The organism is Paenibacillus sp. CECT 9249 (genome assembly GCF_918697855.1).
In the GTDB taxonomy this organism is placed as follows: domain Bacteria; phylum Bacillota; class Bacilli; order Paenibacillales; family Paenibacillaceae; genus MSJ-34.
This window is the reverse complement of record NZ_CAKKLI010000004.1, coordinates 57,672-255,774: the sequence shown is the minus strand read 5'-3', so window position 1 is coordinate 255,774 and position 198,103 is coordinate 57,672. Positions and strand designations below refer to the sequence as shown.

Annotated in this window: 219 protein-coding genes, 1 pseudogene, 2 riboswitches and 1 other annotated feature (1 of these 223 running past the window's edge); of the genes and pseudogenes, 28 read left to right on the top strand and 192 right to left on the bottom strand. The window is 51.5% G+C overall.

Annotated features, from left to right (window positions below; genetic code table 11):
* Positions 1-198: 198 nt before the first annotated feature.
* The 23 genes from LQ229_RS06310 to LQ229_RS06200 form a co-directional block, all read right to left on the bottom strand.
* Positions 199-906 (bottom strand): DnaD domain-containing protein, encoded by a 708-nt coding sequence (locus LQ229_RS06310; RefSeq protein ID WP_216539778.1) that lies wholly within the window; start codon positions 904-906, stop codon positions 199-201.
* Between the two features lie 87 nt (positions 907-993).
* Positions 994-2,289: an asparagine--tRNA ligase gene (gene asnS / locus LQ229_RS06305; protein ID WP_216539777.1), complete on the bottom strand. Its 1,296-nt coding sequence runs from the start codon at positions 2,287-2,289 to the stop codon at positions 994-996.
* Between the two features lie 15 nt (positions 2,290-2,304).
* Positions 2,305-3,519 (bottom strand): acetate kinase, encoded by a 1,215-nt coding sequence (locus LQ229_RS06300; RefSeq protein ID WP_216539776.1) that lies wholly within the window; start codon positions 3,517-3,519, stop codon positions 2,305-2,307.
* Positions 3,516-4,388 (bottom strand): 3-hydroxyacyl-CoA dehydrogenase NAD-binding domain-containing protein, encoded by an 873-nt coding sequence (locus LQ229_RS06295; RefSeq protein ID WP_216539799.1) that lies wholly within the window; start codon positions 4,386-4,388, stop codon positions 3,516-3,518. Before LQ229_RS06295 ends, LQ229_RS06300 begins: the two co-directional genes overlap by 4 nt.
* A 100-nt stretch (positions 4,389-4,488) precedes the next feature.
* On the bottom strand, positions 4,489-5,991 hold the full coding sequence (locus LQ229_RS06290) for an AAA family ATPase (protein WP_230191190.1): 1,503 nt from the start codon (positions 5,989-5,991) through the stop codon (positions 4,489-4,491).
* A complete protein-coding gene (locus LQ229_RS06285; protein ID WP_216539774.1) occupies positions 5,984-6,517 on the bottom strand; it encodes a hypothetical protein in 534 nt (177 codons plus the stop codon). The genes LQ229_RS06290 and LQ229_RS06285 overlap by 8 nt, the downstream gene beginning before the upstream one ends.
* 157 nt (positions 6,518-6,674) lie before the next feature.
* Positions 6,675-7,085 (bottom strand): cytochrome-c oxidase, encoded by a 411-nt coding sequence (locus LQ229_RS06280; protein ID WP_216539773.1) that lies wholly within the window; start codon positions 7,083-7,085, stop codon positions 6,675-6,677.
* Between the two features lie 106 nt (positions 7,086-7,191).
* Complete coding sequence (locus LQ229_RS06275; protein ID WP_216539772.1) at positions 7,192-7,689, bottom strand: DUF5590 domain-containing protein; 498 nt, start codon at positions 7,687-7,689, stop codon at positions 7,192-7,194.
* A gap of 17 nt (positions 7,690-7,706) precedes the next feature.
* Positions 7,707-9,008: an amidohydrolase gene (locus LQ229_RS06270; protein WP_216539771.1), complete on the bottom strand. Its 1,302-nt coding sequence runs from the start codon at positions 9,006-9,008 to the stop codon at positions 7,707-7,709.
* On the bottom strand, positions 8,986-9,648 hold the full coding sequence (locus tag LQ229_RS06265; protein WP_216539770.1) for a redox-sensing transcriptional repressor Rex: 663 nt from the start codon (positions 9,646-9,648) through the stop codon (positions 8,986-8,988). The genes LQ229_RS06270 and LQ229_RS06265 overlap by 23 nt, the downstream gene beginning before the upstream one ends.
* Positions 9,626-12,520, bottom strand: coding sequence for an ATP-dependent DNA helicase DinG (gene dinG, locus LQ229_RS06260; RefSeq protein ID WP_230191189.1), 2,895 nt, complete (start codon positions 12,518-12,520; stop codon positions 9,626-9,628). The genes LQ229_RS06265 and dinG overlap by 23 nt, the downstream gene beginning before the upstream one ends.
* A 70-nt stretch (positions 12,521-12,590) precedes the next feature.
* Positions 12,591-13,193, bottom strand: coding sequence for a tetratricopeptide repeat protein (locus LQ229_RS06255; RefSeq protein ID WP_356709797.1), 603 nt, complete (start codon positions 13,191-13,193; stop codon positions 12,591-12,593).
* A gap of 154 nt (positions 13,194-13,347) precedes the next feature.
* Positions 13,348-13,731: an aspartate 1-decarboxylase gene (gene panD, locus LQ229_RS06250; RefSeq protein WP_230191188.1), complete on the bottom strand. Its 384-nt coding sequence runs from the start codon at positions 13,729-13,731 to the stop codon at positions 13,348-13,350.
* Entirely contained in the window at positions 13,716-14,657 is a 942-nt protein-coding gene (panC, locus tag LQ229_RS06245) for a pantoate--beta-alanine ligase (protein ID WP_216539766.1), read from the bottom strand. Before panC ends, panD begins: the two co-directional genes overlap by 16 nt.
* Positions 14,654-15,562 (bottom strand): 3-methyl-2-oxobutanoate hydroxymethyltransferase, encoded by a 909-nt coding sequence (gene panB, locus LQ229_RS06240; RefSeq protein WP_230191187.1) that lies wholly within the window; start codon positions 15,560-15,562, stop codon positions 14,654-14,656. Before panB ends, panC begins: the two co-directional genes overlap by 4 nt.
* A gap of 304 nt (positions 15,563-15,866) precedes the next feature.
* Positions 15,867-16,838 (bottom strand): biotin--[acetyl-CoA-carboxylase] ligase, encoded by a 972-nt coding sequence (locus tag LQ229_RS06235; protein ID WP_216539798.1) that lies wholly within the window; start codon positions 16,836-16,838, stop codon positions 15,867-15,869.
* Positions 16,831-18,192 carry a CCA tRNA nucleotidyltransferase gene (locus LQ229_RS06230; RefSeq protein ID WP_216539764.1) on the bottom strand — a complete coding sequence of 454 codons (1,362 nt, stop codon included), beginning with the start codon at positions 18,190-18,192 and terminating at the stop codon, positions 16,831-16,833. The genes LQ229_RS06235 and LQ229_RS06230 overlap by 8 nt, the downstream gene beginning before the upstream one ends.
* On the bottom strand, positions 18,192-19,358 hold the full coding sequence (bshA, locus tag LQ229_RS06225; protein WP_216539763.1) for an N-acetyl-alpha-D-glucosaminyl L-malate synthase BshA: 1,167 nt from the start codon (positions 19,356-19,358) through the stop codon (positions 18,192-18,194). Before bshA ends, LQ229_RS06230 begins: the two co-directional genes overlap by 1 nt.
* Before the next feature lie 81 nt (positions 19,359-19,439).
* Positions 19,440-20,138: a bacillithiol biosynthesis deacetylase BshB1 gene (bshB1, locus tag LQ229_RS06220; protein ID WP_216539762.1), complete on the bottom strand. Its 699-nt coding sequence runs from the start codon at positions 20,136-20,138 to the stop codon at positions 19,440-19,442.
* Positions 20,135-20,557, bottom strand: coding sequence for a methylglyoxal synthase (mgsA, locus tag LQ229_RS06215; RefSeq protein ID WP_216539761.1), 423 nt, complete (start codon positions 20,555-20,557; stop codon positions 20,135-20,137). The genes bshB1 and mgsA overlap by 4 nt, the downstream gene beginning before the upstream one ends.
* Positions 20,558-20,576: 19 nt before the next feature.
* Complete coding sequence (gene dapB / locus LQ229_RS06210) at positions 20,577-21,380, bottom strand: 4-hydroxy-tetrahydrodipicolinate reductase (RefSeq protein ID WP_290370020.1); 804 nt, start codon at positions 21,378-21,380, stop codon at positions 20,577-20,579.
* Positions 21,364-21,909: a tetratricopeptide repeat protein gene (locus LQ229_RS06205; RefSeq protein WP_216539759.1), complete on the bottom strand. Its 546-nt coding sequence runs from the start codon at positions 21,907-21,909 to the stop codon at positions 21,364-21,366. Before LQ229_RS06205 ends, dapB begins: the two co-directional genes overlap by 17 nt.
* A 58-nt stretch (positions 21,910-21,967) precedes the next feature.
* Positions 21,968-22,303: a nucleotide pyrophosphohydrolase gene (locus tag LQ229_RS06200; RefSeq protein ID WP_230191185.1), complete on the bottom strand. Its 336-nt coding sequence runs from the start codon at positions 22,301-22,303 to the stop codon at positions 21,968-21,970.
* A 213-nt stretch (positions 22,304-22,516) separates the two neighbouring features.
* On the opposite strand from LQ229_RS06200, the gene LQ229_RS06195 reads away from it, so the two are divergent.
* On the top strand, positions 22,517-23,386 hold the full coding sequence (locus LQ229_RS06195) for a YitT family protein (RefSeq protein ID WP_216539757.1): 870 nt from the start codon (positions 22,517-22,519) through the stop codon (positions 23,384-23,386).
* A 705-nt stretch (positions 23,387-24,091) separates the two neighbouring features.
* Here the strand turns inward: LQ229_RS06195 and LQ229_RS06190 are convergent.
* From LQ229_RS06190 to mtrB, 34 genes are all read right to left on the bottom strand, one after another.
* Positions 24,092-24,967: a sporulation protein YpjB gene (locus LQ229_RS06190; protein ID WP_230191184.1), complete on the bottom strand. Its 876-nt coding sequence runs from the start codon at positions 24,965-24,967 to the stop codon at positions 24,092-24,094.
* 102 nt (positions 24,968-25,069) lie between these two features.
* Entirely contained in the window at positions 25,070-25,711 is a 642-nt protein-coding gene (locus tag LQ229_RS06185; protein WP_216539755.1) for a DUF1405 domain-containing protein, read from the bottom strand.
* A gap of 67 nt (positions 25,712-25,778) precedes the next feature.
* Positions 25,779-26,657, bottom strand: coding sequence for a menaquinol-cytochrome c reductase cytochrome b/c subunit (locus tag LQ229_RS06180; RefSeq protein WP_216539754.1), 879 nt, complete (start codon positions 26,655-26,657; stop codon positions 25,779-25,781).
* A 16-nt stretch (positions 26,658-26,673) separates the two neighbouring features.
* Positions 26,674-27,345 (bottom strand): menaquinol-cytochrome c reductase cytochrome b subunit, encoded by a 672-nt coding sequence (qcrB, locus tag LQ229_RS06175; protein WP_216539753.1) that lies wholly within the window; start codon positions 27,343-27,345, stop codon positions 26,674-26,676.
* Between the two features lie 15 nt (positions 27,346-27,360).
* Positions 27,361-27,906 (bottom strand): ubiquinol-cytochrome c reductase iron-sulfur subunit, encoded by a 546-nt coding sequence (locus tag LQ229_RS06170; RefSeq protein WP_290370018.1) that lies wholly within the window; start codon positions 27,904-27,906, stop codon positions 27,361-27,363.
* Between the two features lie 185 nt (positions 27,907-28,091).
* Positions 28,092-28,502 (bottom strand): DUF2487 family protein, encoded by a 411-nt coding sequence (locus LQ229_RS06165; protein ID WP_230191183.1) that lies wholly within the window; start codon positions 28,500-28,502, stop codon positions 28,092-28,094.
* Between the two features lie 93 nt (positions 28,503-28,595).
* Complete coding sequence (locus LQ229_RS06160) at positions 28,596-28,775, bottom strand: IDEAL domain-containing protein (RefSeq protein WP_216539751.1); 180 nt, start codon at positions 28,773-28,775, stop codon at positions 28,596-28,598.
* 23 nt (positions 28,776-28,798) lie between these two features.
* Complete coding sequence (locus tag LQ229_RS06155; protein WP_230191182.1) at positions 28,799-29,305, bottom strand: gamma carbonic anhydrase family protein; 507 nt, start codon at positions 29,303-29,305, stop codon at positions 28,799-28,801.
* A gap of 83 nt (positions 29,306-29,388) precedes the next feature.
* Positions 29,389-30,510: a hypothetical protein gene (locus tag LQ229_RS06150; protein WP_230191181.1), complete on the bottom strand. Its 1,122-nt coding sequence runs from the start codon at positions 30,508-30,510 to the stop codon at positions 29,389-29,391.
* Positions 30,511-30,596: 86 nt separating this feature from the next.
* Positions 30,597-31,181: a histidine phosphatase family protein gene (locus LQ229_RS06145; protein WP_216539748.1), complete on the bottom strand. Its 585-nt coding sequence runs from the start codon at positions 31,179-31,181 to the stop codon at positions 30,597-30,599.
* Positions 31,182-31,197: 16 nt separating this feature from the next.
* Positions 31,198-31,779: a zf-HC2 domain-containing protein gene (locus LQ229_RS06140; protein ID WP_216539747.1), complete on the bottom strand. Its 582-nt coding sequence runs from the start codon at positions 31,777-31,779 to the stop codon at positions 31,198-31,200.
* Positions 31,776-32,369 (bottom strand): sigma-70 family RNA polymerase sigma factor, encoded by a 594-nt coding sequence (locus tag LQ229_RS06135; protein ID WP_216539746.1) that lies wholly within the window; start codon positions 32,367-32,369, stop codon positions 31,776-31,778. Before LQ229_RS06135 ends, LQ229_RS06140 begins: the two co-directional genes overlap by 4 nt.
* A gap of 541 nt (positions 32,370-32,910) precedes the next feature.
* Positions 32,911-34,005, bottom strand: a complete 1,095-nt coding sequence (locus LQ229_RS06130; RefSeq protein WP_230191180.1) for a prephenate dehydrogenase — start codon at positions 34,003-34,005, stop codon at positions 32,911-32,913.
* 23 nt (positions 34,006-34,028) lie between these two features.
* The gene (hisC, locus tag LQ229_RS06125; RefSeq protein WP_216539744.1) at positions 34,029-35,126 is read right to left on the bottom strand and encodes a histidinol-phosphate transaminase; all 1,098 of its coding nucleotides are present in this window, start codon (positions 35,124-35,126) and stop codon (positions 34,029-34,031) included.
* A 21-nt stretch (positions 35,127-35,147) separates the two neighbouring features.
* Positions 35,148-35,960 (bottom strand): tryptophan synthase subunit alpha, encoded by an 813-nt coding sequence (gene trpA / locus LQ229_RS06120; RefSeq protein ID WP_216539743.1) that lies wholly within the window; start codon positions 35,958-35,960, stop codon positions 35,148-35,150.
* Positions 35,941-37,152, bottom strand: coding sequence for a tryptophan synthase subunit beta (gene trpB, locus LQ229_RS06115; protein ID WP_216539742.1), 1,212 nt, complete (start codon positions 37,150-37,152; stop codon positions 35,941-35,943). The genes trpA and trpB overlap by 20 nt, the downstream gene beginning before the upstream one ends.
* Entirely contained in the window at positions 37,149-37,868 is a 720-nt protein-coding gene (locus LQ229_RS06110) for a phosphoribosylanthranilate isomerase (RefSeq protein ID WP_216539741.1), read from the bottom strand. Before LQ229_RS06110 ends, trpB begins: the two co-directional genes overlap by 4 nt.
* Complete coding sequence (gene trpC / locus LQ229_RS06105) at positions 37,865-38,677, bottom strand: indole-3-glycerol phosphate synthase TrpC (RefSeq protein ID WP_216539740.1); 813 nt, start codon at positions 38,675-38,677, stop codon at positions 37,865-37,867. Before trpC ends, LQ229_RS06110 begins: the two co-directional genes overlap by 4 nt.
* Positions 38,667-39,692, bottom strand: a complete 1,026-nt coding sequence (trpD, locus tag LQ229_RS06100; RefSeq protein ID WP_216539739.1) for an anthranilate phosphoribosyltransferase — start codon at positions 39,690-39,692, stop codon at positions 38,667-38,669. The genes trpC and trpD overlap by 11 nt, the downstream gene beginning before the upstream one ends.
* A 16-nt stretch (positions 39,693-39,708) precedes the next feature.
* The gene (gene trpE, locus LQ229_RS06095) at positions 39,709-41,262 is read right to left on the bottom strand and encodes an anthranilate synthase component I (protein ID WP_230191179.1); all 1,554 of its coding nucleotides are present in this window, start codon (positions 41,260-41,262) and stop codon (positions 39,709-39,711) included.
* Positions 41,263-41,616: 354 nt separating this feature from the next.
* Positions 41,617-41,991, bottom strand: coding sequence for a chorismate mutase (gene aroH / locus LQ229_RS06090; protein WP_216539737.1), 375 nt, complete (start codon positions 41,989-41,991; stop codon positions 41,617-41,619).
* Between the two features lie 2 nt (positions 41,992-41,993).
* Positions 41,994-43,088 (bottom strand): 3-dehydroquinate synthase, encoded by a 1,095-nt coding sequence (gene aroB / locus LQ229_RS06085; RefSeq protein ID WP_216539736.1) that lies wholly within the window; start codon positions 43,086-43,088, stop codon positions 41,994-41,996.
* Between the two features lies 1 nt (position 43,089).
* Entirely contained in the window at positions 43,090-44,259 is a 1,170-nt protein-coding gene (gene aroC / locus LQ229_RS06080; protein ID WP_230191178.1) for a chorismate synthase, read from the bottom strand.
* A 165-nt stretch (positions 44,260-44,424) separates the two neighbouring features.
* The gene (locus tag LQ229_RS06075) at positions 44,425-44,589 is read right to left on the bottom strand and encodes a hypothetical protein (protein WP_216539734.1); all 165 of its coding nucleotides are present in this window, start codon (positions 44,587-44,589) and stop codon (positions 44,425-44,427) included.
* Positions 44,590-44,676: 87 nt separating this feature from the next.
* Positions 44,677-45,453 carry a protein-glutamate O-methyltransferase CheR gene (locus LQ229_RS06070; protein ID WP_216539796.1) on the bottom strand — a complete coding sequence of 259 codons (777 nt, stop codon included), beginning with the start codon at positions 45,451-45,453 and terminating at the stop codon, positions 44,677-44,679.
* A gap of 18 nt (positions 45,454-45,471) precedes the next feature.
* Positions 45,472-45,915: a nucleoside-diphosphate kinase gene (gene ndk / locus LQ229_RS06065; RefSeq protein ID WP_216539733.1), complete on the bottom strand. Its 444-nt coding sequence runs from the start codon at positions 45,913-45,915 to the stop codon at positions 45,472-45,474.
* 39 nt (positions 45,916-45,954) lie between these two features.
* The gene (locus LQ229_RS06060; protein ID WP_216539732.1) at positions 45,955-46,929 is read right to left on the bottom strand and encodes a polyprenyl synthetase family protein; all 975 of its coding nucleotides are present in this window, start codon (positions 46,927-46,929) and stop codon (positions 45,955-45,957) included.
* 8 nt (positions 46,930-46,937) lie between these two features.
* The gene (locus LQ229_RS06055; protein ID WP_216539731.1) at positions 46,938-47,792 is read right to left on the bottom strand and encodes a menaquinone biosynthesis protein; all 855 of its coding nucleotides are present in this window, start codon (positions 47,790-47,792) and stop codon (positions 46,938-46,940) included.
* Entirely contained in the window at positions 47,749-48,402 is a 654-nt protein-coding gene (locus tag LQ229_RS06050) for a flavin prenyltransferase UbiX (protein ID WP_216539730.1), read from the bottom strand. The genes LQ229_RS06055 and LQ229_RS06050 overlap by 44 nt, the downstream gene beginning before the upstream one ends.
* Positions 48,399-49,268, bottom strand: coding sequence for a UbiA-like polyprenyltransferase (locus tag LQ229_RS06045; protein WP_216539729.1), 870 nt, complete (start codon positions 49,266-49,268; stop codon positions 48,399-48,401). Before LQ229_RS06045 ends, LQ229_RS06050 begins: the two co-directional genes overlap by 4 nt.
* Positions 49,261-49,989 carry a demethylmenaquinone methyltransferase gene (locus LQ229_RS06040; protein WP_216539795.1) on the bottom strand — a complete coding sequence of 243 codons (729 nt, stop codon included), beginning with the start codon at positions 49,987-49,989 and terminating at the stop codon, positions 49,261-49,263. Before LQ229_RS06040 ends, LQ229_RS06045 begins: the two co-directional genes overlap by 8 nt.
* A gap of 9 nt (positions 49,990-49,998) precedes the next feature.
* A complete protein-coding gene (locus LQ229_RS06035; protein WP_230191177.1) occupies positions 49,999-50,865 on the bottom strand; it encodes a heptaprenyl diphosphate synthase component 1 in 867 nt (288 codons plus the stop codon).
* Between the two features lie 117 nt (positions 50,866-50,982).
* Positions 50,983-51,525 (bottom strand): hypothetical protein, encoded by a 543-nt coding sequence (locus tag LQ229_RS06030; RefSeq protein WP_230191176.1) that lies wholly within the window; start codon positions 51,523-51,525, stop codon positions 50,983-50,985.
* A 91-nt stretch (positions 51,526-51,616) separates the two neighbouring features.
* A complete protein-coding gene (gene mtrB / locus LQ229_RS06025) occupies positions 51,617-51,838 on the bottom strand; it encodes a trp RNA-binding attenuation protein MtrB (RefSeq protein WP_216539726.1) in 222 nt (73 codons plus the stop codon).
* A 92-nt stretch (positions 51,839-51,930) separates the two neighbouring features.
* Here mtrB and LQ229_RS06020 point away from each other — a divergent pair, with 92 nt between their 5' ends.
* Positions 51,931-52,083, top strand: coding sequence for a hypothetical protein (locus LQ229_RS06020; protein WP_216539725.1), 153 nt, complete (start codon positions 51,931-51,933; stop codon positions 52,081-52,083).
* A 74-nt stretch (positions 52,084-52,157) separates the two neighbouring features.
* On the opposite strand, the gene LQ229_RS06015 is transcribed toward LQ229_RS06020, so the two are convergent.
* The 22 genes from LQ229_RS06015 to LQ229_RS05910 form a co-directional block, all read right to left on the bottom strand.
* Positions 52,158-52,430 carry an HU family DNA-binding protein gene (locus LQ229_RS06015; RefSeq protein ID WP_216539724.1) on the bottom strand — a complete coding sequence of 91 codons (273 nt, stop codon included), beginning with the start codon at positions 52,428-52,430 and terminating at the stop codon, positions 52,158-52,160.
* Positions 52,431-53,020: 590 nt separating this feature from the next.
* Positions 53,021-54,499 carry a stage IV sporulation protein A gene (gene spoIVA / locus LQ229_RS06010; RefSeq protein WP_216539723.1) on the bottom strand — a complete coding sequence of 493 codons (1,479 nt, stop codon included), beginning with the start codon at positions 54,497-54,499 and terminating at the stop codon, positions 53,021-53,023.
* A 407-nt stretch (positions 54,500-54,906) separates the two neighbouring features.
* Entirely contained in the window at positions 54,907-55,332 is a 426-nt protein-coding gene (locus tag LQ229_RS06005; RefSeq protein WP_230191175.1) for a disulfide oxidoreductase, read from the bottom strand.
* Positions 55,329-56,090, bottom strand: a complete 762-nt coding sequence (locus LQ229_RS06000; RefSeq protein ID WP_230191174.1) for a DsbA family protein — start codon at positions 56,088-56,090, stop codon at positions 55,329-55,331. Before LQ229_RS06000 ends, LQ229_RS06005 begins: the two co-directional genes overlap by 4 nt.
* A gap of 73 nt (positions 56,091-56,163) precedes the next feature.
* Entirely contained in the window at positions 56,164-56,916 is a 753-nt protein-coding gene (locus LQ229_RS05995) for a DUF3939 domain-containing protein (protein WP_230191173.1), read from the bottom strand.
* Positions 56,917-57,258, bottom strand: a complete 342-nt coding sequence (locus LQ229_RS05990) for a 2Fe-2S iron-sulfur cluster-binding protein (protein WP_216539720.1) — start codon at positions 57,256-57,258, stop codon at positions 56,917-56,919.
* Positions 57,259-57,280: 22 nt separating this feature from the next.
* Positions 57,281-57,574: a 2Fe-2S iron-sulfur cluster-binding protein gene (locus LQ229_RS05985; RefSeq protein WP_216539793.1), complete on the bottom strand. Its 294-nt coding sequence runs from the start codon at positions 57,572-57,574 to the stop codon at positions 57,281-57,283.
* Between the two features lie 165 nt (positions 57,575-57,739).
* Positions 57,740-58,015: a stage VI sporulation protein F gene (locus LQ229_RS05980; protein WP_216539719.1), complete on the bottom strand. Its 276-nt coding sequence runs from the start codon at positions 58,013-58,015 to the stop codon at positions 57,740-57,742.
* A gap of 110 nt (positions 58,016-58,125) precedes the next feature.
* Positions 58,126-59,163 carry an NAD(P)H-dependent glycerol-3-phosphate dehydrogenase gene (locus tag LQ229_RS05975; RefSeq protein ID WP_216539718.1) on the bottom strand — a complete coding sequence of 346 codons (1,038 nt, stop codon included), beginning with the start codon at positions 59,161-59,163 and terminating at the stop codon, positions 58,126-58,128.
* A complete protein-coding gene (gene plsY, locus LQ229_RS05970; RefSeq protein WP_216539717.1) occupies positions 59,156-59,773 on the bottom strand; it encodes a glycerol-3-phosphate 1-O-acyltransferase PlsY in 618 nt (205 codons plus the stop codon). The genes LQ229_RS05975 and plsY overlap by 8 nt, the downstream gene beginning before the upstream one ends.
* A 14-nt stretch (positions 59,774-59,787) precedes the next feature.
* Positions 59,788-61,113 (bottom strand): ribosome biogenesis GTPase Der, encoded by a 1,326-nt coding sequence (gene der, locus LQ229_RS05965; RefSeq protein ID WP_216539716.1) that lies wholly within the window; start codon positions 61,111-61,113, stop codon positions 59,788-59,790.
* A 111-nt stretch (positions 61,114-61,224) separates the two neighbouring features.
* A complete protein-coding gene (locus LQ229_RS05960) occupies positions 61,225-61,869 on the bottom strand; it encodes a hypothetical protein (protein ID WP_230191172.1) in 645 nt (214 codons plus the stop codon).
* Between the two features lie 24 nt (positions 61,870-61,893).
* The gene (gene fni, locus LQ229_RS05955) at positions 61,894-62,943 is read right to left on the bottom strand and encodes a type 2 isopentenyl-diphosphate Delta-isomerase (RefSeq protein ID WP_216539714.1); all 1,050 of its coding nucleotides are present in this window, start codon (positions 62,941-62,943) and stop codon (positions 61,894-61,896) included.
* Between the two features lie 69 nt (positions 62,944-63,012).
* Positions 63,013-64,224, bottom strand: a complete 1,212-nt coding sequence (gene rpsA / locus LQ229_RS05950) for a 30S ribosomal protein S1 (protein ID WP_230191171.1) — start codon at positions 64,222-64,224, stop codon at positions 63,013-63,015.
* A gap of 152 nt (positions 64,225-64,376) precedes the next feature.
* Positions 64,377-64,946 carry a lysophospholipid acyltransferase family protein gene (locus LQ229_RS05945; protein WP_230191170.1) on the bottom strand — a complete coding sequence of 190 codons (570 nt, stop codon included), beginning with the start codon at positions 64,944-64,946 and terminating at the stop codon, positions 64,377-64,379.
* Positions 64,947-64,949: 3 nt separating this feature from the next.
* Positions 64,950-65,651 carry a (d)CMP kinase gene (cmk, locus tag LQ229_RS05940; protein ID WP_216539792.1) on the bottom strand — a complete coding sequence of 234 codons (702 nt, stop codon included), beginning with the start codon at positions 65,649-65,651 and terminating at the stop codon, positions 64,950-64,952.
* Between the two features lie 102 nt (positions 65,652-65,753).
* On the bottom strand, positions 65,754-66,008 hold the full coding sequence (locus tag LQ229_RS05935; protein ID WP_216539711.1) for a DUF5359 family protein: 255 nt from the start codon (positions 66,006-66,008) through the stop codon (positions 65,754-65,756).
* Between the two features lie 66 nt (positions 66,009-66,074).
* Positions 66,075-66,725 (bottom strand): PilZ domain-containing protein, encoded by a 651-nt coding sequence (locus LQ229_RS05930; protein ID WP_356709760.1) that lies wholly within the window; start codon positions 66,723-66,725, stop codon positions 66,075-66,077.
* A 185-nt stretch (positions 66,726-66,910) separates the two neighbouring features.
* Entirely contained in the window at positions 66,911-68,299 is a 1,389-nt protein-coding gene (gene ypeB, locus LQ229_RS05925) for a germination protein YpeB (RefSeq protein ID WP_216539876.1), read from the bottom strand.
* Between the two features lie 278 nt (positions 68,300-68,577).
* Positions 68,578-69,270, bottom strand: coding sequence for a glutamic-type intramembrane protease PrsW (gene prsW, locus LQ229_RS05920; protein WP_230191169.1), 693 nt, complete (start codon positions 69,268-69,270; stop codon positions 68,578-68,580).
* Positions 69,271-69,291: 21 nt separating this feature from the next.
* Positions 69,292-69,906, bottom strand: a complete 615-nt coding sequence (locus LQ229_RS05915; protein WP_216539873.1) for a genetic competence negative regulator — start codon at positions 69,904-69,906, stop codon at positions 69,292-69,294.
* A 277-nt stretch (positions 69,907-70,183) separates the two neighbouring features.
* On the bottom strand, positions 70,184-70,534 hold the full coding sequence (locus LQ229_RS05910; RefSeq protein ID WP_230191168.1) for a hypothetical protein: 351 nt from the start codon (positions 70,532-70,534) through the stop codon (positions 70,184-70,186).
* A gap of 99 nt (positions 70,535-70,633) precedes the next feature.
* On the opposite strand from LQ229_RS05910, the gene LQ229_RS05905 reads away from it, so the two are divergent.
* Positions 70,634-71,488, top strand: a complete 855-nt coding sequence (locus LQ229_RS05905) for a polysaccharide deacetylase family protein (protein WP_230191167.1) — start codon at positions 70,634-70,636, stop codon at positions 71,486-71,488.
* Here LQ229_RS05905 and LQ229_RS05900 read toward each other — a convergent pair.
* Genes LQ229_RS05900 through LQ229_RS05890 form a run of 3 tightly spaced genes read right to left on the bottom strand, consistent with a single transcriptional unit; the run spans position 71,485 to position 73,154 of the window.
* Complete coding sequence (locus LQ229_RS05900; RefSeq protein WP_230191166.1) at positions 71,485-72,324, bottom strand: metallophosphoesterase; 840 nt, start codon at positions 72,322-72,324, stop codon at positions 71,485-71,487. The genes LQ229_RS05905 and LQ229_RS05900 overlap by 4 nt on opposite strands.
* Positions 72,325-72,336: 12 nt before the next feature.
* A complete protein-coding gene (locus tag LQ229_RS05895; protein ID WP_216539870.1) occupies positions 72,337-72,564 on the bottom strand; it encodes a hypothetical protein in 228 nt (75 codons plus the stop codon).
* Positions 72,561-73,154, bottom strand: coding sequence for a type II CAAX endopeptidase family protein (locus tag LQ229_RS05890; RefSeq protein WP_216539869.1), 594 nt, complete (start codon positions 73,152-73,154; stop codon positions 72,561-72,563). Before LQ229_RS05890 ends, LQ229_RS05895 begins: the two co-directional genes overlap by 4 nt.
* 69 nt (positions 73,155-73,223) lie before the next feature.
* On the opposite strand from LQ229_RS05890, the gene LQ229_RS05885 reads away from it, so the two are divergent.
* The 3 genes from LQ229_RS05885 to serA all read left to right on the top strand — a co-directional run bounded on the left by LQ229_RS05885 (position 73,224) and on the right by serA (position 76,745).
* Positions 73,224-74,135, top strand: a complete 912-nt coding sequence (locus LQ229_RS05885) for a hypothetical protein (protein WP_216539868.1) — start codon at positions 73,224-73,226, stop codon at positions 74,133-74,135.
* Positions 74,136-74,320: 185 nt separating this feature from the next.
* Positions 74,321-74,812, top strand: coding sequence for an inorganic diphosphatase (locus tag LQ229_RS05880; RefSeq protein WP_216539867.1), 492 nt, complete (start codon positions 74,321-74,323; stop codon positions 74,810-74,812).
* A 50-nt stretch (positions 74,813-74,862) separates the two neighbouring features.
* Positions 74,863-75,097 (top strand) — a binding site (T-box leader).
* Between the two features lie 61 nt (positions 75,098-75,158).
* Positions 75,159-76,745, top strand: coding sequence for a phosphoglycerate dehydrogenase (gene serA / locus LQ229_RS05875; protein ID WP_216539866.1), 1,587 nt, complete (start codon positions 75,159-75,161; stop codon positions 76,743-76,745).
* A 334-nt stretch (positions 76,746-77,079) separates the two neighbouring features.
* Here the strand turns inward: serA and LQ229_RS05870 are convergent, their stop codons facing one another.
* From LQ229_RS05870 to ribD, 19 genes are all read right to left on the bottom strand, one after another.
* Positions 77,080-78,093: an SDR family oxidoreductase gene (locus LQ229_RS05870; protein WP_230191165.1), complete on the bottom strand. Its 1,014-nt coding sequence runs from the start codon at positions 78,091-78,093 to the stop codon at positions 77,080-77,082.
* 123 nt (positions 78,094-78,216) lie between these two features.
* Positions 78,217-79,650 (bottom strand): ATP-binding protein, encoded by a 1,434-nt coding sequence (locus tag LQ229_RS05865; RefSeq protein ID WP_216539864.1) that lies wholly within the window; start codon positions 79,648-79,650, stop codon positions 78,217-78,219.
* Between the two features lies 1 nt (position 79,651).
* Positions 79,652-80,368, bottom strand: coding sequence for a response regulator transcription factor (locus LQ229_RS05860; protein ID WP_216539863.1), 717 nt, complete (start codon positions 80,366-80,368; stop codon positions 79,652-79,654).
* 50 nt (positions 80,369-80,418) lie between these two features.
* Positions 80,419-81,681: a cytochrome c biogenesis protein CcsA gene (gene ccsA, locus LQ229_RS05855; RefSeq protein WP_290370017.1), complete on the bottom strand. Its 1,263-nt coding sequence runs from the start codon at positions 81,679-81,681 to the stop codon at positions 80,419-80,421.
* Positions 81,682-81,693: 12 nt separating this feature from the next.
* Entirely contained in the window at positions 81,694-83,340 is a 1,647-nt protein-coding gene (locus LQ229_RS05850) for a cytochrome c biogenesis protein ResB (protein ID WP_216539862.1), read from the bottom strand.
* Positions 83,341-83,366: 26 nt separating this feature from the next.
* Complete coding sequence (gene resA / locus LQ229_RS05845; RefSeq protein ID WP_230191164.1) at positions 83,367-83,879, bottom strand: thiol-disulfide oxidoreductase ResA; 513 nt, start codon at positions 83,877-83,879, stop codon at positions 83,367-83,369.
* 238 nt (positions 83,880-84,117) lie between these two features.
* Positions 84,118-84,855, bottom strand: a complete 738-nt coding sequence (locus tag LQ229_RS05840; protein WP_216539860.1) for a pseudouridine synthase — start codon at positions 84,853-84,855, stop codon at positions 84,118-84,120.
* A gap of 20 nt (positions 84,856-84,875) precedes the next feature.
* Positions 84,876-85,217 carry an N-acetylmuramoyl-L-alanine amidase gene (locus LQ229_RS05835; RefSeq protein ID WP_216539859.1) on the bottom strand — a complete coding sequence of 114 codons (342 nt, stop codon included), beginning with the start codon at positions 85,215-85,217 and terminating at the stop codon, positions 84,876-84,878.
* Positions 85,218-85,313: 96 nt separating this feature from the next.
* Positions 85,314-85,847, bottom strand: a complete 534-nt coding sequence (locus LQ229_RS05830) for a spore maturation protein (RefSeq protein ID WP_230191163.1) — start codon at positions 85,845-85,847, stop codon at positions 85,314-85,316.
* Positions 85,848-85,853: 6 nt separating this feature from the next.
* A complete protein-coding gene (locus LQ229_RS05825) occupies positions 85,854-86,492 on the bottom strand; it encodes a nucleoside recognition domain-containing protein (RefSeq protein ID WP_230191162.1) in 639 nt (212 codons plus the stop codon).
* A 15-nt stretch (positions 86,493-86,507) separates the two neighbouring features.
* Positions 86,508-87,701 (bottom strand): D-alanyl-D-alanine carboxypeptidase family protein, encoded by a 1,194-nt coding sequence (locus LQ229_RS05820; protein ID WP_230191161.1) that lies wholly within the window; start codon positions 87,699-87,701, stop codon positions 86,508-86,510.
* 105 nt (positions 87,702-87,806) lie between these two features.
* Positions 87,807-88,289, bottom strand: coding sequence for a GerW family sporulation protein (gene ytfJ, locus LQ229_RS05815; RefSeq protein WP_216539855.1), 483 nt, complete (start codon positions 88,287-88,289; stop codon positions 87,807-87,809).
* Positions 88,262-88,936, bottom strand: coding sequence for a DUF2953 domain-containing protein (locus tag LQ229_RS05810; protein WP_216539854.1), 675 nt, complete (start codon positions 88,934-88,936; stop codon positions 88,262-88,264). Before LQ229_RS05810 ends, ytfJ begins: the two co-directional genes overlap by 28 nt.
* Before the next feature lie 157 nt (positions 88,937-89,093).
* Entirely contained in the window at positions 89,094-89,693 is a 600-nt protein-coding gene (gene scpB / locus LQ229_RS05805; RefSeq protein ID WP_216539853.1) for an SMC-Scp complex subunit ScpB, read from the bottom strand.
* Positions 89,662-90,453, bottom strand: a complete 792-nt coding sequence (locus LQ229_RS05800; RefSeq protein ID WP_216539852.1) for a segregation/condensation protein A — start codon at positions 90,451-90,453, stop codon at positions 89,662-89,664. The genes scpB and LQ229_RS05800 overlap by 32 nt, the downstream gene beginning before the upstream one ends.
* 101 nt (positions 90,454-90,554) lie before the next feature.
* Positions 90,555-91,022, bottom strand: a complete 468-nt coding sequence (ribE, locus tag LQ229_RS05795) for a 6,7-dimethyl-8-ribityllumazine synthase (protein ID WP_216539851.1) — start codon at positions 91,020-91,022, stop codon at positions 90,555-90,557.
* Between the two features lie 40 nt (positions 91,023-91,062).
* Positions 91,063-92,298, bottom strand: coding sequence for a bifunctional 3,4-dihydroxy-2-butanone-4-phosphate synthase/GTP cyclohydrolase II (locus tag LQ229_RS05790; protein ID WP_230191160.1), 1,236 nt, complete (start codon positions 92,296-92,298; stop codon positions 91,063-91,065).
* Between the two features lie 36 nt (positions 92,299-92,334).
* Positions 92,335-92,994, bottom strand: coding sequence for a riboflavin synthase (gene ribE / locus LQ229_RS05785; RefSeq protein ID WP_216539849.1), 660 nt, complete (start codon positions 92,992-92,994; stop codon positions 92,335-92,337).
* 19 nt (positions 92,995-93,013) lie between these two features.
* Positions 93,014-94,126, bottom strand: a complete 1,113-nt coding sequence (gene ribD / locus LQ229_RS05780; RefSeq protein ID WP_216539881.1) for a bifunctional diaminohydroxyphosphoribosylaminopyrimidine deaminase/5-amino-6-(5-phosphoribosylamino)uracil reductase RibD — start codon at positions 94,124-94,126, stop codon at positions 93,014-93,016.
* A gap of 216 nt (positions 94,127-94,342) precedes the next feature.
* Positions 94,343-94,501, bottom strand: a riboswitch (FMN riboswitch).
* A gap of 223 nt (positions 94,502-94,724) precedes the next feature.
* Between ribD and LQ229_RS05775 the strand changes: the two genes are divergently transcribed.
* On the top strand, positions 94,725-94,994 hold the full coding sequence (locus tag LQ229_RS05775) for a hypothetical protein (protein ID WP_216539848.1): 270 nt from the start codon (positions 94,725-94,727) through the stop codon (positions 94,992-94,994).
* 13 nt (positions 94,995-95,007) lie between these two features.
* Here the strand turns inward: LQ229_RS05775 and LQ229_RS05770 are convergent, their stop codons facing one another.
* The 8 genes from LQ229_RS05770 to LQ229_RS05735 form a co-directional block, all read right to left on the bottom strand.
* Entirely contained in the window at positions 95,008-96,618 is a 1,611-nt protein-coding gene (locus LQ229_RS05770; RefSeq protein WP_230191159.1) for a peptidase G2 autoproteolytic cleavage domain-containing protein, read from the bottom strand.
* A gap of 940 nt (positions 96,619-97,558) precedes the next feature.
* Complete coding sequence (locus LQ229_RS05765; protein WP_216539846.1) at positions 97,559-97,990, bottom strand: peptidylprolyl isomerase; 432 nt, start codon at positions 97,988-97,990, stop codon at positions 97,559-97,561.
* Positions 97,991-98,096: 106 nt separating this feature from the next.
* Positions 98,097-99,035 (bottom strand): NAD-dependent epimerase/dehydratase family protein, encoded by a 939-nt coding sequence (locus LQ229_RS05760; protein WP_230191158.1) that lies wholly within the window; start codon positions 99,033-99,035, stop codon positions 98,097-98,099.
* 20 nt (positions 99,036-99,055) lie between these two features.
* The gene (locus LQ229_RS05755) at positions 99,056-99,649 is read right to left on the bottom strand and encodes a TetR/AcrR family transcriptional regulator (protein ID WP_230191157.1); all 594 of its coding nucleotides are present in this window, start codon (positions 99,647-99,649) and stop codon (positions 99,056-99,058) included.
* Between the two features lie 133 nt (positions 99,650-99,782).
* Positions 99,783-101,114 (bottom strand): diaminopimelate decarboxylase, encoded by a 1,332-nt coding sequence (lysA, locus tag LQ229_RS05750; RefSeq protein ID WP_216539844.1) that lies wholly within the window; start codon positions 101,112-101,114, stop codon positions 99,783-99,785.
* A 158-nt stretch (positions 101,115-101,272) separates the two neighbouring features.
* Entirely contained in the window at positions 101,273-102,835 is a 1,563-nt protein-coding gene (locus LQ229_RS05745; RefSeq protein ID WP_230191200.1) for a spore germination protein, read from the bottom strand.
* Positions 102,836-102,933: 98 nt separating this feature from the next.
* Positions 102,934-103,377: a stage V sporulation protein AB gene (locus LQ229_RS05740; protein ID WP_216539842.1), complete on the bottom strand. Its 444-nt coding sequence runs from the start codon at positions 103,375-103,377 to the stop codon at positions 102,934-102,936.
* Positions 103,352-103,987 carry a stage V sporulation protein AA gene (locus tag LQ229_RS05735; RefSeq protein WP_216539841.1) on the bottom strand — a complete coding sequence of 212 codons (636 nt, stop codon included), beginning with the start codon at positions 103,985-103,987 and terminating at the stop codon, positions 103,352-103,354. The genes LQ229_RS05740 and LQ229_RS05735 overlap by 26 nt, the downstream gene beginning before the upstream one ends.
* Before the next feature lie 227 nt (positions 103,988-104,214).
* Here LQ229_RS05735 and LQ229_RS05730 point away from each other — a divergent pair, with 227 nt between their 5' ends.
* Entirely contained in the window at positions 104,215-104,538 is a 324-nt protein-coding gene (locus tag LQ229_RS05730; RefSeq protein WP_216539840.1) for a metalloregulator ArsR/SmtB family transcription factor, read from the top strand.
* Positions 104,539-104,570: 32 nt separating this feature from the next.
* A complete protein-coding gene (locus tag LQ229_RS05725; protein WP_230191156.1) occupies positions 104,571-106,748 on the top strand; it encodes a heavy metal translocating P-type ATPase in 2,178 nt (725 codons plus the stop codon).
* 71 nt (positions 106,749-106,819) lie between these two features.
* Here LQ229_RS05725 and LQ229_RS05720 read toward each other — a convergent pair whose 3' ends face one another.
* The 4 genes from LQ229_RS05720 to LQ229_RS05705 all read right to left on the bottom strand — a co-directional run bounded on the left by LQ229_RS05720 (position 106,820) and on the right by LQ229_RS05705 (position 110,046).
* The gene (locus tag LQ229_RS05720) at positions 106,820-107,473 is read right to left on the bottom strand and encodes an HAD family hydrolase (RefSeq protein WP_230191155.1); all 654 of its coding nucleotides are present in this window, start codon (positions 107,471-107,473) and stop codon (positions 106,820-106,822) included.
* A gap of 41 nt (positions 107,474-107,514) precedes the next feature.
* Entirely contained in the window at positions 107,515-108,693 is a 1,179-nt protein-coding gene (locus LQ229_RS05715; protein ID WP_230191154.1) for a MalY/PatB family protein, read from the bottom strand.
* Between the two features lie 66 nt (positions 108,694-108,759).
* A complete protein-coding gene (locus LQ229_RS05710) occupies positions 108,760-109,341 on the bottom strand; it encodes a hypothetical protein (protein ID WP_230191153.1) in 582 nt (193 codons plus the stop codon).
* A 60-nt stretch (positions 109,342-109,401) separates the two neighbouring features.
* Entirely contained in the window at positions 109,402-110,046 is a 645-nt protein-coding gene (locus tag LQ229_RS05705) for a GNAT family N-acetyltransferase (RefSeq protein WP_356709735.1), read from the bottom strand.
* 574 nt (positions 110,047-110,620) lie between these two features.
* Between LQ229_RS05705 and ahpC the strand changes: the two genes are divergently transcribed.
* Both ahpC and ahpF read left to right on the top strand, forming a co-directional pair.
* On the top strand, positions 110,621-111,184 hold the full coding sequence (gene ahpC / locus LQ229_RS05700; protein WP_216539834.1) for an alkyl hydroperoxide reductase subunit C: 564 nt from the start codon (positions 110,621-110,623) through the stop codon (positions 111,182-111,184).
* 14 nt (positions 111,185-111,198) lie between these two features.
* On the top strand, positions 111,199-112,728 hold the full coding sequence (ahpF, locus tag LQ229_RS05695; RefSeq protein ID WP_216539833.1) for an alkyl hydroperoxide reductase subunit F: 1,530 nt from the start codon (positions 111,199-111,201) through the stop codon (positions 112,726-112,728).
* 363 nt (positions 112,729-113,091) lie between these two features.
* Here the strand turns inward: ahpF and LQ229_RS05690 are convergent, their stop codons facing one another.
* The 5 genes from LQ229_RS05690 to LQ229_RS05670 all read right to left on the bottom strand — a co-directional run bounded on the left by LQ229_RS05690 (position 113,092) and on the right by LQ229_RS05670 (position 116,670).
* Entirely contained in the window at positions 113,092-113,529 is a 438-nt protein-coding gene (locus tag LQ229_RS05690) for a hypothetical protein (RefSeq protein ID WP_230191151.1), read from the bottom strand.
* 472 nt (positions 113,530-114,001) lie between these two features.
* Positions 114,002-114,109 carry a YjcZ family sporulation protein gene (locus LQ229_RS05685; protein ID WP_230191150.1) on the bottom strand — a complete coding sequence of 36 codons (108 nt, stop codon included), beginning with the start codon at positions 114,107-114,109 and terminating at the stop codon, positions 114,002-114,004.
* Between the two features lie 307 nt (positions 114,110-114,416).
* Entirely contained in the window at positions 114,417-115,184 is a 768-nt protein-coding gene (map, locus tag LQ229_RS05680) for a type I methionyl aminopeptidase (protein WP_216539879.1), read from the bottom strand.
* 106 nt (positions 115,185-115,290) lie between these two features.
* Positions 115,291-115,818, bottom strand: coding sequence for a GNAT family N-acetyltransferase (locus LQ229_RS05675; RefSeq protein WP_216539831.1), 528 nt, complete (start codon positions 115,816-115,818; stop codon positions 115,291-115,293).
* A gap of 21 nt (positions 115,819-115,839) precedes the next feature.
* Positions 115,840-116,670, bottom strand: coding sequence for an AraC family transcriptional regulator (locus LQ229_RS05670; protein WP_230191149.1), 831 nt, complete (start codon positions 116,668-116,670; stop codon positions 115,840-115,842).
* 117 nt (positions 116,671-116,787) lie between these two features.
* Between LQ229_RS05670 and LQ229_RS05665 the strand changes: the two genes are divergently transcribed.
* Together LQ229_RS05665 and LQ229_RS05660 are read left to right on the top strand one after the other, a co-directional pair.
* On the top strand, positions 116,788-118,815 hold the full coding sequence (locus LQ229_RS05665) for a beta-galactosidase (protein WP_230191148.1): 2,028 nt from the start codon (positions 116,788-116,790) through the stop codon (positions 118,813-118,815).
* A 461-nt stretch (positions 118,816-119,276) separates the two neighbouring features.
* Positions 119,277-119,885, top strand: coding sequence for a hypothetical protein (locus LQ229_RS05660; RefSeq protein WP_216539829.1), 609 nt, complete (start codon positions 119,277-119,279; stop codon positions 119,883-119,885).
* Here the strand turns inward: LQ229_RS05660 and LQ229_RS05655 are convergent.
* The 18 genes and pseudogenes from LQ229_RS05655 to mgtE all read right to left on the bottom strand — a co-directional run bounded on the left by LQ229_RS05655 (position 119,845) and on the right by mgtE (position 134,333).
* Positions 119,845-120,657: a hypothetical protein gene (locus LQ229_RS05655; protein WP_216539828.1), complete on the bottom strand. Its 813-nt coding sequence runs from the start codon at positions 120,655-120,657 to the stop codon at positions 119,845-119,847. The two genes, LQ229_RS05660 and LQ229_RS05655, sit on opposite strands and share 41 nt — an antisense overlap.
* Before the next feature lie 72 nt (positions 120,658-120,729).
* Entirely contained in the window at positions 120,730-121,899 is a 1,170-nt protein-coding gene (locus tag LQ229_RS05650; protein ID WP_216539827.1) for a hypothetical protein, read from the bottom strand.
* Between the two features lie 11 nt (positions 121,900-121,910).
* A complete protein-coding gene (locus LQ229_RS05645) occupies positions 121,911-123,083 on the bottom strand; it encodes a hypothetical protein (protein WP_230191147.1) in 1,173 nt (390 codons plus the stop codon).
* Positions 123,080-123,964, bottom strand: coding sequence for an ABC transporter ATP-binding protein (locus LQ229_RS05640; protein WP_216539825.1), 885 nt, complete (start codon positions 123,962-123,964; stop codon positions 123,080-123,082). Before LQ229_RS05640 ends, LQ229_RS05645 begins: the two co-directional genes overlap by 4 nt.
* A gap of 4 nt (positions 123,965-123,968) precedes the next feature.
* Positions 123,969-124,724 carry a hypothetical protein gene (locus LQ229_RS05635; protein ID WP_230191146.1) on the bottom strand — a complete coding sequence of 252 codons (756 nt, stop codon included), beginning with the start codon at positions 124,722-124,724 and terminating at the stop codon, positions 123,969-123,971.
* Positions 124,717-125,283 (bottom strand): sigma-70 family RNA polymerase sigma factor, encoded by a 567-nt coding sequence (locus LQ229_RS05630; protein ID WP_230191145.1) that lies wholly within the window; start codon positions 125,281-125,283, stop codon positions 124,717-124,719. The genes LQ229_RS05635 and LQ229_RS05630 overlap by 8 nt, the downstream gene beginning before the upstream one ends.
* A gap of 144 nt (positions 125,284-125,427) precedes the next feature.
* Positions 125,428-125,602: pseudogene (locus tag LQ229_RS27265) on the bottom strand (ATP-binding protein); the annotation flags it as partial.
* 89 nt (positions 125,603-125,691) lie between these two features.
* Positions 125,692-126,204, bottom strand: a complete 513-nt coding sequence (locus LQ229_RS05625; RefSeq protein WP_216539877.1) for a GNAT family N-acetyltransferase — start codon at positions 126,202-126,204, stop codon at positions 125,692-125,694.
* A gap of 533 nt (positions 126,205-126,737) precedes the next feature.
* Complete coding sequence (locus LQ229_RS05620) at positions 126,738-127,139, bottom strand: RDD family protein (RefSeq protein ID WP_230191144.1); 402 nt, start codon at positions 127,137-127,139, stop codon at positions 126,738-126,740.
* A gap of 553 nt (positions 127,140-127,692) precedes the next feature.
* Entirely contained in the window at positions 127,693-128,628 is a 936-nt protein-coding gene (locus LQ229_RS05615) for an aminoglycoside phosphotransferase family protein (protein ID WP_230191143.1), read from the bottom strand.
* Between the two features lie 5 nt (positions 128,629-128,633).
* Complete coding sequence (locus LQ229_RS05610) at positions 128,634-128,828, bottom strand: DUF4177 domain-containing protein (protein WP_216539820.1); 195 nt, start codon at positions 128,826-128,828, stop codon at positions 128,634-128,636.
* A 396-nt stretch (positions 128,829-129,224) separates the two neighbouring features.
* Positions 129,225-129,389 (bottom strand): hypothetical protein, encoded by a 165-nt coding sequence (locus LQ229_RS05605; RefSeq protein ID WP_230191142.1) that lies wholly within the window; start codon positions 129,387-129,389, stop codon positions 129,225-129,227.
* Between the two features lie 606 nt (positions 129,390-129,995).
* Positions 129,996-130,403: a hypothetical protein gene (locus tag LQ229_RS05600; protein WP_230191141.1), complete on the bottom strand. Its 408-nt coding sequence runs from the start codon at positions 130,401-130,403 to the stop codon at positions 129,996-129,998.
* A 126-nt stretch (positions 130,404-130,529) separates the two neighbouring features.
* Positions 130,530-130,964 carry a VOC family protein gene (locus LQ229_RS05595; protein WP_216539817.1) on the bottom strand — a complete coding sequence of 145 codons (435 nt, stop codon included), beginning with the start codon at positions 130,962-130,964 and terminating at the stop codon, positions 130,530-130,532.
* Positions 130,965-131,069: 105 nt separating this feature from the next.
* Positions 131,070-131,291, bottom strand: coding sequence for a hypothetical protein (locus LQ229_RS05590; RefSeq protein ID WP_230191140.1), 222 nt, complete (start codon positions 131,289-131,291; stop codon positions 131,070-131,072).
* A gap of 275 nt (positions 131,292-131,566) precedes the next feature.
* Entirely contained in the window at positions 131,567-132,112 is a 546-nt protein-coding gene (locus LQ229_RS05585; protein WP_216539815.1) for a GrpB family protein, read from the bottom strand.
* Positions 132,113-132,178: 66 nt separating this feature from the next.
* A complete protein-coding gene (locus tag LQ229_RS05580; protein WP_216539814.1) occupies positions 132,179-132,589 on the bottom strand; it encodes a hypothetical protein in 411 nt (136 codons plus the stop codon).
* A 409-nt stretch (positions 132,590-132,998) separates the two neighbouring features.
* Positions 132,999-134,333: a magnesium transporter gene (mgtE, locus tag LQ229_RS05575; protein WP_216539813.1), complete on the bottom strand. Its 1,335-nt coding sequence runs from the start codon at positions 134,331-134,333 to the stop codon at positions 132,999-133,001.
* 84 nt (positions 134,334-134,417) lie between these two features.
* A riboswitch (M-box (ykoK) riboswitch) is annotated at positions 134,418-134,584 on the bottom strand.
* 482 nt (positions 134,585-135,066) lie between these two features.
* Here mgtE and LQ229_RS05570 point away from each other — a divergent pair.
* Positions 135,067-135,720 (top strand): DUF1232 domain-containing protein, encoded by a 654-nt coding sequence (locus LQ229_RS05570; RefSeq protein WP_216539812.1) that lies wholly within the window; start codon positions 135,067-135,069, stop codon positions 135,718-135,720.
* A 213-nt stretch (positions 135,721-135,933) separates the two neighbouring features.
* A complete protein-coding gene (gene ytaF, locus LQ229_RS05565; RefSeq protein WP_216539811.1) occupies positions 135,934-136,566 on the top strand; it encodes a sporulation membrane protein YtaF in 633 nt (210 codons plus the stop codon).
* A 70-nt stretch (positions 136,567-136,636) separates the two neighbouring features.
* Here ytaF and sigF read toward each other — a convergent pair whose 3' ends face one another.
* The 5 genes from sigF to LQ229_RS05540 all read right to left on the bottom strand — a co-directional run bounded on the left by sigF (position 136,637) and on the right by LQ229_RS05540 (position 141,238).
* Positions 136,637-137,392, bottom strand: a complete 756-nt coding sequence (gene sigF / locus LQ229_RS05560) for an RNA polymerase sporulation sigma factor SigF (RefSeq protein WP_216539810.1) — start codon at positions 137,390-137,392, stop codon at positions 136,637-136,639.
* An 11-nt stretch (positions 137,393-137,403) separates the two neighbouring features.
* On the bottom strand, positions 137,404-137,850 hold the full coding sequence (gene spoIIAB / locus LQ229_RS05555; RefSeq protein WP_216539809.1) for an anti-sigma F factor: 447 nt from the start codon (positions 137,848-137,850) through the stop codon (positions 137,404-137,406).
* Positions 137,847-138,200: an anti-sigma F factor antagonist gene (gene spoIIAA, locus LQ229_RS05550; RefSeq protein ID WP_216539808.1), complete on the bottom strand. Its 354-nt coding sequence runs from the start codon at positions 138,198-138,200 to the stop codon at positions 137,847-137,849. The genes spoIIAB and spoIIAA overlap by 4 nt, the downstream gene beginning before the upstream one ends.
* A 104-nt stretch (positions 138,201-138,304) precedes the next feature.
* Positions 138,305-139,513: a D-alanyl-D-alanine carboxypeptidase family protein gene (locus LQ229_RS05545; RefSeq protein ID WP_216539807.1), complete on the bottom strand. Its 1,209-nt coding sequence runs from the start codon at positions 139,511-139,513 to the stop codon at positions 138,305-138,307.
* A 399-nt stretch (positions 139,514-139,912) separates the two neighbouring features.
* A complete protein-coding gene (locus tag LQ229_RS05540; RefSeq protein ID WP_216539806.1) occupies positions 139,913-141,238 on the bottom strand; it encodes a pyrimidine-nucleoside phosphorylase in 1,326 nt (441 codons plus the stop codon).
* 98 nt (positions 141,239-141,336) lie between these two features.
* Between LQ229_RS05540 and LQ229_RS05535 the strand changes: the two genes are divergently transcribed.
* On the top strand, positions 141,337-141,510 hold the full coding sequence (locus LQ229_RS05535; protein WP_216539805.1) for a hypothetical protein: 174 nt from the start codon (positions 141,337-141,339) through the stop codon (positions 141,508-141,510).
* A gap of 138 nt (positions 141,511-141,648) precedes the next feature.
* On the opposite strand, the gene LQ229_RS05530 is transcribed toward LQ229_RS05535, so the two are convergent.
* The 5 genes from LQ229_RS05530 to ald form a co-directional block, all read right to left on the bottom strand.
* The gene (locus LQ229_RS05530) at positions 141,649-142,476 is read right to left on the bottom strand and encodes a purine-nucleoside phosphorylase (protein WP_230191139.1); all 828 of its coding nucleotides are present in this window, start codon (positions 142,474-142,476) and stop codon (positions 141,649-141,651) included.
* 37 nt (positions 142,477-142,513) lie between these two features.
* Positions 142,514-143,686: a phosphopentomutase gene (gene deoB / locus LQ229_RS05525; protein WP_230191138.1), complete on the bottom strand. Its 1,173-nt coding sequence runs from the start codon at positions 143,684-143,686 to the stop codon at positions 142,514-142,516.
* A 31-nt stretch (positions 143,687-143,717) separates the two neighbouring features.
* Positions 143,718-144,620: a site-specific tyrosine recombinase XerD gene (gene xerD / locus LQ229_RS05520; RefSeq protein WP_216539802.1), complete on the bottom strand. Its 903-nt coding sequence runs from the start codon at positions 144,618-144,620 to the stop codon at positions 143,718-143,720.
* A 125-nt stretch (positions 144,621-144,745) separates the two neighbouring features.
* Positions 144,746-144,982, bottom strand: coding sequence for a YqzK family protein (locus tag LQ229_RS05515; protein ID WP_216539801.1), 237 nt, complete (start codon positions 144,980-144,982; stop codon positions 144,746-144,748).
* 97 nt (positions 144,983-145,079) lie between these two features.
* Complete coding sequence (gene ald, locus LQ229_RS05510; protein WP_216538730.1) at positions 145,080-146,189, bottom strand: alanine dehydrogenase; 1,110 nt, start codon at positions 146,187-146,189, stop codon at positions 145,080-145,082.
* 263 nt (positions 146,190-146,452) lie between these two features.
* Here ald and LQ229_RS05505 point away from each other — a divergent pair, with 263 nt between their 5' ends.
* Entirely contained in the window at positions 146,453-147,658 is a 1,206-nt protein-coding gene (locus LQ229_RS05505) for a S8 family peptidase (RefSeq protein WP_230191137.1), read from the top strand.
* Between the two features lie 50 nt (positions 147,659-147,708).
* On the opposite strand, the gene LQ229_RS05500 is transcribed toward LQ229_RS05505, so the two are convergent.
* The 4 genes from LQ229_RS05500 to LQ229_RS05485 all read right to left on the bottom strand — a co-directional run bounded on the left by LQ229_RS05500 (position 147,709) and on the right by LQ229_RS05485 (position 150,813).
* Positions 147,709-148,164: a Fur family transcriptional regulator gene (locus LQ229_RS05500; RefSeq protein ID WP_216538732.1), complete on the bottom strand. Its 456-nt coding sequence runs from the start codon at positions 148,162-148,164 to the stop codon at positions 147,709-147,711.
* A gap of 88 nt (positions 148,165-148,252) precedes the next feature.
* Positions 148,253-148,897, bottom strand: a complete 645-nt coding sequence (spoIIM, locus tag LQ229_RS05495; RefSeq protein ID WP_230191136.1) for a stage II sporulation protein M — start codon at positions 148,895-148,897, stop codon at positions 148,253-148,255.
* 69 nt (positions 148,898-148,966) lie between these two features.
* Complete coding sequence (locus LQ229_RS05490; RefSeq protein WP_230191199.1) at positions 148,967-150,193, bottom strand: endonuclease Q family protein; 1,227 nt, start codon at positions 150,191-150,193, stop codon at positions 148,967-148,969.
* 14 nt (positions 150,194-150,207) lie between these two features.
* Positions 150,208-150,813 carry an NUDIX hydrolase gene (locus LQ229_RS05485; protein ID WP_230191198.1) on the bottom strand — a complete coding sequence of 202 codons (606 nt, stop codon included), beginning with the start codon at positions 150,811-150,813 and terminating at the stop codon, positions 150,208-150,210.
* 65 nt (positions 150,814-150,878) lie between these two features.
* Here LQ229_RS05485 and mciZ point away from each other — a divergent pair, with 65 nt between their 5' ends.
* The 3 genes from mciZ (at position 150,879) to LQ229_RS05470 (ending at position 153,028) form a co-directional block, all read left to right on the top strand.
* Positions 150,879-151,028, top strand: coding sequence for a Z-ring formation inhibitor MciZ (gene mciZ, locus LQ229_RS05480; protein ID WP_230191135.1), 150 nt, complete (start codon positions 150,879-150,881; stop codon positions 151,026-151,028).
* Between the two features lie 85 nt (positions 151,029-151,113).
* A complete protein-coding gene (locus LQ229_RS05475; RefSeq protein ID WP_230191134.1) occupies positions 151,114-151,707 on the top strand; it encodes a TetR/AcrR family transcriptional regulator in 594 nt (197 codons plus the stop codon).
* 76 nt (positions 151,708-151,783) lie between these two features.
* Positions 151,784-153,028: an MFS transporter gene (locus LQ229_RS05470; RefSeq protein ID WP_230191133.1), complete on the top strand. Its 1,245-nt coding sequence runs from the start codon at positions 151,784-151,786 to the stop codon at positions 153,026-153,028.
* Between the two features lie 47 nt (positions 153,029-153,075).
* Here LQ229_RS05470 and LQ229_RS05465 read toward each other — a convergent pair whose 3' ends face one another.
* The gene (locus LQ229_RS05465) at positions 153,076-154,209 is read right to left on the bottom strand and encodes a M20/M25/M40 family metallo-hydrolase (protein ID WP_216538737.1); all 1,134 of its coding nucleotides are present in this window, start codon (positions 154,207-154,209) and stop codon (positions 153,076-153,078) included.
* Between the two features lie 112 nt (positions 154,210-154,321).
* Between LQ229_RS05465 and prli42 the strand changes: the two genes are divergently transcribed.
* Positions 154,322-154,426: a stressosome-associated protein Prli42 gene (prli42, locus tag LQ229_RS05460; protein ID WP_216538738.1), complete on the top strand. Its 105-nt coding sequence runs from the start codon at positions 154,322-154,324 to the stop codon at positions 154,424-154,426.
* Here prli42 and lipB read toward each other — a convergent pair.
* From lipB to lpdA, 5 genes are all read right to left on the bottom strand, one after another.
* Positions 154,418-155,107 carry a lipoyl(octanoyl) transferase LipB gene (lipB, locus tag LQ229_RS05455; RefSeq protein WP_230191132.1) on the bottom strand — a complete coding sequence of 230 codons (690 nt, stop codon included), beginning with the start codon at positions 155,105-155,107 and terminating at the stop codon, positions 154,418-154,420. The genes prli42 and lipB overlap by 9 nt on opposite strands.
* Positions 155,108-155,129: 22 nt before the next feature.
* Positions 155,130-156,485, bottom strand: a complete 1,356-nt coding sequence (locus LQ229_RS05450; protein ID WP_230191131.1) for a dihydrolipoamide acetyltransferase family protein — start codon at positions 156,483-156,485, stop codon at positions 155,130-155,132.
* 52 nt (positions 156,486-156,537) lie between these two features.
* Positions 156,538-157,521 carry an alpha-ketoacid dehydrogenase subunit beta gene (locus LQ229_RS05445; protein ID WP_216538741.1) on the bottom strand — a complete coding sequence of 328 codons (984 nt, stop codon included), beginning with the start codon at positions 157,519-157,521 and terminating at the stop codon, positions 156,538-156,540.
* A gap of 2 nt (positions 157,522-157,523) precedes the next feature.
* Positions 157,524-158,546 (bottom strand): thiamine pyrophosphate-dependent dehydrogenase E1 component subunit alpha, encoded by a 1,023-nt coding sequence (locus tag LQ229_RS05440; RefSeq protein WP_230191130.1) that lies wholly within the window; start codon positions 158,544-158,546, stop codon positions 157,524-157,526.
* A 126-nt stretch (positions 158,547-158,672) separates the two neighbouring features.
* Positions 158,673-160,094, bottom strand: coding sequence for a dihydrolipoyl dehydrogenase (gene lpdA / locus LQ229_RS05435; protein ID WP_230191129.1), 1,422 nt, complete (start codon positions 160,092-160,094; stop codon positions 158,673-158,675).
* Positions 160,095-160,345: 251 nt separating this feature from the next.
* Between lpdA and LQ229_RS05430 the strand changes: the two genes are divergently transcribed.
* Entirely contained in the window at positions 160,346-160,633 is a 288-nt protein-coding gene (locus LQ229_RS05430) for a DUF2627 domain-containing protein (RefSeq protein WP_216538744.1), read from the top strand.
* A gap of 374 nt (positions 160,634-161,007) precedes the next feature.
* Here LQ229_RS05430 and LQ229_RS05425 read toward each other — a convergent pair whose 3' ends face one another.
* The 28 genes from LQ229_RS05425 to LQ229_RS05290 all read right to left on the bottom strand — a co-directional run bounded on the left by LQ229_RS05425 (position 161,008) and on the right by LQ229_RS05290 (position 185,527).
* Entirely contained in the window at positions 161,008-162,036 is a 1,029-nt protein-coding gene (locus LQ229_RS05425; protein WP_216538745.1) for a bifunctional 3-deoxy-7-phosphoheptulonate synthase/chorismate mutase, read from the bottom strand.
* Positions 162,037-162,558: 522 nt separating this feature from the next.
* On the bottom strand, positions 162,559-163,365 hold the full coding sequence (gene spo0A, locus LQ229_RS05420) for a sporulation transcription factor Spo0A (protein WP_230191128.1): 807 nt from the start codon (positions 163,363-163,365) through the stop codon (positions 162,559-162,561).
* Positions 163,366-163,640: 275 nt separating this feature from the next.
* The gene (spoIVB, locus tag LQ229_RS05415) at positions 163,641-164,972 is read right to left on the bottom strand and encodes a SpoIVB peptidase (RefSeq protein ID WP_230191127.1); all 1,332 of its coding nucleotides are present in this window, start codon (positions 164,970-164,972) and stop codon (positions 163,641-163,643) included.
* A gap of 176 nt (positions 164,973-165,148) precedes the next feature.
* A complete protein-coding gene (recN, locus tag LQ229_RS05410) occupies positions 165,149-166,870 on the bottom strand; it encodes a DNA repair protein RecN (RefSeq protein WP_230191126.1) in 1,722 nt (573 codons plus the stop codon).
* Positions 166,871-166,883: 13 nt separating this feature from the next.
* Positions 166,884-167,333, bottom strand: a complete 450-nt coding sequence (gene argR, locus LQ229_RS05405; RefSeq protein ID WP_253298136.1) for a transcriptional regulator ArgR — start codon at positions 167,331-167,333, stop codon at positions 166,884-166,886.
* Positions 167,334-167,381: 48 nt separating this feature from the next.
* The gene (locus LQ229_RS05400) at positions 167,382-167,834 is read right to left on the bottom strand and encodes a hypothetical protein (RefSeq protein ID WP_216538749.1); all 453 of its coding nucleotides are present in this window, start codon (positions 167,832-167,834) and stop codon (positions 167,382-167,384) included.
* 86 nt (positions 167,835-167,920) lie between these two features.
* Positions 167,921-168,769: a TlyA family RNA methyltransferase gene (locus LQ229_RS05395; protein WP_230191125.1), complete on the bottom strand. Its 849-nt coding sequence runs from the start codon at positions 168,767-168,769 to the stop codon at positions 167,921-167,923.
* A gap of 10 nt (positions 168,770-168,779) precedes the next feature.
* Complete coding sequence (gene dxs / locus LQ229_RS05390; RefSeq protein WP_216538751.1) at positions 168,780-170,669, bottom strand: 1-deoxy-D-xylulose-5-phosphate synthase; 1,890 nt, start codon at positions 170,667-170,669, stop codon at positions 168,780-168,782.
* Positions 170,650-171,276 carry a hypothetical protein gene (locus tag LQ229_RS05385; RefSeq protein ID WP_216538752.1) on the bottom strand — a complete coding sequence of 209 codons (627 nt, stop codon included), beginning with the start codon at positions 171,274-171,276 and terminating at the stop codon, positions 170,650-170,652. Before LQ229_RS05385 ends, dxs begins: the two co-directional genes overlap by 20 nt.
* 723 nt (positions 171,277-171,999) lie before the next feature.
* Positions 172,000-172,905, bottom strand: coding sequence for a polyprenyl synthetase family protein (locus tag LQ229_RS05380; RefSeq protein ID WP_230191197.1), 906 nt, complete (start codon positions 172,903-172,905; stop codon positions 172,000-172,002).
* Positions 172,898-173,170, bottom strand: coding sequence for an exodeoxyribonuclease VII small subunit (gene xseB / locus LQ229_RS05375; protein ID WP_230191124.1), 273 nt, complete (start codon positions 173,168-173,170; stop codon positions 172,898-172,900). The genes LQ229_RS05380 and xseB overlap by 8 nt, the downstream gene beginning before the upstream one ends.
* Positions 173,133-174,527 (bottom strand): exodeoxyribonuclease VII large subunit, encoded by a 1,395-nt coding sequence (xseA, locus tag LQ229_RS05370; protein ID WP_230191123.1) that lies wholly within the window; start codon positions 174,525-174,527, stop codon positions 173,133-173,135. The genes xseB and xseA overlap by 38 nt, the downstream gene beginning before the upstream one ends.
* A 10-nt stretch (positions 174,528-174,537) precedes the next feature.
* Positions 174,538-175,395, bottom strand: a complete 858-nt coding sequence (gene folD / locus LQ229_RS05365) for a bifunctional methylenetetrahydrofolate dehydrogenase/methenyltetrahydrofolate cyclohydrolase FolD (RefSeq protein WP_230191122.1) — start codon at positions 175,393-175,395, stop codon at positions 174,538-174,540.
* A gap of 19 nt (positions 175,396-175,414) precedes the next feature.
* Positions 175,415-175,861: a transcription antitermination factor NusB gene (nusB, locus tag LQ229_RS05360; protein WP_230191121.1), complete on the bottom strand. Its 447-nt coding sequence runs from the start codon at positions 175,859-175,861 to the stop codon at positions 175,415-175,417.
* A gap of 271 nt (positions 175,862-176,132) precedes the next feature.
* On the bottom strand, positions 176,133-176,363 hold the full coding sequence (locus LQ229_RS05355; protein ID WP_216538758.1) for a DUF2273 domain-containing protein: 231 nt from the start codon (positions 176,361-176,363) through the stop codon (positions 176,133-176,135).
* 14 nt (positions 176,364-176,377) lie between these two features.
* Positions 176,378-176,917: an alkaline shock response membrane anchor protein AmaP gene (gene amaP, locus LQ229_RS05350; protein WP_230191120.1), complete on the bottom strand. Its 540-nt coding sequence runs from the start codon at positions 176,915-176,917 to the stop codon at positions 176,378-176,380.
* Positions 176,918-177,006: 89 nt separating this feature from the next.
* Positions 177,007-177,417: an Asp23/Gls24 family envelope stress response protein gene (locus LQ229_RS05345; protein WP_216538760.1), complete on the bottom strand. Its 411-nt coding sequence runs from the start codon at positions 177,415-177,417 to the stop codon at positions 177,007-177,009.
* Between the two features lie 95 nt (positions 177,418-177,512).
* Entirely contained in the window at positions 177,513-178,856 is a 1,344-nt protein-coding gene (gene accC / locus LQ229_RS05340; RefSeq protein WP_230191119.1) for an acetyl-CoA carboxylase biotin carboxylase subunit, read from the bottom strand.
* A gap of 12 nt (positions 178,857-178,868) precedes the next feature.
* Entirely contained in the window at positions 178,869-179,372 is a 504-nt protein-coding gene (gene accB / locus LQ229_RS05335; RefSeq protein ID WP_216538762.1) for an acetyl-CoA carboxylase biotin carboxyl carrier protein, read from the bottom strand.
* A 282-nt stretch (positions 179,373-179,654) separates the two neighbouring features.
* Positions 179,655-180,299 (bottom strand): SpoIIIAH-like family protein, encoded by a 645-nt coding sequence (locus LQ229_RS05330; protein ID WP_230191118.1) that lies wholly within the window; start codon positions 180,297-180,299, stop codon positions 179,655-179,657.
* A 36-nt stretch (positions 180,300-180,335) separates the two neighbouring features.
* On the bottom strand, positions 180,336-180,980 hold the full coding sequence (gene spoIIIAG / locus LQ229_RS05325; RefSeq protein WP_230191117.1) for a stage III sporulation protein AG: 645 nt from the start codon (positions 180,978-180,980) through the stop codon (positions 180,336-180,338).
* 14 nt (positions 180,981-180,994) lie between these two features.
* The gene (gene spoIIIAF, locus LQ229_RS05320) at positions 180,995-181,720 is read right to left on the bottom strand and encodes a stage III sporulation protein AF (RefSeq protein WP_230191116.1); all 726 of its coding nucleotides are present in this window, start codon (positions 181,718-181,720) and stop codon (positions 180,995-180,997) included.
* Positions 181,717-182,868 carry a stage III sporulation protein AE gene (spoIIIAE, locus tag LQ229_RS05315; RefSeq protein WP_290370019.1) on the bottom strand — a complete coding sequence of 384 codons (1,152 nt, stop codon included), beginning with the start codon at positions 182,866-182,868 and terminating at the stop codon, positions 181,717-181,719. Before spoIIIAE ends, spoIIIAF begins: the two co-directional genes overlap by 4 nt.
* A gap of 67 nt (positions 182,869-182,935) precedes the next feature.
* Entirely contained in the window at positions 182,936-183,325 is a 390-nt protein-coding gene (gene spoIIIAD, locus LQ229_RS05310) for a stage III sporulation protein AD (RefSeq protein WP_216538767.1), read from the bottom strand.
* A 9-nt stretch (positions 183,326-183,334) separates the two neighbouring features.
* On the bottom strand, positions 183,335-183,538 hold the full coding sequence (gene spoIIIAC / locus LQ229_RS05305) for a stage III sporulation protein AC (protein WP_216538768.1): 204 nt from the start codon (positions 183,536-183,538) through the stop codon (positions 183,335-183,337).
* Positions 183,539-183,646: 108 nt separating this feature from the next.
* A complete protein-coding gene (gene spoIIIAB / locus LQ229_RS05300) occupies positions 183,647-184,168 on the bottom strand; it encodes a stage III sporulation protein SpoIIIAB (protein ID WP_216538769.1) in 522 nt (173 codons plus the stop codon).
* Positions 184,165-185,160, bottom strand: a complete 996-nt coding sequence (gene spoIIIAA, locus LQ229_RS05295) for a stage III sporulation protein AA (RefSeq protein ID WP_216538770.1) — start codon at positions 185,158-185,160, stop codon at positions 184,165-184,167. Before spoIIIAA ends, spoIIIAB begins: the two co-directional genes overlap by 4 nt.
* Before the next feature lie 73 nt (positions 185,161-185,233).
* A complete protein-coding gene (locus tag LQ229_RS05290; protein ID WP_230191115.1) occupies positions 185,234-185,527 on the bottom strand; it encodes a YqhV family protein in 294 nt (97 codons plus the stop codon).
* A 157-nt stretch (positions 185,528-185,684) separates the two neighbouring features.
* Between LQ229_RS05290 and LQ229_RS05285 the strand changes: the two genes are divergently transcribed.
* The 3 genes from LQ229_RS05285 to LQ229_RS05275 all read left to right on the top strand — a co-directional run bounded on the left by LQ229_RS05285 (position 185,685) and on the right by LQ229_RS05275 (position 187,817).
* Positions 185,685-186,503 (top strand): phosphosulfolactate synthase, encoded by an 819-nt coding sequence (locus tag LQ229_RS05285; RefSeq protein WP_216538772.1) that lies wholly within the window; start codon positions 185,685-185,687, stop codon positions 186,501-186,503.
* A gap of 44 nt (positions 186,504-186,547) precedes the next feature.
* Positions 186,548-187,276, top strand: a complete 729-nt coding sequence (locus tag LQ229_RS05280) for a 2-phosphosulfolactate phosphatase (protein WP_216538773.1) — start codon at positions 186,548-186,550, stop codon at positions 187,274-187,276.
* A gap of 79 nt (positions 187,277-187,355) precedes the next feature.
* Complete coding sequence (locus LQ229_RS05275) at positions 187,356-187,817, top strand: DUF441 domain-containing protein (RefSeq protein WP_216538774.1); 462 nt, start codon at positions 187,356-187,358, stop codon at positions 187,815-187,817.
* Between the two features lie 78 nt (positions 187,818-187,895).
* Here the strand turns inward: LQ229_RS05275 and LQ229_RS05270 are convergent, their stop codons facing one another.
* From LQ229_RS05270 to LQ229_RS05250, 5 genes are all read right to left on the bottom strand, one after another.
* A complete protein-coding gene (locus LQ229_RS05270) occupies positions 187,896-189,149 on the bottom strand; it encodes an aspartate kinase (protein ID WP_216538775.1) in 1,254 nt (417 codons plus the stop codon).
* 468 nt (positions 189,150-189,617) lie between these two features.
* Positions 189,618-190,175 (bottom strand): elongation factor P, encoded by a 558-nt coding sequence (gene efp, locus LQ229_RS05265; RefSeq protein WP_216538776.1) that lies wholly within the window; start codon positions 190,173-190,175, stop codon positions 189,618-189,620.
* Positions 190,176-190,278: 103 nt separating this feature from the next.
* Entirely contained in the window at positions 190,279-191,355 is a 1,077-nt protein-coding gene (locus LQ229_RS05260) for a Xaa-Pro peptidase family protein (RefSeq protein WP_216538777.1), read from the bottom strand.
* 5 nt (positions 191,356-191,360) lie between these two features.
* A complete protein-coding gene (gene aroQ / locus LQ229_RS05255) occupies positions 191,361-191,813 on the bottom strand; it encodes a type II 3-dehydroquinate dehydratase (protein WP_216538778.1) in 453 nt (150 codons plus the stop codon).
* A gap of 121 nt (positions 191,814-191,934) precedes the next feature.
* Positions 191,935-192,420 carry a YqhR family membrane protein gene (locus LQ229_RS05250; RefSeq protein WP_216538779.1) on the bottom strand — a complete coding sequence of 162 codons (486 nt, stop codon included), beginning with the start codon at positions 192,418-192,420 and terminating at the stop codon, positions 191,935-191,937.
* Between the two features lie 174 nt (positions 192,421-192,594).
* Between LQ229_RS05250 and LQ229_RS05245 the strand changes: the two genes are divergently transcribed.
* Together LQ229_RS05245 and LQ229_RS05240 are read left to right on the top strand one after the other, a co-directional pair.
* Positions 192,595-193,539: a DUF1385 domain-containing protein gene (locus LQ229_RS05245; protein ID WP_216538780.1), complete on the top strand. Its 945-nt coding sequence runs from the start codon at positions 192,595-192,597 to the stop codon at positions 193,537-193,539.
* Between the two features lie 26 nt (positions 193,540-193,565).
* Positions 193,566-193,874 (top strand): hypothetical protein, encoded by a 309-nt coding sequence (locus LQ229_RS05240; RefSeq protein ID WP_216538781.1) that lies wholly within the window; start codon positions 193,566-193,568, stop codon positions 193,872-193,874.
* Between the two features lie 52 nt (positions 193,875-193,926).
* Here LQ229_RS05240 and LQ229_RS05235 read toward each other — a convergent pair whose 3' ends face one another.
* The 3 genes from LQ229_RS05235 to mntR form a co-directional block, all read right to left on the bottom strand.
* Positions 193,927-194,895, bottom strand: coding sequence for a patatin-like phospholipase family protein (locus LQ229_RS05235; protein ID WP_216538782.1), 969 nt, complete (start codon positions 194,893-194,895; stop codon positions 193,927-193,929).
* A gap of 67 nt (positions 194,896-194,962) precedes the next feature.
* Positions 194,963-196,585, bottom strand: coding sequence for a family 10 glycosylhydrolase (locus LQ229_RS05230; RefSeq protein WP_230191114.1), 1,623 nt, complete (start codon positions 196,583-196,585; stop codon positions 194,963-194,965).
* Positions 196,586-196,816: 231 nt separating this feature from the next.
* Positions 196,817-197,242, bottom strand: a complete 426-nt coding sequence (mntR, locus tag LQ229_RS05225) for a transcriptional regulator MntR (protein WP_216538784.1) — start codon at positions 197,240-197,242, stop codon at positions 196,817-196,819.
* A gap of 206 nt (positions 197,243-197,448) precedes the next feature.
* Between mntR and splB the strand changes: the two genes are divergently transcribed.
* Positions 197,449-198,103, top strand: the 5' portion of a protein-coding gene (splB, locus tag LQ229_RS05220; RefSeq protein WP_230191113.1) for a spore photoproduct lyase. It continues 413 nt past the right edge of the window; the window shows 655 of its 1,068 coding nt (coding positions 1-655); it begins with the start codon at positions 197,449-197,451; the stop codon falls past the right edge of the window.

The following is a 198,103-nucleotide window of genomic DNA, read 5'->3' as shown; positions in this document are numbered from 1 at the left end:
GGTAAATGACTTGATTTTCGGGCTGGGTTTAGTTTGGTGCTGTCATTTTCCCTGACTCCCTTGCTTTACGGCCAAGAAAATTTCCAATTCTCAAGAATCAGGGACTTGACATCTTACCGCTGGACTTAGATAAGAAATTGTCTTCTTAGTCTATGAGGTATTCCGGCAATTATTGCCGATCGCGATAATAGGAAACGGCTACGTTCTGCCTCCGGAACGAAACTTTTGGGTATAGGCTTTCGCCTCTTCGACAGTGCGGACGCGATTGCGCATCCATTCGAGCAAAATGCGGTCTATGTAACGGAAATGAACTTTGCCGGCAAAAACCGCTTCCTTGAGCGCCAGCAAGATTAACGGTTCCGGATAACGGTCTTTATCGATCCAACCGGCAATCGTCTCGCATTCCATCGGCGATAGCGGCCGGCCGAATTCCTGTTCGAAAATCGTAAACAAATTGGCGCTTTCCGTTTCGCTTTCCGTTTGAAGCGCTGCCGCCTGCGGCACGGCTTCCTGCCGTCGCCGCTGCTTCCGCAGCCTTGCCTCCTCCGCAACGCTTTCTCCCAATTTGTCATATAAACCGGATAAATTATAGCTTTCATACTGAATGTTCGTATCGGGATCGATATCTTCATCTATCGTTAGAAATCCGAGTTTCATCAAGCGCTGCAGCGCCTGAATCGTCATTTCCGGATCGGCGCCCATTCGCTCCTGCAGTTCCTCGATCGTCGGAAAATCTTTCTGCTCCCGCTGTTTAAAGCCGGATAAATGGATGAGCAGCATCACTTCCGTATCGCTTAGCTTCCATTTGCGGTAATGACGCAAGAGCGCATACGGAATATTCACGCCGCCTTCTTCCATGCCGGATGAAATTCCTTTGGCATACGCCTTCCACATTTCTTCGCTCACTTCGATGCTCCTCCCCGAACCGATATATGAAACGGAAGGCCGAAATATCGGCCTCCCTTGCTGTTCTCTATATATGCACAACGCTCGTTACGGATACAACCGATACAGCATCCGCGGGAAAGGTATCGTTTCGCGGACGTGGTCCAAACCGCAAATCCAGGCGACCGTCCGTTCCAAGCCGAGGCCGAATCCCGAATGCGGCACCGTACCGTACTTGCGCAAATCCAAATACCATTGGTACGCTTCCGTCGAAAGCTCATGTTCTTGAAAACGTTCCGCGAGCAATTCCGGATCGTCGATCCGCTGCGATCCGCCGATGATTTCCCCGTATCCTTCCGGCGCGATCATATCGGCGCATAAGACGACTTCGGGGCGATTCGGATCCGGCTTCATATAGAACGCTTTAATTTGCGTAGGGTAGTGGGTGATGAATACCGGTTTGTCGTATTTTTCCGCAATCGCCGTTTCATGCGGCGCGCCAAAGTCTTCGCCCCAAGGAATATCGAATCCTTGTCCATGCAAAAACTCGATCGCCTCGTCATACGTAATGCGCGGAAAAGGCTCCTTGATGCTTTCCAGCTTCGAAATGTCGCGGCCAAGCGTTTCCAGTTCCTTGCGGCAATGCTGCAATACCGATTGTACGACATAGGAAACGAATTGTTCCTGTACCCGCAAATTTTCTTCGTGATCGACGAAAGCCATCTCCGGTTCGATCATCCAGAACTCGATTAGATGCCGGCGCGTCTTCGACTTCTCGGCGCGAAACGTCGGCCCGAAGGAATATACCTTCCCGAGCGCCATCGCCGCCGCTTCCATGTACAGCTGCCCGCTTTGGGTTAAGTACGCGTCTTCTTCGAAATATTTCGTATGGAACAGATTCGTCGTTCCTTCGCAAGACGAGGGCGTCAAGATCGGCGGATCGACGAGCGTAAATCCGCGTTCGTCGAAAAATTGCTGGATCGCCCGAATAATTTGCGCGCGAATGACGAGAATCGCCCGCTGCCGCGGGGCACGGATCCATAAATGGCGGCGGTCCATCAAATAATCGACGCCATGCTCTTTCGGCGTGATCGGATAATCCTCCGTCAAATGAATGATGTCCACCCCTGTTACCGTTAGTTCGTATCCGGATTGGCTGCGCGGCTCTTCGCGCACGATTCCGGTAACGTATAGCGAGCTTTCCTGCGTCAAGCTTTTGACCGATTCCCACAGTTCGTCCGATACTTCGCTGCGGACGACAACGCCTTGAATATAACCTGTTCCGTCACGCAGCTGCAGAAATTGGATTTTCCCGCTGGAACGCTTGTTATGCACCCAGCAGCCGATCGTAACCGTTTGGCCGACATGGCGGCCGCAATCGGATATTACGCTTTTATTCGTCATCGACATCGTACTCCCTTACGATTTGTTTTGTGCTTCCAGAACGAGCCGGTTCGTATCGCGCGCGATCATCAATTCTTCATTCGTCGGCACGACAAGCACTTCGACTTTCGAATTCGCCGTCGATATGCGGCGCGGCTCTTTCGAGCGAACCAGATTGGCCTCCGCGTCAAGTTCGACGCCGAGGAACGTCAACTGCTCGCAAATGCGCTGGCGAAGCACGACGGCATTCTCGCCCGCCCCGGCCGTGAAGACGATCGCGTCGACACCGTCCATCGCCGCCGTATAGGCGCCGATATATTTGCGGATGCGATATTCGTACATATCGAAAGCAAGCTTGGAGTTGGCGTCTCCTTCTTCCATGCCGTCGATTATTTCGCGCATATCGCTGCTGACTCCGGAAATCGCCAGCAGCCCGCTATGCTTGTTCAGCATCGAATTAACCTCGTTCAAGGTCAAATCTTCCTTGTTCATCGTAAACGGCACGATCGCCGGATCGAGATCGCCGCTGCGCGTCCCCATCATTAAACCTTCAAGCGGGGTCATTCCCATGCTCGTATCTACCGAATCCCCGTAGCGCACGGCCGTCAAGCTGGCCCCGTTCCCGATATGGCAAGTAATGATTTTCAGCTGATCGAGCGGGCGTCCGAGATATTCGGCCGCTTTCTTGCTGACGTAATCATGCGATGTCCCGTGAAAACCGTAACGGCGGATTTTATGCTTTTTATACAATACTCTCGGGATCGCGTAAAGATACGCCTTCGTCGGCATCGTTTGATGAAAGGCCGTGTCGAATACGACCGCCTGCGGAATGCCGGGCATATTCGATTCGGTCGCTTTAATGCCCATCATCGCCGGCGGATTGTGAAGCGGAGCCAAGTCGAACAAGCTGCGAATTTCCGACTTCACGGCGGAATCTACAAGCACAGAGCTTTTGAAAGCTTCCCCGCCGTGCACGACGCGATGTCCGACCGCTTCGATTTCGGATACGGAGGATAAGACGCCGTGCTCCTCATCCGTCAAAATGTCCAACACTTTGCGCACCGCCGTCGTATGGTCCAAAATTTCGCTTACTTCGCTTATTTCCGCGCGGCCCGCCGGTTCGTGCTTCAGTATCGAGGAATCCATGCCGATCCGCTCGACCAAACCTTTCGCCAAGACGCTTTCGTCTTTCATATCGTACAATTGATATTTTAGAGAAGAGCTGCCTGCGTTAATAACTAGTATTTTCATATTCTGTCCCCATCCTTATCGTATCTGAAAAATCCTTCGCCCGTTTTTACGCCTAAGTTGCCGGCACGCACCATCTTTTTCAACAATACGGCGGGACGATACTTAATGTCCCCGAATTCCCTGAACATCCGTTCCATTGCGGCCAATACGGAATCGAGCCCGAAACGGTCCGCCATTTCGAACGGGCCGTGCTGGAAGGCATAGCCGATCCGCATTGCGTCGTCGATATCTTGGGCGGAAGCTACGCCTTCTTGCAAAGCATGAAGCGCCTCGTTAATGAGCGTACAAATAATCCGCGTCGTAACAAAACCCGGAGATTCGTAAACCATGATGCCTTTTTTCGAGATCACTTCTTCCACGAACCGTTTCGCTTCCAGAAATGTGTCTTCCGACGTTTTCAAGCCGCGAACCAATTCCACCAAATCCACTTTCGAAACCGGATAAATAAAGTGAATGCCGATAACCCGTTCCGGATACTTCGTTGAGCTGGCAAGTTCCGTCAAGCTTAATGTGGACGTATTGCTCGCAAGTATAATATGGCTTGGGCAAACCGTGTCCAATTCGGCGAATACCCTCTTCTTCGCTTCCAGATCTTCCGATATCGATTCGATGACCATATCGCAAGAACCCAACTCGGCAAAATGATCGACTTTATGAATCCGTGACAGAATGAGCTTCTTCTCGGCGAGCGTAATCGCCCATTTCTCCAATTGCTTATCCAAACTCGTCTCGATCATTTGATACGCGTGATCTAATTTGTCGCGGGTCTGCTCGACCAAGAGCACATCCAGCCCTTTCACGGCCAGCATTTCCGCGATCCCTTGTCCCATCGTTCCGCCGCCGATAACGCCTATTTTTTTGAAGAACATCGTTTCTTTCTCCATCCTTTCGCTTTCCTATCCATTATCTTTTTCTCTCGTCTCTATCTTATCATGGATATGTTAATTATAACAAAAAACCAGCGCAAAATTAGGCTGGTAATTGTTTGTGTTCACAAAAAATTCGTCGAAATTGCTCGCCGGAAAGTATTTCTTCGTTCATCAGCAAATCGAGCGAGTGATGGAACACATCGATATGCTCCTCTAACTGCCGCTTTGTCTTATCCATCAACTCTTCCAATATTGCGGCGTTTTCTTTCATCAGCTCTTCCTTCGTGACCATTTGCACGTCGACGATGCCCAAATTCGTCAAACCCGACTTCATCATCGTTTGCACGATGTTCAACGCCTGCTCGAAATCGTTCGTCGAGCCGGTGCTTCGGCCGCCGTAGAAAATTTCCTCCGCCGCCGCGCCGCCGAGCGCAATCATGATTTGCTTCTCCAGGAAATCTTTCGTGTACAAATATTGATCCTGCTGCGGCTGGTGTCTGACAAAGCCGAGCGCCTGCCCGCGCGGACTGAGCGCGACTTGGGATACGCTGTTCGGGCGGACGATTTCGGCGACGACGGCGTGGCCAAGCTCATGCACCGCAACGCGCCGCTTCTCTTCGTAAGTCGCTTCCCGATCCGTTTTCTCTCCCAGCATCACTTTATCGATCGCAAGCGACAAATGGCGCTGCTCGACAAATTCTTTATCTTCGCGCATGGCGTAGATGGCGGCTTCGTTCATCACGCTTTCCAACTGCGCTCCGGAGAAGCCGAACGACTCTTCGGCCACTTTGTCCAAATTGACCTCGTGGTGAAGCGGTTTATTATCCGCATGCAGCTCCAATATATGCTTTCTCCCTTTTTTATCCGGCAAATCCACCTGAATATGGCGGTCGAACCGACCCGGACGGAGTAAGGCGCTGTCCAGCATTTCTTTGCGGTTCGTCGCGGCAATCAGCAAAATGCGCGGCGTATTCGCGGAGTATATGCCGTCCATTTCGGTCAGCAGCTGATTCAACGTTTGATCGTATTCCCGCTGCTGTCCGCCTTCGCGTTTGCCGCCGATCACATCGATCTCATCGATGAAAATGATCGCGTTCTCGCGTTTTTCTTTCAACGCTTGGGAACGCGCCTGTTTGAACAGGTCGCGGATGCGGCCCGCGCCGACGCCGACGTACATCTCGACGAATTCGCTGCCGGACGCGGCGACGAAGACGGAATTGGTGTAATGCGCCGCCGCTTTCGCCATCAGCGTCTTCCCCGTTCCCGGAGGCCCGGTCAGCAATATGCCTTTTAACGGGCGAATGCCGAATTTCCGAATTTCTTCATAACGAACGAGAAAATCAAGCGCTTCGATCAGTTCCTGCTTGGCCCGGTCTTGTCCGCCAATTTGGTCGAACGTAAGGAAGGTCGGCTTTTTGCTCGGATTGTTGCGTCCGTTCGACGCGCCTACCGTGATGCCGCCGCGCATATTCATAAAGAGAAACAGAGCGACGAGCAAGACGGCAACGATGGCGAACGGAGCCAAATTCACCCCGATAAAAGCGAGGAAGGATATGAAAACGAGTGCGAAGCCAATGGCGATTTCTTTGCCCCATTTACGCATTGGGCCACACTCCCATCCTCTCGCCTTGACGCGGCAAAATAACGAATTTGCTTGCATTTCCGTCGGTTAGCGATACATACACATTCATGTCGTCCATTTCGGTTGACGCCTTCAAATTCGAATGCCCTGCGCTTAATTGTTCCAGCGTTTCAGGAATTTGCGTATAATGCTTCGTCTCCATCGCTTCGGCGACAGGGAACAGCGCGCTCGACCACCATTGATCCAACGCAGCGGAAGAGCCGTTCGTGACTTCCACATGAAGCTTGCGGTCGCCGATGATGCCTTTGCCATCCTTCTCAATGCGCTGCACGATTTCGCGCAGGCTGGCTTCCGGCTCCAATTCCAACTTCACGCGAACTTGATCGCGGGTAAATTCGGCATCGGCATGCTTCACTGCGGATATTTGTCTCACTTTATTTACAAGCGGGTTTTGCACCGCCACATTTTGATATAAGAACCAGCCGCCGAACAGAACGAGTCCGGATACGGCAACCGTAATAACCAATGGCAACAGACGCAACTTCACGTAACGTCACCTCTCTCTATATAGAAAATAATATATACTAGAAATACATACTATAGTATATCATACTCTGTATATGCGTTACCTATGTAATGTGTGGAAGTTCCGCCAATAACAAAAAGCTCGGCCGGCCGGCCAAGCTTGGATTTTTTTTGTAAAACTATGCTTTGAGGTTGGTTTTCGTTGAATGACGAATGTCTGCGATGCGCACGTTGGAATACAGGTTAATGACAAAACATAACGCTCCAAGGATAATAAGAATTCCCCCGGCGCCGACGATCGGTCCCCATGGCATTCCCGAGCCTGTCGCCAGCAACGCAATCAATGCTCCCATCATAATAATCAAGCCGACATTCATAAGCCAAAATTGGGCTTTCGCCCACCCGTTATGATCCGCTTTCGGAAACAGTACGTACACGATGCCCGATACCGCGAGAGACAACCAGCCTATCAAGTTGACATGCACATGAACACCCGTGAGCGTATGATCGCCGGCTAAGGACATATAAAGACCAAGCCCCATCGCCAAAATGAAATAAATGACGCTCACTTTCAAAAAGCGCACACCCATCGCACCAACCGACCTCCCATAAAATTTGACAATTTTGTGTCGGATCTAGTATAACAATAAATGGTCGCATTGACAATCATTAATTTACAAAAAATAGTAATGGAGGTCAACGTTTAGGCAATGTATAAGTTGTTAAAAATTCCCCGCTCGCAAATCGGTAAAAATCGTAATAATACCGCTGTTCGCCGCTGTCGTCCTTGCGCTTGTAAAATACTTCCCATATATATTGCCCTTCCCAAACGCCGGGAACGATACGCACGATTTCCGCCCCCGGATAGCGGCTCTTCACGCTGCGCTCGACCTCTTCTTTGGCGACGCCGTCGCTTTGCAGTTCGGCATGAACCGTTGTCCCATCGCGATTGACCCATACGAACATAGTTTGCTTTTGTTCATTTTGTCCGGATACGACCCAATATACGTCTTCCCACACCGATTTTTGAACCGCGGTGACTTCGGCCAAGTCGCTTTCCCGCAACGCGATGCGGCTCGCTTCGTTCTCCTCGTTCCAAACCGGGGTTTGAATATAAACGTAATATTGATGCAGGCCGATCAAGAGCAGGACCGCGGCGCACAAGACGATGATAATCCATTTCCTTTTATTCATGCCGGCAAATATCCTTTCTACCGCTGCAGCAAGCCTTCGAAGCAAGCCTGCGCTTCGCGGCGCACTTTTTCTTCATCCAACGTCAGGCATTCGCCGTCCCGCACAATTGGCTTGCCGTCCACCCAGACATGAGCCACGTCTTTCGCCGACGCGGAATAGACGGCATGAGAAATGAGATCGGTGTGCGGCACAAAATGCGCTTGATCGATATCGATCGCGATGAAATCGGCCTTCATGCCGGCTTGCAGCAAGCCGACGTTGTTCAAAGCGATCGAACGCGCGCCATATACCGTCCCCATGCGGAGCGCTTCGGCGGCGGGAACCGCGGTCGGATCGCCGGAGACGCCTTTATGGATGAGAGCCGCCAATCGTATTTCTTCGAACATGTCGAGATTGTTGTTGCTGGCGGCGCCGTCGGTGCCGAGCGATACGGTAACGCCCGCTTTGAGCAGTTCGGGAACGCGCGCTACGCCGCTCGCCAGCTTCAGATTGCTGCCGGGATTATGCGACACGCTTACTTGATGGCGCGAAAGCACCTCGATTTCGTCGTCCGTTAAATGAACCGCATGGGCCACTAGCGAAGGACGCGAGAAAAAGCCAAGTCTCTCCAAATGAGCGACCGGCCGCAAACCGTAATCTTTCACATTCTGCTTGACTTCGGCGCGCGTTTCCGACATATGCGTATGCAGCGGCAAATCGAGATCGTGGGCCGCCTGCACGAATTGTTCGATAAAAGCGGGCGGGCAAGTATAAGGAGCGTGCGGAGACATCATCGCCGTAATACGCCCTTCCGCCTTGCCATGCCAATCCTGCGCGAACTGAATGGCTTCCGCCAATTTGGCTTTTTGGACCTCTTCCGGACATAACCCGATGGCGCCGCGCATCAAGCAGGCGCGAATGCCGGATTGTACCGTTACTTTCGCCACTTCGTCCATATGATCGTACATATCGAGGAACGTCGTCGTGCCGCCCTTGAGCATTTCGAGCACGGATAGGGCGGTGCCCCAGTATACGTCTTGCGACGTAAATTTGGCTTCCATCGGCCACATTTTGTCCTGCAGCCACACTTGCAGCGCAAGATCGTCCCCGTATCCGCGCAGCAAAGACATGGCGGCATGTCCGTGCGTGTTGATTAAGCCCGGCATGAAGAACAAGCCTTTGCCGTCCACCGTTTCGATCTCATCCGGCAAGTCGTCCGGAAGATCGCCGCCGACGTAACGGATCAAGTCGTCTTCGATGACCATATATCCGTATACAACCGGCCGATCCGCGTCCAGTGTGGCGAAGTACCCGTTTTTAATCATCCATTGCTTCGTCATGTTCTTCCGACTCCTTTTCGTTTTGCAAATAATAGGCCAGGCTTAATAGATCGGTCGTGAAATCGGCCGTATGGATTCGAATATGAGGCGGCACTTTCAAAATGACCGGAGCAAAATTCAAGATCGCCTTTACCCCCGCATCGATAAATTGATCGGCGACATGCTGCGCCTCCGCGGCCGGAACCGTAATAATGCCGATTCGTACGTTCAACCGTTGGACCGTCTCCTTCAGCTCGCTCATCGGTTGAATGGTCAAAGCGTTCAATTTCGAACCGATCTTCGGTTCGTACGCGTCGAAGACGGCAACGATTTTCATGTTGTCTTTTAAATAGGCATTATAATTGCTCAACGCATGACCCAAGTTCCCGGCACCGACGAGCGCTACATTAATAGGTTGATTCAGTTTCAATATTTGTCTGATTTTTTGAATTAAATAAGCGACATCGTAGCCGATGCCTTTGCGTCCGAATTCACCGAAATAGGCCAAATCTTTACGGATTTGCGCGGGGTTCAAATCCAATTTCAATCCTAAATCTTGCGACGATACGGTCAACACTTCCCGCTGTTGCAATTCGTTTAGATAACGCAAATAAATCGGAAGACGGCGCACGACCGCTTCAGATATTTTCTCCGCTTTCATCGGCAACCTCCATTTCTTCGTTTTGCGACAGCCATTCTTGTATTCTCGGAACGATTTGGTGGAGCGGCATATGCTCCATTTTCGGTCCAGGCAAGGAATATAAAAAATATTTGCCATAGTAAGATTCAATGACGCGCGTATCGTATATAATGACGATGCCCCGGTCCTGCGCGGTTCGAACGAGACGTCCGAATCCTTGCTTGAAACGGATGACCGCTTGCGGCACGGAAAGCTTCATGAACGGATTTTTTTTCTGTTTTTGCAAAAGATCCGATTTCGCTTCCATCAGCGGATGATTCGGCGGCTGAAACGGCAAGCGCACGATGGCGAGACAAGTTAACGCATCCCCCGGCAAATCGACGCCTTCCCAGAAACTGCTCGTTCCGAGCAATACGGATGCCGATTGATCCTGGAAACGGCGCGTCAGCTTGCTGCGGTTGCCGCTATCGATGCCCTGTCCCAGAACTTGAATATTGCTGGCGTTCAGTATTTCTTTCAAAGGTTCGTATACTTGCTTCATCATGCGGTACGATGTAAACAAGACAAGCATCCGTCCTTGCGTCGCTACCGCCGTTTCCGCAAGCGATTCCACCAGTTTTGCGATGAAATCGGCGTCTGCGAACGATCCTTTCAACGTCGGAAAATCGCGGGGAATGACGACGAGCGCCTGTTTGCGGTATTGGAACGGAGACGGAAGCTGAACGCTGCGGAGCTTCTCTTGTTCTTGCGCCTCGACGAGTCCCAATTGCTCGCAAAAGTACTGAAACGATTTATCCACCGTAAGCGTGGCGGAAGTCATAATAATGCTCTTCTTGGCGTCGAAGAAATATTCCTTCAGTTGCCGGCTGACATCGGCCGGAACGGCGAACATTTGCAGCGACTTGCTGCGGAAGTTAGCGTTCGCCTCGAGCCAATAAACCGTTGCGGGATCGTTCAATTTCATGAAAAGACGCAATTCGTCGCGATGTCTCGCCATGTCCTTGAACAGTCCCGCAAGATCCGTCACGATGCTTTGGATGCTGAATTCCTCTTGATTGTCCTTCAATTCGTTAATCAATTTATCCGCGGCGCGCAGCACTTCGTTTGATTCAATATAGATGTTGTTCTCCAGATCGGCAAGCGGCTCCCATTCTTGCTGCAGCTCTTGCCATTGCAGACGGTGCACGAACTGCCCCGCCTCGGTTGCGCCTCCGTCATTCGAACGTTGCGGCAGCAGCGCGAACAGCAGCTCGGTCAATTTGTCCCAATATTCTTTAATATTAATGAGGGAAGGATACATCCGATTGACCGTTTCGCTCCATGAAGCCGCTTTTTCGTTGCCGGACAGTTGCAGCTTGGCATGCAGGTTGGGGAGTTGTCCCGATTTGCTGTCTTTCAACAGCCTCGTCAACGTATGGACCATTGAAAAATACTTCAAATGCAAACCGAGATGCTTGCCCGCAACCTCCTCCAAATGATGCGCCTCGTCGATGACCAAATGATCGTAGCCTGGCAGCAAGCGATGCTCCGCGCGTATATCGGTAAAGAGCATCGAATGGTTGGTGATAACGACGTCGGCAAGGTTCGCATCGTTCTTCGCCCGGTGGTAGAAGCATTTGCGGAACCACGGACAGGCCCGGTTCAGGCATGAATCCGAGTCGCTCGCCACCGTATCCCAAAATTCCATCCCTTTGCTTGCAAAATGCAATTCCTCGTCGTCGCCGTGTTCCGTCATGCTGAGCCAGACGATCATTTGCGCCGCCGTAATGACATCGTCCTTCGGATGAAGGAATTCTTTCGTATTCAATTTATGTTCAAACTTACGCAAGCATAAATAGTGCCGGCGCCCTTTGAGCACCGAAACTTGAAAATCGACAGGCAGAACGCTTTCCAGCAAAGGAACGTCCCGCTGCCTGATCTGCTCCTGCAAATTGATCGTATGCGTGCTTACGACGACTTTCCGTTCGTTCTTCACGCTATAATAAATCGAAGGGATAAGATATCCCAACGATTTGCCCGTACCCGTGCCCGCTTCCACCATCAGATGGTTGTCCTGCTCGAACGCTTGCATCACTTCTTCAAACATCATATTTTGCGCCTTGCGCGGCTCGAACTGGGGCATTCGTTCTTTCAATCGCTCCATCGTCATTTCGCGGAACTGCTCGAATGTAACATCCGCCAGCGGATTATCGTCTTCTTCGCTGCGCGGGGGCGTTCTCTCCGTCCAATCGTCGACATTCAAAGCGATTTGGCGGAAATACGTATGCGCCTGTTCGTCGACGGCCATCCGCATTTCCCGCTCCTGCAGCGAATGGACGATAAACCAGCCGGTATCGCTGTCGTCATGCTCGAACAAGGACGCCAGACGTTGCAGCGTAAGCAGCGGCAGATCGTCCAGCTTCTCCATACATTTCAACCAAATATGCGCCGTAGCCAAGGCGTCGCTGTCCGCCTGGTGGGGACGGTCATGCGGAACGCCGAAATGCGACGAAACGTTTCCCAATTGATAGCTGGTCAAGGAAGGGAATAAAATGCGCAAAAAATCGATCGTATCCAAGATCCGGCCCGTAAACGGCAAATACCCCGTCAAATCGAGCGCTTGCCGCAAAAAATTATAGTCGAAAGCGACATGATGTCCGATCAGCACAACATCGTTCAGCAGCGGCACGAGCTCCATCATCATGTCGTCCAATGACTGCGCTTCCTCGACGTCTTTGTCGGTAATGCCCGTTAATTGGGTAATAAACGGAGGAATATTTGTGCTTGGTTTCACAAAGGATTGGTACACATGTTCAATTGTCAGATCGTGATTTATAATGGCAAGCCCGACCTGAATGATTTCATCGGCGGGCTGGTTTCCGGTCGTTTCAAAATCTAGAACTGCAAATTTCATCGGTTATTATTGTCCCTTCATTCCAATCTCCTATAAGCATAACAGAAGATTGGAATTTTGGAAATTGCCTTTACATGAAAGAAGTCAATTCGCTGCCGTATTGCAATGTACCGTCGTTGTATTGGCATACCTTCAAATTTGCGAGCGGTTCCTGCAATTGGGGGTCGGTTTGATGGGCGAGTTTAAAATATTCTTGCGCTTTTTCGAAATTTTTCCTTTGCGCTTGGATGCATCCGAGCGCATTGTAAGAAATCGCCTTTACCTTTTTGTTATCGGTCAGAGGAATAATGAGTTGAAAATGGCGGTACGCATCATTGCTTTCGCCAAGTTGCAAATAAGCCATGGCCAAATAAATGCGGGAGACGATGCTGTCGGGAAATTGGCTCACGACCGTTTCAAAGGCGTCAATCGCCTGTCTGAACATAAACAGGCGATAGTAGCCTTGTCCGCGCATAAAAGCTTCGCTGCGCGTTTCTGCGGAACTTTCCAGCCATTCCTTCTGTCCTGCCCCTTTGGCCCGAAACGCCCCCATCTTCTCCTCGAACAACAACCACTCTTCAATAATGCCGTCGCTTAGCGCCCGTAGCAGCGCCAATTTTTGGTTCAATTCCTGTTTCGATACGTCCTGCGCCTGAGGATAATGTAGAATGATTTCATCTAACATTTCGTTCATGGTTGCAAACAAATGTTGGAACATCACTGCATCCCACCCTTAACGAAAGTGTACAGCCCAAAAATCATATTGCCGTAACCTCATTTTTTGTTAAGGCGAGCTTTTTAATTCCCCGTTCCAGCCTTTACATAAAGCTGAACAGGCTTAACATTGCTTACAAAATCGTCGCATGAATCTCTTCGCGGTGAACGTCCGTTATTTGATTTCCTTCGCCAAGAATGACGACTTTCGGCTGGAACTTCTTCGCGTCTTCGTCCGACATGATCGCGTACGAAATAATAATGATTTTATCGCCGGGCTGCACCAGTCTGGCCGCCGCGCCGTTTAAACAAATAACGCCGGAGCCCCGCGGTCCCGGAATGACGTACGTTTCCAATCGCGCTCCGTTATTATTGTTTACAATCTGAACTTTTTCATTAACGAGCAGATCCGCTTCATTCATTAAATTTTCATCGATCGTGATGCTGCCGACATAATTCAAATCGGCTTCCGTTACGGTTGCGCGATGCAGCTTCGATTTCATCATCGTTCTAAACATGTGGCTCGTTCCTCCTTGTCGAATAGTTCAACCGCATATGATGCGCGTTGCGGCAGCAACCGGTTGTCGATCAGCCTGGTATGGCCGAATTTCACCGCCAGCGCGACGATGATCGTCTCGCGGCGCTCGCTGATGTCGGTACCCGGTTCAATCGGCTGCAGCGCCGGGAATGTCAATATGTCCACGTAATCGATGCGCGCCAGCGGCGCGCTCTCAATATGCCGCACAATTTGCGATCGCAAAGCTTCCGCCGAGTTCGCGCCTGCGCCGATCCAATCCTCGATGCGACCCAGAGCTTGCGACAAGACGAGCGCCTGCTCGCGCTCTTCCGGACTTAGATAGACGTTGCGCGAACTCATCGCGAGCCCGTCCTCTTCGCGAACGATCGGACACGCCACAATCTCTACGTCGATGTTCAAATCCTGTACCATTTGCTCGATGACCGCAATTTGCTGCGCGTCCTTCAAGCCGAAGAACGCCTTATCGGGCTTAACGATGTTGAATAACTTCGTGACGACCGTCGAAACGCCGTCGAAATGGCCGGGTCTCGAAGCCCCGCACAGCCGCTCCGTAAGCTCGGCGACCTTGACGTATGTTTTCGCGCCGTGTGGATACATCGTCTCCACTGTCGGCATAAACACGACATCTACCCCGGCTTTTCGCGCGATATCCAGGTCCCGCTTCTCGTCGCGCGGATATTTGTCGAGATCTTCGCCCGGTCCGAATTGGATCGGATTGACGAAGATGCTCAAAACGACAATGTCGCATGTTGCTTTCGCTTGCCGCAATAAACTGACATGCCCCTCATGCAAATAGCCCATCGTCGGCACAAAGCCGACCTTGGCTTCCGCCGAAGCGAACGAACGGTTGCGGCGCAGCCGGGCAAGCTCGCTCCGTATATCTTCAATCGCGCCTAATACGATCATTTGGCTGTGTGCGCTCCTCTCTCGCCCGAATTGGCCGTCTCCTCATTCGCATGATTGCCTCCGCCGCCGTACAAGCTCTCGGCAACCGTGTCCGCCGCCGCAAATACGTGGTCCTCGGCCGGGAACGAGCGATCCTTCACTTCTTTGACATATTGCGAAATGCCTTGGCGAATGATGCCGCCGACATCGGCATACGTTTTAACGAATCTTTTCTCATAATATGGGGAAGCGTACCGCACCACGTCGTGGAATACGAGAACTTGCCCGTCGCAGCCGCGGCCGGCGCCGATTCCGATCGTCGGAATCGTAAGTTCCCGCGATATATATTCCGCCACCTGCTCCGTCACCAGCTCAAGCACGACGGCAAACGCGCCTGCGCGTTCCAACGCTTTGGCGTCTTCGAGCAAACGCTTGGCGTCTTGTTCGTCTTTCCCCTGAATCCGGTACCCGCCGATGCGATTGACCGACTGCGGAGTCAAGCCGATATGCCCAAGCACCGGAACGCCCGCCTTCACGCATGCGTCTACGGCGAGGCAAATATCGGCGCCGCCTTCCATCTTAACGGCGTTCGCATGGCCTTCCTGCATAATTCGCGCCGCATTGCGCAGCGTTTGATCGATGCTGCCGTGGTAGGTCAAGAACGGCAGGTCCGTCACGATAAACGTGTGCTGCGCGCCGCGCGCCACGGCCCGGGAGTGGTACACCATATCGTCAAGCGTCACCGGAACGGTCGTTTCATACCCGAGCACGACGTTGCCGAGGGAATCGCCTACCAGAATGATATCGACCCCCGCTTCTTCCGCAAGCTTGGCCGAAGGAAAATCGTATGCCGTTATCATCGTGACCGGAATTCGGTCTTGTTTCATTTTTTTCAATTTCGGTATCGTCAATCGTTGATTGTTCATCGGAAGTTCAACTCCTTTTCTCTTTTGTATTGTGCGCAAAACAAAAAAACCTTTTAGCATTTCCACTAAAAAGGTCCCAACACAAAAAAGAATCACTTGCGATCATCCTTCTGTCTCGGTCCCTGAGGCTCAGAGCAGAATCCATTTCCCACAACGTTATCGCCGGTCCGCACGAACTTTCACGCCGAACCGCCGAATGCGAATATGAAATTATGCGTATATAATTGCTGCCCGAGTGCAATTCGTTCGCACGATATCGCCTCTTGCATAAAAGTATAACATGCCGTACGGCGAAATTCACTATTTAATTTGGCATCTCGATTTCGCCCGAGAACAATTTCAATCGTTCCCCGTCTTTGTTCAACACGATCAAGGCCCCGGTTTCATCCAATTGCTTGGCTACGCAGTCGATCGAGCCGTTCGCCGTACGGACCGTTATCGGACGATTCAACGTCACCGAATTGAGTTCCCATAGCGTGCGAATCGGCGCAAAGCCTTGTTCATGATACAGTTCGTACAACGTTTCGAATTCGCGCATAATGTCGAGGATGATTTCCGCGCGGTCGATCTTGCGCCCCGCTTCGATTCGCAGCGACGTCGCTTTGGCGCGCAGCTCTTCCGGATAATCCGCTTCCGTCAAATTGACGCTAATGCCGATGCCGGCGATGACATGACGGATCCGCTCGTCCTCCGCACTGGATTCGAGCAGTATGCCGCATATTTTGCGGCCGTTCACCAGCAAATCGTTTGGCCATTTAATGCCGACTTTTGCCGGGATGAATTTCTGCAAGCTGCGGCAAATCGCCACGGCGGCCAGCAGCGTCAATTGGGGCGTAAACTGCAGCGATATACGCGGCCTCAGCACGAGGCTCATCCAAATCCCTTTGCCTGACGGCGAGTGCCACGACCGCCCCATGCGGCCCCGCCCTGCCGTTTGCTCTTCGGCAATGACCAGCGCCCCCTCCGGGGCCCCTTGCGCCGCAAGCTGCTGCGCCAACGTTTGCGTCGAGGCCGCCGTTTCAACCAGTTGGATGCTTCGGCCCATCGTTTTCGTATTCATTCTCGCAAGCAAGGCATCCGGATCCAACCGCGCCGGCCTGCCGATATAACGGTAGCCCAGACGGGAGACGGCTTCGAATTCATATCCTTTTTTGCGCAGACGGTTAATTTGCTTCCATACGGCCGTCCGGCTTATTTGCAATTTGCGGCTAATTTCTTCGCCGGATACATATTCGCCCTGCTTATCCAAAAATATTTGCAGCAACGCATCATTCATGGTCATTCATCACTCGTTTCGCTTCGTTTAACAATGCTTCTTTCTCGTTCGGCAACGATTCGACCGCGACTTTCTTCAGCAGCAATTCCAACAACCGCCCAAGCCACGGACCGGGCGGACGCTCGAACAGCGACAGCAAATCTTGCCCGCGGACATCCAGTTCGCGCACACTCGCCGCCCCCATTTCGTTCAACCAACGGCGGCCGTTTGCCGCTGCCGCGCCAAGCTCCGCCACCATGTTCCCGCCGCCGGAAGAAACGGCTTGATCCGCATACGGCGCTTCTACTTCGCGCAGCGCCAGCCAATCCTCGGCCGCGCTTCGGCCGAATTCGAGGGCGGCGTACAACCATATGCGCCGTATTTCCGGCGCCGCAGCCGGGCGGGTCTCCGCCCGTGCGAACTCGGTCCGCAAGCGGGCGTCAAATCGCAGCGCCGCCGTAATCCGCGCGGTCTTGCTCCCTGCGAACGTCAACGTTTGCAGCAGTCCGCGGGCCGCATCGGCATCCGTTTCGCAGCATGCCAGCAGAGCGGCCCAACGCAGCGCCGGGTCGTCCGCGAACGCGGCCGGCCCTTGCAACGAACGCAGGCGCGAACTGCAGCCGTTCCCGTTTCCGCGCTTGGCATCCCAGGCAAGCGACGCGGCAACGGATTGCGGCAGCTTGATGCCGGTATGCTCCATTAACCGGCTGCGCCGCAGCAGTTCGATTGCCCTGAACGGATCGGGCCCCTCGATCATTTTCTCCAATTCGGCCCGGATGCGTTCGACCGCGATGAAGCGAAGCTTGTCCCGATGGCGCAGCAGCGCCGCCCACGTCTCCTTCGCGATCGCAAAACCGTATGTCGCGGCAAACCGGAGGCAGCGCATCATACGCAGCGCGTCTTCCTGAAACCGCGCATCCGCTTCGCCTACGCAACGCACGATTCGCTTGCGGATATCGGCTTGTCCGCCGAAGGGATCGATCAAGCGTCCGTTCCGGTCGAGGGCGATCGCATTCATCGTAAAATCGCGGCGAAGCAAATCATCGCGCAGCTCCGAGATGAATTCGACCTTCGCAGGCCGGCGGAATTTCTCATATGCGGATTCCCTGCGGAATGTCGTCACTTCGAAAGTATGCTCGTTCATGATGACGGTAACGGTCCCGTGCTTTACGCCGGTCGGAGCCGTACGGGGGAAAACGCGCATGACCTCAGCGGGCAACGCTGAGGTCGCAATATCGATATCGGCAATCGGGCGGTCGAGAAGCGCGTCCCGCACGCATCCCCCGACCAAATAGGCTGAATGCCCGTTATCCTGCAGCGCAGCCAGCACGATTCCGGCTTCTTCCCCCAATGAACCTTCGATACGAATTTGCATTATACGCAAACATCCTTGCTTACTCGCGCAGGCGCCGGTCGGCCCAGCACGCGATAATAAATTTGTTCGTATTCCGACATAATCAAATCATTGCAGAATTCGGTCCGCGCCCGATCCAAACAGTTTGCGGATATGCGGGCCGCCAATTGCGGATCGGACAGCAGCCGATAAGCGTAATCCGCCATCTGGTCCGTGTCGCCGATCGGCGCCAAAAATCCGGTTTCCCCATGCGTCACCAGTTCGGGAATGCCTCCCGCCTGGGAGCCTACCGTCGGCACGCCGCATGCCATCGCTTCCAGCGCGACAAGTCCGAAGCTTTCTTTTTCCGAAGGGAGCAGCATCAAGTCGGCGATCGATATCACCTGCGCGACATCGTCCTGCTTGCCAAGAAAGGTGACGCGGTCTTCGAGCCCGAGTTGCTGAATTTTGGATTGGATTTTCGGCAAATCCGGACCTTCGCCGACGAGAACGAGCCGAGTCGGCAGCCGTTCGCTAACTTTGGCGAATATGTCCACAACGTCGGATACCCGTTTCACCGGGCGGAAATTCGAAATATGCATCAAAATTTTCTCATGCGGCGCGGCGATTCCCGCACGCAGATCCGAACAATTCCGCGGATAATATACCCGCTTATCGACGAAATTGTATGTCAGGTCGATATGACGCGTAATTTCCAGCAATTCCTTCGTCTCGGCGATCAAATCTTTGGATACCGCCGTCACCGCATCGCTGTTGTTAATCCCGAAACGGATCATATCTTTCAACGTTTCGTCCTGCGCAAGCACGGTAATATCGGTGCCGTGAAGCGTCGTCACGATCTTCAGCGAATCGCCGAGCATTTGCTTTGCCAAATAAGCGCATATCGCATGCGGAACCGCATAATGGACATGCAAGATATCCAATCCGCGCATGCGCGCCACCTGAGCCATTTTGCTCGCCAGAGACAAATCGTAAGGAGGGTAGCGAAAGACGTAATAATCGCTTACCTCCACTTCATGATAAAATATATTTTTTTGAAACGTACCTAAACGGAACGGAACGCTGTGCGTTATAAAATGCACTTCATGGCCCTTCTCCGCTAGCAATTTTCCAAGCTCCGTCGCCACAACTCCCGAACCGCCAAGAGAAGGGTAACAAGTAATTCCGATTTTCAGCATTTCCCCCATCCGGCATGTTCCTCCTATCGTTATCTGTATTGACCCAGCGTTCATAAGCCGACTATAACATTTATATTATTCGGCGTTTGTTTAAAATAGGTTAATCAAATGAGGCTGCTTGGTCGTAAAGCTTTCCGCGTACCGGACGAGACGCTTCTGTCCCGTCACTCTGTCCCGCGCTTCCACTTGCTCGATATAACCTTGATTCAAAGGCGTCCGCACATATTCCGCTACCGTGCCCGGAGAAGTAAATTGCGAGCGATACGCCTTCAGCGCGTTCAACTTTGTCTCATAAACGGCCGTTACATCGACCGCAAGATCGGAAGGGCCCAAATCATTAATATAGTAGAAATAAAGCTGTTCCACCGTTACCGCCTCGAATTCCGGCATATACCGCCGCAATTTCGCGTTGAAGACGGCTTCCTGCACCATTCTGCTGCACATGACATGATCGGGATGACGATCTTCCCAATACGGCGCGAAGACGATTCGAGGCGCGAAACGGCGAATTTCGCGGACGATCGGATCGATCTGTTCTTTCTCCGCTCGCAGCCCGCGATCGGGCAAGCCCAAATTCGTGCGGGCCGTCAACCCCAGAATGCGCGAAGCTTCTTCGGCCTCGATCCTGCGCGTGTCCACATTGCCGTTGGACGACATTTCCGCATGCGTCAGATCGCAGATTCCTACCTTTATCCCCGCTTGCGTATGTTTGGCGACCGTACCGCCCATTCCGATCTCCGCGTCGTCCGGATGGGCGCCGAAAATAAGAATGTCCAGTCGATCCGTCATTCTTCAATACCCGGCTTATATTTATGGACAAGCTCCCGCCATGCGAAATCGCCGCGGTCCAGCGCCTTCACCAATATTTCCGCCGTCGCGATGTTCGTGGCGACCGGAATGCCCTGCACGTCGCATAGGCGAAGCAGAGCGATAATATCAGGCTCATGCGGCTGCGCCATCAAAGGATCGCGCAGAAAAATGATGAGATCCATCTCGTTCTGTGCGACGAGAGCGCCGATCTGCTGATCTCCTCCAAGCGGACCCGACATGAAACGGTGAATGTTCAGCCCTGTCTTCTCCATAATTCGCATTCCCGTCGTTCCGGTCGAATATAAACGATGCCCTTGAAACACTTTCTCATACGCGGTTACAAAATTAACCATCTCGTCTTTTTTACGATCATGCGCTATAAATGCAATGTCCATCATTTCAGAATCGCCCCATATCTTATTCTATAAAATGGTCAAATCCATAGATCAATCCGGTATATTCCATTACTTTTTTGACGGCAAGGTTTACGCCCGGCATATAACCGGCGCGCTCGTACGAATCGTGGCGGATTTTGAGCGTTTGGCCGAAACCGCCGAATATGACTTCCTGCTGCGCAAAAACGCCCGGCAGACGGACGCTATGTATGCGGAAACCGTTGTAATATCCGCCTCGCGCCCCTTCGATCGTTTCTTCCTCTTTCGGGTTGCCTTGACGCAATTCCTCCCGTACTTGCGAAATAAGCTCGGCCGTTTTCACCGCCGTACCCGACGGCGCATCCAGCTTCTGGTCGCCATGATATTCGATAATTTCCAGGTGGGGGAAATATTTCGCAGCCTGCGCCGCAAATTTCATCATGAGAATGGCCCCGATCGAAAAATTAGGGGCGATTAATCCGCCAATTTGGCGATCTTGGCAAAGCTTGTCCAGCTCTTCGATTTGTTCGGGCGTAAAGCCCGTCGTTCCGATGACAGGCCGCACGCCATGCTCGATCGCCGTCTTCGTATTATGGAATACCGTTTGCGGCGTCGTAAAGTCGACCATGACATCCGGCTTCGAATCGGCCAGCGTCGTTTCGAGATCGGTCGTCACGATGACTTCGGATGCCGGCAATCCGACCAAGGAAGCGGCATCTTTCCCGCCGGAGTGAGGATCGACGGCTGCGACCAATTGCAATGCCTCGTCCTCCAGCACCATTTTTACGACTTCTTTGCCCATTCGCCCGCCTGCGCCTGTTACCGCAACTTTAATTTTTTGCATGATCGCCTGCAACTCCTTCTATTTCGAGATCTTTTGCCAATTTTTGTTTCCAGTCCTCGTATAATACTTTAACCGTTTCGTTGTCGGGATCAAGCTTGCGTGCTTCTCCCAAGCAACGAATCGCCTGATGATAATCTTGCAGCTTCGCGTAGGCTTCGGCCATCAGCACGTAAGCCCGCACCGCGAGCGGATCGAGTTCGACCGCTTGCCGCAGCAGATGAATGGCTGCGTGCGCGTCGATCGCATTGTCGCCCGTATAGTTCTCCGCTTCTTCGATTCGCTCTTTCGCCTGCAAATGCTGTAGATGAAGCCGATACTTCTCATGCTCAGGCTGTAAATCCGACGCGCGTTTCGCATGGACGATCGCTTGCTGCAACCGGCCGCTGCGAGCATACGTAATCGACAGCTTATAATGGTAATCCGGATGATTGCCGTCCAGCAATATCGCCTGTTCGAACCAATAGACGGCACGCCCGAAATCGCCTTGTAGAATGGAATGATAAGCTTGCTTAATCATTTCATCCGCATTCACCGGCCCTTCCTCCTCCCGGCTTCTATCCTGAAGCCACTATAGCATATGAGAAGGGCGGTTATTCGGTGTGTTTTTTCGTCCAACGATCCGCATCCCGCGTGTTGAACTTTTCGAGCACTTGATCATGCGCTTTCGTCAAATCGATTCCGAGCGAATTGGCGAAACATATCGTAATAAAGAGAATATCGCCTAATTCCAGCTCGACCGAGTTTTCGGCTTCGTCCGGCTTTTTCGGCTTTTCTCCGTAACGGTGATTGACTTCGCGGGCCAGTTCCCCGACCTCTTCGACCATCCGCGCAACGAGCGCGAGCGGGCTGAAGTATCCCTCTTTAAATTGGGATATGTAACGATCCACTTCCCGCTGTATTTCCGCTAACGACTTCTCTTCTGCCATAGCCTCGTTCCCCTACCCCTTCTTTATGTTTTTATCAATATGTTATCCTAAAGCCGTATTGAACACAAACCCTTTTTTTGCGGGCCGTCCAAAAATGTTTTGCTCCAACATGAGAAAATCGCGCTTTTCTTCTTGGATAAAAAGAGATACTATATAGAACGGAAATAAAATCATCCGGTTCGGCTTTTGCGCAACCGGCTCTGGGAGGATCCGATGAGTAAACATTTTGCTCTAGCTCAAATCAAAACGATCGCGCCGATTATACTTGGTACGGCGATATACGCCCTGGGCCTTTTATACTTCATCATTCCAAACCAACTGATGGAAGGAGGCATTACAGGGGTAACCGTATTGCTGAAATACGCCTTTAACATACAGCCTTCCTTGTCGACGCTTGTCCTAAACATTCCGCTGTTCTTCGTCGGATGGAAGGTGCTCGGCAAGAAGCCGATGGCTTATACGATTCTCGGCACGCTGTCGCTTACTTTTTTCCTATGGCTGTTCGAATCGGGGATTCGCGCCGGTTGGATCGTCCCGTTTCAAACCGATCACGATTACATATTGGCGGCATTATATGCAGGGGTAACGCTGGGAGCGGGGCTCGGAATCGTCTTCCGCTTCGGAGGAACGACCGGAGGGGCGGATATAATCGCCAGGATATTGAACCGCCGGTTCGGTTGGAGCATGGGGCAAATCATTTTATCGCTCGATGTCATCATCATCGGCTCCTCCTTGTTTTTTATCCCGAAGGAAAAAATACTGTACACATTTATCGTCGTGTTCATCGCTTCGAAAATGATCGATTTTATTCAAGAAGGCGCATACGCGGCCAAAGCCTTTACGATTATCAGCGACCGCGCGCCTGAAATCGCGGACATCGTGACGCGCGATATGGAGCGCGGCGTGACGCTCATTCCTGCGGTAGGCGCCTATTCCAAGCAATCCAAATATATCGCGTACTGCATCGTCGGACGCCAGGAAATGCGCCGGCTTCATCAAATCGTAAGATCGGTCGATCCGCGCGCGTTTGTCATCATCAACGACGTGCATGACGTGCACGGGGAAGGGTTTAAGGAATCATAGCGTTTCGGCCGGGCGCCCCGGCTTTTTCTTTTTTCCCGCCGTTCGTCGAAATCCCGCTCGCTCAGGACCTATCAAATTTTCGATTAGTTCCAATTCGCTTAGTCTTATCACCATTCGCATTAGCTTCACCTCGCTAAGATGAGATCAGCCACGGATTAGCTCCTCCTCGCCAGGATCTATCAGCCTTCGTATTAGCTCCAGTTCGCTCGGAACAGACCTGCCTCTCGATTAGCTCCAAAATGTGGAGTTCATTTTCGCGCTCCCCGCTATCTGCGTTCATTAACGGTAAAAACCGGCGCTAATGTGCGGCAGATCGCAAGATCGGGCCAATGTGGACGAGATTAACTGTAGAAAATGCCGCTAACTTTCTCTTTTCGCTTTCCGAGTACAAAATAGCTCCAGTTTTTACCGTTAGTTGCAGGCGTCGAGCGAGAGTGTGGTCGACCGCCCGCCGACATGCAGCGAAACACCATGCGCTGGAAGCTGCGAGCGGTGCAAGAAGAGCGCAGAGACCGCGCTTCAGAAGCGGCTTAGATAGCCGAACGCTGTATTTTTCATTGCGCTCCAAACCAAACCATACATCATACACCACACACCATCCACTGAACGAAGGGGATATCGACAGAAGGGGAAAAAAAACAATACCGCGAAAATGAGAATGCAGCGCACGGCATGCCACTCATGAAAAAAGCCCGATTCCTCGGGCTATCGTTCAGGCTTGCGGCGGCGCCTCTCGGCTTCCGCCTTTTTCTCGTACCGGTATTTGCGCCAGGCGACGTAACCGAGTACGATGACGACGACGGTTCCAATCCACAGCGTCCATATCCATTGGTCGTTCGTGCCGACGATCGGCATAAAGGTAGGAACGTCTTTTTTGCCGAAAAACAGCTCGTTCACCCATTGCCTGCCAACGGGCAGTATCTTTCGCAAATCTTCCCGCCCTACCTTATCTTTCGTAATCCGCTGGCGCAAATAAGCCATCATCGAATCGAGCTTCTCGATTTCTTCAGGCGCCCGCTGAATCGCCGCGGCCGGACGAATGACATTGTAATGCTGCTGAAAAGCGGCAAACGCCGCCCGGATGGCGGCAGCTCCTCCCGTTTCCGCGGCCAGCCCCTGCTCCATCCGTTCGATATCGTCGTTCATGACTTTATAATACTGATGCCACATCGGCTGCTCGGGATGCGTTAACGCATCGGCGGCCAGCCGGACGGTAGCGGCCGCTTCCAGCCATCGTTCCGGTTGAATCGTCGCTTGATTGACGATCCGTTTCATATCGACAATGCATTCCGAAACAGCCCCGACCCCTTCCACGGAAGCGGCTCCCTCAAAACGAATTTGCGCAAACAGCTTTTCCATTTGCGCGATCCGTTTGCGCACTTCCAATATATTACCATCGGACGTATAGCGGTATACGGAATCCGCCAACCGATCCAATTCCTCCAGCTTGTTTCGATCCACTGGCCGGTCGCCGGACGCATATGTCGCGTACCGATCATGCGAGTCGCTCGCCGAACCGTATATCGGATTGCCGAACCATATCGTTCCGATGCAAAGGATAAGCAGCAATTTGCGAAGCATGGATCATCCCTCCCACAGTACATACTATGAAAGGTTGTCCGGCGCTAGAACATCCGTCGCGGCGAAACAGCGAAGCGCCCAGGAATATGCCGCAGCCTTGCCTTATTTCCGTTGGCGTATCGCTCTGGCCGCCCGCAGCGCCGCGTAACCGCAAACGAAGCTGAAGATAGTCAAACCGAACGTAAAGTTGCGCACGGCCGCAAGATCGTCCATCAACACTCCAGGCAGCGTTGGAAACACATGAAACGTATAATCTACCGTATCGTTAAGCAATGTCCATAATAAACCGATTACGAGCGCGCCCGTTCCAAACGAGAAAAAGCGAACGAACAACAACGCTTCGACCGCCATTGCCGTATGCGACGCGACAAGCATCCAATCCTGCCATACGAGCATATTCCCTTGCGCGGCTCCCGCAAAAATAATTGCCACCGCCCAAATGCCGTATTTCACCGAAGTGATAACGGCGAGACCTTCGACGATCTTCCGCAATCCGATCATGAACTTCGACCTGACGGGCGGGTACAGCAGGAACAGCACCGCGATCGTAAAAAACAAGCTGGCTGTCGGGCTGTCCGGAACGAACACAAGCTGCCATACGGGGGAATTCTCGTACGTATATCGCAATTGCGGACCGTACCATATGTAGCCGTAAATCGTGCCGAGCAAGTTAAACCAAAATAAACACCATAAAATAATGCGGTTCGTCAAAAAATGTTTGCTCCAAAAGAAAGCGACGTTCAATCTTTTCCCCCCTTAATAAAGGAAACCTGATCGAATAAACGACCAGGTTCTGTTCCCTAACATATTACTATGCCTTTTTCTGTTTCGCAAGCCATTCGGCCAGATGATCGATTTGATCGTCCGTTAAACCGTTGCCGACGGCGATATCGTACATGGCAGGCATTTTGCCGTTCTCCGATCCTTCATGAATAATCTTCAGGATCTCTTCTTTCGAATGCTTATCCCCTACGCCGCGGAGCGCCGGCGCGCCGTTCGTGCCTTTCAAATCGTTTCCGTGGCACGCTAGGCAAGTAGCGGTTTTTAAGTATTCCATTGCCGGATCGTCAGGTTCGACGATCGCAACTTCCACCGGCTTCTTCGCGCTGCTCGTCGGAAGTCCGTTCTCGAAGTTCTCGCGGGCTTGTTCTTCGCGAGTGATATGTTCAGGTTTAATGCCTGTCGCCGAAAGTTCTTCCTGATATTCGCCCCATGCCGAACTTGTCAAGTAAACAAGCGAAATGAGCCCCAAGAACATCAAAGAGGAAGCGATCGGTCGGCGGTAGAAGCGCCGTTCTTTGCCTGTATCCAGGAACGGAGCCAGCACCAGCGCCCCGAATGCGACGCCCGGAACCAATACGGTACCGATTACGATGAAATCACCCGATGCGTACGGGAATTTCAAAAACTGATACAAGAACAAGAAATACCAGTCTGGAATCGGAATGAAAGCCGCGTTCGGATCCGCCGGAAATCCAAGCGGGGCCGGTTCGGAAATCGTCAATACGAGAAAGCCGACCAGCACGACAACGCCGACCATCCATTCTTTCAATAAGAAGTTAGGAATAAACGCTTCCGACTTCCCCGGAAAAGATCTGTAGTCCGGTTGTTCCGGCTTGTTGGTTCTAACGCGGACGCGAGAATCGCCCACGAATACAACTTTTTCATTTGATTTATGACCGTGTGCCATCGATATTCCTCCCTTCTTATAGCGGTCCCGAAATTCCTTGTCTGCGGATCATGAAGAAATGTCCTCCTAAAAGGGCAAGAAGACAGGCCGGCAAGAAAAAGACGTGAATTGCGAAAAAGCGCGATAACGTTTGAGCTCCGACGATGGTTCCGCCTTGCGCCAATTCTTTCAAGTACGGTCCGATCAATGGAACGGAATCCGCAATTTCCATCGTTACTTTCGTCGCAAAATACGCTTTGTTGTCCCAAGGCAATAAATAACCGGTCAAACCGAGACCGAGCATGACGAAGAAAATAAGCATGCCGACAACCCAGTTCATCTCGCGCGGCGCCTTGTAGGAACCGGTAAAAAATACGCGCATCGTATGCAAAAACATCATTACGATAACCAAACTCGCACCCCAGTGATGCATCCCGCGCACGATCTGGCCGAACGCGACTTTGGTTTGCAAATATTCGACGCTCGCATAAGCGTTAATAATATCCGGAACGTAATACATCGTAAGGAACATCCCGGATAAAATTTGAATTACAGTGATGAAAAACGTCAGCCCGCCAAAGCAATACACGAAGGCGGAAAAATGATGCGCCGGATTGACGTGTTCCGGAACTTCATGATCCGCAACGTCTCTCCACATCGGCGTGATATCAAGACGTTCGTCCATCCAATTGTAGACTTTCTTAAACATCCGACTCTACGCCTCCTATTTCACTCTCGTATTCTCGATAATATCCCCCAAGTAAACCCATCCGTTTTCAATCCTAATGTCGTACTGTTTCAACGGACCGCGCGCTACGGCAAGCTGCTTGCCGTCTTTCGTGTAGTGGGCTCCATGGCATGGGCAGTGGTACTCGTTCGGGAATTTTTTGTCGCTGTTCCAGCCGACCGTACAGCCTAGATGCTGACAAATCGGAGACAACGCAAAAATCTCTCCCTTGGAATCTCTCGCAATGTATGCGGAAAAAGTCGGATCGCTCTCATACCAGCCGTCAACCTGATGTTTCTGGAAAGTAAATTCAGTCGGCTCTTCCGTAATTTTGCTCTCTTCGGCAACTTTCACGAATGCGCCTGTATCTTTCTTCTGCAACAGCGGATCCACCGCGAATCGAATCATCGGAATAACCGCCCCGCCCGCCATGAACGCGGTAGCGCCGCCTAACGTATACGTCAAAAATTGGCGCCGGGAAATTTCTTTGCGCGTCAGACCGCCGTGGTTCGTCGTCTCTTCATGTTCGTTATGGTTACTCATTCTGTGCTCTACCCCCCTTGTCAACCATATCTTGCGTCATTTCAATGACCAAAATCACTTATTAACTTGGACATAATTATAATATCTTAGGCGCCCTATAGCGTCAAGAATTTCCAAGCTTATTTATAAAGCAGATGAAGCGCAGATGATTCAAATGTTGAGAATTTGTCACAATTCAATCACAATTATCGCCAAAGCTCCTGCACCATCCTGGAAATGTCCGCCGCTCTCGGTTTCCCGCCCGGCTCGCTCTCGGACGTCGGCGATAACGCCAGATCGGCTTCGGGAAACGATTCGCCGTTCAATTCGAGACGCGACGAAATCAAGATGACGTATCGAAACCCCGCATTCTTCAATTGACGGCAAACTTCGTTGATCCCGTCTTCTCCCCCGGCATAATGCATGGCCGGATATGTAACGACTCTCCCGCGGAACGGAATTTCGACCATATCCATCCAATCCCGCAAATCTTCCAAAGCTTCGGTCGTTTCCCAAGGTTGTTCCCGTCCGGTTAACCCGGTGACCGGCAGAAGGCAAGTATCGAGGTATGGTTGTAGTTCTTTCCATTCTTCCGCTGAAATATCACTAAATTTCATTTTTTCCACCCCTTCAGGTTTTCATTATATACGGAAGCGTATAAAATTGAAATCGTCTTGGCCGAACAAAAAAAGAAACGCGCGCGCGTTTCTTTAATTTAAAGTTTTCAGTTGATCGGTTAGCAAGCGGAACGTCGCTTCGTCCCCCGAAGCCAGCGCCTTGTCGATTTCCTCGTATATTCGTTCTGCTCGATATTTGCGGAGCGCCTCGTCCAATGCCATTTCCGCCGCCAAACTCAACATCGCTTCATAAGTAACTTTCATTTTATCCATAGGATGCACCTCCAAACCAACGTTTAAGAGATCCTATATTCCTTTCCTTTCACCACATAACTTTCCGCTGTTCGACGCATACGCAATAAGTCTTCTTCGGTTAACTCTCGGACGACCTTGGCGGGTGAACCTAGAGAAAGAGTATAGGCCGGAATTTTTTTGTTCTCGGTAACGATCGAACCTGCCCCTACTAAAGCATATTCACCGATTTCGGCTCCGTTTAGTACAATAGCCCCCATTCCGATTAATGTACCTGTGCCTATCGTACAGCCGTGTATGATGGCGCCGTGGCCTACAGACACGTCGTCCGCGACGATGAGGGGCTGATCGGTATTGACATGGCCGACGCATCCGTCTTGAATATTGGTGCGCTCTCCGATCCGGATCGGAGCCAGGTCTCCGCGCAATACCGCATTGAACCAAACGGACGATTCGTTGCCGATCGATACATCGCCGACAATCTTGACGCCGCTCGCTATATAAGCCGATGGCGCCACGTTCGGCATTGTTCCCGAATAAGGTATGTACATTGGGCAACCACTCCTGTCTATAAATGCGTGTTCAAAAAGTGTGAACAACCTCTAAAATTGGAGTGATTTTACCAGTCATCGCTTTACTTGTCAACCGGGAGCTCGATTTTATCTTCATGCGAGACGTAGATGCCTTGAATCAACGCGGATCCAAGCTTCGTTACGACGACCGCCCTGCCTTCCTGCTCGTCTTCTCCGAAACGGAGCAAACCTAGATGAAGCATCATTTTCAAAATGCGTTCTTCCAAAATCGACTCCGCGTCGTCATAGTAATAAGGTTTAATGAACGGACAAATAATTGTGCGCAGAGAAGGCACAGATACCCAATTCCGGGCGCATATGTCCACCCAATGAACGAGTGACGACAAATTCGGGATCGCTCCTTTGTACAACCGCAACCAGAAGCGATATAACTGTGTCAACTGCGGTTTCGTTCCTTCCGTTATGCACTGTTGTCCCAATTGGGTCAGCGCAAGCCGATTGTCGCGTTCTTCAATAAACCCTTGATAATAAGCGAAGTCGTAGAGAAGCGAGAAGCGGTTCGGATATTCTTTGAAACGGCGGCCGTAACCGAATCTCCACCCTCCCTTTGCGACCAAATCTTCGTTGACGGCAAACCTTTCGAATAATTGCTGCTGATTTTTTCTGTACATCGCTCCTTCCATATTCAACGGAATGTCTTGCTCATACACATATCGTAGAAATTGATGAAAATCGTCCAATATCAACATCTGTTCGTCCCTGTATACCGACGGCTCTCCGGTAAAGGTCAGCTCGCTGCGGAATCTGTTCGACAACGCCTCGCGGAACCGTTCCCTTAAATCCAGCGGCACCTGAAACAAATAGCGGGAATGATGGGAGTAGCCGTTAAACAACCAGCCGAGATGTTTAAATTTCATAATCGTATCCCGCGGGCTGGAGGCTGCCTCTTCCGATTTCTCAAACCTCGTTTGTCCGACCCGGGCGACAAGCTCCTCGAGGCTGAACGAATTGCGCTGATCGAACAAAATCGAATTCAAAAACCGCAAGTCTTCCAAACTAAGCCGGTTAATATGTTGTTCGAAAATATCTCTGCGGCTGACGGTGGACAAGATCGATTGAATCAAATCGTTTTTGGAATTTGCGTTGCATTCGCAATTGTAATAGTGTGCGATGCGCGTCAATTGCTGGATGTCGGCAAAACTGAGCATATCTGCGAAATTCATAACTTCTACGCCCCTTTTACAAACCATTATTGGATTTTTGCCGGCTTTTATTCTTCGAAACAAAAAAAATAGCCCAAATATTCGGGCTATTCTATCGTTTGTAAATGACGAGTGCAATTGTAGAGAAGCGGAATCCATTCGGCGTCCTTTCTTTCCAGTATCGTAAAGGAAAGATTGCCGATATGCTCCTGGAACCGGTCTTGAAATAGGGCGGTATACAGTTGAGCCAAGAAACTGCCGTGCGTCACGACCAAAATATTGGATTGCGGATACCGGCCGTACAAATCTTCGATAAAGTCGAGCCCTCTCGCCTGCATCGATGCGTCGGTCTCTTGACCGAGATCGAGCCGCTTCCAGTCGGCGCCCCATCTGCGAACTCTCTCTTCTTGCGTCGTACCTTCGACCGAACCGTACGACCGTTCAATGAGCCGAGGGTCCGGAGGCAATATCGGCATATCCAAACGTTCGGCAATGATTCGCGCCGTTTCTAGCGCGCGGGATAAGTTGCTTGAAACGATATAATCCCATGGTCCGGCATCGTCGATAAGACGCGAAGCCATTGCTTCGGCTTGCTTCCTTCCGTCCGCATTCAGCGGAATATCCGTTTGTCCTTGAATTTTGCCAAGCGCATTCCAATCTGTCAATCCGTGGCGAATTAGTCCGATTTGCACGCGTGTCTAGTTCCTTTCAATGTCGTACTCTTGCGAGCCAGTTCAGCATCAGCAGCGTAAAGGCTACGCCCAATAGAGAAAGCGCGATCCAGTATTGCGGATATGTAGGCACGACTTTCAAAATCGGCGGATCGCCAATGCTGGCAACGGGTATTTCTCCGAGATTAAAATCGGTCGTAAAGTTCATCTCCGAAGCGACTGCGGTCGGAATCAATTCGTTATGTTTCGGTCCGAGACCGCCCGTCACGGCAAGATACATAAAACTGCACAGAAATACGGCCATAAAGCATGCTACCAGCGCGGCGATGTTCCGTCTGAGCTTTGCCGTGAAAGCGTAAGTGCGGTGGCTTACGGGAGCGAACCATGACGATTCGGCATAAATCCGATTCATCACATTGTCGCTGACGTCGCCCGATGCAATCGGAACGGTATCCTCCGAGAACGAAAGAATCAGTTCCTGGCTCTCTTCCCATATTTTAAATTGTTGGGCACAGCTTGCGCAATATTCGATATGGCGTTCCACCTTGATGCGGTTCGCATCCCCTTGCGGCAGATCCCAATAACTGCCTAGCAATTCTTGTACCTCAAGGCAATTCATCTCGATTTCATCCCTTCGTATTCCTCATAAACGGTCTCGACATAATATGGCTCCAGCTGCGTCTTGACGCTAGCTCGCGCTCGGAATAATAAAGATTTGACAGAACTGACCGTTTGCCCGAGAATATTGGCGATTTCCTGATAATCCAACTGGTCGTATTCGCGCAATATGAGCGCGGACCTTTGCTTTTCGGGCAAATTATTGATCGCTTCCCGGACCATGCTTACTTTCTCACTGCGCAATATCGCTTGCTCCGGTGCAATTTCGGGCGGAGCAACGGGAACGATCCCGCTTTCGTCGAGCGACACGTTGCCGGCCCTTTGCTTGCGAAGCTCGCTAAGCACCGTATTTCTAGCAATCGTGTACAACCAAGTGGAGAAAGAAGCGTCCACCTCGCGAAACGAATTCAAGCTGCGAAACGCTTTGTAAAACGTCTCCGAACATAAATCTTCCGCTAGCAACTCCAATTGCGCGCTCTTTAACATATGATATATAAATGCCAGAATTTTCCTTTGATAACGTCGCATTAACTCCGAGTACAACTGCACGTTCCCGTCTTTAATTTCACGAATTAGCTGGGAATCGGTCATCGATGAGATCCTCCTTGACCAACCATGTTCCTCCCAGTTCGAATTACATATTAATACCGAACAGGGCAGAAAAAGTTGCGGTATTCCGCAAAAATTTATCCTTTTCTTCGAATGAATCGTTCCGAATATATAGAAAGCAAGTTTTATCGCCAATAGGACGGCAAAGCATCCGTGTCAGAAATCTACCAAAACCTATGTAGGAAAGTCGATAACCTTCTATTAGCAAACTACACCATTTTTTTGAAAACATACCTCTCTTATTGTATCATATCTTGGCTCGTCCAAGGATAAATATTTTTTAAGAATAAAAAAAGAACCACCTGAAAATCAGGTGGCTGCACAAAAGTGCCATTTATTTGGATAGGAGTGGAGAGAAACCATACTGTAGTTTTATTATATGTATACGTTTTCATTTTGTCAACAGTTGTTTTTCACTTTTTCGGGAGCGCATGGATTTAGGGAACAAATGCCGCCTGGAACGCCTCCAAAATCGGTTCGTCAGGCGGCGGCATCGTCCCATATATTTCGTCATTCAACGGCTCTATACGTATACTTTAAAATCCATCGACTCGAGCAGAGCGTACGCCCGATCCTTATCCTCCTCGTTGCGGAAGGACAGGCGAAGCACGCCGGGAACGTCCTCCCTGCTCTCGATAATTTGCAGGTTGCTGAGATTGACGTGGCTGTTGCCGAGTTCTGTCGCGATTTTGCCGATAATTCCCGGATGGTCGGGCACGTCGACATACAGATCGTACAAGGACGTTATCATTCCTTTCCGCCGCTCCGGCAATCCGCTGCGGAACCGGCTCGCTTCGTTGAATGCTTGCTCGATCCCTTCCCCGTCCCCGCGTTTCAGCAAATCGATAAAATGAGCGACTTCGCCGTTCCAGTCCTCCAGCAACGCCAGCAGGACTTCCTTGTTGTTCAGCAATATATCGCGCCATATAACCGGATCGCTGGATGCGATCCGCGTAATGTCGCGGAAGCCTCCCGCAGCCAGGCTGCGGTAGAGCGCGTTCGTTTCGTTATACCCTTTAATCTGATTGACGAGCGCGACGGCGATAATATGCGGCAAATGACTAATGGCGCCGACGATATCGTCATGCAGCTTCGGATCTACCCTGACGATTTGCGCTCTCGTATGCAGCAAGAGCCGGCGAAGGCTCTCATAGGCTTCTTCCGAACCGTCCGGCTCCGGCGTAAGCACATAGAAGGCGTTCTCGAACAGCAGCGAAGTGGCCGCTTCCACGCCGGACCGCTCCGATCCGGCCATCGGATGCCCTCCGATAAAATGGGCGTCCCGCAGATCGATCCGCCGCGCGCAAGCGGCGATCGACGCTTTCGTGCTGCCGACATCGGTAATGATGCATCCCGGTTTCAGCGGCAGCCTGCTTAGCTCTTCCAAATACGCTTCCAGCCTGCCTACGGGAACGCATAAAAAAATAAAATCGGCGTCTTCCGCCGCTTCGCTCATGGACGTCGTCGCGAAATCGACTACATTCCGCGCCATATATTTGCGAACCGAGTCCGGGTTATTGGAATGTCCGACGACGGTCATCCCCGGCTTGCCTTTAAAGCAAAGAGCCAGGGATCCACCGATGAGTCCGACTCCAAAAATCGCGATTTTCGTTGTCATTGACTTCACTCATTTACAATAGATTAAGCTTCGACGGGAATTTCATTCATTACTTGTTCCAGCGCATGAACGAACTTATCGTTTTGCTCCGGCGATCCTACCGTCACGCGAATATAAGTAGGGTACATCTTGTGGCCGGCGCGCGTAATGATGCCTTTGCGCAGCAATCCGTCGAATACTTGAGAGGCGGGCCGCTTCACGTCCACCATAATAAAATTACCATGCGCCGGGAAGGAGGACAACCCTAAACGGGCAAATTCCTTTTGCAAATATTCGATGCCCGCAGCATTGCTGCTGCGGCATTGTTCGATGAACTGCCGGTCCTGAAGCGCCGCAAGCGCCGCCGCTTGGCCGAAACGTGTCGTATTAAACGGCTCGCGCACTTGATTGATCAATTTAATCACATCCGGATGGCCGACGCCGTATCCGATCCGGAGGCTGGCCAATCCGTAAATTTTGGAAAATGTGCGCAATAAAACGACGTTTTTGAAACGGCGAAGCAAAGCGAGACCGTCCGGATAGGAAGGATCGGTAACATATTCGCAATAAGCCTCGTCAAGCACGACCATAACCGTCTCGGGCACCTGTTCGATAAAACGAATAAGTTCGTCATGCGAAACGATCGTACCCGTTGGATTGTTCGGATTGCAAACCCAAATGATTTTCGTCTTGTCCGTCACTTTGCCGAGCATCGCTTGCAAGTCGTGCGTACCGTCCCGAAGCGGCACTTCGATCGCAAGCGCCCCTTCGATGTCGGTGTTATGTTTATATTGCGGGAACGTTTGATCCGCCATAATCGTTTCGTCGCCAGGCGTAACGAAAGCGCGCGCAATCATAAGAATCACTTCGTCGGAGCCCGCTCCGAACACGATTTGATTCGTCCCGACGCCTAAATGTTCGGCGACGGCGGCCGTCAAATCGACGGCGAATCCGTCGGGGTAAATGCTGGTGTTACGGATTTCATCGGCAATCGCCTGTTTCGCCTTATCGGAACAACCGTACGGATTTTCGTTCGATGCGAGCTTGATCACTTCGCTTAATCCGAGTTCCCGCTTCACTTCTTCCATCGGTTTCCCAGGCTGGTATATCGGCAAATTCACTATATTCGGTTTCGGTTGCACCGGCAATCATCCTTTCTGTTTTCATGCTTTTAATTGTCGCACAAAATTTTGGATTTGCAAGAGTCCTTGATCTTTCGTAGACGGGGAGCCGAGCAGCGGCAGCGCCTGTTCGATTTCGCGCACGATTGCGCTTCCGACGACGACGCCGTCGCAAAGCTGCGAGAACATGCGGAATTGATCGTTATTGGAAATGCCGAATCCGACGGCAACCGGAACCGAGGCATGCTCTTTCACCGTAGCGATAAATTGCCCGATTCCTTCATGGAATGCGGCTCTAACCCCCGTTACGCCGAGCGAAGAAACGCAATAAATAAATCCGCCGGCGCGGCTGACGATTTTGGCGATACGGTCATTGGACGTCGGCGCGACAAGCGGAATCAGATGAATGCCCGCCGCAGCCGCCCGTTCGCGGACTTCCGCGTCTTCTTCGAACGGCAAATCCGGAATAATCATTCCGCTTATATCGTTAGCCTGCAGCAGTTCGAAGAATGAATCCAGGCCGAGCTGCAGCACCGGATTATAATACGTAAACAAGATGAACGGGAGTTGCACGCCTTGATCTCTCGCTTCCTTCGCGACATGAATGCAATCGAGAATCGTAATCCGGCTTTCAAGCGCCCGTTCCGAAGCGCGCTGGATGACAGGGCCGTCCGCAAGCGGATCGGAGTACGGAACGCCGAGCTCGACGATATCCGCTCCGGCAAGCTCCAGTTGTTTCAATATTTCGATCGTCATCGCGATCGACGGATCCCCGACCGTCAAGAACGGGATCAGCGCGGTCTTCCCTTCCTGAGCGAGCCGTTCGAACGTTTGATCAATGCGATTCGTAGCCATCCAAGCCACCTCCCAAATAGTTCATGATCGACTCAACGTCCTTATCTCCGCGGCCGGATAAACTAACGACGATAATATCATCCTTGCCCATGGTCGGAGCAATCTTGATCGTTTGCGCGACGGCATGCGCCGATTCGAGCGCCGGGATAATGCCTTCCGTCCGGCATAACAGCTGCAAGGCGTCGAGCGCTTCGCCGTCCGTGATCGGCACATATTGCGCCCGGCCGCTGTCTTTCAAATACGCGTGTTCCGGACCGATACCCGGATAATCGAGTCCGGCCGAAATGGAATGGGCCGGTTGAACCTGGCCGTATTCGTCCTGCAGCAAATAGCTGAAGGAGCCTTGAAATACGCCTTGGCTTCCTTTCGTCATCGTAGCCGCATGATAAGGCGTGTCGACGCCTCTCCCCGCCGCTTCCACGCCGACCAGCCGGACCGTTTCGTCCTGAACGAACGGATAGAAAATGCCCATCGCGTTGCTGCCGCCTCCCACGGCCGCGACCACGACGTCGGGAAGGCGCCCTTCCGTTTCAAGAATTTGCTTGCGGGCTTCGTCGCCGATAATGCGCTGGAAGTTGCGGACCATCATCGGATAAGGATGCGGCCCGGTAACGGAGCCGAGAATATAAAACGTATCCTGCACGTTGCTCACCCAGTAACGCAGCGTTTCGTTGCACGCGTCTTTCAGGGTCCGCGTTCCGGACAACACCGGCACCACTTCGGCTCCGAGCAGCTTCATGCGGAATACGTTCAATTGTTGCCTCTTCGTATCTTCCTCGCCCATGAAAACTTTGCATTCCAAACCGAGCAAAGCCGCTACCGTCGCCGTTGCTACGCCGTGTTGGCCCGCGCCCGTCTCGGCAATCACTTTCTTCTTGCCCATCCGCTTCGCCAGGACGGCCTGTCCGATCGTATTGTTAATTTTATGGGCTCCGGTATGATTCAAATCCTCGCGCTTCAAATATACTTTAGCGCCGCCGAGATGCTCCGTCAGCCGCTGCGCGTAATATAATGTCGTCGGCCGTCCGGAATATTGCTTCAACAAATAGTTGACCTCTGCCGTAAATTCGGAATCTTCGGCAAATCGGTTATATGCTTCCTCCAATTCAAACAATGCGTTCATCAACGTTTCGGGAACGTAACGTCCGCCAAACCCGCCGAACCGTCCGTTCTCATCCGGTACTCGATTCATCCGATTTTCACCCTTTCCACAAATGCCGTAATTTTCGCGATATCTTTCACGCCGTCAGTTTCCACGCCGCTCGAGACGTCGACGCCGTCCGGCCCATACGCTTCGATCAATCCGGCGACGTTATCCGCATCCAGGCCGCCGGCGACGAGCAATTTCACGCCTGCCTCGCGCGCCCAAGCTTGATAGCGCGGAATCCGATCCCATGCGAACGCTTTGCCCGATCCCCCCGCCTGCTCCGGATCGTACGTATCGAGCAAAATCGCGTCGACGGCTCCTGCATACGCCGCTATCCGCTCCATCGCTCCGTCCTTCAGGACCGCCACCCCCGCGGCGTTCTCAGCGCCGCTTGCGGCCGTACCGCCATCTTCGCGAGCGGTCGCAATGGAACAGCTTTTATATACTTGCACTCCGAACGTCTCTTTCACCCAACGGCAAAATTCCGGCGTTTCCTGCCCGTGCAGCTGCACGACGTCCAATTCGGCTTTGGACAAAACCGCCTGCAGCTCTTCCTTGGCCGGATTGACAAACACGCCGACCGTCAAAGGGGCAAAGCCCTTCTGTGCGCGAATAAAGTCGATCATCGTCCGTGCCTTCTCCGCATCGACTTGCCGCTTGCTCTTGGCGAACACGAAGCCGACTTGATCGACCGGCAAGTTTATCATCGATTCTAGCAGTTCAACCGTTTGCAGTCCACATATTTTCACCGTCGCCGTCATGAGCGCACGCCCCCTTCGTTCCGTACCGGCCCGAGCAAATCCGTAACGCCTTGCGCGACGACCGGCTGCCGCATGAAATGTTCGCCGATCAGGACGGCATGCGCTCCGGCCGCTCGTACGAACTCGATATCTTCCGGTCCGGCGATGCCGCTCTCGCTTACAATGGTAACGCCGTCCGGCATCTGGCCGATCAAACGCTCGGTCGTGCGCAAATCCGTTTCGAACGTATGCAAATTGCGGTTGTTGATGCCGATCAACGTCGCTTTGTTCAACTCCAGCACCGCTTCCAATTCGGCGCTGTCATGCACTTCGACGAGCGCGTCCAGGCCGATCGATTTGGCCGTATCGATATATTCCGCGATTTGGGAAGGCGTTAATATCGCCGCGATCAACAAAATCGCGTCTGCGCCGATCAATCTCGCTTCGTAAATTTGCCGCGCGTCGATCGTAAAGTCTTTGCGCAGAATCGGAACGCCGACGGCTCGACGCACCGATGTCAAATAATCGTTGCTTCCTTGAAAATACGTTTCGTCCGTCAATACGGAAATACAATCGGTACCCGCGGCTTCGTAAGAACGGGCGATCTCGACCGGATGAAAATCGGGGCGGATCAACCCTTTGGACGGCGAAGCTTTCTTCACTTCGGCGATCAAACCGACCTCGCGCTTGCGCTTCGCGGCAAGCGCTCGCTCGAACCCTAAACATGCCGGCATCTTCGCGATATTCCGTTCGGCTTCCTCCAGCCGAAACGTTTCCGCGAGCCTGTTCACTTCTTCTTTCTTCGTTGCTACAATACGGTCAAGAAACATAGCTCAGTTCTCCTGTCGTTTCAATTAATTGTTGCAATTTTGCGTAAGCTTTGCCCGTGTCGATCGCTTCCGCCGCCGCCCGCACGCCGTCCTGAATCGACGGAGCCAGCCCGGAGACGTAAATGCATGCGCCGGCGTTGGCCAATACGACGTCGCGGTATGCGCCTTGCTCCCCTTGCAGGACGCGGCGAATAATGTTCGCGTTCGTAGCGGCGTCTCCGCCCAATACTTCGTTGATCGGATAAGTCCGAAGCCCGATCGCCTCCGGATCGATATCGTACGTTCGAATATCGCCGCCGACCAGCTCCGATACTTGCGTTGGAGCGGAAATGCTGATTTCGTCCAATCCGTCGTGACTCGATACGACCATCGCCCGTTTCAGGCCGAGCTGCTGCATGACCGAGGCGATCGTCGCCGTCTTGCCGCGGTCGTAAATGCCGAGCAATTGCCGGTCCGCTCCCGCCGGATTCGTCAACGGGCCGAGCATATTGAAAATCGTCCGTACGCCGAGTTCTTTGCGCGGCGCGGCCGCATGCTTCATCGAAGGATGGTAAAGCTGCGCGAACAGAAAGCAAATGCCGATCTCGTCCAAACATTTTGCCGCTTGATCGCTAGTTAAATTAATATTGACGCCCAGCGCTTCCAGCACATCCGCGCTGCCCGCCCTTCCGGATGCGGACCGGTTGCCGTGCTTGGCGACCCGGACCGATACCGAAGAGGCGATAATGGCCGAAGCCGTCGAAATATTGAATTTGTGAATGCCCGATCCGCCGGTGCCGCATGTATCGAGCAATCGATACTGTTCGGTTCGGAGCCGATTCGATTTGCTCCGCATCGATTCGGCGAAGCCGGTAATTTCGTCGATCGTCTCTCCTTTGATGCGAAGCGCCGTCAGAATGCTCCCGATTTGCGCCTGCGTCGCGCGGCCCTCCATAATTTCATCCATAACCGAACGCGCTTCCTCGCGCGACAAGTCCTCTCCGGCAATCAATTTCCCAATCGCTTGTTTCATCATGCCCGTCCGCCCCTTTCTATGCTTTTACGAAATAATCCAAGTTCGTGAACCGCTTCTCGTCCTCGGGAAGCTTCGTCACGAATATTTCTTCCGCCATCCGAATCGCTTTCAGCATCGCTTTCGCCTTATTCTGCGTCTCCAAATATTCGCTCTCCGGAATCGAATCCCATACGATCCCCGCTCCCGCCTGGACGTACGCTTTCCCTTGCTTGAAAATGATCGTCCGGATCGTAATGCAAGTATCCATATTTCCGCCGAATCCGAGGTATCCGATCGCGCCTCCGTACGCTCCGCGCGCTTCCTTCTCCAATTCCGCAATAATTTCCATTGCTCTTAACTTCGGCGCGCCGGATAACGTTCCCGCAGGCAAGCAGGAGATGAACGCATCGAAAAAGTCTTTGTCATGCCTAAGTTTGCCGGAAATATTCGAAACGATATGCATCACGTGCGAATACCGTTCGATCTCCATGTACGCGTCGCAGCGCACCGTACCGAATTCGGCCACGCGCCCGATATCGTTTCGCCCCAGATCGACAAGCATGACATGCTCGGCGCGCTCTTTCTCGTCGGCGAGCAATTCCCGCTCGAGCGCCTCATCCTCTTCCGTCGACTTCCCTCGCGGTCTCGTGCCGGCGATCGGCTTCGTTTCCACCCGTTCCCCATCCACCTTCACCAACGCTTCCGGCGACGTTCCGACAATGATCTCGTCGTCCATCTTCAAATAATACATATACGGCGACGGATTCATCGTTCGCAATACGCGGTATACATGGAGCGGCGAAACGTCTGTCGCGATATGGAACCGCTGCGATAAGACGACTTGAAAGATGTCCCCGGCGCGAATATACTCCTTGGCCCGCTCGACATTGCTCAGGAACCGTTCCTTCGTCACATTGGAATGCACTTCCCCGAGATCGACGTCTTCCGGGATCGGTTTGCCGCTCATCACGGCATACGAGATCGGCTGCTTCAACTTTTCGACGGCGGCATCGATCTTGCGCGACGTCGTTTCGTACGCTTGTCTAATTTGCTCGTCGGTCGCCTTGTCCGGGATATGCACGTTGGCGATCACTTGAATTTGCTGCTTCATATGATCAAACACAATCACTTGGTCGCAAAACATAAATTGAATGTCGTTCATCTGCATATCGTCGAGCTCATGGGCGGGCAGCTGTTCGTAATACTGAAGCAGATCGTAACCGAAAAATCCGATCGCTCCGCCCGTAAACGGCGGCAGTTCCGCAAGCGAAGGGCTGCGGAAGGAGCGCAAATACGACTTCAACGTTTCGATCGGCTTCCCTTCCATCTTGCGGACGCCGTCTTTCGTCTCGATCTCCATCATGCCCATCTTGCCCTTGATCATCAAGAACGGATCGGTCCCGATAAAGGAGTAGCGAGCCCATTTCACGCCACCCTCGACACTTTCCAGTAAAAATGCCCGCCGGTCTTGGTAAAAGTGTTGAAAGATGCGAATCGGCGTTTCCGTATCCGCCATTAACGTCCGTACCAGCGGAATCAAGTTGTACTCTTGCGCAAGCCGAATCACTTTATCCACATCAGGGGTCGCCATGAACATCACTCCTCGTTTCGCTTGATCGAGTTGGCCGATAAAAAAACCTCTACCGAAGTAGAGGTTGTTTCGAAATGGTTATAGTCCGGCGAAGACAAGAAACAAGGCACTTTATAGTCCATGCCTGCAACAAACTGCGGCAAGAAATATAAAGACCGCTCCCGGCCTTCTCGATATATTGCTGTATAAGCACCGCTCTCATACTGCTCTGCTCAGGCTCATCTCTACGGACTAACTACTCTTCTCAACTAAGCTCAACTCTCGTTACAACCACTATACACGATAAGGGTAGGTACGTCAACGATCGTTTTGCGAAGAGGGTTCCCATTAGAGCCTGTATGGCATGCATAGGCGTCACTTCGAGCTTTCCGCCAAATCCGGTCGCAGCGCTTTCGCCTCGTTCAAATAAACGTGGCGGATTTCATCCTGCCTCTTGTCCGTATTCACTTGCACCATCAATCGGATGCAGCGCTGCAAGCTGCCTTTCACCGGAATTTCAACGGAGCACATTAAAGGCACCAGCTCCCAGCCCGCCATTTGCCGAATCGCTCGGGCCGGAAAGGTCGCGTCCAAATCGGTCGTCATCGTCACCCATACGCTGCATATGTCTTCCGGTTTGAAATCGTTCTCCCGCACGATTTCATTCAGCAGAACGATCGTTTCCGCCAAAATTTCATGTTCTTCATTTTGCTTGACCGTCGTCGCTCCGCGGATTCCTCTAACGTACATGCCTAAGCTTCCTCCTTCAATTCAGCCACAATTTGCCGCACCAGTTCGGTTGATACGTCTTGCTTGATTTCCACCTTGCCGATGGCGACCGGCACGATAAAGACCGTACGGCCTTCCTTGAATTTTTTGTCATGCATCATGGCATTCATGATGTCATCGACGTTCATCTGTTGCGGCACCCGGATCGGCAAACCGAATTTCCGCAAAATCCGCTTCGTCTCGGTATAGATCGATTCGTCGTAACCGAGCCGGACGGCCAGCTTCGCGGCTCCGACCATCCCGATGGAGATCGCTTCCCCGTGCAGCAGCGTATCATAGTTCGCCACCGCTTCCAGCGCATGCCCGATCGTATGTCCCAAATTCAGGATAGCGCGCAAGCCGTTCTCCTTCTCGTCCTGGGAAACGACGATCGATTTCACTTTGCAGCCTTGATACAATCCGTAGCTCAACGTTTCGGCTTCCAAGCCGATCAGCCGTTCCGCGTTCTCGTCGCACCATGCGACGAATTCGGCGTCCCAAATCAACCCGTGCTTAATCATTTCCGCCAAGCCCGATTTCACGTCGCGTTCCGGCAGCGATCGCAGCGTCGCCGTATCGTACAATACCATTTCCGGCTGGTGGAACGCGCCGATAATGTTCTTGGCGAGACGATGATTGACGCCGACTTTGCCGCCGACGCTGCTGTCATGCGCCAATATGGTCGTCGGAATTTGCACGAATTTCACGCCCCGCATATAAGAGGCCGCTGCAAAACCCGCCAAATCTCCGACCACGCCACCGCCCAACGCGACTACGGTGGAATGGCGGTCCAGTCCCGCATCGAGCGCAATCGTCACGATCTCTTCCAAAACGGCGAGCGACTTCGACTTCTCCCCCGCCTCGACGATCGCGTGTACGACCGAATACCCTCCGGCTTGCAAATTGGACTCCACGCTCTCCAAATAAAGAGGCGCAATATGTTCATCCGTTACGATTAATATCGGACTTTTCTTCGTAATTTCATGCTTGACGAACATGGAGGAGACGTCGCCAAGCAGCCCTTCGCCGATATAGATCGGGTAGGAACGGTCGGGAAGTTCGACCCGCAGTTCGCGCATCTTAATACTGCTCCAGTTGCTTCAAGTAATTATTATAATTCGCGCGGATTTCCTCCATCGAATCCCCGCCGAATTTTTCCAAAAACGCTTTGGCCACTTCCCATGCCACCACATGCTCCATGACGACGCTTGCGGCGGGAACGGCGCAGCTGTCGGAACGTTCCACTTGCGCGGTGAACGGTTCTTTCGTATCGATATCTACGCTGCGCAGCGGCTTGTATAACGTCGGAATCGGCTTCATTACGCCGCGCACGACGATCGGCATTCCGTTCGTCATCCCGCCTTCAAATCCGCCAAGCCGATTCGTAGCGCGGTAATAGCCGCGTTCCGCCGAATACAGGATTTCATCGTGAACTTGCGAGCCGCGCATCGTTCCGGCTTCAAAGCCGATGCCGATTTCGCATCCTTTGAAGGCGTTGATCGACATAACCGCTTGCGCAATTCGCCCGTCCAGCTTGCGGTCGTACTGCACATGGCTCCCGAGTCCGACCGGCACGCCCTCGACGATGCATTCGACGATGCCGCCGATGGAATCGCCTTCGGCCTTAATCTGGTCGATATACGCTTCCATCTTCTTCTCGGTCTCCGGATCGACGACGCGGACCGACGATTCCTCCGTGCGTTGGATCAATTCATCGATCGGCAAGTCATGCGGCGGCGCTTCGATTTCGCCGATGCGAATAACTTGCCCGGCCACTTTGATGCCGAATGCCGCCAACAGCTGCCGCGCCACCGCGCCGCATGCGACGCGCGCCGCCGTTTCGCGCGCGCTGGAACGTTCAAGCACGTTGCGCAAATCTTTCAAATTGTATTTCAAACCGCCGTTTAAATCGGCATGGCCCGGGCGCGGACGGTTCACGCGGCGTTTCGCCTCGTCTCCGCCTTCGATCGGCTCGATATTCATAATTTGCATCCAATGCTTCCAGTCGTTGTTAGCGACGACAAGCGCCACCGGCGCTCCCGTCGTTTTGCCGTGGCGAACCCCGCCGACGATATTCGCCGTATCTTTTTCGATTTGCATCCGGCGCCCCCGTCCGTACCCTTTCTGGCGACGGTGCAATTGAAAGTTCAATTGTTCGAAATCCAGCTCCAAATTGCTCGGAAGACCTTCAATAATGGCAGTTAATTGCGGACCGTGAGTTTCACCCGCTGTTAAATAACGTAAAGTCACGCTGCGTTCCCCCTTTAAACTTTTTAAGCTGTAAACGACTAAAACCCGATTCTTGTCTTTGCTCATTATAGTATACGTTCAAACGGTTTGACAACCGCTGACTAGGCGCAAAACGCAAAAAAGCGCCGCACGGCTCTTGCAAGCCGAACAGCGCATTCATCTCGATTAACCGTTTGCTGAGTGCTTCTTGATTACGATCGGCACTTCCGCATATTGCGGGTCGTTGACCAATCCTTTAATTTGTGCGGATTCAATGCCCAAAATTTGCGCACACTCTTGTATGGAAATAAACCCACGGCGATATGCGGCAATGACTTTCCGCTTGTCCATTCCATTGACCTCCACTTAGTCTGACTGTTAGTTTTAGTATTGGAAGGAAAGGGAAGCAATATACATCGGCCGCGCATACCGGCGCATTTATTTTTTACGGTAAAAAAACGTTTCCAACGGTTCGAGCTCGTATTGTCCCGGCGAAAATATTTGTTCCGTACTGCCGACAAACAGTACGCCGCCGCTTTTTAACGATTTTGCGAATTTATGATATAATTTCGATTTGGCTTCTTCCGTAAAATATATCATAACGTTGCGGCAAATAATTAAATCGTAATGATTATCGAACGAGTCCAACAGCAAGTTTTGTTTGCGGAATTGAATCGCCGCTTTCAATTCGTCGACAATGCGGTATAATAATTGCTCCTGCTTAAAATAACGCTTGATGTATGCGGGCGGAACGTCTTTGAGCGAGCGCTCCATATAAACCGCTTGCTTCGCCCGACCCAATGCGCCGTCGTCGATATCGGTTGCATGAATTTGCGATTGCCGCAGCAAATTCATTTCCGACAAAATCATGGCGAGCGAATAAGGTTCTTCCCCTGTCGAGCAAGCCGCGCTCCAGCATTTCAAGCGCGGGCTTCTCCGCGCGAGCTCCGGCAAAATCGCTTGCCGCAGCGTCTCCCATCGATTCGGATTGCGCCAAAACTCGGAGACGTTGATCGTCATCCGATCGAGAAATTCGTAGAACAGGCTTTCATTCTCCATCATAGCTTTGAAAAACGAAGCGAAGGTTTGATAACCGTTTTTCATACGGAGCGTCGTCAGCCGGCGCTTCATCTGAGCTTCTTTGTACTGCGCCAGATCGATCCCCGTCTTCCCCTTCACTTGTTCGATAAATTGCGAATAATCCCTATCTTCCAGTGGAATCACGCTCCGGCATTAAATCCAAGGTTGGATCTCTTTGTTATATGTAATCAACTCATGAGGCTCGAAGAAATTGGCGATTTCGCGCGCCGCGCTTTCGGGAGAATCCGATCCGTGAATCAGGTTGAAGTTCGTATGAACCGCAAAATCGCCGCGGATCGTTCCGGGCTGGGCTTCGAGCGAATTCGTTTTGCCGATCATCGTCCGGGACAGCGCGATCACTTGGTCCGCTTCCCATACCATCGCAAATACCGGGCCCGAAGTAATGAAGCTGACCAATTCCTCGAAGAACGGTTTCCCTTGATGCTCGGCGTAATGCCTGACGGCTTGTTCGCGCGAGACGACGATCATTTTGGCCGCGGCCAGCTTAAACCCTTTTTTCTCGAAACGACCTACAATTTCACCGATCAATCCGCGTTGTACTCCGTCCGGTTTGACCATCAAAAACGTTCTTTCCATAACTGTCACTCCTCAAAGTTTTGTGAATTTCACAGAAAGTTAATAAGATCGTTTTGCTACAAAGTGCGCGATTTCCGTAAGATTTTTCTTCGCTTTGATGTCAGGGAGCCCTTCGAGCGCATGAAGCGATTTGGCAATGTAGCGGTTCGCCAATCGGTCCGCAATGTCGATACCGTTGCTGCTGCGGATCATGTCGAGCGCCGCCGCTACGCCCGCAGCGCCGTCGCTCTCATGGATGATTGCAATTTGATCCAGCAGCGGCCCGCGCAATTCGGGCTGCTGGAGCGCGAGCAGTACGGGCAGCGTGATATTGCCTTGCTTCATATCGCTGCCGGGCGGTTTGCCAAGCTGCTTCTCCGTTCCGCATATATCGAGCAAATCGTCGCGAATCTGAAAGGCCATGCCTACATTATAACCGAATCGATACAGTTTGTTGCTGACTTCGGCGGGCGCGTCCGACGCGATCGCGCCGAGTTGGCAGCTCACCGCGATCAGCAATGCCGTTTTGCGGCGGATGCGGAGCAAATAGTTGCGGATCGTTTGCTCTGTGTTGAAAAAATCGCGGATTTGCTCCATTTCGCCGATGGACATTTGGACGATCGCCTTGGATAATATTTGGTGAACCAACGGGTTCTGCAGCTGCGTCGCGATGATGAGCGCTTTCGCGAATATATAGTCGCCCGTATACATCGCGATTCTGTTGTCCCATTTCGATTTTACCGTAGGCTTGCCTCTGCGCGTTTCCGCGTTATCGATCACGTCGTCGTGAACGAGCGAAGCGCTATGAATCAATTCGAGCGGAACGGCGACATGCTGCAATTTGTGCAAGTCATAGGTCCCGAATTTGCCGGCCAGCAGAACAAAAACGGGACGAAGCCGCTTTCCCCCCGCTTTTAATAAATGCAATGACGTTTCGCTGAGCAGTTCGTGATCGCTGAGCACGCTTTTCTCCAACTGCTTTTCCATGAATTGAACGTCGTTTTTCAAGGCTGAGTAAATATCCAATAGTTTCATTATTTCACCTATACGACCGAATTCTCTGACCAAATGCGAATTTCTACATCTTTATCGATTAAACCGAGTTCCTTGGCATACCGGAAATACAATTTTAACCCATCTTGCTGTTTTTGTCCAAAATCGTGGCATAATCCGTTAAAATACCTGCGCCAATAATCGGCCGTGCCGCCGATGTTGGCGCAGGCGGCGCGAACGAGCGGCTCGGGATCGCGAATGCTGCGCTGCTTGCTCTCTTCGAACGCGTCCACGATTTGCCGGATTTGCTTCGGATGGCGGGCTGCCGCATCGCTGGATACGGTCCAGACGGCAAATGTCATCCAATGGCCCGTCCAGCGGCGCCAACATTCGCCCAAATCGAGAATTTCATACTCCGTGTTCGTCCACGAGGAGCGAATGGCATGGTCTCCGATGAGGAGCGCGGCGTCTGCGTCCTTCATCATATCTTCCAACACCGGTTCGGCGTCGAAGTAAGTCGGGCGGCCTCCGTAGAAGCGGTCGATAATAATTTTCAATAAATTGACCGATGTGGCCGATGTCGTCGTTAATGCGATCCGGCCGTTTACGACCTGCTCGAGCGGTTTTTTCATAAACAATAAAATCGATTTGACAGGTCCGAAAGCGCTGACGGATAGATCCGGGAACAGCATGTAACGTTCATAAGAAGCGCCGTAAGCGAAAGACGAAATCGGTCCCATATCAATCGTACCATTCAACATGGCGCGGTTCAACTGGGTTGGAAACTGTTGAATCATTTCCACATCGATTTGCAAAGCTTGCGGCGTAAAATAAAAATACATCGGCCATACGTTGGCGTAATTAATTTCCCCTATGCGAATCGGGTCTCTCAGATTCGTGTTCATCCGAATTCCCCCATCTAGTGTACAATTGATGTTCCATATCGACTTGGTCAAGCACTTTCCCGACCAGGAACGAGACGATATCGTCGAGCGATTCGGGCCGGTAATAGAAGGCCGGCATCGCGGGCACGATGCGCACTCCCATGCGGGAAAGCTTCAGCATATTCTCAAGGTGGATCGCATGCAGCGGCGTTTCGCGCGGCACGATGACGAGCGGCCTGCCTTCCTTCATCATGACGTCCGCGGCCCGCGCCATTAAATTATCCGAAGCGCCGTGCGCAATGGAGGACAGCGTCCCCATCGAACAAGGCATAATAAACATGCCGCTCACCCGGAAAGATCCGCTCGCGATGCTGGCGCCGATGTCCCGGATCGGATGATATTCGAGCGATCCGGAGTGCGATCCGAACCGGCGCTCAAGTTCGGCCTGGCGCTGCGTCGCGTCCCAGCCCAGCTCCTCCTTCAGCACTCTCCAGCCTGCTTCGGTTACGATAAGATGGACAGAGCAGCCGGACGCAAGAAGCGTCTCCGTCAATTTCACGCCGTACACCGCGCCGCTCGCTCCCGTAATTCCTACAATCCACCTTCCGTTCCGGCTTGCTTGCGCCTTCATTTCAACACCACCAGGTCAATGAGCGTAAACGCGAAAACGACAATGCTTAGCACGCCGTTCATCGTAAAGAACGCCGTTTGCAATTTGCTCAGGTCATGCGGTTTGACAATATGATGCTCGTAATACAAGATCGCGTTGGCGATAATCGTGCCGGCCAAATACCACCAGCTTAAATCGGTAAATATCATTAACGAAATAAAGCCCAATGCCGTAATGATATGAAACGCTTTGGCAATATGCAGCGCTTTGGCGATGCCGAACCGAACGGGAATCGAATGCAACCCTTCTTCGCGGTCGAACTCGTAGTCCTGGCATGCGTAGATGATGTCGAAGCCGGCCGTCCAAAAGGCGCAAGCGACATAAAAAATGAGCGCCCTCCAATCCGCTTGATTGGTAACGGCCACCCAGCCTCCCAGCGGCGCTAGCGCAATCGTCATGCCGAGCACAATATGGCACAGCCATGTAAATCGTTTCGTGTAGGAATAAAAGACGAGAAGGAACACGGCAATCGGCAACAGTTTCAACGCTAACGGGGCCAGTTCCGCGGCAGCCCAGAACAATAATGCAAAAGATACGATAACGAATATGATGACTTCTTTCGATTGGAGCAACCCCGCGGGGATGGCGCGCATGGCCGTGCGCGGATTTTTCTTGTCGATGACCCTGTCGATCAACCGATTCAGTCCCATCGCGGCGCTGCGCGCCCCGATCATCGCGAGCAACACCCAGCCGATTTGGCCCCATGACGGGAGATGGTCGTTGACGACGACCGATCCGAGTACCGCCCCCATAAACGCAAAGGGCAGCGCGAATAACGTATGTTCGATTTTAATCATTTCTAGAAAAATTCGAATTTTCCTAATCATGTCCATGCTCCTTGATTCCGATATGAAGAGCGGCGATGCCGCTCATCAACGGATAAGCTTGTACGTCGCCAAGCCCGACCTCACGGAATATGCGCGCAAGTTCCTTATGGTCCGGGAAAGCGGCAAGCGAATCGGGCAGCCACTTATACTGCTCGTATCGTTTGGCGATCAGCTTTCCAAGTATCGGTAAAATCCGTTGAAAATAAAAATAATAAATGCTTTTAAACGGCTGCCAGGTCGGCTTCGACAACTCGAGGCAAACGACCATGCCGCCGGGTTTAACAACGCGCCTCATTTCTTTCAGCACTTGAACGAGGTCCGGAACGTTGCGCAGGCCGAAGCCGATCGTCGCGTAATCGAAGCGGTCATCTTCGAAAGGCAATTGCATCGCATTTCCTTGAACGAGCGATATTTGCTTGTTCAATTCCAGGCGGTCGACTTTCGCCTGGCCGACGTCGAGCATGTTTTTGCTGAAATCGAGCCCCACGACTTCGCCGCTTCCGCTCGCCTGCGCCAATGCGATTGTCCAATCGCATGTGCCGCAGCATAAGTCGATCGCCGTGTCGCCGGGACCGACGTTCATTTTGTTCATCGTGAACTTGCGCCACGACTTATGCCTTCGAAAACTCAGTATATCGTTCATCACGTCATATTTGGTTGCAATGCTTTCAAACACCGAATGGACGAATTGTTCCTTCGTGCCGGAAGATTTCGTTTCCAATCCGTTCACCTAACCTTCCCTGAGCGCTGGCGCCGAATGCCGGACAAGCCGCACAAACGGCTCCCCGATCAGCATCAGTTCGTTCAACAGTTTCTCGGAGTCAAGCTCGCGCAACACCGTTTGAATGTGCTCGACCGTCTGGCTCAGCTTGTCCACTAATTTATTGCGGATATCGTATTTCAGCAGCATCGCCCGTAAAGCGGCTGCGTCCAATCCGTTCGCTCGCAGCGATTTCAGTTCTTCGTCCGTGCCTTGATGCCAAATATGCCAGTACGCCCACGATCCGGCGAACGTGTCCACTTGCTCGTTTTTGCCGAGCTCGCCTTGGAGCACCTCGCAATGGGTAAACGCTCGCAGCAATTCGGACCACGGCTTGGCGTCCTTGTCGTCGAACAGCTTGGAGAAGGCAACGAACAGTTGCATTTTCAACTGCACTAATTGTTGCAAATATTCTTCAGCGGTCACGATGCATTGTTTCATTTTGACGTATAAATTCACTTTCAAACGGTTGACTTCGCAGATTGCGCCGCTTAGCGTGCGGATCGTATCGATTTGCCCCGCTTGGGACAGCAAGTGATAAAACCGGCTGCTGTAATAATCCCCCGCAAGCACTTTGAACTGGCGGGAGCGCATCTCGCGCTCGGCTTGCTGGATATTGGCGGGCTCGATTAAATCATGCGTATCCAGCCCCATCTGCACGAGCGAAGTGACAAGCGCAAACAATTCGCTGTTCGCGGATGAAACCGGGCTTTTATTCAAAAAAGCAAACAAGAGCCGCACGCGCGAATCGGGAAACTCCGGCAGCTTGGTATGCTTCTGAATCAGATCGTATTCTACGTATTTGCGGGCAATTTCTGGGATTCGATATCGTTTCATACAGGCCTCCGAACCTACGGCTAGTTCTAACTTGACGATTTCAGTCAGCAATCTAAATAATTATATCACAAGATGCTTACATGCGCACTTGATCTGACCATGCAAAATTGAAGTTTTTCAATCGGACGAGAACTGGCGTTGCCAATGCGAAGTGTATGTAAAATGCAGCTTTTGCGTTACGACGCCGGACTCTCCGCGAAAATGGCGGAGCGCTTCAAGCACGTCCGAATCGATTTCGCTTCGGCGTGCGTCCACCGCGAGCAGCAAACGTTTCGCCTTCGTACGCTCGTCGGCAATGACGAAACGAAGCAGCAGCTGCTTAACGTTCGAAGTTTGCGTAAAGCTGAAGCGGATCATTTCCGCCATATTTTCATAGATGACGTCGGGATTGACGCCCGCGCTGGCATATTTCAAATCTACGGCTAGAATGGAGTCGTCCCATTCGACTTTGCTGATCGGCAAAGTTAGCGGCAACTGCGTCATCGTATCCACCAGATTGTTCTGATCCAAATGCGTTTCGGGCATATTCGTGAACACGGGGACGTTCTGCCTGCCGTAGGCCAACCGCGATTCGAGGCGCGGAAGGGCGGCAACCGCCAGAACGATGGCGACAGATACGATAAAAACGAGCGCGAACCGCGCGACGCTGCGCTGTTGCATTGGCAAAGCCTCCTCAGAAACGTACGGACTTTTCGATTTATACGCTACTATATCATTGTACAACGTAAAAAAGCAGGCTATGCCTGCAATTTTACGCGTCCGTTTCGATCGTCCCGTATTTGGTCATAACGACCGCATTGCCGCGGATTTTAATGGCCGACGTATGGTCGGTAAATTGGCAGATCAGAACTTCGCCCTTATCCAGTTTCTCGGTATGATGAAACCGCGTATCATGTCCTCTGGTCAGTCCGATCACATGCACTCCTTGCTCCTTCGCCTTCACGACGATGTAATCCGCATTCGCCATTTCCATGATCCCACCCCCTGCACGTTGTTTTATTTTTACGATCAGGCAATACTAACGGGGAACGTAATTTGAAATAACTTCTTGAAAGGAGTTCAAGCATGCGTCCCGCACAATTAGAGGATAACCAAATTACGCGATTAAAGCAATGGGAAGAAGAGCTGCGGCAATCTTCCGGCGAACATATCGTATTGATCGCATATACCGATATCGGCGCCCCGGAGCCCGAGCAACGCCGGCGTTCGGAAAGGTAGAACGCGCCTTTAGAAAAGAAAAGGCCGTGAACAAGCTTCACGGTCTTTTTTCAGGTCAAAATATGTAGAATCGCTTATTTAATTCCGTCTTTAAGAGCTTTACCAGGTTTGAAAGCTGGAATTTTGCTAGCTGGAATTTCGATCTCTTCGCCCGTTTGCGGGTTGCGGCCTTTGCGCGCGGAACGCTCGCGAACTTCGAAGTTTCCGAAACCGACCAGTTGAACTTTATCTCCGTTCTGCAACGCCGCGGAAATCGCTTCGAAGACGGCGTCAACCGCTTTCGTGGCGTCCTTCTTGGATAATTCGGTCGATTCAGCCACTTGTGCAATCAATTCGGATTTGTTCATGCTATTCACCTCCCCAAAGGAATATGCTCCATTATCATACTTTCTTTACCGTTTCGCGAAAAAATATACATTCATCTGCGAAAATTCCTGTATTGGCGTGATCCCATGCGTTGCATCGCAGGGCTAGGAACAAACTTATAGTAATACACTGCGTTTATAATTTCAAGTGCTTATGCCAAAAAGAGTGAAAAAAGCTATCCGGAAAGACCGTTAGGAAGGGGATTTTGGCGTCGTTTATGCTCCACTAGTCGGCAATCGGCCACTGGAGAATGTCCAATGATTTTAGGAATATATGGTAAAATAACGAGGCTCAGTTGGAAATGATCCAATGAATCCAAGGCATTTTTCGTTATTAGCCGAATTTGGAACGATTTGATTGGACAAATTCCAATGAAGCGACATGCAATAGAGTCTGAACCGATGATTGGTTGGATAAATTCCAATAAGTGTCAAAAATAAGGTGCTACCGGACGCGATCGGGAGCTGCTGTTGCGAACAACCGGAAACAACCGTTCGCAAATGTACAGCATCTGCAATAAAAAAAAGAAGCACGATTCATGCGCTTCTTTTTCCGTAATATGATATGGGCCTTACAAAATGATGGCGATGAGCCCGCCCGATCCTTCGTTGATGATTCGTCCCAGCGTCTCCTGCAATTTGTAGCGTGCATTGTCCGGCATCATGGCGATTTTGCCTTGAATGCCTTCTCTGACGATGGAATGCAGCGATCGTCCGAATATGTCGGATTCCCATATTTTGATCGGATCGTTCTCGAAATCTTGCATTAAGTAGCGGACCAGTTCCTCGCTTTGTTTTTCCGTTCCGATAATCGGAGCGAATTCCGATTCGACATCGACGCGAATCATATGAATCGACGGCGCGGTCGCTTTCAAGCGGACGCCGAATCGGGAGCCTTGACGGATCAATTCCGGCTCGTCAAGCGCCATTTCGGCAAGCGTCGGAGCCGCGATGCCGTAGCCCGTCGTCTTGACCATCTCGAGCGATTCCGCAAAACGGTCGTATTCGCGCTTCGCGTGGCTGAATTCCTGCATCAACTGCAGCAAATGGTCTTTGCCGCGAATTTCCACGCCGACGACTTCCATCAAAATTTTATCGTATAGTTCATCCGGCGCATACAGGTCGATCTCAGCCACGCCCTGCCCCATATTCATGCCGCTTAGCCCGGCCCGGTCGATAAAGTCGTACTCCATGAATTGGGAAACGACGCGATCGACATCGCGCAGGCGGCGAATATCTTTCACCGTATCGCGCACGGAATTTTCGTAATTGCTGCGCAGCCAGTGGGATTCGTTCAGCACCATGACCCAGCTCGGCAAATTCACGTTGACTTCATGAACCGGGAATTCGTACAATACTTCGCGGAGAACGCCCATGACATCGTCCTCGCCCATATTCGCCACGCTCATCGACATGACCGGAATATCGTACTTTTCCGCCAACTCGCTTCGCAATTGCAGCGTTTCTTCGCTGCGCGGCTTGGTCGAGTTAATAATGAGTACGAACGGTTTGCCGACTTCTTTCAACTCGGCGATGACCCGTTCTTCCGATTCGATATAGGAGCTGCGCGGAATTTCCGCGATCGATCCGTCCGTCGTCACGACAACGCCGAGCGTCGAATGTTCCTGAATGACTTTGCGGGTTCCGATTTCCGCCGCTTCCTGAAACGGGATCGGTTCTTCAAACCAAGGCGTCGAAATCATCCGCGGGCCGTTCTCGTCCTCGTATCCTTTTGCGCCTTCCACGGCATAGCCTACGCAATCTACGAGACGGACGTTGACTTCCAGCCCTTCCGCCACTTTAATTTGAACGGCGTTGTTCGGAACGAATTTCGGTTCGGTCGTCATAATCGTCTTGCCGGCCGCGCTTTGCGGCAGTTCGTCGACAGCCCGCAAACGGTCGGCATCGTTCGTGATGTTAGGCAAAACAACCGTTTCCATGAAACGTTTAATGAAGGTTGATTTCCCCGTGCGGACCGCACCAACGACCCCGAGGTAAATATCCCCGCCGGTACGCTCAGCAATGTCCTTAAAAATGTCCACTTTTTCCAATGATATCCCCTCCTAAATTTTTTCTGATCCATTGCCCATCAGAAAAGGTTCGCAACAATTGCAGCGTATGAGCTGTTGCCGTTGTCGCCAGTGTTCGCCGCCACGAGCGATTTCCTTTTGCGCGCCAAAGCGACGTGACTCGTACATACATTTGGACTAGTAACAGCATATGTTCCATATGCGCAAATATGACGTCCTTGTGCAAAAAACTTCTCATAAATAGAAATGCGTTAGACGAATATGTATTAAGCTTGCGCTGCGCCGTTCACTAGGCCTCCAAATATGTTATATGAACCTCTAGGAGAGGATATGCCCAATTTATGCAATTATACCGGAATGAACATCATAGAAAAAAGATCGCCCTCCTCCTGAACGAACAGGCGGGAAAGCGATCTTCGATCGAGCGGCTACTCGGAATCGCCCGCTTTGCGGACTATAATGAGGAGCGCGGTAATGAGAATAAAGGCGATCAGCGCCAATAACGGAATCGTGATGAATCCGAACCAATTCAAATAATCGAAAATGCACGGTATGCCTACGGTGCACGGCGTGAACTCCGCCAAAGCCGGGACGTTCAATTCCAGGACGTGCCACAGCGAGATGCAGCCTCCGATGACGCTGAACGGAAGCGCGTACTTGACGATCGACCGGTTGTTCTCGTATGCCGCGATGCCTAATAGGATCACAAGCGGATACATCATAATGCGCTGCAGCCAACAGAGCTTGCATGGCTCGAATCGGGCAATTTCGCTGAAATACAAGCTGCCCGCCGTTGCGATGATCGCGACGAAACATGCAGCGTACAACCCGTAATCGCTTATCCGGCGTCTCATTTCTCCAATTCCTCTTCAATAGCTTTGGCGATGTTCTCGTACGTCGGCGTCTCGATCCGTTTCCCGTTGACGAGAATGGTCGGCGTAACCGTCACTTCAGCTTCGCGGACCAACTGCAAATCTTTCTCGATTTCGGCGTTGTACGTTCCTTTGTCCGCATCTTCTTCCAATTTTGCCAAATCGATGCCTTCAATTTCAGCGGCCAATCCCATAATTTTCTCTTTGGTCGCCCAAACTTCGCTCTCGCTTCCTTGATTTTCGAACACAAGCTTGTAATAATCCCAGAACGCTTCGCGGTTTTGTTGGAAGATCGACTCTCCGACCAAAGCGGCATAACGAGAATCGTCCTCTGGCAGCTTGAAATTTTGGCTCATAAACGGAAAATTGACAAAATGAAAGCTTACTTTGTCCGTATCGATATAATTTTGTTTCAGTTCCGGAAATACTTGCATGCTCCAGTTGCGGCATGCGGGGCATTTGTAATCGGCGAATTCGACGACGGACACTTTCGCGTCCGCATTGCCAAGCGTCGGCTGGCCTTCGGTCGAAATATCGTAAACGGTATTGGCGCCGCTCCCCGGCCGGTCATCCACCGGAGCCGTTTTCGTTAGCAAATAGATAAGTCCCGCAACCGCGACGACGGCGATAATAATAAAAATAATGAACGATTTGCCGGATTCGGGCTTTTTATTGGCTTTATACGTATTGTTATGCTGAGGCTGCTTTTTTTTCTTTTTTTTCTGCGGCAAACGAATCACCTCTCCATGAAAAATAGTAGATAAACGCTATTTCCGTGCGGCTTGTCTTATAGTGAACTCTTTGAACAACCTATTATAGTTTGGCAGGTCTCGGTTCTCCGTCGACCCAAAAGTAAGGGACCGATTTGACGGGGACGAAGTAGGAGGCTTCCGTTAGCAGCGTCCGCAAGTCGAACGTCGGATCGGTCGGATGCTGCCCCGACTTCTCGATGGCTTGCATAATGTCCGGCGCGTAATCGACATATACGTTGCCGCTTACGCCAAGCATGAACCGGACGGCTTCTCCGGAGAACACGCTGTTCAGCGCCCGTTTCGACAGCCCGATCTTGTCCAGATCGAGCCAATAATAACCGGGATACGCCTCCTCTCCTCGCGGCAAATCCCCTTTATTGTCCGCGGCATATTTATCCACGGCCTTCTGCAAATCGTTAACCAATTGCGCTGTGACCAAATCCATAATTCTGACGGTAGGATTGGTTTCCTCGTCGATAATAATAAAGTAGCCGTGCCCCCCTTTTTCGAACGCGGCCGACGGGATGGCGCTTAAATATTGCTTGCCGACGAGATCTTCGAAGTTAATGCGAAATTTTTCGTATTTCGGCGTTTCTTGCGTGCTGTTGAAGATGGGCAGCAAGCCCTCGTTCTTCAGGTATTCGTCTACCGCATTTTGAACGAGCAGCACGCTGTCGCGGTACGAAGCCTTATTCTCGCCGCGCAGTTCGTCCGGATACAAGCACCCCGTCGCAGCGACCGCAAGCGCAGCGAATAGCGCCGTAAGCCGCAGCAAACGGGTATGTACTCGCAGCCGTTGTACTAATGCATTCACTTACAAGTCATCCTCCTCTTTCTGTCTTGCCAATTGTTTGCGCACGGCCTCCTTTAACGGGTCTTCCGGCACGGTGACGGCAACGTTGCCGGTCACGCAGGCCTGGCATGCCAGCCGATAGCCTTGTTCGATCAAACGGCCCAATTTCAGCGATTCCTGCTTCAACGGAGGCGTCAATCCTTCGCCGCTGCCTACCCGAACTTTGCACATCAAGCAGGAAGCGTTGCCGCCGCATCGGGTGCGAACATTCACCCGGGCCCTTCTCGCCGCAGCGAGCAATGTCGTTCCGGGCCGCACTTGCACCGTCTTGCGGTCGGGCAAAAACGTAACTTGGATGGGCATGCTTCTCTTTCCTTCCGTCAAACTAGAAATAAGGCTTGTTGACCGCTACGATGCGACCCGGTCGTTTAATGACCGCTTGACAGCCAAGCCGGTATCCTTCCTCCAATTCTTCCGGCTCCAGCCGCCTCCATTCGGCATCCGAAGGTTCTTCCAGGCAGTCCGCGCCCTCTTCGATGTAGCACCGGCATCGCGCGCATGTCCCGCGCGTGCATGAAAATCCCCAGTCGACTTTATGCTTTAACGCAAGCTCGAGAATGGAGTACCCCGTCTCGCTATCGACGGTTTTGGAGACGGTTCTTCCTTTAAGTTCTATCATGTCTGTCACGATTCATCCTCCGCTATCATAGTTCGTCATTTTGTTGAAATAAACTAAGCTATATTATACCATTGCCCCAAAAAGAACAAAAGACGGACATTGCTTGCGCGCTGTCCGTCTATTATTTGCGAAGAGAGAGTTCATAAAAATGTTAGATTTGAATGATTATCTTTTCGAAATCATTTTCATTAACGATTCGATGCTGGAAGCATTTCCGCCGCCTTTTTTGACCGCCTGAATAATATCGTTGATGGTCGCTTCCGAAACCGGAACGTTCGCGACGGCAGACACTTGCTTGATCAATTGGCGCAGCTGCGTTTCGCTTTGCAATGTGCTCGGTTTGACGGTGCTGGCCAATTTTTTGATCGCATTTTCCGAAATCGGCTTGCCGGTTTTTTTGCTTACCGCATTCAATACGTCTTTCGCATTGTTTTTGCTCATTCTTCCCCTCCTAACAATGTGCTTCTTTATCATATGAAAGGAGAAGAAGCTTGGTGCAGGCCTCCCGCATAGGCCAATATTGGAAAGCGTCAAGCGGTCAAGCGAAGGCGCTACAGCAATTTGAAGTTCGTTTCGTTTACGACCTCTTCGATTTCATGCCGCTTGACACGGCCCATTAAATCTTCCACCGCCGCTTTCGGCTCTTTATTCTCGAACAGCACGTGGTACAGCTGATCCGTGATCGGCATTTGCACGTCGTATTGGCGCGCCAATGCGTAAGCCGCTTCCGTCGTGCGGATGCCTTCGACGACCATCCCCATCCGATCCAACACTTCCTGCAGCGGCTTTCCTTGCGCCAGCAGCGATCCCGCCCGCCAATTGCGGCTATGGCGGCTCGTGCAAGTCACGACCAAATCGCCTACTCCCGCCAGCCCGGCAAACGTCAACGTGCTGGCTCCCATAGCCGTGCCCAGGCGGGCAATCTCGGCGAGACCGCGCGTGAGCAGCGCCGCCTTCGCGTTATCGCCGTACCCCAAGCCGTCGGATAGGCCGACTCCGATCGCAATAATGTTCTTGAGAGCTCCGGACAATTCCGCGCCAAGCGCGTCCGGATTCGTATAAACGCGGAAATAAGCGTTCATGAACAAATCCTGGGCGATCTCGGCATGTTTCAGTTGTTGCGAAGCGACGACAACCGTTGTCGGGCAGCAGCGGACGACTTCCTCCGCGTGGCTCGGCCCGGACAGGACGACGATATCCGATTCGTCGCAGCCCAATTCCTCGGCGATGACGGTCGACATCCGCTTCATCGTACCGACTTCGAATCCTTTCGTCGCATGAATGCATATCATATCTTCCCGGAAGAAGGGCCGAATCCCGCGGGCAACTTCGCGCATCGCCGACGAAGGGGCCACGATGACGACGGCGACGGCATCGTCCATCGCTTCCCGCAAATCGGTCGTAGCCCGGATCCGCCGCGGCAAATCCACGCCCGGCATATACTTTTCATTCTGATGCGTATCGTTGATTTGCCGTACTTGCTCCTCGTTCCGCGACCAGAGAGCCACATCGATCTCATTGTCGGCAAGTACTTTCGCCAGCGCCGTCCCCCAACTTCCTGCGACGAGCACAGCCACTTTTTTAGACAACTCGACGTTCCCCTTTCTGCTTGGATCCGATTTTGTTTTCTTTGCCTTGCACAATTTTTACAATATTCGAACGATGTCTTACAAAAGCGAATAAACAGAGCAGCAAACTGGCCCAGAACACTTCCCAAGGTCTGCCGAGCAATACGATAAAAATCGGTAATAGTCCGGTAAAAAGCAGCGAACCGAGCGAAACGTATCTTGTAAACACAATCGAAAGAATCGCAATAATGCCGGCAAAAAGAGCCGGCAAAAAGCTTAAGGTCGCCATGACGCCAATCGTCGTCGCGATCCCTTTGCCGCCTTTGAAACGGAAGTAGATCGGCCAATTATGGCCTACGATAGCCGCAATGCCGCACAACACAGGGATCCAGCCGTTATCCGCGCCAAGCCATTTGCCGAGCCAGACCGCTCCCATCCCTTTCAGCACGTCCAACGCCAGAACTCCGATCGCCGGGCCTTTGCCGAGCACGCGCAGCGTGTTGGTCGCGCCCGCATTGCCGCTTCCGTGCTGCCGAATGTCGATGCCTTTCATCCATTTCGCAATAACAACGCTAAAACTGACCGAACCGAGCAAATAACTGATTACAATAGCGATAATCGGTAAAACCACAGTTTTCCCCCTCTTTACGAATTATCATCCGATTTGCGCCGTGTCAACAATCGAATCGGCGTTCCTTCAAAATCGAACGCGGCTCGAATTTTATTATCCAAATAGCGTTCATACGAAAAATGCATCAATTCCGGATCGTTCACGAAAATGACAATGGTCGGCGGCTTCACCGCAACTTGTGTGACATAATTAATGCGCAATCTTCGTCCCTTGTCGGTCGGCGGGGGATTCATGGCCACCGCGTCGGATACGACGTCGTTAAGCAGATGCGTTTGCACGCGCAGCGCATGCTGCTGCGACACATGCTGAACGACAGGCAGCAGCTTATGAAGCCGCTGTTTCGTTTTGGCGGATAGGAAGACGATCGGACTGTAAGTCATGAACAGAAAATGATCGCGTATTTTCTGCGTAAATTGATGCATCGTCTTATCGTCCTTCTCGACCGCATCCCATTTATTGACCACGAAGATGGACGCCTTACCCGCTTCATGGGCATATCCGGCAATATGCTTATCCTGTTCGATAATCCCTTCTTCGCCGTTAATGACGACCAATACAACGTCCGCTCGTTCAATCGCTTTCAAAGAGCGCATGACGCTGTATTTTTCGGTCGTTTCGTACACTTTGCCCCGTTTGCGCATCCCGGCCGTATCGATCAGCACATAACGCTGACCGTCCTGCTCGAACGGCGTATCGACCGCGTCGCGCGTCGTTCCCGCAACATCGCTGACGATGACGCGTTCTTCGCCCAGAATGGCGTTAACCAGCGAAGATTTGCCCACATTCGGGCGCCCGATCAACGCCACTCTAATGACGTCTTCGTCATATTCTTCTTCCGTCTGCTCGGGCAGCCGTTTCGCGGCCTCGTCGAGCAAATCGCCGATGCCGGTTCCATGCGCGCCCGATAAGGCGATCGGATCGCCGAATCCTAAGGAATAAAACTCGTATATATCCTCCATCCGATTCAGATTGTCAACCTTATTGACCGCAACGATAATCGGTTTGCCCGAGCGGTAGAGCAATTCGGCCACTTCTTCGTCGGCATTCGTTACGCCCGCCTTCGCATCGCACATAAAGACGATGACGTCCGCTTCCTCGATGGCCAATTCGGCCTGCGCGCGGATCGATTTCAGCATGGCGTCTTCGCCGTCGATTTCGATGCCGCCGGTATCGATGATGCTGAAAGGCTTGCCGTTCCATTCTCCGCTGCCGTATATGCGGTCGCGCGTAATTCCGGGTTTATCTTCAACTATTGCCAGCCGGTCGCCGATAATACGGTTAAAAATCGTCGATTTTCCTACGTTCGGCCTGCCGACGATAGCAATAACGGGTCTTGCCATAGTCATCCTCCTAAAATGTCTTTGGGTCAAATAATACAATAAGTTTGAAAACTTATCGTTTCGCATTTCTCAATCATAGCAAAAAACGGCGCTCTTTGCTAACCGTTTGCGTTATTTATTTTTGCGTCGAAACAAGGCGGAACGAGCCATTCTCCAGCCTTCCAGCACCTTCTCCGCCGTCCATGCCGGCACCCTGACCGCCAGCAACGTCAACCACCACGTATCGTGCCAGCCCGGCGTTCCGATTTGTATCGCATGCAGGCCGCCGTTTAGCGCTTGCAGCAGCAGATCTCCGCCCAGAAGCCCGATCGAGACGGTCGCCACTTGCTCCTCGAAAGTATGTACGGCCATGAAGATGCACAATCCGATGACGATGACGGGATCCCATTCGGGGGAAACCCAGATCAGCACCGGATCAAGCGCATGCAAATGGCTGAAAAGCCCGTACAGCATCGCGATCAAAATAGCGACGAGGGAAACGTAGACGCGCCGATACGCGCTGCGCATACGCATATACATAACGGGAATCGCCGCCGCAATAAGCGCAGCTCCCAAATTAACGGATACGCCGGCCCCCGGACGAATCGTAAAGAAATGAAGAAACAGCCATCCGGCCATAAACAGCAAGATCGCTTTCTCGGAAAAAGCGTTTCCGGCCACAAGCCGGTTCCATCCGCTCGCCGTCAAAATGGCAGCAATCAATAAGAGCAACAGCGAAATAATGCCCGGATTCAATCCTATCACCTCTGCTGCCACTATTATTTGTCTTTTGACGGCAATTTAATCTGTTCTGCATCCGTACCCGCGAATGTCGATATTCCGGGCGGCGCACCATTCGGCCGTCGCTCCGCCGATCACGAGCGGAACGCGCGCCAATCCCGCCACATCCGGAGCGCCGAGCGCCGTCATCAATAACGACAAATGATCGTTCATTTCGCGAATGCGTCCGATCAGCGCGCCAACCCCTTCCTGGCGCAACGTCCGCAAGAACGCTCCCGCCACGCCGACGGCCGCCGCTCCGACGGCCAACGCTTTGCACGCATCCATCGGCTCCGCGATGCCGCCCGATGCGATAATCTGTTCGGGACGATAGACGGATTGCACTTCGAGCAAAGCGCAACTGGTCGTCAGCCCCCAATCGTTCAACCAATCGAGAGGCGCCGTGCGGCGCATATTCTCGATCGCCGCAAAATTCGTTCCCCCCGCGCCCCCGACATCGATCAGTTTCACGCCCGCTTCACGCAAACGGCGCGCAACGTCCCTCGTCAATCCGAATCCGACTTCCTTGACGATGACCGGCACCGGCACCGTTTCGGCGATTCGCCCGATCCGCTCCGCCATCCCTCTGAAATCCCGGTCTCCCTCCGGCATAATCAGCTCTTGCATCGGATTCAGATGAATTTGCAGCGCGTTCGCCTCCAGCATTTCCACAGCCGCAAGCGCTTGCTCCGGAGTCGCCTCGCCGCCCAAATTGGCAAGCACGATGCCGTCCGGATTCGTCTTCCGCACAACCGTGTAGCTCGAACGCACCTCGGGATGCTTCAAAGCCGCCATTTGCGAGCCGACCGCCATCGCGATTCCGGTTTCCTTGGCCGCCTCGGCAAACCCCCGGTTGATCGCCTCCGTCTCTTCCGCTCCGCCGGTCATCGCATTAATAATAATCGGCGAACTCAATACGAGCTCGCCGATCGATGTCGATAATGTGACGGAGGAGAGGGATTGTTCCGGCAAAGCGTTGTGCACGAAACGAATATCAGATAAACCGTTATTTCCGCTCTGGCCAAGCTGCAACGCATGGCGTACATGCTCCATTTTGCGTGAAACGCGCATGTGTACCTCCTAATCGCCCGCGCGAAGCGATCCGGGTCGGTTCGCTTCGCACTATTTCGCAATACGATATTATTTCAATTTGCTCAGTTTATCTCCGAATTTTTCGCCAAGCGTAAAGCTTAAGCCTTGGTTATTAAGCGAAACGTTAGGATTGTTCAATTCTTCCTTCAGCGCTTTTTCCGCCTTCGGCGCCGGAGCCGGAGCTTCTTCCGTCTCTTTGATGCTTAAGCTAACGCGTTTGTCGGCAACGTTCAAGTCCAGAATTTTCACTTGAACGGTTTCGCCCTCTTTCAACACTTCGAACGGCGTTGCGATATGGCGATGGGCGATTTGCGAAATATGAACCAAACCTTCCACGCCCGGCGCGATTTCAACGAATGCCCCGAAGTTGACAAGGCGCTTCACTTGGCCGGATACAATATCGCCTACTTTGAATTGCGTTGCCGCCGTATCCCAAGGACCCGGTTGCGCCGCTTTCATGCTTAGGCTGATTTTTCCGTTCGCAGGATCTACTTTGAGCACTTTCACCTTGACGGTTTGGCCTTCTTGTACAACATCCGAAGGTTTGTCGACATGCGTCCAAGCGAGCTCGGAAACGTGCACCAAGCCGTCTACCCCGCCGATATCGACGAATGCGCCGAATTGCGTCAACCGTTGCACCGTGCCTTCGATTTCTTGGCCTTCCTTCAAGCTTGCCATTACTTTTTGCTTATTCGCTTCGAATTCCTCATCGAGCACATCTTTTTGCGATAAAATGACTTTGTTGTTCTCGCGATCCAATTCTTTCACTTTCACGCGAAGAGTACGTCCTTTGTAATCGCTGAAATCTTCTACAAAATGACGCTCTACCATAGAAGCAGGAATAAATCCGCGCACGCCTACGTCAACGACGATTCCGCCTTTGACGACATCAGCGACGACAACCTCGAACACTTCTTGATTGTCGAAACGCGATTGCAGCGCTTCCCATGCGTTCTCGCTATCGATTTGACGTTTGGACAGAATAAGCTTTTCTCTCTCGTCGTCGATGCTTACGACGCGGCATTCGACTTCTTGCCCTACCTGTACCGCATCAGCCGCATTGTCCACTTGAACCGCAGAGAGTTCGCGGACCGGAATCACACCGTCATATTTATATCCAAAGCTTACATACGCTTGGTTGTCGTCGATTTTGACGATCGTTCCTTTCACGGTGTCCCCTTTTTTCAAGGCAACCATATGATCCATTGCCTCTTGATTTTCAGTTTCAACCGTCTCTTGCATTTTCATTTCTTCCGTCATCAGAATAACCTCCTCAATTGAAAACCCCATTTATTTAAACCCGCCCATTGACGAGCGGCGTTCAAAACAAACGTAAAAATAAGTCATAATGAAAAATAATACCTGTAGTATCTTTCCAAAATAGTATTTCATGCGTCTGGCGCAAAAATAAATTAGCGATGCGTTCGAATCAATTCGTTGATGTCCTTCATAATTTTGTCGGTCACTTGCTCAAGCGAAGCGGAAGGATTGTCTTGAAATTCCGATAAATCCACCGGAGGGCCATAAACGATCTTCATTCTACGAAACCATTTGTATTCCCCGCATATCGCCGCCGGAATGACGGCTGCGCCGCTCCGTAACGCAAAGCTTGCCGCGCCTTTCTTACCCATTCCGCCCCCGCGGGTTCCTTCGGGAAAGATGCCCATGACTTTGCCTTCCTTCAATATGCCGAGCGCAGTTCGAATCGATTCCTTGCTTACGCCGCCCCGTTTGACGGGAAATGCGCCTAGCCCCCGGATCAGTTGTCCGAACAGCGGAATTTTGAACAGTTCGGCCTTGGCCATAAAGTGAATGCGCCGTTCCAGAAACACGCCGAGCGTCGGCGGATCCAAGACGCTGATATGGTTTGCGCACAGCAGGACCGGTCCTTCCTTCGGTATATGTTCGACGCCTACCGCCTGAAGCCGAAAGACGAACCTGTAGAATAATCTTAGCAAGGACCTGCAAAAGGAGTATAACATAGTTTACTTCGCTCCATCCGTTTTGGTTCTGCAGTACGAGACAATATGCGCTACGACGTCGTCGATGCTCATCGAAGTCGTATCCAATCGAATTGCGTCGCTTGCGCAAACTAACGGCGAAACGGTTCGCTGTTCATCCAGACGATCGCGTTCGGCGATGTCGCGCTGCAACTGCTCGAGCGAGACGCGATCGCGATCTTCCATTTCCTTGTACCGCCGCAATGCGCGCTCCTCCACACTCGCCGTAAGGAAAAATTTCGCTTCCGCATCCGGCAGCACTTGCGTACCGATGTCCCGTCCGTCCATGACGACTCCTTTGCCGGCTGCCAGCCGGCGCTGCATGTCCACCAGCATTTGTCTCAGCCGCTCGATCTTGGCGTAATGCGACACTTGCCGGTTCACTTCCAAAGAACGAATAAGCTCCGTAACGTCTTCCCCATCCAGCAGCACCTTTTGTTTGTTTCGTTCGGGAACGAGACGGATATCGATTTCGGCCGCTTTCCTTGTGACAAGCTCCGTTTCATCCGGACGAACGCCGTGCCGAATCATATGCAAGGCGACGGCCCGATACATCGCTCCGGTGTCCACGTACACATATTCAAGCGCCAAGGCGACCAGACGCGCTACCGTACTTTTCCCCGCTCCGGCGGGGCCGTCGATGGCAACATTAATTTTACGTTGTTTGGTCACATCTGGCTGTGAGATAGCCAATGGGGTACTCCTCCTTAGCTGTCGTTGCGCCGCAAACTTGCCCTCAATAAAAAAGCAGGCGTTGCCTGCGGACGTGAAAATTATACCACACTGCAGCTAAGGATGCAAAAACTGTTGCGATTCCGGCGAAGGATTGTTGTTCTCGCGCGCGGAACGATACATGACCGGCTTGCCTTCCAGACGGTCGACGGCGGAAATCAATTCCCGCAATGCGGGAATGCGCAGCAGCGCTTGGGCCGCAATCAAGAAACAAACGAAAACGATAACCAAGCGCAGCAGCATCCGCTCGACGCGTCTCGAGAAACGAAGGAACAGGCGAACATAGCGCTCGGAAGCTTTATCCCTCATCATGAGACACCTCCAAGTTTTCCTGTTATTGTAACCGATTTCCTCCGTTTTATGCGCAGCATAAGGCGATCAGTGTTTGCGCATTTGAAATTGCCGCTCGAAGCAGAAGCGAATCAACGTTTGCCGGTCGGTATCCGCAATGTCGGTATATTGCAGCATCACCATCTGCTCGCCGGTCATAAGCCGTTTCAGCCGAACGATTTCCCCCGTAAACGGAATATGGCCGATCGAGCCGTTCTTAAACGTTAGCAACAGCCAGCAAAATAGCGGTTGTTCATTGCGCAGCGACCATTGGCCGTCGCATACGAAAGAGAGGCCTCCTCCGCTTACATCTTTCGTAACGGCGACAAAACGCAGCTGGCCGCTTACTTTGACAGCCACCTCAAGCTCGGCGCCCACGCGCAAATATTTGCGCCTTTGCGCCTTTGCGATCTGTTCCGGAACGGGCTTCCGAATCGAAACCATTCGGATGCCGTCATCTTTGAAACCGATAACGAAGGTGCGAAAAGAATGCTTTACGCCGCTATCATTCACATAATAAGCCGACAGCTTGTCTCCCAAATTCAATTTTTTCAGCTTTCCCGTTTTTTCTTCCAATGGGATTTCGATATAAAGACAATCCTCTTCGGCTTCGGCAATGCGCGCTTTGAATTGTTTCGAAGCTTCTTCGCGATCTCCCGAATCGACTTGAATATATAATATGTCACTTACTTTCGGCAACAATCGCCCCACCTGCCAACCTCTTATTTCTCTCTTGCGACGAATTTGCCCTGATGGCAAATCCCTCCACATTATAACATGCCTGTCCGATATGCGTCATGCGTAATTTATAACCCCCAACCGCATCATCGGACAAAAAAACCGTTCCGCGATTCGGACGCGGAACGGAGCTTTGACGAACAGGTTTATTTTGTGATGGCTTGGGTTCCTGCGGGAGGCGCCGGACGATGCGCCGCGTTTGACATTTTCACTTGCTCGATCATTTCTTCGACGCCCGTATCTCCGTTCAGGTACAACCGGTAAGTCGATCCGTTAATATTGCCGACAAATTCGTAACACAGCACTTCGTCCGAACTATCGTTCTCGATGAGCGCTAACCGGTTGTATTTTTCCTTAAATTCGGGATTCAGCTTTTTGCGGGCTTGTTCCAGGGACAATTTCGGCCGTTTGATCTCGCGCTTCTGCTGCTTCTGATACACGAGATCGCTCGCCTCGAGCCCGGTTACCTCGCCGTTGTCCAGCGCGACGCGAACCGTGACGCGTTCCGGATAGATGACGACGCCGTCCCGATTCCGCGCAAACACGAAATTGCCGATGGAATGAGATTCGTCATAGGAAACGGCTCTCATGTCCGGATATCCGTGGCTCTGCAGAAAATCTTTCGCGTGCCTTTCGGCTTCGCGCGGAGATAAACGCTTCGTCTCAACGGTGCGCGAATTGACGTATGACGTCAACTTGCCGCCTTTTTTCGTATAATCCAGTTGGACCTTGCCGCCGCCTTGATGCTGGGCCGTCGCCGTGTAAGAAGCGTACTCGGTCTTTGCCCCGTTCTCCGTCACTTGAATGTGCGACGGATCGTTTATTCCAAGGAATTCGGCCGCTTTCCTTTTAATTTCTTCGGGGCTGGACGGCGTACCGCTCAATAGTTTGACGGAGCGTTTATTATAGATGCTGGATACGGCCGGCCCCCAGTTAATTTCCGGATATTCGCCGACTTTTTTGTCCACCGTTCTAAAGCCGTCGATAATGGTGTTGTCGAGCTTCTCATTTTCCGAAGCCATCGCGACTTCGACATCCATCCAGCGCAAATTGTTCGCAATGACTTTGGACTGGACTTGCTGCAAGTCTTTCGTAATTTGCCCCGAATTTTTGTACAGCGTTTTTAACGTATTGTACTCATCTTTCGAGAGCGGTTCTTTCGTCAAATCCCGTACCGCCGTCTTATACGAGAAATTGGCTATTCTCGACAGCAAATCTTCCGTTTTGTTGAACGGGAGCAGCGTAAGCGGAAGCTGATTGATTTCGTTTTGCGCCTCGCTCGTCAAGCGCCATACATTGACCAGGCCTTTGCGATGCATGCCTTGCGAAGCGGAACTGACGGCAAGCGTATTGCCCAGTTCGTTATGTAGCTTCTCCATATGGTACGATAAATCGTGAAACGCCCGCTGGTATTGGTTCTCGGCTTTGATAAGAATGGAGTTTTTCTCTTGATGTTCCTGGTATCCCCACACGATCGCACCGATAAAAAATAAGGTGACTATCGGAAACATTACAGCACTTAATCGTTTATACATGGTACAAACGGCCCCTTTCTTCGCTTAACTGCTCTTAGTTTGAGTCGAAGAAGGAAACTTTATGCATGATGTTTCGTTAATCACCTTACAAGTGGTCTTCCTCTATTTCGAAATCGTTCTCGTTGCTGCATAAACATTGTTTGAAGCCGGTTTCTATCCTGCCCTTTTCCCTCTTGCCCCGCAGAACGAAGCGTTCGCCGCATTGCTTGCAACGAATTCGGACCTTCACTCTCATTCGATTCACCTCTATCCAGAAGTATAACCGGATGAGCGCCCGTTTAATCCCGCGCTTCTTCGCGCTTGATCATGCGGAAGGGCGAACGCGCATTTGCGCGCTGAACTTTGCGCATGCCGCGGTACCATAAAAAAATCATAAGCGGAACGATATACCATATCCAATACGTATGCACCGCGACGAGAATATAATCGTATATTCCGTGCCAAAGCAGCGGAACGGCGATCGATAACATCAAAAAGCGCCTCGTCGCGCTTCCTTTGGAGAACTTCGCCTTGCCCATATAGTAGCCCATCATGACGCCGAATAAGGCATGTCCCGAGACAGGCAGCAAAGCGCGAACGAGCACTGTCGCGAACGTAATGTCCGTATTCCAGACATAAAGCAAATTCTCGATAGTCGCAAACCCGAGCGAAACGGCGACCGCGTATACGATGCCGTCATAAGGCTCGTCGAACTCCGTATGATTGTATATGATATGATACAAAACAAACCATTTGACGCATTCTTCCACGCCGGCAGAAACGGCAAAGGAGAAAACGTAAGGGTTATCTCCCCACCACATAATGAGTCCGCGTTGTACGATCATGATCGGCAGTACGATCACAAATCCGAGCAAAAACAGCTTGATGACCATATGCACCGGTTCGGCGTCGTACCGATCCTTTAAATAGAAGTAGGTCAGTAAGGCGAGACCCGGCGCAATCGCTGCCGTCAAAATCGATAACAATGGCACCGAATATTCCCCCCGCTACGATTATTCATGGGATTTAAAGTGGGTGCAGATCACTTCGATGGCATGGGCGGGAATAATCATTTTCCCGTATTCGTCAAGCACCTCCGGCGTGACCGATGTCGCTTCGCCATATTCGGCAAGCAGGGCGATCAGCGCATGGTACTCGCTATTCGCAAGTTCGCCGGGCTCGAGGAATAGGATCCACTTTTCCTTATAGTGGTACAATTTGCCGGTACCTGTAACGCGATCTTTCAGCATATGCGAAAGCTCGATTAGATGCTCGATATCTTGAAAAGCGTATAGAATGGAATCGCTCTGTTCCAGCGTTACTTCCATTTCGTAAACTTCTTCATCCATGTCTTCTTCGTTAATGGCGCCGAACGACGTAGAGTCGTATTTGCCTCGCGTCACGATAACTACCATTCCTTGCGCCGGCAGAGCGAATACCTCTACGGCGAGCGGCCCCGTCGGATCGAAGCCCAATTCGTTATACGCCTGGTCCATCATTTCGCTGAACAATTCATGGACTTTCGGAATTTCGCGCCACATGTCTTCTTTTTGAATACCGCGCTCGGACAAGTCGTCGAACGTAAGGAAAATCCGTATCTTATCGTGACTCAAGCGTTCTATTTTCATGACAGGATCCTCCTTTATTGCATCGTAAGCAACGATAGTTTCACTACAATGGCTTCACCGTAGTTATAACAGATTATGAAGAAGCATATCATATGTTTCTGCATATGGACCTATGAAAACATATTTCCATCTATAGTCATGGATATGGATAGAAATCGTTATAATTATGGTATCATTTATTTTCCTCATTTGCACTATATAAAATATACAAAAAAAGAACCATTTTTCACAACAATAAGTTGTAAAAAACGATTCTTTGTCCCAATTCTAACGATCATTACAACGAAACGCGATTATCTTCTAAGATGGCGTTAACTTCCGCTTTGAGCTCCGGACTTTCCTGGATCATTTCTTCGATATGCTTCGCGTCATGCGCGGAAGCATTCGCCTCCGCATAATGCGGCGCGCTTGCGGCCGTATGCGAACTGTGCTGACTTGAGACGATATGCCCGTTTTTGTTCACCTGGGCGATGACCGCATCCGCCAATCTATTTTTGGCCGTTTCGACCAGATCGTTCATCATATGACCGATTTGGCCGGGCGATACCGCCATCATCCGCCGGTTTTTGGCGAAATACATCGCAGCCGCCGCGCCGACGATGCCGCCAACGAAAAATGCCATTCTCAAGGACGAAAACCTCCTTTTTATGATAAAATCAGTTATAGTGTTCACATGGCATTTGCAACTCATGCGCTTTAAAATTAGGAAACGAACGGAGAATGAATGATGAAAAGAATGTTACTCGTTGCGTTAATCGGCTTCACATTACTGCTTGGAGCATGCGGCCGCGGGCAGGCCGATAACGGCGCGGCGGACGAAGGGCAGACCGCTCCCGTACATACGTCGAGCGAACAGACGCCGCCATCGGATACGGAGCAAACCGGCACAGAGGCGGCGTCCGGCGAACCGGCGGAGGAAGCCGAAGAACTTCCGGTCGACAAGCTGTACCATATGAACAAGGTGTACAATATTGTGCCGAATGACGAAGGAACCGAGAAGAAAGTCGTGCTGCTCACGTTCGACGACGGCCCGAAGGATCGCGACATGATCGAGGGACTGATCGACACGCTGGACAAGCATAACGCGAAGGCGATTTTTTTCGTTAACGGCTACCGGGTCAAGCAAAATCCCGAGCTGTTGCAATTGATCCACGACCGCGGCCAAATAATCGGAAACCACAGCTGGGACCATATTAATTTGAAAAAGGAATCGAATGACAGCATTAAAAAGCAAATTGAGGATGTCCAGCAAATCGTCGAGGATACGATCGGGGAAAGACCGTTGTTCTTTCGTCCGCCGTTCGGTTCCGGCAACGACGAAGTCCGCCGTGTCGTCAAAGATAACGGCATGTTGTATATGACATGGTCGAACGGCTCGCTCGATTGGGATTCCAAAAATAAGAACAAGCCCGAAGAGGTCATTAAAAACGTATTGGAGCAGCTCCATCCGGGCAGCAATATATTGATGCATGAATTGCCTTGGACGGTCGAGGCGTTGGACGAAATGCTCACGAAGCTTGAAGAGAAGGAGTATACTTTCGTCGATCCGCGGTCGATCGATTTTGACAAAAGCGAAGTTTAACGGGTTGGAGCCGGCCGTTTGGCGCTGCGCAGCGTAATCAGATTGATTTCCGCGGGACATTGGAAGCGAATCGGCAATCTTGACGTGCCGAAGCCGCGGCTGACGAACAATTTGGTCTTGTATTTGCTTCCGTTCACCATGCGGTCCGATTCGTACAAGCCGGCGGAATATCGGCGGTAGACCGCATCCGTGAATAGCGGTCCAAGACCGGGGACGCAAATTTGCCCGCCATGCGTATGGCCGGCAAGAACCAAATCGGCTTGCTCGTCGCCGAGCCGCAGCATAATCGCCGGATCGTGCGCGAGCAGCAGCGTGCAGGCAGAGGACGGCTCCGTTTCGCTAAAGGCGAGGCGCAGTTGATCCCTGCCGGTATGCGGATCGTCCACCCCGACAAGCCGGAGTTCGGCTCCCTCCTTCTCGAATCGAACCGACTCGTTGTCAAGCACCTTGACGCCGCATTCCTGGACAACCGCGTCCAGGCGGCGGTAATCGGTCTTGTAATCGTGATTGCCGTGTACGGCATATGCCGGCCCTAACGAGCGGAGCCGTTCCATATTGGCGCGCGTTCGTTCCAGCGGCACTCCCCTCTCCGTCATATCGCCGCCGATCAAGACCAACTCCACCGGATAGCGCGAGCGAATGTCCGCAACGAGCGTTTCCGGAACGATGCGGCGATGGAGATCGGACACGAACAAGATGACCGTGCCGTCCCAAGAAGCGGGCAGTCTCTCCAATTCCACCGTCAATTCTTCCACGCGCGTACGCTGCGCTTCCCGCGCCATGATAACAATCAGAATTGCTATTGCTATTGCCGCCAAACCAGCCGCGATCGCCATTCTATCCCTCCCCTATTCCCCCATTGGAAATCTTCTTCCCCAGATCAGCAAGCCGATCAACAATAAAATAAACATTCCAATCAATGTGTTATAAAATATTTTGGTGAGCTTGCCTTTATTCGAAGGATGCTGCTCCTTGCGCGAAGGCAGAGTTTGTTCGGCGTTCGCTTGATCCTCCCGCTCTTGCCGGCCTTTCTTTTTATTGCCGTAACGTTCCATTCTGCTTAAAGATTTGCTCATGACTCCCTCCGAAAACGAATAACTAGCCCCATCACCAGGTCGACTACAAAGTGGGTAACAATCGGCGCCCAAAGCGTTCCCGTCTGGATATAAATCCAACCTAATCCGTAACTTATTGCAAACACCAATCCCGTCGGGATCCAATGGCGCAAATATCTGACATGGATGAGCGCAAACAAAATGCTCGTCCAATAAGGACCGAACGCGTGCTGCACCGCACCGCGAAACAACAATTCTTCGCACACGGCCACAATTGCGGCAATGACGACGATATGCCACACGGGACGCTTGCGGAACAGCATCTCGTTAATGCCGCCGTCATCCATCGATTCGTCGGTCACGAATCTGGAGACGAGCATATCCGCCGCAAGGACGACGGCGGCAAGGCCGAGCCCCCAAGCAAGAAATTGCGGCGTTTCAGGCCATGAAAGCAAATGAAGCGGATTGCGGCGCTGTAAAATAATCCATAACAAACCGATAAATAATGTTAGGCCTTGCGTAATGTATAGATTGACCAGAAGCAATCGATCGTTTAAATCTTTCGCCTCCACTTTTTTAATTTTGAAATTTCGAAAGTTAAATTTTTTCATGGTTGTCCTGCCTGTTCGAAGTATTGTATTCTAAATTCAAAAAATATGATAGAAGGAGAGCAACATACAATGGAGAAACGACCTTCGCGAATCGAATTTTTGTTTAGTCTCGGCTTTATTTTTATGCTAATATGCGCTGTCGGGGCCTTCTTCTACGGGGTAAAAGTAGGCACGGATCGCACGGAGGCGAAATATGCCGAAAAAAATTCGGTCGCAGCCGCTCCCCACAAAGACGCTACATATTCGCAGCAAGATCTGGTTACATTCTATCATACCGTACTGTTGCCGTTTCGGGATTTTCAGAAACAATGGTTCGATACGCTCGACACGTTCGGAACCGACGCTTCGACCGATCAAGCTGCCGCTTTGAAAGCATTGCGCAAAACGGCGCAAAAGCAATACGGAATCGCGAACCAACAATCGATGACCAATGCGGCCCCGCTGCTGCAAGAGGCGCAGACGAACTACTTAAAAAGCTTGAAATTGTTCGATGACGGAATCGGCAACCTGGTGAACAAAGCCAACACGCTGCCAAGCACCGTATTGATCGCCGAATTGGAAAAGGACAATTATATTAAAAATGCCGTCTCGTTCGCGCTTCAAGGGCAACAACAATATTACGACACGATTTTAAAATGGGGCTCGAGGATGCAAAGCGATATTCCCGGACAATTGGAAGCCAAATCGAATGTTTCCTTCGCCGAATGGAAAAGCTATCCGTTAACGGTGAAAAATCGCATCATTACGGATATGCTGCTTGCCGGGCAAAGTTTCAAACCGTTCTATCCGCATGATCTTACGGCGAAAACCGATCAAATGATTGCAAGCGGCGGAGCCGACAAATTGAAATTGCAAACGATAGACGACGTTGTCAACTTGTTGTTAAGCACCGATGCCGTCCGTTTCGACGACTTTTTGAAGCAGAAGAACAAGCAATACGACGGGGAATTGTTGCCGCAGCTGCCGTTTTTCTACGAATAAATGCAAAAATCGCATCATGGATATACGTATTTGCATCATATCGAAAAAACGAATTTTGATCAAGCGAATGCGGCGTTTTCACTTGCCAATCGGTTGTTCGTTGCTATAAAATAGTAGAGGTTAGGTCGATAATCATATAAACCCGCTCGGAATTATATGATTCAATGTAAAGGAGGAGCAACCACATGTCTAATTTAATTGTTGACGCATTCATTGAAATTCCGACAGGCAGCCAAAACAAATACGAATTCGACAAAGAAAAAGGCGCCTACGTTCTGGACCGTGTTCTTTATTCGCCGATGCACTACCCTACCGAATACGGTTATTTGGACGGCACTCTCGCTTTGGACGGGGATCCGCTCGATATTTTGGTGTTAACTTCGTTTCCGACGTTCCCGGGCTGCGTGATCGAGTCCCGCGTCATCGGCGTTCTGATCATGTCCGACGATAAAGGTCAAGACGAGAAGCTGCTGGCCGTTCCGACGAAAGATCCGCGATTCAAAGATGTCAATTCGCTGAATGACGTGCCGGAACATAAACTGAAAGAAATCGCGCACTTCTTCCAAGTGTATAAAGATTTGGAAAACAAGAAAACCGAAATCGAAGGTTGGAAAGATGCGGATTTCGCCAAAAATCTTTATGAAGAATGTGTGAAAAGAGCTGGTGGCAATCAATAATTGTATTGACACCGATTTTGCGTCGTGATACATTATGGAAAATATATGCGTTAGATGCGATGAAGGAACAATGGCCCAAGCGATCAACCTGCAGAGAGCCGGTGGCGGGTGAAAACCGGCGGAGACGTTTGGCGTTAACAGCACTCCTGAGCAGCTGTATTGAACCGATAGTAGGTACAGCCGGCAGAAACCGTTATCGTTCATGGTCGTAAGACCGGTGAGGTTATACTTGTTGACAGTATAACGAATTAGGGTGGCACCACGAAATAAACTCTCGTCCCTTACCTGCGCAAGCAGTATGCGGATCGAGGGTTTTTATATTTTAAAACTTTTAGGAGGAGTAACCATGTTTAAAGTGTTAGTATCCGATCCGATCAGCGATATGGGAATTCAGCAGCTGATGGACGCTCCGGATGTGCAGGTCGATAAAAAGACGGGCCTGAGCGAGGACGAACTCATCGCCATTATTCCCGAATACGACGCGCTGCTCGTTCGCAGCCAAACGAGAGTGACCGAGAAGATTATGACCGCCGGCAAACAGTTAAAAGTTGTGGGACGAGCCGGAGTCGGCGTCGACAACATCGATTTGGAAGCCGCCACGAAGCGCGGCATTATCGTCATTAACGCTCCCGACGGCAATACGATTACGACTTGCGAGCATACGTTTGCAATGATGATGGCGCTGGCCCGCCATATTCCGCAAGCGTACGTGAAAACGATCAACGGGGATTGGGACCGTAAATCGTTCCTCGGCGTAGAGTTGCGCAACAAAACGCTGGGCGTGCTCGGCATGGGACGGATCGGCAGCGAAGTGGCGAAACGGGCGAAAGCGTTCGGCATGAACATTCTGGGCTACGATCCGTTCCTGACGGAAGAACGCGCCGAGAAGCTGGGCGTGACGATGGCTTCCGTGGAGGATATCGTGCGCAACGCCGATTTCATGACGGTCCATACGCCGCTGACGCAGGAGACGCGGCATATGATTTCCCGCCCGCAATTCGAAATGATGAAGAAAGGAATGCGGGTCATCAACTGCGCGCGCGGCGGCGTCGTCGACGAAACGGCGCTGATTGAAGCGATCGATCAAGGAATCGTTGCCGGAGCGGCGTTCGACGTGTTCGAGGAAGAGCCGCCCCGGGCCGACCATCCGTTCTTGAATCATCCGAAAGTGATCGTTACGCCGCATCTCGGCGCATCCACCGTCGAAGCCCAAGAAAATGTGGCGATCGACGTATCGGAACAAGTGCTTCACATATTGCGGAACGAACCGTACAAAAATGCGGTCAATATGCCGTCCGTACCGGCAAGCGTGCTGAGCAAGCTGCAAGGATATTTCAAATTGGGCGAGCAGCTCGGCAGCTTCGTCTCTCAAATGACGGAAGGCGCCATTCAGGAAGTGGTTGTCAGCTATGCCGGCGATCTGTCCGAAGTGGATACGCAGCCTTTAAACCGCTATATTCTGAAGGGCGTTCTTGAATACCATCTCGGCAACGATGTGAACGTCGTCAATTCGATGCATCTTGCCAAAGTGCGCGATGTGAACGTCGTCGTGCAAAAATCGTCAAAGACGAAAGGTTTTACCAACTTGATTACTGTCACGCTCAAAACGAAAAAAGAAGAACGGACCGTTGCCGGTACGCTCTTGCATGGATACGGCGAACGGATCGTCCAAATCAATCAATATCCGGTCGATCTCGCTCCGGAAGGACATCTCGTTCTCATTCGCCATAACGATAAACCGGGCATGATCGGACATGTCGGCACGCTGCTCGGCAACAATGACGTCAACATCGCTTCCATGCAGGTCGGCCGCGCCAACGTAGGCGGAGACGCGATTATGCTGCTGGGCGTCGATAAGGAAGTTCCGAAAGACGTGCTCGCCAGCTTGACACAGCTGCAAGGCATTAACGCCGCCAAAGAAATTACGTTGTAAAACATAGGTGAAACCGCCGGAGGGATACGCTCCGGCGGTTTTTGTATACTTGGCAGGCTTCAGGCTTATGAATAGCTCCGAAAACTACCGTTAATTTCCGCATTTTCCCGGCTAATCTTTGATTAGATAGAAAAACCGGAGCTATTTTCTTGCGACGCTCATTTTCTTGGAGCATTCTCAATATTAACTCCAGTAAATACCGTTACTTGATGCGCTACCGCCCATATGAGCAATTTAACTCCAGTAATACCGCTAATTAAACGTCTGCCGCAATGCGAAAAACGCGTAAAACGCGGCGGCTGCGAGAGTTTACGCAGCCGCCTATTCCACCCGTTCATTGCGATCGGTTACGCAGCCATTCCTCGATCAGCTCTTGCTCCCGTTCCCGCGGCAAGCCGACGCGCAGGGCCGGAACATCCGCCCTTCCCGTCCGCTCGAGCCAATGCAGCGTATCTTCAATCGTGCGGGACAGCGGACGGAACGCGAGGCCCTCCCGCAGCGCCTTCTCGCATGATATGCGATAAAAGCCGGCATGCAACGCTTCCGATTCGGGCAGCCATAATGGAAAATCGCTAAACGGCAACACATTCCGCTCCAATAAAAACGAATCGTCGATCCAGACGAATTCCGCAGCGCTTCCGGCGACTTCGCGCGCCGTTTCCGCCAGCCGGCCCATCGTCAGCGGAGCGTCGCCGAGTCCGACGGCATTATAGACGCCTGCGGCCCGCTGCTCCGCCATACGAACGATCCATTCCGCCAAATCGCGCACATCGATGATTTGAATGACTTTATCCTTCTTCCCCGGGATCAGCGTCCTTCCGCCTTGACGGATGCGCCAAGGCCAATAAGTAAACCGGTCCGTTCGATCATCCGGGCCGACGATCAGTCCCGGACGAACCGTCAGAACGCGCCCGGGCAGCTTCTCCTCCAATACTCGTTCGCACAACGCCTTGAGCGGCCCGTAGGTCTCTCCATCTACCTGTTCCGTCGAGTCGTCGTCCAATGTGCCTGCCGGATATCGTTCGTCGATTGAAGCGGCGGCGAAATCGCGGTACACCGATATCGAAGAAACGAATATGTACCGTTCGACCGCGTCCCGGAGCAACTCGGCCGATTGACCGGCAATGCGCGGCACATACGCCGAAGGATCGATGACCGCATCCCAGCTTCGCCCGCGGAGCGCATCCAAACCGTTGTCGCGGTCTCCCGTCAGCTTCTCGACGCCCGGGAATAAATCCGCGTTCGTCTGCCCGCGATTAAACATTGTCACTTCATGGCCCTTGTCCAATGCGGCTTGAACGATATGCTTGCCTACAAAGACGGTGCCGCCCAGCACTAATAGTTTCATGGCCCAGCCTCCCCCGCTTTTAATTCATGAATCCATTATAACCTATTCCTCTGTTCCACGAACAACAAGATTAATCTTGTTCTTTCAGCAAAAAAACACTCTCTAATCGAGAGTGTTTGCGGTTTAGCCTTGCTTTTCGACAGGAAGTTTGACGGTGAATGTCGTACCTTTCCCGACGGTGCTGTCTACGGAGATCGTGCCGTTATGCGCTTCGACGATATTCCTCACGATCGCGAGGCCAAGTCCCGTCCCGCCGCTCAATTCGCGCTTTCGCGCTTTATCGGCCTTGTAGAAGCGCTCGAAGATGAACGGCAAATCTTCGGAAGGAATGCCCTGCCCTTCATCGGATACTTTCAACACGATTACCGGTCCGCTGCTCGTCGTCTCGCGATCGGCCGTCATCCGGATTTGCACCCCGCCGGACGTATGCCGGAACGCATTGTCCAGCAGATTGGTCAACACTTGCTCCAGACGATCTTCATCCGCCGCCATTAACGTTAAATCTTCCGCCCGCCGGTCGTAGTGCAGCATAATGTCCCGCTCTTTGGCGAGTACGGTAAACTTGCGGTAGACGCGCGTCAGCAATTGCTCCACATCCACCTTGTCGTGCTTCATTTCCATATGTCCCGCTTCCATGCGCGCCAAATCGAGCAAATCTTTCACAAGCCTGCCCATGCGCAGCGACTCGTCATAAATGACCTGCACCATTTCCCGGCGCTCTTCCGGCGTTGCCGCGATATCGTCCAGCAGCGCTTCGCTGTATCCTTGCAGCATAGACAGCGGCGTCCGAATTTCATGCGACACATTGGCCAAGAAATCTTTGCGCAGCTTCTCCATCCGAACCTCTTCGGTCACGTTCCGCAGGACGGCGACCACCCCGCGCACCGCGTTGAGCGAATGGAGAGGCGCGAGGGATACCGACCATACTTCCTGTTTCACATGAACTTTGGTGCTGATGTCGCGCCCTTGCTCAAGCACGGTCCGGAACAGCGCGTACATCGGTTCGGGCACTTGCATCGCCGGCTTGCGGACATCGTTCTCCTGCGATTCATGCCAATCGATGACGTTCCACGTTTGCAAAATGGCCTCTCCCGGCGGATTCGCCGATATCATCTGCCCTTCCGCGTCAAAGGTAATGACCGCGTCCGTCATGCTGCGCAAAACGCTGGACAGATGTTCTTTCTCATGATTCAAATCCTGAATCGTAATTTTCAGCTCGCCGGCCATATGATTGAACGTTTTCGCCAATTCTCCGATTTCATCCGTCGACCGGGTCGCCACATGCGCCTCATAATTCCCGTTACGGATCAAGTCCGCCGCCTTCTTGATGGAGCGCAAAGGCTGCGTTATTTTGTAGAACAAGAAAAATGCGAAAAACGTCGTCAATAAAAACCCGCTGATCCCGGTGTAAATAAACATTTTTTTGATCCCTGGCGCATTGCTGTAATGGAAGTCGATATAATTCAATAAATAGACGCCCACGATCAACAGCACAAACGCAACGAGACCGATAATCGTCATCCACAGCTTGCCGACTACGCTTCTCCAAAACGACACGTTATTTCGGCACCTCTAACTTGTAGCCTACGCCCCAAACGGTTGTAATCATCGCTGCGGATTCCGGGGATACTTTATTCAATTTTTCGCGCAACCGTTTCACATGCGTATCGACCGTGCGCAGATCGCCGAAAAACTCGTAATTCCAAACGTCCTTCAACAATTCTTCGCGCGAAAATACTTTATCGGGCGATACGGCCAAGTAATGAAGCAGCTCGTATTCTTTCGGCGTCAATCCGACTTCATGCCCTCCCGCCGTTACGCGGTGAGCGTCATGCTCGATCAACAGATGCGGAAAAACGATATTGTTGCTGGAATTCGTTTCTTTGGACAAGTAGGCCGTTGCGGAAGAACGCCTCAATATCGCTTTCACGCGATAGATGACTTCCCGCGGACTAAACGGCTTTACGACGTAATCGTCGGCCCCTACCTCGAACCCTTGAACCCGGTTGATTTCTTCCCCTTTGGCGGTCAGCATCAACACCGGCGTCGCCTTGGATTGGCGCAGGCGGAGGCATACTTCGACCCCGTCAATTCCCGGCAGCATCACGTCAAGCAGAATCAAATCGTAATCGTTGTTCAGCGCTTTTTGCAGCGCCGTTTCGCCGTCTTCCGCTTCTTCAATCTGGTATCCTTCTTTTTCCAAATACATTTTCAACAGCCGCCGAATCCGTTCTTCGTCGTCGACGACCAAAATGCGATGATTTAGATCTGCCATATGCTAAACAACCCTTTCTTACTGAAAGTTATGTCAATTCTTCGGATCTATTATACTCCGGCATAAGAATGAAGTCCCGCGATAATCAAATTCACCCCGACCAGCGTGAACATGACGACCATCAGACCGATCACCGCAAGCCAGGACGATTTCGTTCCGTGCCAGCCGCGGGATAAGCGCAAGTGCAAATATGCGCTGTAAAACAGCCAAACGATCAAAGCCCATACTTCCTTCGGATCCCAGCCCCAGAAGCGCGACCAGGCGATCTGCGCCCAGATCATGGCAAATACGAGCGCTCCAAGCGTAAAGATCGGGAACCCGATCGCAATCGCCCGGTAGCCGATCTCGTCCAGATCTCTCGGATCGATCCCGTCCATAATCGGCTGAATCGCTTCCCCGATCGGTTTGCGCAATATGAGCCGCAACAAGCCGAACAAAAGCACGCCGGAAAGCAGCGACCAAATGACGGTGTTCAATTTCCGGCCCGCGTTGACGCCTTCCATCCAGGACGGTGCGTTGAACAGCGGTTTATTCAAGCCTAGAAACGGCTGATACGATTTCACTTCGCTATTATGCGGCCCAACGATCGGAGGCATCGTATACTTCACATCTTCGACCTTCGTCTGTTGTTGGCCCGCGGAATCGACATACTCGGTCGTTTGCGTAAACTCGGCCTCGTATCCCGCGCCTCTGAATATAAATACGCAGGCGATAAAACCGACAACAACCAAAATGGAAAATATCGTAAATTCAAGCCATCGCTGCGAGCGAATCGCCGCTTTCGTCTTCGCTTTAAAATCCATCGTGCGCAGCAAATACATGAATCCCGCGGCAAAACCGACGGCGAAGAACGCTTCGCCCAATGCCGCGAGCGACACATGCAATTTCAGCCAGATCGAATCGAGCGCCGGGATCAGCGGCTGCACTTCTTGCGGAAAGACGGAAGCGTACCCCATAATGATGACGGCGATCGGCAGAGAGAATACGCCAAGCACCGGGGTGCGATAAATCAGGTAGACGACCGTGAACGCCACCATGATCAACATCGCGAGCAAAGACATGAATTCATACATATTGCTGTTTGGGATATGGCCTCCGCCGATCCAGCGGGTAATGAAATACGTGAATTGAGCGGCCAGACCCAGGCAAGAAGTTACGAAGGAGATGCGGCCCCAACGCTTCACATGTTTCTCCGGGTCCCGCCCTCCCCACGATTTCCCCGCCATCGTCACGACGTAGAAAAGAAACGCCAGGCAATATAAGAAAAACGCCACTAAATATGCATCGCTGCTTATGTCGAGCAACACTTTCATTTATGATCCCCCTTAATTATCGAGCGACTTCGGATCGATTTCTATATCCATTTGCTTCAAGAAAGAAGCGACCTCTTTGCGCATTCCGTACCAGTTTTTGTTCGTATGCGCGCCAAGCGATAACGTTCGACCGTCGATACGGAGCCAAATGCGGCGATGCTGCCAATAAAATCCGAGCACAAGCCCGATCACCGAAATGCCCGCTCCGATCCAAATAAACGGCATCGCTTTATCGACGCGAATATTCAAGTAGCTGGTCGAAGCCGAAAAATCGACATTCTCCATGCCATTCACTTTCAATTCAAACTTGTCGGCAAATGCTCCGTTAATCGCATCTTGCTGGAAGCGCTCCTTATCGATTTCTCGCGGGAAATACATATACGGCTGTCCATCTTCCGGCAAGCCCGGCCCTTGAATGATAAAAATAAATACAGGTGCGTTCGGTTCTTGCGATTTCGTTCGCGGCTTCCCGTCTTCAGTCAATGCAAAATCCAAATACTTCTCCTTCAAAATAAATCGATAAGGACCTGCCACGTATTCGGGGGCGGAATCTTTCATTTTCAATTCGAATTTGCCGTACACTTCTCCCGTTTCCTTATTGCGGAACTCCGGCGTAACCGAGCGCAGTTTCGGCGTCAAATCGAAATCGAACTGGTAAGCCATCAAGCCTTTGTAATTCATCGGATCGTTGACAATAATGTTATGACGGTCCACTTCTTTCAGGACAGGTTCTTTCGTTACGTCTTCGCAGTTGGCGGTACATTCGTACATGACCGCTTTTGTTTCGTACTTTTTGGCGATCAGACGGCCTTGCCCTTGAAACTCCTTCGGCAAATCTTCCTCGCCGTAATATTCGAGCGTAAACTTCTCGTTCTTCAAATAGAAGTTCGTATCCGGGATTCTCACGATTTCCCCTTCGGGAAAAGCGGTGTATTGATCCATATGCCAGCCCGGTATGCCGCGCGCCAATACGGCCAATAAAAAAATAATAAGCCCGATATGATTAATGTAGGGGCCCCATCTGCTAAAGCGGTTTTTCTCGGCGAGCAGCGCCGTCCCGTCCCAGAACACCTTGTAATGTTTCCGCTTCAACGGTTTGACGGCTTGTTCGACCCAAGCTTGCGGATCCGCGTCGATTTCTTCCTGGTACACGACTTTCTGGCGCGTAATGAATTGCAAATGTTTGCGCACCTGCTGTTTGCTGAGCGCGCGGTACAGCGGCAATACGCGGTCCAAGCTGCAAATGACGAGCGACGCGCCGATCATGACGAGCAGCGTAATGAACCACCAGGATCCGTACGTATTCGCCAAGCCCAACTTGTAGTAAATCTCGCCCATCGTACCATACGTATTTTTATAGAAGTCGGCCGGCACGCTCCCGATAAACGTGTTTTGCTGCGGATAAATGGTCCCCAGCATGGAAGCGAGCAGCGTGATGACGATCAGCCATACCGCAACTTTGACGGACGAGAAAAAACGCCAAACGAGGTCGATGATCGACGGATTCGCCTTCTGCGATTTCCGCGCTACCCCGTCATAGCGCATCTCCAGCGGTTCCTTCGAATCTTCCCCTTCCAGCAAAGGCTTGCCGCAGGCTTCGCATAACACGGTTCCGACCGCATTCTGGTGTCCGCATTCGCATTTCGTATTCTCAAACACTACGGTGACCTCCTGCTACTATGAAATCATAAACGTTGTAAGTTGCTTTCCAATACATTCCGGGTCAACTCGCCAATGCGGATATCGATAATTTTGCCCTCGGAACTGATAAAGACCGTCGTAGGGAGCGGGCCGATGCCGTACTTGCGGGTCGTCTGCTTCTCTTTGTCCAGCAGCAGCGGAAACGTGACGCCGAATTGCTTGACGAAATTGCTGACCGTCATTTGATCCTCGCCGACGTTAATGCCGAGAAATACCACGTTCCGGTCTTTCCACACTTTCGATTGTTCCTCCAATAGAGGCATTTCCCTTACGCAAGGCTCGCACCAAGAGCCCCAAAAATTAACGACAAGGCCTTTCCCTTTATAATCTTCAAGATTGTGAACGCTGCCGTCCGTTCCAAGCAAAGAAAATGCGGGGGGCTTGTCGCCGACTTGAGGCTTGCCGTCAGAAGCGAATAAAGACGAACCTATCGCATAACCGCCTAAAATTAAAATACCGAGCAATATGACGATTTGAATCGGTTTATTTTTCTTCATGTCCCATTCTCCTAACGAAAATCGCTTCGATCCCGCCTTCGCGTCAGACTTCGAAGCGTATGTATCTTGTAACGAAACACCTCCGACGCCCGTCCGGTTGCCGCAATGACTAAAGTCACAACCGAAGCGATACGGAATATATATCCTATGAACATTATAGCGAAAGTTGGAGCAGGAACAGCTACATTATTGTGAAAATTATGTGTCACAGCAACAAGTTCAGGCAGTTTATGCGCCGTTATTTGCTATCCCGTTTCTTCTTCGCCGCCTGCTTCAGTTCATTTACTTCTTGCGCGGTTAACAAGCGGTATCGCCCGCGTTTCAAATTTTGCAAAGACAATTCGCCGAACTTGATTCGTTTCAACCGAACGACCGGGTGGGAAATCGCTTCGAACATGCGGCGCACCTGCCTGTTGCGGCCTTCGTAGATCGTAATCCGGATCGTCGCTTCGTTCTTGTCCGGATCGACGTCCTGATATTCGACCTCGGCGGGCGAGGTCATTCCATCTTCTAACATTATACCCTCTTTGAGCCGATCCAACTGCGTGCCGTGCGGGACCCCTTTGACGGTAGCCAAATACGTCTTCGGCACATGATGCTTCGGATGCGTTAATAGATTGGCGAATTCGCCGTCATTCGTAAGCAGCAGCAAACCTTCCGTATCGTAATCGAGGCGGCCGACCGGATACACACGCTCCCGGACGCCGGCCAAAAAGTCGGTAACCACCTTTCGGCCTTGCGGATCGTTCGCGCTCGTTATGACGCCTTTCGGCTTGTTGAACATCATATATATCTTTTTTTCGGTTGCAATCGGTTTTCCGTTTACCGTAATGAGATCGTTTGCCGGATCCGCTTTCGTTCCGAGCGTCGTCACGGCTTGTCCGTTCACTTCAACCTTTCCTTGCAAGATCAGTTCCTCGCATTTTCTGCGGGATGCGACGCCGGCCGCCGCCAAAATCTTCTGTAATCGTTCCATTTCTTCTCGTCACCTCAAACCTAATGATAACCATCCGAACCGGAAATCACAAGTTCGTTCCACGGAAAATAAAGACCCGGGCATTGCCCGTCGTGGGAATACGTATTTCCGAGCGGAATACGGTACACCTCCGATAGCCTGGCGATCAATTTCCGGGCGATAAACAACTGCTCTAGTTCCGAGGGGTATAAAACAGGCGGGAAACGGGAAAAATCACCTTCGATGCAAAGGTGAATGTAGTGGGGATCGGTTAATGCCGGAGCGGGGACGACATCGCCGCTGCGGAGAATCATAAAATCATAGCCTTTCCCGTTTATGGACGGACAGGCCGAATGGTGGATCACAAAGCCTTCGTACTGCATACGGTTTACACCTCTTCCCCCCGTAAAACTGCTACAGTATATGTGTCCGTCCGCCATTCGGTTCGGCGGCGGGGGAAGGAGATGCGCGCACGCGCATTAACTGAAAACGAGATAGCATATAAAAATGGCGGCGACAAATCCGACCAAATCGGAGATAAGGCCGACCTTCAAGGCGTACAGCCCTTTCTTGACGCCGACCGCGCCGAAATATACGGTCAGCACGTACAACGTCGTATCGGTGCTGCCCTGAATCGTCGAAGCCATGCGGCCGATCATCGAATCGGGCCCGTATTGTTTAATCAATTCGGTCGTAAAGGCGAGCGAGCCCGAGCCGGTTATCGGACGCAGCAGCCCCAGAGGCAGCACTTCGCTCGGTACGCCTAAATAATCGAATAAAGGTTTCGCGAAGCCGACCAAAAAATCCATCGCACCGGACGCGCGAAATACGCTGATTGCAACCATCATCCCGACAAGATGGGGAATGATGCGGATCGATGTGTCGAATCCGTCCTTCGCCCCTTCAACGAACGATTCGTATACGGGCACTTTTTTAAATATGGCATATAGCGGAATAAACACGATTATTGCGGGAATCGCCCAACTGGAAATCTTCGTCACCAGCGAATACAATGCAAATCATCCTTTCACATGCGTGCTTTCGGACGGCGGCGCCGCCGGTGGCAAAGGCGGATGCGTGCGCAATCTTACGATCCGGAACCAGCGGTCGGCGGCGATAGCGACGATCGTGGCAATCGCGGTGGCGATCAGCGTCGTGCCGACGATTTCGGCGGGATTGGCCGAATTGAAATTCATGCGGATCGCAATTAATGTCGCCGGAATTAACGTAATGCTGGACGTATTGATTGCAAGCAGCGTGCACATGGCCGGCGTGGCCGTATCTTTATTCGGGTTGAGCTTCTGCAGCTCTTCCATCGCTTTGATGCCCATCGGCGTGGCCGCATTGCCCAGTCCCAGCAAATTGGCGCTCATATTCGACATAATATAGCCGATTGCGGGATGATCTTTCGGCACGTCGGGAAATAAAAACCGGACGACCGGATTTAGCAATGCGGCAACTTTTTTCAACAGTCCTCCGTCTTCGGCGACACGCATCATTCCGAGCCAAAATACCATCACGCTGATCAGCCCGAAACAGACGGTGACGCCCGTTTTCGCTCCTTCAAAAGCCGCTTCCGTCACGATATCGATGCGCCCTTGTGCCGCGGCGGCAATAAATCCGATCACGATAAAGAACAGCCAAATATAATTCACCATAAGCCTTTTCCCTCCCTATCGTCCATTCGCGTTTCCGGGCGTAAGCAGCGACCTGACCGCCGCCAGAAACGCTTCGCGCCAATTCGTAATCGCCGCAGGCTTCGGATACGGGTTAGGCGCCCCTTTCGCCGCGACGGTATATGCCCGCTGCTGTTTCATAACCGGGCTGTCCTTCTCGTACACGGGCACCGATCCGATCTCATTGCCGCCGAGCGCAATGACGATTTTCCCGCGATAACCAAGCCTGTAATCAAGCGATTTGGACGGGGCCAGAACGAGCTGCGTACGAATGCGTTCTTCCTCCCCTTCGGCGAACGGGTAGGCGAATGTTTGTCCAACCTGATAAGAATAATTTTCGATGTCTTGTCCTTTGCGAACGACATCTTTCAACGGGAAGTGCTCAAAGCCGTAGTCGAGCATTTTGCGGTGATCGTTCCAATCGTCCCCGTCGTTCAGCGTGACTGCGGCTAACTGCTGGCCGCCTCGCGTGGCCGAGCTGACGAGGCAGCGAAGCGCTTTTTTCGTATATCCCGTCTTCACTCCGTCGGCTCCCTCGTACATGTGCAGCATTTTATTTTTATTTCTCCATTTATAATCCCATGAATCGTTCGGATTCGGCGCCGTTTTCACTTCCGTTTTGACGATACTCCGAAATACCGGATTTTTGAGCGCATATGCGGTTAGCTTCGCCAGATCGTTCGCCGTGGAATAGTGATCGTCTTCATCCAAACCGTGCGGATTTTTGAAATGCGTCTGCTCCAATCCGAGCAGTTCCGCTTTCCGGTTCATCATCAGAACGAACCCTTCCTCCGAACCGCCGACATGCTCGGCGACGGCCGTCGCCGCGTCATTGCCGGATTGAAGCATCATCCCGTACAGCATGTCCTGCAAGCTCATCTCTTCCCCAAGTTTCAAATATAGCGACGATCCTTCCTTGCCGAAGGCGCGTTTGCTTACCTTTACTTTATCGGACAGCGTGCCGTGCTCGATCGCGACGATCGCGGTCATAATTTTCGTTAAGCTTGCAATCCGCATCCTGATATCGCCGTTTACGTGATACAGGATTCGCCCGGATTCCACATCGATCAGCGCAGCGGCTTTCGCGCTTGTATGGAGGCGCGGCGGTTCCGCCGACGCAAGCATAGCAGGGAGCGAAGCGAATAGCGCGAATATAACAGCGATTTTAAGCAAATAAAAAGCCGTTCTCATGCGTTCAACCTCCGACAATAAGCTTACTTGTACAAGTATATGCTTATCCGATTCGGAGTATGACCGGAGAGAATGGCTTCTTATCGGCAATACGTTTGGCGCGGGTTACTGGACTTGATTGTTATTCTGCTCGGTATGCGTCGTCGTCGTTTGCGTCGTCGTCGTTTGCGCGCCCGTTTGATTCATTTTGGCGCCTTTCATCATATTTTGAAAATTGTCCATAAATTGCGGAAGCGAATCGATCACCCGCTCGACAAGATGCGTTTGGTTGTCGAGCGATACGATTTTCACCCCGTGCGTACCTACGACCAAAAACGCAATCGGCGTTATGGTAACGCCGCCGCCCGTACCGCCGCCGAACGGCAGCGCCACGCTCGCGTTATGAGCGTCGGATTTCGCAGCCGATTTATCGTCCGAAGGAAATTCGCTCCCCCCGGCCGCGAACCCGAAGCCTACTTTACTTATAGGCAATATCACGCTGCCATCCGCGGTTTGTACCGGTTCGCCGACGATCGTGTTGACGTCTACCATATTTTTCAAATTTTCCATAGACGTTTTCATTAAGCCTTGAATAGGATGTTCTGCCACGTCCTGAGACCTCCTTTCACTTTTAGAACGCGAACTATAAGTGCAAGTCCCGCAACTATAGCCTGCCCGAAGCGGATTTTCGCTATGCAGTCCAGTTCTGTGGCAAATTGCGGTGTATGAAATTGCGGATATACGGCGAGCTGCGGGTTCTGCATAAATCGGAACGTTGCGGCCGCCCAGCCGGCCGCAACGCTCTTGACCGCCCAGACGACGCCGGTCGCAATCGCCGTATCGGCCGCGCTGCCGATCCCGATATCGGTCGACCAATTCATTCTCGTTACCCGGATTTTGCGCAAAAATTGTTTGTACCAAATCGACCAGCCGCTCGTGGCATTGACAAGCAATTGAAATCGATCGTAAGCTTGTTTCACTTTTTCAAAATCGAGTTGTCCTTCAGCTTCCTTGCTATGAGAGCCGAATACGTTATCCGTTTCTTTCTGGCGGTACGCCAAACCTTTGTGCCATCCTTCGAACGAGAGCCGCGGCACTTTGTAATCCAACTTGACAAGACCAAGCAGCAGCCGGATTTGCACTGTGATGTCGTCGTTCTGAGCATATTTACGAAAATGAACATGTATTTGGATATCGGACAACCATATGGTTACGAGTACAACGAGCAGGATGCCGATGCAAATCCAAACCCACACTGTGGAACCCTCCTCACCTTGATCCGAAGAAACATCGCTTCGAATGAGCCCGTCTGCATAAAATTAGTATGGCATCGCGAGGGTAATATTATCATGTCGCACCTCAGGTCAAAAAGAAAAACCCCGACACTTGTCAGGGTTATGATATGATTTGAAATTAGTCCACATCGTCGATCGTAAGTTGACGCCCTTCCAGCTTCTCGAACAGCAGTTGCGTTTCTTCCTCCAGCAATTCGCCGCTCTCGAACGCCGACGAATCGGGCAAGCCTTCCAAGCTGTCCAGGCCGAAATAATCGAGGAACGCTTTGGTCGTGCCGTACAAAATCGGACGGCCGACCGCCTCCGCGCGTCCGACTTCTTCGATCAAGTCTTTGGCGGCGAGCGTGTGGATCGCCCGGTCCGACTTTACGCCGCGAATTTCTTCGATTTCAATCCGCGTAATCGGCTGGCGGTACGCAATGATGGACAGCGTCTCGAGCGCCGCTTGCGACAAGGCGGAACGGGAGGGCGAGTAGGCGAGCCGCTCAAAATAAGGCGCATGTTCGGGGATGGTCGTCAACTGAAACGCTCCGGCTATTTCCACGATTTGCAAGCCGCGGTTCCCCCGTTCGAAATCGCCCTTCAGATCGAATACGACGTCCCGGACCAAATCGGCGGGCTGCTCGACCACCTCGGCGATTTGTTTAGCGGTTAAGCCTTCATCCCCCACCAAAAACAGCAGCCCCTCAATAATCGATTTCAGCTTCTGAAAATCCATTCGCAGCTTCTTCCCCTTTCCACTGAATCACAATATCTTCAAACAGGCGATTTTGATAGCAGCTGATTTGCTTCATTTTCATCAATTCCAAAATCGCCAGAAACGTAACGACAATCTCATGCCGATACATTTCCTCATGAATCAGCTTCGAGAATAACATTCTATCTCCCGGAAGAAGCGTGCGCAGCGTATGAACGATGTCGCGAATCCGGTCTTTCACCGAAATTTCGTCGCGCTCGATCCGGGCGACCGTATGTCTGCGGGCCGCTTTGCGCAGCGCTTTTTGAAAGGCGATAATAAGATCGGCCGTATGCAGCCCTTGGACCGGATTTTCTTGAACGGTCGGCATGAACGGCGTCAAATCTTCGGGTTCCTTCGTATAAATAAGGCTGCGCTCCAACTCTTTATCGCGAAGATGCTGCGCAATTCCTTTATACTTGCGGTATTCCACCAGCTTCTGGATCAATTCTTCGCGCGGATCTATTTCATCTTCATATTCATACTCAAAATCGTCAATTTCAATAACGGGCGGTTTCGGCAGCAAAACTTTGCTTTTGATCGACAAAAGCGTCGCGGCCATCACTAAAAATTCGCTGGTGATCTCAAGTTCGAGTTCCTGCATGGTGTCTAAATATTCCATATATTGGTCCGTAATTTCGCTAATGGAAATTTGATAGATGTCGATTTCCGCCTTATCGATCAGATGAAGCAGCAAATCGAGCGGCCCCTCGAACGTTTCCAGCTTGTACAGTACCGCCAATGAACTTCCTCCCGCTTTCCGTCAAAAAATAGAACGATGCGCCGCTTAACCGACTGACGTATCGGCAGCATGAAAAATATCGTCTTCTATTTTAAATAGCACTAATTGAACTGTTTCGTCAAGTTCGCCATTTCGATTGCGGTTACGGCCGCTTCCCATCCTTTGTTGCCGGCCTTCGTTCCTGCGCGTTCGATCGCTTGTTCGATGCTGTCCGTCGTCAATACGCCGAATACGGTCGGTACCCCCGTTTTTAAATTAATGGCCGCAACCCCTTTGGACACTTCGCTGCAAACGTAATCGAAATGCGGCGTCGATCCGCGAATGACCGCGCCGAGCGTAATGACCGCGTCGTACTTGCCGCTCTCCGCCATTTTCTGGGCGATCAACGGAATTTCGAACGCGCCCGGCACCCATGCGACATCGACTTCGCCGTCTTCCGCGCCGTGGCGTTTCAAGGCGTCCAACGCGCCGCTAAGCAGCTTGCTGACGATAAATTCGTTGAAACGTCCGGCGACGATGCCGTATTTTAATCCTTGCGATACTAAATTTCCTTCAATAAAGTTTGCCATTTGAAATCATCCTCTTCTCATAGATTTGGTATATTGCCGACTATACGGTCTCGTTTTGCTCGATCTCGTCAAATTGCAGCAAATGCCCAAGCTTGTCTTTTTTCGTATGCAAGTAATTCGTATTGTCTTCATTTTCTTCTATTTGCAGCGGAACGCGTTCGACCACTTGCAAACCATATCCCTCAAGCCCTTTAATTTTGCGCGGATTGTTCGTCAGCAAGCGCATTTTGCGCACGCCGAGATCTTTCAATATTTGCGCCCCGATGCCATAGTCGCGAAGATCGGGCGGAAAACCGAGCTTGACATTGGCGTCCACCGTATCCAAGCCTTGCTCCTGCAGCTTGTAAGCTTTCAGCTTATTGATCAATCCGATGCCGCGGCCTTCCTGGCGCATATACAGGAGCACGCCCTGGCCGGCTTCTTCGATTTGACGCAGCGCGGCGGCAAATTGCGGCCCGCAATCGCAGCGATGGGAATGGAATACGTCCCCCGTCAAACATTCCGAATGCACTCGTACCAGAATCGGCTGGCTGCTGTCGATCATACCTTTCACGAGCGCCAAATGCTCTTTCCCGTCGACATCGTTCGTATAGGCGACCGCTTTGAACAAGCCGAAATCGGTCGGCATCCGCACTTCGACTTCGCGGTGCACCAACTTCTCTTTCTCATTGCGGTAACGGATCAAATCTTGAATCGAGATGAGCTTCAGCCCGTGCTTCCGGGCGATTTCGACCAAGTCGGGCAGCCGCGCCATCGTCCCGTCCTCTTTAATGACTTCGCAGATGACGCCCGCCGGGTACGATCCGCACATGCGCGCGAGATCGACCGCAGCTTCCGTATGTCCGGCACGCCGCAGCACGCCGCCTTTTTTGGCGATCAACGGAAAAACATGGCCAGGCTTGCGGAAATCCGCCGCCTTCGTCTTCGCGCCGATCAGAGCCTTAATCGTATCCGAACGCTCGAAAGCGGAAATTCCGGTCGTCGTATCGACATGATCGACGGATACGGTAAACGCGGTGCCGTGATTGTCGGTATTATGCGCCACCATCGGCGGAAGCTCGAGCTCCTGGGCCCGTTCTTCCGTAATCGGCATGCATACGAGCCCGCGGCCTTCCTTAATCATAAAGTTGATGACTTCCGGCGTGGCCTTATCCGCAAGCGCCAAGAAATCTCCTTCGTTTTCCCTGTCTTCATCGTCGACGACGATGATCACTTTGCCCATCATCAGATCGTAAATCGCTTCTTCGATCGGATCTAAACGGAAATTGTCGTCCATCGCTTTCTTACCCCCTAATGATGTTATCGTTACTCGTTACAGAAAACCGTTTTCCGTCAAAAACTGCTCGGTCAAGCGGGAAGATTGCGGTTTGCCGGGAGACTTCCGGAATCCCAGCAAATGCTCCACATATTTGCCCAATACGTCGCACTCCATATTGACCGTATCTCCCGCCTTCTTATGCTGAAGGACGGTTTCCGCCAGCGTATGCGGGATAATCGAGACGGTAAACGTTCCGTCATCGATATCGGCAATCGTCAAACTGATGCCGTCAAGCGTGACCGACCCTTGCGGGATCATGTATTTGAACAAATCGCCATTTTCCGGTCTTACTTGAAACAACACCGCATTCGCCTCGTCGACGCGTTTCAGAATCGTGCCTACCCCGTCCACATGCCCTTGAACGATATGTCCGCCGAAGCGGCCGTTCGCCTTCATCGCCCGTTCCAGATTGACGGGGCTTCCCGCTTGCAGCAGCTTCAAATTCGTATGCCGATACGTTTGCGGGGTAACATCGACGTGAAACGACGATTCATTGAATGCTGTAACCGTCAAACAGACGCCGTTGATCGCGATGCTGTCGCCGAGCGCCACGTCGTCCATAATTTTGGAGGCGCCAATCGTCAACACCATCGCCTCTCCTTTGCGGCCGATCCGCCATAGCGTGCCGATTTCTTCCACAATTCCTGTAAACATGCTCTCCGCGGCCTCCTTTCTAGCTTTTCGTTTCCGCGGCCTGCGGATATCCGCTTATCCATACGTTATCGCCAATCCGTTCGACGGCCATATCCGTCAACGCGATCGCATCGCTCATCCGCGCAAACCCGTCGAATTCGAAGCTGCCCGGCGCCTGCGCGCCTCCGATAATTTTCGGTGCGAAGATCAGCATCATTTTATCGACCAAGCCGGCGGCCAGCATCGCCCCGTTCAATTTGCCGCCGCCTTCCAGCAGGATCGAGGCGATCTCCCGCTCGCCGAGCAGTCGCATCGCCAGAGGCAGATCTACGGTCGGTCCGGGTCCGCAGCGAATCACTTCGGCGCCCCGTCCGCGCAGTTCCTCCGCCCGCCCCTCGCTCGCTCCGTCGGTTGTCAGAATCACGGTCTTGGCCAGGCCGTCATTCAACATTCGCGCCTCGCTTGGAATGCGCAGCGTCGAGTCGACGACGATCCGGATCGGGTGCAGCCCCGGAACCGGAAGCCTTGTCGTCAGCTGCGGATCGTCGGCGATCGCCGTTTGGGCGCCGATCATAATCGCTTGATGGCGATGGCGCAGCGTATGAACGATCTGCCGGGATTCCGCATTGGATATCCATTTGCTGTCTCCCGTTTTGGCGGCGATTTTGCCGTCAAGCGTGCTGGCCGTTTTCAACGTGACGAAAGGAAGCTTTGTCGTAATATATTTATTGAATGCTTCGTTCATTTGCTCGGCTTCGCGCTTCAACACGCCGACCTGCACTTCGATGCCATGCTCCCTAAGCTTCGCAATGCCCGATCCCGCCACTTGCGGATTCGGGTCGGCGCAGGCCACGACGACGCGCTTCACTTTGCTGTCGATAAGCCGATCGCTGCAAGGCGGCGTCTTGCCGTAATGGCTGCAAGGCTCGAGCGTAACATAGGCCGTACCGCCTTCCGCTTCTGCTCCGGCCATGCGAAGCGCGTGAACTTCCGCATGTTCTTCTCCGCGCTTTAAATGCGTGCCGAGGCCGACGATGCGGCCGTCCTTGACGACGACGCAGCCGACGACCGGGTTAATGCCGGTCTGGCCGAGCGCTTTCTCCGCCATTTGCAGCGCCATTCGCATATAGAACTCATCGCCAATCGTCTCCATCTTCTCACCACCGTCCCGATTTAAATTCATGAAAAAAAGCCCCTTTGGCACTCATTACCAAAGGGGCTTGTAGGACGAAATCAAAAAACGCAGCCGGTATCAAATAAGCGCATGTGCAAACAAGCCTGAGAAAGGGCGAACTTTCGCAGGAAAAATAAGCACTATTTTTTCATGTGAAAAAAAGTACGACTCTACCGATATCAAATTGAATCACTGCGTCTCCTTCTCCCATCCAGACTGTTACTGTCGGTCTCGGACTTGCACCGAGTCAACCGTCAAGAATCGTTCGATTCGAGCCGGGTCACGGACTGAACGCAATCGTAAGGATCGCGTATCACCGTCGGTAGGGAATTGCACCCTGCCCCGAAGGATTGATGTTTGCCAGTAAACATCTTGTATGAATAGTAGCACTAAAAAAATGAAAAAGCAAGGATATTCATCCTTGCGCATCCCCGTTCTACCGTTTATCATGCAAACGGCTATGCCCATCGTCTTTCCTATCGCAAAAATACGATTTCCGGACTGGCCGCGAAGCGCATAACGCCAAGCCCCGGCACATATGGTTTTACAAAACGCCATAGGTGAGAGGATGGTACGAATGGAGAAATTCGATTTAAGAACGACGATTAAAATTCGCAACCAGTTAGACCAGATGCATGTCATGTTAATGACGCATGCTCAGGACGGCAATCCGAACTTGCTGCGCATCGTCGACAATTTATGCGGCATCGCCGCCATGTTCGCGGATATGAAAGTGCAGGAACTGAAGGGCGACGTTCAAACTCCGGATCCGCAAGACTATATTCAGAAAAAACTGTCCCTGATCCGGAGCGAATTGGATACGTATTTCACGCACTCCAAAGTGTAGCCGCACGCCGATTTTACGGCACGCGGCCCGTTACGAACAAGACGAGAATTTGATTCGCGCCGGTACGCTTTAATACGAAATAGCCGGTTTGCGCCGCCGTCGCTATGCCTTCGTCGTTCGGCAGGCAATAACCGTGCGTCTCGCATGTGCCGTCGTCCCTCACCAATAGTTGTCCCAGCAAGCCGACCGCTTCCCATTCCGGCCGTTCGAACCGTGGAATATAAGGTTGTGCGGGATCCCATTCCGGATCGGTCTCCGCATGGAGAATCGTGCGTCTTGGAACGGCGACGTTTCCTTCCGGATCGTAGACTTCCTGCATCTCCGTTTCGATATACTGTTTCCTGCCCCATTCGTCCTTCTTATATCTTCGATGCCAACTGAGCCCTGCGCTATTGCCGACGACGCTGGGCGCCCCGCTGACGATGCCTAGGATAAAGCGGTCTTGCGAAGTCGCTTTGCGGATTTTGTCTTCATGCGCGGGCGTTACGAAATATCCGGGACCGATCGGTTGTCCGTCCGCCGTCTCGAACATTTCGGCATAATCCGCCGCGGGGCTTAAATAAGCGCCGTCCACGAACATATTGCCGGTCGAACCGCTGAATTTCGCCCCCAAACCGCGCGCGTTGGCCGCCGTCCCGTTGGCGACGAACCAGGAGTTCGCCTCGTTCGCATCGCCGAACCGGCCCATAATATGGGAATTGTCGAACGTTGCCGTGGACGTATCGAAACCTTCCGCATGCGAGAAGTTGCCTCCGGCTACCGTAGCCGCTCCTTCGGCATGCGCGGTTACGCCGATTGCAACCGTGCTTGCTCCTTCAGCATGCGATGCGAAGCCGCTTGCATTCGTGCTCGCCCCTTCCGCGTGCGCGGCAAACGCGGCGGTCACCGTAAGCGCCCCTTCGGCATGCGAACCTTCGCCGTTGGCCGTCGTTCCAATTCCTTCGGCGTGAGAGTTCGCCCCTGCGGCGGTGCTCCCCTCGCCTTCCGCATGCGACGACAGCCCGCTCGCCACGCATCGGGCGCCTTCCGCGTGGGACGCCGCCCCGCTCCTCGCCACGGTAATATTGCCTTCCGCATGCGAAACGATACCGCTGGCAAGCGTGCCCGAGCCTTCCGCATGCGCCCCGATCTGCGTCGCCTGGGTAACATTGCCTTCCGCATGCGAAGCAATGCCCATCGCCATGCAGTTAAAGCCTTCCGCATGCGAAGCAATGCCCATCGCCATGCAGTTAAAGCCTTCCGCATGCGCGTGATCCGCGCCGGCGACCGACGCCGCTCCTTCGGCATGCGAATTGGCGCCGGCCGCTTGCGTGCCGCTGCCTTCCGTATGCGACGCCACGCCGCTCGCCGTCGTGTTCACCCCTTCCGCATGCGAGGATCCGCCGCCGGCGAGGGTGCCGGAGCCTTCCGCATGCGCGGCCGCCGCGCCTGCCCGCGTGCTGAACCCTTCCGCATGGGAGAAGTCGGCGTTCGCCTGCGTGACGACCCCTTCGGCATGCGAAGCCGTTCCTATCGCTACGGTGCCGCTGCCTTCCGCGTGAGAGGCAACTCCGCTCGCGGTCGTATTCGCCCCTTCCGCAAAGGAGCAAACGCCGGAATTCACCGCATTACATCCATTTGCCATTTCTTTGTCTCCTTCCTGTAACGAAAGCATATCTATTACTATTCCGATTACTGCAGATTGGCAAGGGACAATAGAAACGGAACATAAGAAAAACCGCCGGACAAATCGCTCCAGCGGTTTACGCGGCGGTCGGCGCAACGGACCATTGAAAAACGCGCAACAGCGCGTTTAATCCGGTACGTGAACCGTACGGCAGATAAATCCGTGCATGAAAACGTACATAAAACCGTCATTCAAACCAGTACATAGCACCATATTCACAACCTTGCAAGAACCAGTACATAACACCGTACTTACAACTGCACAAGAACCGGTTAATTGCACCGTGCTTACATTCGCACAAGAACCGGTTCATAGCACCGACTTACACCCACACAAGAACCGGTTCATAGCGGCGATCATGAGACCAGCACACAGAACCGGGCTTAGAACCATGCACAAAACCAGTTTGTAGAACCGCTCGTTGAAGCATGAACGGCACTGGCGTTGCATTAACTTCTACCGCCCTGCTCTCCAAGTTCGCGGACACAGGAGACGCTAATTGTGACAAATGACCCGATTTCGGCCAGTTTGCGGACAGATGATCCTTTATTCATTGCAAAAGCGTAAAAATAAGCCCTGCGACGAACGAATAACGGAACCAATGCCCGCCGAAACAGCGAATAAGCGGTTTTGACGCAAAATAACGGTCGTACGGTCCGGATAACAATTTCTCAATGCAACGCCATTGCATGAACGGTAAAAACCGGCGTTATATCTCTACAATCCTCAGCTTGAATCTTACTAGCTCGAAAATTTGGCGTTAATTCCCGGGAAATCACCCAGTTTGATCGAACCGCTAGAATTTAGCTCCAGAAATTGGCGCAATTCTCAACCCTACCCGCCAATTCATGAAATTAGCGGTACAATTTACCGTTAATGAAGCGGAATTTGCCCCATCTTATACTTCGTATACTTCCACCGACTCCATCTTGTCGCGCCCTTGGAATGCGTCGACATGCTCCATCCCCTTGGCCACTTTGCCGAAAACGGTATGTTGTCCGTCCAAATGCGGCTGCGGCTGGTAGCAGATGTAGAATTGGCTTCCGCCCGTATTGCGTCCGGCATGCGCCATCGCCAGCGTGCCGCGTTCATGCTTGTTCGGGTTAATCTCGCAATTGATCGTATAACCCGGCCCGCCAGCGCCGGTGCCGTTCGGGCAACCCCCTTGCGCAACGAATCCTGGAATGACGCGGTGAAAATTCAAGCCGTTATAAAAGCCGGAATTCGCCAATTTCTCAAAATTGGCTACCGTATTGGGCGCATCTTTCTCGAAAAGGTCGATTACGATTTCCGCACCGTTCGCCATTTTGATTTTCGCTTGTTTTGCCATGAATAGAGCACTCCTTTAACAATGTGAATGCCTACATTTTACTATGAATCGGACGGTTATACAAATGCGACGGCGGCATCATCTTTACAAATACACGACGGAGTCGTCATGTTCGGTTCCGGTACCAACGAATCGTTTCCGCAATCGCTTCATCGTGCGGGGTTACATCGAGCCCGAATTCCCGCACATATTTGCTGTGATCGACCGTAAACGGTTCGGAGAATTGGTACATCATTTCTTTCATTTCGCGCATCATCGGATGGAACAGCCCCAGGCACGACACCAGCCCTTTGCCTGCGATGCGGTACTGCGACGCTATCCCCAATTGCTTGAAGATGCGTTCCGCAAGTTCATGCGTGCTTACCGTCTCGGCGGCAGGAATATGCCAGATTTGTCCTAACGCCTTGTCGTGCCGCCCCAAGACGGCCAGTCCGCGCGCGAAGTCGCGAATATACAGATGCGTATGCGGCAACTTCGGGTTGCCGAGAAGATCGGCCTTTCTGCCGGCAAGCGCATTGCCGAACACTTGCGCTCCCAATGCAGCGGTGAGTACGCCCGGACCGTAGAAGTCCGATCCGCGCCCGATAGCGGCCCGAACGGCTCCGTTTCGATGCGCTTCCATCAACATATCCGCCGCTTCGCCGCGAACCTTCGTTTTCCTCCCGACCGCCCGGTGAGGCAGCCCCTCGTGAATTTCCCCCTGCACCGGGCCGTACGCGTATAAATTATCCGCGTAAATCAATTTGGCATTCGCCGATGCGGCGCCTTCGATCATTCCCCGCATCATGGCCGGCATCGCGTCTTGCCATTCCGAATACGGCAATCCCATGCAATGATAGATCACGGTAGCGTCCTTACAAACTTCGCGAACCTCAGATTCTTCGCGCGCATCGCATTGCCGTCTTTCCGCCCCGTGCGGAATGTCGCGGAAGTTGCCGCTCCGATTGACGGCACGAACTTGTTTGCCTTGCGCTAGAAGCTCGCTTATCACCGCCTGGCCAAGCGCTCCTGCACCGAATACGACGTGCAATTCCTTATCCTGCATGCCTATTCTCCTCCTATCGTTTACATATGACTTTTCAACATTCGATATATCGCAGCATACGTTTTGTCCGCATCCGTCCGAACATAACCGAGCCGATCCTCAAGAAGCAACCCTAACAAATAGGTGGCCAATGCGGAACTAACCTCCGCCGCATCAATCGACGCGGGTATCGCCGAAGCGGCTTGCCCGACTTGGATCCAACGTTCAATCGCGCCTAGCAACGCTTCATGGAATTTGGATAGTATGGGCGTGACTTCGGAAGCGTCCTGAAAACCGATCAAGTAGAGCAGAATATCCCGGCAAACCCTGTCTTCCCCGATCATAAAGCCGTAGAAGCCGTCGACGATCGTCCGCAGCGGGCCGTCAAGCTCGCCTAGTTCCGTCTCGCACACTTTGGTGTGAAACCGTTCGTCGATCTGTTGAATCCTCTCCTGCAAAACGAGGCCGTAAAGCTCCTCCTTGCTTTTGACGTAATGATAAATGCCCCCCATCGATATTCCGGAGGCCTGGATCAGATCGCGAATCGTCGTTTTTTTGCAGCCTTTCTCTACGATAAGCCTTTCCGTCTCGCGCATTAAAAGCGTCAAGGTTGAACGATCGGCAATACCTGCCATATCCCATCTCCTCCTTCATCACAAACCGAACAACGTTCGGTATCAATTGTAACAGAACAATGTTCGGTCGTCAACAAAAACGAAAAAGACTGCCTTACAGTCATTCGACTGTAGGCAGTCCCGCATAGGGCTTTTATTTCGCCACCGCTTGTTTCCGAAGCCGTTCCGGCACGACATCGTTGCCTACGATATCGTCGAACGATTCGCGTTTGACGACGATGTCGGCTTCGCCGTTATGGACGAACACGACGCCCGGACGGCGAATCCGGTTATAATTGCTCGCCATTGCGTAATTGTAAGCTCCCGTGCACGACACGGCAAGGAGATCGCCGCTGACTACTTTCGGCAGTTCCACATCCCAAATAAGCATGTCGCCGCTTTCGCAGCATTTGCCCGCGATCGAGACGACCTCCTCGTTCGGTTCGCCGGCGCGGTTCGCAAGCAGCGCTTCATAACGGGATTCGTAAAGAGCCGGACGCGGATTGTCCGTCATCCCGCCGTCTACGGCCACATATTTGCGCACGCCCGGAATATCTTTCATCGTTCCGACCGTATATAGCGTCGTTCCCGCGTCGCCTACAATACTGCGGCCGGGTTCGACCCAAATTTCCGGCAAAGCTTCGCCGACGCCTGCGAAATGCTGTTTAACGGCATCGGTAATCGCTTTGACATATTGCGCTACCGGCAAAGGCGTATCCCCGTCCACATAACGGATGCCGAAGCCTCCGCCCAAGTTGACGACCTTCATCGCGACATGCAATTCCGCGTATACATTGCGCGCAAAAGCAGCGACTTTCTCGACCGCCATCTGGAATCCCTCGACTTCGAAAATTTGCGATCCGATATGGGAATGAACCCCCAGCAACTCGATATGCGGGAGCTGCGACGCTTGGCGCACCGCTTCGAACGCGGAGCCGTTGCCGATATCGAAGCCGAATTTCGAGTCGGTTTGTCCTGTCGAAATATATTCATGCGTGTGGGCCTCAACCCCCGGCGTGACGCGCAATAAAACATTGACGCGGCGGCCTTTCCCGCCCGCAATCGCATTCAGCATTTCCAATTCCACAAAGTTATCGACGACAAAACAACCGATTTCGGCGTCGATTGCCATTTCTATTTCGTCCGGCGTCTTATTGTTGCCGTGGAAGTGAATCCGCCCGACCGGAAATCCCGCCTTCAATGCGGTATGCAATTCCCCATCCGATACGACATCGAGCGACAGGCCTTCTTCCTCGACCAGGCGGCACATAGCCATGACGCAGAACGCTTTGCTCGCATATGCGACTTGAAACTTCAAGCCGGACGCGCGGAACGCCTCGATATACTCGCGGCACCGCTTACGAACCAAAGCTTCGTCCACAATATATAACGGAGTGCCGAATTTCTCCTTCAAATCCGCAACATCGCATCCGCCGATTTCCAAATGTCCACTTGCGTTAATTTTGCTGGTTCCATGTAAATGCATATCGTTTCTCCTCTACTTTCTTTGGTCTATCCGTTCACCCGCGCTGCGGACGCATAAGTCTCATTGTGATCGGTTCATTACAACTCAGTATACCAAAAATAAGAAAGCAGAGAAATGGACTAAACGACAATTCGTTTGTACTTTTTGACCAAGCATTTTTATTTCCGGGCCCGCCGCGGCATTTTCGTGCTATCGTCCGTTTTATTAAAACTCGGCCGCAGCTTCACATTGAGCACCGGCTTGCGGAAAACCGTACTTGTCAGCGCCTTTGCATTAAATGGTATAAACGGCCATAGATAAGAGGAATTGTACGACCGATGCGTAGCGAGCAGCAGAATGAACAGCGTCACTCCCACCACGAAGCCGGGCACGCCGAATATCGCTACGGCCACCAGCAGCGCCAGCCGCACGATCCGGTTGGCGAGCGCCAATTCATAGCTGGGCGTGGCGAACATGCCGATGGCCGCGACAGCCATCATAAGTACGACTTCGTTGACAAACAATCCTGCTTTTATCGCAATATCGCCGATCATAATGGCGGCGACCAAGCCCATTGCCGTCGCAAGCGGGGTCGGCGTATGAACGGCGGCTATGCGCAACAAGTCCACGCCGATGTCGGCGATAAGAAATTGGCCGATGATCGGAATTTTCCCCGTTTTATTCGGTCCGATAAATTCCAGAAACGCCGGCCCGATTCCCGGTTTCGTGGCGAGAAGAAGCCATAACGGCAACAGAAACAAGGAGACCGCGATGCCGAGGAAACGAACCCACATCATGTATGTTCCCATGAAAGGCGTCTGCCGGTTCTCTTCCACGTGTTGGCATAAATCGAAAAACGTGGTGGGCAGGACCATAACGCTTGGGGAGGTATCGACCATAAGAACGACGCAACCGCTCAACAGATGCGAGGCTACGACATCCGGACGTTCCGAATATCTTACAAGGGGATACGGAAACCACCCTTTATTGATAATCGCTTCTTCCAATTGTTTATCCGCGAGCGGCAGGCCGTCGATATTCACGTTCTCGATTTTGCTTCGTACGGACTCAACCAATTTCCCATCCGCGATATCGTCGATATATGCGATGCATACGTCCGTTCTCGTTCGCCGGCCGACCTGAACCAATTCCAACTTCAATCCGGGATCTCGGATGCGTCTCCGAACGAGCGCGACATTGGTCAGCAACGTTTCGGTAAAGCCGTCGCGGGCGCCCCGTACGACCCGTTCCAGCGAAGGCTCCTCCGGCCCTCTGCTCGGGAACACCTTCGCGTCGATAATGAGGGCGGCTTGCTCCTGGTCGACGAACAGCGCCGTTCCGCCGGCCAGGACGTAATTAATGGCCTCGCTCATTTTCGTCACTTTCTCCACTTGAATATGCGGAACGTAGCAATCCATGAAAGCTTTGATCGCATTGGCCGATATTTGCTCTTTATCCAAATAAGTAAGACGTTTCAATATTTCGGTCAACACGTCGTCCTTGGCAAACCCGTTGACGTAAAACAACCCGGTCCGCCTGCCGCCGAACGTCATTTCGCGAAAGACGAGGTCGAACGCATTGTCGAGCCCGACGACTTCTTTTAACGTACGTTTCGATTCGTCCAATTTTTTGGAAATCCGGTCCGTGTCTTGCCAGTAAACGACGGATTCCTCCAACGAATTCGAGATCTCCTCTTTCCTTTTGCGCTTCAATTCGCTGTTTTCGCCGTCCGGTCCGGCCATCTCCGGATGCTCGCCCGATGCGAGGACGGCAATCGGATCGGTATCCCGGTATTGATCTTGCGATGTCGTATCTTTATCCATAAGATGCATGCTCCTTACTATTGATGATAAACGAACCAATCGAACAGCGATCCGGCAATTTTTCCAAGGACCATGGCCAGCAGCAGTCCAAACATGTACGGGATAAGATGAAGCCGTTTGGCCAAGATCGGCAGAACGTTCAACACTTCCGTCAACGCCGCGGCAAGCATGCCGATGAACACGCCGTGAAACAAACCAACCGCGATTGTTGCAAGCTGCCCGGAGGGCACGATCCAATTCCAGAAGTCGGCGAACGTCCAATATAGCGCCCCGCTGACCATCGCTCCTTCGAACCAATGCACTTTATGGTACGAGCGCGTCAATTGGGCCAACCGGGGAATAATATCGAGTACGACGAACAGCGCCACCATGCCTCCTCCCACAGCGATTCCGCCCGCAAAACCGACAAAGGAGCTGAAAGCCGTTTTCAGTAAATCAGTCAATCCGTTCACCTTTTTCATGCAAGCGGCAATATTCTTCCGTAATGACAAATTGATTCAAATTTTCTTGATACAGAAACATTTCCACTTCCAGAGGCGTCGGCTCTTCGTTGAATTTTTTCTTGAACACATGGTTGAAGAATACGATCATCCCGAAGCCGATTCCTAGCGAGTATGCGAGTTGAAATAAATATGGATGTTCGTCTTTTTTGCCGGTAATCAATTCGACGATGCGCTGCTGAACCGGCATCATGCTGACATCGGCGTGAAAATTCATGATCGCCAAACCGGAACCGAAAAAAAGCAGCAGCCAAACAAGCAGAAACAGAACGATATTGGGGCGATTCGGGGCATCGCCGATTTCGACCAAGGTATGCGGTTCGCCGAAGTATTCCACCGCCATCTCGGGGACAACGCCCTTTACAAGGCGGACGATCTGCAGCATATCGACAAGCACGATGTTGCCGTCTTGCCGTTTCGGTCTGAAAACCTCCAAATCTTTTATTTTCGCCTCATATTCCGGTTCCGTGAGCAACTCCGCAATTTGCCCCAATATAATCGCTTCCCCTTTTCGCACCCGCACCCGTTTTCGCAAGCGAATATATAATGTGGGAGTGAGTTTTTGATGCAACTCGAATCACTCCTTTGCAAATCTTTCGTAGATGTAGTATGAGAAAATCCGGGCGAATCTAATCATTGGATTGGGGGAGCCGTTAACATTTGCCAGACGGGAGCGGAAGCGCGAATAAAATCAATCGAAAAAATCGATTTTATAGGCATAAATGCTTTGCGTTATTTCGACAATTGAATTATAATATATGTATAGATACTCATATAATCATGTTAGGCGGTGCGTTTATGGAGCAAACAGGGGATACGAAACAACCGTGCGAAACATTGGATGACGAGACGTTGTTTATGGTTTCGCAAACGTTCAAGGCGTTGTCGGATACGACGCGAATCCGGATATTGCATTTGCTGTCGCAAAAGGAATGCTCGGTGAACGAAATTGCCGATGAGCTGTCGCTGCTGCAATCGACCGTTTCCCACCAGCTTCGGTTTTTGAAAAACTTGCGGCTGGTGAAATTCAGACGGGCCGGCACGACGTTGTATTATTCCCATGACGATCAACACGTCATGGATTTGTTGTCGCAGGCGATTCACCACGCTTGTCACGACTAGCTACCTACTATCAACTGAAATGAGGGACCGGCATGTTGGAATTCAGAGTGAAAGGTCTGTCCTGCGCCAACTGTTCCCGCGAACTGGAACAAAAAATTCAAAAACTGGAACACGGCGAAGGATCTACATTAAGTTACAACACCGGCAAATTGAAGGTCGACGAACATATTTCGCTCGCCGAGGTTGAACAAATTTTGCGCAGCGACGGCGCTTATATCGATCAATCTTACGCGGGCGGAACTTCCCATCCGGAGCATGCGGGGCATCATCATCGGCACAGCCATGCCGGCGAACACGGAGCGCATGACCATTCCGCCGGCGACGGTCACAATCATAGCCATGGATCGACGAATCGAATGAAAGTATTGCTTATCGCCGCTGCGGCCGTATTCGTTCTTGCGATCGGATTGCAGCAATTCATACCGGACGTTGCGGCGATTGCGATGTATTTATTTTCGATTGCAATCAGCGGATATGTTACTTTTATGAAAGGTTTGCGCAATCTGGCGCGCTTCAAGTTCAATATCGACACGCTGATGACGATCGCGCTCATCGGCGCCGTGCTTATCGGCGAATGGAAAGAAGCGACGCTGGTCGCCATATTGTTCGGCTTGAACGAATTGCTGGAAGGCATGGGCATGGAAAAGGCGCGCCGTTCGATGGAGTCGCTGCTGCAAGTGGCGCCGAAGGAAGCCGTTCTTATCGCCGGCGGCCGGGAACGGGTCGTCCCGATTTCCTCGCTGGAAATCGGGGATATCGTGCTCGTACGCGCAGGCGAGAAAATTCCTTCCGACGGGACGGTTATCGCGGGCAGCAGTTCCGTCAACGAAGCGGCGATTACCGGGGAATCGCTTCCGGTAGATAAAGCGGAAGGACAACCCGTATTCGGAGGCAGCATTAATAACGAAGGAGTGCTGCAAGTTCGCATCGACAAGGCGTACAAAGATTCTTCCCTGGCCAAAATATTGCATCTGGTCGAGGAAGCGCAAGAAACGAAAACGCCGACGGAATTATTCATCAATCGATTCGCCAAATATTATACTCCGCTTATTCTCGCCGTCGCCATATTGGTCGTGCTCGTGCCTCCTTTGCTGCTCGGGGGCGACTGGAAAACATGGCTCTATCAAGGCTTGGCGGTATTGATCGTCGGATGCCCGTGCGCGCTGATCTTATCTTCGCCGATCGCGCTCGTGTCGGGAATTACCCGCAATGCGCGCAACGGCATTCTCGTCAAAGGCGGCGTATTCCTGGAACAGCTCGGCAAAATCGATACGCTCGCCTTCGATAAAACGGGAACATTGACTTTGGGCGAGCCGCATGTCGAGCAAACGGCCGTTTACGACAAGGAGCGCTTCTACTCCATCGCTGCGGGCATCGAGAAAACGTCCTCTCATCCGCTTGCAAAGGCCGTCATGAAGCATGTGGAGAAGGTCGGGGCTGCCGCCGCCGAACCGGAAGACATTCGTACCTTGTCCGGCCAAGGGATAGAAGCGCGGATCGACGGCCGAACCTATTATCTCGGCAATGAAAAAAGCGTCGAATCCGTTCCGAAAAGCCAGGCGGCGCGGAAAGATATCGAAAGGTTGAAAGCGGAAGGTTTGACGCTCGTCATCGTCGCCGATGAACACGGCATACTGGGCGTGTTCGGAATCGCCGACGAAATCCGCCCGGAGAGCGCGGAAACGGTGGCCGCCCTTCATCGCAGCGGCATCCGCCGCACGGTCATGCTGACCGGCGACCATCAGCGCACCGCCGAGAAGGTTGCCGCAGCGGTAGGCGTTACTTCCTGCTACGGCGGACTGCTTCCGGAGCAAAAAGTGGAGAAAATCAAAGAGCTCGCTTCCGACGGCCAAGTGGCGATGATCGGCGACGGGATCAACGATGCGCCGGCTCTCGCTTCCGCCGGGCTTGGCATCGCGATGGGCAAAGGCACCGACAGCGCCATCGAAACGGCGGACATCGTATTGATGCAAGATCATCTCGGCAAACTTCCCGAAGCGATTTCGATCGGCAAAAAGGTGAACCGCATCATCAAGGCGAATATTGCGCTTGCGCTCGGCTTGAAGCTGATCGCCCTGCTGCTCACCATTCCGGGGCTGCTGACGCTTTGGATCGCGATCTTGTCCGATATGGGCGCGACCATCATCGTCACGCTGCTTAGCTTGACCGTGCTGCTGGATCGCAAGCGCAGAGCGGAAACGCGAATATAACGAAACAAGGGGCGCACCCGCGCCCCTTACTTCATCTGCAACATTATTTTGCATAACCGGCAAACGATAACTCAATCCCCCTGTTTCAGAAGTTCTTCCACCCGAATATCCCTGATCGATGTTACAATGACATCCGCATTCGATAAGTCTTGATTCCCGGAATTCGGATTGTCGAATCCGATACATTTCATTCCCGCCGCTTTGGCCGCCGCGACTCCATGCATGGAATCTTCAAGCACGACGCATTGGCCGGGACGTACTTCCAGCAGCTTGGCCGCTTCCAAATATACATCGGGCGCAGGTTTGCCTTTGTTCACTTCCTCGCCGCTCACAATGCGGGCAAACTCGCCTACGATACCGAACTTTTGCAGAACCGCCATAATAAATGCGCGCGGTGACGAGGAAGCGAGCGCCATCGGGATTCGGAATCTCTTCAACTCGGAGATTAAATTCGCAATTCCGTCGATCGGGCCAATATCAAGCGATCTCAACCTTTCAATTTTCAGCGATAATTGATATTCGATAATTTCCGAAACCGACTGCCGCATTTGATATTCCCGCGTAAGAATGTCCCACATCTCGGGATTCGTCATCCCTACGAATCTTTCAAGTTCGGTCTGGGTGATCTCAATCCCGAAATGTTTCATCGTATGGATATCGACTTCGAAATGAAGCGGCTCGCTGTCGATAATCACTCCGTCCATGTCAAAAATAAATGCTTCCATCAAGTATGCTCTCCTTCGTTATGCGATATTGTTATGGCGGTTCATCGAACCTTCGTTTGAGCGGCGCGGCAGAAACGTTCCAACGCTTCATGCAGCACGGAACGCGGACAGGCATAATTGATTCTGATATACCCCAGTCCCGTTTCACCGTATATCGATCCTTCCGTAAATGCGACTTTCGCTTGCTTGAACATCAGATCTTTGATCTCTTCGGCACTGCCAACCAAATTACGGTAATCGACCCATAACAGATAGGTTCCTTCCGGGCGAATGGCCTTCACTTGCGGCAAGTGGCGTTCCAAATAATCGATCGCGAATTGAACGTTCCCCTGCAGGTAGACGAGCAGTTCGTCAAGCCACTCCTCCCCATCGTTATATGCGGCAGTCACTGCGTCCACATTAAAGTATGGCATTGAATGGAGGCTTAACATCTTAAGGCGATCATCGAAACGCCGCTTCAATTCGCGGTTGGAGATCGCTACGAACGAACTTTGCAATCCGGGCAAGTTAAACGTTTTGGTCGGCGCCGTCGCAGTAACCGTTTGTGCCGCAATTTCTTCAGACAACGATGCAAACGGAATATGCTTATATCCCGGCAGCACCAAGTCGCAATGAATTTCATCGGAGATGATCAGCACATTGTATTTCAAGCACAACTCGCTCAATTTTTGCAGTTCCTCGCGCTCCCACACTCGTCCCACCGGATTATGCGGGCTGCACAACAGCATGGTTTTGGCCCCTTGTTTCATTAATTGTTCAAGATGCCCATAATCCATTTCATATCGGCCATTGTTGATGATCAACGGACTTTCGGCGATTTTCCGCCCGTTCAACCGAATAACGTCATAGAAAGGATTGTAAACCGGGGATTGCAAAATGACTTGTTCGCCGGGAGCGCTGTACAAATCGATCGCCAAACTAAGCGCGGTAACGACGCCAGGCACATCCGCAAGCCAAGCGGGTTCAAGCGACCATCCATGCCTTCTTGCAAACCAGTTGACGATCGCCGCTTCGTATTCCGAAGATCGTATCGTGTATCCGTAGGTTCCTTGCATCGCCCGCTTGATCAACGCCTCCTTGACGGCAGGCGGGCTTTCAAAATCCATATCGGCAACCCAGAGCGGAAGGATATCTGCATCCCCGAACAATTGCTTCGTCTGGTCCCATTTGTACGAGTTCGTATTTCTCCGGTTTACGACGAGATCAAAATTGTATTTCATTAAGCATCACCTCATGGTCTGTTCTGTTTATATCGTACATGATTCGCAAGCAAACCGCCAAACCTTCTACTTCATTACATTAAATTCATAAGGATCGGACGATATTTTAAAATGATAGCTCTTACCCTCGTATCGAATTGTAAATTGCGCATGAGCCACAACGGTATACTCCCCCGGTTCTTTGACGGTCAATTCGTTTAGCGGAATGCTGGTGTGCTCGCGGCCGTCATAGCTGTATGCCGCATCGGGCGATAATGTCGTCCCGATTCCGATACTCGTAACGGCGATCGTGTTCCATTCTTGGAGAACAGGCCTATCGTTCCCGTCGTAAATGGAGTAGGTAAACATATCGGCGCCATGTTCCATCTCCCATGCGGTTGGACTCTTATTGATCAAAGCCCCTTCTGCCTTAAACGGTTGCTCTGCCGTAATCCCGGGCGGAACGGTTACTTCGATACGAAACATCGATTCGTCCGGACCGGGGGCAGGTCGATTCTCGCCACTGCGAACGGCTTCCTGCCGAGCGGCCGGCGCCGCCTCCGGCGAACCGTTCCCTCCCGTACAACTCGTCAAAATAAAACAAGCAAAGGATAGGACGATCAGAAATTTGAAAGCGATGGCCAACACCTCCTTCCATATTTTACACATCTGCGACTATTATAACTAGGCTCGGATTTCTCAACAATGATGTCGGCCGGGCGGCGCTTTTCACTCCGTCCAGGTCGTCCTTATATAACCTATCTTCATTCCGGCCCGCTCCATATTACGATGGCTTTGCGACAAAAAAGCGCATTGGCTTACGGCAAGCTTGCAACCGTTCCGTTTGGCTTCGCGAATTCTTCTTTGCAATAGCGTTTGCTGCAATCCTTGATTTCGATACTCGGGCAAAGTCGCCGCGAACGTTAATGAAGCGATGCGGTCCTTTATATACATAACCCCTACCGCTGCCGGGTTTTCATCCATGTAGGCGATGTAAAATTTCCAGCCGGGCCGATTGTACAGGACTTTATTATTCTCCGCAACGTACGGAATTCCGTCGTCTGTTAATCCCGTTCCTCTGCAATGAATGGTCGCATAGAGATCAAATTGATCTTCCCTTAACTCATGAATTGCAATGCGGTCCCGGTTGTCGTCTGCATTTTCTGTCGGTTCGATATATAATGACGTATGAAACCCGGATTGATAAAAGCCGCGTTCGGACAATGCCTCCAGTAGATTCCGGTCTTCGCGGGAAGGAATAATTTCGAATTGGGCTTTCCGGTCTCTCGTCCGATAAAAATGAATAATCCGGTCCAGATATTCCAGGTCGCCGCCGCCGATTCCTTTGACAGTATTAAACGTTGGCCAGGGCATGGTTCTGCTGTATAAACAAAGCGCATTTCCGAAATATTGCATTTCTATCCCTTCGGGATTACCGCTTCGATCCCGGATTGCGGCCATACGGTCATACATATACGCTAATTCCGATAATTCGATTTCTCTAATCAACTGTTCAGATGGGAGTAAGGAAGTCATAACTCACCTCAATCCTATTTCTTCGAAATAAGTACCGCATTCTAATCGTTGCGATGTTCCATGTATGCGAAATTCCTCTACCTATTGTACCATCTTCCCCCAACATTAGCATGGAATACCCGGACTTTTTGCAGAAATCCCGCACCGATCGCGATCGGCTTCATGGCTAACATGGTATTGTTCAACTAGCATCGTTTCTATATTATAATAAGAGATAATCTCGCGGGACTATTTACGCCAATCTCTTAATCTCTCGCTATTAGGCCAGGAGACCAGCAAAACGATGAGTTCAAGCAATTGTCATATTTATCCGCCATTTCGGACACAATAAGGACACTTGACAAATGCAGTTTAATATAATTAATATTAGATTATAATAATTACAAATACCTTGAAGGAGGAAATATCAATCATGTCATTAATTGGAAAAGAAGTACTGCCATTCAAAGCTCAAGCCTACCATAACGGTGACTTTATCGAAGTAACGGAAGCGAATTTCAAAGGCAAATGGAGCATCGTTTGCTTCTACCCGGCTGACTTTACATTCGTTTGCCCAACCGAGTTGGAAGATCTGCAAAATCAATATGCAACATTGAAGGATCTTGGGGTTGAAGTTTACTCTGTTTCGACGGATACTCATTTTACACATAAAGCATGGCACGACACCTCAGAAACGATCGGCAAAATTACTTACATCATGATCGGCGACCCGTCGCACACGATTTCCCGCAACTTCGACGTGCTGAACGAAGAAGATGGCCTTGCGGATCGCGGTACGTTTATTATCGATCCGGACGGCGTCATCCAAGCCGTTGAAATTAACGCAGGCGGTATCGGCCGCGATGCGAGCACTCTCATTAACAAAATCAAGGCAGCCCAATACGTCCGCAACAACCCGGGCGAAGTTTGCCCGGCCAAGTGGCAAGAAGGTTCTGCGACGCTTAAGCCAAGCCTTGATCTAGTCGGAAAAATTTAAGGAGCGGGTGAAAAATGGCACTGGACGCGGATATAAAAGCACAATTAGCACAATATCTTCAACTGATGGAAAACGATGTAGTGCTAAAAGTCAGCGCTGAGTCCGATGCCGTATCTATTGACATGCTGGCGCTGGTGGATGAAATCGCCGGCATGTCATCTAAAATTACGGTAGAAAAAACCCGATTGCCTAGAACGCCAAGTTTTAGTGTGAATCGTACGGGCGAAGATACTGGCGTGACGTTTGCCGGAATTCCTTTGGGTCACGAGTTTACTTCATTGGTGCTTGCTCTGCTGCAAGTTAGCGGAAGAGCGCCGAAAGTGGAACAAGACGTCATTGACCAAATTAAAAACATTCGCGGCGAATATCACTTTGAATCCTACATCAGCTTGACCTGCCAAAACTGTCCTGACGTTGTGCAGGCGTTGAACTTGATGAGCATCCTCAATCCGGGCATCACGCATACCATGATTGACGGAGCTGCGTTCAAGGAAGAAGCCGAGAGCAAGAACATCATGGCGGTACCGACGGTGCTCCTCGACGGAGAGTTTTTCAGCAGCGGCCGTATGTCGCTGGAGGAAATTCTCGCCAAGTTGGGTGATGCTCCGGACGCTTCGGAATTTGACAATAAGGATCCATTCGACGTTCTTGTTGTCGGGGCGGGCCCAGCCGGCGCTAGCGCAGCGATCTATGCGGCGCGCAAAGGCATTCGCACAGGCATCGTAGCCGAACGCTTCGGCGGTCAAGTCTTGGATACGCTCGGCATCGAGAACTTTATCGGCGTCAAATATACGGAAGGTCCGAAACTTGTGGCGACGATTGAAGAACATGTGAAAGAGTACAACATTGACGTCATGAAACTGCAGCGTGCCAAACGTTTGGAGAAGAGAGACTTCATCGAAGTTGAACTTGAAAACGGCGCTGTTCTGAAGAGCAAGACCGTCATCATTTCGACAGGCGCCCGTTGGCGCAATATCGGCGTACCTGGCGAAGCAGAGTACAAGAATAAAGGCGTGGCCTACTGTCCTCATTGCGACGGTCCTTTATTCACCGGGAAAGACGTTGCGGTCATTGGCGGCGGCAACTCCGGTATTGAGGCGGCGATCGACCTCGCCGGCATTGTGAAGCATGTTACGGTGCTTGAATTCATGCCGGAACTGAAAGCCGACGCCGTATTGCAAGATCGTCTTTATAGCCTTCCTAACGTAACGGTCCTTAAAAACGTTCAAACGAAAGAAATTACCGGCACTGATAAAGTAAACGGCATTACCTACATTGAGCGTGACACGGGAGCGGAACGTCATATTGAATTGCAGGGCGTATTTGTTCAGATCGGTCTTGTACCTAATACGGATTGGTTAGAAGATACCGTGGAGCGTACTCGCTTCGGGGAAATCGTAGTCGACCGGCATGGCGCTACAAACGTACCGGGCGTATTTGCGGCAGGCGACTGCACCAATAGTCCCTACAAGCAGATCATTATATCGATGGGATCCGGCGCAAATGCTGCCTTGGGCGCATTCGATTATCTCATTCGAAATTAAGAAACGAAGTGGAACGAATAGAAAGTCGCTAGCTACTCACTGTAGTTTGGCGACTTTCTTGCTTTCGGCATAACAGAATAAGGTTTCCATACTAGGCGGCCGGGCTATTATTCTTGTTCGTCCCATTTCCTGGAGTAAGCCTTCTTCGTGACCCAGAAAGTGATATAACTGATAAGAAAAATGATGATGATCGAGCTAATCCATACGCCAATCGGCACATCCATTGAACTCCCCCCCCAACGATGCACGATCCTTTATTCAATCATTATGAAACACCATTCTACTGTCTCTATCTACTTTAACATAGAGCCCGCCCTTTAACCATAAGCCGACCGAATTTGATATGGCTCATAACGACTCGCTTTATTCCTCTAGTCCGTCAAAAATGCTTTCTATGATGTCCGTTTCATCCTTATATATCATAAACATGAAATACATTAAGCATGTTAACGAGAACAGCATCCAATCTCCCGCAACTTCCTCGTCCATTACAATCGTTGCTTCAAGAGAAATGGTATTCGGTTTCATTAACGCTGCCTTCCGGCCGTCCACTTTCACTTCAATCTCTTCGTCCCAATTCTCTTCGATCCGCAGCTTCTTCCCGAAAGCCGTGCCGTCCACACAGAAATAAAGAAGGCTGTTGACAGCGTTATCCTTCAAAATAAATTCTTCTCCATCGATTTGAAACCTGTAATTTGCAAAGACGAGACGCCCTTTTTGTATCCCTAGAACAGCTTGATCTCCGTTTCGCTCTAAGACGAAGGTTTTGCCCGCCTCATTTCCCGAGTTTGATACTTTCATAACTTTGGCGATGGTACGATCCCCTTCGTCTAGAACGTTGACGTTCTTTTTTTCATGAAAGAAAAGGACATTTTTTATTTTAAATGTTGCCAAACTCCGCACCTCTTCCTGTAATGCATAAGATAATCCTACATTCTACACTACACGTTAGGAACAAGTGTTGCAACAAGTTATCATCCCGGCAGAATTGCTTTTTCATTCATCCTGGCATATGAGCAAGCCGTTTGTACCTCCGATCTTGTTCAAAAACATCTTCGCCCTGATCGCCGCATCGTGACTGCGCAATGGCTGACCAACCGGCAGTTCGGACAACCTCATACATTAAAATATTTAAAAATTATGCACAAAAAAACCGTCTTTTCCTGTAAAATGAAAGTTAACATTGGTACAAAAAAGCAGGGCGGAAAAACGTCTCATTTTTCCGTCCTGCTTTCGTTTTAGGGACTTATTGGGCAGCCCCAGTGCCTGAAATTTAGTAGCTGAATCTACATATTGAACAAGCAACAATGACAAGGAGAATGAAAAGGACAAGAATAACACCTGTGCTTGTGAACCCGAATCCTCCAACAACAGAAGACATTTTGTATGCTCCCTTCGTATTAAAGTCATTACCTTATATATGTATGTCCATGATGTTAGTCATGATTGGACGTATGTAATGCTTGATCCAGTTTGGCCTCCTGCCCATAACTCAACGAAGGGGCTGTCCAGAAAGCAGTGAAAGCTGACTTTCTGGAGGCCCCGTTTTTGTTGAATGTTAAAAAGGGCACAAAAAAACCGTCTTTTCCTGTAAAATGAAAATTACTCGTATGCGGAGGGGGAGGAAAAACAGCCACAATTTGATTTTCTCATTCCTTACGGCAGTTATTGAAAGAGAAAACACGCCGCTACAAGAAGGACATCCGGCACGTTTGCTGCGTTAAAATAAGCGGTCCGTCCTTCGTGATCGCTATCGTATGCTCGTATTGCGCCGAACGTTTCCCGTCAACGGTTCTTGCCGTCCATCCGTTCGCATCCATTCGGCTGTGCCACGTTCCTTCGTTCACCATCGGTTCGATCGTAATGACCATGCCTTCTTTCAATCGCAACCCTTTCCCCGGCAAACCGAAATGGGGAACTTGCGGTTCTTCATGGATGACAGGTCCAATGCCATGGCCCGTAAAATCTCTGACGACGGAAAACCCTTCCGCTTCGACATAAGATTGAATGACATGCCCGATATCCCCGATACGATTGCCGATGATCGCTTGTTCAATCCCTTTATAAAGACTATTGTATGTAACTTTCAACAACTTTTTCGTTTGATTCGAAATATCCCCAACCGCGTACGTCCATGCCGAATCCGCCAAACTGCCGTTAAGATTCACGACGAAATCGATCGTAACGATATCGCCGTTTTGAAGAGAGTCTCTCCGCGGATAACCGTGGCAAATTTCATCGTTAACGGAGGCGCAAGTCGCAAATTGGTAACCCTTGTATCCTTTCTGTTCCGGCGTGGCCCCATGCTTTTTCAAATATGTTTCTACAAATTGATCGATGGCGAACGTTGAAATGCCGGGCTCGATCATTTTCGCAATTTCTCGATGGCAAGCGGCCAACAATTTGCCCGCTTCGTGCATTTGTTGTATTTCTCTTTCCGATTTTAACGTTATCACTGTCATCTCTCCTCCTTATGGTCTAATTTGTTACACCAGTTTCCGCCAATCCGCTTTTCTACGCATAGAATGGTAGTTTACGAAGTGGGCTCATTGGTGCCACGAATTATAGCCGTTTGATCATATGAATATCTTTGGGCTCTTTCAGAAATAGCTCTTCATCAATCTCATCCGCGATCTGACTCCCGTTCCTTTTGTAGAAGGATACCGCCGATCCGGTTTCCGTCGACGAAATGTACAAATATTTGGCCCCTCTTCCTTTCGCTTCCGCGGCCAACCGGTTTAAAATGTTGCTTCCAATGCCTTGTCTTCTGTAATTTTTGGATACGTACATAAGATCGATTTGGAGCCGGTCCCGATTCATCCCTCTAAATGTATGGGCAAGAACGCCGAATCCTGCTAGTCTGTTTCCGTCAAATGCGCCAATGGCGAGTCCGCCGTTTTGCAATTCATACAAATATCGTTGTTTGATTTCGGTTAATTCCGTCTCGTTCCAATTCGCACAATCATGTCCGGCTTTACGTTCCGTTACGATGCCGTCCCGCATTTCATATATTACATCAATATATTCCGACCGGTCGATTTCCTGCAACTTGTCGGCCTGTTCCTGGGTCATATAACGATATTCAATCATAATGAACCTCCCGTGAAAACATTATCGTATTTTATGGATTTTACGGAATGCTGTCGGCGTAATGCCTTCCATTTCTTTAAACAGTTTGATGAAATAGCTTGAATGATCGTAACCGACTTGGCGGGCCACCTCCTTGACATCCATATCCGGATCGTTGAGCAGCATTTCCTTCGCTTTGCTCATCCGGACTTGCGCGACATATTCGAAAGGGCGCAGCCCCATCGTTTTTTGAAACAACAGGCAGACGTATTGCGGAGACAGCTGCATGCAATCCGCCAGCATGGCAAGCGTAAGCGGCTCGCCGTACCGCTCTTCGACGAAGCGGAGCGCAGGGGCGAGCTGTTCGTAATGCTGTCTCTTCGAACGGACCTCCGCCGGGGAAGCATGGATAAACAAATCTACAATGATCTGGTACATCAGTGCCGAACATAGAAAGCCGCGCATCGGATCGGCCGAACGAAGCAGACGAACGACCGCGTGCATGTGCTGCAACAACCGGTCGGGATTGGATATGCGCATCACTTTCGATTCCTTCATATCCATCGCCGCAAGCAATGGATGCGCTTGTTCCCCATTGAACGCGACCCATCGGACTTCCCACGGTTTGTCGACCGGCACATATTCATGAGTTTCATTCGGTAACAGAAACATGCCCTCGCCTTGCGTTACGGCGAATTCCTTCCCCGAGACGCGCAAGAGTCCGGTTCCGTTCATCGTTTGGATCCATTGGAAGTCCGGATATCCTTCCTCGCGCCGCATCGGCTCCTGATTATCCCAACCTCCGGCGCTCGTAATGTAAAACGGCAGCCGTTGTTCTTCTTCCGTAATCGAAGGAAAAATGCATTCATTCACCGCCATCGCCCCTAAATGCGAAATTAGTTATATCGATGCGAAAATGTTCTGATTGAATAGATTATATCATCTAACTATGATATTCATATAGTATTATTTCAATGGGAGGATTTTATTATGGCATCCATGCGCATACCTTTTCCAGACAAAATATGTTACGGCGGCGATTACAATCCGGAGCAATGGCCCGAGGAGGTCTGGCGCGACGACATGCGTCTCATGAAAAAAGCGGGCGTCAATTTCGTAAGCGTCGGCATCTTCAGTTGGGCGCTGCTGCAACCGGACAAAGAGCGTTACGACTTTGCCTGGCTCGACCGGCTTATGGATTTGCTGGCGGACAACGGCATTTACGCCGATTTGGCGACGGCCACCGCTTCCCCGCCCGCCTGGATGGCGCGGGACTATCCCGAGACGCTGCCGGTCGACGAGAACGGGGCTCGCTATACGAACGGTTCGAGGCAACATTATTGCCCCAATAGCCCCGTCTATCGCGAATACGGGCAGAAGCTGGTACGGCGACTGGTGAACCGCTACAAATCGCATCCGGCGCTGGCGATGTGGCATATTAACAACGAGTACGGTTGCCATATTTCGCGATGCTATTGCAAGCAATGCGAAGCCGCATTCCGGGTTTGGCTCAAGGATAAATACGGATCGATCGAAACGTTGAACGACCGGTGGGGCACCAATTTCTGGAGCCAAACCTATTACGATTGGAGCGAGATTCACTTGCCGGGCAAAACGCCGACTTACGCGAATCCGGGACAGCTTCTGGATTATCAGCGGTTCATGTCGGACAGCTTGCTGGAATGCTATTTGGGCGAATACCGCGTTATTAAGGAAGGAACGCCCGACTTGCCCGTAATGACCAATTTCATGCCCCACTTCAAACCGCTCGATTACTTCAAATGGGCGAAGCATATGGACATCGTAACATGGGACAGCTATCCCGAACCGACGGCAGGCATACCGGTCGGAGCGGCGATGGATCACGATCTGATGCGCAGCTTGCGCGGCGGGCAACCGTTCATGCTGATGGAACAAGTGACGAGCCAAGTGAACTGGCGGCAGCATAATCCGTTGAAACGTCCCGGGGTGATGCGCTTATGGAGCTATCAAGCCTTGGCGCGCGGCGGGGATGGGATCATGTTCTTTCAATGGCGCGCTTCCCGGGCAGGGGCGGAGAAATTTCACGGGGCGATGGTGACGCACACGGGCGACGAGCACAGCCGTGTATATAAAGAGGTGGAACAGCTCGGAAACGAGCTGAAGATGTTGGACGAAATCGTAGGATCGCGCATTTCCGCCAAAGCGGCGATAGTATTCGATTACGACAACTGGTGGGCGCTCGAACTGCCGTCCAAGCCGAGCGCGGATGTTAAGTATATCGAACAAATCCGACATTATTACGATCATTTATTCCGGAAAAATATTGCCGTCGACTTCGTGCAACCCGCCGACGACCTCTCCCGTTACGACCTCGTCATCGCCCCCGCGCTGTACATGGTCGCCGAAGGCGTCGCCGACAATCTCGAACGGTTCGTAGGCAACGGCGGTACGCTGCTAACTACGTTTTTCAGCGGCATCGTCGATGAGCACGACCGCATTCATCTCGGCGGATATCCCGCGCCGCTGCGCAAACTGCTCGGCATTTGCGTCGAAGAGTTCGATCCGATGCTTCCCGGACAAACGAATCGGGTCGCCGTTACGGAAGCCACGCTGTATGGCGAATATTCGTGCAATCTGTGGGCCGACTTGATTCGACTGGAGGGCGCCCAATCGATCGCGGCATTTACAGACGATTTCTTCGCGGGCATGCCTGCCGCAACGGTGAACGCTTTCGGCAAAGGCAAAGCTTATTATGTCGGCACGCAAGCGGAACCGGCATTTATATCGCGCCTGCTCGATCGATTGCTCTCCGATTCGAACGTCGAAGCGCCGCTCGCCGCTCCGGAAGGAGTCGAGGTGACTTGCCGGGAACATGAAGATCGGCGTTATTGGTTCATCCTTAACCACCTGCCGGAAACGGTCACGATTCCGCTGCCGCCAGGGCAGTTTGACGACATGCTTGGCCGGACGACCGTTTCGGATAACATCGTTTTACAGAAAAATGAATTGAGTATTCTCCGGTCCTTGAACGTTTGATTTTTATAGTCACAAGAAAAATGAAGTCCTGGGCTGTTCCCGGGACTTCATTTTGGAATGACTAACTTGTCAAGATTTTTTCCCTGCCACCTCTTTCGTCCGTCCGTTGGATTATGTCCAATCCAATTCGCCTTATTATGGATCAAACCGCATTGCCATTGGAAATCATCCAACAGATTTCTCCTAATGGCCGTCTTTCAGCCTTATTTGATGAGATTTCAATTGGATGAATTCCAACGAAGAGCTGCCTTTTACCCTATGAAGGGTTGATCTGTTGGACGAAATCCAATGGGCGGGCATCAACGCCGCGCACTTACTCGTTCCAATAAGTCGTCAACCCGGTTCTGCCGAATGGGAAAGAGAAGAGTCCCCCTGCAGCAGGAATCTTCTCTTCTATGACATTTCGTTGCAATATGATAAACTTGGTTGCATACTGACTATACTTAAGGAGAGTGATGAAAATGGCCGAGAACGAACTTTTGACAAGGCAACGTGAATTGCAACTCGAGGCGAGTACGGTAGCGGTTGAATTGAACATCGATGAATTGCTGTCCTCGGCGGGCGAGCCGGTGCGAGTCGGCAGCGCCGCTCTCGGATTGATGGTATGGAGGGATCTGGATATCACCGTAGTCTGTTCGAAGCTCGACATCGCTGCGGTAACGAAAATCGCTTCCGAACTCATGATCCGCCAAGGCGTACGGGAGCTTCGGTTCTTGAATGACTCCGGCGACTGGAATACCGATCCTAACTACCCTGACGGATTTTACATTGGGTTAAAGTACAAGGCGCTGAACGGGATGGATTGGACGCTTGATATCTGGTTCGTCGACGAACCGGATAAACAGCCCGATCTTATGCATATTCGAACGATGCCCGATAGACTTACCCCGGACTTGCGGGAATCCATCCTAACAATCAAAGATTTCTGGGCATCCCGTTCAGAGTACGGAAAAGAAGTCAAAAGCTATGACATTTACAGGGCTGTTCTGGACGATAATGTAAGAACATTAATGCAATTTCAAGATTGGATCACCCAATCGCAAACGAAACAGCGATCAGAATCGCCATAACCGCCTGCGTACCGGTCCAGACCGCCAGCCTCCAGGGCCGGACTTTCCATTTCCGCTCGGATTCGGACAAGTAGACGCCTTGTGGAATCCGTTGCAAAAGTACATAAATGGTCGGCTTGAACTTGTCTACAATAATCGGAATGCCGGATTTGGCGTTTTTGATGCGGAATAGACTCCTGCTTTCGTGGAAAGTCTGTTTCTTTCCGTTCGGCGCCGAATAATATCCGATATAAACATGGTCGCCCTTCGACGTTTTGTAATAACGAGTGCATGTCGCGGTACGCGCAACGCCTCTCTTCATCGTCCCCAATCTTCTTATATTGATCGAGACAAATACGGTCACGGCAATGCCCGAAACGACGAGGCCGATCACGTATGACACGGTAGCCAGTTCGACCGGCGCCGTGCCGGGCAGTTTGGAGACGGCAGGAGACTCGGGATTGTATAGAACCGCCGTCGATTCCAATTCGTGAAGCGGGACCCTGTACGACGAAGAGATCGATTGATACGAGATGCCGGTATAGGGGGTTCCGTTGACTTCGTAAGTATACGTGAACGAATAATCGCGGTATCCCTTGCCTTGATTTTCAAGCTCCACCTTCGTGATCTGTCCTGTCGTCCGCCCTGTCAGCAATCGGTCCGCATGGGCAGCTTCCAGCTGGAGGTTTCGAACGATGCCAAGCGCGGCGAAGATGAACAACAGGGCGGCAATCCACATGCGCAGCGACAGCCAATGGACTAGGTTGACGGGTATAGACAGTTGATTATGCATAGAACCTCCTTTACCCTTTGTTTATTCGACATCTTTCGGCCCGATCCTCCCGCAAGGATGATTAACCGCCGCTTATGCAATATCGCGCCTCTTCTCCCGTCTCCATAACAGCAGCATAAACGCCGCGCCTGAGACAGCCGCCAAACTGTATAGCACCGGTGCCATCCATTTCGCCATCCGAATGTCAATAATATGATCCAGACAATAATATAACCCGAAAAAAAGCGCCCCGAAAACGAATGGGATTTGTACGCCGATTAATGCCACATAGTTCGACATCAAGCCGGAGAAGCACATCGCGAGCAGAGCAAACGCCAATCCGAGGACGACCACCGCCGCAATCGTTAATATAACGTACTGCAAGAACGTCGGATCATACCAATAATACGAACCGGTAAACGTATGGAGCGGCACCTGAAAAAATACGGACAGGTTGTCATGGCGCAATACCTTGTGGTTGATAATGAATGCGTACAGTCCCAAATAAACGATCAACAAAGACGCTATCGCGATACATGCCGAAACCAGCCCTGCCGCAGCTTTGGTCTTATATAAATTCCGTCCTTGCCGGGTCGTATACTGCAAATCCAGCATTCGTCCCAAACGATCTTTAATAAAAACCGGAGACAGTGCCATCACGACGCTTACGATCACGGCGACGGCCACACTTGAGATAAAATCCTTATAATTTTGAAGAACAATTCCCGGATACGTTTGAACATGCCCGGCTGCTCTTAATTCGCCCAAGCGCGCCTTTTGTTTGGCGTCCCCCGCGTTTTCCCAGGCGCGTTCCATCCATTGGGCCCGATTGTCGTGCCATTCTTCGATCAATATTCTTCTCGCCTGAAGCTCCCAGAACAGATCGACCTTTTCCTTGAACAAGACCTTATTGCGAAGGGCGTTCTGCTCGCTATCATCGGAATCAAAATGCATAAAATCCTCATAAGACCGAATGCCTGCCGCCGCAAACTCGGGCCTTGCCCGCAAATAGTTCCCGGCTTCCCCGATTTGCGCTTCGTAAGCTTTTTTGAAATGGGCAAAGTCCTCCTCCTCCATATCGCTTCCGTATTGGCGGGCCATCTCGGCGGCAATGCGGTATTCGTCAAGCGCCGGTCTTCCGCGTGTAATCGCCGTAGCGGGATTTTCTATAAACAAGAGGCACATTAACACATTCGCAATACAAAGCAGCAGGAGTATTTTCCAATTCCATATTTTCTTGATTTCATTCCATAACACTCGCATGACGGTTCTCCTCAATGAATTTCTTGTTTTTGAAACCTTCGCAAAGAAAACATACATAAAGCGGCTGTGATGATCGTCCAACTTCCCACCGTAACCGGTTCATAACTTTGGAACATTGTCAATCCGCCGTTGCCCATAAACCAGACATGAGGATTCATGAAAAGTACGGACAAGTTATGGACCGCGATGAACAGCAGAAGCGGAGACGGTACGAAGCTCGGCAGAAGCAACGCAGAAACGAAAAATGCCGCAAAGAGAAAAAAAGCAAAATAACTGTTCTTCACCCATACCGACAGGAAAAAGACAATGCCCGACAGGAGCAGCATGCATAGATATACCAGCAAGACGCTGCACAGCAAATAACCCGCAAACGATAGATTCCACCAGGAAACATACGGAAGATCGTCTAAACTATACTCCCAATTCAACGCGCTGCTGATCGAACTGCCCCACAAACGCGAGTAATCGAATACGGAGAAATAAAACCCTAACGTAACAGCCAACAGTACCGTCAACATACCGGTTGCCATCAATAAGGAAGCCGCCAGTTTATCCTTCATCAATAATCGGCCTCTTCTTGTTGAGTAGGTAACAAGGTATGTTTTATTTTCGAATTCATAGTTTGCAATCAGAGCCGTAGCCAGAACGACCAAAATCAATGCTTCATAGAGGATCGGTCTGAATACCGACGCAAACAGAAAACCATGCATTCTGTATGGTTTCCCGGCGAAAAACCACGTTTTATGCTCATCCTGTTCTTTCATCGCTTCGAAACGTTGCGACAACTTGCCATACTCGCTCTTGAACATGTCCGCCACGCGGCCGCTCAGCCGATACTTTGCAATTTCGACATTCGCAATCTCGTTCCAGTCGATCTTCTCGTATTCGCTGTCAATGTTTCGGGCTATCTGCCAATACATTCCTTTCAGTTGCAACTCGGCAGGTACAGGTTTTCCATGCCGCTCGGCCATACCGGTTCTCAAATCTGCTTCCAGTTGGCGCAGCGACTCGTCCGTAATCCGGATTCCGTACGTTTCCGCCAATTGACCCGCAATTTTCAGCTCGTCGGTACGATAAGATTCATTCCAAATGACGTAAATATTAAATGCGCAGAACAATACAAGAAGGGCAATCAGTATCGGCGAACGGAACGCTTTTTTACATTCATAGATAATCACCCTCATACCGGCTGTGCTTCCGTTCGCATTTCGTCGCGGTATTCGTACAAGAAGACGTCCTCCAAATGAGGCGCGACAGCCTGCCACTCCGGTTCCCCTTCGCCATGATGGACAAAGCGTACGATCATGACGCCTCTCTCCTGTTTTTCCGCAAGAACGACATGCCGCTTGCGAAACGAATCCAGTTGCTCGTAACCGATGGACGCTTCATACACATGCCCTTCAAGCGAATCGCAAATGTTTTTCACCGTATCTTTATACAAAAGCCGTTTATTTTTGATCATAATCACTTCATTGGCGATCGACTCGATATCGGACACAATATGCGTGGATATAATCACGAGCCTGTTCCGGGCCAGTTCGGTAAGCAAGTGGCGGAAGCGTGCGCGTTCTTTCGGGTCCAATCCCGCCGTAGGCTCGTCGAGGATGAGAATTTGCGGATCGTTAAGAAGCGCCTGCGCAATGCCGACGCGCTGAATCATGCCGCCGGAGAATTTTTTCATCTTTTTGTCGGCCACATCGCTTAACGCGACTTTATCCAATAGTTCCGCAATGTTCCCCGCAGCCTTCTTTTTCCCGATTCCTTTCAAAGCGGCCAAATACGATAAATATCGCTTGGGAGAATCGTTTTTGTAAAACCCGAACTGCTGCGGCAAATAACCGAGCAAATCGCGGTATTGTTCGCCCATATCGAAGATGTTGCGTCCATGATACAAAATTTCTCCTTGGCTCGGCGCGATCAATGTGACCAACATTTTGATCAAAGTCGTTTTCCCGGCGCCGTTCGGAGCGAGCAAACCGTACACCCCGTTGGAAAATTCTAAATTAAGATCGGTTAAAGCGGAAAATGCGCCGTACTGTTTGCTTACATCTTTGACGACGATCATGTTATTAAGCTCCTTTCGCATGGTTTAAGCGGATCAATTTATTTATATACCGCAAGTAACAATAAAGGCTGATCGCGAGTACAATCGCATAAACGATGAGCGGCAAACCGAGAAGAATGTCGAAGTATAACATGTTCCCTGCAAAACGTAATATCACGTTGCCCGCAATCCAGGCCGCAACCGTTGCCAGCAGGGCCGGAACCGAACATCGTCTTATCATGACGTATAAAAACAGAATGGAGAATACGAACAGAGCCGTTATCGAAATCATAAACGCCCGCAAAAAATGAATTTCAGGATAGCCATTGACGATGAAGAGGATGCCGATGGTATTCACCAACACGGAGACGACGCTGAATGCCAGCATCCGAAAGGCAGTTGCCTGATATACGTTGAATTTGCATGCCATCTCCACTTCGTAAGTCCGGTGCATCATTTTATTGAAATAAGTAAAGATCGAACAAGCGAGAAATAAAATCGGCGAAATGACAAATAGAAACGAGTAAACGTCATGGGCCCGGTCCGGTTTCGGTCCGAAATGGGCGAAGCCCAGCAGGGTAAACGCGATCATCAGTATAAAGGCAAGCTCCGAGCGGTCGGAGAATATATGCCTGATGCCGATATGCCGGTATAAGGCCTGCAAATATTCCAGGAAAGACTCCTTCGCCTGACGCGTTGCGGCAGCGGACACAATGTTCTGAATTTCCGCCTGAATGGTTCGTTCGTCCGGCATAGGGACGCGAAATTTTTCTTTATCCATGGCCGTGGCGATCCTCCTCCAATTTTTTTCTGATCCATTTCAATGCCGCATAGTATCTCGTTTTCACCGTAGAGAGCGGAAGCGATTCGCTTGCGGCGATTTCCTGCAGCGTATATTCTCCGAACAGTTTCAACCGAATAATTTGCTGCGAACCGGCGTCCAGCCGATTGACAAGCGAAGCGATTCGTTCGAAATCTTCCCGGTACTCCAGCGAAACGGCCATATCGTGCCCGTCGCTCCAGTCGTAATTGTCGATCGGTTCCGAATATTTCGCATACTGGTAATACTTCGACCTGTAATAATCGACAAGGCGGTTGGAGGCCAGCTTATACAACCAAGTCCGAAACGACGCCTTGCCGGAATCGAAGCTTTTGATGGAACCGAGAACGCTTATGAAAATCTCTTGCGTGAGATCAAGCGACAACTCGGGGTCGAGCGTTTGTTTATAAATAAAGGCGTACATTTCTTTGTAATATTTCGCAACGAGCCGATTCGCCGCAGGATCTCTGATATTCCTCTTTAGCTTTCGAATCCAACGTCTTCGCAGTCCATAGTTCACCTCACAGCGCTTTGTCCGTACGTAAATTGGCGGCTTGTTACTATATTCGTAAAAAGAACGCAAAAAGTTTGAATACGGAAAATCAAACTTACATCCTCGCGTAATGATGAAGTTGTATAAATGAAAAAGAGAAGTTCCCATCCTCTAGGAATCTTCTCTCGGAAATAGAATCGTGAACAGCACGCTCCGATCCGTGTTGGCGATGGAATACCGGGCGCCATGCTTGTCCAGCATTTGGTTTGACAATATACAAGTCGAGCCCGCTTCCGCCGGTATTGCGGTTTCTCGATGTCTCGATGCGGTGAAACGGTTGAAACATATCGCCAACTGGTCTTCCGGAACCTCTTGCCCGTCGCGATTCATCCGATCCAATGCGGAATTCAGCGCGTTAATTTTATATTATGGTCGTTACGCTCCGGCAACCTTATACACCTTGGTATACAATATTTCTTGAAAAAGAGCAAATTCCTCTTCCGTAAGAAGCTGAGGATAGCTCATCATTTGAAGCGGCAATTCCGGCTGCCCCTTCTGAAGAGGGGGCTGTACATATTCGAAAGGATTAAGACGGAATCCCAACCGCTCGTAGAAGTGTATTCTCCGTTCCGCTACGTCCGTCGCGGGAGGCTCCACTTCCAATAGAATGGGTTTTGACGACTCTCGAATATACGCGGTCATAAGTTTGCCTCCTATCCCTCCTCCGCGTATGGCCGGATCGACGGCAATATGTTCCACAAAACGAAATGAGGAAAATTCCCACACGGCAAGAAAAGCGATGATATCGTCGCTGTCATCCGTTTCCGTAATGAGACGATAATGCGGATCGGACAGCAATTTCTTCTGCCCGGCATAGGTTCTCCGTTCAATCTCGGGAAATGAGGCGTTCATAATCGTAAACACTTGATCAAATCGTTTGTCGTTCATCATCGTGTGCTCCTTTATCTAAGCTGCTTTTATTTTTTTCGGCAATACATTAGTGCCTTCTGTTTCCATAGTTTGCGCTAACGAAACTCATAATCCTTATTGGGCTCAAAACGAAGGCGTTCCCATTATAACGAAAGTACGTGTCGTTATTCATTGGAAACGGGCGGTTTTACCGCCTTTTCCCCTTCATTAGCGTGTTACTGTTTCGTTACACGAGCAACAAGGTGATTTTCAGGCTATTAGCGTGTATTCGTTTCGTTAGCCCGCCCGACGGCGCGTCAGCCGCCTGCGGATTTATGAAATTAACCGTTCCTTTCGTCTGTATGACGGAAATAGGGCCGCGTATTTGCGCGGCCATGTGGACAGGTATGCAATGACGTACGAATTGAGTCAAATAACATTTGATAATATGGGCTTGAATTCCACACCATTTCTTGCCTGGAATTGTTTCGGGCGGTTTCCCCAGAAAGCAGATGTCCTGCACATGAAATATCGAACATATCGGGATATGAGTCTTATCTCTATGACGCAATTCAATCATATACGACTTCCGTTCCTGCAATAAAATCGTGAAGCGCTCGTTTGTCTTCGCGCAAGGCAACCATGAAGATGCTTACAATCAGCGCGATTCCGAACGAAAATCCATATATAATGCCGGCAACGACATTGCGCAAGAGCATTGTTCCTATACTTGGCGGCAAATGATCGTATACTTTTCTGATTCGTATCCCGCAGATCCGTTTTCCAACCGTATATCCATTCCAAAAAACCGGCACCAGCAGTGAGTACAAACCCGTTAATACATTGGTCATCCATTCCTCGGCGTTCCCTCCGCCCGTCAAAATGAGAGCGACGATCGATAACGGCAGGGAAACGATGAGCGCATCCAATAATATCGCCCCCAGCCTTATCCAAAAGCCTGCTTCGCGATTCATCCTAACTCCCCTCCTGCGCATTTTTTTCCTTTTGGCAATGGTCCCGTCCTGACATTACTTCTATTGTAGAGCAAGGAAAAAGGAAGTCAATCATACGGATTCATGAAACGTACGAACATTTTGTTCAGCCCAGGTTACCGCATCGCCATGCAGCATGACGGGTCGGCCGTCCCTTTCAATTTGGATATTATAGGGCTTTACTGTATGTTTCAATAAACTCCACTCCTGATAGAACGTCCGAAATTTATGAATGATCTCATTCGTTTCGAACAGCAGCTCATACATCGGTTCTTTCGTCAAATAAATCCATAAGCTCCATTATCGTTTTTGTAACCAAGTACCTTCCTCAAATAATTGATGCCGATTATAGTAGGAGTCATGATATTGCTTTTCTTTCCTTCTTATTTCTTCCAATCGGTTCATAGAACATCACTCTTTCTTTCAACAGACTCACCCGCCCATGGCTCGGACGATAATAAGAGCCTTCCCAAATAAAAAAGCATCCTAATACACTCTGTCATTAAGATGCCCTTGGCGTTGATGAAGATATTTATTATTTAATCGGCTTATACCATCTCGGCACGATTTCGTCGAAATCGTTGTGATCATCCAATACTCTATTTATTTTCTCCATCATGCGAGTCAATTCCTCAGGCTTCACCTTGAGAATCCACACGACGGACGAAAAAATGGTCATCGCCAAATAGAGCGAATATAAGGTCCAAAAATATTGGTCGGGATCGCGGCCGTTATGATAGCCCCGGATCTGTCCGATCGAAAACGGGATGCTAATTTCGGAACTGAACATTCCCGTTTTAAGAAACTCGTGAATCGGATCTCCCCAATCGTACCGGTTGAAGTCTATAATTCCGGATAGCCTCGTCTCTTTGACGATGATATTCGCTATATGGAAATCATCGTGTTGAAAAAGATTTGGACGATGTTTTATTAACGGGATATGTCGATCGATAAAAGACATCAACTTTGCATCGTTTCTCACCCTTACGCCGCAGGACGAGTACTGCTCTAAGTAATGCGTATGCTTGTTTCGTTTCGTCTCGTGCCACGGCGGTATCGAATCCGGCGCCCGCCATTGATGCATCTTGAACAATTCCTTGCCGGCTTCGACGCCGACACGATACTGCTGATGCTCGGCGAGGCTCGGGAGCTCGTCGGCGGCATCATTGCCTTCTATATATGAAAGAATCATATATGCGATCCCCAAGCTTGCTGCTTGCCCGAACTCGATGGGAACCGAACATTTCACGCCTAAGTTTTGCATGTTCGCAAGAACATCGAACTCACATTTTTTCGAATCCGAATGCTGCAAATCGAAAATCCGCAGCAACACACGTTGTCCGTGATGCAATACAACATCAAACTTCCGATCGCTGGAATAACCCTTATGAATTGGATGAATGCCTTTATTTCCAATCAAAATCGGAATATATCGATCCAGGCGGGAATAATCAAAATGAGGAAACACCATGAAAACTACTTTCGTCTTTTGAAAACGACAATAATATCTTTGGATTGCCCTTGATATATGCTTGTGTCGAAGCAAGAAACAAGCTCCCAACCTTCACGACCGTGGCGGTTTAATTCTTCCTCGAACTCATCCTCTCTTACTTTGCCGCCAAAAAATCCGCCTGTTTCATATTTAATCGTTCGATATTCCCATTGTTCCATCTCGATCTTCCTTTCTACATTCGATTTTTTCTATTATCTCATTGTTGGGTTGCACAGCCAAGTTCTGAAGACTTCAGTTTATTTCCTTGTATGAAAAAATCGGTTTCATACGCAAAATAACGAATGTTCATCGATTGAACCATTAATCATGAGGCGGTGAAACAGTATGCAATGGATGCGTTCCATCTTGCAAAGGGTAAATAACCGGAGAACGATCATGTCCTTAGTGGCTCTAGGGGCAGCAGGGGTTACAGCGTTTGGAATCGCCCAACGGCGCAGATTCAAAGGAAATGCTTTCCGTCCCATGTTGCAGCCGTTTCGCAAATGATTATTGCTTAGCAAAACAAACAGCCGGGCGGCGTAAGCTCCGGTTGTTTGCCAACTAACCCGGTAAACTCATGAAATGATACGAACAAGGAGATCGACTTTCGTATCCAGATTATCTTTCCACCACCGGACTTCCTCCGTCATGAAACCGGAAATAACCGCTAAATACACTTCCAGCAATTCCTTGGGGGCGCCTTGAATCAATTCGCCCGCCTTTTGTCCCTCGATAAACAAGGGCAGGAAATGGGCTGAATACCGGGTTGAAATATCTTCGTCAAATTCATCGTTCTTTCCGGAACGTCTTCGGATCGCAGCGCTTGCTTCATGACCATGAAGATATCGCCGTTTCCTTCCATTAGCTCCAATGGCTGATTCAGGCTTCCGCAGCGATCAAGCTAATTTTCGTGCCTTCGATTCCTTTTCGTGCAAAAACTTTTAAGCCTGCGGCAATTACCATTTCTTTGCGTTCATTCGCGAATTTGTGCGAATTGTTCCTAGGCGCCATCGTTCATCATCCCCCCTACAGCCGCATTAAGCGTTAGCAACATAGTATCACACTGAATTTTAGATGGAAAATTCGTTGGCGACTGCATGAAAGCCATCATGCTGCTTACCGTTATTGCCCCGCAATTTGCATTGAGGTTGTTGGAGAATGACTATAATTTCTAAGCAGAAGACGAAGTCCATTGGATTTGATCCAATATTCTAACCGCTTAATCCTCGTTTTACAGCTTTTCATTGGAATTTATGCAGCGGATTTGGACGAAAATGAAACTGAACAGCGATAAAACCAAGAATCCATTGGAGGTTTTCCAATGGAAGCACGTTTCGAACGGCGGATTAGCTGTTTCTATTGTATATTTTCCAATGCGCGGCTGCCGTCAGTTCGGTACCAAGCTCCGCGGGGATGTTCTTGGCTGCGGCAATTGCGCCGGCGAGGCTATCCCCGACCGCTTCAGCCGCTTCTCTTGGAATATCGGCAGGCACTTCCATTCCCCCGCGGTACACTGCTGTGCCGATGCTCCCCAACGCGGCGACGCCCAATGCGGCGCCCAGCTCGCCGCTGGTCTCCGGTAGCGACGAAGCCGCTCCGGCCCTTTCCGGGGGGCGGACCCGACGATCAATGAGAAATCCGGCGGATACGACCAGCAGGCCGAGCACAATAGCATAGGCGGGACAAATTCTGCTCGCAACGATCGGAGCCGCCAAAGCGCCGAGAATGACTCTTTGATTGAATAATCCAGTCAAAACTAAGGCGAAGTGATCCGTTCCTTCTATTGGAGCCCGCTGTCTATATCCTATTATACCAGTAGAAACGCTGCTGGAAACGGTCTGCAGAAGGATACGAAATCCTCCTAGAGCTTAAATATTCGGTTAAAAATCTGCTTTAAATTCGTCTATTGGATCCCAAACGGACCATGCCGCTTCCAATAGGTTTCCTTCATTATCTCTGAAGTAAAAATATTTCGCCTCTCCGTTGCCTAGCGTATGCAGTTCCCCGACTTCCCATCCTTTGTCCTGCAGCTGGCGATGCGTAAATTCAATATCCGGGCAGTTGAGCGCCATAATCGGAAAGGGTTGTCCGTTTCTCGCAATTTCCAACGGTTTCTTATCTGTCGTCTCAATGAGCAATAAAGCAATCGAATGTTGATGCGGATGATGCAGCACCGCAATATACGAACCCCTGTCTTGAAATTTGTTTATCAATTTAAATTCCAGATTGGACGTATACCATGCAATGGATTCGTCGATTTGTGCTGTAGGAACGTAGACATAGCCGATACGCGAAAATGCAAACTTTCCGTTCATATAGAACACTCCCTTTGTTCGAATTTTTGAAACCGCTTTACCGAAGACAATTACGAATTTGCTGCCAGGACAACATACCAGTACACCCGGTATAATGTGCAAGGTTCACACAGATGTCTCTTCCGGTTTAATCCAATACACGCAACGATTGTCGCCTTTTAAAATATGCTCGCCTCTTGCGATCTCGACACCGTCGCCGATGACTTGCCGGAACATCTCCATTTCCTTCTTGCAAAGATTGGAGCATGCTCTCGCCGCCTCGCAAATCGGGCAATGCTTTTCCACATAACAATAGGTTCCGTCGGGATTCTCTATAATTTCTGCCATATACCCTTCATCTGTCCGCGAAGTGGCAAGTGCGGCGCTTAGCTGGTGCATCATCGCCATTTTGCAAGCTCGTTGGGATGCTGCAGTCCAATCATCCCGGTCAAGCCGTCATGTTGGATAATACTCCGTCCGATCAATACGTGTAGATAAATAACGGTTTCTCTGAAAGATCATCGTAATCGCTAACATGAAGGGCTGCCTCCGAGCAGCCCTAAATACAAATTCCATCGGTCTTGTTAAACGCCTTGCTGCTCACCGCAGGAACGCACCAACGCTTACACATCCGTTTTGCCTGGTCTCCAGCCGATTTCCTGCGACCATCGATGAGCCTTTTGCAATATATTCCATACCATCGGTCCTTTTCCTTCAACATATTTCGGCCGTTCATTCTTATACATACTCATTAATCGATGTTTCTCCCGGGCATATCTTATCGCATCTGCCGGATGCGTTCTTAAGTAGTCACGAAAAAGCAACGTCATTTGTTCTCCAAAACTTCCCGCCCGCCGTACATGAACATGAGTTCTCCTGGCTCCCGGCATTTCTCGAAAATACTTTTTCGTTTTGTCCGGATTCATCTCCCGCAGAACAAACCCCACTTGTTCTATCTTGGTTTTATACACCGATACATCATCAAAATCGATAACGGAAACTTGAATGTCGATGATTGGTTTCGCATCCATTCCAACAACCGATGTCGATCCGATATGATCGATCCGGATCGCCAGTTCGCCCAACGACCGCCTTAAATGGGACCCTATCCGTTGAAATTCCGCTTTCCAATCTGAATTGTATTGCGATATGATCCACTGATCTTCCATTTATATCTCCTTCAAATGCGCAGTGTATTCGTTACTTCCATATTCGTTCCACACCGATTCGTTTCGTTAGATATGTGTATCCTTATCGTCTTTCAACATCCGTTGTCTTTCACGCAAGTTTGATCTAATCGATTTAATCAATGCAAAGATATAAAAAGATCCAAAAACAATATAACTCGCCATCTTTTCCTCAAATTCCGCATTATGATTCACGATCACTAAACCAATGATTGAGATGCAAGTGATAAGGAGAACGTCAATACTTAACAGCAAATTCCAACCATTTTTTCGTGTAATAAGTTTGCCACTCAACGGCTCGTAAATGAATCGATTCGCATACTTCAATACGAGGCCTATAATGACAATAATAATGATAGCTCCGGCAAAACCTTGAAAAGTCGAATTCCCGGACAGTACACTCGCAATGAAAAAAAATGCTAAAGTTGCAAAAAAGAAAACATTCTGAAAGTTCTTCAAACGATCGCTTCCTTGTTGATTTGATGAAAATTCGTCTAATGCCGGTCATAATCGGGGTCGTCTGACCATAAATCTTTCGGCGTCTTTTACAAATCCATACTGTTCGTATAGCCTAAGGGCATCGGCCGTTCCCAAAAATCCGGATCGTTTCATCATTTAATAGGGACTTATCCGTATTAATGCTGTATTCCTCGAATTTCGCTTCCATGTGCATTCCCTCCGCCATATACGTACGCAACTCGGAACAACACCCCGTCCTCTTACGGTTTATTTTCGTCCCGCTTTATTTATTCTCGATCGTAAATACAAAACCCTTTCGGCGGCGCAAATCGCACCTGAGGAAATGCAAATGTTTCTGCAAAATCCTCTTTTCCAATCCGAAAAACAAGCGGGGATCGTTGCCGGACGATTATAGATTCAACATTAGTTTGGCCATTGTGAAGTAGATGATCAATCCGGTTCCGTCAACCAATGTTGTAATAAACGGACCTGAAACAACGGCCGGGTCGACTTTTAATTTGTGTAAAACGAGCGGCAAGATCGCCGAAACGAGGGATGACCAGATGACAACAAACACGGCGGTGACGGCAACTACCGAGCCGATGTCGAATCCCACCCCCAGAAACTCCGCCCGCACAAAGGCGGCAAGTCCCATACAAATCCCGAGAAAAATACCTGTGGCTACTTCTTTGCCCATTACTTTGAAAATATCCTTGAATCTGACTTCGCCGAGAGCCAGTGCGCGAACGAGCGTCGTTACCGTCTGCGTTCCCGAGTTGCCTCCCGTGCCGATCAGCAATGGTATAAAGAAGGTTAAGGCAATCACTTCGGACAGCGTATCTTCAAAGTGGCGCAGCACATTCCCCGTATAAGCCTCCGCGACAAACAAAATGAGCAGCCATCCGATACGTTTGCGGAACAATTTCCAAATGGAGTTTTTAAAATAAGGCTCTTCTAGCGGCTGACTTCCGCCCAGTTTCTGAAAATCCTCGGTCGCTTCTTCATGAATGACATCGATCAAATCGTCTACGGTAACAATTCCAATCATCCGGTTGTCGTGAGTAACGACGGGGATCGCAACCAAATTATAATTGGTTAAAATATTCGCGACTTCTTGCTGATGCATATCGGCGGGAACGGAAATGACATCTTCTTTCATGATATCCCCTATTTTCGATTCGGTACCTGCCATGATCGTATCTTTCAGCGATACGATGCCGACTAGCTTTCCATAAGTGTCGAGAACATAGATATAGGAAACAATTTCGGCCTCATGTCCGACTTTTCGAACATGCCGCAAAGTCTGGTCTCCCGTCCAAGAATCCCGAACGGCAATGTATTCCACTGTAGCGAGACTCCCTGCCGTTTCCGGGGGATAGTTCATCAACGTGCTCAGTTTATCCCGATAATCGAGCGGCAATAACTCCATTAATTTATCCGCTTGATGAGGATGAATGGCTAAGAGCAAATCGACGACCTTATCGCTTGACATTTCATGAAGCAGCAAGGTGGTCGTTTCTTTGCTGCTCCGAACGAGAATGCGATATTGCAGTTCCGGCTCGATATATTCGAGAACTTCCGCACTTAACGGAATGGGAAACATGGATATAAGCGCGAGCTGTTCCTCACTGTCAAGATCTGTTGTTAACATTTCCGCTACATCAAAAGGTTGAAAACGGGATATGAAGTCGCGTATTTCGGACTCCTTATGATGGGCTAGCAATTTTTTGAGTTCTTGTACCATGAACATTGCCTCCTTCATGAACATTTTTTTCTCCACACAAAAAAACACGCCCATAACGAATGAAGGCGTGTTATACCCGAAAAATCGACACCTCCATTCGTTGAGTTTTAGCACTGTATGGCATAGGAGCGGAATCCAGCTACATTAAAAACCACCTTATGTCGATGGCTTCTGTTGACCCATTGGCGTCTTTGGACATTTCTGGGCAGCAGCATTTCTCCATACAGGAGCCTCACCTAACGAGGTTCGTATTTTATTTCCGTGGAAATCGACCGAAACCAAAAAAGCCCTCCCATAAAGAGAGAGCCTTCATCCGTTTCCTTACGCGCAAAGGTTGCTCGCATGTTACATAGGCCCGCACAAATCGAAGCACGCCTCGCACATATCGCGAAACATGCGCAAATCGCCGCATGGGGAACATGGGAGGGCCGTAGGGAAAGGACTCTTCCTCTTTACTGAATCTCGCCTTCGGTTATCGTTTCGACTCGGACTTCCTTCCATGATCCCACCCCTTTCTCAAAATGAAAATCCTCCGGAGTCTGAAGGTTTGTATAGGAGACTCGCCTAACGAGGACAGAACGACTACAAGTTTTATCGTACTCCCAACCGTTTATGCTGTCAATGACAATTGCTGATCGCCAGAAAAAGTAGCGAGTAACGGGAATCCGTTTTGACAAAATGTCAACATCGATATATATTATAAGCAAACCGGTTTTTAGAAAGGATCGTCAGTATGTCTGAACAGAAGAACAGCGGCACCCTTGGCTTATTGTTGAAGAGACTGTTACAGGAGCGCTCTTTATCCATAAGGAAATGCAGCGAACTCACCCAGATTGATCCGGCCACCGTCTCGCGGATCATAAACGGGAAGCGAAAAGCGACTCCGGAACATTTGCAACGATTTGCCGATTGTCTCGAGGTTCCCGTCTCGGAGTTGTTTGCCGCTGCCGGTTACTCTGTCAATCGGCGGGAATCGGATATTCATGCCTCGATCGACAATATTCAAGACATCCTCGAATCCTCCAATGTACATTATAATCAGTTCAGCGTAGAGAATGTCGAACGGGAATTGGCCAAATACGAACAGTATGCGCAAACGGAAGAAGGCAAAGAAACGATACTGCGGCAATTTGAGACAAAGCTTCAAAAAATAAGCGGTACCGGACCGTTTATTCATCAGCTAAAAGATATGTACGAGAAATTCCGCATAAACAAAGGCGCTCCATGGGAGATGGCATTAATCGGAAGCGCATTGATTTATTTTATTTCGCCAGTGGACGTTATTCCGGATTATATTTTTCCGATTGGTTATATAGACGATGCTATTGCCGTAAAACTGATTGCGAACGCTCTCCAGACACCGAAATTGTTCAAGCCGTCCGAATAACGGGACGTTCGTGAAAATCAAAAATAGATGTAATGGGTTGTTGAGACGGACTCGGCGACCCTTTTTTCTCGACATAAACGGTTATTCCGTTCTATTGACAAAATTCAATCAACTCGTTTCCCATTTGTCAACATTTCATGTAAATGGATATGCACACTGTTGCTAATCGCCAATATAATGTTCATTAAATAATCGTCAAAAGGAGTTTTTCATATGACATCATGGTTTATTATTGCTGCGTTAACCTTCTCGTCAAGCATTGACAATTTGGGAGTAGGCCTGTCTTATGGGATTCGCAATATCCGTATAAGTTTGCTTTCAAATTTGCTCATTGCGGCAATTTGTTTTCTTTTCAGTATGTCCGGCATATATTTCGGACTCTGGATTTCGGAAATATTGCCCGGGATCCTGCCTGTCTTGCTCGGTGCCTTTATTTTAGTTGTTATCGGCATTCGAATTATGTTGCTGGCCGTTCCGCGTAACAAGGACACATTATCCGGACAGAGCGAATCGAAGTCGGAAGGAATAAAAGGGATCTTCCGGAACCCTGCATCGATCGATTTCGATTACTCCAAAAGCATCGGTTTCTGGGAAGCAATCGTGCTCGGTATCGCCCTTTCGGCTAATGCTTTAACGAATGGTGTCGGGGCGGGCTTGTTAGGTTTCTCCCCTCTAGTCATATCGATCCTGGCGGCAGCCGGCAGTTTTGTGACCGTCTGGGCCGGCGTTACTTTCGGACGGAAACTAACGCATGTTCGAATCGGCAAGTTTACGATAGGACAGTTCGGAACGTTAATCAGCGGGTTTCTACTGCTATTAATTGCAGTTTCCGTTTTTTTTGATTAGGAGTTCGCTTCTTCGAACAATTGGCACACGTCAAAGCCCCTCAATACCGTTTCGATATTGAGGGGCTTGTTCACTGAGCGATTTGTTCTTTGATCAGCTGCAGTATTTTTTTCTCCAGCCGGGAGACTTGCACCTGGGAAATGCCGAGACGCGCCGCCACTTCGGACTGGGTCTGGTCGCGGTAATAACGCAAGTAGACGATGAGCCGTTCCCGTTCGGACAATCCTTCGATCGCTTCGTTCAAAGCCAGCTTGTCGAACCAACGCTCCTGGGAATCGTCCGCGATTTGATCCATAAGCGTGATCGGATCGCCGTCGTTCTCGAACACCGTCTCATGGATCGAAGTCGGCGGTTTATTCGCTTCCTGCGCGAACACGACTTCCTCCGGCGAAATGTCAAGCGCCTCCGCCACCTCTTTAATGGTTGGCAAGCGGTTTAGCGTTTTGGAGAGTTCGTCCTTCATTTTACGCACTTTATTCGCCATTTCCTTGAGCGACCGGCTTACCTTCAACGTGCCGTCATCCCGCAAGAAGCGCTGAATTTCGCCGATAATCATCGGAACCGCGTACGTCGAGAACTTGACATCATAGGATAGATCGAATTTATCGACCGATTTCAACAAGCCGATGCATCCGATCTGAAACAAATCCTCCGGCTCATACCCGCGGTTCATAAATCGTTGAACAACCGACCATACGAGCCGGATATTGCAATTGACAAGCGTATCTCTGGCCAACGTATCGCCGGATTGACTAAGCGCGATTAATCGCTTCACTTCCGTATCGTCAAGGTAATTTTGCGAGGTTCGCTTCATATCGACATCCATAGACCCAACCCCTAATTATACAACGCTTTTTTGGATTCAATCCGTTTTTTCATCCGGATTTTCGTACCGCTGCCCATTTCGCTGACGACTTCGAACTCATCCATAAAATTTTCCATGATCGTAAAACCCATGCCGGACCGGTCCAATTCCGGTTTCGACGTATAAAGCGGCTGTTTCGCCAGCTCCAAATCTTCGATGCCTCGCCCTTCATCTTCCACCGTTAGCGTTATCGATTCGCCTTCGATGCTCGCCGTAATCGTAACGATGCCGTCGGGATCGTTATCGTAGCCGTGAATGATCGAATTCGTCACCGCCTCCGATATAACGGTCTTAATATCCGTCAACTCCTCGATCGTCGGATCGAGCTGCGAGACGAACGCGGCAACGGCTACGCGGGCGAACGATTCATTTTCCGATTTGCTTGAAAATTGCAGTTTCATCGCATTGTTTCCGCTCATGATACGACCTCCAATCCCGAGAGCGCCATTCTCTCGTTATCATATTGGGCCAATATTTTGAACAGGCCTGACAGTTCCAGCAACCGATGTACGGAAGGGTTGACGTCGCAAACGGCCATCTTGCCGCCTTTGCTTTGGATCAGCTTGTAACGCCCCAGAATGACGCCGATCCCTGAACTGTCCATGAACAGCAAATCCTTCAAGCTCAAAACCAAATGATTCGTTTGTCCCCGATAGATCGACTCGTCGATTTTAGCGCGAACGGCATCGGCTGTATGGTGATCCAGTTCGCCCCTCAGACGTACAATCAATACGTCCCGTTGATGTTCCAATTCCACTTGCAGATTCATAATGTTCATTCCCTCCCCATGATGAACAATCGGTTTTCTCTCGTTCAATTCTACATCGGAAAATCCAATTCCTGCCTGCCGACAAAACTAGAAGAAAACCGCTATCAATCTACAAAAAAGAGCTTCGAACACGTACGCTTGAACAAAATCCACCATCCGGCTTTCTTAATTTCGAGCGGCGATTCCACCGCAAATTCCTTCAGCACTTTATCTCCTTGATATACGACCAGCTTCCCGAGCGGCTGTCCCGCCTGGATCGGCGCTGTAATATGCTGCGGAATGACAAGCTCATGCCGGATCGATTTCTGGTCCGCACCCTTCTTCATCAATACGCTGTATTGATGTTTGGCGGTTAACGTCAATTCCGGCACGGAACCCTTCTCGATCTTCACCGTTCCCATCTCGTCGCCCTGTTTGAATATTGGGAAATTCGTGTATTGAGCGAAAGCATAGTCGAACATCTTCGTTACTTCCTGATTGCGGGTCTTCACGTTCGGCTCGCCAAGCACGACGGAAATGACGCGAAGCGTGTCGCGTTTCGCCGTCGCCGACAAGCAGAACTTCGCTTCGGACGTGTACCCCGTCTTAATGCCGTCCGCACCGGTGTAGAATCGGACTAATTTGTTCGTATTGACGAGCCAAAACGGTTTAGGCGTTTGCTTGCGCAAATAGTCCTGGTACGCTCCCGTATATTTCGTAATTTGATCATACTTAAGTAATTCTTGAGACATAATGGCGATATCATGCGCGGAAGTGTAATGGTTCGAGACGGGCAACCCGTTGCAATTGACAAAATGGGTATCTTTCATCCCCAACTGCTTCGCTCGCTCGTTCATCAATTCCACGAACGCTTCTTCCGACCCCGATATTTTCTCTGCCATCGCGACGGAAGCGTCGTTCCCCGACGCCATGGCAATGCCCTTCAACATTTCGTCGACCGTCATCACCTCGCCCTGTTCGAGGAAAATCTGCGAACCGCCCATCGATGCCGCATATTCGCTCGTTTGCACCGGATCGTCCAATTTCAGCTTGCCTTGATCCAACGCTTCCATAATAAGCAGCATCGTCATAATTTTCGTAATGCTTGCCGGAGGCAGCCGATCGTGGCTGTTTTTTTCGAAAATGATCGTGCCCGAATCGGCGTCCATCAACACCGCAGACCTGGCGTTCGGCGCTAAATCCAATTTTTTCTCCGTTTTCTCGCTTGCCGTCGGCTGCTTCTCGTCGGCAAATGCCGCCGGAACGAAAATACCGTTGATTAGCGCCAAACTAAGCGATAGCAATAGCCATTTTTTCAAGCGTATTCCCTCCATCGATGAACTCTGTCGCTATGAATCGTACTTCTACTTATTGTTGTCCGAAAGAAAACAAATTATTCCATTGCATATTTTGCAATTTCGTAGTAAGATATAAAAATCACTGCTACGATTCATCCTCCGATTTGTTCCATTTCATTTTGGTTTGAATCCAACTTTCCAACAATTGTAAGACGTTTTACCGCAGGCAAGGATTGTATTTCACGGCGATCCGCGAGCCGAATATTTACTGATTCACACTGGCGCGGTCATCGGAGCCGCAAGGATGGAAGAGAGGCAGGGCTTTCATTGTTTTGGTATGTAAACGTTACTTTGTATGAAATATAGGAACAACAAAGAAGATCCGCCCTATGCAGGAAATTGCATAGGGCGGATCTTCTTGTCATTTCAACCGATTCACAGGCGCTTGACGCCGTCTTTGGTCACGATCGCGTATACTAACGGTTTGTTCCCGATCGGATCGGGCCCGATACGGTACGCCTCCAATACGCGCGCCGACGCTTCTTCGATTTTCCGTTCATCGTTTACATACAGTACGGCGAGCGTGTCCCCGGTTTGCACGGCATCGCCGATTTTGCGGCGCAATTCGATGCCGACCGCCAAATCGATGACCGATTCCTTCGTTTCCCGTCCTGCTCCGAGCACCATGGCCGCCGTGCCGATCTCTTCCGCTTGAATCGCTTGTACGATGCCCGCTTGCTTCGCCTTGACCTCCACCTGCTTGGCGGCGGCCGGCAATTTGTCGGTATGTTCGATTTGCGAGACGTCTCCGTCTTGCGCCGCGACAAGCTGCTTCAGCTTCTCAAACGCACTGCCGTCCGCGATATGCCGTTTCAGGATCGTGCGTGCCTCGTCTTCGTCCTTCGCCTGTCCGCCTAATACGAGCATATGCGCGCCGAGGAGCAAGCAGATCTCTTCCAGATCCCGCGGCCCCTTCCCGCGCAGCGTATCCACCGCTTCCTTCACTTCGAGAGCATTTCCGATCGTAAATCCTAACGGCTGATCCATATCGCTAATGACAGCTACCGTATTGCGGCCGACTTCGGTCCCGATATCGACCATCGCTTGGGCAAGCGCGATCGAATCGTCCAACGTTTTCATGAACGCCCCGCTTCCCGTCTTGACGTCCAGGACGATCGCATCGGCGCCCGCGGCAATTTTCTTGCTCATGACGGAACTGGCGATGAGCGGGATGGAATCGACGGTTGCCGTCACATCGCGCAATCCGTACAGCTTCTTGTCGGCCGGAGTCATATTGCCGCTCTGGCCGATGACGGCGACACCGATCTCGTTCACTTGCTCAAAAAACCGTTCCCGCGACAACTCGACCGAAAATCCGGCTATCGCCTCGAGCTTATCGATCGTGCCGCCGGTATGTCCGAGACCGCGGCCCGACATTTTGGCGACGGGAACGCCTGCGGCGGCCGCAAGCGGAGCGAGCACCAGCGTTACTTTGTCGCCGACGCCGCCGGTCGAATGCTTGTCCACTTTCACACCTTTGACCGGACTCAAATCGACCTGGTCGCCCGAACGCGCCATCTCCAGCGTCAAATCGGCCGTTTCGCGGGCTGTCATTCCTTTGAAATAAACCGCCATCGCCAACGCCGACATTTGATAGTCGGGAATACTGCCTTCGCTGTATCCGCGAACGAAAAACGCAATTTCTTCCGATGTCAATTCCCGTCCGTCTCTTTTCTTTTGAATAATTTCGACAGCTCTCATCTCGGTCACCTCATCGTATCGATTTTTGTCAGAAATATTATAACATTTTCCATTTAAGGATATACTTAGAATATCTTAGCGAAAGGGGTAAAAAGTCGATGGAGATTCAAATGAATGCTGAAGATGTATTAACCCGCATAAAGCAATTGCACGCTAACGGAGAAACATTGAGCAAAAAAAGCGTTAAAAAATCGTACCCGGATTTAATGCAAAACGCATTGTACTACTATCCGAGTTGGGAACATGCGTTACAGAAAACAGGCATTCGCTGACAGCGCAGCATATTATATTTCAAGCAACCGGCAGTCAAGAGCTGCCGGTTGTTTGCGTCATACGCGAGAAACGAGCGAACGGCCGAATATGCCGCTGCCGCCAAAGCAAACGCCTAATCCTAAAAGCCTTGACGCATCTTACATATGCGGAATCACGGCCAGCACCAGATTGAGGAACTTCTCCTTCACCAGCTCGGTCGTTTCCATCACTTCCTCATGCGACAACGGCTGGTCCAGTATGCCTGCCGCCATATTGCTGATGCATGAAATGCCCAGCACTTCGATGCCGGCATGTCTCGCCACGATGACTTCGGATACGGTGGACATGCCTACCGCATCCCCGCCCAATACGCGCAGCATGCGAATTTCCGCCGGCGTCTCATAGCTTGGCCCGAGCATTCCGGCATATACGCCTTCTTGCAGCGGGATTCCTTGCTCTTGGGCGATCCGCTTCGCCAATTCGCGCAATCGGCGGCTGTACGCTTCCGACATATCCGAGAAACGGACGCCGAGCGCATTATCGTTCGGGCCGATGAGCGGATTCCGTCCAGTCATATTCAAATGGTCCGCGATCAACATTAAATCGCCGGCGCGATAATCGGTGTTGACGCCTCCCGCCGCATTCGTCACCAGCAGCGACGAGATGCCGAGAGCTTTCATGACGCGAACCGGGAAAGCAGTCACTTCCGGGCCGTAGCCTTCGTACATATGGAATCGGCCTTTCATCATAACGACCGCGCGGCCTTGAATCTGCCCGATCAGCAATTCGCCCGCATGCCCCTCTACCGTAGACTGCGGGAAATGCGGAATTTCGTCGTACGAAATCGTAACTCCTTGTTCGATCAAGTCGGCCAAGACGCCGAGTCCCGATCCGAGAATCAGTCCGACCTCGGGCTTAAGCGGCGTCTTGGCGCGTATATAGGCGGCGGCTTCTTCGATCATGTTATAATTCAATGCTTGTGTCATGGTTTCCCCTCCGTAAAATGATCATCCTTCGTCTTCGTTAACGCAATTGGGATAGAAAACTGGTCCCGTTCCCCGGCGGGGCCACCTGGAAGTTGTCCGCGATCGTCGCGGCGACATCGGCGTACGTCGCCCGAACGCCGAGCGATGCCGGCTGCTTCAGCGACGGGCTGTACACGAGCAGCGGCACGTATTCGCGCGTATGGTCGGTTCCGGCATGCGTCGGATCGTTTCCGTGGTCCGCCGTAATCATAAGCAAATCATCCGGCCCGATCCGCTTCGTCAATTCGGGAACGGCGCGGTCGAATTCCTCCAGCGCCGCCGCATAACCGGCCGGGTCGCGGCGATGTCCGTACAGCGAGTCGAAATCGACCAAGTTTACGAACGCCAATCCTTGGAACGGCGAATCGAGAACGGCGAGCGTTTTTTGAATGCCGTCCGCGTTGCTCTTCGTCGGATGCGACGCCGTGACGCCTTCCCCGGAGAAGATGTCGTTAATTTTGCCGACCGAGATTACGTCCTTGCCGGCGTCCTTCAACGTATTCATCACCGTCGGCTCCGGCGGTTTCACCGCATAGTCGTGCCGGTTCGGCGTTCGCGTGAACGCTCCGGGCTTGCCGACATAAGGGCGGGCGATGACGCGGCCGACGGAAAACTCGGGACGCAACGTCAGCTTCCGCGCGATTTCGCATCCGCGGTACAACTCGTCGAGCGGTATGACGTCTTCATGCGCGGCGATCTGGAATACGCTGTCCGCCGACGTATAGACGATCCATGCGCCGGTGCGCATTTGCTCTTCCCCGTACTCGACGATGATCTCCGTTCCGGAGGCCGGTTTATTGCCGATCACTTTCCGTCCCGTTTCCCGTTCGAATTCGTCGAGCAGTTCCTGCGGGAACCCGTCCGGATAGGTATTGAACGGGGTGTCGATTTTCAGTCCCATAATCTCCCAATGTCCGGTCATCGTATCTTTGCCGACCGATACTTCGGCCATTTTCCCGTGATAGGCCGAAGGCGATTCGGCGGGATTCACATGAGGCAGCGGCGCTATATTGCCAAGCCCCATTCGCTCCATATTCGGGAGCCGCGTAGCGGGGACGCTCTCCATAATATGGCCGAGCGTATGCGCTCCCGCATCGCCGAAGTGCGCGGCATCGGGCAATTCGCCGATGCCTACGCTGTCCAGAACGATTACGCAAATTCGTTTAAACAAAGCTGTTCATCTCCTTCGTCTGTATGTCGAGCTATCTCGCGCCTGCGCGCGGATGCGCTTGCTCGTATACTTCCTTCATGCTCTTCTTCGCCATCTGCGTATAAATTTGCGTTGTCGATATGTCCGCATGTCCGAGCATTTCCTGAACCGAACGCAAATCCGCGCCGCCCGCAAGCAAATGCACGGCGAAGGAATGGCGCAGCGTATGCGGAGTAATATCGTGGACGATATCCGCTTCCCGCGCATGCTTTTTAATAATTTTCCAAAATCCTTGCCGCGTCAGCCTTGTGCCCAATTGATTGATAAACAGCGCCCGCTCCCCGCTTCTTCCCTTCAAGAGACTTTCCCGCGCACGCTCCAAATAAACGGTCAAACAGCGCGAAGCGACCCGCCCCAGAGGAACGATTCGTTCTTTGCCCTGATTGCCGATGCACCGTATAAAGCCCAAATCGGGATAAATATGATCGAGATCGAGCGAGATCAACTCCGAAACCCGAATGCCGGTCGCATATAACGTTTCGAGCATCGCCTTGTCGCGAATGCCTTGAACGGTATCGGGCTTTGGCGCTTCGAGCAGCCGTTCGATTTCTTCAACCGACAATACGACAGGCGCTTTCTTCACCAACTTCGGCGTTTCCAGATCAAACGCCGGATCCTGCTGGATGACTCTTTCTTTGATCAAATAATGAAAAAAAGAGCGGATCGATACAATGTTGCGGTTTAACGTCGCCGTAGCGCGTCCGCGCTGCTTCAATTCATACAAATATTGAACGATATCCGGCTTATGGATGTCGGACATCGACTCAACTTCTTTCTTTTCCTGCAAAAAATGCAGAAACTGCAGCAAATCGTTTTCATATGATTTCAAAGTGCTGCTGGACAGGCCTTTTTCCTCTTCGAGAAAATGCATGAAGGCTTGCAAATGTTCGTTCATCCGAAGAAAACTCCTAAACATTTTGTAGTTCTTGACATGCGTATTCCATCACGTCGACTTGGCATTTGAACAACCACATAATAGTAGTTCAACAACGATCGCCGATTTCCTGCCCGCAGCGCATTTTACTCTCCATACCAATAGAAAAGCCGCAGCCGGTCCGCCATCGTAGCGGCGGTTAAATCCTCCATCGGTACTTGCCGGAATACTTTGACCGCCTTGCCTTGAGGCTCGCGATAACGGTCGACAGGCGCAATCCAATCGCTCAGCAATCCGATTAAGTAAATCATCAAATAAGTCAATGCGACAAAAAGGATAAGAAACCGCAGCCGTTCCAACCATTTGCGCACGGAAACTACCATAACTCGCCCTCCGTAGCTTATTGAAATGAATTACCACATCGTATGAACATGTCCCGTAAATTATGCCGGTCAATGCGCACAAAAGACGGGTTGTTCGTTACGGCAACAGCGGTTCGTACGTTCGGCCGAGCGCCTGGGCGACCGCTTGATGCGTCACTTTGCCGTTATACGTATTGACGCCTTGCATCAAGGCGGCGTTCTCCCGGATTGCGCGTTCCACGCCTTTGCCGGCGATTTCCAACGCATAAGGCAATGTGGCGTTCGTCAGGGCGAACGTCGACGTATGGGGGACCGCGCCGGGCATATTCGCTACGGCATAATGGATGACGCCGTATTTCTCGTATACCGGATTGTCATGCGTCGTTACCCGGTCGATCGTCTCGATGGAACCGCCTTGGTCGACGGCGACATCGACGATGACGGCGCCTTTCTTCATCTTCGCCACCATCGCTTCGCTGACGAGCTTGGGCGCCCTCGCGCCGGGTACGAGCACCGAACCGATCAACAAATCGGCCCTTTGCGTTTCGCGCGCGATATGATACGGATTCGACATGACCGTCCGAATTCGGCCGCCGAAGATATCGTCCAAATAACGCAGCCGATCCGCGCTTCTTTCGACGATTGTAACGCTAGCGCCTAGGCCAAGCGCCATCTTGGCGGCATTCGTCCCGACCGTTCCGCCGCCGATGATGACGACGTCGGCAGGCGGCACTCCCGGCACGCCCCCAAGCAGCATGCCCCGCCCTCCGTAATACGCTTCTAAGAAACGGGCGCCGACCTGAACGGACATGCGTCCCGCCACTTCGCTCATCGGCGTAAGCAGCGGCAAGCCGCCGCCCGGAAGCTGAATCGTCTCATAAGCGATCCCCGTTACTTGGCTGCGGATCAACGCTTCCGCCAAAGCGTCCGCAGCAGCCAGATGCAGGAATGTGAACAATACTTGCCCTTTGCGGAAATAACCGTATTCTTCGGGCAGCGGTTCCTTCACTTTCATGATCATATCGGCCTGCGTCCATACGTCCGGAGCGGACGGTACGATGGCCGCCCCTTCCGCCGCATATTCGTCGTCGGCAAATCCGCTCCCCGCGCCTGCTCCCCGCTCGACCAGCACCTGATGGCCTGCGCCGCTTAGCGCGCTTGCTCCGGCCGGCGTCAACGAAACCCGGAACTCATTATTTTTTATTTCTTTCGGTATCCCGATCTTCATGCCTTTCGCTTCCTTCCTTATAACCGAATTCATGAACCGGATACTTCAACCTATGTTTGCAAACCCAGAATAACAACCGCTTTCTTTTCCTATTATACGTTCTCCAATCGGCCGCCCGATTATGTGTGATAGATGCCCGTTTCTCCGCCATGCCTTGATATGGCCGCGAATAGCAATCACAAAGCGGCTTTCGTCCACATAGAGTAAATGACGAGACGAAATTACGATATAAAGGCGGAGAAGAAATGCGTAAGCGTGATCGAATGTTAGCGATGATTCATGCCAAACCGTCCAAGCAAACGACGCGGCAACTTATCATTCTAAAAGACCGCAAAAGCTACTTCCAGTATATACGGCTCTTGAAAAAAAACGGAATAACCCCGATTAAAACAATTAAATCGCTGAATATGGTATGTTGCCACGTTGACCGCAATAAAGTTTCGCAAGTGGCCCAAAACCATTCCAAAATTCGGCGGGTCGAAGCCGATGTCAAAGCGAGGGCGCATGGTTTTCCAAAGCGGAAAGGAGCGCGCGTCAGCGGCTCCAGTACTCCTTGGGGCGTGCGCCGCATCGGCTCTCCGAGCGTATGGCCGCGTTCGACGGGAGAGAGTATCCGGATCGGCGTCATTGATACGGGCATCGGTCCGAACCCGGATCTGAAAGTTGCCGGAGGCATCAATACGATCAATCCGCGAAACTCCTTCCACGACGATAACGGACATGGGACTCATGTCGCCGGAACCGCGGCGGCGCGCGGCATAAACAGCGGTATAACCGGGGTGGCGCCCCGCGCCAAATTATATGCCGTTAAGGCGTTGGATCAGAACGGCAACGGCTTCGTTTCCGATATTATCGAAGGCGTCGAATGGTGTATCGATCGTCGCATGGATGTTATCAATATGAGTTTCGGCATTATCGGCAACAGTCCCGCTCTCCGTAGAAGCATACGCAGAGCGAATCGGCATGGTATCGTCGTCGTCGCATCGGCCGGCAATAACGGGTCCGATGCAACCCGCATCGACGAGCCCGCCAGATATCCGGAGACGATCGCCGTGGCGGCGTCCAACCGAAACAACAAAATCGCTTCCTTCAGCAGCCGCGGCCAAGAAGTCGACGTGGCCGCGCCCGGGGTCGACATTTTGTCGCTGAAGGTCGGCAAAGGGACGGGCACGCGCTCGGGCACGTCGATGGCCGCCCCTCACGTGTCCGGAAGCGCCGCATTGTTGCTGCGGCTGAATCCGCGCCTTTCGCCTTCGCAAATCCGCAACCTTCTCGCTTCCACCGCGCTCCATCTCAGCGGATCTTCGCGAAGAGCGCAAGGCAGCGGTCTTGTCCAAGCAGACCGCGCCGCAGACAGGGTGCATGCAAATCTGCATGCGGCGAAACCGCGGACGGTGAAGCTGCGCTCGCCGACGCTCCGCGCGAATGTAAGGAATCGCCGGCCCGCCAAACGCAAAAATCGGATATGAGAAGGCCCGACATGCATTCCGTCGGGCCTTCTCATGAGTGATAGAGGTCGTTACTCCTCCGATTTCGCTTTCGCATTGCAGCGATGGCAAATTCCTTGAAAATCGAGACGGTGATCGATCACCGTAAAATGAAATTCTTTCTCCAACCGTTCTTCGAGCGGCAATAGCCAATCTTCGCGAATTTCATCCATCGCGCCGCATTGCACGCATATCAAATGGTGATGATGATGTTTGCTGCTGTCCGTCCTTAAATCATACCGAGCCACACCGTCGCCGAAATTCAATTTCTCTACGACATGCAGCTCGCTAAGCAATTCAAGCGTACGATAGACGGTGGCCAAGCCGATTTCCGGCGCCTTGTCTTTTACCAACATAAACACATCTTCCGCGCTCAGATGATCGTCCTCGTTCTCCAACAGCACCCTCACCGTCGCTTCGCGCTGCGGCGTCAATTTATAGCCTTGCGACTGAAGCTGCTGTTTTATTTTCTCGATTCGTGCTTCCATCTGTACGCCCCCTTTTGCCGGCATTCACGCGTTCCTTTATCATTGCTTTCATTATAGGGGGATAACGCAATTAAAGTCAAACATTTTGCTAGATTCGTACCATGGCCACGCTCTCAAGCAGCATCGGCGCAACCCATCGCATCATAACAGGAGAAACCCACGCTTCGAACAAGGCGATGCCGACCATCGCGACGGCCATCGTCAGCGTTAATGCGGAGTATGACACAAACGGCTGCTTGATCTGCCCTCTGCGCTGCGTGAGCACCCGGTTTCTGAGCATGTACAGCGAAAAGCCGATCGCCGCTACACTGCTTATAATAATGCCCGGTATGACGATAATATTTTGCGGAGCGACCGACACAAGCGCGAACAACAATCCCTTCCACGAATATTGCCCGACGAAATACCCGACGGTAAAGCCGACAAGCACCCCTTTCAAAAAATCAAGCACTAGGATGAACGGAAGCCCAACCACGGACAGTCCCAAAATCCAAATGATCGCAATCCACTTCACATGGCCCATCGCGGTATCCCAAAACGCGCTCTCTCCGCTCACCCCTCCTTGATCGACGGTGCTGAAAAAGTGGCCCAAATAACGGCCGAGTTCCTGCTGTTGGTCCAGGGACAGCGCGTTCACCATCAGCGATCCGAACACGACGCCTACGACGAATAAGACGGACACAAAAACATACAAAATCATCTGATCTTTCAAATAGTTGCGCAGCGGCTGCATCCGTTTTCCGGCTCCTCTCTTCTTGTCTATTTCTATTAAAATATGAGAGAAGCGGCCAAACTATGACCTTTACGAGCGAAGGACTTTGCCGTATGAGCCTCCGCCGCCGGAAGAGATGCCCAGCGTGCCGTTGCGCGCTTGAATAATATGCTCCGCGATTTGCTCGCCGACGATGCCGCTAATTTCCGCAAGTTCCGCCCGGTGCAGGATGTTCATCTCGGTGCCGAATCGCGCGAGCAGCGCGTTCAACTTGCTTTTGCCCAATCCGGGGATGAAGTCGAGCGGAACTTGATAACGGTATGGCGGCCGATGCGCGGGCACCCGCGGCGTTTCCCTGTCGGCGATATAGAGAATGCGGTCCAGCACCCCATGCACCAGCTTGACGCTGCCGCAATACGGACAGCGGACATGCGCATGCTCCCGCTCGTCGATAATGGAGTCGCACTGGATGCATGAGGAACGATGGTATTTGCCGAGCCGCGGGTTCAAACCGTAGTTGGCGGCAATCCGCCGGCCTTCCCTCCCCGCGAGCGCAAGGCGGAATTCGGCGAACGTTGGCTCACGCAGCAGAAGTTCGTTATATTCCCGCCCGATTTTCCCAAGCGAATGCGCATCCGAGTTCGTCAACAACGGATACGGATCCAGTTCGGCAATATAGCCGGCCATTTCCGAATCCGCGCTCAAGCCGAGTTCGGCTCCCGCGATCAAGTCCGGATGAAGCAGATCCGCCATACGGGTCGAGGCGCTTCCGTAAATCCCTTTATGCGGCGTGAAAATATGTGCCGGAACGAACAATCCGCCGCGCGCGGCGACTTCCTCCTGCAGCCTTCTTGCCGGCACGTAAATGCGTTGCGAGCTGAGCTCCACATTTTTCATATGCTGCGACATCCAGAGCGTAAATTCCCGTATCGTCTCAAGCTTGGCGAAGTAGACCAGCACATGCGCTTCGCCCATTCCCGGATCGCGCACTTCAATTTCGCTGCCGAGCAGAATCGTCGTATCGCGGTAGCGGATGCCGCCGTCCTGAAGCTCATGCATTTCGCCGTTGTCGAGACAGCGGATAATATCGTCTTGCACCGACGGCGCATGGCAATCGATTATGCCGATCAATTCGATCCCTTTGCGTTCCGACGCTTCGTGCGCGATATTCGCGAACGTAAGATCTTTGCTGCCGCTAATTTTGACCGCATTGCCCTTGCCGGTTCTTCCGATATGAATATGCAAATCGGCATAGAACGAACGCAATCCCGCTTTATTGCGAGCCTGCGATCCTTCCCGCTCCGAACGGTTCGGCATCGATTCTTGGCCGCTCATGATCCGATCTGCCCCGTCAACCGGTATATCTGCCAAGCGTATACCGCCAATATCGTTTTCGCGTCGCTAATTTTCCCTTCGGCGATATATTGCTGCGCCTCTTCGAGCGTAAGGCTTTCGCATTCGAGAAATTCGTCCTCGTCCAGCCGCATGGCGCCCGGAACCAACCCTTCCGCAAGATACAAATGGATGATTTCGTCGGCAAATCCCGGGGACGTATAGAAGGAGTTGATGAGCCGCAGCGATTCGCAGCGGTAGCCCGTCTCTTCCTCCAATTCGCGCTCGGCCGCGCGATGCGGCTCTTCTCCCGGATCCAGCTTGCCCGCCGGAATTTCCACTTCGCTTCTGCCCAGCGGCTTCCGGTATTGCTCGACGACGATCATTCGGTCGTCATGCAGCGCGAGCACGGCTACCGCGCCCGGATGCTTCACAATTTCCCTCGTCGCCTGCTTCCCGTTCGGCAGCGTTACCGTATCGACTTGCAGCGATATGATATTTCCTTGAAAGATTTTCTCGGTCTTAATCGTCTTTTCTTCGAATTTTCGATGATTGTTCACAGCTTGCACCTCCAATGGCAATTCTACGTTGTTGCCGGTTCGCATAACTTGTCCAAACATAGCATACGTTGTTATTATATCAAATCCGGGCAAGAGAAGGAGACTTTCGTATGAAAAGTTATATCGCGTCCAACCAAATGAGGCTTGTAGGCAAAGCATGGGAAATACGCCATCATCTCCGGCAATGGGCGAAACGGAGCGGACCGAACGCCAGCCTGCGGCGCGAATTGGAACGCCGATTGGGGCCTGAAAGGCGATAGCCCCTCCATGATTGCATTTTCCGGCGCTTTCCTGTATTCTGTTATTAAACTGAACAGTCAGATTATTAGGAAAGAGGTCGATGTCATGGCCAGACGACGGCCGGAGGAAACGGAACAAACGAAAAGCGTCATCATTCAATGCGCCAAAGAATTGTTCAGCCAAAAAGGCTACGGCGCCGTCTCGATGGAAGAAATCCGCATCCGCTCCGGTATCAGCAAAGGCAGCATTTACTATCACTTTAAGAGCAAAGAACAGTTGTTTATTACTTTGTTGGACATCAACATGAACGAATGGATCGATAAGTGGAATGCGATTTCCGCCCCGCTTCGAACCGAAACGGAACGGCTCTACCGTTTGGCGGAACATTTCGCGGATGACTTTAACAATCCGTTGATGAAAGCCGGAGAGGAATTCACCGGCAGCCGCGGAGCCGATCCGGAAGTGCTGGATTCCATTATACAAATCTCTTACATGCCAAGACCGATTTTCATCAAAGTGTTGCAGGATGGCATGAACGCCGGCGAGTTTAAACAGGACGACGCGGACGAGTTGACCGATATTTTGTTCGGCATGCTTGCAGGTGTTGGGTCAATCTTAATAAGAGAGCCGTCCTATGATAAAGTAGTGGCGTTGCATCGCAAGGCGATCGACGTTTTTTTAAACGGAATCAGGCCCTAACAGCGCTTTTTCCGTTTTATTTTTGCAATTAATTAAACTGAATGGTCAGATTAATTGTGACGAAAGGGGATCATGTATGAAATCACTTATCCAAAACAAAGTATTTCGAATCGTAGCAATAGCCGACCTCATCCAACAATTGGGCATTTGGATTCGAAACATCGCAATACTGTTCTACGTGATGGAACAAACAAATAACGACCCTGTAGCCGTATCTTTGATTACCGTATTTCAATTATTGCCGATCTTTCTATTCTCGATCGTCGGCGGAACGCTGGCGGACCGCTGGAATCCGAAGAAAACGGTCATCGCAGGCGATTTGTTGAGTTCCGCTTCGATCGCCGTTATTTTGATTTGTATCGTCTCTGGCATATGGCAAGCGGCATTCGTCGCTACGGTCGTTTCCGCTGTCGTCAGCCAATTTTCTCAGCCTTCTTCGGCGATCTTGTTCAAACGGCATATTCCCGATGCGCAAGTCGGGATTGCGATCGGCATCACGCAAGGGTTGATGTCCATATTTCTCATCGTCGGGCCGATGATCGGAACGTTGATCTATACTTCGCTCGGCATTCATTACTCGATGATCGCGTTAATGATTTTGTTTGCATCCGCGGCGCTCATTCAGTTCGCCCTCCCCCCTTCGCCCCGCGATTCGTCCGAGACGTCTTCTTCGTTAATCCGCGATATGCGCGAAGGACTCGTCTATGTTCTCAATCATCGCAACTTGACGGTGTTGGCTGTCGTGATGGCGCTGTTCGGACTCGGGATCGGCCTCATCGAACCGTTGGACGTTTACATTTTAATGGAACGGCTTGGATTGGAAAAAGAAAGTTTGCAATGGTTTTACGCTTTGGCGGGAATCGGGCTTCTAATCGGCGGCGCCGTTGCGGCGGGAAGCTCGGAATGGCTGCGCTCGCATGCCAAGCTTGTCATGTTTGCCGGCATTTTGGCGCTGGCGGCGTCGATTGCCGTGGAGGTGCTGTCCCGTTCCGTTGTGCTGACGGGATCGATGCGTTTTCTGGTCGGCATGATCCAAGCTTTTTTTCAAATCGTGATGAACATGTTTATGATCCAATGGGTCGAAGAGAAATATGTCGGGCGGACGAGCGGCATTCTTGCTCCGATTATTACGGGAGGCATTCTGCTCGGGTCCGCCTCGTCCGGGTTCATTATGAAATCGACGTCCCTCATGACGGCATATTTTGTGTCCGCCGCAATGATCGCCATCGCCGCGTTGTACTCGTTAAAATTTAAAATATCGGAAGCCTCCGACAATCCTACCGCTGCGCAAACCGCCGACGGAAAAAGATCGGCTCTGTAAGCTGCGATCAACAAAAGGACTGAGCGCCCGCTCAGTCCCGCATATTTCTACCGTCGCTTCGCCGTTTCCCGCACGATCGCCACGACCATCTCGGCTGTCTTCACCAAGTTTTCGATCTTGATGCGTTCATTGGTCGTATGGATGTCCTCGTAACCGACGGCCAAATTGACGGTCGGAATGCCCATCCCGTTAAAAATGTTGGCATCGCTGCCGCCTCCGGTCTGGAACGTGCTCGGCTGCCTGCCGATGCTCGCGATCGCCGCGGACGTGAGTCGGACGACCTCATCGTCATCCGTAAGGCGGAATGCCGGGTATGCGAGATTGCTTATAAATTCGGCGCGCGCGCCGAATTCCGCCGCCGCGGATTCCAGCGCTTCCTTCATCGCCGCCAGTTGGCGGTCGAGCTTAGCCTGCTCCATGCTGCGCGCCTCGGCGTCAATCTTCACGAAATCGCACACGATATTCGTGGCGCCGCCGCCTTCGAAGCGTCCGATATTAGCGGTTGTGTCCTTATCGATGCGGCCAAGCGACATCCGCGAAATCGCCTTGCTTGCCACCTGCACCGCGCTGATTCCATCCTCGGGGTTGACGCCGGCATGCGCCGATTTCCCGAATACTTTCATCGTAATTTCCGCCCGCGCCGGAGCGGACACGGCAATTTCGCCAATTTCGCCGTTGGAATCGAGCGCAAAGCCGAATTTCGCTTCCAGACGATTGCGGTCGATTGCGCGCGAGCCTACCAGACCTAATTCTTCCCCAACCGTAATGACAAACTGTATTTTGCCGTGCGGTATGTCCTGTTCCCGCAGCACTCGAATCGCTTCGAGAATCGCGGCCAAACCGGCTTTATCGTCCGAGCCCAGGATCGTTGTGCCGTCGCTGCGTATGTACCCGTCCGCGCCGATAACCGGTTTGATGCCTTGGCCAGGGGCCACCGTGTCCATATGGGCCGTGAAGAACACGGTCGGGACGTCCGACTGTCCCGGCGTCGCTTCCAGGACGGCGAATAAATTGCCCGCCCCGTGCCCGGTGCGCGCAGCGGTATCGTCCTCATCGACGGATAGGCCGAGTTCGTTGAACTTTTCGATTAATGCATCGCATATGGCCCGTTCGTTTCGCGTTTCGCTGTCGATCTGCACCAGTTCAACAAGTTGTTGCACAATTCGGTCTTGCACGATCATGCGACTTTCCTCCAATCGACCAGATAGGTTACAATAGATTTGTCCGATGTTATTCTTGGACCGCATGCCTAACTTCAAAACTTCCGTATTATATTGCAAAGGAGAAACGTTCATGAATAAAAGAAGAAAATTTTGGTTCCGTCTCGTCATTTACTTAATGCTGCTCGCCATGGTCGTATCCACATTGCTGATTCTGGTCGAACCGCTTTTATACTAGTCCGCCTTCGATCACAGGTTCGTAACCGAACACTTCGACGAAGCAGGGCAGCAGTTCCCTTGCCACATCCTGCACGGCGAATCGCTGCCCGGTACAATCCTCAAGCGATGTGACGCCGTATTCCTCGATCCCGCACGGAATGATTCCGGTGAAGCCTTCATGCTGAATCCCCGATGCAACGTTAAAGGCGAACCCATGGCTCGTAATAAACCCTCGGCGCTGCCGGCGCTTATTGAATTTGACGCCAATGGCGGCAATCTTCTCGTTGCCGACCCAAACGCCGGTATATTCCGGCTTGCGCCCGCCTGTAATGCCGAATTTCGCCAAGTAATTGATAATGACTTGCTCCAAGTTCCGCAAATATCCGTGCAGATCCATATTCTCGGCGTCGAGCGCAAGCAGCGGATAGCCGACGAGTTGCCCCGGCCCGTGATACGTAATATCGCCTCCGCGATCGATTTCGAATACCGCGATGCCTTTATCGCGCAATTGTTGTTCGTTCCAGAGCAGATGCTCGGGATGCTTCTGCGAACCGATCGTAAAGGTGGCCGGATGCTGCAAGAGCAGCAGCGTCTCATTCCGCTTCGCTCCGTCGATTTCCTTGACTAGAGATTTCTGCATCTCCCAAGCTTCCGCATAATCGAGTAATGGAAAATAGCTTACGTCCAATTGCTTGCTCATCTTCGCTGCACGTTCCTTCCTTTTAATACAATTGCGTATCGAGGTCGTAGCTTTCCAGATTGTCTTTCAAGCGCTGCAGGAAACGGCCGCAAATGACGCCGTCCAAAATCCGGTGATCCAATGATAAGCAAATGTTCGCCATCGAGCGAACGGCGATCATATCGTTGATCACGACAGGCTTCTTGACGATCGATTCGAAGGTTACAATCGCCGCCTGCGGGTAGTTGATAATCGGATAAGATAAGATGGATCCGAACGAACCGGTGTTGTTCACCGTAAACGTTCCGCCTTGCATATCGTTAATCGACAGCTTGCCTTCCCGCGTTTTCTTCGCCAATTCGTAGCTTTCGCGCGCCAATCCGGCGATGTTCATTTGATCCGCTTTTTTAATGACAGGCGTCAACACCGAATCCTCCGTACCGACGGCGAGCGATAAATTGATATCGCGTTTCACGATAATTTTGTCAACCGCCCACACCGAATTCATAATCGGATAATCTTTAATGGCGTTGACGACCGCTTTAAGGAAAAAGGCGAGATAAGTCAAATTAACGCCTTCATTGCGCATAAATTCGTCTTTATATTTATTTCTTAATAATACCAAATTCGTGACGTCCGCTTCGATCATCGTCCAAGCATGCGGAATTTCCGCAACGCTTTGGCGCATTCGGGTAGCGATCGTATTCCGGATTGGGGTAACGTCGATAAAGTATTCTCCCCGACCTCCGCCGAAGTTGTTCTGGCCCTCTACTTCAATATGCGGAATTTTCGGCGTTTCGGACAAATGCAGCCCGGAATGGCGCACAGGGGCTTTGGCGGCTAACGCCATTTCGTCGATCCCCGCGGAAGCGGCCGGCGCACCCGCGAATCCGCCGGCGGCAGAGCCGGCATGCGTTGGCGCCGGAGCCGGTTTGCCGTTTTCAATGTAGCTCAAAACGTCTTTGCGCGTAATTCGTCCCCCCAATCCCGTTCCGGGGACTTGCCGCAAATCGATGCCGTGCTCGGCTGCCAGTTGCTGAACCGCCGGCGAATATCGACTGCGCATGCTCTGATCGCCGCCCTTCGGAGCCGCGGAAGCGGCAGGCGGCGCGATTGCCGTTTGCGCCTCGCCTTCATGATTCCCTCCGGCCGTTTCGATGACACAGATCGGCGTGCCGACATCGACCGTTTGGCCCTCTTCGACCCAAATTTCTTTCAAAACGCCGGTTACCGTCGAAGGCAGCTCCGCATTCACTTTATCGGTGATCACTTCGCACACCGGCTCGTACTGCTCGACCGTATCGCCCGGCTTTTTCAGCCATTTGCCGATGGTAGCCGAGACAAGGGATTCCGCGAACTGCGGCATGGCAACTTCTACTAGCCCTTTATTCGATGACATGTTACTCAACTCCTTTATTTGGCTGTTCGAACCTGTTCGGATCCGAACCGTCCTAGAACAATGCAAGCTCCCGCATTGCTTCTTTCACTTTGTCCTTGTTCAACATATAAAATTTCTCCAATGGCGGACTGATCGGCATCGCCGGCACATCCGGCCCGCATAGCCGCTTAATCGGAGCGTCCAAATCGAACAGCAGTTCCTCGGCGATGATGGCCGACACTTCGGCTCCTACCCCGCCGGTTTTATTGTCCTCGTGAACGATCAGCACCTTGCCCGTTTTCTTCACCGCTTCCAGAATCGCCTCTTTATCGAGCGGCTGAAGCGTGCGCAAATCCAATATATGCGCGCTGATTCCTTCCTGCGCAAGCTCGTCCGCCGCCTGCATCGCGAAATGCAGCGGTAAGCTGTAGCCGATGACCGTAATGTCCGTCCCTTCGCGAATGACGTTCGCTTTGCCGATCGGCACAATATAATCCGTGTCCGGAACGTCGCCTTTAATCAGCTTGTAGCATTTTTTATGCTCGAAGAAGAGTACCGGATCCGGGTCGCGCACCGCCGCTTTCAACAATCCTTTGGCGTCGTATGCCGAATAAGGAGCGACGATCTTCAAGCCGGGCGTGCCGAAAAATACCGATTCCGTACATTGCGAATGATATAAACCGCCAAATATGCCGCCCCCGATCGGAGCGCGGATCACTACCGGGCAACTCCAATCGTTGTTGGAACGATAGCGGATTTTCGCCGCCTCGCTTATGATTTGATTCGTGGCCGGGAACATAAAATCGGAGTATTGCATTTCCGCGATCGGCTTCATGCCGTACATGGCCGCGCCAATCGCAACGCCCGCTATCGCCGACTCGGAGAGCGGAGTATCCAGCGCCCGCATCTCGCCGAATTGCTCCTGCAAGCCTTTCGTCGTTGTGAAGACGCCTCCCTTCAACCCGACGTCTTCGCCGAGCACGAACACATCCTCGTCGCGTTCCATCTCTTCCTTCATGGCGAGGCGAATCGCATCGATATACTCTATAACCGCCATGCCTATTCCCCTCCTCTATCCGCATAAACGTGCAGCAGCATATCTTCCGGCTTCGGAAACGGCGCCTTGTCCGCATAATCCGTCCCCTCGTTCACTTCTTGCTGCAACCGGGCCTGCAATTCTTCATCGCGCTTCTCGTCCCAAATGCCGCATTCGATCAAATATTGCTTAAAACGGGGAATCCCGTCCTTGGCCCGGTAAGAATCGACCTCTTCCTTCGTCCGGTACACCAAATCGTTATCCGATGTCGAATGGGGCGAAAGCCGGTACATCATCGCTTCGATCAACGTCGGCCCTTCCCCGCGAAGCGCCCGTTCGCGCGCTTCTTTCACGACGCGGTACACTTCCAGCGTGTCGTTGCCGTCGACGCGTACGCCCGGAAATCCGTAACCGAGAGCCCGATCGCTAATTTTCCCGCTCACTTGCTTATGCAGCGGCACGGAAATCGCGTATTGATTGTTCTCGCACATAATAACGACTGGGAGCTTATGAACCCCGGCAAAATTGCATCCTTCATGAAAATCGCCCTGGTTGCTGGAGCCTTCGCCGAATGTGACGAAAGAAACGAAATTTTGCTTTTTCATTTTGGCCGCCAACGCGAAACCGACGGCATGCGGCAGTTGCGTCGTCACCGGGCTTGAGCCCGTTACGATGCGCAGCCGTTTGCAGCCGAAGTGGCCCGGCATTTGCCGGCCGGCGCTGTTCGGATCCTCCGCCTTGGCGAAGACGGAAAGCATCAGTTCGCGGACCGTCATGCCGACGGAGAGGACGAACCCGTAATCGCGGTAATACGGCAAGAAATAATCGTGCTCGCGGTCCAATGCGAATGCCGCGGCAACTTGCGCGCATTCCTGCCCGATTCCCGATACGTGAAAATTGATTTTCCCCGCACGCTGCAATAGCAGCGTACGTTCGTCGAATTTCCGGGCGAGCAGCATATATTTGTACATTTCAATCACTTGCTCGTCAGTTAAACCGAGCTGCTCATGCTTCGTTTGTTGTTGTTCGATCGTTTTTTGATTCATGGAGATACCTCCTTTGTTTGAAACCCAATGTTGGTATTATAACCTGGTACTAAGACTTGGGTTTAAACTCATTATACTCTCTTTCCGCCAAAAAAGAAAATGAACTTTTTTACGATTTCGCTTCCGTTAAATATTAATCGACTTTCCGTCAAGCGCAAGCATCGTTTCTCCGATAATTTCGGACAAGGTAGGATGAGGATGGATAGATTGTCCCACTTCCCACGGCGTCGCGTCCAAAATTTGCGCCAACTGCGCTTCCGAGATCAAATCGGTCACATGCGGGCCGATCATGTGTACGCCGAGAATATCGTTCGTGTTCCTGTCGGCGATTACTTTGACGAACCCGTCGCTATCGCCGTATACGAGCGCCTTGCCGATGGCGGAGAACGGCACTTTCGCTTTCTTCACGGCATGCCCCCGCTCCAAGGCTTGCTTCTCGGTCCAGCCGACGGACGCCACTTCCGGACGCGAATAGATGCAGCGCGGAATCAAATGATGCGCATAAGACTGCACGGCTTCCCCGTTCAAATGCTTTACCGCCAATATGCCTTCATGCCCGGCGGCATGCGCCAGCTGCAAACCGCCGTTCACGTCGCCCACGGCGTAAATATGCGGCTCCGTCGTTTGCATCGAGCCGTTGACAAGAATGACGCCGTCACGCACTTGAATATCGGTATTCTCTAAGCCGATATGCTCCACATTCGCCTGGCGGCCGATCGAGACAAGCAGCTTGTCCGCTTTCAACGTTGCAGGCTGCCCTTCATGCGAAGCCTCGATTACGATTTGCCCGTTGTCGGTTCGATATGTATCCGCAGCCACAGCCGCGTTCGTGAGCACCTTGACTCCGCGCCGGGACAGCAACCGCTGCAATTCGCGCGCAATATCTCCGTCTTCGGCCGGCAGCAACTGCGGAGCCGCTTCGACGATCGTTACGCTAACGCCGAAATCGCATAGCATTGACGCCCATTCCACGCCGATTACGCCGCCGCCGATGATGACGATGGATTCCGGAATCTCGCTCATTCGCAGCGCGTCGTCGCTGGACATGACATGGACGCCGTCGAAAGGCAAGCCCGGCAGTTCGCGCGGACGGGACCCTGTCGCGATAATCAAATTGGTTGAAACGACCGTTTCCATCTCGCCGTCGGCTAGCTCCACGGCCAATGCGCCGCTCTTCGGCGAGAAGATCGACGGTCCGATAATGCGACCTTTCCCTTGCAGTACGTCGATCTTATTTTTGTTCATTAAATATTGCAAACCGCGATGCAGTTGATCGACGATGTTCTGTTTCCGTTCCGCAACTTTGCCAAAGTCCAAACGAACGCCATCCGTAACGATGCCGTACTGCTCGCTCTCCTTCATCGCAGCGAACAATTCGGCGCTTCGCAAATAGGATTTGCTTGGAATGCAGCCGCGATGCAAGCAAGTTCCTCCCAACAAATCCTTCTCGATAATGGCAACCGTCTTCCCCGCTTGAGCGGCGGATATGGCCGCCGTATAACCGCCGATTCCTCCGCCGAGTACGGCAACGTCGTAAGTAAGAGTCATACATCAAACCTCCCATAATCGTGTCGTTGAACCAATTGCTACATCGGCATCGAACAAATCCCGTTTCGGAACATTGGCCTTGTCCATGCCGTGAGTGAAGTTCTTCATTTCATTCGTTAATACTTATTCGTTGCTTATCCACCTATTGTACAACTTTTTTATGTTGAATAAAAACACCGGCCATCGTTAGACAACATTTTGCAAAAAGAGTATGATAGACGTATCAAAATTTCAGTTGAGCGAGGTCGGACATGAAATTAGTTGTTTCACGGTTTATCGCCATTTTGTTATTGGTGATTCCCGGCATCGTTGCCGCCTACGGTTTTTTATTGATGAAAGACAGCCTTTTCTTCTATTTCGCGCAGCACGGCGACGAATCGGCCGTGCCGGATTTCGAATGGCTGAAGTTCCTCGGCGGGCTTGTCCTGTTCTTCGGCGGCGTCTTTTTTATCGGAGGATGGATTTTTTTCCGGGACCGCAAGCGCAATTACGTTGCGCCGCGCTTTAAAGCAAAGCGAACGAGACCACAAGGAAAATGACAGCGCTGCTGGGCCGGCAAATACCAACGCAGCGCTTCCTTATTAGCGGTATTTCCTGCCGTTAATTTGTTTAGCTGATATGTGGAGCGTTAAATAGCGGTATTTCATGGAGCTAATTTCGAAAATTTGCGGCGTTTCATCGAATAGCAAGGGATTAGCGCCGGGTTTTCCATCTAATGATCGTTTTATGCGAACATGACACGAATTAGCGGTAGAAATTGGAGTTACGTATACGATGGACGTAAAACGCACTGCAGTCCGCAGCACCGAACCGACCGCATCCACTCGAACCGCCGCTATATAGCTCCAAACGAAACATAAGACCGTCTAACGGGATCTACCCGTTGGCGGTCTTATCTTCTTTCGCGCGGCATTCACGCGCGGTACAATCCGGATTGCTTCAACCCGGCGAAAAACTCCGCGAACTGCTCAAGCGTCAATTGCTGCTCCGCGTCGGACAGCGCGCTGGCCGGATCGGGATGCGTCTCAACCATGACGCCGTCGGCGCCGGCGGCAAGCGCCGCTTTCGCGCATGGGAGCATAATATCTTTGTACCCGGTCGAATGGCTGACGTCGACGAGCACGGGCAAATGGCTCTTCTGCTTCAACAGCGGCACGGCCGAAATGTCCAGCGTGTTCCGCGTCCATTTCTCGTAAGTGCGAATGCCCCGTTCGATCAGCATCACTTGCGTATTGCCGCGCGAGACGATATATTCGGCGGCAAGCAGAAACTCTTCCATCGTCGCGGCGATTCCCCGTTTCAGCAGCACCGGCATGCGCATATCGCCGGCCGCCTTGAGCAATTCGAAGTTCTGCATGTTGCGCGCACCGATCTGAATGACGTCGATATATTGCGCCGCCGTTTCGATATGGGCCGGATGCACGATTTCGCTGATCGTGACGAGGCCGAATTCATTGGCCACTTCCCGCAAAATTTGCAGCCCTTCGACGCCGAGACCTTGGAAATCGTACGGCGACGTCCGCGGCTTGTAAGCGCCGCCCCGCATAATGCGAACGCCGTTCTCCTTCAGCGCCGCCGCCACTTTGCGGGTTTGCTCGTAGCTTTCCACCGAACACGGGCCGGCCACGAGGCAGTTCGCACCGCCGCCGATTACCGCGTCCTTAATATGCAGAACCGTGTCAACGCTTCGCGCTTCCCGGCTGACAAGCAGCGTGCGCTTGCTTTTCGCCGGCTTCGCCGCTGGGGCCAAAGCCGGGAACGACTGCCGTAACGTCGCGGCGACTTCGTCCTCGTGCACGGAGCGTACAGCCAGCTCATCGCCGGTTTGCGCGCGTTCGATTTCGCGCATCGTCGCTTCGCGCCGGTTCAAAATATGAATTAATTCCAAATCTATATGATTTAATTGTTCCTGTAACGTTTCCAGCATCATGTCCGTATTCATCGTTTCCAACTCCTTTAATTTCTTTCAACGAAAACAAAAAATCCCCGTCCGCAAAGGGACGAGGAATCGTGGTACCACCCTAATTAACACCCGTTGTTTACGTGAGCTTACGGCATATCGCCGGCTCCAGACGGTTGTTCACTCTGACACGGTAACGGCGTGCGAACCGGAACGCCTCTACTCGTACGGCAACCGACCGGTCAAGAAGCCGCCGCCTTTCAAGGGCCAACTCGGGAGCGAACTTCGGCTGCTCTTTCCACTCGCGCGCTCTCAGTCTCCGGCAGCGCGATCCCTGGCTTAGGACGTCCCAGCTTACTCTTCTCCGTCATCGTCATTTCATGTATTAATGCTTAATATAAACAAAGTTACGCTGCATTGTCAATTGTTTTTTCGCCTAATTCGGTCAAAATCGCTTACAAACGTTAAAAACGCCGCATCGTAAACGGCTGCTACAACCGTTTATGATGCGGCGAATCAAGTACTTAAAGCATTATGTAATTGCTCTTTTTATGCCCTTGGCGATCAACTCACCTTATGCTCGATCCGCAGCTTGTCGGCCACCATCGCGATGAACTCGCTATTGGTCGGTTTCGACTTCGAAATGTTGATCGTATAGCCGAATAAATGCGAAATCGAGTCGATATTGCCGCGCGTCCAAGCGACTTCAATCGCGTGGCGGATCGCACGTTCGACGCGACTCGGCGTCGTTTTGAATTTTTCGGCGATGGCCGGGTACAGCGTTTTCGTAATCGCGCCGAGTATTTCAATGTTGTTGTACACCATCGTAATCGCCTCGCGCAAATATTGATACCCTTTAATATGCGCCGGCACTCCGATTTCATGGATAATCGAAGTAATATTAGCGTCCAAGTTTTTCCCTTTGCCCATTGGAACCACGTTCGACTTAGGAGATGAAACGATCGGCGTGCCGACCGAAGCCATCGTTACCGTTCCGATCAATTGCCGCACACGGTTCGCAAGCACTTCCAAATCAAAAGGTTTGAGGATGTAATACGAAGCGCCGAGCTGTACCGCTTTTTGCGTAATATTTTCCTGGCCGAAAGCCGTCAGCATGATGACTTTAGGCTGCGGAGTCAAATTCATGGCGCGCAATCTTTCGAGAACGCCAAGCCCGTCCAAATGCGGCATGATGATATCCAAAATAATGACGTCGGGCGCTTTGCGCGATTCTTCAATGAGGCGCAGCACTTCTTCGCCATTATAAGCGATGCCAGTAACCACCATATCCCCCTGTTCCGAAATATATTCCGCCAATAAATTCGTAAATTCTCGGTTGTCGTCCGCTAACAATACTTCAATCTTTTGCACTACTGGATCCTCCTTCATCTGTTTAAATTCAATCTTGCTTTTTTTCCTGTCCAGAAAAAGAAATTCGACATCACCCAGTAAATTCCTCCTGTCGAAAATTATTTTTCTTTATTTTTTCTAAAAAATATTTTATAATAATAATTTTATTACATGTTCCAACTTTTTTCGTTTCCATTCGACAAAAAATGAAAAAAGCTTCATACCGAAGCCTTTCCGTGTGACCATATAAAAGAGGTTTGCCCGATGGAACAAATCCCCCTGAAAGGGGGATCACATTACGATGCCTTATCTTTGGCGTTGCCGGAATTTTTGATCATAATGCCCGCATCCTGCAGCATCCATTCGATAAAACAACCGTAACCCGATTTCGGATCGTTGACGAAGACATGAGTGACGGCGCCGATTAATTTGCCGTTTTGAATGATCGGGCTCCCGCTCATCCCCTGTACGATTCCTCCCGTCTTTTCCAACAAGCGCGGATCGGTAATGCGGATCACGAGCCCTTTCGTGGCCGGAGTCGTTTGACGGGTTACATGAACGATCTCGATATTGTAGCGTTCGACTTGTTGGCCCTCGACGACCGTTAGTATTTGCGCCGGACCTTCCTTTACTTCCTCCGCGAAGGCGACAGGAATCGGTTTTTTAAACAAGCTGTGTTCGGGATTGGCTTTCATCTTGCCGAAGATGCCAAATGGCGTGTTGCGCTCGATCTCACCCAAAACTTTCGTTTCTTTCAGAAAATGGGCTCGTTTTTCCCCCGGTTCCCCGTCTTGGCTCTTGGAAATCGAAGTAACGTTCGATTGAACGATTTCGCCTTTGCCGACTACGATCGGCGTTTGGGTGTCCATATCGGTAATGACATGCCCGAGCGCTCCGAACGCTCCTTGATCCGGCGCATAGAATGTTAGCGTTCCTACTCCCGCAGCCGAATCGCGGATATACAATCCGAGGCGCCATGCCTTATCCTTCGTATCGTAAGCGGGGGTTAGCTTCGTCTTGATTTCTTGGCCGTCGCGCAAAATGGTCAATTCGAGCGGCCTGTTCTTCTTGCCCGCTTCTTCCACAAGAGCGGCGACTTTGGACACATCGTTCAATGGAACGCCGTCGATCCGGGTAATCAAATCCCCAAGTTTAATATTCGCATCTTCGCCTGGCGACACTTTACGGTCTTTGTCGGCCGCAACCAAATGGTGACCGACGACCAAAATGCCGGCGGATTTCACCTTTACCCCGATCGTTTGTCCGCCGGGAATGACTTTCAAATCGGGAACGACGTTCACTTTGACCGTTTTGAACGGAATTTTGCCGAATAATTTCAGCTTTAATTCCGCTTGGCCGCTTTGCGCCGTCTGCAAATGAATCGGCTTGTTCAACGAGACGTTGAACGATGGCCCCGCCGCTCCGTTCACCTGCACGACATCCGGGCGATCCAGACTGGCTTGCGCCTGAACGGGAATGGAGAGCATCAAATCCTTGTGCTGTCCGGTAAAAAGGCGTACTTCGCTCGGAAAGGTGGCAAAGTTCTGAAACGGTGTCGTCGTGGTAAGTATGCATACGGAAAAAACAAGTAAAAGACCGATGAATCTTTTCCTAACGGTGGAATTCAAGATGTCACGCTCCCTTTCCTTCTTTCGCTTGACGAGAAAGGCAGTCGCCAATTGCGTACCTATAAGATAACCTTGGCCGGAGCGTTTTATTACTGAAAAAATTGATCGTAAAACCAATGAAAGTGTCCGTTCCCTAAGGCGGCTTTGCATTGCTGCAAGCCGCTCCTTTCAAGCGATTACATCGCTTTTTTGGCGTCCGCCAGCGTCAGCATTTCCTGGGCGTGGTGCAGCGTCTTCTCGGTGATTTCGACACCGCCCAGCATGCGGGCGAGTTCCGCCACGCGCCCTTCGCTCGATAACGCTTCTACATTCGTCATCGTTCGTTCCCCGACGACTTGCTTTTGGATCAAATAATGACGATCGGCCATGCAAGCGACTTGCGGCAAATGCGTAATGGAGAACACTTGGCACATCTCCGCCAGCTTGGACATTTTCTCGGCGATCGATTGCGCAGCCCGTCCGCTGACCCCCGTATCGACCTCGTCGAAGACGAGCACCGGAACCCGGTCGACGGCGGCGAATATCGATTTCAGCGCAAGCATAAGACGCGACAGCTCGCCGCCGGAAGCGATTTTGTGCAAAGGCCGAAGCGGCTCTCCCGGATTAGGCGAGATCAGAAACTCGGCGCTGTCGAACCCGTGTTTCGTAAACCGGATCCGTACGCCGTCGACATCCAGGCCGCTTGGGTCTTCCGTTCGCTCGAGCTTGACTGCGAGCCGCGTACGTTCCATTTGCAAATCGGTCAGTTCCGATTCCATTTGTTTCGTTAGCCGTTCGGCGCATTGTTTGCGCAAACCGCTAAGCCGCTCCGCCAATACGACCAGCTTCGCGAACAAGCCGTCGGCTTCTTGCTGCAGCTTGCGCATCACTTCGTCTTTATTCTCGATCGTTTCGGTTTCCTTCCGGATTCGATCCAAATAAGCCAATATTTCCGCAACGTTATCGCCGTATTTGCGCCGGAAAGAGACGAGCAGATCGAGCCGTTCTTCGATTTGCTCCAATCGCGCCGGATTAAATTCGATTCTTTCCCGATAGTCGCGCAGCGCGAAAGCCGCGTCTTCCATTTGATAATACGCGGATTGCAACTGTTCGATAATCGGCTGCAGCGCCGGCGCGTCGAAGGAAACGATATCGTTCAATTTGGAAACGGCTTTGCCGACCGAATCCAGCCCTTTGCTTCCGTATATCGTTTCGTATGCTTCCGATACGGTATCCATCATTTTCTCGCTATTGGCTAGTTTGCGCTTCTCTTCCGCCAATGATTCGTCTTCGCCGATTTTCAAGCCGGCGCTTGAGATTTCCTCGATTTGAAAGCGGTACAGATCCAGCATTTGCAACGATTTTTGGCTCGATTCTTCAAGCTCTTCCAATTGTTTGCGCACGGCGACGAATTGCTTGTACACATCTTGGTATTCGGCTTTGACAGGCGCAATGATCGTCTCGCCGTACGTATCCAATAAATGCAGATGCTTATCGACTTGCAATAAGGATTGATGCTCATGCTGGCCGTGAATGTTGACCAGATGCTCCCCCACCTGGCGCAGCATCGTCAAATTGACCATTTGCCCGTTAATGCGGCTGACGCTTTTGCCTTGGGCTGTCAATTCGCGCCGGACGACGAGATGCTCGTCTTCCTCGGTATGTATGCCCATCTCCTTCAGCACATCCCATACCGGATGGTCCGCTTGCAGATTGAACATCGCCTCAATCTCCGCTTTATCGCATCCGTAGCGTACGAATTCCGCCGAGCCGCGCGCGCCGATCACTAAACTTAAAGCATCGATAATAATCGATTTGCCCGCGCCCGTTTCCCCTGTCAATACGTGAAATCCCTTATGAAAATCAACAGAAACCGACTCGATGACGGCTAAATTCCGAATCGATAACGCCACAAGCATAGTTCCACCATCCTTACGAAATCAAATCCATAATTTGATTGACGATTTTGCCGCTATTTTCTTTATTGCGGCAAATGATCAGCATCGTATCGTCGCCGCAAATCGTGCCCATAATTTCTTCCCACTCCAAATTGTCCATCAATACGGCAATGGAGTTGGCCGTTCCCGGCAAACATTTCATGACCACCAAATTTTCCGTATAGTCGATATGAACGAAATTGTCCACGAGCGCCCGTTTTAATTTTTGAACCGGATTGTAGCGTTGATCGGTAGGCATCGAATATTTATAGTTTCCGTTCTCAAGCGGCACTTTAATGAGCTGCATTTCTTTAATATCGCGCGAAACGGTAGCTTGCGTCACCTGGTATCCGGCATTTCGCAGCGCGTCCACGAGTTCGTCCTGCGTCTCAATGTCCCGATTCATAATAATTTCGCGAATTTTTACATGTCGTTGTCCCTTCATGATACCCTCCTCCAATTTGTTCGTCGGACCTAGAAACCGCAATCAACGCTAATCGTCTTCGTCAAATTGAAATTGTATTTTATGGATTTGCTGTTCTTTTTCATCAATATATAATATCCCTGCGCAATCTCCATATATTAAAAAATACGCAAGCAAACGATTGCGGACGCCGCTGCCCGTCCAATCGATCGGCATGCGGTCCCGCGCGATTTTCACTAAATAACATTCTTTCCCTTGTCTTGCGACTAAATCCACGAACAAGCGGCTGTGCAGATCGTCTCCGTTTACCGTAAAATGAAACGGAATGCGGAACTTGCCCCCGATCACCTCGTAGCCGGCCCGTTCCAGCAGTTGCACCGCGACGGATTCTTTAATGTCGTTGTTTAAAGGAATATACCGTAACGAGGTCGGTTCGAGCAGCCACTTGCGAAATGCGAAATAAATCCAAATAGCGATCAGGACGATAATTCCGATCATGACGAATTCATCACTGCGCCCCATTCGAATCACCTCAAACGATGGAAAGACTTCTTGCACATCTTATTCGCGGAAAACCAGCCAATATCCTTTTTTTAAACAAAAGAAACTCATCCGTTGGATGAGTTTCCGGTAAACGTATGCGAGGCGTCCCGCACGACCTTCTCGATAAGAGACGCGTCTACGCCTTCCCGTTCCATCGTCTCGGCGCCTTCCGCCAGCGTCCAGCAAGCCAAAAATTCGATATTTCCTTCTCCGCCCGTGATCGGCGAGAACGTCAGGCCGTCCAGGCGGAAACCGAGTCCGGCGGCGTATGCAAGGATCCGCTCGAGCACTTCTTGATGCACTTTCCGGTCGCGCACGACGCCGGATTTGCCGACTTTCTCCTTGCCTGCCTCGAACTGCGGCTTAATGAGGGCGACGACCCGGGCAGGACGGCGCAGCAAGGCGAGCAAAGGAGGCAATATGATGGTAAGCGATATGAACGATACGTCGATCGTTGCAAAGTCCGGAACCGGTCCCGCTAAATCCTCCGGGGTCGTGTAGCGGAAATTCGTTCTTTCCATCACATGAACTCTGCTGTCGTTGCGAAGCGACCAATCCAACTGATTGTATCCGACATCGATTGCATAAACGTACCGCGCTCCATGCTGCAGCGCGCAGTCGGTAAAACCGCCGGTAGACGCGCCGATATCCAGCATGACGGAATCGGCAATGTCCAATTCGAACGTACGAAGCGCCTTCTCCAGCTTCAAGCCGCCTCGGCTTACATAAGGATGAACGGCCCCTTTCACTTGCAGCTCCGTATCGCGCGCAATCTTCATTCCCGCTTTTTCGAGCCGTTCTCCGTCCTTATTGAACACCAATCCGGCCATAATCGCGGCTTTCGCCTTTTCCCGGCTGTCGCATAAACCTTGTTCGACGAGCAGCACATCGATCCGCTCTTTCTGATTCGACATCCATATAAACCTACTTTGCGCTTAATTTAATCCGCGGCAACATCGCTTTCAGTTCCGTCGCGACTCTGCCTGGGGTCAGACCGACTTCCTGCCGCTGTTCGACGATGCTGCCGTGCTCGACGAAGTAATCCGGCACGCCGAGCGTTTTGACATGCATATTGAAAATGCCTTTATTCGAATAAAATTCCAAAACCGCGCTGCCCAAGCCTCCGATTTGGGACGATTCTTCCAATACGATCAAATTCAAGCCTTCCTTGGCAAGCTGCAACAGCATTTGCTCATCCAACGGCTTAATAAATCTTGCATTGACGACCCGCACGCTCATACCTTCCCGTTTTAACAGTTCCGCCGCCTCTTCCGCGACTGGAATCATCGGTCCGGCAGCTACGATCGCCGCCGAATCTCCTTCGCGCACGATATCCCACGTTCCGATCGGAATCGGCTTCATCTCCGGATCGAGCGGCACGCCAACGGCGTTATTGCGCGGGTAACGAACGGCGATCGGCCCATCGTTGTATTCAAGCGCCGTTTTCATCATATGGCGAAGCTCGTTCTCATCCTTCGGCATCATAAGCACCATATTGGGAATATGGCGCAAATAAGCGATATCGTAGACGCCTTGATGCGTTTCGCCGTCCGCGCCGACGAATCCCGCCCGGTCGATCGCGAAGATGACGTTGGCGTTTTGCCGGCAAATATCGTGAACGACTTGATCGTACGCCCGCTGCAAGAAGGTCGAATAGACCGCGTATACGGGCTTGAGCCCTTCCAAAGCTAGCGCCGCGCACATCGTGGCCGCATGTTGCTCGGCGATGCCGACATCGATCATTCGGTTCGGGAACCGTTCTCCGAAGGCAAGCAGCCCCGAACCGCCCGGCATCGCAGGCGTAACGGCGACAATGCGTTCGTCCTGCTCGGCGAGCTCGATCAGCGTGCTACCGAAGATTTCCGTATACATCGGATTGCCGACGGCCTTCAGCACTTGTCCGGATTCCATTTTGTACGGCGTAATGCCGTGCCATTTATGCGAGTCCGCTTCCGCCGGCGAGTAGCCTTTTCCTTTGACGGTGACGACATGCATCAATACCGGACCGTCTACATTGTCCGCTTGTCTGAACGCATCGAGCATCGCTTCGATATCGTGGCCGTTAATCGGCCCGAAATAGGTATAGCCCAACTCTTCGAACAATACGCCGGAAACGACTAAATATTTCAAGCTGTCCTTCACTCGTTCGGCCGTCTTGGCCAGCTTTCCGCCGATGGCCGGAATTTTTTTGAGGAACTGTTCCAATTCGCCTTTGGCCCGCAAATAATGTTTGTCGGAACGAATTTTGCTTAAATAGTTATGCATCGCTCCGACATTCGGCGCGATGGACATTTCATTGTCGTTCAGCACAACCATCAAATTTTTCTTCTCGTGGCCGATATGGTTCAGCGCTTCGAAGGCCATGCCTCCCGTCAAAGCGCCGTCCCCGATCACCGCGATCACTTTATGGTCTTCGCCTTTCAAATCGCGCGCCGTCGCCATGCCCATCGCGGCGGACAACGACGTGCTGCTGTGACCCGCTTCCCATACGTCATGCTCGCTCTCGGAGCGTTTGACGAAACCGCATAATCCTTTATATTTGCGCAGCGTATCGAATTTGTCCATGCGTCCCGTCAAAATTTTGTGAACGTATGCTTGATGTCCGACGTCGAAAATAAACTTGTCTTTCGGGCTTTGGTATAAATAATGCAATGCCAGCGTCAATTCGACAACGCCCAAATTGGGCGCGAGATGCCCGCCTGTAACGGAAAGCTTCTCGATAAGAAATTGGCGAATTTCGGCTGCCAATTGCGTTAATTCCGGGACCGATAATTTTTTCAGATCGTCGGGTTGATCAATTTGGTCTAGCAGCACGTGATTTTCCTCGCTTTCCTTTGCTCGATTTGCTTTTTTTCTTTACAAATATGCGAATGCGCAATCTTCGTTCCAATACGTCGAAAAACTTGCCGATCGTCAGCACGATGCCGGTGGAATAATGAATGGCGTACGATTTGCCCATCGCTTTGCCTCCGACCGTAAGTGCGGATACGATGCCGGCGAAGACAACGCTTACTGCTGTCGTCACCACGACGTTGCTCGCATTCATGGTCGCAATTAAATTCGCCACGACGAGCGCCGTTGCGGCTCCGCTAATCACGCCGCTTACGTCGCCCACAACGTCATTGCAAAAATTGGAAAAACGGTCGGCATTGCGAACGATATAGATCGCTTGCCTTGATCCGTGAACGCGTTCGGCCGCCATAGCGTGAAACGGCTTCTCGTCCGCGGCGGCGGCGGCGAGTCCCATAATATCGAACACGATCCCGATCAGTATCAGTAAAAAAACAATAAGCGTGCCGATTCCCCAACTGACTCCTGCCAATAAGGCGGTCGAAACGACAGAGAAGATACACGCTAGCGCAAATGTGACGATCGATATAAAAATACTCCATTTGATGGAGTGCTTGATCGAAAACTTCATATTGATCTTCTTTGCTCCTAAGTATGGAAAGTGAGTGGCAACTTTTTGAGTAAACGCTGTGGCTTAGGTCCAGTAGGTTTTCCCAGACAAGACACCTCCTCGTCGCCGAAAAGGCGGTTTCCCTTTACGCTCGTCTTGACCCCGTTGCCGGCCGTCAGACTGGATTACCACTTAGTCCACACTATAATCCTCAAAAAGCCTCACTGCGTGAACAGCCTAGGAGTTTTCCTCCGACAGTCTTTAAACCATTCCTTAGCCTCTTTTGCAAATCAGCTTTCATATAGCATCCGGAGAATAGCGCTTTGGCCGAAGCGATATCCGCCTACACTTCCATAATCCCTGCTGATTCACTCAAGGCAGGCTACGCTGCAAACAAGTCATAGATGCTACTTCCCGCTCATAATGATATAAAATGAGACAGATTCGACTCGCAATGCAGGTTCATACCCCAAGCCGTAACCGGGCGCGCGAGGGCGCAAAAGCCACGAACTTGGGCCTCCGCGGAAGCGGGGTCAACGCCCACATGCCATTGTGGATCGCCCCACAACCTTAACTCCCAGCATCAGCCCCCGACTGGGCGTCGAAAGCCAACACCAGGAACTTCATCGATGTGCCCTTTGGCGAATTTTTAGGCCCGCCTTCAGAAAGGTAGACTGACTAGGATACTGCACCACTCATATGTAAGACTTATTATAACATAAATTAATAAGTTATACGCAGCAATTAATGGTCCCGTTTCATCAAATAGTCAGCAATTTGCAACAATTTATGCGGATTCGGCAAGTTTGCGGCAAGAATCGCTTGTTTCGCTTCTTCCGTCAATCGTTCCACTTCCCGTTCCGAAGCTTCCAGGCCGATAAAGAACGGATAGGTCACTTTTTTGCCTTTGACGTCGCTGTTCGTCGGCTTGCCGAGCTTACGTTCATCCCCGATCAGATCGAGAATGTCGTCCTGAATTTGAAAAGCGAGACCGAGGTTCGAGCCGAAGACGGACAAGCCGTCAAGCTGTTCCTTCGTAGCGCCCGCAATTCGGCCGCCGGCTCTGAGCGCGAACACGATTAAATCGCTCGTTTTGTGCAAATGGATATACCGGAGCTGATCCAAATCGGTCAACCCTTGCTCGCCCTGCATATCGGCGACTTGTCCCCCCACCATGCCGCGCGCCCCGGCCAGCATCGCCAAATCTTCGATAACGGCAAGCGTATCCTCCGCGGACGCTCCGGCCGTCCGGGCGGCCTGCGCGGCAACGTAAAAAGCGTGAGTAAGCAGCGCGTCGCCGGCCAGCACCGCCATTGCTTCACCATATACTTTATGGTTCGTCAATTTGCCGCGGCGGTAATCGTCATTGTCCATGGCGGGCAGATCGTCGTGTATTAGCGAATACGTATGGATCATCTCCACGGCGCAAGCGACCGGCACCGCCCTCTCGGCCGATCCGCCCAACGCTTCGGCCGCGGCGAGAGTCAAGATCGGACGCAGCCGTTTGCCGCCCGCCATAAGCGAATAAAACATCGATTCGCGCAGCACGCTAGGAAAATTCCACTCCTCGGGAAATATGTTCCCCAAATGCCGCTCTATCAATGCAGAACAAGATTGCAAATAATCTTGAATCGAAGGCGTATTATTCAATCGGATCACCAGACTCGTCTAAAATGTTTGTAAAAGGTTTTTTGCGAAATTCCCCGTTTTCTTCCATCAACATCTCAATTTTGCGTTCGACTTGCTCCAATTTGTGGCCGCACCATTGCGACAGCTTCATTCCTTCTTGAAACAGTTCGATCGCTTGTTCCAACGGAACGTCTCCGCTTTCGAGCCGAGTTACAATTTGCTCGAGCTTATCGATCGCCTCTTCGAAGCTATGCGCGTTTTCCGTCTTTTCCGTATTGTCCGCCATCTTTCGTTTCCTCCTCCCCCGTCATGCCCCATACTTGGCAATCCAGCCTGCCGTCTCCCATTTTAATGCGTACGAGATCGCCGAGCTCCACATCGGCAATCGATTTGATCAATCGCTGCTCCCGCTCGTCGTAAACGAGACTGAAGCCGCGCGCCATCACCTTGAGCGGACTTAACGCGTCCAACTGCTTCATGCCTGAGATCAAACGGTGCTTCCTTTCTTTCACCGTCGATTGAATCGACTGCAGCATCCGGTATTGGAGATGCTCCTTTCGTTTGCTTGCGGCCGTTACTTGCTCTTGCGGATTGTGGCGAAGCAAACGGCCCGACAAATTGGTTCGCCGCTCGGCGAGCCGGCTTTGCCGGTTCTGCATCCGGAACCGCAACTGCTCGCGCAGCCGGTCGAGCCGCTGCGCCGGCTGCAGCAGCGCCTTGCGCGGATTGGCGAATGCCGGCGACTTCTGCAGCCGGTGAAGCGCTTCGCGGCGCTGCCGCAGGCGCATGCGCGTCGCCTGCTCCATCCGCTGCTCCAAGTGGCGGAGATGCTGCTTCAATTCCGCGTGATGCGGAACGGCCAACTCCGCCGCCGCCGTCGGCGTCGCCGCGCGCAAATCCGCGACAAAATCGGCGATCGTATAATCCGTCTCATGCCCGACCGCCGATATAATCGGAATTTGCGACGCGTGAATGGCGCGAGCGACCACTTCTTCGTTAAACGCCCATAGTTCCTCCAGCGAGCCTCCGCCCCGCCCGACGATCAGCACGTCGACTTCCTTGTACCGGTTCATCGCTTCGATCGCGCCGGCGATCATCGGGCCCGCCTGCTTGCCCTGGACAAGCACGGGATATAGGATGACCGGCACCGCGGGATGGCGGCGCTGCAGCGTAATGATAATATCGCGCACGGCCGCCCCCGTAGGAGACGTGATGACGCCGATCGTTTTCGGAAATCGCGGGATCGGCCGTTTGGATTCGGGAGCGAACAAGCCTTCCCCGTCCAATTTTTGCTTCAGCTGCTCGTAAGCCAAATACAGACTGCCGATCCCGTCCGGCTGCATATGCGTCGCGTAAAATTGGTATTGTCCGTCCCGCTCGTAGACGGACACGTTGCCGCGGGCGATCACCCGGGCCCCTTCCTTCGGAATGAAGGGAAGCCTCTGATTATGGCTGGCGAACATAATCGCTTTGATGCGGCTGTCCGCGTCTTTCAGCGTGAAATACATATGCCCGCTCGAATGATGCGTGAAATTGGATATTTCCCCGCGAATCCACACCTCTTGCAGAACATGATCCGTCTCCAGCTTCATGCGGATATAGCGGTTTAATTCTTTGATCGATAATATGCGCTGCTCCGCCATCGCCCGCACCTTATTCGATGCCGTGCGCCCGTTTGGCGGCGATCAGCGTATTTTGCATCAGCATGACGATCGTCATCGGCCCGACTCCGCCCGGTACCGGCGTGATCGGTCCCGATATTTCCTTCACGTCTTCGAAATCGACATCGCCCGCGAGCTTGCCGTTCTCCAACCGGTTCATCCCAACGTCGATGACGACCGCTCCCGGTTTCACATAACTTCTGTCTACGAATTTGGCGCGGCCGATCGCCACAACGAGAATATCCGCCTGGCGCGTCAATTCCCGCATATTCGCCGTCTTCGAATGACACATCGTTACGGTCGCGTTCTCCCGCTGCAGCAGCATCGATACCGGCTTGCCCACAATATTGCTGCGGCCGATGACGACTGCGTGTTTGCCGGCGATGTCGACGCCCGTCCGTTTGATCATCTCGATGACGCCCGCCGGCGTGCACGGCAGCAAGCTATCGTCGCCGATCATCAAGTTGCCGACATTGATCGGATGGAAGCCGTCCACATCCTTCTCGACGGCAATCGCGTCGATGACCGCTTTCTCGTTCATATGTCCGGGAAGCGGCAATTGGACAAGAATGCCGTGAATATTGTCCTGGCGGTTCAATCGATCCACCAGCGCAAGCAATTCCTCCTGCGACGCGGATGCGGGGAGGCGATGCACCTCCGAATAAATCCCCAATTCCTTGCAGCTTCTTTCCTTGCTGCCCACATATACTTTCGAGCCCGGATCTTCGCCGACGAGCACCACCGCCAGACCGGGACGAACGCCTTGCCCGATCAACCGTTCCACTTCGGATTGAATTTGTTCGCGAATTGACGCGGAAATCGCCTTGCCGTCTATCAAGGTTGCCGTCATTGTTCATCTCTCCCCTATGTCAGTTTGATTTCAGCTTATCCAGTTCCTTCATCATTTTCCCCAACACGCCGTTGACGAATTTGCCGGAATCTTCCGTGCCGAAATGTTTTGCAAGCTCAATCGCTTCATTGATGACCACCTTCGGCGGCACGTCGTCCTTGAGCACCATTTCATAACAAGCGAGGCGCAGTATTTGCCGATCGACGCGGGACAAACGATCGACCTGCCATCCCTTCAGAAATTCGGACAACAGCTGGTCGATCCGTTCTTTGTTGTTCCATACGCCATGAACAAGGGCTAGCACGTGAACGCTTGTCTCCTGTACGTTGCGCACTTCGATTTCCGTCTCGTTCTCTTCCTTCGCTTCGGTCAACACCATGGAGACGGCCTCTTCGGCCGACACTCCGTTCATTTCCATTTGATACAAGCTTTGCACCGTAATTTCTCTCGCCAGGCGCCTCTTCATTCACGTTCCTCCAACATTAGGGTTATATTTCATTAGTATGATACGTTCTCGACACAAAAAAACCTATGATCGTCTCCTGTACGATAGTGGACAGCATATAAATGCAAGTTCAAACAGCCGATGGGGACTTCTAAGGATGCCTTTGGAATTTCCGTGGAAATTCCCGCGCAAGCCGCAATTTTCGGCGAGATCCGGGAGGCAGCTGGCGCTGCGCCCGCTATTTGAACAACCTCTATATCAAGTCATTTTCGTTCAGGAACTTTCACAGGATTCACTTAAACAATCTCCATCTATCGGTCAGCCAATCCGCCATGCGCTGCCACGGGAACAAAGCGCCAAGCTTCAAGTCCTTCTGCTTTCCGAGCGTATAGCCGATAAATACTAACAAAGCCAGGAAGAGCATGTCCCAAAATCCGAAACAGATATACGCGATAAAAAGAATCGTTCCTGCCGCAACGCCGGAAATACGTCCGCCGTGACTTTCCCATATCGATTTCCACATCGGGAAACTCACCTCTATTCCACTCTCGATTTGAAGACTTGCGTCTGAACGATATTCGCAATATATACGGATACATTGGATACGGGAATTCCCGTAATTTCTTGCACATATCCGTGAACTTGGCGCTGCACTTCTTCGGTCATTCCCGGAATCGAGCTTTCTCCGTCCACGATCAGGCGAATCGTAATGACGATGCCCGCTTCGGTCACTTCAATTTTCGTTTTCAAATCTTTGACGCCGCGAATGCGGGACGCCGATTTCAAGACTAAATTTTCAACCGTTTCCACGGAAATTTTAATATCGCCGAAGTCGTTGCGCTGATCGATCGAATGCAGCGACGCCTTCTCGCGGCGAACCGATATGTAAAAAAAGCGGAGGCTGATTAAAAATATGACGACCGAACCGGCGATAAAGCTGTAGCGGAGCCAGTCGCCTTCAACCAAAAAGAGAGCCGGTTTCAACCATCCCATTGTAACGAGAAACATCACGACGGATAATGCCCCGATGACCAAGCTGTATAGAAACAGCAGCAGCCTGTCCAATATTTTCACCATAAATGCTGTGGCCTCCTTAAAATCAGAGCAAACCCCTGACGATGATGTCGGGGGTTCTCCATTCTAATTAACGCGTTCCTGCAAACGGCTTATCGTACTCGTTGCGCCGCCGATTCTTCCTCTTCCGGCTTATCCGCAACTTTGAAATGAACGTCGTGAATGTGTACGTTGACCTCCACGACATGCAGGCCGGTCATCGTTTCAATCGAACGTTTCACACCGCGTTGAATTTCCGTAGCCACTTCCGGAATGCGGTTTCCATATTCCACAATGATCGATACGTCCACAGCCGCTTCCCGTTGTCCGACCTCAACTTTTACGCCTTTGGACAAATTTTTGCGTCCTAGCAATTCTGCAATGCCTCCCGCAAAACCGCCGCTCATGCCGGCAACGCCCTCCACTTCGATTGTGGCCAAACCGGCGATGACCTCAATGACTTCCGGAGCGATATGAATTTGTCCCATTTCCGTCTTTTCGTAATCCGTCGCTATCGTATCCATTCGCCAGACACCTCCAATAGTTTGCGGATGTTTCATCCGACAAGCATACGCACCATATTATACATACTATATCATTTCATCGGAAATATGACAAACTAGACTTCATACTCCTCAAGAAACTTAATATCGAAATCGCCTTCCACGAATTTGGGATGTTCGAGCAGTTTCAAATGAAAAGGAATCGTCGTATGAATTCCTTCGATTTCAAATTCGGACAGCGCTCTGCGCATGCGCTCGATCGCTTCCTGGCGCGTCGGCGCCCATACGATCAGCTTGGCGATCATCGAATCGTAATGGGGCGAAATCGTATATCCCGGATACGCGGCGCTATCGACCCGGACGCCCAATCCTCCCGGCGGCAAGTAGAAGCCGATCTTGCCCGGCGAAGGCATGAAATTGCGGCTCGAATCTTCCGCATTAATGCGGCATTCGATCGACCATCCGTTAAATTGAACGTCTTCTTGCCGGAACGACAACGGGTTGCCCTCGGCTACCGAGATCATCTCTTTAATCAGGTCGACGCTCGTAATCATCTCCGTTACGGGATGCTCGACTTGAATTCGCGTATTCATTTCCATGAAGTAAAAGTTGCCGTCAGGTCCAAGCAGGAATTCCAGCGTGCCCGCACCCGCATAATTGACGGCTTGTGCGGCGCGCACGGCGGCCTGCCCCATCCGCTCGCGAATTTCGGGCGACAACACCGCGCACGGCGCCTCTTCGATCAGCTTCTGTCTGCGGCGCTGCACCGAGCAATCGCGTTCGCCCAAATGCACAACGTTTCCGTGTTTGTCGGCGATAATTTGAATTTCGACATGCTTCATGCCGGTCAAATATTTCTCCAAATAAACGCCGGCATTGCCGAACGCCTTTTGAGCTTCCTGCTGCGCGGTCGTTATTTGCTGAATGAGCGCTTCTTCGTTCTCCGCCAAACGGATGCCTTTGCCGCCTCCGCCTGCCGTCGCTTTAATAATAACGGGATAACCGATATCGCGCGCGACCATGATCGCTTCGTCCAAATCCTCAATTAATCCGTCCGAACCCGGAATAACCGGCACATTCGCTTCTTTCATCGTCTGTTTGGCAACGGATTTGTCGCCCATCCGGCTGATGGCTTCCGGCGAAGGACCGATAAAGGCGATGTTGCAGGAGTCGCAAATTTCCGCGAAATCGGCGTTCTCGGCCAAGAAACCGTATCCCGGATGGATGGCGTCGCATTCGGTGAGCGTAGCTACGCTCATAATATTCGCCAAGTTCAGATAGCTTTCCTTGGAAATTGTAGGTCCGATGCAGTAGGCCTCATCCGCCATCCGTACATGGAGCGCGTCGCGGTCCGCCTCGGAATATACGGCAACCGAAGCGATTCCAAGCTCCCGGCATGCGCGAATAATGCGCACTGCGATTTCGCCGCGGTTGGCGATCAATATTTTTCGAAACTTCATTGCTCTCTCCCCCTATTCCGTTTTCACCAAGAAAAGAGGTTGACCGAATTCAACCAACTGACCGTCCTCAACCAAAATATCGACGATTTCGCCTTTAACCTCTGCTTCCAACTCGTTCATCAATTTCATCGCTTCGATAATGCAAACGACCGATTTTTCCTTGACTTTGTCGCCGATTTTCACATATGGGCTCGCGTCCGGCGATGGCGCTTGATAGAAAGTGCCCACCATGGGCGAGACGATTTTATGTAAATTGCTTGCTTGCTCCGCTTTGGCGGGAGCGTCGTTCGCCTGGCCTTGGGCCTGGGCCGCATCCGCTGCGGGCCCCGCCGCAATATGCGCGGTTGGCGCGGGATGAAAGGTTTGCTGAATCGGCGCGGTTTGGACGTTGACCAATTCCGTTTTGCCCGGCTTGCGAATCAACAGTCTTGAACCTTCGTTTTCAATTTCCAATTCTTGAACGGTAGTCTGGTCGACCAGCTTGATTAACTCTTTAATCTCGCTCAGTTTAAACATTTATTTCACTCCTTGTCAGATCTGCTTTCACTTTCTCATTCAAGTTGCGGAAACGTTCGTTGTCCATGTTGCGGACGAACATATAACGTAAGTATTATAACATAATCGTTCAAAATAAAAAGAGTCCAGATCAACCGGACTCTTTTACGCGGTTGTTCAAAAAGTCCCCTTTTGATCGCGAAGCATATCCGGGAGCGGATTCGACATCGAATGGTTCTCCCTGCCTTCTCGGTGTTTGAAAAGTTCACTTTTTGAACTTGCATTTTCATTGCAACAATCGGATTACGGCGAGACGCGCTGTACGCTCACTTTATCTTGCGTTACATTTAATTCTTTCATAACAAGATCGATGATGCTGACCGCTTGGCTGACTTCCAATTGCTTGCTCTGTACGACGACTTTATATTTATCGTTATCCTGCGTAATAACCGCATCGCCGAATTCTTTCTGCAATGTTTCCTCGACGCTCGTTATTTTTTGCTCCTTCTCTTCCAGCTTCATCATCTCTTCCGTCGCTTTGCCGGCGTCCGCAGGCGATTTTTCCATGTCGTTCACGATCGATTGCAATTCCTCCATTTTTTTCTGATTTTCGTCGTTCCGGTTCATTTGCAGCTTCGTAATATAGTCTTTGGACGACGCCCCCTGATTTTCCATCTGCTTCAGCACGTCTTGGTCGCTCTTGCTTTCCGACGGCTCGCTCGTCGGATCCGCGTTCGGATCGAGCACTTCGTCCACGATTACATCGTTTGCGCCGTTGCCGTTATCCGTTCCGTTAGGCATGATCATATCGTTCGTCAGTTGCGTGCCGTCCGCGAGCTGGTTCGATTCCTTCGATCCAGAAGGATCGGTGAACAAATAATAGGCGGACAGGATGACCATAATGCTCAGCATGGAAACTAACCAAATCGTTTGTCTTTTCGAATTCATTTTGTTTTTCCTCCTTGCGGATATAATTTATTTTAATTATTGGGATTGCTTGCGGGGCACGACGGAAATGCGGTAAGCGGGAACGCTCATCCCTTTTTCCACCGCGTCGATGATCAGTTCCTTCACGGTGCGGTTTTCCGCACCTTTGGCAACAATGAGCACCCCTCGAATTTTCGGTTTAATTTTTTTCGTTACGATCGGAGTCTGATCGCCGGAAGATTCGTACGTGACAATCTGTCCGTCGCGGGTATATTGCGTAATATGCCGCTTGCCTCCGTTCGGATCGGATTCGTCCGTAACCTGCTGGCTGTCTTTGACGTTGCGCTGTACAATGACTTCCTCCGTGGAATCGACCGTTACCATGACATCCACCGTGCCGACGCCGACGATCTTTTCCAAGATCTCCTTCATATTCGCCTCCAGAGCCTGTTCGATCGTATCGAACGCGGAGAGCGGCGACGGATCGGCGGTCGCAGCGGCTTGTATGTCGGACGGCGGAGGATCGCGACTCTCATTGACGTTATCGACCGATTTGACGTTCATTTTTGCAAATGAGTTGAACAGCAATAGTCCCATGCCGATCAGCCCCAAAATAAGCAGCCAGCGAAACGTTTGTACCCGTTTGGTCCCGCCCGGGCCGCCGCCGATCCAATTCTCCAACGATTGCAGCCATTTTGCCAAATGAAGTCCACCTCCTATTCGACCTGGATTCCGTTTGCTTCCACATCCCACTCGCGCCGGATCAGACGGGCGATTTCCTCCTTGACGGTTTGCCCGCCCGCCGCTTGCCCGGCACTCGCGCCATTCGGCCGCGCTTCCGGATCCGCCTCCGCCAATGCGGGGACGGACTCCCCCGAAGACTCGATGCGCACTTCCACTTTGACCGCCTCCATCGGCTTGATTCCGGCGATCGGCTCGGCTCCGCCTAGCGCGGGTCGTTCGTCTCCATTCAGAACGACGGATACGGAGCCGATCTTGGGCGGTTGCCTTGATGTCTGCCCCGAGCCATTCGGCCCGTAGTTCAGCGAAACGCTGACCTTCGACACCGCCGCGCCCGTCTCGCGCTCGATCTGTTCCTTCATCCGTGCGGCGATCTCGGCTTCGACGGTGCGCAAAGCTTCTTCTTCCCGGCTTCGCCTGATTCGTTCGCCCTCGCTGACGATTCGCTCGAGATCGTCCATCTTGCCGGAAGCGGCCTTCTCGAAACTCGATTGCCTTTCCAATTCGTCTGCCAGCCGATCCGCAAAATTGCCTTGAAACAATTCCAGAACGGGCGAAATGATCGTCAGCAGGATCAGCAGGCTGACAACCAATTTGACATACCGCTGCAGGGAACGGCTCGGCAAGATCAAATCGACGAACGAAGCGATTAGAATGACGACGATGATTTGTTTCAACCAACCGTTGAGCCAGTCCATCATCGCAGCATCACCGTCACATTCCCCGCAGTCAGCATAATCGTGATCGCCAGAAAAAACATCAATCCGACGGCGGCGAGCGCGCCGAACACGTAAATCATGCTCTTGCCGATCGTTTGCAGGCAGGTCACGATGGGACTCTCTCCCATCGGCTGCATGACGGCCGCAGATACGTTGTATATTAATGCGAGCGTCAATATTTTAAGCGCGGGAAACGCGCATAAAAACAAGATAATGAGTACGCCCGCCAAGCCGATCGCATTTTTGACGAGCAGCGAAGCGGAAATCACGGTATCCGCCGCATCCGAGAACATCTTGCCGACAACGGGCACGAAATTGCCGGTAATATATTTGGCCGTGCGTACCGTCACCCCGTCCGTCACCGATCCGGTTACGCCTTGCACCGAGATGACGCCGAGAAACACGGTCAGCAGCGCTCCAAGCGCATATACCCCGATCGATCGCAGCAAATTTGCAAGATGCGTCGCTTTATATTTGTCCGACATCGAACTGACGATATGCAGCACGGCGGAGAAGAACAATAGCGGGAACACGACGAAGTAGATCAGATTCCCTACCGTATGGATCATAAAAACGACGAGCGGATGCATAATGGAGACCGTTACGACGTTGCCCATGGAAGCGAGCAAAGAGAACAATAGGGGCACCATCGCCATCATAAAATGAATCATGCCCGAGATGGCGTCTTTGGCGTACCCGATCGCGACGTTAAAGCTGTTGATCGCGATAATGATAATGACCATATAAGAAATCGAATAAGCCACTTTACTGACCGCGTTCCGTTCGAACGCGGTCTGCAGCGTTTCGAGAATCATGCTAAATACCGTCAATATGACGATGGTGACGAGCAGCTTGCCGTTGTATGCGACTTCATGGAACAGAAACGAGAGCAATCCCCGCAACGCCGACGCGAGACTGAAGCCTTCTCCTCCGGGAAGCAGCATATCCATAAACGTCGGGGCCTTCTGATCCGGGAAAAATCCGCCGTACTGCTTCATTAAATTATCCCAGTACCGTTCGATTTCGCTCGTCTGCAGCTGTTTGGCCTGCTGCTCGATCAATTGATCCGCCGGCGAGGCTGTCGCGGCAATATATTGCCCCAGCATCGCGATGAAACAACAAAGGAACATGACGGACGCGCTTTTCCATTGGTTCGTGCGGTTCATGGCATCAACTCCGTTTCGCGCAAGAGACGTGTTAAGCCGGCAACAGGCGCAGCACCGTTTCGATAATAATGCTGATAATCGGGATGGCGAGGACCATGATCAGCACTTTGCCGGCCAGTTCGATTTTGGAAGCGATGCCTTCTTGACCCGCGTCCCTGACGATTTGCGCTCCGAATTCGGCAATATAGGCGATGCCGATAATTTTCAGTATCGTTTTCAAATAGATCATTTGAATTCCGGATCGTTCGGCCAAATCTTGCAGCACTTGAATGACCGCGTCGATTTTTTCGATCAGGAAAAGAAAAATAACGATGCCGGTGAACGTGGCTACAACAAATGCGAACATCGGCTTCTGTTCTTTCAGGACGAGGATCAATACGGTGGCGATCAGCCCCAGGCCAACGATCTGTATCATTTCCACGCCGTCCACCTACTGGAACAGGAAGATCATCTTAATTTCTTGAAACAAATCATTCAAGAGCCGAACGACCATAAAAAGTACGACGACGAACCCGATCACGGTGACCCAATGCGCCATATCCTCTTTCCCCATCTGCTTTAACACGGTATGGATCATCGCGATGATGATGCCGATCCCCGCAATTTGAAAAATCGCGCCTACTTCTAAGTTCATCCTCTTGGCACCTCTCTATATGAATGACAGTACCCCATGCTGCAGGCCTCGCAATATAGTTGCGCTTAGACGTAAATCGTAAGCTTCGTATCGAGCCTGAACCGCTTTTCAAAACATTAATATGACGATGAGCGCACCGGCTAACAAGCCGAGACTTCTGCTCATTTTCTCGTAACGGGCTTGCTCGTCAAAGGCTGCCGTTTCTTCGTGCTGCAGTTGACCTACGGCCAATCGGATGTGCTTGATCTGGTCGTTTCGATCGCTGGTTCCTAGACTGAATCCGAATTGATGCAAAATGTTCTTTTCGTTTTGTTTCATGGCGGTCGACTTCCAGTGCTCCTCAATCGCCTGCTGCCAGCTTTCCTGCGTCGACAGCCCTTTGGCGTCCGTTAATCGCTGCGCCGCCGTCGTAAAAATAAGCTTGAGCGGTTCGGGGATTTGTTCCCCGATTTTGCGAAGCGCGTCGGGAAGCGGAGCATGGCCGTACCATATTTCGGTCTCCAACCGCTGCAGCGCCGCGACAAGCTGTCTGACTTGCTTCGGCCTGTTGGCGAATTGCGCGGCCTGATAGAAACCGAATAACGAACAGGACAAGATGACGAGCGCCGCACCGATCAGTTTCAGCGTCATAGCCCCCCGCCTTTCCTTGCAAAAGCGGGCGTCAAGAGCTGCCGTTTCTTCGCATCGTAAATATTCCTGACCGTCCCTTGCTTCGTTCGGTTCAGCACGACATAGCTCTGGAACAGCTCCTCCTCGCTCAGCCTGGCCAAAATCGGCCGTCGTGAAATCTCCTCCAATCCGCTGCCATGGGCAGTCGCAATAACCCGAATGCCTGCATGAAGCGCTTCGCGTATCGCTTCGGCGTCTTCCGGGCGGCCGACTTCGTCCACAATGAGAACGTCCGGCGACATCGACCGGATCAGCATCATCATTCCTTCGGCCTTCGGGCATCCGTCCAGCACATCGGTTCGCGGGCCGACGTCGAAGCTGGGAACGCCTCGCAAACAACCGGCGATTTCCGAACGCTCATCGACGATCCCGACTTTGAGACCTTTCCATTTCGCATCGGCATGATTCCATTCGCCATAGCTAATTAATCGGGCCAGGTCGCGAATGAGCGTCGTCTTCCCATGCTGCGGCGGAGACAAGATGAGCGTATGCAGCACGCTCTGTTGCCGGAAATCTAGCAAATGCGGCAGCACTTCCTGGCCGACGCCTCTCATTTCCCGCGCGATCCGAATATTGAAACTCGTCACCTCGCGAATATGCTCGACTTCCCCCCGATGCAGCACCGTACGGCCGGCAAGTCCGATTCGGTGGCCGCCTGGAATCGTAATGAATCCTTTGCGCAGTTCCTCCTCCATCGAATAGAGCGAATGGTTCGTGATCATGTCAAGCAGCCTTTTCCCGTCTTCGCGCGTCGGACGATAGGCTTCATCCGGCCGGTTCGTCAATTCGCCCCGCAACGTTAAGAAGGAATGTTCTCCGGCGAAATTGACTTCGAGCGCCCGCCCCTCGCGAACACGGATCTCTTCGAGGCGATCGGCAACATGCGGCGGCAGCTTCAGCAACATGTCCTGGAGCGCGGACGGAATAACGGATAACCACGCCGCTCTGTTCATCCTTCGCACCCCCTAGTTGTCCTATCGTTTACCACATATGTATGCCTGGACTATCTTTTTATGACTCTCTGAACTATTTTTTAAGAATTCCGATTAATATACAGCCTACCCCGCAGACGATCCAACCGATTTTGCCCCAGGACAGCTTGTCGGCGATGCCGATCACTCCGATAGACGTCGTCGTAATCAGCACGATCGGCCCTACCAACGCGAGCGCGGTATTGACAGCCAGCGCTTTCTCGGGCTGATTCAAACGCAGCATCAGCAAGGCCGCCAACACTTCGATCGAACCTGACAAAATGCGAATCGACGCCATACTGAGCACAATTTTATCGATCACTTGCTTCGCTCCTTTCCCATTCACCATGCTTTGTACAACTGTATGCAGGCTCGTCTCATTTTAGGAATCGAAAAGTCGAATAAGCGGGACGCCTCCCGTAGGCACATGACTAAATGCGATTGCATATATTACTCCCAGTGGAACGTTCACATGTTCAAACCATCATAGTGAGGAGAATCGTCTTATGGAAGGTAACGCGTGTCCGAATTGGCATCCGCTCTTGCTTGATCCGTCCGGAGAAAGAACAAGCAAACCGCGCCAGACAGGCAAAACGATGATTATCGACAAAGGACTCGGATTACATGCTTTCGAAGATTTGCTGCAAACAGTTGGAGAATATATCGATATCGTGAAACTGGGCTTCGGCACGTCCCCGCTTTATCCGACGGAGGTGTTGCGGCAAAAAGCGGAGATGGCCAAAACGTATAACATATGTTTCATCCCGGGTGGAACGTTTTTGGAGATTGCCGTACAGCAAGACATCGTCCCGTCATTTTTTCATATGATTAAACAATTAGGGTTTACGGGCGTCGAAGTGTCCGACGGCAGCATTTCCTTAACCCGGCGCAAGCGAAGCGAATTGATCGTCAGAGGGCGGGAAGAAGGTTTTGCCGTTTTTTCCGAATTCGGCAAAAAATTGTCGGGTTCCGGCATCGATATGGAGGAGTTGATCGAAACGGTATTCGAAGATCGCGAGCATGGGGCTGAATTCCTTACGATCGAAGGCCGCGAATCCGGGCTCGATGTCGGCATCTACGATAAGCAAGGCGAATGCGTGCAGGAATCGTTTCGCAATATCGTCAGCCAAATTCCGCAAATGGATTGGATTATGTGGGAGGCGCCGCTCAAATCGCAGCAGTTGTTTATGCTGAAGGAACTAGGTGCGAACGTAAACTTGGGCAACATCGCCCCGCAGGATGTCATGACGCTGGAAGCGCTGCGCAGGGGGTTGCGCTCCGACACGTTTGTGACTAAACTTCAAGTATACGATTATGTAATTTAAGAGGTATGCTTCCGAAGCGAGTACAAAATTTAGGAGTTGAGAAAATGCACGTAGATGTAATTGCTAGCGTCAACGAGGCCAGATCCGAACTATTTATCCACAAAACAGCAATTGTGATTGACGCTTTGCGTGCGACGAGTACGATCGTTACCGCATTGGCGCACGGATGCAGCGAAGTCATTCCCGTTGAGACCGTATGCCAAGCCCAAAACGTGCAGCAACCCGGAGATTGGTTGGGTGGGGAACGGTTTTGCAAAAAAATCGCCGGATTCGATGCCGGCAATTCGCCTTACGAGTATATGACCGAAGAAATGACGGACAGAAAGGTCATCTTCACGACGACGAACGGAACGCGCGCGATTCAAAAATCGCTGAAAGCCGCTTATATATTGGCGGGAGCGTTCATTAACGCGACGGCATGCGCTAGAGCAGCCCTGCATTTGAAAAAGGATATCATTCTGCTCTGCTCGGGAACGCAGGACGAGTTTGCGCTGGAAGACGGATTATGCGCAGGCTTGTTGGTCGACCGGTTGCTGCAGCATTCCGATCATCCAAGCTCGATCCAAATTAACGATCTGGGCCTTGCCATGCGCAGCGCCTATCTGCATTCCGCGGACCGGCTGACGCAAACGCTGTACGATTGCGCAGGCGGAAGAAGGCTCTCGAAGCTTGGTTTCGGCAAAGACGTGGAATATTGCGCAGGGGTCGATACCGTACCGCTCGTACCGATTTTAACCGATCATCAGTCCATGAAGCCTTTCCTGTTCGAGTAAAACATCGACGCCTCCCGTTCTAAAACGACTGCTTGTTCATACATTTAATATAGAGACTAACTTGGACAGGGGCGTTACGATGAACGGCGAAATTGTCATGGTCATTCTTATTATTGTCGGCCTGGTCGGCCGCTCCCCTATAATAACGACGGCAGCTTGCATACTGTTAGTCGTCAAGCTCGTGCATTTGGATCGATTTTTGCCGACAATCGAACGGCGCGGTTTGGAGCTCGGGCTGCTATTTCTAACGCTTGGCGTCCTTGTTCCGTTCGCGTCCGGCCGCGTTTCGCTCAAGGATATTTGGTCCGCGCTGACGACCTGGCCCGGCATTATCGCTTTGCTGGGCGGAGCCTTCGCAACTTATATGAACAGCCGCGGCCTCGAACTGCTGAAGGTAGACCCACAGATTATTGTGGGTCTTGTTATTGGCTCCATCTTGGGCGTTATTTTCCTGCGCGGCATCCCCGTCGGTCCGCTCATGGCCGCAGGCCTGACCGCGCTGCTGATGAAGGTCGTGCAAATGATATTCGACCGAATCTGAGAAGAATACCGCTTATATCTATGAATTGAAAAACCTGAGGGCTGCTTCGCCTCAGGTTTCATTGATGTTTTCCAATAACTATCTGCGTTCTTGCGGGCCGCCGACAAACACTTGATCGGCCGTATCCAATCCGTACGCCGTATGCAAGGCGCGTATTACGTCTTGGAGCTTCTCGCCGTCGATGACGCAAGACATTTTAATTTCCGACGTGCTCACCATTTTAATGCTAATGCCGAGTCCGGAGATGACATCGAACATTTTCGCGGCTACGCCCGGAGTGCTAACCATACCGGCGCCAACGATCGATACTTTAACCAGCCCGTCTTCCGAAGTCGCCTCGCGGTACGGCAATTCTTCGCGCAACTGTTCGATCACTTGCAGCGCGCGTTCCCGATCGGATAACGCCACCGTAAAAGAGAAATCCGCTTTGCCGTTTTGTACGCCGCTCTGCACGATAATATCGACATCGATTTTCGCTTCCGCCAACGCCCCGAACACTTTCGCCAATACCCCCGGAACGTCCGGCACTTCCATAATGCTGATGCGCGCTACATTTTTATCGTAAGCGATGCCGCTGACTACTACACCTTGCTCCATCTTCGTTTCCTCCTTGACAACCGTTCCTTCATTATTCGTAAAGCTGGATCTGACAACCAAGCGTACCTTTTGATGTTTCGCGTATTCTACGGCGCGCGGATGAAGCACCGCAGCGCCCAGATTGGCAAGCTCCAGCATTTCGTCATACGAAATTTCGTCCAGTTTGCGCGCGCATTTCACAATTCGCGGATCGGTAGAATAGATCCCGTCCACATCGGTATAAATCTCGCAAACGTCCGCGCGTATCGCCGCAGCAAGCGCAACAGCGGTCGTATCCGAGCCGCCGCGGCCGAGCGTCGTAATTTCCCCGTCCATGGTCATCGCCTGAAATCCGGCCACAACGACGATTTTCCCGTTATCCAACGCGGCGTGGACCCGCTCCGGAACAATATCGACGATACGCGCCTTGCCGTGCGTTCCGTCCGTGCGAAACCCTGCCTGCCAGCCGGTGAAAGACTGCGCTTCATGCCCGAGCTGATGAATGGCCATCGACAGGAGCGCAACGGAGATTTGCTCCCCCGTCGTGAGCAGCATGTCCATTTCCCTTGCAGGCGGATTCGGATTCAATGCTTTCGATTGATCGATCAAATCGTCGGTTGTATCGCCCATCGCCGAAACGACGACAACGCATTGGTTGCCTTGCTCTTTTTTCTCTACGATCCGTTTGGCGACATGTTTCATCCGCTCCGTATCCCCTACGGAGCTGCCCCCAAATTTCATAACGTACAATGCCAAAGGTGTCTCACTCCCACTCTATTTACGGTTGCATAATGTTTTATTATATCATAGATTTCATAACGTGTGTTGCCCAATAGGCGAGTTCCCCCGTCATTTTTGCATCTTCTAACCCGTTTTGATCGGTTGCTCAGCAAAGCGCTGCTATGCATCTTTTTTCTCGCTTTGATGGAGGATGAACTCGAATCCGCACCCTTTTTCGATGCAACGCCAGTAGTTATGGGGTAAAGAGCGAACCGCAGTTGCTGTTGGGCTGGCTGTTATCGCCTGCTTTGTAACAAATAATGGATTCTGAGTCCGCAGATTGGCTAGTGGCGCCTATCTGATGCAAATCAGGGATCTTCCGGCCGCCTCGCTTGCTGCGGACACCGTCTCCCGCGGCCGCTAACCGCCAAAAAAAGCCTCCCTGTCACGAATATCGTGCAAGAGAGGCTTTCCGCTATAGAAAACAATAACCGCCGATGACGATTAAGCCCGGGAAATGTATTTCCCTTCGCGCGTGTCGATTAGCAGTGTGTCCCCTTCGTTAATAAACAAAGGAACTTGGACGTTTAATCCTGTCTCTACTTTCGCGTTTTTCGTTGCGCCGGTAGCCGTGTTTCCTTTAATGCCCGGCTCGGTTTCCACCACTTTCAATTCGACGCTGTTCGGCAGGTTGATACCGAGAATTTCGCCTTGATAGCTGACGATATGAACATTCATATTGTCCTTCAGGAAATTCAATTCCCACTCCAACTGCTTGCCGCTCAAGCTGAATTGGTCATATGACTCGTTATCCATAAATACATGCTCGTCGCCTGATGCGTATAAATATTGCACTTCGCGGTTGTCGATTTGCGCCTTGCCGATCGTTTCGCCCGCGCGGAACGTACGCTCCACCGTATTGCCGTTGCGCAAGTTTTTCAGCTTCGAACGAACGAATGCCGCTCCCTTCCCCGGCTTCACGTGTTGGAAATCAAGAACCGTAAAAATATCCCCGTCCACTTCGACGGTTAATCCTGTTTTAAAGTCGTTTACTGAAATCACGAAAATTCCTCCTAAAAATGTTTGTGAAGCGACGCGTCGAATGCGATCGCCAACTTTTCTTCCTTCATGAAACTCATGTTGTGAATTCATTCGTCCGAAGCATTTACGCGTCAATCGTTATAAATTCTTTCGTGGAATGAGTCAATATTTTAATCCCGTCCTGAGTAATGACGATGTCATCCTCGATCCGTACGCCGCCGAATCCCGGAATATAGATGCCGGGTTCAACGGTAACGACCATGCCGGGCTTTAAAATCGTGTCGCTCAGCTTCGAGAGGCGCGGAGCCTCGTGAATTTCCATGCCGATGCCGTGGCCGGTGCTGTGGCCGAAGCTATCGCCGTAACCGTGGCGCTCGATCATATCTCTCGCCAAGGCATCCGCTTCGCTGCCGGTCATCCCCGGACGGATGTTCGCAAGCGCATGCAGTTGCGCTTCCAATACGATATCGTATATTTCGCGATGTTTGTCCGTCGGTTTGCCAAGCACGACCGTGCGCGTCAAATCGGAGACATAACTGTTCATATATGCGCCGAAATCGAATTTGACGAACTCGTCCTTCCGCAACACGCGGTCGCTCGCAACGCCATGCGGCAGCGCCGAACGTTCGCCGGAAGCGACGATCGTTTCGAACGAAGTCGAGGTCGCGCCTTTTCTCCGCATGAAAAACTCCATCTCCAGCGCGATTTCCTTCTCCGTTATTCCCGGCTTCAACATCGTCAAAATATGGGAAAACGTCGCATCCGCCAAATCGGCGGCTTCCTGAATCAAAGCCAATTCCCGCTCGTCTTTCACCATGCGCAGTTCTTCGACAAGGCCGGACATGGGAACCAATCGAATCGTCCCTGCTTGCGCCTCGTACGTCTTGTATGTACTGAACGCAACATAATCCTGCTCGAATCCGGTACGCTTCACTCCAACCGCCGCGAGCAAATCCCGAACCGTCTCCATCACTTGCGGGCGATGCTCGATCACTTCAAAATCCGGAGCTTGTTGCGCAGCTTGCGTCATATAACGAAAGTCGGTCAACAAATACGCCTTATCCATCGTAATCACAACATAACCGGACGACCCGGTAAAACCGCTCACATATTGACGGTTTACGCCGTTCGTAATAAACAGTGCTTCCAATTGCCGCGCTTCCATCGCTTGGCGGAGTTGTTCCACCCGTTTGTTATTCAATACGATCAACCTTCTTTCATTTGCGCATTCAAATGGCGATGCAGCGCAATCAGTCCCAGTTCGTAACCGGCGGCTCCGAAGCCGGCGATTTGACCGAGAGCGACGGGTGCGATCACCGAAGTATGACGAAACGATTCTCTCTGATGAATATTCGACAAATGTACTTCGACGACAGGAATCGAGACGGTGCTGATGGCATCGCGCAACGCGTAACTGTAATGCGTGAATGCGCCGGGATTGAACAAGATGCCTTGCGCAACGCCATAGGCTTCATGGATCCGGTCGATGAGCGCCCCTTCGTGATTCGATTGGAAGAACTCGAGGTCCATGCCCAATTCGCCCGCTTTGCCGCGCAGCGCCGCTTCAATCGCATCCAATCCGACCGATCCGTATATGCCTGGTTCGCGAATTCCTAGCATATTCAAGTTCGGTCCGTTCAACACTAATATTGTAAGCATTTACGATCGACCACCCGCACTGATATATCCGTAATCCTACGGTAAAATAACCACATGATATTTTACCATAAATGTCCGCGGTTTGAGAAGCTTTTGTCGCACGGATCGACCGGGCGGAAGATCAATTGCGCGCTTCACGCGGTTCTCTCACCCGCTCGTCGTTGAATTCGAACGCCGTCGTATAGCCGATGAACAGCCCCCATAGCACAAAAACGCAAAACTCGGATATAATCGTATTCCAATTGGAATGCGTCACGCGATTCACCATGCCGGCGGCGGGTCCGGCAAATACGAACAATATCGCCCACCACAACATGCCGTACACGATTCCCGGCCACGGGCCCAACAATTTGCGAAACAACAGCGTATAGATGAGCGTTGCGAGAATGGACAGCAGTATAAATAACAGCGTTCCGGCGGCATGGCCGGCAATCGACTGCCAGAAGGAAGCGCGGTAGAACGGTTTGAGCATAAAGCCGGGACTAACCGACGTAAAACGAAACCAATAAAAAAACCACCGAACGAGCCCCCAAATCAATCCCGCAAAAAAACCGAGTTGAATGGAGAACCAGAACATATTCGTGTTGCCTTTCTTTCGTCTTTTCATATGTATAAACCTCCTTCTGCAAGATTCGCACGGATCTATCCGGTAGTATGCGCAATTGGCACTATCGTAATCAAAGTAGCATTTCTGCCGCAAATTCGTTACAATTAAGGTAGCTTCGCCCTCGAACGAGTCAGGCGCAGCGGGAAGATTTTTACTTGGGGAAGGTGACACTCATTGTCTGATAAAGCAAAAACCGCAATATACGGCGGACAAGCGGTCTTGGAAGGGGTTATGTTCGGGGGGCAATACGTGAATGTAACGGCCGTAAGGCGGAAAAATAACGAAATCGCGTTTTTCGAAGTTCCGAAAAAAGAAAAACCGTGGGTGAAACAGTTAAAGAGAATACCTTTTATCCGCGGAATCGTCGGATTAATCGACTCGAGCGCCAAAGGGTCCCAGCATTTGAACTTCTCGGCGGAAGCGTACGCGGAGGACGAAGTAGGCCCCGAGGAAGCCGCCAAGCAGAAGGAAAAGGAAAGCTCCGGCTTTAACCTGACGATGATTCTCGGCGTCGCCGTCGTCGGCATTCTCTCCTTCCTCGTGGGCAAATTGGTTTTCACTTTAGTTCCTGTTTTTGTCGAGCAGTTGATCTTTGGCCAAGCATTCGAGAATAAAATATTACACAACCTGATCGAAGGCATCATTAAGATCGCATTTCTGTTAGTTTATTTGTGGGTCATTTCGCAAGCCCCGCCGATCAAAAGATTGTTCCAATACCACGGCGCGGAGCATAAAGTCATCAGCGCTTACGAAGCCGGCTTGGAACTGACGGTAAAGAACGTCCAAAAATTCAATACGCTGCATTACCGGTGCGGAAGCAGTTTTATCGTCTTATCGGTTATTATCGGCGTCATCATCTATTCGTTTGTGCCTTGGGACAACTTATGGGAACGCGTTATTCAAAGATTGCTGCTCCTGCCTGTCGTACTCGGCGTTTCGTACGAGGCGCTCCGTTTCACAAATTCCTTGCGCGACGTGCCGGTGCTTCGTTACCTCGGTTATCCCGGCTTGTGGCTGCAAAAACTAACGACCAAGCAACCGACGGACGATCAGGTGGAAGTTTCGATCGCTTCGTTCAACCGAATGAGAGAGTTGGATCGTCAATTTGCCAATCAATAATTTTTTAGCGAAAGGATGAGAGCGTGATGGTGAACCGGTACCGGATTACGGCCTACATTTTTATCGCATTTGCGCTAATCGGTTTGGTTGTAAGCATACTGGAGCAGCCCGGCCAATTTATCATTCCTTTGCTCGTCATTGGAGTCGTCTTCGTCTTGTATAAGTTTCCGCCGCAACGGTTTCGTTCTATGCGGCCCGGAGCCCGCGGCGGTTACCGCCGGGTGGAGGCGAACCGCGTTCGTCCGGAGAAGCCGAAGCGCAAACGCGCTCCGTTCCGGGTAATCGATGGCTCGAAGAAAGGTCCGGACGACGACGATTATCCCAAGTATCATTAAAGCAAAAGAAAGCAGCCCCTCCTCTTCAAGAGCGGGCTGCTTTTGTTTCGGGTTATACTTTCAACGCCGTTACGTATTTCTTAAAATGCACTTCGTAATCCTTCACGGTCCAGCCTTCAAAAAAATGAGTGCCCGCCGCTAACCCCGCATCGTACAATTTCAAGCTTTCCTCCGTACTAATGTCGAATTGAACCGTCCCGATGCCGAGCGTCGGGACTTTAATCGTACGGTAACGGTTATGCTGCTCGATATACCGTTCGTCATGCGCCGACATCATCGTCTCGAACATCGCTTCGAACATGGAGAACGGCCCGTTAATCCGATGCGGCTGACTTTCCGTTTTCCCTACCAGTTGAAAACCGATCGTCGGTACGATCGGCGTTTGCCCTGGCTTGCATTCCCGGTCGAACAACCAAAGCGGGAAGTTGCTGAGCAAGCCGCCGTCGACGATATAGGCGAATTGGGTTTTGAATTTTTTGCGCCCGCCGACGGAATGCGCTTCGCGAATCATGACCGGATCGAAGAAATAAGGAATGCTCGTGCTCATGCGAATCGCCTTGGCCACTTCGAATTGAGCGGGATCGATGCCGTATTGGGATATATCGTCCGGAAGTACGAGCAGCTTGCCGTTCGTAATGTCCGAAGCGATGATGCGAAGTTGGTTTTTTGCCAAATCGCCGAACGTACGCACCTTTTTCCGCAACAAAATGTTTCGGATCCAATACTCCAACGCCTCGCCGGAATAAAGCCCTTTCTTCCATAGCACCCTGGCGACGGGGCCGATTACTTTGACGTTAAATATAGGCGCTCTCGTAAGCAATGTGGAAAACGGCGTTTCGATGATGATCTTCTTCATTTCCGACGCTGTAAATCCGGCCGCAATCAATGCCGCGACGATCGAACCCGACGAAGTGCCGGCCACCCGTTCAAATCGGACGCCGTGTTGTTCCGCCGCCCGCACCGCTCCCGCCAGCGCGATTCCTTTGACACCTCCGCCTTCAAATACGGCATTGACCCGCATTCGCACATCACCCTTTTCGCAGTCATTCCTCTACTGGAAATGTATGCGGCGGAGGGTTGTCACTATGTTATTGCCGATAATACGTTTTCAGCCTGTCGGCGATGCCGAGCGTATTTTTGCGCAAATCTTTGGCGCTGAAGAAGATGGTGCCGCTCACACCGCCAATTTGGCGATTGTAATCGAGTTGCGATAGAAGTCCCGCGGCGCTGGACCATCCCGCTTCGCTCGTCCCGAGCTTGTATGGCGCATGACCGATGTAAAGCTTCACCCCGGTTCCCTTCGTTTCGTTCGCCCACCAATCGACGAGCGTGGCGTAAGGGGCCGTTTTATGTTCAAGACTCCAGTAAATTTGCGGAGCGACATAATCGATCCAGCCGCTGCGAATCCAGTTGCGCACATCGGCATATAAGTTGTCGTAGCTGCTCAAGCCCGCCGCCGTATTGGAACCGGTCGGGTCCATCTTTTGATTGCGCCATACGCCGAACGGACTAATGCCGAATTCGATGCCGCTTTTTACCGCAGCGATTTTTTTGCTTAATTGCTCGACGAACAAATCGACATTATGCCGCCGCCAATCGCCTTTGTCCGCGAATTGTCCGTTATTGTACTCCGCATAGGCCGCATCGTCTTGAAACGGCTCTTTGTCTTCGCCATATGGATAAAAATAATCGTCCAGATGCACGCCGTCGATATCGTAATTCCGCACCACTTCCATGATGCTGTCGACGATGAAGTCGCGCGCCGCCGGAATGCCCGGGTCGTACATCAACTTCCCTTGATGGCGAACGACCCATTCGGGATGCTGCCGCGCCGGATGCTCGGCCGCCAAGTTCTCCATTTTATCGTCTACGCTGATCCGGAAAGGATTGAACCAGGCATGAAACTCCATGTTCCGCTTATGCGTCTCTTCAATCATGAAAGCGAGCGGATCGTATCCCGGATCCTGTCCTTGCACGCCGGTCAAATATTTGGACCATGGCACATATTGCGACGGATAGAATGCGTCCGACGTCGGGCGGACTTGCACGATCGCCGCATTCATCCCCATATCTTGCAAATCGTCAAGCAGCTTCGTAAATTCGCTTTGCTGCTGCTCCGCGGATAGTCCCGCTTTCGTAGGCCAGTCAATATTGTAAACGGTAGATACCCATGCGGCCCGAAATTCGTCCCCCGCCGGTTTGTCCGGTTTCGACGGTGTCGGGACAGACGGAGACGGGACGGACGGTTCAGACGGAGCGGAAGCGGCGAATAGCCGGACGGCTCGTGCGGCTTCATCCCAATTGACGGTCATCCCCAAACTTTCGCCTACGAAACGAAGCGGCACCATCGTGCGCCCGTTTCTCATTTCGGCCGAAGCTTCCAGTTCGACCGGCTCTCCGTTTACGGTTGCGGTCTTCTTCCCTTTGGCCAAAGAAATGGCCGTATCCTGACCGCTAATCGAAACCGTGCCCGATCGTTCGTTCCAATCGACGAATGCTCCTAGCGACTCGCCGATCACTCGGAGCGGCACCATCACTTTGCCCGCTTTCGGCACGATATAGGGAGCCGTATCGGTATGTATGCGCGATCCGTTTAAGTATAATTCGATCTCCTTGGCGCCAGCCGCTTCGGCTTTTGCCGCAAATACGGCTGTCGTCTGCAAAGTCAAAACCAATGCGATGAACCATATCGCAACTCTAGTAAACTTCAATCCGGCTCACTCTCCTAAAACGTATTGTACGACTCCGCAGCAACTCTCGCACCGGCAAATTCGGAATATTGCTAGATTCTTTTCGCTTGCCGGGCATAACAATGCCCTGCCCTCGCTAGCCTGGCAATGCGGCCGCCTGCGAAACCTCAATAGTATTGACGCAATGAACAAGGCAAAAGTTTCCCGCACCGCAAAAAATAAGAAATGCCCGTTTCGTAGAAACAGGCATTGTTACGCGTCGTTTTCCAATTCGTTATGTATTTCCTTCAGCTGCTGCAGCCTCTCAGGCTCCCGCCGAAAGTATTCGACCAACGATTCGATGCAAGTAATGGAGTCCCAACTTAGATGATGTTCGATTCCTTCCACATCTTTGTAGATATTTTCCTCCTGCACGCCGATTATCTCGAGGAAATCTTCCAACAATGTGTGGCGCTCCATCAAGCGTTTCCCCATTTTCTTTCCTTTATTCGTCAAAACAAGGCCGCGATATTTCTCGTAGATGAGATAATTGTCTTTATCGAGCTTTTGTATCATTTTCGTTACGGACGAGGGATGAACTTCCAATCCTTCCGCGATATCCGAAACCCGGGCATACCCTTTTTCATCGATCAATTTATAAATTCGTTCCAAATAATCTTCCATGCTCGGCGTTGGCATGCGATTCCCTCATTTCACATATAAACTTCGAATTGAAACCACTTTTAATGATACATGGATTTACATAAGAAAAGCAAGCCTTGCCGAGCAAATCGAGTCGGAAAAGCCTTCATTTGCATGTTTCGATCCACGCATCGCAAGGAAAACTAAAGATTGACTGCCCCGGCGGGAAGGGCATGTCAAAACCTCTTGAAGGAGGGTTTTCGTTGAATACTGCGGCATCTGCAAATCCTATCGCCGGAAAACGGACGAAATTATTCGTGCCCGAATTGGTCTATTTCGAACCGAACGCATTGCAATATCCAAAAGGCGAAAAAATTATGCAATGGGTCAAAGCGCAAGGAATTCCGTACCAAATGACGACATCGCATAACCGCATCACGAATTTGCCCGGCGAATCCGACCTGGAGAAATATAGAATCGCCAAAAAAACGCTCGTCGTCGGCCTGCGGAAAACGTTGAAGTTCGATCAATCCAAGCCTTCGGCCGAATACGCGATTCCGATCGCAACCGGATGCATGGGACATTGCCATTATTGTTATTTGCAAACGACGCTGGGCGCGAAACCGTACGTTCGGGTGTATGTCAACACGGACGAGATTATGGCGGCGGCAAAACGTTATATCGACGAACGCGCGCCGGAAATAACCAGATTCGAAGCGGCATGCACGTCGGACCCTGTCGGGTTGGAGCATATTACCGGATCGCTTGCCGAATTGATCGAATTTATGGGTAAGGAAGAGTACGGCCGTTTGCGCTTCGTGACCAAATACCATCATGTCGACTCGTTGCTGGGCTTGCCCCATCGCGGGCATACGCGCATCCGCTTCAGCGTGAACGCGGACTATGTCATCCGGAATT

Excerpts from the sequence above, each read along its gene's own strand:
- asnS (WP_216539777.1), bottom strand. The coding sequence starts at position 2,289 with ATGACGAATAAAAGCGTAATATCCGATTGCGGCCGCCATGTCGGCCAA.
- LQ229_RS06300 (WP_216539776.1), bottom strand. The coding sequence starts at position 3,519 with ATGAAAATACTAGTTATTAACGCAGGCAGCTCTTCTCTAAAATATCAA.
- LQ229_RS06295 (WP_216539799.1), bottom strand. The coding sequence starts at position 4,388 with ATGTTCTTCAAAAAAATAGGCGTTATCGGCGGCGGAACGATGGGACAA.
- LQ229_RS06290 (WP_230191190.1), bottom strand. The coding sequence starts at position 5,991 with ATGCGTAAATGGGGCAAAGAAATCGCCATTGGCTTCGCACTCGTTTTC.
- LQ229_RS06280 (WP_216539773.1), bottom strand. The coding sequence starts at position 7,085 with ATGGGTGTGCGCTTTTTGAAAGTGAGCGTCATTTATTTCATTTTGGCG.
- LQ229_RS06275 (WP_216539772.1), bottom strand. The coding sequence starts at position 7,689 with ATGAATAAAAGGAAATGGATTATCATCGTCTTGTGCGCCGCGGTCCTG.
- LQ229_RS06270 (WP_216539771.1), bottom strand. The coding sequence starts at position 9,008 with ATGACGAAGCAATGGATGATTAAAAACGGGTACTTCGCCACACTGGAC.
- LQ229_RS06265 (WP_216539770.1), bottom strand. The coding sequence starts at position 9,648 with ATGAAAGCGGAGAAAATATCTGAAGCGGTCGTGCGCCGTCTTCCGATT.
- dinG (WP_230191189.1), bottom strand. The coding sequence starts at position 12,520 with ATGAAATTTGCAGTTCTAGATTTTGAAACGACCGGAAACCAGCCCGCC.
- LQ229_RS06255 (WP_356709797.1), bottom strand. The coding sequence starts at position 13,193 with ATGAACGAAATGTTAGATGAAATCATTCTACATTATCCTCAGGCGCAG.
- panD (WP_230191188.1), bottom strand. The coding sequence starts at position 13,731 with ATGTTTAGAACGATGATGAAATCGAAGCTGCATCGCGCAACCGTAACG.
- panC (WP_216539766.1), bottom strand. The coding sequence starts at position 14,657 with ATGATCGTATTAGGCGCGATTGAAGATATACGGAGCGAGCTTGCCCGG.
- panB (WP_230191187.1), bottom strand. The coding sequence starts at position 15,562 with ATGAACAATCAACGATTGACGATACCGAAATTGAAAAAAATGAAACAA.
- LQ229_RS06235 (WP_216539798.1), bottom strand. The coding sequence starts at position 16,838 with ATGAATGATGCGTTGCTGCAAATATTTTTGGATAAGCAGGGCGAATAT.
- LQ229_RS06230 (WP_216539764.1), bottom strand. The coding sequence starts at position 18,192 with ATGCAAATTCGTATCGAAGGTTCATTGGGGGAAGAAGCCGGAATCGTG.
- bshA (WP_216539763.1), bottom strand. The coding sequence starts at position 19,358 with ATGGGGGAAATGCTGAAAATCGGAATTACTTGTTACCCTTCTCTTGGC.
- bshB1 (WP_216539762.1), bottom strand. The coding sequence starts at position 20,138 with ATGACGGATCGACTGGACATTCTTATTTTCGGCGCCCATCCGGACGAC.
- mgsA (WP_216539761.1), bottom strand. The coding sequence starts at position 20,557 with ATGATGGACATTGCATTTATAGCGCATGATCGTAAAAAAGACGAGATG.
- LQ229_RS06200 (WP_230191185.1), bottom strand. The coding sequence starts at position 22,303 with ATGGCAGAAGAGAAGTCGTTAGCGGAAATACAGCGGGAAGTGGATCGT.
- LQ229_RS06195 (WP_216539757.1), top strand. The coding sequence starts at position 22,517 with ATGAGTAAACATTTTGCTCTAGCTCAAATCAAAACGATCGCGCCGATT.
- LQ229_RS06190 (WP_230191184.1), bottom strand. The coding sequence starts at position 24,967 with ATGCTTCGCAAATTGCTGCTTATCCTTTGCATCGGAACGATATGGTTC.
- LQ229_RS06180 (WP_216539754.1), bottom strand. The coding sequence starts at position 26,657 with ATGGCACACGGTCATAAATCAAATGAAAAAGTTGTATTCGTGGGCGAT.
- qcrB (WP_216539753.1), bottom strand. The coding sequence starts at position 27,345 with ATGTTTAAGAAAGTCTACAATTGGATGGACGAACGTCTTGATATCACG.
- LQ229_RS06170 (WP_290370018.1), bottom strand. The coding sequence starts at position 27,906 with ATGAGTAACCATAACGAACATGAAGAGACGACGAACCACGGCGGTCTG.
- LQ229_RS06165 (WP_230191183.1), bottom strand. The coding sequence starts at position 28,502 with ATGAAATTTAGTGATATTTCAGCGGAAGAATGGAAAGAACTACAACCA.
- LQ229_RS06160 (WP_216539751.1), bottom strand. The coding sequence starts at position 28,775 with ATGGATAAAATGAAAGTTACTTATGAAGCGATGTTGAGTTTGGCGGCG.
- LQ229_RS06155 (WP_230191182.1), bottom strand. The coding sequence starts at position 29,305 with ATGTACATACCTTATTCGGGAACAATGCCGAACGTGGCGCCATCGGCT.
- LQ229_RS06150 (WP_230191181.1), bottom strand. The coding sequence starts at position 30,510 with ATGAATTTCGCAGATATGCTCAGTTTTGCCGACATCCAGCAATTGACG.
- LQ229_RS06140 (WP_216539747.1), bottom strand. The coding sequence starts at position 31,779 with ATGAATTGCCTTGAGGTACAAGAATTGCTAGGCAGTTATTGGGATCTG.
- LQ229_RS06135 (WP_216539746.1), bottom strand. The coding sequence starts at position 32,369 with ATGACCGATTCCCAGCTAATTCGTGAAATTAAAGACGGGAACGTGCAG.
- LQ229_RS06130 (WP_230191180.1), bottom strand. The coding sequence starts at position 34,005 with ATGACAACGAAAATCGCGATTTTTGGAGTCGGACTCATCGGTGGATCC.
- trpA (WP_216539743.1), bottom strand. The coding sequence starts at position 35,960 with ATGGCTACGAATCGCATTGATCAAACGTTCGAACGGCTCGCTCAGGAA.
- trpB (WP_216539742.1), bottom strand. The coding sequence starts at position 37,152 with ATGAATCGAGTACCGGATGAGAACGGACGGTTCGGCGGGTTTGGCGGA.
- LQ229_RS06110 (WP_216539741.1), bottom strand. The coding sequence starts at position 37,868 with ATGACGGCGACGGTGAAAATATGTGGACTGCAAACGGTTGAACTGCTA.
- trpC (WP_216539740.1), bottom strand. The coding sequence starts at position 38,677 with ATGTTTCTTGACCGTATTGTAGCAACGAAGAAAGAAGAAGTGAACAGG.
- trpD (WP_216539739.1), bottom strand. The coding sequence starts at position 39,692 with ATGATGAAACAAGCGATTGGGAAATTGATTGCCGGAGAGGACTTGTCG.
- trpE (WP_230191179.1), bottom strand. The coding sequence starts at position 41,262 with ATGGCGACCCCTGATGTGGATAAAGTGATTCGGCTTGCGCAAGAGTAC.
- aroH (WP_216539737.1), bottom strand. The coding sequence starts at position 41,991 with ATGTACGTTAGAGGAATCCGCGGAGCGACGACGGTCAAGCAAAATGAA.
- aroB (WP_216539736.1), bottom strand. The coding sequence starts at position 43,088 with ATGCGCGAACTGCGGGTCGAACTTCCCGACCGTTCCTACCCGATCTAT.
- LQ229_RS06075 (WP_216539734.1), bottom strand. The coding sequence starts at position 44,589 with ATGGACAAGCGGAAAGTCATTGCCGCATATCGCCGTGGGTTTATTTCC.
- ndk (WP_216539733.1), bottom strand. The coding sequence starts at position 45,915 with ATGGAAAGAACGTTTTTGATGGTCAAACCGGACGGAGTACAACGCGGA.
- LQ229_RS06060 (WP_216539732.1), bottom strand. The coding sequence starts at position 46,929 with ATGAAACTATTGGATATTTACTCAGCCTTGAAAAACGACGTTCAATTC.
- LQ229_RS06055 (WP_216539731.1), bottom strand. The coding sequence starts at position 47,792 with ATGAACACGAATCTGAGAGACCCGATTCGCATAGGGGAAATTAATTAC.
- LQ229_RS06050 (WP_216539730.1), bottom strand. The coding sequence starts at position 48,402 with ATGAAGGCGCAAGCAAGCCGGAACGGAAGGTGGATTGTAGGAATTACG.
- LQ229_RS06045 (WP_216539729.1), bottom strand. The coding sequence starts at position 49,268 with ATGATTAGGAAAATTCGAATTTTTCTAGAAATGATTAAAATCGAACAT.
- LQ229_RS06035 (WP_230191177.1), bottom strand. The coding sequence starts at position 50,865 with ATGAAACGATATCGAATCCCAGAAATTGCCCGCAAATACGTAGAATAC.
- LQ229_RS06030 (WP_230191176.1), bottom strand. The coding sequence starts at position 51,525 with ATGCAACAGCGCAGCGTCGCGCGGTTCGCGCTCGTTTTTATCGTATCT.
- mtrB (WP_216539726.1), bottom strand. The coding sequence starts at position 51,838 with ATGGAAATGGCGAATGCGGATTACATCGTCGTGAAGGCGAAGGAGCAA.
- LQ229_RS06020 (WP_216539725.1), top strand. The coding sequence starts at position 51,931 with ATGCGTCCCGCACAATTAGAGGATAACCAAATTACGCGATTAAAGCAA.
- LQ229_RS06015 (WP_216539724.1), bottom strand. The coding sequence starts at position 52,430 with ATGAACAAATCCGAATTGATTGCACAAGTGGCTGAATCGACCGAATTA.
- LQ229_RS06005 (WP_230191175.1), bottom strand. The coding sequence starts at position 55,332 with ATGAGACGCCGGATAAGCGATTACGGGTTGTACGCTGCATGTTTCGTC.
- LQ229_RS05990 (WP_216539720.1), bottom strand. The coding sequence starts at position 57,258 with ATGCCCATCCAAGTTACGTTTTTGCCCGACCGCAAGACGGTGCAAGTG.
- LQ229_RS05985 (WP_216539793.1), bottom strand. The coding sequence starts at position 57,574 with ATGATAGAACTTAAAGGAAGAACCGTCTCCAAAACCGTCGATAGCGAG.
- LQ229_RS05980 (WP_216539719.1), bottom strand. The coding sequence starts at position 58,015 with ATGAGCAAAAACAATGCGAAAGACGTATTGAATGCGGTAAGCAAAAAA.
- der (WP_216539716.1), bottom strand. The coding sequence starts at position 61,113 with ATGGCAAGACCCGTTATTGCTATCGTCGGCAGGCCGAACGTAGGAAAA.
- fni (WP_216539714.1), bottom strand. The coding sequence starts at position 62,943 with ATGCGCGTTTCACGCAAAATGGAGCATGTACGCCATGCGTTGCAGCTT.
- rpsA (WP_230191171.1), bottom strand. The coding sequence starts at position 64,224 with ATGACGGAAGAAATGAAAATGCAAGAGACGGTTGAAACTGAAAATCAA.
- LQ229_RS05945 (WP_230191170.1), bottom strand. The coding sequence starts at position 64,946 with ATGTTATACTCCTTTTGCAGGTCCTTGCTAAGATTATTCTACAGGTTC.
- LQ229_RS05935 (WP_216539711.1), bottom strand. The coding sequence starts at position 66,008 with ATGATGAGGGATAAAGCTTCCGAGCGCTATGTTCGCCTGTTCCTTCGT.
- ypeB (WP_216539876.1), bottom strand. The coding sequence starts at position 68,299 with ATGTATAAACGATTAAGTGCTGTAATGTTTCCGATAGTCACCTTATTT.
- LQ229_RS05915 (WP_216539873.1), bottom strand. The coding sequence starts at position 69,906 with ATGAAAATAGAACGCTTGAGTCACGATAAGATACGGATTTTCCTTACG.
- LQ229_RS05905 (WP_230191167.1), top strand. The coding sequence starts at position 70,634 with ATGAAAAGAATGTTACTCGTTGCGTTAATCGGCTTCACATTACTGCTT.
- LQ229_RS05900 (WP_230191166.1), bottom strand. The coding sequence starts at position 72,324 with ATGGCGATCGCGGCTGGTTTGGCGGCAATAGCAATAGCAATTCTGATT.
- LQ229_RS05895 (WP_216539870.1), bottom strand. The coding sequence starts at position 72,564 with ATGAGCAAATCTTTAAGCAGAATGGAACGTTACGGCAATAAAAAGAAA.
- LQ229_RS05890 (WP_216539869.1), bottom strand. The coding sequence starts at position 73,154 with ATGAAAAAATTTAACTTTCGAAATTTCAAAATTAAAAAAGTGGAGGCG.
- LQ229_RS05885 (WP_216539868.1), top strand. The coding sequence starts at position 73,224 with ATGGAGAAACGACCTTCGCGAATCGAATTTTTGTTTAGTCTCGGCTTT.
- LQ229_RS05880 (WP_216539867.1), top strand. The coding sequence starts at position 74,321 with ATGTCTAATTTAATTGTTGACGCATTCATTGAAATTCCGACAGGCAGC.
- serA (WP_216539866.1), top strand. The coding sequence starts at position 75,159 with ATGTTTAAAGTGTTAGTATCCGATCCGATCAGCGATATGGGAATTCAG.
- LQ229_RS05870 (WP_230191165.1), bottom strand. The coding sequence starts at position 78,093 with ATGAAACTATTAGTGCTGGGCGGCACCGTCTTTGTAGGCAAGCATATC.
- LQ229_RS05860 (WP_216539863.1), bottom strand. The coding sequence starts at position 80,368 with ATGGCAGATCTAAATCATCGCATTTTGGTCGTCGACGACGAAGAACGG.
- ccsA (WP_290370017.1), bottom strand. The coding sequence starts at position 81,681 with ATGAAAGTGTTGCTCGACATAAGCAGCGATGCATATTTAGTGGCGTTT.
- resA (WP_230191164.1), bottom strand. The coding sequence starts at position 83,879 with ATGAAGAAAAATAAACCGATTCAAATCGTCATATTGCTCGGTATTTTA.
- LQ229_RS05840 (WP_216539860.1), bottom strand. The coding sequence starts at position 84,855 with ATGGAACGATTACAGAAGATTTTGGCGGCGGCCGGCGTCGCATCCCGC.
- LQ229_RS05835 (WP_216539859.1), bottom strand. The coding sequence starts at position 85,217 with ATGCAGTACGAAGGCTTTGTGATCCACCATTCGGCCTGTCCGTCCATA.
- LQ229_RS05825 (WP_230191162.1), bottom strand. The coding sequence starts at position 86,492 with ATGGTGAATTATATTTGGCTGTTCTTTATCGTGATCGGATTTATTGCC.
- LQ229_RS05820 (WP_230191161.1), bottom strand. The coding sequence starts at position 87,701 with ATGAGAACGGCTTTTTATTTGCTTAAAATCGCTGTTATATTCGCGCTA.
- scpB (WP_216539853.1), bottom strand. The coding sequence starts at position 89,693 with ATGGATTTTCAGAAGCTGAAATCGATTATTGAGGGGCTGCTGTTTTTG.
- ribE (WP_216539851.1), bottom strand. The coding sequence starts at position 91,022 with ATGGCAAACTTTATTGAAGGAAATTTAGTATCGCAAGGATTAAAATAC.
- LQ229_RS05790 (WP_230191160.1), bottom strand. The coding sequence starts at position 92,298 with ATGGACGACAATTTCCGTTTAGATCCGATCGAAGAAGCGATTTACGAT.
- ribE (WP_216539849.1), bottom strand. The coding sequence starts at position 92,994 with ATGTTTACAGGAATTGTGGAAGAAATCGGCACGCTATGGCGGATCGGC.
- ribD (WP_216539881.1), bottom strand. The coding sequence starts at position 94,126 with ATGGAGACGATTGGCGATGAGTTCTATATGCGAATGGCGCTGCAAATG.
- LQ229_RS05775 (WP_216539848.1), top strand. The coding sequence starts at position 94,725 with ATGGAGAAATTCGATTTAAGAACGACGATTAAAATTCGCAACCAGTTA.
- LQ229_RS05770 (WP_230191159.1), bottom strand. The coding sequence starts at position 96,618 with ATGGCAAATGGATGTAATGCGGTGAATTCCGGCGTTTGCTCCTTTGCG.
- LQ229_RS05765 (WP_216539846.1), bottom strand. The coding sequence starts at position 97,990 with ATGGCAAAACAAGCGAAAATCAAAATGGCGAACGGTGCGGAAATCGTA.
- LQ229_RS05760 (WP_230191158.1), bottom strand. The coding sequence starts at position 99,035 with ATGCAGGATAAGGAATTGCACGTCGTATTCGGTGCAGGAGCGCTTGGC.
- LQ229_RS05755 (WP_230191157.1), bottom strand. The coding sequence starts at position 99,649 with ATGGCAGGTATTGCCGATCGTTCAACCTTGACGCTTTTAATGCGCGAG.
- lysA (WP_216539844.1), bottom strand. The coding sequence starts at position 101,114 with ATGCATTTACATGGAACCAGCAAAATTAACGCAAGTGGACATTTGGAA.
- LQ229_RS05745 (WP_230191200.1), bottom strand. The coding sequence starts at position 102,835 with ATGGCCGGACCGGACGGCGAAAACAGCGAATTGAAGCGCAAAAGGAAA.
- LQ229_RS05740 (WP_216539842.1), bottom strand. The coding sequence starts at position 103,377 with ATGAAAAAGGTGAACGGATTGACTGATTTACTGAAAACGGCTTTCAGC.
- LQ229_RS05730 (WP_216539840.1), top strand. The coding sequence starts at position 104,215 with ATGGAGCAAACAGGGGATACGAAACAACCGTGCGAAACATTGGATGAC.
- LQ229_RS05725 (WP_230191156.1), top strand. The coding sequence starts at position 104,571 with ATGTTGGAATTCAGAGTGAAAGGTCTGTCCTGCGCCAACTGTTCCCGC.
- LQ229_RS05720 (WP_230191155.1), bottom strand. The coding sequence starts at position 107,473 with ATGGAAGCATTTATTTTTGACATGGACGGAGTGATTATCGACAGCGAG.
- LQ229_RS05715 (WP_230191154.1), bottom strand. The coding sequence starts at position 108,693 with ATGAAATACAATTTTGATCTCGTCGTAAACCGGAGAAATACGAACTCG.
- LQ229_RS05710 (WP_230191153.1), bottom strand. The coding sequence starts at position 109,341 with ATGTGTAAAATATGGAAGGAGGTGTTGGCCATCGCTTTCAAATTTCTG.
- LQ229_RS05705 (WP_356709735.1), bottom strand. The coding sequence starts at position 110,046 with ATGCCCTGGCCAACGTTTAATACTGTCAAAGGAATCGGCGGCGGCGAC.
- ahpC (WP_216539834.1), top strand. The coding sequence starts at position 110,621 with ATGTCATTAATTGGAAAAGAAGTACTGCCATTCAAAGCTCAAGCCTAC.
- ahpF (WP_216539833.1), top strand. The coding sequence starts at position 111,199 with ATGGCACTGGACGCGGATATAAAAGCACAATTAGCACAATATCTTCAA.
- LQ229_RS05690 (WP_230191151.1), bottom strand. The coding sequence starts at position 113,529 with ATGAAAGTATCAAACTCGGGAAATGAGGCGGGCAAAACCTTCGTCTTA.
- LQ229_RS05685 (WP_230191150.1), bottom strand. The coding sequence starts at position 114,109 with ATGTCTTCTGTTGTTGGAGGATTCGGGTTCACAAGCACAGGTGTTATT.
- LQ229_RS05675 (WP_216539831.1), bottom strand. The coding sequence starts at position 115,818 with ATGATTGAATATCGTTATATGACCCAGGAACAGGCCGACAAGTTGCAG.
- LQ229_RS05665 (WP_230191148.1), top strand. The coding sequence starts at position 116,788 with ATGGCATCCATGCGCATACCTTTTCCAGACAAAATATGTTACGGCGGC.
- LQ229_RS05660 (WP_216539829.1), top strand. The coding sequence starts at position 119,277 with ATGGCCGAGAACGAACTTTTGACAAGGCAACGTGAATTGCAACTCGAG.
- LQ229_RS05655 (WP_216539828.1), bottom strand. The coding sequence starts at position 120,657 with ATGCATAATCAACTGTCTATACCCGTCAACCTAGTCCATTGGCTGTCG.
- LQ229_RS05650 (WP_216539827.1), bottom strand. The coding sequence starts at position 121,899 with ATGCGAGTGTTATGGAATGAAATCAAGAAAATATGGAATTGGAAAATA.
- LQ229_RS05645 (WP_230191147.1), bottom strand. The coding sequence starts at position 123,083 with ATGAGGGTGATTATCTATGAATGTAAAAAAGCGTTCCGTTCGCCGATA.
- LQ229_RS05640 (WP_216539825.1), bottom strand. The coding sequence starts at position 123,964 with ATGATCGTCGTCAAAGATGTAAGCAAACAGTACGGCGCATTTTCCGCT.
- LQ229_RS05635 (WP_230191146.1), bottom strand. The coding sequence starts at position 124,724 with ATGGATAAAGAAAAATTTCGCGTCCCTATGCCGGACGAACGAACCATT.
- LQ229_RS05625 (WP_216539877.1), bottom strand. The coding sequence starts at position 126,204 with ATGAACGACAAACGATTTGATCAAGTGTTTACGATTATGAACGCCTCA.
- LQ229_RS05620 (WP_230191144.1), bottom strand. The coding sequence starts at position 127,139 with ATGAATCGCGAAGCAGGCTTTTGGATAAGGCTGGGGGCGATATTATTG.
- LQ229_RS05615 (WP_230191143.1), bottom strand. The coding sequence starts at position 128,628 with ATGGTGTTTCCTCATTTTGATTATTCCCGCCTGGATCGATATATTCCG.
- LQ229_RS05610 (WP_216539820.1), bottom strand. The coding sequence starts at position 128,828 with ATGGAACAATGGGAATATCGAACGATTAAATATGAAACAGGCGGATTT.
- LQ229_RS05595 (WP_216539817.1), bottom strand. The coding sequence starts at position 130,964 with ATGAACGGAAAGTTTGCATTTTCGCGTATCGGCTATGTCTACGTTCCT.
- LQ229_RS05590 (WP_230191140.1), bottom strand. The coding sequence starts at position 131,291 with ATGGCAGAAATTATAGAGAATCCCGACGGAACCTATTGTTATGTGGAA.
- LQ229_RS05585 (WP_216539815.1), bottom strand. The coding sequence starts at position 132,112 with ATGGAAGATCAGTGGATCATATCGCAATACAATTCAGATTGGAAAGCG.
- mgtE (WP_216539813.1), bottom strand. The coding sequence starts at position 134,333 with ATGGTACAAGAACTCAAAAAATTGCTAGCCCATCATAAGGAGTCCGAA.
- LQ229_RS05570 (WP_216539812.1), top strand. The coding sequence starts at position 135,067 with ATGTCTGAACAGAAGAACAGCGGCACCCTTGGCTTATTGTTGAAGAGA.
- ytaF (WP_216539811.1), top strand. The coding sequence starts at position 135,934 with ATGACATCATGGTTTATTATTGCTGCGTTAACCTTCTCGTCAAGCATT.
- sigF (WP_216539810.1), bottom strand. The coding sequence starts at position 137,392 with ATGGATGTCGATATGAAGCGAACCTCGCAAAATTACCTTGACGATACG.
- spoIIAB (WP_216539809.1), bottom strand. The coding sequence starts at position 137,850 with ATGAGCGGAAACAATGCGATGAAACTGCAATTTTCAAGCAAATCGGAA.
- spoIIAA (WP_216539808.1), bottom strand. The coding sequence starts at position 138,200 with ATGAATCTGCAAGTGGAATTGGAACATCAACGGGACGTATTGATTGTA.
- LQ229_RS05545 (WP_216539807.1), bottom strand. The coding sequence starts at position 139,513 with ATGGAGGGAATACGCTTGAAAAAATGGCTATTGCTATCGCTTAGTTTG.
- LQ229_RS05540 (WP_216539806.1), bottom strand. The coding sequence starts at position 141,238 with ATGAGAGCTGTCGAAATTATTCAAAAGAAAAGAGACGGACGGGAATTG.
- LQ229_RS05535 (WP_216539805.1), top strand. The coding sequence starts at position 141,337 with ATGGAGATTCAAATGAATGCTGAAGATGTATTAACCCGCATAAAGCAA.
- LQ229_RS05530 (WP_230191139.1), bottom strand. The coding sequence starts at position 142,476 with ATGACACAAGCATTGAATTATAACATGATCGAAGAAGCCGCCGCCTAT.
- xerD (WP_216539802.1), bottom strand. The coding sequence starts at position 144,620 with ATGAACGAACATTTGCAAGCCTTCATGCATTTTCTCGAAGAGGAAAAA.
- LQ229_RS05515 (WP_216539801.1), bottom strand. The coding sequence starts at position 144,982 with ATGGTAGTTTCCGTGCGCAAATGGTTGGAACGGCTGCGGTTTCTTATC.
- ald (WP_216538730.1), bottom strand. The coding sequence starts at position 146,189 with ATGAAGATCGGGATACCGAAAGAAATAAAAAATAATGAGTTCCGGGTT.
- LQ229_RS05505 (WP_230191137.1), top strand. The coding sequence starts at position 146,453 with ATGTTAGCGATGATTCATGCCAAACCGTCCAAGCAAACGACGCGGCAA.
- LQ229_RS05500 (WP_216538732.1), bottom strand. The coding sequence starts at position 148,164 with ATGGAAGCACGAATCGAGAAAATAAAACAGCAGCTTCAGTCGCAAGGC.
- spoIIM (WP_230191136.1), bottom strand. The coding sequence starts at position 148,897 with ATGCAGCCGCTGCGCAACTATTTGAAAGATCAGATGATTTTGTATGTT.
- LQ229_RS05490 (WP_230191199.1), bottom strand. The coding sequence starts at position 150,193 with ATGCCGAACCGTTCGGAGCGGGAAGGATCGCAGGCTCGCAATAAAGCG.
- LQ229_RS05485 (WP_230191198.1), bottom strand. The coding sequence starts at position 150,813 with ATGCGAACCGGCAACAACGTAGAATTGCCATTGGAGGTGCAAGCTGTG.
- mciZ (WP_230191135.1), top strand. The coding sequence starts at position 150,879 with ATGAAAAGTTATATCGCGTCCAACCAAATGAGGCTTGTAGGCAAAGCA.
- LQ229_RS05475 (WP_230191134.1), top strand. The coding sequence starts at position 151,114 with ATGGCCAGACGACGGCCGGAGGAAACGGAACAAACGAAAAGCGTCATC.
- LQ229_RS05470 (WP_230191133.1), top strand. The coding sequence starts at position 151,784 with ATGAAATCACTTATCCAAAACAAAGTATTTCGAATCGTAGCAATAGCC.
- LQ229_RS05465 (WP_216538737.1), bottom strand. The coding sequence starts at position 154,209 with ATGATCGTGCAAGACCGAATTGTGCAACAACTTGTTGAACTGGTGCAG.
- prli42 (WP_216538738.1), top strand. The coding sequence starts at position 154,322 with ATGAATAAAAGAAGAAAATTTTGGTTCCGTCTCGTCATTTACTTAATG.
- lipB (WP_230191132.1), bottom strand. The coding sequence starts at position 155,107 with ATGAGCAAGCAATTGGACGTAAGCTATTTTCCATTACTCGATTATGCG.
- LQ229_RS05450 (WP_230191131.1), bottom strand. The coding sequence starts at position 156,485 with ATGTCATCGAATAAAGGGCTAGTAGAAGTTGCCATGCCGCAGTTCGCG.
- LQ229_RS05445 (WP_216538741.1), bottom strand. The coding sequence starts at position 157,521 with ATGGCGGTTATAGAGTATATCGATGCGATTCGCCTCGCCATGAAGGAA.
- LQ229_RS05440 (WP_230191130.1), bottom strand. The coding sequence starts at position 158,546 with ATGAATCAAAAAACGATCGAACAACAACAAACGAAGCATGAGCAGCTC.
- lpdA (WP_230191129.1), bottom strand. The coding sequence starts at position 160,094 with ATGACTCTTACTTACGACGTTGCCGTACTCGGCGGAGGAATCGGCGGT.
- LQ229_RS05430 (WP_216538744.1), top strand. The coding sequence starts at position 160,346 with ATGAAATTAGTTGTTTCACGGTTTATCGCCATTTTGTTATTGGTGATT.
- LQ229_RS05425 (WP_216538745.1), bottom strand. The coding sequence starts at position 162,036 with ATGAATACGGACATGATGCTGGAAACGTTACAGGAACAATTAAATCAT.
- recN (WP_230191126.1), bottom strand. The coding sequence starts at position 166,870 with ATGCTTGTGGCGTTATCGATTCGGAATTTAGCCGTCATCGAGTCGGTT.
- argR (WP_253298136.1), bottom strand. The coding sequence starts at position 167,333 with ATGAAGGGACAACGACATGTAAAAATTCGCGAAATTATTATGAATCGG.
- LQ229_RS05400 (WP_216538749.1), bottom strand. The coding sequence starts at position 167,834 with ATGGGGCGCAGTGATGAATTCGTCATGATCGGAATTATCGTCCTGATC.
- LQ229_RS05395 (WP_230191125.1), bottom strand. The coding sequence starts at position 168,769 with ATGTCGAATCAGAAAGAGCGGATCGATGTGCTGCTCGTCGAACAAGGT.
- LQ229_RS05385 (WP_216538752.1), bottom strand. The coding sequence starts at position 171,276 with ATGAAGTTTTCGATCAAGCACTCCATCAAATGGAGTATTTTTATATCG.
- xseB (WP_230191124.1), bottom strand. The coding sequence starts at position 173,170 with ATGGCGGACAATACGGAAAAGACGGAAAACGCGCATAGCTTCGAAGAG.
- xseA (WP_230191123.1), bottom strand. The coding sequence starts at position 174,527 with ATGGCGGAGCAGCGCATATTATCGATCAAAGAATTAAACCGCTATATC.
- folD (WP_230191122.1), bottom strand. The coding sequence starts at position 175,395 with ATGACGGCAACCTTGATAGACGGCAAGGCGATTTCCGCGTCAATTCGC.
- nusB (WP_230191121.1), bottom strand. The coding sequence starts at position 175,861 with ATGAAGAGGCGCCTGGCGAGAGAAATTACGGTGCAAAGCTTGTATCAA.
- LQ229_RS05355 (WP_216538758.1), bottom strand. The coding sequence starts at position 176,363 with ATGTGGAAATCGATATGGGAAAGTCACGGCGGACGTATTTCCGGCGTT.
- amaP (WP_230191120.1), bottom strand. The coding sequence starts at position 176,917 with ATGGTGAAAATATTGGACAGGCTGCTGCTGTTTCTATACAGCTTGGTC.
- LQ229_RS05345 (WP_216538760.1), bottom strand. The coding sequence starts at position 177,417 with ATGGATACGATAGCGACGGATTACGAAAAGACGGAAATGGGACAAATT.
- accC (WP_230191119.1), bottom strand. The coding sequence starts at position 178,856 with ATGAAGTTTCGAAAAATATTGATCGCCAACCGCGGCGAAATCGCAGTG.
- accB (WP_216538762.1), bottom strand. The coding sequence starts at position 179,372 with ATGTTTAAACTGAGCGAGATTAAAGAGTTAATCAAGCTGGTCGACCAG.
- LQ229_RS05330 (WP_230191118.1), bottom strand. The coding sequence starts at position 180,299 with ATGAATTCGAAAAGACAAACGATTTGGTTAGTTTCCATGCTGAGCATT.
- spoIIIAF (WP_230191116.1), bottom strand. The coding sequence starts at position 181,720 with ATGATGGACTGGCTCAACGGTTGGTTGAAACAAATCATCGTCGTCATT.
- spoIIIAE (WP_290370019.1), bottom strand. The coding sequence starts at position 182,868 with ATGTTCCTTTGTTGTTTCATCGCGATGCTGGGGCAATATATTGCCGCG.
- spoIIIAC (WP_216538768.1), bottom strand. The coding sequence starts at position 183,538 with ATGAACTTAGAAGTAGGCGCGATTTTTCAAATTGCGGGGATCGGCATC.
- spoIIIAB (WP_216538769.1), bottom strand. The coding sequence starts at position 184,168 with ATGACGCTGAAACTGATCGGTGCGGCGCTCGTCATCTTGTCCTGTTCG.
- spoIIIAA (WP_216538770.1), bottom strand. The coding sequence starts at position 185,160 with ATGAACAGAGCGGCGTGGTTATCCGTTATTCCGTCCGCGCTCCAGGAC.
- LQ229_RS05290 (WP_230191115.1), bottom strand. The coding sequence starts at position 185,527 with ATGGTGAATGGGAAAGGAGCGAAGCAAGTGATCGATAAAATTGTGCTC.
- LQ229_RS05285 (WP_216538772.1), top strand. The coding sequence starts at position 185,685 with ATGGAAGGTAACGCGTGTCCGAATTGGCATCCGCTCTTGCTTGATCCG.
- LQ229_RS05280 (WP_216538773.1), top strand. The coding sequence starts at position 186,548 with ATGCACGTAGATGTAATTGCTAGCGTCAACGAGGCCAGATCCGAACTA.
- LQ229_RS05275 (WP_216538774.1), top strand. The coding sequence starts at position 187,356 with ATGAACGGCGAAATTGTCATGGTCATTCTTATTATTGTCGGCCTGGTC.
- aroQ (WP_216538778.1), bottom strand. The coding sequence starts at position 191,813 with ATGCTTACAATATTAGTGTTGAACGGACCGAACTTGAATATGCTAGGA.
- LQ229_RS05250 (WP_216538779.1), bottom strand. The coding sequence starts at position 192,420 with ATGAAAAGACGAAAGAAAGGCAACACGAATATGTTCTGGTTCTCCATT.
- LQ229_RS05240 (WP_216538781.1), top strand. The coding sequence starts at position 193,566 with ATGGTGAACCGGTACCGGATTACGGCCTACATTTTTATCGCATTTGCG.
- LQ229_RS05235 (WP_216538782.1), bottom strand. The coding sequence starts at position 194,895 with ATGCGGGTCAATGCCGTATTTGAAGGCGGAGGTGTCAAAGGAATCGCG.
- mntR (WP_216538784.1), bottom strand. The coding sequence starts at position 197,242 with ATGCCAACGCCGAGCATGGAAGATTATTTGGAACGAATTTATAAATTG.